We start from the raw sequence: 230,686 nt of genomic DNA, 5'->3' as shown, positions 1-230,686 counted from the left end.
GATTAGTGGCAAACCAGCCGCGACATCGATAGTTAGGCTCGGTTGGTATGAAATCGCCATGTCGACTTTACCCGCCGCGACCAACTTAGGTGGTGTACTTGGATCTGCAGGCTCTTGAATGTTGACCTTCAAACCTTGTTCTTTGAAGTAACCGCGCTCTTTGGCAATCACGATAGGACCATGGTTTGGATTGACGAACCAATCCAACATCAGTGTCATCTCTTTTTCAGCTGCAAGCACGTTGGTTGATACCACTGAAGCGAGTAGAGCAACAGCGCTCATAAGTTTGTTTTTATTCACGGGGTTCTTCCTTTTCTTTCCCAATTTTCTTTGGTTATTTTCTGTAATTACTTGCTTTCCCAAGGGATGGCTTTTTTCAACAATTTATCGGTGATGAAGTAGAGTGAGATAGACAGCACTGCGAGGATAAACAGCGCCGCAAACATCTCATCAATGATCATGCGAGCGTTAGCTTGGAGCATCAGATAACCCAAGCCTTCACTTGAACCTACCCACTCACCGACCACTGCTCCAATTGGCGCAATAACGACGGCAACACGAATACCTGAAGCTAAAGTTGGTAGGGCGGCTGGCAATTGAATATGACGAAGTAACTGCCATTTAGACGCGCCCATGGTCTTGGCAAGGTCGAGGTAACCTGTTGGCGTATTGCGCAAACCGTCGTAGCAACATGTCGTGACGGGGAAAAAGATGATGATCGCCGCCATGACGACTTTCGATGCAATGCCGTAACCCAGCCAAAGCATGAGCACTGGCGCTATGGCGAACACAGGGATCGCTTGGCTAGCAATCAGAATTGGCAGTAACCAACGCTTCAGCGGCTCGAACATCAGCATTTGCAATGCGAACAGCAAACCCATTGATAATCCAAGCGCCAAGCCAAGTAAAATCTCTTGCGCGGTAACCCAAGTATGTTTGAGCAGGACATCGTAACGAGTGACCAATCTATCCAGCACTTCAATTGGTGAAGGTAAGATGAAGCTTGGCATGTCGAATACCACAACAACCAACTGCCACAATCCCAAGATCACTGCAGTGCTGATGACCAATCGTAGAGCCGGATGGGTCACGCGTTCTTTTTTACTAATGCGTGCCGAAACGGAGTTGTACTGAGTCATATCACTCATAGTCTTTCTCCAGTTGATCCAAAATCGCTTGTTGTAGCGCTGCGCACTCTCCATCGAGAACTCGTGGCGGCTTGGAATCCGGAACGACCAAGTGCTGAGCTTGCGCAGGCGTGCCTTGCAGTACATAAAGTTGGTGAGCTAATCGCACCGCTTCTTGTGGATCGTGGGTAATCAGAACAACCGTCTTATCTTTCAATAATTCGGCAGACAAGGTTTGCAACTTATGGCGAGTAACCGCGTCCAGTGCAGAGAAAGGTTCATCCATCAGAACCAGAGGTTTGTCTTGCATCAGAGTACGAGCAAGGGCAACGCGTTGTCTCATGCCCCCAGAGAGCTGAGCTGGCTTAGCATCCGTGTAATCGGCGAGTCCTACTTGGTTTAGTAAAGTCAGTGCGCGTTGTTTATTTTGCTCTGGTGATTGGTCTTGAGAAAATCGAGAACTGAGGCAGACGTTGTCTAACACATTTAGCCATGGTAGCAACAAGTCTTGTTGTGCCATGTAGGCAATACGTTTGTGTAGGGCGATGCCATCCGTGGTGGTTAATTCACCATGCCATTCGACTTTGTCGTCTAACAACCCCGCTAGATAACGAAGGATCGTCGTTTTTCCGCAACCACTGCGGCCAAGTAACACAGTCCATTGATTAGCAGGGATAGTCATACTCAACCCTGCTAATGTTGGTGTTTGGCTGTCTTTGTATTGCAGACTTGCTTCGGTAAGCTGAATGCCGAGTGCATTAGCGCACATGCGTGTGACCTGCAAAAAAATGGTTCACAGGGCCATGACCTTTACCGACATCCAATTCGTCAGCGTGCGCGATAGCTTGGCTGATGTACTGCTTACTAAGGTGTACCGCTTTGTGCAGATTGTTGCCTTGGCCAAGGTAAGACGCGATAGCAGAAGACAGCGTGCAGCCTGTGCCATGGGTGTTTTTGGTTGGAAAGCGTTTAGCGCTGATTAACTCGGCGCTGTCTTGCATGATCAGCAGATCGTTGCTGTTTTCGTCTTCCTCTAAGTGGCCGCCTTTTAACAGCACCGCTTTTGCCCCCAATGCGCGCAAGTCAGCAATCATATCGTTCATTTCAGATTCTGATTGAGGCACTGCCTTACCCGTCAATGCTGCGCCTTCGGGTAGGTTAGGGGTAATGATGTCTGCAAGCGGAATCAATTCTTCTTTTAAAGTGCTGATTGCCGACTGTTCCAGTAATAGATCACCGCTGGTGGCCACCATTACAGGGTCAATCACGAGGTGTTTTGGCTGGTATTGTTTAATTTTGTTGGCAACAACTTTGATGATGTTGGAATCTGCCAGCATGCCTACTTTGACTGCAACGATGTTGAGGTCGGTAAATACCGCATCGAGTTGGCTCTCTACATGGTCGAGAGGAATGGGGAAAATCGCAGAAACGCCTTGGGTATTTTGCGAAGTAATCGCCGTGATTACCGAGCAAGCAAAACTGCCGGTTGCGGACATTGCTTTGATGTCGGCTTGAATGCCTGCGCCGCCGCCACTATCAGAACCTGCAATCGTCAACACAATCGGTGTGTCTGTTGAAGTTGCTGCTTGTGGATGTGTTGATGGTTTTTCTTGGCTTGACTGCTGCGCCATGGTCGCTCCTATTACAGACGTAAAGGAACTGACTTAGCCATTGAAGATCGGTGTATGGATCCGTTGAGGCTAGCTGCGTCGATACAGACTTGAAGCAGGCTAGTGGCAAAGTGATGATAGTTCCCTACGTCAGTGCTAACTGAATCAGGTTCAACGGGTCTCGAATTTCGATCTCAGCCGACGCATTCACTGCATGGGCCCCCCGACTATTTCGTCAAGATAATAGCAGTTCACTCAGTTACGGTGCACGTGTTTTTTCCGGCCAAGAGGGGGCAATCGATTAAATATGAGACTTGAGAGCAGTAACGAGAGAACAGAAATTAGTGTAAATAACGTGCTGCATTGAAACTGGCAGTTCAAGACACTATCTAATAGTGAGATGTCGACATAATACGTAACGAATCGTTCTTTGATTTAGCAAGGATTAGCATAAAACAAGGTTAAAAAAGTGTTAATATTTAATGCATTGCCAATATACTTTTGAGTCATCCAATTTAGGTTGTGACTGTTATAAACAGAGTCTAACTCAAAGGTGGGGAAGGCTAGGACGATCAACGAGCAAGGAGATTTCATGCTTAATTCTGTAACAGCGAAAGCGGTGATCGATCATGCCCTCTTTTTAGGGGCTGATTTCGCTGAGCTATTCGTTGAACACCATCAAACCAACACTGTCCAGATCGCATCTGGTGAGGTGGATAAGGTGAACTCGGGTATCGATTTTGGTATCGGTATTCGTCTCTTCTTCGGTCATAAAGTGCTTTACGGTTACACCAACAGTACAGATGAAACCGAACTTAAACGCGTAACCTCACTGCTTGCTGCAAAAGACAAGCGTGAGCAAATCGCGTCAGCAGGTTCTCTCAATCTGAACCGCTACCCAATTCAACATGGTTGTCGTATGCCACTTGGCAAAGACGCTAACCTAGATTCTAAAATTGCTTTCCTGTTGCAAGTTGACCAAGCCGCACGTGCAGAGAGTGAACATATCAGCCAGTTCATCGGCAGCGTGCTTCAGCGCGAACAACAAGTGTCTATCTTCAACTCAGAAGGTCTACACGTTGACGATACTCGTCACTACATCCGAGTTGCTGGTAATACTGTTGCGCAAAAAGGTAATGAGCAGTCTTCTGGTATGGAAGGCCCTGGCGCTCTTGCTGGCTGGGAGTTCAGTGAACAGCTTGATGCCAAAGAGCTAGGTCAAACTATCGCGCAGCAAGCGTTGGTCAAACTTGGCGCGGATGCGTGCCCATCGGGTGAAATGCCAGTAGTGATTGGTAACGGTTTTGGCGGAGTAATTTTCCATGAAGCTTGTGGCCACTTGCTAGAAACCACTTCGGTTGCGAAAAAAGCTTCAGTATTCCACGACAAGATGGGCGAAATGGTTGCTCACACCGCAGTGAATGCAGTCGATGATGGCACCATGACCAACGAATGGGGCTCGATTCATGTTGATGACGAAGGCATGAAGACTCAGCGCACCCAATTGATCAAAGACGGTAAGCTAACCAGCTTTATGGTCGATAAAATGGGTGGCATGAAGACAGGTTACGAACCTACGGGTTCTGGTCGTCGTCAAAACTACAAGTTTGCACCAACCTCGCGTATGCGTAACACCTTTATCGAAGAAGGCGAGCACTCACTTGATGACATGCTGGCAGGCATCGAACGTGGTATCTATGCGAAGAAGATGGGCGGCGGCTCGGTTCAACCGGGTACGGGGGAATTCAACTTTGCCGTTCGTGAGGCTTACCTCATTGAAAATGGCAAAATCACCAAGCCTCTTAAAACAGCAACGCTGATCAGCACGGGTCCAAAAGTGTTGAAAGAAATCAGCATGGTCGGCAAAGACATGGCGCTTGCGCCGGGCATGTGTGGTTCAGTAAGTGGTTCAGTACCAACAACAGTCGGTCAGCCAACGCTGAAAGTAGATAACATTCTGGTAGGAGGCGGTAACTAATGAGCCAAGAAAAACAACTTCTTAATGCGGTTGATTACGTCCTATCAGAAGCAAAACGCCAAGGCGCAGAAGCGGACGTCATTGTAAACCGCAACAGCAGCTTTTCTCTGAAAGCGAACCAAGGAAAGCTGGATGAGTACAAAGTAAGCTCAAGCCAAGTTCTGGGTGTTCGTGTTGTGAAAGATGCGCGCGTTGCAACAAGCTATTCTGAGTCGTTAGAGCAACCAAGCTTAGATTTGATGCTGACTAACGCGCTGCAAAGCGCTCGCTTTTCCAAGCAAGATGAACATCAGACCATTAGTTGCGTGAACAGCCACATCGCGACTGATGTTGCTGAGATTGCGCAAGAAGATACAACTTCTGTTGACGAAAAAATCGAACTGTCTCTCGCTCTTGAGCAAGGCGTAGTGGCTCTACCTCACGCTTCTAGCGCACCTTACAATGGTTACAGCGATGGCGAAACACAACTAATCATTGCCAATACTCAAGGCACATTGTGTCAACACTTCGAGCGCTCGTTCACTTGTTACGCGTATACCTTGTTTGAAAAAGACGGCAAACAGTCAATGGCGGGCAGAATGTCACTTGGTCGCCGTTTTGATGAGTTGAATCCAGCTTACTGTATCGAAGGTGGCTACAACCTTGCTCGTGATCTTCTGGAAGGCGCTCCGGTTGCGACAGGTAACTACCCTGCTATTTTCCACATCAATGCGCTAGCAAGTTTATTCGGTGCTTTCGGCAGTGCTTTCTCTGGCGTAAGCGCGATGAAAGGCATTACGCCACTGGGTGACAAGCTTGGTCAACGTGTTGCGAGTGATTTGATTACCTTTACTGATACGGCTTACATGCCAAATGGTATGGCAATCGCAAGTTTTGATAGTGAAGGCTTTGCTACTCAAGACAATGTGATGATTGCTAATGGTGAGTTGAAAACCTTGTTACACAACAGCCAGACTGCAAGTTACTTGGGCGCAGTCTCGACAGCAAGTGCCGCTCGCGGTGCAAAATCGAGCTTAGATGTATCAGCAAATCACAAAGTGATTGCGACAGGTAACAGCAGTGCATCAGAAGTAAAAGCGGGTGAGTACCTAGAGTTAGTCGAACTTCAAGGTGTCCATTCTGGTGCGGATGCAGTGAGTGGTGATTTCTCATTTGGTGCAAGTGGCTTCTTGTGCCGTGATGGTGAGCGCATTCAACCAGTGCGTGGTATCACTGTAGCGGGTAACTTCTACAAGATGCTGCAAGAAGTTGAGGCTGTGGGTGATACTCAGTTAATTAACGATAGCCGCACTTTCTTCTCGCCAGACGTTCGGTTTGCACGCTTGAGCATTGGTGGTAAGTAAACTTAGCATTCCTATAGAAACAAAAAGAGGACTCAAGGGAGTCCTCTTTCTTTTATAGAGTGATTAACTCCCGAGAATTAAAATTCGCGAATGTCCAACTCATTGTGGATCAATACCACACACTGAGAAGCGAAAAGCATCTTAGGACCTAAGCTGATCTTCTCTGTGCCAAGGCGCTTCAAGCTGTTAAAAGACTTCTTCGGCATCGGAATATGGTCAGTTAGCAAGAAACATGGGTTTCCACCGATTTCTGCATCACGAACAAATTCGCCTTTTTTATCCAACATATATAGTTGGTGATCTTCTGCCAGTTCTTGCACTAGTCGTTCAAAACTGACGGTACGAACGGTGATACCAGGTTCGACTTCACGAAGTTGCTCTTTGCCCATACCAACCGAAGCATCCAAAGCGCGAGCCACTGCTGCAATCAAGGTTGACTCATGGAAGCCACCAATGTTGGTGATGTCGTTAGAGCGAATAGTAATGGTGCGTGAGAAATCTTTTGTGCTTTCTAAAACCAAGTGAACAACCACATCTTCACGGTGTGATTGAGCAACGAACATAGTGTTCATCATGGTATGAGCAAGAATCTCTGTATGCGCTTCATTACCAACACCTTCTAACAGTGCTTTGCTGGTGGTTGGCGCCGCGCGAGCTCGTAAAACAAAAGAGCGCATGAATTTAGCCTCTATATAGGAAGAGTGAATGCGCGGAAGTATATACCCAAGCAGGGAAGGGATGCGAGTTTAATAGCAAATGTGAACTTACTTACAAAGCTTCGATTGTCGTGCGGAGTGTGCTGGTTAGAATAGAGGCAACCTGTTAGGAGCGGTATATGGAAATCAAAAAAATAAACAAACAAGTCTATAGAAAGAAGGTCAACCTAGTGATTGGTGGCTTTGTTGCCTTGCTTGCTATCTCTTCTCTTGCTTTTAGTACGCTATTGATCGTTTTGTTCGGTAATACAGATGTAGTACCTGAACAGTCGACGGGGAACTTTCACTGGAACTTGATTGGTGTTGTGCTTGCCTTAGCTACTTCACTGTCTTTGTTAAACCAATTCAAAACACGCCCTTATATGGAAGAAGTGTTGTATGTCTGGAAACTCAAGCAGCTGCACAACAAGATCTTTCGCAAACTGAAAAGCATTAAAGCCGCTTCTGCTGAGCACGATGTAAAAGCGCTGACGATACTTAAGTTCTACTATACGACTCAAAGTCAGGTGTTTGAGTTAGACAACAACACATTGACGATGAGCAGTGTAAATAAAGAATTAGAGACAATTGAGCAAATAGAAGCAGCGAAGTCACTGGATCTTGATATTACAAACTTTGAAGAGTCTTGGATTGACACATATTGATTGCCTATTTGCTACGTTAAGTTAACAACTAAGTGTTAAAAATAAGCGTTTGAGTGAGATTTCATCACTCGACGCTTTTTTTTAAAGTTTTTTCTAAAAAAGGGTTGCCAAGAAAAATCATCTCCCTATAATGCGCCTCCGTTGTCAGGGTAAAGCGGAAACGCAAAAGCAGTTGGCAATGAGGCGAAAGAAAAGCTTCTAAAAATTAATTTGAAAAAGTGTTTGACACTAAGAATTAATTCCTTAGAATACGCCTCCGCTTCGATAGCAAAGCTTACGAAGCAAGCTCTTTAACAATATAGACCTATCAATCTGTGTGGGCACTCGTTGATGATAATCCAATTAGAAGCTTCGGTTTCAAATTAGGTTTCAATGATACGAAGTGACCATTGAATCGAAAGATTCAGCACAGTCAATTCAAACATTACTTATGTAATGTTCAGTATTCATTGAGCCAAACAAAATCTTAAATTGAAGAGTTTGATCATGGCTCAGATTGAACGCTGGCGGCAGGCCTAACACATGCAAGTCGAGCGGAAACGAGTTATCTGAACCTTCGGGGGACGATAACGGCGTCGAGCGGCGGACGGGTGAGTAATGCCTAGGAAATTGCCCTGATGTGGGGGATAACCATTGGAAACGATGGCTAATACCGCATAATGCCTACGGGCCAAAGAGGGGGACCTTCGGGCCTCTCGCGTCAGGATATGCCTAGGTGGGATTAGCTAGTTGGTGAGGTAATGGCTCACCAAGGCGACGATCCCTAGCTGGTCTGAGAGGATGATCAGCCACACTGGAACTGAGACACGGTCCAGACTCCTACGGGAGGCAGCAGTGGGGAATATTGCACAATGGGCGCAAGCCTGATGCAGCCATGCCGCGTGTGTGAAGAAGGCCTTCGGGTTGTAAAGCACTTTCAGTCGTGAGGAAGGTAGTGTAGTTAATAGCTGCATTACTTGACGTTAGCGACAGAAGAAGCACCGGCTAACTCCGTGCCAGCAGCCGCGGTAATACGGAGGGTGCGAGCGTTAATCGGAATTACTGGGCGTAAAGCGCATGCAGGTGGTTTGTTAAGTCAGATGTGAAAGCCCGGGGCTCAACCTCGGAATAGCATTTGAAACTGGCAGACTAGAGTACTGTAGAGGGGGGTAGAATTTCAGGTGTAGCGGTGAAATGCGTAGAGATCTGAAGGAATACCGGTGGCGAAGGCGGCCCCCTGGACAGATACTGACACTCAGATGCGAAAGCGTGGGGAGCAAACAGGATTAGATACCCTGGTAGTCCACGCCGTAAACGATGTCTACTTGGAGGTTGTGGCCTTGAGCCGTGGCTTTCGGAGCTAACGCGTTAAGTAGACCGCCTGGGGAGTACGGTCGCAAGATTAAAACTCAAATGAATTGACGGGGGCCCGCACAAGCGGTGGAGCATGTGGTTTAATTCGATGCAACGCGAAGAACCTTACCTACTCTTGACATCCAGAGAACTTTCCAGAGATGGATTGGTGCCTTCGGGAACTCTGAGACAGGTGCTGCATGGCTGTCGTCAGCTCGTGTTGTGAAATGTTGGGTTAAGTCCCGCAACGAGCGCAACCCTTATCCTTGTTTGCCAGCGAGTAATGTCGGGAACTCCAGGGAGACTGCCGGTGATAAACCGGAGGAAGGTGGGGACGACGTCAAGTCATCATGGCCCTTACGAGTAGGGCTACACACGTGCTACAATGGCGCATACAGAGGGCAGCAAGCTAGCGATAGTGAGCGAATCCCAAAAAGTGCGTCGTAGTCCGGATTGGAGTCTGCAACTCGACTCCATGAAGTCGGAATCGCTAGTAATCGTGGATCAGAATGCCACGGTGAATACGTTCCCGGGCCTTGTACACACCGCCCGTCACACCATGGGAGTGGGCTGCAAAAGAAGTAGGTAGTTTAACCTTCGGGAGGACGCTTACCACTTTGTGGTTCATGACTGGGGTGAAGTCGTAACAAGGTAGCGCTAGGGGAACCTGGCGCTGGATCACCTCCTTAAACGATGATTACTCACGATGAGTGTCCACACAGATTGATACGGTTTATAAGTAAAAGAGACGAAGATATCCCAATATCTTCAATCCAGTGTCCCGTTCGTCTAGAGGCCTAGGACACCGCCCTTTCACGGCGGTAACAGGGGTTCGACTCCCCTACGGGATACCATTGGGTCGTTAGCTCAGTTGGTAGAGCAGTTGACTTTTAATCAATTGGTCGCAGGTTCGAATCCTGCACGACCCACCATTCTTTAAGAATGACTCTCAAGATGGGGCTATAGCTCAGCTGGGAGAGCGCCTGCCTTGCACGCAGGAGGTCTGCGGTTCGATCCCGCATAGCTCCACCATTCTTGACGTCTACCACAAGACGAAAAACTTATGTGGGCGATTAGCTCAGTTGGGAGAGCACCTGCCTTACAAGCAGGGGGTCACTGGTTCGAGCCCGGTATCGCCCACCATCTTTAAGCATTCTTACGAGTGTGTTTAAAAATGGTTACTTCATAAGAAGTGATTAGCTCTTTAACAATTTGGAAAGCTGACAAAACAATCTTTAAGATTGTTTGTAAAGTTCTCAATGTTTGTCTTTATGACAAACACCAAAAAACACATTCAAGTGTTCTTGGGAATATCACTTTTACAGTGATTATTCGAAATTGAGTCCGGCAAAATCGAAATGTCTCTCGCTCATTCAAATAATGAGAGACAACTTTGGTGATTTGAACATCAACTCGAAACTCCTTCGGGTTGTATGGTTAAGTGACTAAGCGTACACGGTGGATGCCTTGGCAGTCAGAGGCGATGAAGGACGTATTAACTTGCGATAAGCCCAGATTAGGTAGTAAAAACCATTTGAGTCTGGGATTTCCGAATGGGGAAACCCACTTACATAAGTAAGTATCGCTGCGTGAATACATAGCGCAGCGAGGCGAACCGGGGGAACTGAAACATCTAAGTACCCCGAGGAAAAGAAATCAACCGAGATTCCGAAAGTAGCGGCGAGCGAAATTGGACTAGCCCTTAAGCTTTTTATGCGTCAGGTGAAACTTCTGGAAAGTTGTGCGATACAGGGTGATAGCCCCGTAACCGGCAACGCATATAAAGTGAAATCGAGTAGGGCGGGACACGTGATATCCTGTCTGAATATGGGGGGACCATCCTCCAAGGCTAAATACTACTGACTGACCGATAGTGAACCAGTACCGTGAGGGAAAGGCGAAAAGAACCCCTGTGAGGGGAGTGAAATAGAACCTGAAACCGTGTACGTACAAGCAGTAGGAGCACCTTCGTGGTGTGACTGCGTACCTTTTGTATAATGGGTCAGCGACTTATATTCAGTGGCAAGGTTAACCATCTAGGGGAGCCGTAGCGAAAGCGAGTGTTAACTGCGCGACTCAGTCGCTGGATATAGACCCGAAACCAGGTGATCTAGCCATGGGCAGGTTGAAGATTGAGTAACATCAATTGGAGGACCGAACCGACTAATGTTGAAAAATTAGCGGATGACTTGTGGCTAGGGGTGAAAGGCCAATCAAACCTGGAGATAGCTGGTTCTCCCCGAAAGCTATTTAGGTAGCGCCTCGGACGAATACTACTGGGGGTAGAGCACTGTTAAGGCTAGGGGGTCATCCCGACTTACCAACCCTTTGCAAACTCCGAATACCAGTAAGTACTATCCGGGAGACACACGGCGGGTGCTAACGTCCGTCGTGGAGAGGGAAACAACCCAGACCGCCAGCTAAGGTCCCAAATTACTACTAAGTGGGAAACGATGTGGGAAGGCTCAGACAGCCAGGATGTTGGCTTAGAAGCAGCCATCATTTAAAGAAAGCGTAATAGCTCACTGGTCGAGTCGGCCTGCGCGGAAGATGTAACGGGGCTAAGTAGTAAACCGAAGCTGCGGCAATGCACTTTAGTGCATTGGGTAGGGGAGCGTTCTGTAAGCGGTTGAAGGTGTGTGGTAACGCATGCTGGACGTATCAGAAGTGCGAATGCTGACATGAGTAACGATAAAGGGGGTGAAAAACCTCCTCGCCGGAAGACCAAGGGTTCCTGTCCAACGTTAATCGGGGCAGGGTAAGTCGACCCCTAAGGCGAGGCCGAAAGGCGTAGTCGATGGGAAACGGGTTAATATTCCCGTACTTCTTACAATTGCGATGGGGGGACGGAGAAGGCTAGGTGAGCCTGGCGACGGTTGTCCAGGTTCAAGTGCGTAGGCTGAGAAATTAGGTAAATCCGGTTTCTCTTAAGGCTGAGACACGACGTCGAGCTACTACGGTAGTGAAGTCATTGATGCCATGCTTCCAGGAAAAGCCTCTAAGCTTCAGATTGTAAGGAATCGTACCCCAAACCGACACAGGTGGTCGGGTAGAGAATACCAAGGCGCTTGAGAGAACTCGGGTGAAGGAACTAGGCAAAATGGTACCGTAACTTCGGGAGAAGGTACGCTCTTGATGGTGAAGTCCCTCGCGGATGGAGCTGACGAGAGTCGCAGATACCAGGTGGCTGCAACTGTTTATTAAAAACACAGCACTGTGCAAAATCGTAAGATGACGTATACGGTGTGACGCCTGCCCGGTGCCGGAAGGTTAATTGATGGGGTTAGACTTCGGTCGAAGCTCTTGATCGAAGCCCCGGTAAACGGCGGCCGTAACTATAACGGTCCTAAGGTAGCGAAATTCCTTGTCGGGTAAGTTCCGACCTGCACGAATGGCGTAATGATGGCCACGCTGTCTCCACCCGAGACTCAGTGAAATTGAAATCGCTGTGAAGATGCAGTGTACCCGCGGCTAGACGGAAAGACCCCGTGAACCTTTACTACAGCTTGGCACTGAACATTGACCCTACATGTGTAGGATAGGTGGGAGGCTTTGAAGCAAGTACGCCAGTATTTGTGGAGCCGTCCTTGAAATACCACCCTTGTAGTGTTGATGTTCTAACGTCGACCCCTAATCGGGGTTGCGGACAGTGCCTGGTGGGTAGTTTGACTGGGGCGGTCTCCTCCCAAAGAGTAACGGAGGAGCACGAAGGTGGGCTAATCACGGTTGGACATCGTGAGGTTAGTGCAATGGCATAAGCCCGCTTGACTGCGAGAATGACAATTCGAGCAGGTGCGAAAGCAGGTCATAGTGATCCGGTGGTTCTGAATGGAAGGGCCATCGCTCAACGGATAAAAGGTACTCCGGGGATAACAGGCTGATACCGCCCAAGAGTTCATATCGACGGCGGTGTTTGGCACCTCGATGTCGGCTCATCACATCCTGGGGCTGAAGTCGGTCCCAAGGGTATGGCTGTTCGCCATTTAAAGTGGTACGCGAGCTGGGTTTAGAACGTCGTGAGACAGTTCGGTCCCTATCTGCCGTGGGCGTTGGAAGATTGAAGGGGGCTGCTCCTAGTACGAGAGGACCGGAGTGGACGAACCTCTGGTGTTCGGGTTGTGTCGCCAGACGCATTGCCCGGTAGCTAAGTTCGGAATCGATAACCGCTGAAAGCATCTAAGCGGGAAGCGAGCCCTGAGATGAGTCTTCCCTGATACTTTAAGTATCCTAAAGGGTTGTTCGAGACTAGAACGTTGATAGGCAGGGTGTGTAAGCGTTGTGAGGCGTTGAGCTAACCTGTACTAATTGCCCGTGAGGCTTAACCATACAACACCCAAGGGGTTTTGATGGACTCAATGTAAGAACATTGAATGTGTAAATAGAACTTAACATCAGTTTTCCGAATTAAAGAATTTGCTTGGCGACCATAGCGATTTGGACCCACCTGACTTCCATTCCGAACTCAGAAGTGAAACGAATTAGCGTCGATGGTAGTGTGGGGCTTCCCCATGTGAGAGTAGAACATCGCCAGGCTTTAATATCGCTTTTAGATAAATCTAAAGGCAAAACTGAGATTTAGCATTATTTAAGTAAGACTAAATTTTAGTAACAATTTGTGGAGAGATGGCTGAGTGGTTGAAAGCACCGGTCTTGAAAACCGGCATACGTTAATAGCGTATCTAGGGTTCAAATCCCTATCTCTCCGCCAAACACATGAAGAAAGACGTCTTAGGACGTCTTTTTTTATATCTAAAACCTTTGTAAATCGTGGTTCTCTGTCGCTTTAAGGCGGATAAGGTTGCTAGGTGTCCTAGCGGAATAGGTACACTCTTGGGTACATTGTCATTTCGTTCAATTTAACGGTGTACCATCATGGCAAAACAAGTAAAACCACTTACAGAATCTCAAATCAAAAATGCTAAGCCAAAGGCGAAAGAATATACTCTTTCCGACGGTTACGGTTTGCGCTTAAGAATCAAACCAAACGGCACTAAGACATGGCTCTTAAATTATACCCATCCTATTCTATCTAAACGTGTTAATTTCACGTTAGGTACTTATCCAAATACTTCTCTTAAAGTCGCACGCGAAAAAACACGTGAAGCTCGTGAACTCATTGAGCAAAGCATCGATCCAAAAACTCACCGTGATAAGCAAGCACAACAAGAAAAAATGCGTTTAAACATGACGTTAGAAAGCGTGATCCAAAGTTGGTTAGAAGTTAAAAAAGGCAGTGTAACTAGTGACCATGCAGAAGACATCTATCGCTCTTTAGAAATGCATGTGTTACCAGTATTAGGAACTGTACCTATCTCTGAAATCACCCCCCAATTGGTTATCCAAGCTCTTAGGCCGCTAGAGCGTAAAGGAAATTTAGAAGTTTTACGGCGAGTGTGTCAGCGATTGAATGAGATCATGAAGTTTGCTCGAAACATTGGTTATATTGAAATCAACACACTCTCAGATATCAAAGATGCATTTCGAAAGCCGCAGGCGGTGCACATGAAGACATTGCCACCAGAAGCATTGCCAGAGTTAATGCGTGCTGTTTCTCGTGCTCGTATCTTTAATACTACGCGTTGTTTGATTCAATGGCAGTTGCACACTATGGTTAGACCTTCTGAAGCAGCAGGAGCAAGATGGGAAGAAATTGATTGGAATAGAAAACTGTGGTGTATTCCAGCAAAGAGAATGAAAAAGAAAAGAGATCATTTTGTACCACTCACGAACCAAACAATCAGGTTACTCAAAGAAATGGAAGTCATCAGTGGTAATGGTATTAGTGAATATATTTTTGCATCCCACAAAGATGTAACTCGTCCTTGTTGTAATGCGAGTGTGAATATGGCTCTTAAGCGAATGGGCTTCAAAGGCCAACTTGTATCACATGGTCTTAGATCATTAGCAAGTACGACACTTAACGAACAACCACATTTTGAAGGTGATTTAGTTGAAGCAGCATTAGCACACGCAGATAAAAATAAAGTGCGCGCAGCTTACAATCGTAGTCAATACGTAGAGCAAAGACGTGAAATGATGCAGTGGTGGAGTGACCATATTGAAACTTCTGCATGTAATGCGATGTAACGTCACACTAATTCAATCTATGAAACGTATTGCGCAATTGTTTTTTTTGTTAGAGTGTCATTTTACTTCGCTTGTGTTTGTAAGGTGTACTCATGGCAAAACTTGGATACTGTTCCATTAATAATCTTAAGCTTTCCCGCAGTAGTGTCGAAGCTGTTAAGGAAATCCAATTCGTAGCAGAACAAAGTAATTATCTACTAATTGCTTTAGGTTCTGTGCCTATCTTGGATCTCTTCTTAGATCGAGCTAACCCCGCAGAGCGTTTAATTAGTATCGGTGGTTATGATTGGGTTGAGTTTTCGAGAGTGCTACAAGGTGCAGGGAAAGCGACTAGGGAGCGCATTAGACAAATTGCGACAATGCAAGCGCTTTATAGTCACGGCGAGGAGGGAGAGTTCTGGAGGTGCGTAGCTGATGCGTCTTTGTAGCTTTGCACTACTGTTTATATCTTTTAGTTCGATAAGTAGTACTACCTTTAATCAAGCTTTGATTGACGCTGGTGAGGCTATTGAACATTGCAACTTAGAGCTTAAACAGAATATTACACCGTTTCCTGTTAACGAATGGTTTGAGTCTTTATCTCAACTTGATAAACGTTTAGTCGTTGGTTATATCTCTTTAAAGAACTCAGAGAACTGTGCTCTTCCTCAAATGGAGCAGCTACGCACGCTAAGCGTTAATTTATCACCGCAACAACGTGAGCTATTGAAAAAGTCTACCATTCTTGAACCTTTAAAGTTCAAAGGAGATTTGTCGCATTTAGACATGTCAGAGATTGAACGATTACAAAAAAAATACCCACAACCATTTGATACTTTTCGTGTCTTGGAAGAGTTAAAGTTATGGGATTAATAATTGAACAATCAATATAGTTGCGGTAGCATAACTGTACTAATAAACAGTTATTTAGGTAAGTTATGATATTACAAGAAATGAAAGAATTAGAAGATGCTAAACAAGAACTAGCTAAGCTTGATTCTGAGTTCGGTCGCGAGTTTTTGTTGGATAAAGAGCGCATCTTTAATGAGTTAAGAGAAGAGTTTAAAACTTTTGCTGAAAGTGCAGGTTTTACTTTTTCAGTACAGCAAAATGGTTCGGTACTTCTAGCTCAATATGGCTCTATTGAGCTAAAACTGACATTTCCTAATATTGATATTCCTTACATGGGGGCCGTAACTGTTCTTCAGTTCAACTCAAGCTCTCAAGCAAGGGCTTCTTGGGATATTGCTATCATTAATGCTAAGTCTAGCAATACTGGGCCGTCTATTACAGTTACAACAGGAAGAACGAGTGAACTAGAGAGTGTTCGTAAGTCTATTGAGCGAACCAGAAGTAAGTTGCCATATACGCCTATGGAATATTGTGCTTGTTATGGTCCTCATAATTCGAACAGGACAGCTAAAAAAACTGTTCCATCACTAACCACTGCGTTGACCGAAATCCTAGAATCATAAACAAAAAAAGAGAGCTTTACGCTCTCTCTTTTTTTATCCAATCTTTGAGGCTAACCAAGCCACCCCACCGATCACACCAGCCACATTTGCTAGCAAGAACCCTAGTATCATATTGAACTTACCGTCAATCTTAGAATCCAGTTTGTCAAACTTGGCATCGATTTTCGTATGCAGTTCCGAATGTACTCGATCTATCTTTGCATCAAGATCAGAGGCTACTCGCTCAAGCTTACCCTCAAGTTCTTTAATCTCAGAGCTTAATTTGGTATCGAGCTTGTTAATGTCTGAACTGAGTTCAGAGGCTACTCTATCTAGTTTGTTATCTAACTCACGACGTACACCGTCAAGCTGCTCTTGCGTAGCCCCATGGCCAACAATTGCTAACACTTGGTCTGTAGTGAGCATGATTTTTTCACTTTCAGTAGACACTACTTGTTATCTCCTTAGACCAATTTTAAAACAGTTTAACATAGAAAAATTTTTCCTGTAATAGTCGAGAATTAATAAGTATTAGGTTGCACACAAACCGCCTAATGTTCCGTATTTTCATTTGCTTGCTCCCTTGTCACATTTTATGAAATTTTGACATTTCTATACTTGTCCCTCCTTTTAAAGTGGGCTATTTTGCCCAACGCCCAACGCCCAACGCCCAACGCCCAACGCCCAACGCCCAACGCCCAACGCCCAACGCCCAACGCCCAACGCCCAACGCCCAACGCCCAACGCCCAACGCCCAACGCCCAACGCCCAACGCCCAACGCCCAACGCCCAACGCCCAACGCCCAACCCTTCGGGTTGAGTAAAAAATACAATAAGGAATACATTGTGAAAAAAAATATTATTTTCCCATGGGAAAGCTCCGAAACTAGTCCCACTCAACATGAGCGCGATGACGCTGATAGCCCTGAATGGGTAGGTGAGCAAGACGACGATTGACGTAGAAATAAGAGAGCCTTCCGGACGAAGAAAGGCTCTCTTTGAGGTGCTCATAATGAGCAGGTTTTGATTGAAAGGTACTTCAAATGATAAAGCAGGTTACTCAAAAACAACTACCGAGTATGGTAGTTATATATAAAGCACTAGATGAACTGAAAATAGTTCAAACTCGCTTAGGGGTTTTAAATACATTTAAAACCCGACTAAAGAGAAAGTTGGACTATTCAGAATGTATTAATGAAATGTCGTTATTACATTTTAGAATTAACTTTCTGGTTCAAGAAGTAAATGAACTTAATTCTAAAAAGAGTTTTCTAGAAGCTCAAATTCCATTTTACAGTGGAACCTGATAACGCTAAGCCTCATTCCCAGTGAGGCTTTATTAATACCTAAATCTATAATCACTGCTAATCATACTAGTAATATATACTTGTAATATTTTAGCTATCATACACTAATGAACATTATTGATATATATAGAAGTACACCTTAGTAATATAGATGTATAATATTTTAGAATTGACTAATATTATATTTTTCAGATAGACTCCCTACGCCCACCCACCCTATCCAATGAGCAGATAGTAAGCGTGATTAATCACACGCTCAGGGTAGTATTGACGTTGAATCAAGCTCTGTAACTCACGCCCTACACGTTCGATTTCATGCAAATGTTTCAAGTAATCTTTTTCTGTATATGGAAAGAATGGCCCACTATCAGGCCACTCTACACCGTTTAAAAACAAGTCTTTAAACTCACTCGTAACCTTTACGTAAGAGCCCAAGACTTTTCCGCCCTGGTACTGACTACGACAGGTTACTACGTCCAGTAATCCCATTGCTTTTAGTTCACTAAAGCAACGAGATACATTGTCCTGCGACGTTCTAGTAAACGCCGCTATCTCTTTTTCACTGTAGAACGCACAGTCTAGCCGATAGTTTAACTGCTTCGCGACAAACGTCACGAGCTTAATCAAATTCAATCGATAGTCCAAACGCAACGGTAAGCCACTAAAGTACTCCCGCACTTTAGCATTCACTGTAGCGGTGCCCATCAAGCGCGATACGCTTGCTGTTTGCCAAATACGCAATGAACTATTCAATGGCGATTGTGGCAATACCACATCCCATTTAGACGGCGTTTCATCGATACCCTTTGAAATTCTGACCGTTTTTATCACGTCCTTTACTCGATACGGACGTGCTTCAAACGGCTTTGCTATTAATGAGTAATCAACAAGAAATGAGGCATACCTTGCCTCTGGGTTCAGTATTGCCACTGACCCAGTATTATACTGATTAATCAATACTTTCATCTAAATACATTTAGGATTAAAGCCCTAAATGCTATCAGAAATTATCGACAAAAAAATAGATATGTCACCCAATGGATACGACTATCCATTGAGTTCCATCATGAAGAGAGAGATTACTTTTTTAAGGAGAAGTGTATGCCTGGATATTTATTACCGGTGTCGGATGCGGATAAAGCGGTGGTAAGGCCGGTGGTGCTACAGGTTTGTAGAGCACTACAGACCCATTTAAATTTAGGTCGGCACACTGAAATGATTTACGCCGGCGATACCTTAGCCATTCCTCAAAATGGCTCCAATTTATCCGATAAAAATGACTTGCCTTAAAAAAGTAATCTCTCTCTTCATGATGGAGGTTATATTAATTCAGTACATAGAAAGTATTATTATATGTAGGGAAATAAAAAAGCCTACGCGCAAACGTAGGCTTTTAGTTACTGTTTTTTAAACAGCTCATTTTGTAATTTCCTTTAAATAAAACAACAGTTACTAAATTTATAGTTGTGATGTAGCTGTCTTGCAATTCACCCTACTTAAGAGTGGCGTTCTCTAACGTGTATTACAGATCCTCCGTCGGTAATCATGATGACATTGTCTTCGTCAACTTCGTGGGTAGCGTCGTGTAGCTGTTTTTCAAGACTTTTTGTTCGACGTTCGAGTGCTTCAATTTTTTTACTTTCTGACATAACAACTTTCCTGTTGTGTGGTGAAGACCATTGGTAGTGGTCTGTTCGAGTACGTTACGGCATGGGACCGTAACGTACTCACTTTATCCCACATTCTATACAATGTCAGCAATTCTTCATGGCTTTTACAGAACTTCGGTTTTAACATCAAAACTATGTAACGCGTAGTCAGTTGAACTTAGAGCTGTTTTGGGTACACATACGGGTACATTACGCGTTACCTTAATAAACTCTAGCGCCTACGAAGCTAGGTGTGACAATGCATTCAGAGTATTGGTTCAAATCCCTATCTCTCCGCCACTATTAAGAAGCCTCGCTAGAAATAGCGAGGCTTTTTTCATTTCTGACGTTTGTGAATTAGACGGGATTTGCATCAAGTCCTAAGTCAGTCGCGACCCCGGATTAGTTGCCCCTGAACTCAGACACTACATAGAAAGCCCGCTGAAAAATCAGCGGGCTTTTGTCGTTTTTAGCATTTGAAAATTGTCTAAGGTTATATCTTCTATTTGTTTGAAAACTGAGCGGGTTACACTGTCACTCACCATTTAAATGGAATTCAACCAAAACTCAACTCACTGAATTTGAGATACAAAAAAGCCCAAGCTAACTGCTTGGGCTTTTCAATATCCGTTGCTTAATAGAGTTATTAGAACTCTTTTGGAGCAAAACCTGTCATTACGTCTAGGCGTAATTCTTTACCCACTTTTGTTAATGGGTGAACGATAACTAGGCCGCGTACACGCTTCTTAAGCTTGCCGATATCTGCTTGTTCTGCTTTAGTGATTTCACGAGAGAATGGCATATCAAGCAGGCTCTTACGCTCTTTGTTTAGTTCGTATGTTTGCTTGTGCTTAAGTTGATTCAGCTTCTTCGTTAAGTCATCAACTTCATTCGTGAACTTAGTAATCATTTCGTGATCACCACGAGATCGCGCCGCATCCAATTTGCGTTGGCAATTATCTAAACGGTTGTGCAGCTTTTGAATATCAGTTTTTATGCTCATGGTAATTGGGCTCAAATTTTTAATGGTCGAGGAGTATAGCATAGCTGAAATTCTACGCTCTACTATACTGCTCGATCTACCGATTTAGTTGATAAGCTCATTACCTGAAGGATTGCCCGTAAAGAAGGCTTCTACGTTACTTAGGGTCACAGACGCGATGTTGTTGAGGGCTTCATGAGTCAAGAACGCTTGGTGTCCAGTGAATAGTACGTTGTGACATGCAGACAAGCGACGGAACACGTCATCGACAATCACATCATTGGATTTGTCTTGGAAGAAGAGGTCTTTTTCATTGTCGTACACATCCAAGCCCAAAGCTCCGATTTTGCCTTGTTTTAGCGCCTCAATCGCTGCAACAGAATCAAGCAGTTCGCCGCGGCTAGTGTTGATGATCATTACACCGTCTTTCATTTGCGAGAATGCATTCTCATTCAACAGGTGGTAGTTTTCTTCACTCATTGGACAATGTAGTGAGATGACATCTGCGTTAGCATAGATCTCTTCAAGAGAGCAGTAACGCGCGCCCATTTCCAACGCAAGAGGGTTTTCATATGGGTCGTAACAAAGAACTTCCATCCCCAGCCCTTTAAAGATGCGCATGGTGGCGATACCTATCTTACCAGTCCCTACGACACCAACCGTCTTGCCATAAAAGTTAAAGCCGACTAGACCCTCTAGGTTGAAGTTGGCGTCACGGGTGCGCTGGTAAGCTTTATGCAAGCGTCGATTCAGACACATCATCATACCGACAGTGTGCTCTGCCACGGCTTCTGGTGAATAGGCAGGAACGCGGACAACTTGTAAACCAAGTTCTTTCGCTGCTTCCAAATCGACCTTGTCGAAACCTGCACAACGCATCGCGATCAATTTTGTGCCGCCAATGGAAAGTTGTTTTAGAACCGGAGCAGACAAGTCATCGTTTACAAAGGCGCAGACAACCTCGCAACCCTGTGCCATTTTTGCAGTTTTAGACGTTAATCTAAAATCATGATAGTGAAATTCGAAGTCTCGGTTGTTTTTGATTTTGTTGAAAGAGGCTTCGTCATAGGATTTTGCACTGAAAAAAGCAATGTTGAGCATAATACCCTCTCTATTTGTGCTGAATTTGTAAAGTAATCTCCTTATAAAGTAAGCCAATTTTAGTGTAATGAGTAGTTAAATTTGCACACATTAAGTTTGCTTTAGTGTGACCATCTGACTAGCATGGTTGCTCTTTTTTGTGTTCCCCTTAAGTGGATGAGTTAGGCGTTCTGGCGATGTCAGTAAAATGGTTGTCTTTGATCTTGTGTTGTACGTTTGTGTCTGGTGCTCACGCAGCGGTCGACTTGGTGAAAGTTGATAAGTCAAAGCGTAGGATGTATCTGATGGAGAATGGCGAGGTCGTTAAAGAGTATCGCATCGCATTGGGTGCTAATCCAAAAGGGCACAAGCAAGAAGAGGGTGACAATAGAACTCCAGAAGGTGATTACACGTTAGATTACGTGATCAATGATTCTGCTTTCTATCGCTCTGTGCATATTAGTTACCCTGACGCGATTGACCGTTTGGAAGCGCATAGAAGAGGAGTGTCACCTGGCGGCGAGATCAAAATTCATGGTCTTAAAAATGGTGAGACTCAATCACCTCAATTTATTCAAAGCTTCGATTGGACTAACGGTTGCATTGCCATTACTAACGAAGAAATGGACGAATTTATCAAGCTAGTCAAAATGGGAACCCCAATTACTATTGAATGGTAATGGAGCTCCCAATATCGACATCTCAGCTATTACATAAAACGACTTGGATGGTCACTAAAGATGCCATCCAAGATAGGAAGATGTTTTAGTTTGTTGGGATTGTTCACTGTGTAACACATCACCTTATAGCCGGCTTGTTGTAGCTTATGGATTTGGCGTGAGCGAACCCAGTTAATATTGAGGTTACAGCTGTAGGCATCAACTTCTTCGAGCAACAATCGGTCTTTTCGAGTAAAGAATTCACTCAGCACGCCTAGTCGATAACCCTCACAACGCTTGTGCAGTGCTCTAATGACGTCATGACTAAAGCTTGATAAAAGTATGCTTTCTTTAGGTAAAGGACCGTCTAGTAGAGTTTGAGCCGCCATTTGAGCAACGTCATTGGCAGAGTGATGATCTACTTTAACCTCGATGTTAAGGTTTAGGTCATTTTCTGCAGCAAGCTCTAGGAGTTCAGACAGTGTCATGATGGATTCATTGGCGAATTCATCGCTGAACCAACGACCAAAATCTAACGCTTTGAGCTCAGATAGTGTCATTTGGTCAACTCGCCCTTTACCGTTGCTACAGCGGTTCACGGTATGATCATGGCAAACTACCAGTACATTGTCTTTGGTCGGTTGTACGTCGACTTCAACCCAATTTAACCCTAAATCAATCGCAGCTTGAACGCTGGCTTTCGTGTTTTCGGGGAACTTACCTGCCACACCTCGGTGGCCAATCAATAGCGTTGTCATATACGTCTATTCTCAATAAGAAACTGCACAGAATTGTACTCTTTTTTCTTTCTGAGAATAGAGCGCAAATGTACGAGGTAATCTAAAACAGCACCTATTGATGCATATATAAAGACGAATTTTTCATCATTTAAACGTCATCAAGCAGAGAAATACTGGTTTGGGGCGGTATTCTGAGTCAAATTACGCAATAGGACTTTTATGCTCTCATGCCCCCTATTTTTAAGGTGGACACAAAGTGAGAGCTTCGTTTTATTATCAGGGAGAGAAGAATGAAAATCGGTGTTATTGGTGCTGGAGCTGTCGGTGTCGGGGTATGTAATTACCTGCTGACTATGGGCAGCGTGAGTGAATTGGTTCTACTAGATCAAAACTTAGAACGTGCCGAAGGTGAGGTATTCGATTTTCGACATACCGCAGCACTAACCTTCTCAAAGAACACTCATATCATTCCTACTGACGATTACCTTGACCTTTTAGGAGCGGATATTGTCGTCATCACTGCCGGTGCGCAGATCAAGCAAGGCCAGACTCGTATCGATATTGCTGAAATCAATGCCAAAATTGGTGTTGAGATCGCTCGTAAAGTTGAGCGAGTTGCACCAAATGCTACGCTTATCGTTGTCTCTAACCCGTGCGACATTGTGGCCCACTTTATCACTACCAATACTGGCTTTGAGAACAACAAAGTGATCAGTAGTGGTTGTGTGATTGATACTGCTCGCTTGATGAGTATTGTGGCAAGTCGTGTCGATTTAGATCCTAAGAACATCTTTGGTTATGTTCTTGGAGAGCACGGCAGTAACTGTTTCACGCCTAAGAGTTTGATTTCCATCGCGGGTCAACCAGCGGATTTCTATTGTGATGCCAATAATATAGAGCGTATTGATGCCGACGAACTGCTTGAAGCGGTAAAACAGGCAGGATATGAGATTTTCCGTCGTAAGCAAAATACGGTTCATGGTATCGCAGCAAGTGTATTCCGCATCATTCAGGCTATCAAAATTAATGAGCGCTCAGTTCTCCCTGTCGGTACTATGATGTCGGGGCAATATGGCGTTGAAGGCGTCGTGATCAGTTTACCTACAATCGTTGGCAAAAAAGGCGCGGAGTCAGTGCTTACTCATCCATTTTCTGAAGAAGAACTAGAAACGCTTCAGTCCATCAGCAGCAACCTGAGAGGAATAGTCGAAGATGTTGCAAAAGTAACCGGATTAAAGTGCTGATTTAAAAGAGTAAAATATACTGAATATCGCAAGAGAGAGCCTGCTGAAAAGTGGGCTTTTTTTACGCTTGTTTTTTGGGCAAAAACCTTAAAAACTATGGTTGTTTAATCTGCAAATGAGTAATAGAATGCGAACCATTTTTATTTAAGTGGTGGTGTGCAATGTCTCGAGTTTTGATCGTAGATGACGACGTTCCTTTGTGTGAATTGTTGGAAACCGTATTGCAAGAAGAAGGGTATATCGTCTCCTCTGTTCATTGCGGAGAGAGCGCATTGCAGTATATGGAAAAAACACCCGTTGACCTTGTACTTCTCGATGTGATGCTACCGAACCTAAACGGTATGCAAGTCGCTCGTCGCATTTGCCAACGCTTTGCTACCCCCATTTTGATGCTTACAGCCTTAAATGATGAGAACTCGATGTTAGATGGTTATCAAGCTGGTGCGGATCAGTACATTGGTAAGCCATTTAACGTCTCGGAACTTCTGATGAGAATCAAAGCCATTCTTCGCCGAGTTGGCTTGGAGCGCCAAAGACAGGCTATGTGTTCTACGGTACAGAGCATTAGTGATCAGTTAGACAGCCTACCTTTAACTGGAACGGAAGCAGAGCTGTTGAGTTACCTCGTAAAAAACCAAGGTGTCGTGATCTCTAAAGCGGAATTACAAACAAAAGTCCTTAAAAAGGAACTGAGCCCGTTTGATCGAAATCTGGATATGCACATCAGTAATATTCGACGTAAATTGGTAGAAGCGGGTTTATCCAAACAGCACATCAAAACGTTTCGTGGCAAAGGTTATAGCTACTTAGAGGCTGTGACTGGCTAATGAGATTTGTGTGTCCATCCTACTTTGTGAAACGAAGAGACAGCCTCGCATTTCAGCTTTTCAGCTACATGACGGCTATCGTCATTAGCATCTTGGCCGTTCAAGCGGTTGCTGAACAAGCCCTAGTCAAAGCCATGCTAAAAGTACCTGCTAGTGTAAAGACTGAAATGTTGGACTTAGCGCATCAAGCTAACGTGTTGATCGAAGAAGGCGACATGGACGAGCTGGCCGATTGGGCGAATGCACAGCACTTTTACTTGTTTGTACTTGACGAAAATCAGCGCCCACTTACCCACCGTTTGATGCATCCGCACTTTGAATTCAAGTTGAAATTTAAGCGACGTTTGGACGAACAACTGGAAGGCCGAGTAAGTCGTCCGATATTTAATATTCCTCTTGTTGGAAACAACAGCCTAGTGATTCAGTTGCCACATCGTTTGCACCCCGCTCATGATTTCATCCTTTATTTCTCTGTATTAAAGGTTGTGATTGCGGCGGTCATCTTGGCGCTGTTCTCTTTGTTGATGGCACGGAATTTACAGCAACCATTGGATCGCTTAAGAGAAGCCAGTAAAAGGCTTTCGAACGGTGACTTTAACGTCAGTGTGGTGGATGAACTAAAGTCGAACACCCGCGAATTCAACGAGCTGGCGCAAGACTTCGACCACATGACAAAAGAGATTCATTCTCTTGCTGAAAAGCAGCGTCGCTTGATTCGTGATGTTTCCCATGAGTTACGTACACCATTAGCGCGCCAAAACTTAGTGTTACATCTATTGCGTAAGCGAGTTGGGGAAAATGAACAAACCCTAGTAACGCGTATGGAAGAAGAGGCCAATGAGCTGAACCATCTTATTGGTGAAATCTTGGAATTCAGCCGTTTAGAGAATGCTCGCTACGATACGGAATTAAAACGCAGCGATTTAGAAGTGCTACTGGCGCCTCAAGTCGAGCGCTGCAAAATCGATTTGCAGATACAGCAAAACCTCACATTTGTTTCTGAGGCGACAAGAACAAAAGCGCAATGTGACGATACGTTAGTGGTGCGTTGTTTGAACAATTTGATTGGCAATGCCATTAAGTATGCCGGTAAGTCAGCTCATATAGATGTTTCTCTAGCAAACAAAACAACGGACAAGCACAGCTATTTGGCTGTGACGATAGCCGACAATGGTCCTGGCATCCCACAAGATAAACTGACAGATATTTTTGACCCGTTCACAAGACTGGACGCTTCTCGAGACAAAAAGTTAGGTGGTTACGGCCTGGGGTTGGCCATTGTAAAAGAATCCATGCGAATGATGGGTGGGAAAGCCGTTGCAAGCAATCGTTCAGAGGGCGGGCTTGCAGTAACATTACTTTTTAGACAGTAAAATCCATGTCAAAAGTGCTGATTTAGTGTGATCTAGATCTCGATTGTCGGCGAGTATGACCCTTTACCGCTTTACAAAACTTTACGAATGCAAAGAATGTAAATTTAATGCAAATAGTAATAGTTATCACTTATATTCACTCGCGAAATAACTAAGAGGGAACCACATAGCAGTTATGTGCTACCCAATAATCGGAGTGAATGGGTATGTTTTCTAAGAGCCAATTGGCATTAGTGATCGGTGCGGTGTTAGCGGCACCTGCAGTGGCAGAAGTTCAAAATGCGGATGAGCACCTAGTCGTAGAAGGTCGCGAATTCGGTTACAAAGCGGATACGAATACAACAGCAATGCGCATGGAAATGACGCAATTGGAAACTCCAGGACAAGTTGCTGTGATTGATGAAGCAGTAATCGATGAGCAGCGTGCAAGCACGTTAGGTGAAGTTCTACAAAATGACGCGAGTGTTAGTGCGGGCGGTACAAGCCGTAACCGTGAGCGTTTCTCGCTACGTGGTTTTGAACTGAGCAGTTCAGACGGCTTCCTACGTGATGGTCGTCAGCATTGGTCACACTACCGTCAACCAATTGAGCTTTTAGAGCGTGTTGAAGTTCTTAAAGGTCCATCAGGTCTACTTTACGGTAAGTCAGAACCAGGTGGTCTGGTGAACATGGTTTCGAAGAAGCCAACAACAGAAACTCACGCGAGCCTGAGCCAAGATATCGGTTCAGATGACCATTCACGAACTGTACTTGATGTCAGTGGTTCGTTGAATGAAGAACAAACGTTGCGTGCTCGTGCCATTCTTGCAAAAGAAAGCTACGGCTCATGGCGCAAATACGGTGATGGTACGGAACCACAAACTGACCGCGTAGTAGGTGGTTTGGTGGTGGAATACGATATCACTGAAAACATCATGGTGTCAGCGCACTATGACCGTACGAAAGATGACGGTAGCGTTGATTCCGGCGCTTACATTGTCGATGGTAAAGCCGTTCGCGGTGATAAGTACATCTGGGATGCACAATGGTCAGAGATCGACAATGACGTAGAAAACTACGGTATCGACATTAATGCACAGGTGACGGACAGCGTTAACGTGAAAGCGGGCTATAACCGTCAAGACTTCAAACGTTTCGACGTAGAGTCTTACCCTAAGTTCGATATGTACGAAGAAAACGGTACGATTAAGCACAAGGGTAACGAGCGTTCTGACCACTGGGTATTTGATACTGCTTACGTAGATGTGACGACTGACTTTTCTCTGTTTGGTACAGATAATACTTTCTTAGTCGGTGCAAACTACTTGGATTACAGCTACGACCGCTTTATGGCTTTCCATGACGGCGAGTATGTTCCAGCAGGTGAGACGGTTGTGAAGCCAGAGCCAACGAGTTCTAAGAAATGGCCTACTAGCGAATATGATACTTGGGGTATCTACGCGCAAAACATGATGACAATTAACGATTACTGGCAGGTTCTTGCTGGTGTTCGTTACGATGAAAAACGCAGCGATGACCTAACGGAAAGCCAAGTATCACCAAAACTAGGTGTGATTTTCCACCCTGCAAGCAACGGTTCTATTTACGTTCAGTACTCTGAGAGCTTTATGCCTCAAGGCACGGTAAACAGTACTGATTACACCAACGATGGTGAAGAGCTAGACGCAGAACGCGGTATCTCTTATGAAGTGGGTACTAAGTGGGAACTGTTCGATGAACGTCTGCTTGTTTCTGGTGCTGTGTTTGATATCACTCTAGAAAACATCGCATTAGATGTTGAAGACGGCGTTAATGCTGGCGGCGATGTGATGTACAAGAAGACTCAAGATGGTGAGCAAGTACACCGCGGTGCGGAAATCCTAGCGCAAGGTTTTGTGACTGAGGAACTTTCGCTAACGGCTTCTGCAATGTACCTAGATGCAGAAATCACTGAGAGTGCGGATTACAAAGGTAACCGTCCAGCGGACGTTCCAGAGTTTTCAGCAAGTGTTTGGTCTCGTTACAAAGTGCAGAGCAACACTGATGTTAACCTAGGTCTGATTTATGAAGGTGAGCGCTACGGAGACGCAGCGAACACATTTAAGAAAGATGGGTATGCACGTATTGATATGGGCGTTGCGTACACACACAAGTATGATGAGAACTTAGATATTGTGGCTCGTTTCAATGTTGAAAACGTGTTTGATACTGACTACCTAGCAGGTGGTGGTAGCACCAACAGTAAACAAGAAGGAGCTAGCGGTGTAGTGATAGGCGAGGGCCGAAACTACATGGCGACAATTCAGTTCAAGTACTGATAACAAACTGATTTTTAAAGGGGAAGAGTAGTCTTCCCCTTTAGTCGTTTTTGGAAAACAGAAAATATAACTCGTATGAATCTAATGAAATCAAGTATCGCTCTGTTGATCACATCGGTTTTGATTCCCGTTCAAGCGGAAAATCTTAACGATGCTCAAGCAGTGCAGAGTAAAACTAACCAAGCGTCTGCAGTAAGCCAGAAGCGTATCGATGCAAGTGCAGAGAAGTCTTTGTCACTAGAAGCTGAAATTGAACAGTTGAATGAAGAAGTCAGCAACTTGAAGATTTATCGCGACCACCTTTCAAACCTTGTTGATAGCCAAAACGAGGAAGTGGCAAGCTTGAATGAGCAAATTGAGCAGATCGCTCAAACTCGTCAAGGTGTGGTCCCGCTTATGTATCACATGTTGGATGGTCTAAAGACTATCGTTGCGAATGATAAACCGATCCGCAAAGCGCAACGTGAGGAGCGTATTGCTAAGCTTGATGCCATGATGACTCGAGCAGATGTCGCGGATGCTGAGAAGTTCCGTCGTATTCTAGAAGCGTACCAAATCGAAATGGACTACGGCACTAAGATTGGTATCTACCAAGGCAAGATTGCATTGGAAGGTAACGACCAAGTTGAGGCTGATATTCTTTACTTAGGCCGTGTGTCGCTAGTTGCTCGTAGCCTATCTGGTGAGCAGTTCTGGAGCTGGTCACAACAACAGAACGCATGGCAGTCCGTTGGTTCAGAACAAAAATCTGAACTCGATAAAGCGTTTGCCATGGCAAATAAACAGATCGCACCAAGCATGCTAACTCTGCCAGTGTCTCTAAACGTAGCGGAGGGCAAATAAATGATGAAGAAATGGCTATCGGTTGCATTGATTTCTACTGCTGCGCTTTTACCGCATACGACGTTTGCAAGTGACACTCTGCTGCAAAAAGCACAACAAGAAAATCGCCAACAGCAATCCCATAATGTGGCTCGTGAATCTGGTTTTAACAAAACTCAGCAAGAGCTACAGGCAATGAAAAACAAGCTTGTAGCAGAACGTGCGGCGCTACAAGCAGAAGCTGACACGCTTGGTGTTACTTTTAGTGAAAACGAAGCGGAACTGGCTCAACTAGAAGAAAAGCTACGTCTAGAAACTGGCAGCTTGGGTGAGCTATTTGGTGTTGTTCGTCAAAACGCAAAAGAGCTGGAAGCAGAACTTAAGCATTCCGTTACTGGTGTAGACGCAAACTCATATCAGCAAAATATCGATGATATCGTTGCGGCGAAATCCCTGCCTACTCTGCCTCAGCTTCAAGCGATGTGGCGCAGTATGGAAGAACAAGTAAAAGCAAGTGGTGAAATGGCGAAAGTGTCATTCACTCTGCTTGATGGTGAAGGTCGTGAACAAACGATCAACGGTGTTCGCCTTGGCTCAATGGCGCTATTGGATGACGCTGGTTACGTTAAGTGGAACGGTCAACGCGGCGATGCGATGAGCTACCTCCGTCAACCAGAAAATGGACCAACAGCAAGCTCGTTGAACTCGGGTGAAATCGATTCTTTAGTGATTGACCCATCACGCGGCATCTTGCTTGAGCAATTGGCAAATTCTCCGACAATGGCGGATCGCCTGAATGCAGGTGGTGTCGTTGGTCAGATCATTCTTGGCTTGTTAGCGGTTGGTTTGATCATCGCGTTGGTTCGTGGTGTGTCATTGATGATCGCTCGTCAAAAAATCGCCAAACAGTTAAAGAACCCAACTCAACCAGAAGACAACCCGCTTGGTCGCATTCTTGCTGTGTACCAAAAAGACAAACATCGTAGCGTTGAAGCATTAGAACTTCGCTTATTAGAAGCGGTAGTTGACGAGCAGACTCACCTTGAGAAGGGGTTGTCGATGCTGAAACTGCTTGCTGCTCTAGCACCGATGCTTGGTCTATTAGGTACGGTAACAGGCATGATCGAAACGTTCCAAGTGATCACTCAGTTTGGTAATGGCGATCCAAAAGTCATGGCAGGCGGTATCTCTATGGCGCTAGTTACAACTGTTCTTGGCCTCGTTGCGGCAATGCCATTGCTTCTTGCTCATAACGTCTTGAGCTCTCAAGCAGAGAACATTCGCAATATTCTTGAAAAGCAAGGTATTGGTCTTGTAGCGGAACAAGCCGAGCGCGATATGCCAAAAGGCAAAAACAACCCTAACACGACAGCGGAGAACGCAGCGTAATGGAGCAGATCCTACTCAACACATTGGGTTTGATCAGTGAGGATTGGGCCTCAACCTTGATGAGCTTTATGCAGCAAGGTGGCCAAATCCTATGGTGGCTAGCAGCCGTTGTAGCGGTGTGTTGGTTACTGGTTATGGAGCGTGTACTTTACCTGACAATGGAGTTTCCGAAGGTGAAGAAACAGCTTTGTGAGCAGTGGCTAGCAAGACCTGACCACCACTCTTGGTACGCGCATCAAATCCGCGAAGGATGGATTGCAAAAGCACACATTGAACTGCGCCAAAACCTATCAACCATTAAAGTACTCGTGGCGATTTGCCCGATGTTAGGTTTGCTAGGTACGGTGACTGGCATGATCACAGTTTTCGATGTGATGGCCACACAAGGCAGTAGCAATCCAAAATTGATGGCTTCAGGCATTTCACTTGCAACACTGCCAACTATGGCAGGTATGGTTGCGGCACTTGCAGGCATGTTTGTCCATGCGCGTTTGAGCAAAGTGTGTGAGCGTAAAGCCCTCCAGTTAGAACAATCTTTAAGGAGTCAGAAGTGAGACTCGGACGTAGAAATAATCAACAAGATGAAGCGCAAATCGATCTAACATCGATGCTGGATATCGTGTTCATCATGCTGATCTTCTTCATTGTGACCAGTTCATTTGTACGTGAGTCAGGTGTAGAAGTTAACCGACCACAAGCATCGAATGTGGTTAGCCAAAAAGACGCAGGCATTTTTATTGCGGTGACAGCAGCGAACGATGTGTACATCGATAAACGTTTGGTGGATATCGAACGTGTAGAGGCGACCATTGAGCACTTGTTACTTGAGCAACCAGAGGCATCACTTGTCATTCAAGCGGATGAACATGCGTACAACGGAACGGTGGTGAAGGTGATGGATGCGGCGAAAGGTGCTGGTGTGAAGAACATCGCATTGGCAGCGGAGAAACCTTAATGGGCAGGCTACTACTCGCGCTACCAGCGTCAATTTTGATTGCGGTGAGCTTGTTTAGCTTTATGGCGTGGATGGTCGATAAAGGCAATCAACGCGCACCTCAACCGTCAGAGGCGGTGCGCTTTGACATGGTGATGGTCGAGAATGATGCTGATGTTCAACGTCGTCAACGTTCTGTTCCTGAACAGCCAGAACCACCAAAAGCACCAGAACCGATGGATTTGTCTCAAGCGGAAACCCAAGTAGAGCCGATGAGCCAAGTGACGCCAATCAGCGCATTGGGTTTGAACACTGCGCTAGATGGCATTGCGATCAGTGCACCTAACTTAAAAGGCACGATGGGCAACCAGCAAGCATTGCCTCTGTACCGCGTTGATCCTCGTTATCCAAGCAAAGCATTGAAACGTAAAATGGAAGGTTACGTAGTGATGCGTTTTACCATTGACGCGACAGGCCGCCCTAAAGACATTGAAGTGATTGACGCTAAGCCAAAACGTATCTTCGAAAAAGAAGCGATTCGAGCGCTTAAGAAATGGAAATATCAACCGAAAGTTGAAGATGGTGTCTCAATTGAGCAGTTCGGACAAACCGCTAAAGTGGAGTTCAAGTTAGCCAAATGATGAAGCAATTCTTAATCGGTGCGGTATTAAGCCTAAGTGCTTTTACCACCGTCGCGAATGAACTGAGTCAATACACGGCGACTCGTGTTCAACGCGCTCATAACCTAGCGCAAGAAGAAAAGCTGCAAGAAGCTATTTCAACTCTTGAAGGCCTCGATTTATCTCGTGGTTACGATCAAGCGTTTGTGGCGCGAATGCTAGGTATTTTCTACTGGCAGAATGAGCAAGTTAAGCCTGCAATTAAACAGCTAGAGATTGCGGTAAACAGTGGTCTTCTGGAAGATGAGCAAGCTTGGCAAACGCGCAAAATGTTGGCTGATATGTTGCTCAATGAACAGCAGTTCTCTAAAGCCTTGCCACATTACTACGACTTGAGTAAATCGGTTCCAGAGAGCCAAAAGGCGCATGAAATTTGGCTGCGTATTGCACAGTCTCATTACCAGTTAAGTCAGTGGAATAAAGTTCTTTCTGCAATGGCTCGTTATGAGAAATATGGCCAGCCAGACGAAATGGCACCACTGTCCATCAAGCTATCTGCAGAGCTAGAGCTGAAAAAGTGGCAGCCTGCGATTGGCACGATCAAACGCTTGATTGCGATCGAGCCAGAGCGTGTGGAATGGTGGCGTCAGCTTGTTGCTCTGTATCTACGTGTCGATGATGATAAGCGTGCTCTTGATGCTTTGGCTCTTGCGAAGCTGAAAGGCGTAGAGTTGAACCAAGATGACCTCAAACTTCTTGCTCAGCTGTATGGCAAGCGCGGTATTCCAGAGCGTGCAGCAAAAGTGTTGGGTGAGTTAAATGAAGTTAACTCAGACAGCAAGCTTAAAGCGCAGCAAGCTACGTACTGGCAAATGGCGAAAGAGTGGGATAAGTCGATAGCGAGTTGGCGCGTAGCCGCGAAGCTGGATCGCCAATACTATTGGAACTTGTCTCAGTTGCTTGTCCAAGAAGGGCACTACAAAGATGCTCTGATTGCATTGGATAAAGTCTCGGGTCGCAAAGCGGATGTGGCATTGGTTAAGACTCGTGCCTACTACAAGCTGAAACGCATTGAAGACGCTCTTGCCAACGCAAAACGCGCCAATGAGATTGAGCCCTCAACTCAAGCTGAGAGTTGGGTGAAATACCTATCTCAGTTGCGTAAAGTGAAAGCGAGCCAGAACAGCTAAGTCCATGTGACAATAGACCATATATTAATGATCGAAAGACCCGGGTTATATCTCGGGTCTTTTTGTTTGTAAATATTGAGTCTGGTTCGATCTCTTTTAAATATCATAACGTTATATTACAGCTATCCAGCGATAAGACTGGAACGTCAGCTTTTGTTAATAAGGATAATACAATGATTCTCGATTTCGACATCTGGCTATGGTGCCCGCTAATTTTGGCGATAGCAGCGGCTTTTCTCCGTCATACTGGAGTCGCACTCGTATTGCTTGGCATCACCTTGCTTGGTGGCTTTATTCTTGGCCGTCTTGAGCTTATCGCCTTGGTCAGCTCTTTGTTTGTGCTTGGCGTGTCATACCGAATTCCCTGTCTCGCTTCAAGGCTAAAAGCGCAGCCAAAAACGAAACCCATTTTCTATTTGGGGTGGGGAATCGTGATGGTTTGGTGTGTCTTGTTGTTTGTCCATCTGATCCCGGGATTCAATAATCTGCAAGTGCTCGACAAGGTATCCGCAGGGCCGTTAAGTGCTCCATTCTCTATGTACCTTAACTTAGACAAGCCGCTTGCCTTCTTTGCACTCTTACTGGCTTATCCGATTTTGCTAGGTGGTGAGTCAAAGGTAAGAGTCAAACCGGCATTGCTGGTGATGATTCCTTTGCTCTTATTGTTGCCTATTGCGTCAGCACTTGGAGCCTTAAAACCAGAATTGAGTTTGCCATCTTGGTGGTGGTTATTTGCTTTAAACAACTTAGTCCTGACTTGTGTGGCAGAAGAAGCGCTATTTCGTGGATTTATACAACAGTCGCTATCCCGCCGCTTTGACTGGCGAGTCGGCTTGGTAGTAGCGAGTCTTTTATTTGGTTTGGCTCATTTTGCTGGTGGCCCACTATTAATGGTATTTGCCGCGCTTGCAGGGGTTGGGTACGGTTTGGTCTTCCATTTTACTGGCCGTTTATGGTGCGCTGTGCTTGCTCACTTCGTGTTTAATTTCTGTCACTTGGTTTTCTTTACTTATCCCATTCTCGCTCGATAACGCCCCTCTTATTTGCTCCCGTCAGTATCGACGGGAGCAATGCTTTTTGACCAAACGTAAACAATGTAAATTAAATGCCAATACGAATGATTATCACCTAAATTACTCCCTCATTTACTGGTGATGATTGTTTTCTATGTTGCTCAAAAGCAAAGGCGTCCAGACTTGGGCACGCCGTCTGCATATTTACATTTCTATGGCTCTTTTATTGGTGACGCTGTTTTTTGCGGTAACTGGTATTACGTTGAACCGACCAGAACTGTTTGAGCGCAGTGAACCCATCATTCAGCAACACACACTCACAGTTCCTTCCGAGCAACTATTTGCGAATGAAGGAAGCTTCCAACCCGATCGTTCTGCCCTGTTGAGTTTCTTAACACAAGAAACAGACCTACGAGGCACACCATCAGCACTCGATGTGTATACCGAGGTTGAGGATGGTGAATTGATGATTGGTGAACTCTCTTTAGATTTCAAAGGCCCAGGCTACAACGCCACCGTTTTCGTCGATATGACGACGGGTGAAGCTGAAGTTGAAACCACTAACTATGGTGTGATTGCACTACTTAATGACCTGCATAAAGGACGCAATAGTGGTGATACATGGAAATGGTTTATCGACGTAACAGCCCTGCTAATGGTGTTTTTTGTGCTGACCGGTGTGTGTTTGCTGCTTCCAAAGAAAAAGACTTTTAGAACATCAATGCAGTGGATGAGTTTTGGCACTGCGTTATCACTCGTTATTTATTATTTCGCTGTGCCATAACAGCCTATTCAGAGAAAAAACCAATGTTGAACATGGGCCAAATTTTTCGCCGTCACCCGTTTAGTAAAGCCGCATTGATCGCGGCTTTATCTCCTTTGCCGCTTATGGCCGCTCCCTTTCCAGATAATGCCAAAGTCGACTTTGAGTTTGAGTTACCAAAGATTGATACCTCGATGTACGCAAGACCTTATGTCGCAGTATGGATCGAAGATGAAAAGCGTAAACCAGTCAAAACCATTCAGCTTTGGGTAGGCAAAGATGAGTGGTTGAAAGATCTTCGCAGCTGGTGGCGCAAAGTGGGTCGTTACGATCGCGAATTGGTCGATGCCGTAACCTCAGCCACTCGACCTGCAGGCCAATACCGATTCGTTTGGGATGGCACTAATGATGATGGTCAACGACTCGAACAGGGCAATTACACCCTACATGTAGAAGTCGTACGTGAACACGGTGGCCGTAATTACCTACGTCAAAAAATGCAGTTAGCGGACAGTGAAGTTCGCTACCAAATAAAACCAACGGAAGAGACGGGCGTCATTACCGTCAATTACCAAGTTAAGTGATAGAGAAGGAATAACAATGAAAACCAAAATGAAAGCGGTGGCATTAGCAAGTGTAATGGCAATGGGGTTAGCGGCCGCGACAACAGCACAAGCGCACCCTCGTTGGGTTCTCCCTTCTCACTTTACGGTATCAAAAGAAGGCGGTGATTGGTTAACGTTCGATGTGACAGCGTCTCACGGTACGTTTGTATTCGATAAGCCAGCAGGTAGCGAGCAAGCGTTCGTGATCATGCCAGATGGTCGTTCTGAGCGTCCAAACTTTGTCGTACGCGGTAAGCGTCGTTCAATGTTCGATTTCTTCTTTGTTGAAGAGGGCACGCACAAAGTGGCTATCAACAACCAACCTAGCTACTACACCCAGTACAAAGCTGGCCGTCGTGACACGGTTAAGTGGGCGAAAGCGAGCAAAGCAGATCGCGCAAGTGTGATTCCTGAAAAAGCACGTGATGTCGTTACCCAACTTAGCTACACACGTGCAGAGAGCTATGTAACGGTTGGTATGCCAACAGAAAAGGCGCTAGAGATTGAAGGTAAGCTGTTAGAAATGAAGCCGATTACGCACCCTTCAGACATTATTGAAGGTGAAGAAGTGACATTCCAATTCTTCTTTAACGGCGAGCCTCAGCAAGGTGTCACGGCGGAAATTACGCGTGAAGGTACTCTGTATCGCAACCACCAAGAGCAAATCGATGTGGTCAGTGATAAGGATGGAAAAATCACTTTTACTCCAGATGTAGCGGGCCGCTACCTAATGAAAGCAAACTACAAGGGTGAGCTGAAAAACGATCCACTTGCAGACAAAGCAAGCATGAACGTTCACCTAACGTTTGAAACTCAACTTAACTAATCAAAATTTGGCTCAGCCCTTCGCTGAGCCAATTTGGATGCATCATGAAAAACGTTTCTATTCTTAAAACCTCAGTGTTGGTTGCTGGTTTTATCTCTTCTCAAGCGTTCGCGCACTTTCCATTGATGAGTTGCCATTTAGAGCAAGACAAAGTGATTTGCGAGGCGGGTTACTCAGATGGTTCTACCGCTGTGGATTACGACGTTGAAATGTACGATTACGACGACAACTTGATCGCCAAAGTAACGACAGATAAACGCTCCATTGCTGAATTCACTCATCCTCAAACCGACTTTTATTTGGTTTTCGATGCGGGGCATGAAAACCCAGTAGAAGTGGATATCGTTGAGTTAAAAGAGAAATGATTACCCAGAAGATCAGACCGGATAACGGTAGTCGAGAAGGTAAATGGGTTGCTCTAACCATCGCAGGTATTCTTGCGGTCTCCACGATTTTGCTGCCTCACCATCAAGCTGAGACAGAACATACCGAAGTGCTAGCTCATCAAGTTCTCATCACTGACCTTGAACAAGAAGAACTTGCGATGATTGCCGAGCTAAAGTTGGCACATGAAGAGATTCGAGACCTTCATCTAGATGCTGGCGAGTGGCCTGCCGTCAGCGAATTGGAAGAGTTTTGGGTTGCCCCATTTGTGCAAGACCAAAGTTGGCAGCGCAAAGGCTCTCATCAATGGCAACGCTTAGATGCAGGGATTTATCTCGGTGTAAGGCAAGATGAAAAAGGCGCGGCTTCCATGCTTCTCGATAGTCGTAATGAACACGCTGACATTTGGTTTATTCAATCCACAACAAAGGCGTCTGATTTGTCTCTTGTAGAAATAAGCGAACGTCAGAAGCAAGGTTGGCAACAAATTGTTCTTGTCCCTGCTACTTCTTCAAATGCTCACGCCCATTAAGCTCAATTTTAACGATAACAACTATGATGAAACGATCTTTTCTACGTCGAATTATAACGGCTAGTGCATTGCTGGCAGTAGCTTCATCGAGCTTTGCAGCAGATAAGCTCAATATTGGTATTACGCTCCAACCATACTACAGCTATGTAAAAGCGGTGGTCGGTGATAAAGCAGAAATTCTACCGCTGGTGGATGCAGGTTTTAACCCTCATAACTATTTACCTCAACCTAATGATCTAAAGCGTTTGAAGCAAATGGATGTGATTGTGGTCAATGGTATCGGCCACGATGATTTTGCTCTTAAAGTGATTCAAGCTTCACAACGTGACGATCTTGTGGTGATAGAGGCGAACAAAGAAGTACCGCTGTTGCCTGCGATGGGGCAATCAGTCGGTAAAGGCGCAGTGAACCCGCATACGTTTGTTGGCTTATCTACCACGATTCAAAAGGTTTACACGATTGCGAGTGAGCTAAGCAAACTCGACCCAGACAATGCTGCGTATTACCGCAAGAATGCTCGCTCTTACGCAAAAACATTCCGCCTTTTGAAGCGTGATGCCATGTTGTCTTTAGGGCAACTTGATACAGCAGGTATGAAGGTCGCTACTACGCACAATGCTTATGGTTACATCTTGCAGGAATTCGGCGTTGACGTCGCAGCCGTTATCGAACCTGCTCATGGTGTAGAGCCAAGCGCAAGCCAGTTACAAGAAACCATCGAGAAGATTCGTCAATCTGGTATTGATGTGTTGTTTTACGAATTAAACATGCCAAATCGTTTTGTCGATACGATCGAAGAAGCGACCGGTGTTCAGCTTTACCGTTTTTCTCACATGACTCATGGCGAATACGAAGCTAATAAGGTTGAAGTCGAAATGCGTGAGAACGTCGCAACTCTGATTGAAGCGATGAAGTTCGTTGCGAGCAAGCACGAACAGGAGAAAGCTTGATGTTAGGGCCTTCTATTTCTCTCGATGGGGTAAGCCTTCAATATGGTGACAACCTGATTCTGCAAGACATTCAAACCCAATTTGAAGCTGGCCAATGTCACGTCATCATGGGGCCTAACGGTGGTGGGAAGACCTCTCTTTTACGCTCTGTTTTGGGCTTAACCCCATTTACTGGTGATATTTCTGTCCATTGGCCAGACAGCGAACATGCAGCGAAAATTGGCTATGTACCACAAAAAGCCATGTTTGAAGCCAGTCTGCCTCTCACGGTTATGGATTTCGTATTGCTTAACCAAACCAGAGTGCCGCTGTTTTGGCGACGTAAAACCAAGCAAACTCAACAAGCGCTTGCTCAACTAGATCGCGTTGGTATGGCTTCACGTAGTGACCGACGAATGGGACAGTTATCGGGTGGTGAACAGCAGCGTGTTTTGTTCGCTCAAGCGTTATTAGACGAACCTAGTCTGCTTGTTTTAGATGAGCCAACGACGGGCATGGATGAGCAAGGTGTTCGTTACCTTGAAAGCTTAATTCATGAAGTTGTTGGGGAAGGTAAAACCGTGCTTGCTGTGCATCATGATGTGACAGCTGTACGTCGTTTGGATGCTCAGATCCATGTTGTGAATCGTCAAATTGTGGCGTCAGGGCACCATTCAGAAGTATTGAGTCCAGAACGTATCGAATCGTTGTTTAAGCACTACACAGCAAAAGTGGAGGCGGCGTAATGGATTGGTTAAGAGAGCTCGCTTTGCATGGTGTGGAAGCGGGTTGGTTAAGCGACAGTTTTGCTTACGCGTTTATGGTCAACGCGATAGTGGCTGCACTCATTCTTGGTCCCTTGCTGGGTGGTTTAGGCACGCTAGTTATTGCTAAGCGTTTAGCGTTCTTTTCAGAGGCCGTCGGCCATGCAGCATTAACGGGTATTGCAATTGGTGTACTGCTTGGTGAGCCACCAGAAAACCCATTCATTGGATTATTTAGCTTCTGCATGATCTTCGCACTGCTGCTGCATTTTGTGCGAAATCGAACCAATGTTCCTTACGATACATTAGTTGGTGTATTTCTAGCGCTGGCACTGGCGGTCGGTGCAGCCTTGCTGATGTACGTGGCACGCAAGATCAACATCCACATGCTAGAGAATGTTCTATTTGGTTCAATTCTGACGGTAACAGACAGAGACATTACGATTCTGGCCGTGAGTTGCTTGATCATTTTATTGCTTTTGATCCCGACATTTAACCGCATATTACTGACTTGCATCAGCCCTGATATCGCGCGTGTTCGTGGATTCAATACCAGCTTCTACGATTACTTGTTCGTCATGATGATCACACTAGTCACCATTGCCGCGGTGAAGATAATCGGTGCCGTATTAGTAGGGGCATTATTGCTGATTCCTGGTGCAACAGCCCGCCTTCTTACTAAGAGAATGGGGAGCTTTGTGTTGCTCTCATCATTGTTGGCGACCATCGCGTGCTTGGTTGGCACCGTCTTGCCGATGGAGTTGGAACTCCCTGTGCCATCTGGCGCGTCGATCATCATTGTTTCGGCAACCTTCTTCTTAACTGCAACCATGTATCGCATTGTGCGCAAAGCTTAAATCTGGATATTCGAATATGAACACGAAAAAAATAATTATGGGATTGAGCTTGGCAATAGCGAGTACAGCAGCGCCGTTTGCTTTTGCCAAAGACATCGTTACGAGCACTCCTGTGACCTACATGTTGGCTCAGCAGTTGATGCAAGGTACGGACATCGAGACGACTTACTTGCCGCCTAAACGTTATGGGATTGAGCGTTTGGTGAATTGGTTTGCAAGTAAAGGAACTGAACAAGTTACCACAGCAGGCAAGAATGCAACGGTAGCGATCACGCTAGGTGCTGTTTGGCATCAAGACCCTACTTTTGTGTATGCGCGTCAGGGAAATGTGCGCTTGATAGAGATTGATGCCTCTCAAGCGATTTCACCGAGAGCACAAGGGGTTGCGGCATTGACGTTGGATAATGGTGAGACGTCGAAATACGCATGGATGAATCCGAGTAACTTGATTCGAATGGCAGCGATTGTTGGTGAAGATTTACAAAAGGTATACCCTCAACATCAAGCTCAGATTGAAAAGAACCAGCAAGCCTTGATGCTGGACGTACGGGAACTGATTAATCAACAACAAGAAGTAATTTTCGAAAAAGAGATCGATTCGGTGGTATTGTTGGGCGAGTCGTTAGAAGATTTTGCATCAGGAAACCAACTGTTTGTGGTCGATCGCCAATTCAAACCAGAATTGGAATGGTCAGAGGCAGAGAAACTATCTTTAAAAGCTCAATTTGAGGAAGATGAAACTCTGTGGCTGATCACTGATAAACGCCCGTCAAAAACGTTAACTTCATTAGTTTCACAGGATCGCATACTGCAAATTGATGTTATTGACCGATGGGGCAGTAAAGGTATCAAAACTGAGAAGCCACTCGCACGCTGGCAGTTGTAACACGCAAAACACCACACAAATTATGAAGGGAACTGAAAAGTTCCCTTTTTTTATGGGATCAAGATCAAAAATTAACCACAAATAACACCAGTTGCATAAGAAAGTATTTGTTTCATTTATATTTCATTACTACTTTGTTATCTGTTCGTTGCGATTGATGCATTTTATTTTGCTGTCGGGGCGAACCAGTACAAACAACTATATGGATGTTAACAATGAAAATGAAAACTCTAGCCGTTGCAGTGGCGGCACTAGCATGTGGTTCTCAAGCTTTCGCAGCTGAAGTTTACAACAGCGATGGCACATCTCTTTCTATCGGCGGCCACGTTTCTGTGGGCGTGGGTGAGTATTTTGAAGACGAAGTAAAGGTTCACCAAGTATCTCCTCGTATTAACATCGGTGGTAAAAAAGACATCGGTAACGGCGTAACTATCGATGCTAAAGGTGAATGGGCACTGAACTACCTTAATGGTGGCGATACTTCATTCAAAACACGTCTAGGTTACATTGGTGCTACTCACGAGCAGTACGGCCGTGTTGTTGCTGGTACACAGTGGGCTCCATACTATGACGTAGCAGGCGTTGCGGATTTACCAATCGCGTTTGCCAATGACTTCTTATATGACAACCAAGGTAACCTAGGTACTGCACGTGCAGATAAAATGCTTAGCTACCGCAAAGGTTTCGAGTTTGGTGAAGGTTTTGGTCTGAATGTTGGCTTGGGCTGGCAAGGTGAACAAACTTCTAATGCAACAACTTATGAGCAACGTGGTCAAATCGCGCTTAGCACAGAGCTGGCTGGCTTTGGTCTAGGTTACGTATACAGTGGTGGTGACGTTAAGAACGCGACTCTTGGTACAAAGTCTGCTGAATCACACGTGTTCTCTGCTAACTACGGTAAATACGGCTCTGGCATCTACGCAGCAGTTGTTTACGGTATGAACGATTACTTCTACGATATGTTAGAAGAAACAACTCAGCTTGAAGGTCTATTGGCTTACGGCGTTAACGATTGGACGTTCAGTATTAACTACGAAGGTGTAGAAAACGATAAAGATAGCAAAACAATCACTAGCGAAACGGCTCTACAAGCTGAGTACGCAGTGACGCCATCTTTCTACACGTTTGCTGCTTACCAGTTTGATCTAGGTAACGACTACAACAACGAAGAGAACGACTACTGGACTCTAGGTGCTCGTTACTACTTCTAATAAATAGGACAGTTTCTACTGCCTAAACACATTTATTGTGTTAACGCCTACTCGCTGTGAGTAGGCGTTTTTCTTTCTGTTTAGCTCACCTGAGTTACATCATCGAGTATCTAGATTGCAAAATGCCCGCGTAAAAGCGGGCATTGTTTTCGGTGGACTCATAATGAATGACGACTAAAGCTTATTTGGTCTCCAACAGATCTAGGAAGAAAGCGTACTCAAGCGCGTCTTCTTTTAATCGTTTGAATCGACCAGAAGCGCCACCGTGGCCTGCTTCCATATCGGTTTTGAACAACAAGACATTATCATCGGTTTTCATTTCACGAAGTTTGGCTACCCACTTCATTGGCTCAAAGTACTGAACTTGTGAGTCATGCAAACCCGTTGTCACTAACATGTTCGGATAATTCTGAGCTTTCACGTTGTCGTACGGTGAGTAACTCAGCATGTAGTCATAGTAGGTTTTGTCATTTGGATTGCCCCACTCATCGTATTCGTTGGTGGTTAGAGGAATTGATTCATCCAACATGGTCGTTACGACATCAACAAACGGAACGTGCGCGCCAATACCACGGTAGAGCTCTGGTGCTTGGTTGATAATAGCGCCCATCAGTAGGCCGCCTGCAGAGCCACCAACAGCAAACACTTTATCTTTGGCACCGTAGCCTTCTTCAACAAGTCCTTTGGTTACGTCGATGAAGTCATTGAAGGTGTTTTGCTTAGTCAGCTTTTTGCCATCTTCATACCAAGGACGCCCAAGCATTTCTGAACCACGAATATGCGCGATTGCGTACACGAATCCGCGATCAAGTAAGCTCAAACGAGTTGAACGGAATGTTGGCTCGATAGTGGAGCCGTATGAGCCGTAACCGTACTGGTAGATTGGGTTAGTGCCATCTTTCTTGAATAGGTCTTTGCGATAAACCAATGAAACTGGCACTTGTTTACCATCACGAGCAGTCACCATGATTCGCTCTGACTGGTAGTTATCGGCATCAAAATCACCCAGCACTGGTGTTTGTTTCATGATTTCAGATTCACCTGTATTTAGGTCGAAATCGTAGTAAGTCCCCGGTGTCGTCAGGCTGCTGTAGTAGATGCGAACTTTTGAATTGTCTAGCTCAAGGTTGCCCGTGAGGTAAGCAGCAAAAGCAGTGTCATTGAACTCGAGTGGAAACTCTTTGCCTGTTGATAATTGACGAACCTTCACGGTCGACAGGCCATTCGTACGCTGCTCATAAACAAGGTGATCGTCAAACAAGTCGAAATCTACTAGCTGAGAATTGTCGTTAGCAGGAATGACATCGACCCATTTAGAGCGGTCATGCATCTCTTCAGCTTTCACTTTCATCAAACGGAAGTTTACTGCTTGATAGTTGGTGTAGATGTAGTACCAATCACCTAATTTAGCGATGCTGTACTCAATACCAGTCTCTCTAGGGTAGAAAGCTTCGGCTTTGGCGTTCGGGTTGTTAGCATCAATCACAGACACGCCGCTTGTCTCTGTGCTTGAGTGCCAAATGTAAACTTGCTCACCGTCTTTACTCTTACTCAAGAAGGTGTAGTAAGCGCTGTCGGTTTCTTCGTAGATTAGCTCATCGCTTGTTTGAGGCGTGCCCAATACATGGCGGTAAACCTGATAACCTAGAAGTGTTTGCGGGTCTTTCTTGATGTAGTAGAAAGCTTGGTTGTCGTTTTGCCACGCAATCGCACTTGATGCACCTTCAATTTCATCTTTTAGATATTCACCCGTCGTGAGGTCTTTGATCTTGATGGTGTAAATACGGCGACTCAGGGTATCTTCGCCATAAGCCAACAAGTTTTCATTTGGGCTGATCGTTAAGCCGCCAATACTGAAAAACTCATGTTCTTTTGCCAGCTCGTTAACATCTAAGATGACTTGCTTATCTTTACCTGCAAAGTCTTTTGCACGCAGATGTACTTCGTATTCGTTGTCGCCTGTCACTTCATTTGAGTAGTAGTAACTGCCTTTTCGAACGGGTACTGAATTGTCATCTTTCGCAATACGCCCTTTGATCTCTTCAAAAAGCTGTTCTTGTAGTGCTTCGGTGTGTTTTAAAACAGTTTCTGCGTACTGATTCTCTTGCTTAAGGTGTTGCAAGATTTCTGGATCTTGACGCTCATCATCACGCATCCAGTAGTAATTATCGATTCGTGTATCACCATGAATATTCATTGCATGAGGGACTTTTTTTGCAACGGGTGCTTGGGTTTGTTGAGCAACGAGTTGCGATTGGGAGTAATGGTTCATGGTTGGTAATCCTTGATTGCTGCATCCGGCGACTAGCGCGACCGATACGGCCAACGTGGTTAAAGTGAAACGCATCTGTGTATCCTTATTGTGTACTCTTCTCGTGTTTTTTCGCCATTCATTTATCTTGCGAGTAAAAGTACGTTTGTGTTCTTCCAGTGAATGTATTTATATCGAATGGCAAACGAATAATTTCTGTATAAGCAACTGTTCTTTTTAGCAAAGATTGGATGGGATGTTAAATGCAATTGCTGGTGGATGAGAGCTAAAGGGTAAGATGTGTGCAACAAAAAAGGGACACACTTTTCAGCATGTCCCTTTTGGGTGATGAGCGTCAGATTTTAGATCGCCAATGGCATTTCGTTTGAGTGGTCGTGCTTGCGATTAACCCAACGCAGACCAAGCATGGCGATGATCGACATTGCCATCATCAAACAACCTAGCGGCATTTGGTCTTGTGCCGGGAAGAACGAAGCCAACAGCGTCGCGATACCCGCACCTAGGTTTTGCATACCACCCAAAATCGCACCGCCAGTGCCCGCGTGGTATGGGAACGGTGAAAGTGCCCCTGTTGTTGCCGCTGGGAACAAAATGCCCGCACCCAAGAAGTAAATAGTTGCACCGCCAATCAGAGTCAACGCCGTTGTTAGACCAAACAGACCCGGAATCAATACCACTGCTGAGCCAACTAAGATAGCGACTAGACCAACGTTTAGAGCACGGCGCTCAGAGCGGCGTTGTGCGATGTAGCTAGATAAGCCTGCGCCGACTAAGTAACCCGGAATCGGCAAGACAAACAGTAAGCTTACTGTGGTTGCTGGTAAACCAAGCACGCCGCCTAGTAGTACACCTGCTGCTGCTTCAAATACTGCAACACCTGCGAATGTAGCAACCAACACCAATAAGAAGCCTTGGAAGCGTTTGTCTGAAAGCACGAACTTGTAGCTCTTTGCCACAGATTCATGTTTGCGGCGCTCTTTCGGCAAGGTTTCCATCATGCTTGTCATCATGGTAATGACCACCGCGATACCAAATAGTGCAAGAAACAGGTAACTTGAACGCCAACCGAAAGCTTCTGTCAGGTAACCACCCAATACTGGCGCGATCAATGGTGAGAAAATCACACACATGCTGATCAAGCTGTTCGCACGGTGCAGTTCTGCACCTTCAAAGCAGTCACGAGTCAGTGTACGAGACATAGCACCGCCACAACCGATACCCAAACCTTGGATAAAGCTACCTGCTAGGAACCATTCGTACTCATGAGCAAATAGTGCCACCAAAGTACCAAGAATGTAGATGATCAAACCAGCAATGATGATCGGCTTACGACCAAGACGATCAGAAAGCGTACCGTACACGAACTGCGATAGACCATAAGGGATCAGGTAACATGCCATCACAGCTTGAAGTGAAGACGCTGATACCAAGAACTCACCCGCCATATGACCGATAGAAGGCACGTACATCGTTTGAGTCATTTGACCTACGGCAGTCAGAATTGCGATTAAAAAGGTAAGTTTCGCTAATGGAAACGAGGCGGACATTTGCGTATCTCTCCAGAAATTTAAGACGTAAAAAGCCTTAGCGCTCCATGTAGGAGAGCCAAATAAACAAAGTGATTAGGGAATCTAGGCGCGAGATATTAGAGCTTGAGTGCTGACTTAGCAATTAAAAAGTGTGAAGTTGAGCAAGATAAAAATCTATGATTTGGATTAGAAAATCTAATCTATTTTTGTTGGGTGTTGAAAACGAAAAAGGGAGCCGAAGCTCCCCTTGAAATTCTGTGTTCATTGAGAACAACTTTCGTTATTCACGACCTGAAGCGTAGGCGTAAAGCAACTCAAGTGCGATAGTCGCACCAGCCAAGGCCGTTACATCGCTGTGGTCGTATGGAGGAGAGACTTCCACTACGTCCATACCTACGATGTTCATGCCAGCGAAACCACGAATGATCTTCAGAATTTTATCTGAGTTCAGACCACCACAAACTGGTGTACCTGTACCCGGTGCAAATGCTGGGTCCAGACAGTCGATGTCAAAAGTGACATACACAGGCTTATCCGCAACCGTGCGACGAATCTCTGCCAGAATCTCTTCTACCGACATGTCGTTCGCTTGCATCGCGTTGATCACATTGAAGCCGTGATCTTGTTGGTCATATTCAGTACGAATACCAATTTGGACTGAGTTCTTCGCAGAAATCAGACCTTCTTTTGGCGCATGGTAGAACATAGTACCGTGGTCGTAAGAACTGCCGTTCGCGTATGTGTCAGTGTGCGCATCGAAGTGAATCAGTGCCATTTGACCATGGTGTTTTGCGTATGCACGTAGGATTGGTAGCGTGATGAAGTGATCACCACCTAAGCCTAGCATTGTCTTACCGCTCTTTAGAATCTCACTTGTTGCCGCTTCTAGGCGGTATGTGAAATCTTCAGCATCACCACAATCGAACACAAGGTCACCTGCGTCGATCACTTTCAATTTATCAAATACGTTGAAGTCCCAAGGGAACTTCTTGCCTTCCCAAGCAAGGTTTACTGACGCACGACGGATCGCATCTGGACCCATACGCGCACCAGGACGACCAGAAGTCGCCATGTCCAGAGGAACCCCTAGCACTACAACGTCTGCGTCTGCCGATACTGGATTTTTGATATACGGTCGACGTAGAAACGACATAGAGTTGGAGTAAAGCGAATAATCGGTTTTAGTAAACAAATCATTCATATCAGAAGTCCTCTAAATAGGTGTAGCCTGCCAAACCTTGTTCTAGTTCAGCTAGGATTTGTTCTTGTTCACTGGCTTCAACACGTGCTGAAACCAATTGTTTGTAATTGTCACGAATCGCATCTACGTCGATGTGAACGTAGCGCATCATGTCTTCTACGCTATCACCTTCGTTGATGTAGCTGATCTCAAATTGACCTTCTTCATCAACATTGACTACTGCACTGTGGGTGTCACCAAATAGGTTGTGCATGTCACCAAGGATTTCTTGGTATGCGCCTACTAGGAAGAAGCCCATTAGGTACGGTTTGTCGTTGCTCCATGCTGGTACTGGTAGTGTGCTCTCAATGCCTTGGCCATCAACGTAATGGTCAATTGCGCCATCGGAGTCACAAGTGATGTCCAACATCACCGCACGACGCTCTTCCACATCACCAAGACCAGAAAGTGGCAGAACAGGGAATACCTGATCAATACCCCATGCATCTGGCAGGGATTGGAAAAGAGAGAAGTTCACGAAGAACTTGTCTGCAAGACGTTCGCTCAACTCATCCAAAATAGGACGGTGGAAACGGTTCTTAGTACTCATTTGACGACTTAGCTCGAAGTAAATACGCAGTGACAGTTGCTCTGCCCACGCACGTTGTTCAAGGTTCAGTACGCCTGTAGCGAATTGTGAGTGCACCTCAGCCAAATCGCTTTGGGTATCGTTGTAAATTTCAATTAATGCACGCGCATCCGTACCATCTTGCAGGTTCTCCCAATTTCGCCACATGTTTTGTAGCAAGAATGGAGCTTCTGCAGCTGGCTCGAACACTTCTTCCGGTTGGTATGTTTCAGTACCAATAACGTTAGAGATAAGCACAGCGTGATGTGCAGTCAATGAGCGACCCGATTCAGAGATGATCACTGGCATCGGTTGTTCGTACTGCTGACACACATCACCGACGGTATTTACGATGTTGCGCGCATATTCTGCAAGGCCGTAGTTCATCGAGTTCGAAGATTGGCTACGTGTGCCGTCGTAGTCTACTGCTAAACCGCCGCCAACATCGAAGTAATCAATGTTTGCACCCATGGCACGTAATTCACAGTAGAAACGTGCTGATTCGTTTACACCATTACGCACGTCACGGATGTTTGCCATCTGTGAGCCAAGGTGGAAGTGAACCAACTGCATGGTGTCCAGTTTGTCTTCGCGTTTTAGACGCTCAATCACGCTCAATACTTGAGACGCAGATAGGCCGAACTTCGATTTTTCACCGCCGCTTGCTTGCCATTTACCCGCACCTTGAGATGCAAGGCGGATACGCAAGCCAAGACGTGGTGTTACGCCCAAGCTTTTTGCTTCTTCAAGTACTAGATCAAGCTCAGATAGCTTCTCTAGTACGATAAATACTTTGTGACCTAGCTTTTCACCGATCAGTGCAAGACGCACGTATTCACGGTCTTTGTAGCCATTACACACGATCACGGAGCTGCCTTGTTGAGCTAGTGCAAGTACTGCCAATAGCTCTGGCTTACTGCCTGCTTCAAGACCCAGCTGTTTATTTTCTAGCTGTGCTTGGCTTGCTAAGATCTCATCAACCACTTCACGCTGTTGGTTTACTTTAATTGGGTACACCAACAGGTATTTGTTTGGATATTGGTATTCTTCAATTGCTTGGTTGAAAGCTTGGCAAATGCCATGCACGCGTTGGTGTACGATTTGTGGGAAGCGCACTAACACAGGCAGATTTAACTGCTTAGCTTCTAGTTCATTTACAATCGCACTGAAAGGGATTTGGTGTGCACGGTCACTACGAGGAGATACGTATACCTCGCCTTGGTCATCAATTCCGTAGAAGCCTTGGCTCCAGTAGTGAACGTTGTAGTCCGCGCGGATGCGGTCTAATTTAGTTGCTTTTTCCAACTCGATTCTCACAAAAATGTATTTAAGCCCTCATTGGAAATAGAGGAGAAAATACAAAAAAGCAAATCATGAGGCGCTAACCTCATACCCTGACACGAACTCCGTGTGCGCGCATTAACGGATAAAACCCAACCAGAGTCTAATGATTAAAATTTGTGCTTTCGATTAACAACTGTTGTTGATGGTTGGTGTAAACATTTATTTAACAGACTGTCCATTCTGCTGTTATAGTTGGTCTGACCAGTAAGGGATTGGTCGACAAAAAATAAGAACAAAGACTCAACAAAACAAGGACATGTTTTGCAGCTGCACAGAATTCAGGGATACATCCAAACCATGTATCTCGCCGAGTATCCAGACAAATTGATGCTGCTTGATGGCGCAAGTCGAGCGGATATTCCTCACCTCAAAGATTTTATCGAGCACCAGCTCAATCGTCCATTCACAGACCTAACACTGGTTGTCGTTACTCACATGCACCCAGACCATGCTGGTGCGGCGCACAAACTAAGAGACTTGACGGGCTGCAAGCTATTGGCAGCCAAACGAGATACACATTGGTATGGCGGTTTTGATGGTTGGCTGATGCATCTAACGGATTTGATTTTGGCGCGTTGGATGGCGAACCGAATGCGCAAACCCAAGCGCAACTTATGGTATTCGCGAAAACTAAAGCCAGATATTGAGCTGGTGGATGGAGAGATGATTCCCGGTTTTGCTGATTGGAAGATATTGGAAACACCGGGGCATACCGACAGGGATTTATCGGTTTATCACGCCGAACAGAGTGTGTTGTACGTAGCGGATTTAATGGTGCAGGTGAAAAGCCATTTGATCGCGCCATTTCCTATCTTTCATCCCAACCAATATCGCAGTTCGTTAAAACGCGTTTTTGAGATGAAACCAAGCTGTTTATTGGCGGCACATGGGGGAGAGGTTGAGTTTGATGAAGACGCGTATCAACACATCATCAATACCGCACCGGTTAGACCCATTACGCATTGGCGAGTAACGAAGATAAAACTGAAAGGATTAATGCGTTCTGTTCTGAAAAGGAAGAACGATAGACAGGAGAAGGGCAGCTAGAAAATCAGAGAAGAGCCAGATGAGCGACCACTGAGTTCGCTCATCTGAAGCTACGGGGATTATGGAGCCAATAAGTGAGATTGGCTCGGGTCTACCAGAACTTTGTCTGCCATACCCTGACGACCTAACAACATCATGTAAGTCATCTTTTCACGGTTAGTTAGCGTGATGTCGATTGGCCACTCTTGGTCGCCCATGCGTAGCATCGTTGTGATCACGCAGCGGTGTTCGAAAGTACCGTTTGATGATTTCACTTTGCGGTTCGCCTTCAGTGGAGCTTTACAGCGAACGACTTGCTCTAAGTGGTAAACATCTGGGTGTAGATCGAACTCTACGTATGACTGACCGTCTTGTTCAGTGCACTCTAGGTTATCTACGTGCAGAGAAGAAGTCTGTGCGCCTGTATCAATGCGCGCTTCAAGGTGAGTAATCCCTAACTCAGGTAAGCAAATTGCTTCGGCGTTCCCAATGATCATTTTCTGATTCATAGTGTCATCCTAGCGATGAGTTAAAAGAGAGCCCTTTATCAGGCTCTCACTCAAACAATTATCAGCCTTTACCGCGAGTACGGTTAGCGTTTGGTTTTGCGTTCTTCTCGATGAAGTCGAAGATCATGCCTGCAACGTCTTTTTCAGTTGCTGATTCGATACCTTCAAGGCCTGGAGAAGAGTTCACTTCCATTACCACTGGGCCGTTCTTCGATTGAAGAATATCAACACCACATAGGTTTAGACCCATCACTTTCGCTGCGTTGATTGCAGTTGCGCGCTCTTCTTTGCTCAGTTTTACAAGCTGAGCAGAACCACCGCGGTGAAGGTTAGAGCGAAACTCGCCTTCTTTTGCTTGGCGTTTCATTGCTGCGATAACTTTGTTACCCACTACGAAACAACGGATGTCTGCGCCGTTTGCTTCTTCAATGAACTCTTGCACCATGATGTTTGCTTTAAGGCCCATGAATGCTTCGATAACACTTTCTGCTGCTTTCGTAGTCTCAGCAAGAACAACACCGATACCTTGAGTACCTTCAAGTAGCTTGATAACCAATGGTGCGCCGCCAACGTTTTTGATCACGTCCTGAATGTTGTCAGGGTGGTGAGCAAAACCTGTGCGAGGTAGACCAATGCCTTTACGTGATAGCAGCTGCATAGAGCGTAGCTTGTCACGAGAGCGGCTGATTGCTACTGACTCGTTCACACAGAATGTGCCCATCATTTCAAACTGACGTACAACTGCTGTACCGTAGAAAGTGATAGATGCACCGATGCGTGGAATAACCGCGTCGTACTTTGGCAATTCTTCACCCATGTAACGGATCTTAGGGTTGTTACTCGTAATATCCATATAACAGTGCAGAGTATCGATAACATCAACTTGATGTCCGCGCTCTTCACCCGCCTGCTTTAGGCGCATGGTTGAATATAGATTCTCATTACGAGAAAGAATAGCAATACGCATGGCAATTCCTTAGTAAGTCAGTACCAAATTAAAAATGTAAGTATAGAGTATAGTGAGTGGGTGTAATTGATGTGACAGAATCCACTCTCTTCAGCGACTTAGAATTGTGGTTGGACAACCACGTCGTCAGAGGTGCGAACCTTAGGGCGTTTTCTCAGTAGATGAAAACGAAAAAATATCGTCGATACGACAAAAATAATTTATCGAACTCTCACGCCTTGCTGCATGCGACTGTCAAGGGAATGAAAAAGAAAAATGAGTCAAAATTTCATCAATTTACTATGGCATAAATAACAAAAAAGCGGCCATTCAGCCGCTTTTTGTTATTGAACTAAGTAATGACTTAGGAAGAGTTCAGCCGTTTGGGTGGCTAAAACCCTAGATTCTTCCAAGGTTAGCGAAGCTCGCATCCCCATCAATTGTGGCCAGAATGCACTGCCTTTAATTAAGTTGTGCAATTGAATGCTTGCCACGTCCACATCATCAACCTTCAATGTGTTTTTTTCTGATTGCTGAGTGAGCCAACGGTACAAGGCCGTTTCTTGCTTCGACATGTGTTCCGCTTGTTCTTTGAGATCTTCCGGCTTAAACAAGAAATGTCCGAAAGCCACTTTCGCCAGTTCAATATAATCAGGTGCGGTTACCACGATAATTTCGCTGTACAACAATTCGACCAGTTGATCTTTGAGAGGGAGTGTTGGTAAACGTTCAATGTCGCTATCCATCATTGAAGAACGCCATAGTTCCGTTAGTAACTCTGTCACGATCGCTTCTTTAGAAGGGAAGTGGTTGTAGACCGTGCGCTTAGAGACTTGCGCGATAGCAGAGAGCTTATCCATGCTGGTGTTTTGCACCCCAAACTCTTGGAACGCTTGCTTTGCTGCGCACAGGATGGCTTCTCTTTTGGTCTCACTGCGACCTTTTCTTTTTACATTCATAAACTTGCCGAGTTAAGAAGATCATTTCTGGATCTATTTTACACTAAGTAGTTTACTTTTGATAATTAGAATGTAAACTGCACCGTGTAGTTTACTTTTGTTCGGGTTAACTTTTTATGAAAAAAACTTTGCTAGCCACAGTAGGAGCGTTCGCGATGGGTACATCAATGATTTCTTGTTCTAATGTTGATACTGAAAAAGCGCCAACATACCCGGACAAATTTGCAAACACAGAGTTGGAATACAAAAGCAGCTTGGGTGACATGTTCGGCATCATGAAAGCCTACTTTACGACTGAGCGCCTCAATCCAACGCCAACGATTGAAATTCCGGTTCATGCAATGACGGCGAATCAACTGTTAGAAGAGCAAGATGACGTTATCTACCGCTTAGGTCACTCAAGCGTATTAATGAAGCTTGATGGCAAACTGGTGATGACTGATCCTGTATTCAGTGATCGCGCGTCTCCTGTGCAATGGGCTGGGCCAAAACGTTTTCACCAAACACCAATCACGCTAGAAGATTTACCAAGTATCGATGTGGTGGTGATCAGCCATGACCATTACGATCACCTAGATAAAGCTTCTATTAAAGTGCTAGGCGATAAAGTGGGCACTTTCTTGGTGCCGTTAAAAGTCGGTCAGTTGCTGGTGAACTGGGGCGTGCCTAAGGAGAAAGTGATCGAGCTAGATTGGTGGGAGTCACATTCTGTCGACGGCATTGAATATACACTGACTCCGACTCAGCATTTCTCTGGTCGAGGTTTGACAGACCGCGATACGACACTGTGGGGCAGTTGGGTTATTAATGCACAGCAACACAAAGTGTTCTTCAGTGGTGACTCTGGTTACTTCAATGGCTTTAAAGAGATTGGCGAAAAGTACGGTCCGTTTGATTTCACTATGATTGAAACCGGCGCATACAATGAACTTTGGTCAGACATTCACATGTTCCCTGAGCAAAGTGTTCAAGCACACATTGATGTGCAGGGTAAAGTGATGATGCCGATTCACAACAGTACGTTTGATCTGTCTATGCACGATTGGAATGAACCGATGCAACGCGCGTTAGACATTAGTGAAGAGCGCGGTGTAACGTTAGTGGGCCCTGAGATTGGTCAACGCTTGGCGATTGCGGAGCCTCAGCCTGCTAAGGCATGGTGGCAATAATGGCTGAGCTAAACAGCCAAAAGAATAGTTAAGTCACTTATTAGTAGTTACTTGGTAGTAGTTACGTGGTCAGGGATAAGGATAAAGGTGCGATGAAAGCAAAGTGGACGTTGTTACTTACATTAAGCATTCTGCCTACCTTCGCATTAGCAGGGGTAGAGCAAGATATCTCGACGTTGATAAAACGAGTTGAGCAATCCTCTTGCACCTTTATTCGTAACGGCAAGGCGTATACTAATCAAGAAGCGGCAGAACACATGCGCAATAAATGGGATTACGCCAAAGATGACGTTGATTCTATGGATGTGTTTATAAAAGAGGTCGCGTCAAAGAGCTGGTTATCTGGCAAACCATATTGGGTGGATTGCCAAGATAAACGCATTACCAGCGAAGAGTGGCTAACATCATTGATGAGCCCCGCCAATCACATCCAATAATACTTTTTTGATGGTCTGGTATCGCAGTGGCAGTGTGCGGCTGCGTTTTCTCACCAAAAATAAATCTTCGTATACCGGTTGTTTTAACTCAGCCACATACAACTCTTCTCTTAATGGAAAGCTTTCCACCGCACTGTAGGGCAAAACGGTAAAACCAAGCCCCTTGCTGACGGGCAAAAGAATCTGACTGAGTTGGTTAACGTAGCCCGATAATGGCATGTCACTGACTTTAATCTCTTTGAGTAAAGGTTCTGCACATTGGTCGAAAAACAACGTCATATAATGTTCAGCATCAGGGTGACCAATCACGCCGCAACTGCGAAGCAGTTCAGGCGTTAACGTTTTTCCATGATAGGACTTTGGTAAGATCAGACACAGCGCTTCTCTGCCAATTTGTTCACTTTGGAAAACACTCTTGTTGGGAGAGTAAGTCACGATGCCAATATCAATACGGCCGTCAGCAACGCCATTTAGAATCGACTGGTTTGGTGCCGCTTCCAAGTGAATCGACAATCCGCGATGCTGGGTTTGTTTTTCAAGCAGTGGATCAAACAGCATCAAGGCAAGTGCTCCGGAACAAGCCAGCTTGCAATGGCCTGCAAAGGGGTCATCGAAGCTCAGATCTTCCAGTAAGTTTTTCTCTTTCTCTTCCAACTCTAACGCGTAGGCATACACCATTCGGCCTTGCTCTGTCAGTTCAAAGCTTTTGTTCTCGCGCTTAATCAATGGGTGCTGACAAGCTTGCTCTAGCTTTTTGATGTGCTGACTGACACCTGGCTGGGTCATATAGAGCTTTTCTGCTGTCTGAGTAAAGTGGCCTACTTCGACAAGAGTTTTGAATGTGTGTAACCAAACTGGATTAAGCATAGGACGTTGTTTGCTCAGCGTTTATTAAAGAAAGCGTTTCGAGAGAAAGTGTAGAAATAATAGCATGATGCGTGGAATAACGCAGAGGAGGATGCTAAAAGACAGGTAAAATAAAACCCCGCCTGGTTTCCCAGACGGGGCTTATTCTTTTTCGCAGCAATCCGGCTACTAATAGGTGCTCCCTGCATCTATCCTTGATTGTGGCTAAGTCCTTTAACCGAGTTCCTTGTTCATCGCCTTCCTAGCGGTGTCCATTCTTGCCTATCATCCTGACGGGCGAACTCTATCCTAGAGCTTAACTACATCCTTGCTGACAACTCATCCTAAGCTATCAAATCTTCATCCTGAAGATACCCAATCCTTTAGGTTTTTTTCCTGTTCCCGCCAACATCCTGTCGACACACTTAGTATTGTTGTTTTGCTGATTACTCTCAATCAGCTAGGTAAAAAAACTTTGGCAGCGAATATTGCTTAAAAAAGGATAATTATTAATTTTCAGTTAGTTAGGTTTGTTGTTCGATTTGTTCTTAGTCAAAAATGGTCGTTTTGCTTACATCGCTTGTGAGAGATCTCGCACAAGGTGCCGAGCGAATGTACGAATCGGCGTCTTTTTCGTCTTGTTTAAGAGTTTGCTCAAGATCACAACTCGACTTATAGCCATAAGATTTGGCGATGGTATCGGATGAAATTCCCATTTCCTTTATCGCAAACGCAGCCCACTCATCACGAGTTTTTTGCATGATCTGGCGTAGCTTGGTTTTAAAGTTACTCATAAAAGCTCCTTAGTTAGCTTGTCTTTACAAGAGAAGAATAAGGAGCGTGATGAGGCTTAGTTGATAGTATGCCGCTCAATATCAATACTATTAAGGCGTGATGAAGAATATGTCGGTAATACTGATATTATTTGCGCGTGAAACAATACTATCTTGTGGGGTATCAAATGGCGCACATCGAAAAAGTACCGCAAAGGCCTGGTTTTTCTTGGCGCTACCGTCGTATTGATGAACCAGCGAAAGAATACGATTTCCATTTTCACGATGACGTTTTTGAGTTGGTCATCCACCGTCACTTTACGGGGACTTTGCACATTGGGCATCACGAGCTCGAGGTGACCCACAATCAGATGCTGTTAATTGCGCCAGGTGTGCCTCACTCTATTCACTCCACGTCGGTAGAAAGCAACTGCGAGACTCATGTGATTTGGTTTAAGCGTGAGTGGATCGCGAACCTAATGTTCTATTGTACTGAGTTACGCAAACTGGACCCGTTATTGAAAGCCGCAAATAAAGGAGTGGTGTTCTCTGAGCGAACGGCACAGCAAGTCGTGGATCTTCTGCAAGAGTTGATGAAAGTGCCCGCGATGGAGCAATTGTCGAGATTCATTCATATCTTATCTTTGGTTGCCCATGACGAAGCGGCGAAAACCTTGATGACCCATTCATACCTTTCGATGAGTGAACACGAGCAACAAGAAAGAGAGCGCGTCGCAAGTGTGAATGCGTATCTTGAGCAGCATTTTGCCAACAAGGTGACATTGGCCGATTTAGCCAATTACTTGTCGTTGAGTGAAAGTGCGGTCACACGGTTGTTTCAAAAGCACTTTAAAGAGCCGTTTAGCCAACGCTTGATGAAGCTACGAATCAACCATGCCGCGGATTTGTTGCAATCGACTGAGCTACCAATAGGGATCGTGTTTGAACGAGTAGGTTATCGCAATCAAGCTTTGTTTAATCGTCATTTCAAGACCTACAAGGGACTGACTCCGAGAGATTACCGACAGCATTACCAGCAGCGAATCCAACCTTAGTTTGAACATGTGCGTACTTTTGTTGTGTACTGAACTGGAATTTATGTGCAACTGGTATATTATTTGCTAGGTTATCTAAGAATCGTTATTAAGATTCGATGACAGGTTAAATAGGGAACTTGATTGCCATATTTCTGTCATAAGTGATGAGTAAGTTGACCGTATCAACAAGATAAAAGCAGGTTTACTGGTCAAAAAATGACTGCAACGCTTCTACTTTTATCATTATGTTGTGAAATTAGTCACGGTTAATTGATTCGTTCCTCGATAGATTGAAGAGGAATACAACCTTAGACAATAAGCTCAAGATGAGCGTTACCTATATAGATGAGGGAGATTGCTATGAAAAAGATGAGAAGAGCTCAGCTACATCGTGTTCGTATCCAATACTGGAAAGACACAAAGACTGAGACTGCTAAAAAAGCATAGTAAACCATACTCAATGGCACTGAGCTGGCAATGGACGGATAACCTTCCATAAAATGCCAGCTCTAAAATTATCTAGCACATCCATACTTTCCAAGACTCTAAGCTTCCTGCTTTCCTAAACAAAGCTTCCAAAACAACCAAACGTTCCACTCTTTCTAGCTTCAACATTTCAGCACAAAACCATAGCCTTAAATGCAAAAAAGCCAGTCCGAAGACCAGCTTTCTCATTACTTGCTCAACTCTGTTTATTACAGAGTGATTCCGTAATTACAGGTAGTTTGCGTCAACCAATTCGCCAGCTTTTGCGCTGCTTACTTCTGGACGAGCTTGTAGCCAAGCTAGAACCTGTGCTTTTTGTTCTTCAGTTGCGCTTTCGTAACGCTCTGTTGAACATAGGAAGCCTTCAAACAGCTCTAGACCGCCGCCACCAAAGCATAGGTTTAGACCATCAATGTAGTCGATAAACTCATCAACGAATGCATCGTAACGGTCGAAGTCGTTGATGTCTGTTTCACAGCTGATTTCAAAGCCTAGGATCGCGAATTCACCTAGGAATAGCTTCTTACGCAGACGACGATTTTTGTTATCGATTTTATCTAGTTTCATGATTATCTCTCGTGGATGATTTGAGTACACCTTATACCCCCAAATCTGGCTTAGCCCAAGTAAAATCGGGAGTACATAGAATAGATGGGTGCTTTATAACATTTTCTAAACACAAAGTTCATAAAGATAGACTAGTTCTGTCACTTTTCTCTTCCAAACTTCCCCTCGCTCAATGATTTACAAACCTATAATTCAACCTAACACTGGGAAAGCAACACCATGAGTAAGGAAACCTTCGACGCGACGCGTTACAACCAGAGTAATAACAAGCCTTTTGAAGAAGTACTGGAAGCGAGCCTATCTCGACGCAGTATCCTGAAAGGTGGCCTAGGTATCAGTGCGATGACCGCTTTTGGCGCATTTGGTCTATCTGGGTGCAACTCTTCTAGTTCAGGCACTTCTGCTGGTGGCGGCTCTGGCGTTTCAAGTGCAGTCCTCAATTTTGATTCGATTCCAGGCTCACTAACGGATGCAGTATCGATTCCGCAAGGTTACGTCGCACAAGTATTGGTGCCATGGGGTACGCCTTTAAACGCACAAGGTAACGCTTGGAAAGACGACGGCAGCAACACGAGTACCGACCAGCTGAATGCATTGGGTATGCACCACGACGGCATGCACTTTTTCTCGCTAAACGACAGCGACACGGACGGCTTATTGTGTATCAACCACGAGTACATTGATACCACAGCTCTGCACCCAAGCGGTCCGACAGCTGTGGGCGGTGTGCGTACTATCGTCGATGAAGTTCGTAAAGAAATTAATGCACATGGTGTGTCTGTGGTTCGCGTTCAACTTGAAGACAACATGTGGAAATTGGTGGATACCGATCCACTAAACCGCCGTTACACTGGTGCGACAGTCATGGATCTTTCTGGCCCTGTCGCGAATACAGAATTGACCGTAACTCGCTTCTCACAAGATGGCAGCCAAGCGCGCGGCACACTGAACAACTGTGGTAATGGTTTTACGCCTTGGGGGACTTACCTAACGTGTGAAGAGAACTGGCCGGGTTACTTCGTTAACGCTGGCGTTCGTACTGAAGAACAAGATCGCATTGGTGTTGATGACACAAGCACTCGTTACCTATGGGAAACGTTAGCGGGTAATGCCGAAGAGCGTTTGGACGAATTCACGCGATTTAATGTAGAACCAACAGGCGCAAGCGCATTGGACGATTATCGTAACGAGGCGAACGGCCATGGTTACATTGTTGAAATCGACCCTTACACGCAAAACTCACGTGCGAAGAAGCGTACTGCACTAGGTCGTTTCCGCCATGAAGGCTGTACATTCGGCAAGCTTGAAGAAGGCAAACCAGTGGTCTTTTACTCTGGTCACGATTCTCGCTTTGAGTACCTATACAAATTTGAATCTGCGGCAGCGTGGGATCCTGCGGATGCCAACCCAGATAACCGCTTGGCGATGGGTGACAAGTACATGGATGAAGGCACACTGTATGTGGCGCGCTTCAACGAAGACAGCTCTGGTACTTGGCTACCATTGACACTAGATAGCACGACAGTTTCTGGTGGCACACTTGCAGACAGCTTCAATTCTCTAGCAGAAATCATCTTGAATACGGCGGGTGCAGCCGACCTTGTTGGTGCGACGCCAATGGATCGCCCAGAGTGGTGTACCGTTGACCCGTTCACAGGCTCGGTTTACCTGACGCTAACGAATAACACTAAGCGTACAGAGGAAACTAACCCTGCAAACCCACGTTTGAACAACAAGTTTGGTCACGTAATCCGTTGGGATGAAGGCGAAGCAGCAACAGACTTTACGTGGGATATCTTCGTGTTTGGTTCTCCAGCAAACGGCGATGCGGACACTAACCGTTCGAGCTTGACCGAGCTTAACCAGTTTGCGAGCCCAGACGGCTTAGCGTTTGACCCTCGCGGCATTCTGTGGATTCAAACGGACAACGGCGCAGATGAAGTGACGTCTTACACCAATGACCAAATGCTTGCGGTTGTACCTTCTAAGCTGACGGATGAAAACGGCACACAAGAAGTGATCGGTGCAGAAAACCAAGCTGAGTTGAAACGTTTCTTTGTTGGCCCTAACGGCTGTGAAGTGACGGGCTTTACCATTAGCCCAGATTACAAGTCTCTGTTCGTGAACATTCAGCACCCAGGCAACTGGCCTTACAGCGACAATGCAGCAGAAGAAACACCTGCGGGGATGACACTGCGTCCACGTGCAGCAACGGTGGTTATTCGCCGTGAAGACGGTGGTGAAATTGGTGTTTAACCAATAGGTCATACGACTGAATATCGGGAATAAGAAAAGCCCTGCGTTTGCAGGGCTTTGTTTTTTTCTATCTAAATACACATGCACTTTATATCTAGACAAGTAACTTAGTTTTTGAGCGAGCCGCCCGCAGTGCGAATCACATCTTGATACCAGAAGAAGCTCTTCTTACGTTTACGCTCTAACGTACCTTGGCCATCGTTGTGGCGATCAACGTAGATGTAACCGTAACGTTTGCTCATTTCAGCAGTTGAGTTTGCGACCAAATCGATTGGTCCCCAACTGGTGAAGCCCATCAGCTCAACGCCATCAAGAATCGCTTCGTGTGCTTGCACAAGGTGGTCGTTCAAGTAAGCGATGCGGTAATCATCCTGAATCTCACCGTTTTCATCGATTTCATCACGTGCACCTAAGCCGTTTTCTACGACGAACAGTGGTTTTTGGTAGCGATCGTGAAGGAAGTTCAGCAGAACGCGCAGGCCTTTTGGATCGATCAGCCAGCCCCATTGGCTCTTCTCAAGATATGGGTTTGGTACGCTATCTACGATGTTACCCACTTCTTTCTGTTTCGGATCCGCACTTGCACAGCCACTTGCGTAGTAGCTGAATGAGATGAAATCGACACTTGCCGATGCGATCTCTTCTAAGTCGCCTGCTTCCATCTGAATTTCAATGCCATTTTCACGGAAGTAACGCTTCATGTAGCCAGGGTACTGACCACGTGTTTGTACATCACCGAAGAACAACCACTTGTTGTTTTCATGCATTGCAGCAAGCACGTCATCAGGGTTACAGGTGTATGGGTAGTTAATTGCGCCAAGCAGCATGTTACCAATCTTGCCGTTTGGTACGATTTGCTGACACAGTTTTACCGCTTTTGCGTTGGCGACTAGTTGGTGGTGAATCGCTTGGTAAATCTCTTGTTCACTGGCGTCTTCTTGCAAACCAACACCAGTAAATGGTGCGTGCAGTGACATGTTGATTTCGTTGAAGGTTAGCCACAGTTTTACTTTGTCTTTGTAGCGCTCCAGCACAGTTCGAGCATAACGTTCGAAGAATTCGATGACGCGACGATCGCCCCAACCGCCGTAGTTCTCGACCAGTGCGTAAGGCATTTCGTAGTGAGATAAGGTCACGAAAGGTTGGATGTCGTGCTCGGCAAGTTCGTCAAAAATTTTATCGTAGAATGCCAAACCTTCTTCGTTAGGTTCTAGCTCGTCACCGTTCGGGAAGATGCGGCTCCATGCCAAAGATAGGCGCAGACAGTTAAAGCCCATCTCTTTGAATAGCGCAATGTCTTCTGGGTAGCGATTGTAGAAGTCGATCGCCACGTCTTTGATACCCGGCGTACGCTCTTCACGGGTTTGATGCGGACTCAAAATACCGTTTGGCAGCATGTCTGATGTCGATAACCCTTTACCCCCAAGGTTGTACGACCCTTCTACTTGGTTTGCAGCAATAGCACCGCCCCAAAGAAAATGTTCAGGAAACTTAATCATGTTTCTCACTCTTTATCATTCGGAAGTTATTCGTTTTATTTGCTTGAGAATAGTGTAGGTCAAGGAGGGATTCTTGTATCGAGATCGTGTTTTTCTCAAACAGCGGGGATGCCTAGTTCTAATGATGATTTTGTAATCAATATCAACTTAGGCTGATTTGAACAATAGAGTGAAAGTCAGCCCATTTTGTTCATTCTTATGCACAGTAATTTGTCCGTTCATATCACGCATATTGTTGGCCGTAATCGCTAAACCCAGTCCTAAGCCTTCACCAATTTTCTTTGAGGTTTGGAAGGGCTCGAACATGGATTCAAGCATCTCATTCGACACGCCGCAGCCATTATCACTGACGATCAGTTCGACCTGATTGCTGGTTGGGTTGACGATCAAGTTGAGCTGCGGGTTGGTGGTATTGTTCATTGCGTCTAGCGCATTCGAGACAAGATTACCGAGCACCTGAAGCAGTCGTTGTTCTTCACCCATGATGTTAGGTAAGTCATGAGGAACCCGAACACGCACATCCACCTTGTCTAATTGGGATTGATAGACGCGTAAGGTCTCTTCGAGTGCCGGAGGTAAGAGAAATCGCTTGTAGGCTTTCTGGTTTGTTATAGGCGAACGTCTTTAACTGGCTGGTCATGCTTGCCATGCGGTCAATCAGCTTCTGCACCAATACGTTGTTGGCTTTCATCATCTCGGTTTCGCCACGTTCTGCTAACAGTTCGTTTGTTGTGAGCAGGGTACGCAAACCAGTCAGTGGCTGATTGAGTTCATGAGTAATCGCGCTCGACATGCGACCCAAGGCGGCCATTTTGCTCGATTCAATTAACTGGCTTTGTGCTTCTTTTAGCGCTTGAGTTCGCTCTTCTACTCGCTGCGCCAGTTCTTGGTTGACCTGTTGCAGTGATTGCTCGGCTTTTTTCCGCTTACTGATGTCAATGATCGTCGCAAGGAAATACTGCTCGCCATGCCAAGGGAAACTGGTCAGTGAGAACAAGACAGGGAAGACGCTACCGTCACTGCGTCTGGCAATGGTTTCGACCGTGCTGATCTCTGCGAGCTCTTTATGTTTAGGTAAATCCTTGAGCAACTTAAGTGTGGTGGAATTAGGATTGCCTGCATCGAATAACTCCCAAGCAAAAGCATGTCGATTGACGCTTTCTGGTAAACAGAACAAACGTTTCGCCATTGGGTTGAGATCGAACAGTTGGCCTTGTTCATCAATCAATAGCAAACCAACGTGGGTCTTATTGATCATCTGTTTCAAGCGGCGTTGGGACTCTTCCAACAGAGCTTGAATTCGTTGTTGATTGATGTGCTTTTGGCGACGTTGTAGACCAATGATGACGAGTAATACAACTAACAAGAGCAGCGCCGCTACGCTCCAACCAATCACGTTGATGGTTTGTTGAATCGGCTTAGAAGGGGTGAGGTAGCTGACGTACCAATTCAAATCATCCAATTTAACGGTGTGCGCAAAATATCGTTGCTGATTGAGCGTCCACACACTGATATTGGTGTTGTCGTATAAGCGCTGCGTTTCTAACTGAACGGTGTTGCTCGGTTCGTTAAACCAGTCTGCGTTATAAAGCGAGCTGCTTGATAGGAAAAAGCGTTGCTGGCGATTTTGCAACGTAATGATGTCTTGGCTGGTAATGGTCTGTTCGGTCAACAGGCTGAGGTTGATTTGCACCACGACAATACCTGCGATATCCAAACCATCATAGATAGGGGCTGCAAGATAATACAACGGGCTCGAACCTTTGGTTTTGTTCACCAAGGAAACCCCACCGCCTTGATTGTGAATTTGTTCCACAATGGCTTTTCGGTCAGACAGGCTAAAGCGCTCTTCGATTAAACTCGAGACCAATACTTCGCCAGAGTTAGACAGGATTAGCCAACCTTCAGTATTGGCGGCTTTATCGAGTTGAGTCAGTTGGGTTTGCAACGGTTCGTAATAAGTCAGATTCCCTTTCACAAACGCGATGGTTTCTGGATTGTTGGTGACGAGGTAAGGCAGGTGATAGAAGCGTTTAAGTGCACGGCGAACTTCACCAATATAGTCGAGCAGTTTTTGTTGAGCTTCGGTTTGAGTTTGTACACTCAACCACTGACGGGCAACCTCTCTGCTGGCGCTATAGCAAGACAACATCAGCACTGCCGCAATTGCGACCACAAGCCATGTTTTGCCATTCCTTTTGCGCTGCATACTGACTCCATTCAGCTAGTGCGTTCTCACCGAGAGTCATTAAAGAGTGCGCCTAACTGGTTGGATGTTAAAGACTTGTAAGTAAGAAGTGAGATCTAGCTCCTTTTCTCCTCAGTGGTTTTTGCTACCGTTAACAAAGAGCGATTTCTTTCCCACCCTATAAAGCAGGCAGTAACTGATGGCTTTTGACGACATCCCTAAAATTGCACTTATCGAAGACGATGACATTGTTCGTCAGGCTACCAGTCAGTGGTTGCAACTCGCGGGGTTCGACGTGACCGCGTTTAGTTTGGGGGAGGAGGGCAAAGCCGCCATTCTTAGCCAAGAATTTGATGCGATTGTCAGTGATGTTCGCCTGCCGGACACCGACGGCTTGTCGATACTAGAAAGCCTGATTGCCAATCACATTCCAACGCCGATTATCTTGATCACCGGACATGGTGACGTTGATATGGCGGTAGGCGCATTACAAAACGGTGCGTTCGATTTTATCGAGAAACCTTTCCAACCTGAGCGCCTATCCCAGCGAGTGACCGATGCGGTCGAGAGTTATCGCGCACAAACTTCTACTCAAGATCGCCAAGAGTACCTATCTAGCGTTAGCGGCTTAGAAGAAGTGTTGATTGGGCGAAGCCGAGTGATGCAACAGCTTAGGGAACAAGTTGCCAAGTTAGCGCGCATTGATACTAACGTGATTATTTACGGTGAAACAGGTTGTGGTAAAGAGCTGGTAGCGACCAGTTTGCACAATGAAAGCCAACGCAGACCTCATCATTTTGTACCAATCAACTGTGGTGCAATTCCTGAGAATCTGTTTGAAAGTGAGCTGTTTGGGCATGAAGCAGGGGCATTTACCGGGGCGGGTAAAAAGCGCATTGGTAAATTGGAATATGCGGATAAAGGCACCTTATTCTTTGATGAAATCGAGAGTATGCCACTGTCTATGCAGGTGAAAGTGCTGCGTTCATTACAGGAACATACGGTTGAGCGCGTTGGGGGTAATCAGCAGATCTCGGTTGATTTGAGAGTGATCGCCGCTGCGAAAGAAGATCTCAATGATCATGACGAGTTTCGTCAGGATTTGTACTACCGCCTCAATGTGGCGCAGATCTATTTGCCACCACTACGTGAGCGAGAAGAAGACGCGTTGATCTTGTTCGAACACTTTGCTCTGAAAAGTAATCCAGGGAGTCGTCCGCTGAGTGAAGCCGATAGAAAAGCCATTCTTGCTTACGCTTGGCCCGGTAACGTGCGTGAGCTGAGGAATGTCGCGATGCGTTTTGCACTGGATGAAACCGTCTCCGTGATGGAAATTCTCTCCAATCGACCATCTTCTACAACCGAAGAGACACAAGCAGGCGTTCCATTGGCGATTCAGCTACACAACTTTGAACGTAAGGTACTACACGATTCCTTAGTTCGACACCAAGGACGAATTACGGATGTGATGGTCGAGCTAGATTTACCGCGCCGAACCCTCAACCAAAAGATGCAGAAGTTTGGTTTAAATCGCTCTGACTATACATAGAAAAAACGGCTTCTGTGGAAGCCGTTTTTTGTTGAGGTACTTATTTGTTAAGGTGCTTGCCAATCTAGCCTTGGTTCACCAACTCGGTATGTTGCTGAGTTGCCTTGCGGGTAAAGACTACACCCACGATCACCATAGCAATCGTCGGAACAATCCAGCTTGCAAAGTAGTGGTACAGCGGCATGTTGCTGTCTAACCATTGGTTTGCGGCTTCTGGCATGTAACCTAGGATGTGCAGCGCATCAACACAACCAAACGTTAGAGCAGTGAACGCCGTCGCGACGACCATGATTTGCGACATCTTGTTGCGCACTGGTGCCATGATCATCAATGCAATCGCTACTGGGTGAAGCGCCACAACCGCTGGCAATGTGATAGCCAATAGTTGCTCCAGACCTACGTTGGCGATCAAACCTGCCAATACCATGGTCGTGATCACGCAGCCTTTGTAGTTCACTTTGCTGAAAGTGTTGTCGTAAAACTCACTGCCTGCTGTGGTTACACCGATAGCAGTAGTCAAACACGCTAATACCATCACGGCACCAAGTAATAGTGAACCAAATGCGCCGAAGTGGCTGAAGGTGAATGCCGTTAAGATGTCGCCACCATTGCTGAATTCAGAACCTAAGTATGAACTTGTTGAGCCAATGTAAGCCAATGAGATGTAAACAAATGCCATGGCAACGGCGTACATCAAAGCTGCAATTAGCGTGTATTTTGCGGTGGCTTTCGGACAATCCACACCCATGCTGCGAATCGCTCGGAAGATGATCCAACCAAAACCGATAGAACCTAGCGCGTCCATGGTCATGTAGCCTTGGGTTAAGCCTTCAGCAAATGCGCCAGATACATATGGTCCCGTTGCAGTAGTAAGCTCGCCGGCTGGATAAACCAGAGCGGTTACAGACATGATCACTAAAATAGCCATCAATGCCGGGGTTAAGATCTTGCCTAGGTTGTCGACTAATTTGCCCGGGTATAGCGCAAACAAAATGGTGATAACACAGAAAGCAATTGTGAAAGGTACCAAAGCGGCATCACCAAACATTGGTGCAAAGCTAAATTGGTAAGCCACGGTAATCGCACGTGGTATTACGAATGCAGGACCAATCACGATAAATACCATTACCCAAAAACTGGTCGCCAAAGGTTTAGGTAGGGCAGCGGTTAATTTGTCTGAACCGTTTACGATAGCGACCATCACCAGTGCCATTGCAGGCAGACCTACGCCCGTTAAGAGGAAGCCAGACATCCCGCTCAGAAAGTTTTCACCTGCTTGGTAACCCAAAAATGGAGGGAAGATCAGGTTACCCGCGCCTAAGTACATGGCGAAAGTCATGAAGCCCAAAGCGGCGATATTGCGTGCGCTTAACATTGTTATTCCTCTTATGTTTCGCTTGGAAGAAACTGAAAGGAATGGGAGGAGTATGTGGTGTTCCCGTCAGCTTCTTCTCAAGCTGACAGAAAGTTTAGATATAGCCTGTCAGCTCTGAATCAGTTTCAGAGAGAGCAGGAGGATCGCAGCAGCAACGCCAGATGGGCGTTTTAAAGCGAATTGTAATTGCGCAGTTGCTGACATGGGTGATCCTTAATGACGAAAAAATACCAAGGAATACGTTTGCCTTGGCGTGTTGTTACCCTAACGAACATAGGGCTATTGGCACAACCCCGAAGTAGAAAATAAGTTGATACGGTCAATGTTTGTTTCTGAACTGGTGGATCGAACTGCTTTTTAAATTCAAAATTAGAATAAATGACTTTTCATTTCTGTAACATGGCTTGTTTTGCTGTATTTTTGTGCTATTTGTAGTCGTTTAGGCTATAAACCTCCGCTGATAAAGTGAGCAGTTTAGAATGATGCGCTTTTTCTTCTTATTGTTAAGACACTCATTAGTTGCAGTTCAATCCAAAATTGCATCGGCAAAATATTGCTTATTAGTGAATCGTGCATTTGTTTTGTCTTGATCACATTTTATTAACCTTTTGCGATCTAGGCGCACAACCTTCTTCTCTTCAATGAGCAAGATCTTGCTCATTACTTTGCTATCAAATCAGCAGAATTTTGCTCATTTTTGATGTCTTTCAGCACTTAGTTCAATAAATACAGAGGGTTAAAAGTTGGCATTTCAATTGCTCTAGGGAATTTGTTGTTAATAAAGATTTAACATGATGTAAAACCCCAATCGTGAAACGACTACACGGAGAGTAATAATGAAAATGAATAAGCTGGTAAAAGCTTTGGCTGTCGCTGTGACTTCTTTTGGTATTGCTGCTAACGCTGCGGCAGAAGATCGTAGCTACATTCTTGCAACGGCATCGACAGGTGGTACTTACTACCCTGTGGGCGTAGCGTTGGCGACGTTAAGCAAAGTGAAATTGGCACCAAAGCACCACTTCTCCCTTTCTGCAATCAGCTCTGCGGGCTCTGGTGAAAACGTCAAACTGCTGAACGAAAACGAAGCACAGTTCGCGATTCTACAAGGTCTTTACGGTGCATGGGCTTGGTCTGGTGAAGGTCCTTATGAGAAGAGCGGTCGCCAAGAGCAGCTGCGTTCAGTCTCTATGCTGTGGCAAAACGTTGAGCACTTTATTGTTCGCTCTGACTTAGCAAAAACTGGCACAGTGACTGACCTGAACAACCTAGATGGCAAGAAGTTCTCTATCGGTAAGAAGAACTCTGGTACTGAGAACTCGGGTCGCCAAATCATGAAAGGTCTGAAGGTCGACCCTGATAAATTCAATCTTGCTTACATGGGCTACGGCGGCAGCGCGAGCGCACTTCAAAACGGTACCATTGACGGCATGAACACGCCTGCAGGTGTACCTGTTGGTGCGGTTACTCAAGCTTTTGCTGCGTTGGGTAAAGACATTTCGATTCTTTCGTTTACTGACGAACAAATCAAAGAGGCGAACGGCAACTACAACCTCTGGACGAAGTACGAGATCCCAGCGAACACCTATCCAGGTCTAGATAAACCGATCACCACCATTGCACAGCCAAACTTCTTGGCTGTTCGTGAAGATATCTCGGAAGAAGACGTTTACCAGCTAACCAAAGCGATCTACGAGAACCTGCCGTTCCTACAAGGCATCCACAAAGCAACAAAAGCAATGGCGATTGAGAAAGCGATTGCTGGTTTGCCAGTGCCTCTTCACCCAGGCGCAGCGCGTTACTACAAAGAAATGGGCATCGAAATCCCATCAGATCTAATGGCGAAATAACGCCTACTTAGCCCCGAGTTTCGGCTCGGGGCATTTTATCCCTACCGATTTCTAAGATGGAAAAAGCCGCCAGAGCTTGGAGTATGAGATGAGCGACTCAATAGAAAAGGAATTGCAGAAGTTTGAGCTGCCCACGCGCACTGATTTTCCGTGGGTAACCACCACAATTACAGTGTTTGGCGTGGTGTTGTCTGCTTTGCACATTTGGTTTAATACCTTATCGACGTTACCAGAGTTATGGATTTCCGCGACCCACTTTGCTGGCTTTGCGGTGATTTGTGCGCTTTGGTATCCGGCTCATATCTCTCTCAAGCAGAGTAAGATTGCACTCGGTATCGATGTGTTAATTGCTATGGGCGCGGTCGCGTGTTTGCTCTACATTCCCTATGCCGAAGATGCGCTGTACGAACGCGGTGTGAAGTTCGTGACCAGCGATTGGGTCTTCGCCATCATGGCAATTTTGATTGTGATTGAGCTGATCCGACGCACAATGGGCTGGTTTATTCCTGTACTGATTGTGGTGTGTCTGAGTTACGTTGTGCTTTGGGGTAAGTGGGCGACAGGTATTTTCCACTTCCCGGGTTTGAGCATGGAAACCTTGCTCTACCGCAGCTTTTATTCTTCTGAGGGCATGTTTGGCTCTATTTCGCGCATCAGTTGGACTTTCGTATTCATGTTCATTCTGTTTGGTGCGTTTCTTGTTCGCTCTGGTGTTGGTGATTACATCATCAATGTGGCACGTGCTGCGGCTGGCAAAATCATCGGTGGTCCGGGTTTTATCGCAGTGATTGGCTCCGGTTTGATGGGCTCAGTATCCGGCTCTAGCGTGGCAAATACGGTTTCAACCGGTGTTATCAGTATTCCGTTGATGCAAAAAGCGGGTTTCCCTTCGCGCTTTGCAGCGGGCGTTGAAGCTGCAGCTTCGACAGGTGGTCAGTTGATGCCACCAGTGATGGGAGCGGGTGCTTTCATCATGGCGTCTTACACGCAAATTCCTTATGTTGATATCATCGCGGTTTCTTTCATTCCTGCTCTTATCTATTTCTTGTCTGTGGCGTTCTTTGTGCGTATTGAAGCCAAACGCAGCGGCGTTCAAAAAATCACGACCAGTGATGAATCTCTATTAAAAGTGCTGATCAGTGGTTGGCACAACCTTATCCCACTGGCGGTATTGGTCACTTTGTTGGTTCAAGGTTTTACACCGACTTACGCTGCAGGTTTATCGATCATTTCTGTAGTGGTGGCTTCTTGGTTTTCGAAAGATCATAAGATGGGACCAAAAGCGATCATCGAAGCACTTTCGCAAGGTGCGAAAAACATGGCGACAACCGCCGTGTTGCTGGTGGGTATAGGTTTGGTGATCAACGTGATCAGCACAACGGGCATCGGCAACACGTTCTCACTGATGATCGATGGTTGGGCGAATGGTGACTTGTTCATCATGATCGTTCTGATTGCGCTCGCTTCTCTTGTTTTGGGTATGGGTTTACCCGTGACAGCGGCGTATATTGTGTTGGGCACACTGTCTGCCCCTGCGCTTTACAAGTTGATTGCGGAAAACCAATTGCTTGAATTGATGGTGTCGGGTCAATTGCCAGAACAAGCAAAAGCCATCTTTATGTTGGCGGCGCCAGAAAAGCTGGAACTGCTTAATGCGCCAATGGCGTTGGAAACCGCGAAAGAAATGGTGGCGCTAGTACCTGCGGACTTTATGGAAACTCTACTGGAGCAAAGCCTGGGTATGGAAGTGGTAGGCTTGGCATTGCTGGCTGCTCACCTCATCATTTTCTGGTTATCGCAAGACAGTAACGTTACGCCTCCAGTGTGTTTGACCGCATTTGCAGCAGCGACCATCGCTAAAACACCGCCAATGCGTACCGGTTTGATGGCATGGAAAATCGCCAAAGGTTTGTATCTTGTCCCGTTGTTGATTGCTTACACTGGCTTGGTCAGTTGGGATGTGACGTCGGTGATTACCGTGGGCTTCTTTGCCATCATCGGAACCTATGCATTGATTGGTGCGATTGAAGGTTACTTGGAAGGTCCTCTAAACATTCTGACGCGTCTCTTGTTGGTTGTGGTGGGTACTTTGCTGGTTTGGCACGACATCCCAATGTTGGTTCGTGTGGCAAGCTGCGCGGTATTTGTCGCGGTGTTCATTTACAGTGGTCGCAAGTTCAAATTGCAACAATCTCAACTATCGGTTTTATAAGAGGTCGCATGAAATCAGTCTATGACTACATCATTGTTGGTGGCGGTATCGTTGGTGTGTCGACGGCATGGCAACTGCAGCAACGTCATCCAGACAAATCCATTTTATTGGTTGAGAAAGAGTCCGGTTTTGCCAAGCACCAAACCGGACACAATAGCGGCGTGATTCATGCTGGAGTGTACTACGCACCGGGCAGCCTAAAAGCCGATTTTTGTAAGCGTGGGGTAGAGCGAACCATTTCGTTCTGTGCTCAGCACGATATTCCGGTGGAGAACTGTGGCAAGTTACTGGTTGCGACCAATGAGCAAGAAGTCGAACGCATGAATGCCCTCTATGAGCGCTGCCATGTCAACGGCATCGACGTAAAGCTACTCGATGAAGTTCAACTCAAGCTGGCTGAGCCAAACATCACGGGATTGGGCGCGATTTATGTCAAAACCACCAGTATTGTCGATTATCGTTTGGTTACTGAGCAGATGGCGGAAGAGTTCAAAAAGCTCGGAGGTCAAATTAGCCTGAGAACCAAAGTGGTGGCTGCCGAAGAGAAGGACGAAGAAGTCCAACTGACCTGCACTTCAGACGGTCAAACCATGCAGCTCAATGCCAAGTTCTTGGTTACTTGCAGCGGCTTGATGGCGGATCGTATGACTAAGATGATGTCTATTCCGACCGATTTTCAGATCATCCCTTATCGTGGTGAATACTACCGCTTAGATAGCAAACACGACCAAGTGGTGAATCATCTTATTTATCCAATTCCCGACCCTGATTTGCCTTTTTTGGGTGTCCACCTGACTCGCATGATTGATGGCAGTGTGACTGTTGGTCCAAATGCGGTGCAAGGCTGGAAGCGAGAAGGGTACGACAAGGTTAACTTCAGCTTGCAAGATACCATGCAGATGCTCAGTTTCTCCGGCTTTTGGAAGGTGACACAAAAGCATCTAAAAACCGGATTGGATGAGTTTAAGAACTCGTGGTGGAAGCCGGGCTACCTCAAGTTGGTCAACAAATATTGCCCAAGCATCAAGGTTGACGATCTCAAACCATATCCTGCGGGTATTCGCGCACAAGCAGTGTTATCCGATGGCACTTTGGTTCATGACTTTTTGTTTGCCGAGAGCGCAAGAAGCCTACACGTTTGCAACGCCCCCTCTCCCGCAGCGACATCTGCGATGCCAATTGGGGAATACATTTGCGATAAAGTGAATGAGAAGATAGAAGCGAAAACGGTATAAAACAAAGGCGACGCAACTGTCGCCTTTGTTGTATTTGAATCTGGGAATTAGGAGTTGCCATCTTTAGGGCAAAGTTCGCCCTTCTTGGCGTGCCTCTCGATCATGTAATCGCCGCGGGCACTGTGCAGGACTATCGCGTTCCAGACTTCTCCATCTTTAAGCTCAAACTCCATCGCATAGTGTGTACCGCCGACGATTTGAGTTCTCACATCATTGATTTGTTTTAACTTATCTGTCGCATTCATTTGATGCAGAATCATGCTGAGTGAGCGCTCTGCATCCGGTGTCACTTTCGCCACTTGCCAACCTCCAGGGACACCGCCTTTCGAGCCACAGATGGCTTGCATTTTCTTCTTCAAACCAGGAGACATTTGCTTATCCACGGCCAATGCGTTACCTGCAAATGAAAAAGCGGCCAACGACATCATCGCGGTCCACATCATCCTTAACTTCATAATCCACTCCATTGTTTTGTTATTGATTGAGTATAAGCACGCCTTTCACGGTTTACATAATAGCAAGGTCTTCTGTGCCAACAGATAAATACGTAATGGGGGAGTTAAACAGGCTAAAAACGATCGCTTTTGATAGCGGCTCGTAACACTCTTTAGAGGAGGAGACGTTATGAGTCTGAAGCATTATTTTGAAAAGGTCTCACCAAAGTTTGAACCGGGAGGCCAATACCACAAGTTCTACCCACTCTTCGAAGCTGTTGAAACCCTTTTTTACACGCCGGGTAAAGTGAATCACGGCGTAACCCATGTTCGAGACAGCATCGATTTAAAGCGCATCATGATCATGGTGTGGTTAGCCGTATTCCCCGCGATGTTTTGGGGTATGTATAACATCGGTCAGCAATCCAGCGATGCTTTGCTGTACGGCCTTGACCAAGCAGCCGCTCAACAAGCCATTGATGCCTCTTGGGGGCTGAGTTGGGTTTGGGGTTCAGTAGAGGCGGCGAGCCAAGCGGGTTGGGCGAGTAAAATGCTGGTCGGTGCAACCTACTTTTTGCCTGTCTACGCGACTGTGTTTGTAGTTGGCGGTTTTTGGGAAGTGCTGTTTGCTATCGTCCGCAAGCACGAGGTGAATGAAGGCTTCTTTGTTAGCTCCATTCTGTTTGCGTTAATTCTCCCGCCCACCATTCCTTTGTGGCAAGCCGCGTTAGGTATCACTTTTGGTATCGTGGTGGCGAAAGAAATCTTCGGTGGTACGGGGCGTAACTTCTTAAACCCCGCGTTGGCAGGGCGTGCGTTCTTGTACTTCGCTTATCCAGCCAATATGTCTGGTGGTGCGGTTTGGATCGCGGCAGATGGTTATTCTGGCGCTACACCGTTGAGCCAATGGTACGAAGGTGGTCAGAGCGCTTTGACCAACAATATGACAGGCCAGCCTATCTCTTGGATGGACGCTTTCGTCGGTAATTTGCCGGGTTCTATGGGAGAAGTCTCGACCCTGCTGATCGCGCTTACAGGTCTGGTGCTGGTCTTTATGAAGATCGCTTCGTGGCGGATTGTTGCGGGTGTCTTTGTTGGCTTAGCCGTGACGTCGTTATTGCTTAATGCTATTGGCTCGAATACCAATCCTATGTTCTCTATGCCTTTCTATTGGCACTTTGTGATTGGTGGTGTCGCGTTCGGTACTTTCTTTATGGCCACCGACCCCGTATCGGCTGCATTCACCAATGGTGGTAAATGGGCTTACGGTATCCTGATTGGTGTGATGACGATATTTATCCGAGTGCTCAACCCTGCTTACCCAGAGGGCATCATGTTAGCGATTCTGTTTGCCAACTTATTCGCACCTCTGTTCGACTACATGGTGAAAGAGCAGAATATCAAACGCAGAGTCAAGCGCCGTGCCGCAGGGTGATTTGCATAAGTAGCCCTAATTATGTTGAGGTTTCTACCTGCAACTGGTTGCCAATAAGTCCTTAAAAACTTGGAATTTTATAGTTTATTGGTATGAAAAGTGAGGGCGGGTTCACTGAAAATTGTTTAAATCTTGCTCTATAGTGAAAAGGTCAGCGGCGCAGTGTCACTGGCCTTTACTTTATTTAAATCAGGAGGACGAGAATGACGAGAATTAAGGATATTCTTGATAGCCGTTTAGTGCTGTCGTTCTGGTATAACCTCGATTACGGTTTGTCCCTTCTCAGTAAAATCTCTGTTCGTTAATTTCCTCAATGCACCCGCATTGAACCTTTCTATTTTTCTAATAAAAATCAAGAAATTGAAGCAGATTGCGCTTATTCGCGCAAAGCAATGCGTATAAGGAAATTAATAATGAAACGTATCCCAGAACCGTTCCGCATTAAAATGGTTGAGCCAATTAAAATGACGACATTGGCTGACAGAGAGATTGCCCTTAAACAAGCAGGTTTTAACCCATTTCTTCTTCGCAGTGATGATGTTTACATCGACCTGCTGACCGACTCTGGCACTGGTGCTATGAGTGACAATCAGTGGGCAGGCATCATGATGGGTGATGAGTCCTACGCGGGGAGTCGCAACTACTACAATTTGTGTGATGCAGTAGAGCATTTCTTTGGCTACAAGCTTACTGTGCCAGCGCACCAAGGCCGTGGTGCCGAGCAAATCTTATTCCCAGCCTTGATTGAGCGCATGCGTCAGGTTCGTGGAGGTGAGACTCCAGTGTTCATCTCTAACTACCATTTCGATACTACAGCGGGCCACATTGAACTCAATGGCGGTAAAGCGATTAACGTAGTGACGGAAGAAGCGTTCGATACGACAACGCCATACGACTGGAAGGGTAACTTTGACCTCAATAAGCTGGTGGCAACGATTGAAGAACATGGTTCTCATAACATCTGTGCGATCATCACCACGGTTACGTGTAATAGCTCAGGCGGTCAGCCTGTGTCGATGGAAAATATGCGCAGCGTGTACGAAATCGCAACCAAGTACGACATCCCTGTGGTGATTGATTCAGCTCGCTACTGCGAGAACGCTTACTTTATCAAGCAGCGTGAAGCGGGTTACGAGAACAAGTCGATTCTGGAAATCATCCGTGAGATGTACCAATACGGCGATATGCTCACCATGTCTGCGAAGAAAGACCCAATGGTGAACATTGGTGGTATGTGCTGTATTCGCGATCACCAAGAGTTGTTCCAAGCGGTACAAACACGATGCGTTCCGATGGAAGGTTTTGTCACTTACGGTGGTATGGCTGGCCGTGATATGGAAGCTTTGGCTCGTGGTCTGTATGAAGGCGCTGATGAGGATTACCTTCACTACCGCATTAGCCAAGTTCAGTACTTGGGTGAGCGTCTGCGCGAAGGTGGCATTCCAATCCAATACCCAACCGGTGGTCATGCCGTCTTTGTTGATGCGGCTAAGATTTTGCCTCATATCCCACCAGAGCAATTCCCTGCACAAGTGTTGTGTAATGCTTTGTACTTAGAGGCGGGGATTCGAGCGGTAGAGATTGGTTCACTGTTGCTTGGCCGAGATCCGGAAACAGGTGAACAGAAAGCTTCTGAGCTAGAGTTGATGCGTTTGACCATTCCGCGTCGTGTGTACACCAACGACCATATGGACTACATCGCCGATGCAATCATAGAGTTGAAGGACCGAGCGCATGAGTTGAAGGGATTAACCTTTGATTACGAGCCGCCTGTGCTTCGTCACTTCACTGCACGTTTTCATAATATTGACTAAGATGGGTTTCTAGAAAAGCAAAAGGCTGCGGTGTTCGCAGCCTTTTTCATCTTTGCCGTATGCGATTACGCTAGCTCTAGCGTGATTCGCACAAATTGCTCGTCTTGATACAACACTTCGTAGTTGAAGGTGTTATTCGCATAAATACTACCTAGGAACAACGAACGTTGGCTCATTGGTCCACGGAAAAGCATCGAAATTGGTGCGATCAAGGCGTTATTGTCGTCGAAATGTTGGTTTAAATTCTCTGACAACACACACAGTAAGCAGCCATGTTGGTCGTGGGATAGATCCACATCTTCCGGACGAGAAAGTAGTACGGTCGTACCCAGTTTTTTCTCAACTTCATTGATCAACAGTAGGTAACTGTCGAGGTGAGGCTGTGGGTTTCCTGGTTTATCGGCACCTACACAACGTTCGAGTAAGGCTTCTAAATTGCCATTTTCCCCTTTTGCCTGTTGAGTCAGAGACTTTAATGGCTTTTTAATCAGTTTGTAGCGATTGCTTTTTAGTTTCGGTTTTAACCACTTCTGGAGCAGGTCGTTACGTTCTTTTAAGGGGATAATTCGCGATGACGCGTGGATTTTGAAGTGCAGGTGTAATAAAGCGTGCACCGCAAGTTCGCTAAGTAATTGATTAGCGTCCGCGGATTGTTTTGCCTGCTTAGAACTTTGCATTACACTCTAAATTTCTTTGTAAAGAAAGGAATGGTGCCGAGAGAGGGACTCGAACCCTCACACCAAAGGCACTAGCACCTCATGCTAGCGTGTCTACCAATTTCACCATCTCGGCATCATGATGCTCTGAATACACAGAGGCTTCGGAATGAAGCGTTCCAAATTGTATATCCAAAATCCATAGATTGGCGAGAGCAAAATTGCTCATTTTTGGTCTTTGGTGTTCAACTGAACATTTATTGTTCATTTTTAGCCATTTCATCCTATCTTTCCCTCCTAATACCCCTATTTTCCCTACAAGTATGACCATAAAAAGGCATCTTTGCTTAAATTATGAACGCTTGAACGTTTGCGTAAATAAATGTGATGAAACTCTCGTTTTGATGGCTATACTTGCGACCCGTTTAAGCGGGAATTAGGGTTCGTTGTTCAGGACCCTTACCCATACAAGCCGTCACATGGAGCGAGATGAGTTACCAACTCTCTAGCAGTGAATGACCCCACGGACCGGACCAGCTACGTTCAATTGCTTGTATAAGGTAAAAATAAGATGTCGAACTATCCGTTCTTCCTCCAATCTGGATCTGCGAGTGCATGGTCACTCGATACGTTGTCTCTTTCTTCTGCCAATGCTTTTGGCGCTCCTTTCTTTTTCAACGTTCAGTAGGTCCGATTCATGAGTGTTCTATTTAGTCTATTTGGTATTGTTGCACTACTAGGTTGTGCGTTCCTGCTGTCAGAGAGCCGTTCTTCAATCAATTGGAAAACCGTGTCTCGAGCATTGTTGCTTCAAATGGGTTTTGCAGCTTTAGTGCTTTATTTCCCTTGGGGGCAAGCGGCACTGGCGAGTTTGAGTAGTGGTGTTGCAGGGTTATTAAGTTTTGCCGATGAAGGCATCAAATTCCTCTTTGGTGACCTTGCTTCTACTGGCTTCATCTTCGCGGTTCGCGTTCTTCCTATCATCATCTTCTTCAGCGCTCTTATCTCTGCCCTTTACTACTTGGGCATCATGCAAAAAGTGATTCAATTTATCGGTGGTGCAATCCAAAAATTCTTGGGTACCAGCAAAGCAGAATCTCTTGTTGCAACAGGTAACATCTTCCTATCTCAAGGTGAATCGCCACTTCTTATCCGTCCTTTCTTACAAAACATGACTCGTTCAGAACTGTTCGCGGTAATGGCTGGTGGTATGGCATCAGTAGCGGGTAGTGTTTTAGGTGGTTACGCAGGTCTTGGTGTAGAGCTGAAATACCTAATCGCAGCAAGCTTCATGGCAGCACCAGGTAGCTTGTTGATGGCAAAAATCATTGTGCCAGAGCGTCAAACGCCAAGCGATTACAACAACATCGAGCTAGACAAATCAGAAGAAAGCAACGTGATCGACGCGCTAGCAAGCGGTGCGATGGGCGGTATGAAAGTCGCGGTTGCGGTAGGTACAATGCTGATCGCGTTTGTGAGTGTGATTGCGATGGTGAACACCGGTCTGGAAAATCTAGGCGAAATGTTCGGCTTTGCAGGTATCACGCTACAAGCAATCTTTGGCTACCTATTTGCTCCTCTTGCTTGGTTGATTGGTGTGCCTAGTCACGAAGTTCTAGCGGCAGGTTCTTACATCGGTCAGAAAATCGTAATGAACGAATTCGTGGCATTCATCGACTTCGTACAACATAAAGCAACGCTGACTGAACACACACAAGTGATCATCACGTTTGCGCTGTGTGGTTTCGCAAACATCGGTTCTATTGCCATTCAACTTGGTTCTATCGGTGTGATGGCTCCAGAGCGTCGTAAAGACGTAGCGAACATGGGTCTGAAAGCGGTAGCTGCAGGCACGCTAGCTAACCTAATGAGTGCATGTTTGGCGGGTATCTTTATCTCGCTATAAAGGAATGCCAGCACATAAAATACTTTAATGAAACCCGCCAATTTGGTGGGTTTTATTTTATTAGGCTACCGAATGAGAGGTTGGTTAAATATTTAAGAGTACATCGCTCTGTATTATTCATTTCTGAGTCATTTGCTCCTTATATCGAATAGTATTGCCGTACGGTTTGGGCTTACTTTCTAATTTGTTAATATGACAAGGAGGAAGAGCGTGACGTCAAAAGTCGTATCGGTGGTGCTTGCCGATAGAGAGCGGACAGGGCTAGGGCCTCTCACAGAAACATGTTGTAAATCGGTCACGCAGTTTGCGGGATCTCATCGTTTGATTGATTTTGCCTTGAGCAATCTGATTCAGGCAGGCGTTAAACGAAATCTGGTTTTGACCCGCTTTCATTGTGCTGCGTTGAACACTCACATTGAACAGGCGTGGCAAAACTATCAAGCACGCATTGAAGTGCTTGAGCCGACTTATCCTCAAACTACTTATCCTCAGACTCGGCTTTTGCCTGCATTGGAACAAAATTGGACCGATGTACTGTTGCAGAATCTTGATTCGATCAATCATCCGACCGATGAGCATGTATTGTTGGTTGGTGGTGAGCAAATTCATCGCAACTACATTGCCTCGTTACTTCAATACCACCAAATCCAAAAAGCAGAACTGACTTTGGTTGTCGTACAGGTGCCAATCGAGCAAGCCTCGAAATATCATGTCGTAGAACTGGATGCTCAACGTCAAGTTGTGAGTATTCAACATCAACCAGAACATCCTGCAGAAATACCAAACAAGCCGGGCTTTGCCATGGTGCTGACAGAAAACTATCTCTTTCAACGTCCAGTGTTAGTAAAGGGATTGTTTACCAACGCGAAAAAGCTCGATGGTCAGCATGATCTGACTAAGGATATTGTTGGTTTACTGGCTCGTCGTGTGAAGGTTGAGTTGTTTGATCTCGGAGTTCTTTATTCAGAGCAAACGCCAATGTACTGGCATGGACTGAATAACGTTGACGACTATTGGCGTGCACAAATGATGTTGTTGACGGAAAACCACCGTTTGAAAAAATCTCAATCAGAGCCGCTATTAAGTGAAAAAGCGCAGTCAGATAGACCTTGTCAACGCAATGAAATTGACGGCATTAAAGTGCGCATTAAAGACAGTTACATCGCGTCAGGATGTAACATTGAAGGGGCTTGTTCTATCCGCTCAGTGATTGGTGTTGACTGTGACTTGGGCAGAAACAGTATCCTGCATGAAGCGGTGCTTATGGGGCGCTGCCAAGTTGGGGCGAATAGCCGGATTACCCGTGCAATCATCGAAGAAGATGTTCATATCGCTCCGGGCACGGTGATTGGTGAAAAACCGGAAAAAGACAGTGAGCAATTCTTTATTACCGAAGGTGGACTTGTGGTGATCCCAAGGGGCAGTCGTGTCGGGTTTGAAAGTGAACTTGCGCCTCTGCACGAGAATTACCCCGAAGGCGTTACAGCCAACACTTTCTAATAAAGGTATGGTGGTTTCTAAAGAAGGTTCTACCAAAAGACAATTTGTTGTCTATTCTAATTTATAAAGATAAATAAAATTCTAAATTACAATAAGTTGGCTAGGAGAGAGCATGCAGTTTGAACGCGCTCATTTTGCAGATGCACTAAAACATTTCAGGAAAAAATCTAAATATTCGCAAGATGCCTTGGCCGAGTTACTTTCTTCCGCTCATCGTGTGTTTTCAAGTTTGAATCAAGCCACACTCAGTCAGTGGGAAAGGGGGCGAATAGAACCGACATTGTTACGCCGCCTAGGTATCGCTCACTTCTTTCAGCAGCCCTATCATTACGATGAGCAAGAGCTAAAAAGCGTCAAGAAGGCATTGCAACACCCGGTTAACTTTCAGAACTTAAGCACTGTGTACGATTATGAGATTACTCATCGTAGCCATGTCGCTTTTGAAAAGCTGGACGAAGATGACAAACAGTTGATTTGTGAGTCACATCATCGACAAAACGGCAGTGCGGTGACGGATACATTAGACGCTCTGCATCTCACGCAACCAAAGGTATTTTGCTTCTACTACAAAAAAATGCTGGTGGGGCACATTCTTTATGAACAAAAGCAGAACGCGATTTATCTGGTGAGTGTGGTGTTTCTCACGAAAACCATCCGAACGGCATTGCTTTCCCATATTGCTGAAATCAGTAAAGGTTTGACGGTTTACTTCCCGATCCGAGACCACAGTTTGAATCAGTTTATGGAAGACTGCTTTTTAGAGAAGTGTTGTTATAGCCACAGCGTCACGTTTTATGCAGGAACCAGTGAGCAGTTTTTTGAGAATCCGATGATCTTAAGCGTCATGCAAGGTTTTCAAGACTTTCGCTTAGTACGCTACGAGCAAGTAACAAAAAAGCAGAGTTAACCACTCTGCTTTTTAATGATTGCTGTTGCTGTTCGTTTATCGCGACTGTTCAGTCTTCTTTGGCATGAGACCATAAGGCAAGGATTCAAAGGCGTAAGGCTGGTTTTTCACTGTCGGTGCTTGATGCACACCTTGCCAATCGAGCAGCATAATCGCTAATACGTTGCGGTGTTCTCCGTATTTTAGATCGTAATCGCCTCCCACTGAGGGGATCATACCTTGTTCCGTATTGATGGCGCCTTGAATCGCCTGACGTGTTTTATCAACCACCGAATCGTCATCCAAACCAGCCAACAAGAAAGTAATCCCAACTTCCGCTATCACGTCTTCTTTTGAACGCAGGATGATGGTGTCAATGTTGTCGCGAAAGTAGTCATAAATCCATTGATGATCTGCTTCATTCACCTGCTTTTGGTAGTATTGCGAATCCCCAAAGATGATGTGCGTCATACCATAGATTTTGTTGCTGTATTGCTGAGGCGACAGTTTCTTGTCTTGGCTATCAGGGTACGTGCTACGAAAGGCTTTGGTAAACTGAGCAACCACATCTTGCTCTCCAAGTTGTCGCAACCAATACACCTGATTCGCTAACTGCGCAGCCCATGCTTCAATCATCTCAGGATCAGTGGCGTATCGAGCGAAATCATAGCGGCGTAAGACAGCTCTCAAGGTCTTATCTTGCTTGTGTTTTAGGCCATATTCATCCGCTCTCGCCATTGCCCCTAGCAGATCCACACCTAAGTAGAAATATTCTGGCTGGTGCTTGGTCACGGTATAGCGGCGCTGACCTCTTTCATCTTCTTGGTCGTGGTAATTCGCGAGGCGCTCTTCTGAATAGAGGAAGATCTGTTCTTGAGTGGTGACATCGCTGGCAAAATGGTTCAGACGACTGGCGACTTGTGCCATGTCAGTCCAAACGGCTGGAAGGTATTTGTCATCTAAGGTTTGGCGATACATTCGAAGGCCAAAGTGCCCTTCACGAAACGCAGGTAGTGTATAGAGCCGCGATTCATAGGTATCTTTAATTAACTGAGCGGATTGTGAATAGGTCAAAACAGGAGACTCTTGCGCGGCTTGCACTTGGAAAGCCAGTGAGCATGAAAGCAACACGGCTAAGCTGAGAGGTTTGATACGCATAAACACATTCCGTTAGAAAGCTAGAATTCAAACCTACCATCAATGCTTATTTGCTATGTAATAACTCAGTCAATAGTTGGTCACGATATGGCGGAAAGTCAGATTAATGCGTTCGCCTTTTGGTTTGGCTGTTTTTGGCACTGCATGCTTCCAGTGGTGCTGAAGCTCACCCGCCATAATTAGTAATGAACCGTGGCTAAGTTCATATTCTATTTGGGTTTTACAATGTAAATTTCGCAGTAAAAATCGACGGGTTTCACCGAGGTTAATCGATGCGATAACAGGGTTTCTTCCTAGTTCTGGTTCGTTATCTTGGTGCCATCCCATGGAGTCTTGTCCATTGCGATATAAGTTGGCTAATACTGAGTTGAACTGCACTCCAGCGATGGCCTCACTGCGCGACTTAAGTTCTGTCAGTTCAGGTGTCCAAGGATGTGGTGCCATGGTTAATCCTGAATAGGTGTAATCCACATCGCCATGCCAAGCTTGCAAGCGAGGCTGCAAGACAGAACGACCAAACATCATGATGCTTTCTTGTTGCCAAGGTAAGGTGGAGCGGAGCTGCGAAAAGTAGCGATCAGCGTCTAATTGACTCAGGAAGTTAGGATCATAGTAGATCTTTCCCTGTGCTACTTCTTGCCAAAATGAGCTTTTAAATAAATCACCTTGTACTTGCATCTCACTTTACCTGTCTCATTTATAAAAAGGTTCGATATTTATTACCTTTCCGATAAGTATTGGTTATTCTTAAATTAAATAAGTATTTTAACAATAAATATAAAGCTTCGTGGCAAATCGCTACGAGCTAGTGGGGAACAAATGCGTTATTCACCCAGAAAACAGTGTTATTTTGCATTGTTCTTCCTCACTTTTTTTGCCTTGTCTGTTGGGGTTATCGAGCTGTTGCACCGAAACCAGCAAAACCTCCATCAAGAGCGAGTTCAAGTTGAGGCCAAAGAACAACTTTCCATTCTCCGTTCCAATTTGGAAGCGGAACTCATGGCTGACATCTACAACGCGAGCACACTTGCCACTCTCATCACTTTGCTACCCAACGAAGAAGAGCGCAAGCTGAATATCGCGGTTAACCGTATCCTGAACAAGAGTAAGCGCATTTCCGTAATTGGCATCGCGGAAAACGACATCGTTCGTTATCTCTTCCCTCTTCAAGGTAATGAGAGCGTTTTAGGGCTTGATTATCGCACTGTTCCTGAACAGTGGGTCCAAGTACAAAAGGCCAAAGACATTGAAGAAATATTCATAGCGGGACCAGTTAAGTTGGTGCAAGGCGGGCTAGGGCTGATTGTGCGTGTGCCTGTTTTTCGAGATCCGCCTTTCAATGATGATTATTGGGGGGTGATCAGCGCTGTTATTGATTTTGACAGCTTGCTCCGAGAAACCGGTGTGATTGATTTCTCTTACCGCTATCACATGACTATCAGCGGGTACGATAGCGGAGGTGAATTCGGTGATGTGTTTTTTGGCCAGCCAAGCAAAAGCGGGCAAATATACGCGAAAGAGCAGGTTCACTTCCCATATGGAGGATGGAGCCTCGCCGTTTACTCGGATGACCGGTTAGAGCAGCAAGTGCCTTGGTATATTTTACAACTGGCCCGCTTAGTCGGTTATCCCATCGTGTTAGCGATGAGTATTGCGTTGATTGTGATTTATCGCTTATACATCGTCGCCGATAGCCGAGCGTTGCACGATGAGCTAACGCAGTTGCCAAACCGACGCTACTTTATGCAGTCATACAAGCAGCAGTTCGAAATCGCGAAGCGCTACAAAAAGCGTTACAGCTTCGCTTTGATCAACATCGATCTCGACCATTTCAAACACATTAATGATACCTATGGCCATGATGCGGGCGATAAAGTGCTGGTGGCGTGTGCGGAAAGGATCAAAAGTAGTCTGCGTCGCTCTGACATCGTGGCGCGGATGGGCGGTGATGAGTTCTTGGTGGTTGTACACAATCCAAAGACGGAAGAGAACATTCAAGCCTTGTTGAAGAAACTGAGATTTGCATTGTGCTCAACGCCAGTTATCTATGACGAAGAGCTGATCTATTTACGAACCAGTATGGGCTACGCCATGTTTGATCCGGAAATGACCTCACCGCAGCAGATGATGAAAATCGCAGACGAGCGTATGTATCAACAAAAACACTATGGCGGGTAGCGTTTAAAACGAATTAGGCTTGCAAAGCAACGTCTATAAGCGAAATGCAACGTTAGAATACAGACAGTTAGAGCCTCGTATACCTACGGGGCTTTTTCATTTTGACAGTCTTTCTTATTTAAACGCTGATTTGCTGATAAAGGGATTAGTAGCAATGTGTGCAGTAGCATATTTTGCATTGATTTGCATTTTGCAACTGCGATTTGCAAAATGTGTGCTCAATAAAGCACCAATATGCATCAAGATCGAAGAAAAAATGGAGTTTTAAAAGTTGGCACGCATCGTGCTTTGTAAAGAGTGACCCTTATTAAGCCGAGGGTCACCTAGCCAACTGACGTTGTTAGTGAATACACATTGTTCACAGATATATACCGCCAATCACCTTTATTGTGATTGGCGTTTTTTCTTTCTAGAGGTCAAGAATTTGCACCTCATCGCCCGCTTCCCCTGAATCTCCGCACTTGTTGTAACAGCTTGGCTGTCTTGGACACACCGCACCTCTCGAACAAATCAATCGAGCTTGAGTCTGAATCCCACGTTCAATCCAGTTGATGTTGAGTATCTTAGCTATCGTGGTGAGATCTTTCTTAATGTGCTGAGGAATCACAGTACTACCGCCTGACGATACACATAGAGACTTCAACTCTTCTGCAATCGCAATAGCATCGCCACCTTGGGCTGAAATCGCAGGGTTGAGGTCTATACCTGCACACAGAACACGATTGTTACCGGCTGGGTCGAAGACGTTGACCGATTCACAGCAGTAGATGCGTGGCTCATTGCCGACATTTAGAATCGAAATTTGTGCAGAGCTGGTATCCAGTGGTTGGGACAAGCGACGGAATACCGCCCAATGCTGACAAGGGTCGTTTACCTTGCGCATGTTACCCCAAGGAAGCGGGATACCATTACCGCGATACACGGCTTTGAGTTTGCCCGGCCCATACGCATCGAAGTAATGCCAGTGCGGATAGGGTGACACCACCGTCATGCGACGCATTGCGACCGAAGGTGAGACACCAGCTTTTTTATGAACATCGATTTCATAGCCAGAGCGGTCAAGCAACTGACGAAATGGCACTTTTGGACACAGCAAGGCACCGGCAAAGAAGCTCGACTCAAAATCGCGCCATGCTTGCAGAATATCTTGTGAGTTGAGCTCAGAGTTTGAAACCTGCGAACCACTTTGCTCCCAGTTGTTCTGATGCCCAATAGACAGCACGTTACTCATACCATCACTGCTGTGCAGCACCCGATGGCCGATGTAGACCGCTAAGTCGTACTTCAAACGTGTTGGGTAATCACGCATGCGTTTGTTGAGGTAAATCGTCCCCGGCGCTTCCATAAACGACGTGATCAACTGTTTTGCACTTACGCCAAGCTCATCAATCACATCTTGCGGTGCTCGGTCTACCCAGCGAATATCCAACCCCATGCTTTTCGCAATGTCGATCAGATCTTCCACTGACAGATTAAGTCGCTTTAAGCCCACTTCTTCTGCTGCCCGTTCTAAGTCTGGGAAGTGGTTTTGGTGGTTTTCTTGGTGTGCTCGAATCAATAGATGAGCAAATTGACGCCCAGTGATACCAGTTTGGGAGAGCATCTCTGGTATCGCGATTTGCAAGATATCGTTAGAGAACAGGAAGCTGGGTTCGAGCGCCATTCCGTTAATGCCGCCACGATTACCTTTGTTGGGCGTGATGGCTTCGAGCTCTGGCTCATCGTCCAAAAACCAAGCGGGTTCTTTTTGGAAAACTTCGGCGATCACTTCCAACATATCGATGCTCGGTACGCGTTTTCCACGTTCGATCATCGACAGATAAGAAACCGACGGCGCGTATTCAGGATTGATCCTAACGCAACGCGCAGACAAATCTTCCATCGTTAAATGGTTATTCTTCCTTAAGTTACGAATTTTCGTCCCTAAGAAATGTGATTGGCGGATAAGACTTTTTGACACAGACATTTTGTAAAATTCACATTGTAAAATTTTTGTTGTGAAATTGTAGTCAAAATTTCGCTAGTCTACATAATGAGCAGGCAAGGAAATTAACCATCCACTTCACAGATTTGCCTGAAACTTAAACGGAAGTTTTAAGTTTTTACTCTAGGAAGAGTGTTTAAGTGCGAGGAAACGACGATGAATATGCTGAATTTCGATAAAAAAGACATCCAACAACAAGAACGCCCATTTATCGCTGAAGCCGTATTTGCCGTCGAGGCGGTAAGTGCTGAGCAGCAGAGCGAGAAGCAAGTTAAGGCGAAGCAACTACTTGACCGTATGTTCCCATTGGAGAACGGTTCTCACCAAGACGTATCAAGCTACGTGATCGACTACCGCCATGTAATGGCTTACTTCAAAGACGGCACCCACAGCGGTCTTAAAAGCCCAAAGCATTTTGTAGCGTACACGGGTGAGAAAGAAGACCCTAAATCGATTCTGTTTAAAGACGAATCAGGTAGCCACGCAGAAGTGATGTTTGGTTGTCACAAAGGCACAGGTTGTGTGGAGTTGATGGACATCGACGATATCCAATTGGAAACACGCACCACCTTTAGCCCTGAACTAACCGGCAATGCACCAACTGCGATGCGCCACTGGATCAGCTTAATCAAAGGCGATAAGAAAGGTAAACCAATGGCATGCAGTGAAGACAAAGAATACACCGCGAAAAACGGCGATGATTACTTCTTAAGCTACTGCTACAGCATTGATTAATGATTCAAGAAACAAATAACAAGCCAGCCCAAGAAAGACAAAACCCCAAGCAAGCGCTTGGGGTTTTGTTTATATTTTTAGCCTGTGTGAATTGCTTTCGCTAGTTTGCTTTACTGGCGTTACAGCGGCATCACACGGTTGCGACCCAGTTGTTTTGCTTCGTAGAGCTGTTTATCCGCTTTGTTCACTAAGCTTTCTGGCGTATCACCTACTTCAAACTCGGCCACACCAAACGATGCGGTAATGCTTTGCACTTGAGTGCCAGAGCGTTTGTCACGGACGCGAAGTTTCTCAATCATTCGACGCAAAGTGTCTGCGTATTGGCGAGCAATACGTAGCGACTTATTCGGGATAATAACGGCGAACTCTTCACCACCAAAACGATAAGCGCTGATACCATCACGGCAGCTTTGTTGCAGACGGCGCGCAATGGCTTTAATCACTGTATCGCCAAACAAATGGCCGTAGTTATCGTTAAACGCTTTGAAGTGATCAATATCCAACATCACCAAGGTCATTGCTTGGTTACTGTCGATCAGCATTTGCAGGTCGTTATCGAAAGCACGGCGGTTGTATAGGTTTGACAGGCCATCAAACAGCGCGTCTTTTTGTACTTCAGCAAGCTGGTTTTTAAGACGAGAGATCTCTTCACTGGCCGTGGTGAGTTGGCTATTTAGGAATTTGGTGGAATGGCGGATCTCGCGGGATTCAACAACGAGCTGACGAACAACATTCATCACTTCTTCGATGCTTAGGCTGTTATCTTCAACTTTTTCTAGTTTGTTGAAGCTCTTGTCCACCATGTCTGAGAAGGATGAAGTATCCGTAATGGTGTCACTCATTGAACTAGAGACTTCACCCAACAGCACTTCGACGTTCGTTTTGAGCTCTTCTAAGCTGGTTTCAGCTTTGCTCGCCACGTAGTTGTTGTAGAGCTGCTTATGCATGGCGGGTGGACAGACGTCGTAATTCTCCAGAACCATATCTAACTCTTGGTTTAGTTCTGGGATCGTCTTGTCTACGTAGGTGTACCACAGCGCGTAGTTGGCAGGTGTCGCCGCTACGTGGTTCTTTATCATTAGTGGCACCGCTTTTTTTAGATTCGCGGTTGATTTCTTAAATTCGTCGGTCATTTCTGCGGTGTTACAAGCAAAATGGAATTAGGCTAAGGGTAACGGATATAAAACAATATCGCTTTAATTTTTGTCATTTTTGCTTGGTTTTCTTAAAAAAAATGAGCAAATAATCAAACAGTTTCATGAATGTAAGGTTTGATTATTAAATTTGATAAAATTATCCGTAACATTCTGTTTACTAAAGAGGTTTGTTTGATGGAGTTTTGAGCAATGTCGATGGCGCGCTGATCGTGACCAACGAAGATGCGTAAAAACTGGCATGTGCGTAATAGAAAAGAGCCAAAAGGAGCTTCTTTTGAACAAAACAATCGGACTGTACTGGTTTACCAACGATTTAAGATTGCACGACAATCCGCTCCTACTAAGAGCTTCTGCAGAAGTTGATTTGCTTATCTGCATATACTGCTATCCAAAAGTGTCCTCCTATCTAAAGCAATACGCACAAGAGCCGGAGTTCGGGTTTGCCAAACAGCAGTTTTTGGATGAGTCGCTGCATTGCCTGAATTTATCTTTGAATGCACTTAATAAGCGTTTGCAGGTTGTTGACTTACATCCATACCAAGCGATCAAGCACGCTGCTGACAAACTTGGCGTGACGCACCTTTATGTGGATGCTGTTGCTGGATCAGACGAGCAAGATGTGGTCGATAAGATTCAGGCAGAAGCGCCCCATTTAGTGGTTATTCAGAGAGAAGTACGTAGCTTGTTTTCTGTTGAAGATTTACCGTTTGAGCTTGAAGCGCTTCCTGACACCTTCACCAAATTCCGAAAAAAGGTTGAGAAACTTGCTCTAACTGAATCTGTAGAAGCAGTAACGACATTGCCTCCGCTGCCCGACGGACTCGCACTGCCGACGTTGAGTTTGACCCGTGACGTCCAGCCAAGCCTGTTTACTGGTGGTGAACGAGCAGGGCTTGAACATTGTCGTCAGTATTTTGCTTCAACATTAGCAAGTGAATACAAGCAAACGCGCAACGGTTTAGATGGTATGGATTACTCCACCAAGTTCTCTCCTTGGTTAGCTCATGGGTGTCTTTCTCCGAAAACCATTTATGCCATGTTGAAAGGTTATGAAGCCGCGAATGGTGCAAATGATTCAACCTATTGGATTTACTTCGAACTGCTTTGGCGTGAATACTTTTATTGGTATGCCCGTCGATACAAGCGGCAGCTCTTCCGATTCGGTGGCATCCAAAATCAAGCACCACTCACCAGCTTTTATGCGCACCGTTTTCAACAATGGAAGAAAGGTGAAACGCCATTTCCTATCGTGAACGCGTGTATGCATCAGCTTAATGAAACCGGTTATATGTCGAATCGTGGCAGGCAGTTAGCCGCCAGTAGTTTAGTGCATGAGCTTGGCCTCGATTGGCGTTATGGCGCGGCGTACTTTGAGTCACAACTGGTTGATTACGATGTGGCATCAAACTGGGGAAACTGGCAATACTTAGCAGGCGTTGGTGCTGATCCGCGTGGTTCACGACAATTCAACCTCGAAAAGCAAACCGAAATGTACGATCCGCACATGGAATTCATCGATAGGTGGCAAGGTCGTTGTGCTGGCGCGCATTTGGATAGTGTAGACATGGTCGATTGGCCAATTGTGATGGGCAGCAGTGACAAAGCTTCGTCATCGGAGAAACCGTAATGCAATTTGAAACCGTACGATTGATCTTGGGCGATCAACTCAACAGTGAGCACTCTTGGTTTCAGCAACCGGATGAGCAAGTGCTTTACCTGATTGCGGAGCTCAAGCAAGAGAATACTTACGTCACGCATCATATTCAGAAAGTGTGTGCGTTCTTTTCTGCAATGGAACAGTTTGCGAAAGAGCGTCAGAGTGAAGGTCACCAAGTTCTGCACCTCACGTTGGATGACACACAATCCTTCGACGATCTTGAGCAAGTCTTGCAACACTACGTGAGCGAAGTTGGTGCAAGTAAGTTTGAATATCAACGCCCCGATGAATACCGTTTGCTGGAACAGTTAGCCAAACTAAAGCTTGATGGGGTCGTGACGCGTTGTGTCGATTCGGAACACTTTTTGTTGCCGTTTGAGGAAATAGAATCGCAGTTTCCTCAAGGCAAACACATCATGATGGAGCACTTTTACCGCAGGATGCGCAAGCGCTTCGACATCTTGATGCAAGACGGAAAACCCGTCGGCGGAAAATGGAATTACGATGCCAATAACCGTAATAAGCTCAAAGCCAAAGACATTGAACAACTGCCACAACCTTTGATGTTCAGTACCGACGTACGCGGCATCGTTGAGCGGTTGGCAAAACATGACATCGAAACCATCGGAAATCTTGAAAGAGACTTGTTGTGGCCGATCAATCGCGCGCAGAGCTTGTCTTTACTCGCGCATTTCTGCCAAGTCTGCTTGCCGTTGTTCGGCCGTTTTCAAGACGCCATGACAGGTCAGCACGATGCTAAGTGGAGCTTGTATCACAGCCGAATTTCATTCTCGCTCAACAGTAAATTGCTGCACCCGAGAGAAGTCATTGATGCTTCACTTAAGGCATTCCATTCCAACGCAGATATCGACATTTCTCAAGTCGAAGGGTTTATTCGCCAAATCTTAGGGTGGCGAGAATACATCCGAGGCGTCTACTGGGCGAATATGCCTCATTACCCGAAAAAGAATGAGTTGGGTGCAGACAGAAAGCTGCCAGATTTCTTCTGGAATGGCGAAACCAAAATGGCCTGTATGCGCAATGCGATTAGTCAGTCTCTCGATTATGCCTACGCACACCACATCCAACGTTTAATGGTGACTGGTAATTTTTGTTTGCTAACCGAAATCGACCCAGATCAAGTGGATGAGTGGTATCTCGGTATCTATGTGGATGCAATTGAGTGGGTAGAAATGCCAAACACTCGTGGCATGGCGTTGTTTGCGGATGGCGGCATTGTTGGCACCAAACCTTACGCAGCGAGTGGCTCTTACATCAACAAGATGAGCGACTACTGCAAGGGCTGCCATTACGACAATAAATCGCGCAGTGGAGAAGGTTCGTGCCCGTTTAACAGTCTTTATTGGCGCTTTATGAACAAGCACGACAAACGTCTCGCAACCAATCCACGAATCGGGATGATTTTCCGCTCTTGGGACAACATGGAAGAACAGCAACGCCAAGCGATACTCGATACCGCAGAGCATTACATAGAAAACGTGGAGAACTTGTGATGGAAATACTCATCGTCGGTGGCAATGGTGGAATTGGTTTGGCGATGGTGCAAGAGGCCGCAGCTCGGTTCCCTCAAGCGTGCGTGCATGCCACTTATCGGAAGCAGCAACCAGATTGGCAACATCCAAATGTCGTTTGGCATCAAGTGGATGTATCGCAAGACGAGCAGGTAAAAGCGTTCAGTGAGCAGATTGAACATGTCGATTGGTTAGTGAACTGTGTTGGTATGTTGCACACCCAAGAGAAAGGCCCTGAGAAGAATTTTAGCTCGCTCGACGCAGACTTTTTTCAGCAAACCATCACGGTTAATACTCTGCCAAGTTTACTGTTGGCGAAATACTTCACGCCCAAGCTAAAGCGCAGTACTGCACCTAAGTTTGCGACCATTTCGGCCAAAGTTGGCAGCATTAGCGATAATCAGTTAGGTGGTTGGTACAGCTATCGTGCATCGAAAGCCGCATTAAACATGTTCCTCAAAACCATGTCGATCGAATGGCAAAGAATGGTCAAACATGGCACGGTGCTGTCACTTCACCCAGGTACTACGGACACCGCTTTGTCGGCACCTTTTCAAACCAATGTGCCAGAGGGAAAGCTGTTTACACCAGAGCGAGTCGCCAAGGATTTATTAGGCTTGATAGAAAAAGCGACCCCGCAAGATAGCGGGGCGTTTTGGGCTTATGATGGGACGTTATTGCCTTGGTAAGAGAACGCGTACAAACGTTAATACAAAGGAAATAGCGCTCTTTAGAGTGGGTCGGAGTGACCTACGTTTTCGTTGATTTATTTCTTCGGCAACGCTCAGAGCAATAAACGATTTCCTCCCAATTTCGCGCCCACTTCTTTCTCCAAGAAAATGGGCGCTGACAGACCGGACAGACTTTCATGGGAAGGTTGGATTTAAAACCTTTCATCGCGCTGAATGTTCACTCCTAATTTGGTTAAAACAGTGGTCTAGCTACTTATCAAATAGGTACAGGTAATCGCCGTAGCCTAAACTCGCCATCTTGTTCACTGGTACAAACTCCATTGCGGCTGAGTTCATGCAGTAGCGTAATCCCGTTGGCTTAGGGCCATCTTTAAATACGTGGCCAATATGTGAATCACCAAATTTACTGCGGATCTCTGTGCGTGGATAAACCAGTTTAAAGTCGGTTTTCTCTACGATGTAGCTTGGGTTAATTGGTCTCGTAAAGCTTGGCCAACCTGTGCCAGATTTGTACTTATCCGTTGATGAGAACAAAGGCTCACCAGTGACGATATCAACGTAAATGCCTGCTTCTTTGTTATCCCAATACTTGTTGTTAAAAGGACGCTCTGTACCTTCTTCTTGTGTCACGTAGTATTGAAGCTCAGTCAATTTAGCTTTGATTTCTTTGTCTGAAGGCTTTTCGTACACCTTCACTTTCGTCACCAACTCTTTTTCGTTGATAAGTTCACGCAGCGTTTTTGGGTTGTCTTTACGATCTTCACCAAACACTTCGTCGAGATACTTATCGCGACCTGATGCGTAGCGGTAGTATTTGTACTTCAGGCTACTCTTCTTGTAGTAATCCTGATGGTACGACTCCGCAGGGTAAAACTTTTCAAACTCGATCAGTTCTGTTTTCAACGGTTTTGGATAGATCATCGCCTTGTCGATTTCCATCATAAACTGCTCAGCAATCTGCTTTTGCTCCGCATTATGATAGAAGATCGCCGGGCGGTATTGGGGACCACGGTCGACGAATGAGCCTTTGTCGTCAGTCGGGTCGATATGGCGGAAGAAGTAGTCCAGCACTTGTTCGTAGTTCACGACAGCAGGATCGTACTTCACCTCAATCACTTCAATATGGCCTGATTTACCTGAAGAGACTTGTCGATAAGTTGGGTTCTCTAAATCACCGCCAGAGTAACCAGAGACAACGTCTAACACGCCAGGTAATTGCTCTAAATCTGATTCCGTACACCAGAAGCAGCCACCTGCGAGTGTTGCGATGTCAGTTTTACCAGATGCGTTCATCTTATCCATGGTATCGGCGGTACCTGTTTTACTTAGCAAGATGAACAGTACAGGGAGTGTGAATGAGAATCCCACCAATAGCTTAGATACTTTCTTCATAACTTCCTCAAACGTCATTTTTCTCAATGAATGTTACGTAAGAAGACAGAAGTAAGAGCGAAAAAATTACAGTGATTACGAAAAATTCTTTGCCCTTTCTCACAACAGGGCTACAGTAACGGCACGAAACAAGCGCTCATTGGTAGAAGGTTTCCGATGAGGCAAAAGCAATAATGAGGGAAACCATGCAAGCAGAAGTAAAATGGGTCGAAGACTTTAAATTCCTCGGCCAGTCTCAATCTGGTCACTCAGTCGTGATGGATGGCAATGGCGGTGCAACGGCACCAAGCCCAATGGAAATGGTGTTGATGGCTGCTGGTGGTTGTAGCTCTGTGGACGTTGTTGATGGTCTAAAATCAGCGGGCCAGAAAGTGGCTTCTGTCAACGCGAAACTCACCACAGAACGTCGTGAAACAGCTCCACGTATCTTTACTCAGGTGAACATTCACTTTGAAGTCTCTGGTGAAGCACTTGACCCAGAAATCGTTGCTAAAGTGGCGGCGGACTCATTAGAAAAATACTGCTCAGTATGTCTAATGCTGGGCGAAGGCGTAGAGATGACTCACAGCTGGGAAATCGTATAACCCCGACGTGGCACAACGACAAAATAGGAAAGAGAAAAGCCCGTGCTTTTCTCTTTTTTTATTCCTCTTTTACGCTAATCTATCGTGGTCAAAAGTTGTAGGAATGATCCAGTGACCGAATTAGAAAAAATGATGTCTGGCCAAGTGTTTAACGGTACAGATGAAGAGATCGAAGCGATCCGCACTCACGCAACTCATGCGTTGAAGGCATTCAATAACAATACCGATGAATCTCAACGTGATGCTTTGCAAAAGGATCTGTTTGGTAAAGTTGGCATGAGTATGGTCCGAGCGCCGTTCCATTGTGAGTTTGGTAAAACGATTGAAATCGGTGAAGAGACCTTCATCAATATGAATGTCGTCATGCTTGATGGAGCCAAAATCACCATTGGTAGCCACGTACTTATCGGCCCTAGTGTGCAACTTTACACAGCATCACATTCGTTGGATTACCGCAGCCGACTTAAGTGGGAAACGTTTTGTAAACCAATCACTATTGAAGATAGTGTTTGGATTGGTGGCAACTCGGTGATCAACCAAGGGGTAACCATTGGTGCTCGCTCAGTCATTGCTGCTAACTCAGTGGTAAACAGCGATGTTCCACCAGATTGTCTATATGGCGGTACGCCTGCCAAATTGATTCGTCGCTTAAACGAGGGCGAGTAATCACACATACTCACGGCGCTTATTCTCATAATCAATAAGCGCTTGTTTACATATCGGTTTCATTAATTTATAAATTTCATGTGCTTATGTTTGTTGCCTGCGAAATTTGTAAGAAGAATGTATGAAGCTGAAAGTTGTAAGTATTTACTTAATTTTTGTTGCGGTGTTCGCGAGTGCTCGCCTCTATTTTGATGCCCAAAAGCTCGTGCTTCCGCAATGTCCCCAAGAAGAAAAAGTCGAGACTTGGGTTCAATTCGTCTTTGACTACTCCATTCTCAGCGATTTCGACATAGAAGCATTGGAAGCACGAATCGAGGAAGACTTAGCCTTTTCAAATCTTATTCTCTCAAACTCATGTATCCCCATGGTTCGTAAGAGTGCAGGTTATGAATTCTTCGATGCTCGCAACGCGAAGCCAGCGGACATGTTGTCCTCCCATTATGAACTTAATCTGCAACACCGCAATTTGTTGGAACGCGCGTACCAAGAGCCAAACTTCTATGTTGTGCTAGTCCTAAGTGAAGACAACAGTTACTTTGATTTTGAGTACAAAATCGCCGAAACGTGGGTCGATCTGTTTCCTAACTTTGTGGTTTCTGATGTACGAGCTGCTCCATTCGCCTTGGAGCATGAGCTAGGGCATTTAGCGTGGGCACAACACGATTTAAAAACACTGTCATCTCAGCTTCAGAGTAGAACACTCAACTCCATGACAACGGAGGATAACCAATCACAGATCAAGCGTTATGCTCATGCTGCTTTGTGTGGTGATTCTGGAACCATCATGAGCTACTCAGACAACCTGCTACCTGTGTATTCCAGCCCAAATATTACCTATCAAGGGCAAGTCTGTGGCGATGTCGAAACCGCCGACAATGCTCGACGATTAACTGAGTATGCACGAGCGCTGAGGGGAAAGGTCAGTGCGAGGCTTTAACGAGACAATTTTTAGAAAACAGAATCGATTTCAAGGAGCTTATTATGTCTAAAAAGACGGAAGTTGTTATGTGTCCTTCGTGTGGTGTGGAAACGCATCATGTTGTGGTGTTGGTCAGAAAGAAAAGTGCTTTTGAGGGAGATAAAAATCGCAGTAAGAAGGAGTTCATTTCTGGCTTTCTAAAAAGCACAGTATTTGGTGCTTTCCTTGCGTCTATGGATGAGTTCTCTCGTCATCTAATCTGCGAAAACTGCGGCAACAAGATCATTCAAGATTGAACGTCATAGTCCACCCACCAATCAAACAAAAATGAGCTCCAATTTGAGCTCATTTTTTATCGATATCTGTTACTTAAGAATGGAAGATGACTTGTTCGTCTTCCGTCATTACAAGCGTCGCTTTGTTTTGCTCAATAAGCTGTGCGGCATAAGAAGGCGTCACGGCTTGCATCTCGCCTTTTGCTTTTAGCGTCAGTGATTCCCACGCTTGGTCACGATATTTACCCGCTTGGGTGTATTGAATCAGTACTTTCATAGCTTCACACTCCGGTGTGGTTGACGTGCTACTTAAGTTAGCGCTCCTATGATGGTTGCGCACCTGTTAAAAATGAAACATTAGATTAACCAAATGCTAAGAAGTGCAGATTTAGGCTATCTCGCACCATTCTTATTGGTCAGATTCCAAAGGTGTTTTGCGGTTCTACATTGCTTTGCACTAACTTGGTGATCCTTGCACTAAGTTAGTGGGCTTTTATGTGGTGGGCTATTACGAACTCCAAGTAAGGTTATGATATTTAAAGGCTTAAGTTTTTGGCATGAGATTTGGATTACTGATAACTGTGTCGCAAGAGCATAAGGTTAGAAGCACAGTTATGTGTATCTAACGGACAATTTGGCAATAGACATCTAGGGTTCCGGCTGTTGATACAGTGTCTGGGTCAAGAGTTGTCAACCTCGCAAGAGGTCACACGGAGGGATAGAAGCCCGGGAGATTAAACCAAGCCATTTGGTTGTGTCTCTTGTGTTGATATCTAAGTGTGACTCATGGAGGAGATTCCAATGAAAGCTCGATTCAAGAAAAGCGTACTCACCGCAATGCTTGGCACCACTCTGTTGGCCACTGCATTTCCCTCAACAGCATTAGCAGAAGAGAAACAGAAGTTTACGCTCGCGTGGTCTATTTATGTAGGTTGGATGCCTTGGGATTATGCAGACCATTCTGGCATTTTAGACAAGTGGGCTGAGAAGTATGGCATTGAGATTGACGTCGTACAGGTCAACGACTATATAGAATCGATTAATCAGTTCACCACTGGTCAGTTTGATGCCACTGTCATGACCAATATGGATGCCTTAACCATTCCTGCTGCAAGTGGCGTAGATTCAACCGCGCTGGTTGTCGGTGACTTTTCTAATGGTAACGACGGTATTGTTCTCAAAGGTGACAAAAGTCTCTCCGATTTAAAAGGCCAATCTATCAACCTCGTTGAACTGAGTGTTTCGCACTACCTAATGGCTCGTGCTCTAGAAAGTGTTGGGCTGAGTGAGCGAGATGTTAAGGTCGTTAATACGTCGGATGCGGATCTGGTCGCCGCGTTTAGCACTAATGATGTCTCTTCCGTTGTGACATGGAACCCCCTGCTCAGCGAAATTACTTCTCAACCAGATACCTCTTTTGTTTTCGACTCTTCTGATATTCCTGGGGAAATAATTGACCTTCTTGTGGTGAACACAGACACCCTGCAAAGCAATCCTGCTCTGGGCAAAGCACTGACTGGCGCATGGTATGAAATCATGTCGGTCATGCAATCCGACTCTAAAGGTGATGAAGCGAAGTCATACATGGCACAAGCTTCAGGCACAGACCTTGAAGGTTACAAGTCCCAGCTGCAAGCGACCAATATGTTTTACTCTGCCGATGATGCCGTGACTTTTACTCAAAGCCCGAAACTGGCCACGACAATGCAGAAAGTCAGCGAGTTCTCTTTCGAACATGGGTTACTGGGTGATGGCGCTCCGGATGCCAAGTTCATTGGCGTAGAGACGCCTGCAGGTGTGTACGGAAACCCAAATAACATCAAACTCCGATTTACTTCTGAATACATGCAAATGGCGGCAGAGAACAAGCTGTAACTGCTGTATTTGGTTATTGGAAATGGAGTTGTTATGACCAAAGTTATCAATCGTTACCCATCGAAGTTTGGGCGTGTCATGTTGGGTGTGATGCCTTTTCTAATCATGCTGGCGGTTTATGTCACGGCATCTGATGCCCGGTTAGCTGAAAATTCAGCAGACAAGTTACTGCCAGCATTTAGCAGCTTTGCTGATGCCATTGACCGCATGGCTTTTACGCCAAGTAAGAGAACGGGCAAATACCTCATGTGGGTAGACACCAGCGCCAGTTTGGTTCGTCTTGGTTGGGGTATAGGGATCAGTGCACTGCTTGGACTTTCGTTAGGGATTGCTACTGGCATCATTCCCTTGGTGCGCTCGTCTTTGTCACCGGTGATTACCGCGGTTTCATTGATTCCACCTATGGCGATTCTGCCAATTCTGTTTATCTCGTTTGGTGTCGGTGAAGTGTCAAAGGTGGTGCTGATCGTGGTCGGAGTGTGCCCGATCATTATTCGAGACATTCAGCTACGTGTGCAAAGTTTACCTGATGAGCAGCTCATCAAAGCTCAGACACTTGGGGCCAATAGTTGGCAGATCATTGTCCGAGTCATTTTGCCGCAAATCATGCCCAAGTTGATTGAAGCAGTGCGACTCACATTAGGCAGTGCATGGCTGTTCTTAATTGCGGCCGAAGCGATTGTCGCAACAGAGGGCTTGGGTTATCGAATCTTCCTTGTTCGTCGTTATTTATCAATGGATGTGATCTTGCCATACGTTTTGTGGATCACGATTTTAGCCTACTGCATGGATTGGTTATTGCGTTTGGCATCGCAAAAACTAAGCCCTTGGTATCACCAAGCTCAAGGAGAGAATCATGGCTGACCAGCAACCGATTATTGAAATCAAACAAGTGTGGAAAGAGTACGGCGACAACATTGTGCTAGAGCGTTTGAACCTCACGGTGAATCAGGGCGACTTTGTCAGCATTGTAGGTGCTTCAGGGTGTGGAAAAACCACCTTTCTGAATATGTTGTTAGGAACCGAAACACAGTCTAGAGGACGCATACTTTTGGATGGTCAACCTTTGGCTAAAGAACCGAGTGTTGAGCGCGGTATTGTATTTCAAAAGTATTCAGTGTTTCCCCATTTGACCGTACTTGAAAACGTTATGTTGGGCTATGAGTTTGAAGATAAAGGCGTGACCAGTACTTTGTTTGGGCGCTTGCTAGGTGCCAAAAGACAACAAGCAAAGCAACAAGCTCAAGCCATGCTAGAGCAGGTCGGGCTCATTGCGGCTCAAGATAAGTATCCCCATGAGTTATCAGGTGGCATGAGACAACGGCTGTCGATTGCTCAAGCTTTGATTAAGAAACCAAGAATACTCCTACTGGATGAGCCGTTTGGTGCGCTTGATCCTGGTATTCGAAAGGACATGCACACCTTAGTTAAATCGCTGTGGAAAGAGCAGCAACTCACCGTATTTATGATCACACATGATCTCAGCGAAGGTTTTCACCTTGGTAATCGCCTATGGGTGTTTGACCACACTCGACAAGATGACCAAGCCCCGGAAAGGTTTGGTGCTCAAGTGACGTTTGATATCCCGACGGAGCAAATTGATCAAACGCCTCGAGATCTTATTCTCAAGAAAATCGCATAAGGAACTGAATATGTTAATAGGACAGGACGTGTCTTTTTACGACACATTACCCGGTGCTGCACACTGGTCTATGGTGGTGCCGAAAGGGCGCACGGTAAGGTTTAAAGACTTAGAAGGCGGAGCAAACTTGAGTGTGTTGTTCTACAACCCAGCAAACCCTCTAGAGCGCTACAATGCGCCAGATACATTGAAGTGCCAACACACCTTTAAACTGTCGACGGGTAACTGTTTATACTCGGATATGGGGCGAATCTTCTGTTCTATCGTTCGTGATGATACCGGATGGATCGATACCGTTTGTGGTGTTGCGAACAAGCAGAAAGTGGCGCAAAAATGGGGGGAAAGAGACTACCAAAGTGAGCGAAATCAATGGAAGCAAAATGGCTACGATGCCTTGCTAGTTGAAGTGGCAAAATACGGCTTAGGAAAGCGAGATTTGGCCGCAAACCTTAATCTGTTTAGCAAAGTGGCGACGGATGAAGAAGGCAATCTGGCTTATCACTTAGGCCACAGTAAAGCCGATGACTGTATCGAACTTCGCTTTGAGATGGATACCTTGGTTGTGATGACCACGTGTCCACATCCTCTCAATCCATCAGAGACCTATCCATATAAACCAGTAGAAGTATCCGTGTTTGAGTCGGAGGCGATGTTAGAAAGCGATGCATGCCTAAATCATCGAGAAGAAAATGCGCGCGGTTTTGAAAACAACCGACGCTATACCAATGCTACTCAGCAAGCGTCCTCTCAATCTCATCATCGTTATTAAAGGAGTAAAACATGATCGTAGAAAGCCAATTAATACCAAGTGAAGCGCTCTATCGAGATGTCGTTCCTGCGGGTGACTACTACATGAAGGTGGTCAAGAAAGGCCACACCGTTCGTATTCTAGATATTGAAGGCAACCAAGCGGCGGATGTGCTGTTTTACAATGCGAATGACCCATCAGAACGTTACAGTGCAATTGATACGATACGAGAGCAAGGCAATGTTTACCTCACCGCAGGCACTAAAATTCTCTCAGATCTTGGTAACGTGATGCTTGAAATCGTTGCAGACACATGTGGTCGACACGATACTCTTGGCGGTGCGTGTTCAACGGAGAGCAATACGGTCCGCTATTCGATTGACAAAAAATGCATGCATGCCTGTCGCGACAGCTGGTTACTTGCGGTTTCAGAGAATGAGCACTTTGGCATGAGTAAGCGCGACCTCACTCATAACATCAACTTTTTTATGAATGTGCCTGTCACCGCGGAAGGTGGGTTGACCTTTGCGGATGGGATCAGTGGCGCTGGTAAATACGTTGAGCTCAAAGCCCACATGGACACCATCGTACTCATGTCAAACTGCCCGCAATTAAACAACCCATGCAACGCTTACAATCCAACGCCTGTTGAGGTTCTTGTTTGGCAGTAAATCCCAGTAAATGAGCTGAGAAAACGAGCTAGGGACGACCCTATTTGATGCTCTTTATTCTTCCGGGACGACCCGGATTTTAGGGACAAAATTATGTTTAGTAAGGTGTTAATTGCTAACCGTGGTGCCATTGCCTGCCGTGTCATTCGTACATTAAAACGACTCAATATCGGAAGTGTCGCCGTTTACAGTGAGGCCGATGCGCAAAGCCTACATGTTGTCGATGCAGACCAAGCTTTCTCACTTGGAAAGGGTGGAGCATCGGAAACTTATCTCGATCAAGAAAAGATCATCTCTATCGCCAAACTGGCGGGTGCGGAAGCCATTCATCCCGGCTACGGCTTTCTTAGTGAAAACCCAGAATTTGTAGAACGTTGTGAACAAGAAGGGTTGGTCTTTTTAGGACCTACCGCGGAACAAATGCGAGCGTTTGGCTTGAAGCATTCAGCTCGCCGTATTGCAACACAAGCGAAGGTTCCGTTGCTTCCCGGGACGGAGCTTCTCAGCGACAAACAGCAAGCACTTATCGCGGCAGAAAAGATTGGTTATCCAGTGATGCTAAAAAGTACCGCTGGTGGTGGTGGCATAGGCATGCAATGTTGCTTTTCTAGTGATGAACTGACGGAAGCTTTCGATAGCGTAAAGCGGCTTAGCGCAAACAACTTCAGTAATGACGGTGTGTTTGTCGAAAAGTTTATTCAGCAAGCTCGCCACATCGAGGTGCAGATTTTTGGTGATGGACGCGGACATGTGGTTGCACTCGGAGAGCGAGATTGCTCGGCTCAGCGACGAAACCAAAAAGTCATCGAAGAAACGCCTGCTCCGAACTTGAGTGAAAGCACTCGAACAGAGCTCCAGAACACGGCAATTCGTCTTGCTAGCAAGGTGAATTATCGAAACGCGGGTACGGTCGAGTTTGTGTTGGACCAACAGACCCAAGCGTTCTACTTTTTGGAAGTGAACACACGGCTGCAAGTCGAGCATGGTGTAACGGAAGAGGTCTTTGGTGTTGATCTGGTCGAATGGATGATTCGCCAAGGTGCACAGGCATTCGATCTGGAAAAAGCAGGCACAAGCCTAGAATCAAAAGGCCATGCCATTCAAGTTCGACTCTATGCTGAAGACGCCAATAAAAATTTCCAACCTTGTGCTGGGTTATTGAGCCATGTGGACTGGGCGAAGCAAGATAACTTACGCATCGAACATTGGATTGAGGCCGGGGTGGAAGTCTCTCCGTTCTTTGACCCTATGCTTGCTAAAGTCATCGTTCATGCGAAAGACCGAGAGACCGCGTTATCAGAGCTTAAACGCGGCCTAGATAACAGCACTGTCTATGGCATTGAGCACAACCAAGCTTACCTGAGCCAACTACTCGATAGTGAGTTAGTCAAAAAGGGCGAAGTGCTGACTCAATCTTTAAACAGTTTTGAATTCCAACCTCATACTTTTGATGTGCTCAGTGGTGGGACGCAAACCACGATTCAAGACTACCCTGCTCGTACCGGTTATTGGGATATTGGTGTACCACCGTCGGGCCCCATGGACTCATTAAGTTTCCGTTTAGCGAATTGCCTTGTTGGAAACCTTGAGTCAGTTGCAGGATTAGAGATCATCGTGTCTGGTCCAACGTTAAGATTCAATCAGGCCACGTTTATCGCGCTGACTGGGGCAACGATAGAAGCTTCACTGGATGGTCAGCAAATCGAAATGAAAACCCGTGTGAAAGTGGAAGCGGGACAAGTGTTAAAGCTAGGCAAGGTACTTGATGGAGCTAGAACTTATCTGGCGGTGCATGGCGGCATAGATTGTCCAGAATACCTTGGCAGTCGTTCAACATTTACCCTTGGGCAGTTTGGTGGTCACGCTGGGCGAGCACTTGTGGCTGGTGATGTTTTGCACCTCAATAGAGAAGTGTCAAAGGCAGAACCAAAGCTAGACGCGATAACACAAACCGAATTTGATGGTGAGTGGCAAATTAGGGTGATTTACGGCCCACATGGAGCACCGGACTATTTCACCCAACAGGATATCGACAGCTTCTTTGACGCAGAATGGAAAGTGCACTTTAACTCCAGTCGTACTGGCGTTCGCCTAATCGGACCGAAACCAAACTGGGCACGCTCTGATGGTGGCGAAGCAGGTCTACATCCCTCCAATATCCATGACAATGCGTATGCGGTTGGCACTATTGATTTTACTGGGGATATGCCAGTCATTCTGGGGCCTGATGGCCCAAGCTTAGGTGGCTTCGTTTGTCCTGCGACCATCATAAAAGCAGACCTATGGAAAATGGGACAACTCAAGGCGGGTGACAAAATTCGCTTTATTCCGGTGTCGGTGCAAGACGCAGAACATGCCGAGCGCGTGCAACTGACTCAGATTGAAACGGGCGTGATCAGCGAACTAGCACTGCCAAAAACCGAGCCTATCTCACCAGTCATCAAAACCATTCCAGCTGACCGCTATGGCGAAGAGGTTATTTATCGTCCAAGTGGTGAAGATTACTTATTGGTCGAATATGGCCCTCAAGTGTTGGATATTCGTCTTCGCTTTCGTGTTCATGCCCTCATGCTCAAGTTACAGCAGAAGCAAATTGTGGGCGTTGAAGAGCTCACTCCGGGGATTCGGTCCTTGCAGATTCACTACGATAACCTTGTGTTACCGAGAGAGCAGTTACTAGCAGAGTTAGAAGTGATTGAAGCGGGGCTAGATAACATTGACCAGTTATCGGTGCCTGCCCGAATCGTGCATTTACCGCTTTCTTGGGACGACGAAGCAACACGACTTGCGATTCGAAAATACGATGAAGTGGTTCGTAAAGATGCGCCTTGGTGCCCTGATAATATTGAGTTTATCCGCCGTATCAATGGCCTCGATTGTGTCGAGGATGTAAAGAAAATCGTCTTTGATGCCAGCTACTTAGTCATGGGACTTGGGGACGTTTATCTTGGAGCACCAGTGGCAACACCGATGGATCCTCGACATCGCTTAGTCACAACAAAATACAATCCAGCTCGTACTTGGACACCTGAAAATGCGGTGGGGATTGGTGGTGCATATATGTGTGTCTATGGCATGGAAGGGCCGGGAGGGTATCAATTTGTGGGGCGCACCCTGCAAATGTGGAACCGTTACCGCCTAACAGAAGCTTTCACTAAACCTTGGCTGTTGCGATTTTTTGATCAGATTAAGTTCTATGAAGTCAGTGCGGAAGAGCTCCTCGATATTCGTGAGAAACACCCACAAGGTCATTATCCAGTGAAAATTGAACAGACTGAATTTTCACTCTTGGATTATCAAGCTTTTCTCGATGAGCATGCTGATGAGATCAAAGCGAGCAAAACGCGTCAGCAGAAGGCTTTTGAAGAAGAGCGTCAACGCTGGGAAGAGTCAGGACAAGCGGACTTTGTTGCGACAGAAATCGAGCAATCATCTGTGAAAACGGAACTCGCAGAAGGGCAAGAGGCGATAGAAAGCCATGTCGCAGGCAATATTTGGCAAGTGCTTGTTGAGCCGGGACAGACCGTTAAAGAAAACGAGGTCGTGATGATACTTGAAGCCATGAAGATGGAACTAGAGGTGACAGCAAGTGTGTCTGGTGTTGTCGATTCCATTTGTCATGATGCTGGCGCTCAAGTTCATGCTGGTGAGCCACTCCTTGTTGTAAACACGTGTGCCGCATAACGGTTCTAAGGATAGAAATATGAACGATTTAACCGTATCAAACCTCTCTCAATCAGCCCCTTTAACGATTAGTGATTTGCTAGAAGCTTATCGCTCTGAAGAACTCGACGTTAAAGCGTTTCTAACTGAAAAACTTCAGCAAGTGCGAGAGGATGAGTTTAACTCTTGGATTTCAGTGATTTCAGATGAACAACTGGATGTTTTTATTAATTACCTAACGGAAAAAGGTAGCCACGACTTACCTCTGTTTGGTGTTCCTTTCGCCATTAAAGACAACATTGATCTCGCCGGATTAGAAACGACAGCGGGTTGTGATGCATACCGCTATCAACCTTCTGAATCCGCATTTGTTGTTGAACTGCTGATAAAAGCAGGTGCTGTACCACTTGGAAAAGCCAATATGGATCAGTTCGCGACAGGCCTAGTTGGTACTCGCAGTCCTTGGGGGGCAGTGAAGAACAGCTTCGACCCAAGTTATATTTCAGGCGGCTCAAGCTCGGGTAGTGCGGTCTCTGTGGCGACTAACCAAGTCTACTTTTCGTTAGGTACTGACACAGCAGGCTCCGGGCGCGTTCCTGCTGCGTTCAATAACCTGTACGGTCTAAAGCCGAGTAAGGGTTTGTTGAGTTGCAGTGGTGTGGTTCCTGCCTGTCGAACCTTGGACTGCGTGACTTTCTTTGCAAAGAGTGCAGAGGACCTCGGCGTACTGTATCAAGTCGCTGCTAAATACGATGAGAGGGATTGTTTTTCACGATGCTCAATTGGGCCAAGCTTTGACGACCCGAAAACATTTGCTGGGGTTCGGGTCGGTGTTCCAAATGAAGCGCAATTGAAGTTCTTCGGTAATGATGAGTATCGCAAGCTTTATGCTCAGGCTGTAGCTCGCTTGGAAGCATTGGGCGCCAAGGTGATTCCGTTTGATCTTGAGCCATTTATCCAAGCTGCAGACTTACTCTATCACGGTCCTTGGGTTGCGGAGCGCTACGCTGCGATACAAGAGTTCTTTGAGAGTAATGAAGAAAGCTGTTTGGATGTGATTCAAAAGATTGTCGGTGGAGCCAAAACGCTCTCTGCGGCAGAGACCTTTAAAGCCATCTACCAACTTCAAGAATACAAAGTGCAGTGTGATCAGTTGATGGATGACATTGATGTTGTTCTCACACCAACGACAGGCACCATCTACAAGATTGAGGAGGTCAATGACGACCCTATTGCGCTTAATACCAACCTCGGTTACTACACTAACTTCATGAACTTGTTGGATTACAGCGCCATTGCGATACCCGCTGGATTCACCGATGAAGGGCTACCATTTGGCGTGACTTTGTTTGCTCAGACGTATCAAGATGAAACCTTAATCAACTTGGCTTGTGAGTGGCAAACAATGATGAACTTGCCTCTTGGTGCGACTCAAATTCAGCTTGCTAATCTTGATAGCGTAGATCTGCTGGTGTGTGGGGCGCACATGAAAGACTTAACGTTAAATCATCAGTTGATTGAGCTAGGGGCGAATTTCAAGCTGCGAACAACAACGTCTGAAAACTACGCGCTTTATTGTCTTGCTGGTGGACCACCATTAAGACCGGGCTTGGTAAGAATGCCAGAGCAAGGCAAGAGGATTGAAGTCGAAATTTGGCGAATACCGAAACGTCATATTGGAGCATTGCTTGAACAAATTCCACACCCTCTAGGGTTAGGTAATGTCGAGTTAGACTCTGGCCAATGGGTGAAGGGCTTTATATGTGAGCCCATTGCTGTCGATGGCTCAACTGACATTACCCATACTGGTGGGTGGAGAAGTTTTATTGCTGAAACGCTCTAGGTGAATACAATACTAAAAATTCTGTACCTAGCAGATTTGCTCCCTCAGCTCATTGTTTTGCTTGTGCTGAGGGAGGTTACAATATCAATCAATAACGATCCCAATACGGTGTATCAGTGCCGAGCTTTTCGCTGATGAAGTCGATGAATACACGTACTTTCAATGGCATGTGTTTGCGCTCTGGAAACACCGCATAGATGGCATGCTCAGGGAGAGAGAAGTCTTCCATAAGCGGTTTTAAGTTACCGGCTGCAAAGTCTTTCGCGGCGATGAAGGTCGGTAATTGTGCGATGCCAGACCCTCTTAAGAGCAGCTGGCGAATCGCTTCACTGTTGTTGACCACAAAGTTGCCCTTCGGCAGCACCTTGTATTCGTTGCCGCTGTTAATGAACATCCATTCGACCCCGCCTCGGAAATACGAATAACGCAAACAGTTGTGCGTCACCAAATCGCTTGGTTTGGTTGGTACGCCAAACTCTTCTAGGTATTCGGGAGAGGCGCACAGTACGCTTTTACACGGAGCAAGGCGTTTAGCGACAAGGTTAGAAGTCGCAAGTTCGCCGATGCGAATCCCCAAATCAAAGCCTTGTTCAACCAAATCCACCATGGCGTCTTCTAGCTGTAAATCGACCTCAATTTTCGGGTAACGTGCAAGAAATTCGCTGATAAGTGGCGCAACGTGCAACACACCAAAAGACATCGGCGCTGTGATTTTGAGCCGACCTTGCGGTGAGCCTTGCAGCTCAGAAACGGCATCGACACCTTGTTGAGCTAAGTTGACTGCTTGTGAAGCGTACTCGAAGTATCGACGTCCAGCTTCGGTTAGGCTGAGCTTTCTTGTGGTGCGATTAATCAAGCGAATGCCGAGGTCATCTTCGAGTTGGTTAATGCGTTTGCTTATCGCCGATTTAGTCAGGTTTAACTGCTTGGCGGCTAGGGAAAAGCTGCCGCATTCGACGACAGCGACAAATACTGGCAGTGACGCAATGGAATTCACGGCGTGCTCCTAGGTTATTGGGGGTTATCTATTATTAATTTTATTGTTGAGAAAAACGATACAATCATTTTCCAATTATAGAGATTATCTTCAAGAAGAAAACAATTAGACTATGCGGCAGAAAACGACCTGGATATTGGAAAGAAGAAAATGAAATACGATTGGATCTTGTTTGACGCTGACGAAACCTTGTTTCACTTTGATGCCTTCAAAGGTTTGCAGCTGATGTTTTCTCGCAAAGGCGTAGATTTCACCGAGCAAGATTTTGCCCACTACCAAACGGTCAACAAGCCACTTTGGGTAGATTACCAAGATGGTAAAGTGACGGCAGATGAGCTCAAGCACAAACGCTTTACTGAATGGGCAGAAAAGCTCAACACCACAACGGCGGATCTCAACAGCGCATTCTTAGAAGCGATGGCAGACATCTGTACTTTGTTGCCGGGTGCGAAAGAGTTGATGGAAGCGCTGCAAGGTAAAGCCAAAATGGGCATCATCACTAATGGTTTTACCGAACTGCAAGCGATTCGCCTAGAGCGCACAGGTATGAGCGATTACTTCGAGCACGTGGTGATTTCTGAGCAAGTTGGTATTGCTAAGCCGGATCTGGGTATTTTTGAATACGCGATGACGCAAATGGGCAACCCATGTAAGACGCGCGTATTGATGGTGGGCGACAACCTGCATTCCGATATCTTGGGTGGCAACAACTTTGGCATTGAAACGTGTTGGTTGAACACCACAGGTGCGAGTGTGGATGAACGTATTGCACCAAGCTACACGGTGGAATCATTGAACGAGCTTAAGAACATCCTTGTGGCTTAAATGAACAAACAAACGAAAAAAGCGCTGATTTCTCAGCGCTTTTTTGTTTCTATCGATGCTGTTTTGTATTCATCGAACTTGCTTATTAGCTAGCGTTGTTTTCTGCCAATTCACGTTGTGCTTGTTGTTCTTTCTCGCCAAGTTTGAAGTAAATCTTACCGACGATGACTTCTGAAATCAGGATAGTAAACACCACCGCAAAGAAGGCGACGACACCATTCCAAGGGCCACTAAAGTCAACCTTGTCACCGAACAGAATGTTAATGGCTTCTAGCATCACGAACTTCGAACCGACCAAGATAACGTAAGTCGAGATACCACGGTAAATCTTAGGTGCCGTGCCCGGCTTCGATTTAAAGTACTCTGCGATTTTGTGTTCCGCTTTGATCGACAGCTTCAAGAGCAACTGAAGCAGCAATGCCGCGGCGAAAGAAATCGTAAATGAATCAATGGTTACGAAATCCCAATATTCGTCATAGAAGTTCAGTACCGTAAGGTCCACCAATACCGCCAAGGTATAACCAACAAACAGACGTTGTGGAGTGTTGAAACCGTAGACTTTATCCGATGCGCTCATAAGAACCCTCAATCAATAATGAACAAGTTTGCAAAGCCATGCCTTGCGTCGATGGGTTAACTATATGAGTTCCTCGAGCTGAAAACTTGCCATTTCGCGCCATCGTAATCATTGCGATGAATGATTGTTTTGATTGGATATATTGAATACCAATAAGCGCGTTGAATTTGAAAACCGTCTACAAACTGACACGCAAACAGCGTTAGAATGGCTTCTAATCCAATAACTAATTTCGAAGAATCAAGCAGTAAGGACTCTCATGGCAGACATCAAGCAGCTCGACAGCAAAGTGGTGTATCAAAACAAATGGATGACGGTACGTGAAGATAAGATCCAACGTCCTAGTGGAGCAGAGGGCATCTACGGTGTGGTCGACAAGCCAGACTGTGCAGCGATTCTGGCTATCGATAACGGCGTGATTCACTTAGTACAGCAGTTTCGTTACACCGTAGGGCAACGTTGTTGGGAAATCCCACAAGGGGCGTGGGAATCAAATCCAGATGCGGATCATCTTGAGCTAGCAAAAGGTGAGCTTCGAGAAGAGACGGGCATGCAAGCCAATAAGATGGAGTACGTTGGTGCGCAGTTCATCGCTTATGGATTCTTAAACCAGACTTGTCATGTGTATTTTGCGAGTGAGTTAGCCGAAGTGGGCAATCAGCTAGACAGTGAAGAAGAAGACTTGATCACACGCTCGTTCTCAGTTGAAGCGTTCGAGCAAATGATGATAGATGGTGAAATCAAAGACTGCGTGACTATCGCCGCTTATGGTTTGGCGAAATTGAAAGGCTTGGTGTAAGCAAAACGAAGCTTTTAAGTTACCCAAGGTGATAAGCTAAAAGGCTCGTGATGAGCCTTTTCGTGTTTAATATTGAGATGACTTAGCGTCGCTTTTTATTGCCACAGATGCTGGCTTAATTGCTATTCACCGCCACCATCCCCACCGCCGTCTCCTCCAAAGTCTCCACCATCAGCATCGAAATCATCCGAATCAGTAGCGGGCTGTTGTTTGTGGCTGTCTTGAATCTCTGCGTAAGTCAGTAAAGCACTGACGCTCACCAGATCTGTCGCTTGGTCAAACAAAGCAAGTGAGACTTCGGATTGGAATTCAGCATGTTCCCCTAGCTCTTGGCTTAGGCCCATCGGCACGTAAGCAGCTTGGCTAATCAACATGCCGTATGCGATCAGGGCAAAGGCATCATCTGTCTTGCCATTTTCTTTCAGCGCCCAATCGATCTCTTCCTTCGAGTAATCTGCTTTCTCACCATACTTGAGTGCTAGTTTTGGCGTGATGTCCTTTGCGACCTCGCGAATTTGGCGGTTTCGTTTCCAATTTCCAAACATAAAACTTCCTTTTCTATGGGTGGTGAACGTTATGGTTATCGCTTCTCTAACACTTCAATCAGCTCATATCGATACAAGCTCGCATCGGCTGGTGCATTCTCTGGGGTAAATCGCTGAGTGCGTTTGATTTTTAAGGTGTACTCGGAACCTGATTCAAATTCAAAACCGTCGATTTGGTCATAGAAGTAGTTACCATCGACCACCATGCATTTCATTGGCCCGACACCCACACAGTCCACCAGTTCTGGACCTAGATTAACGGTCATGATTTTTGCGGTGTCATCGGATTCGTGTTGAGCACAGCCAAATAGCGCTGCTGCCATCATAGGCAACACAACATAGCGTTTTAGATTCATTCTTTGCTCCTTAAAGGGTTACCAAATCATCATAGCAAGATTGACGAAAAGTGATGGTAAACCCGCGATAAAAAAGATAAACCCACCCTAACAATTTTTGCTTGTGTCTGTCTCTAAACGCTGTTTGTAGAACCCGACACTGTGCATTCTCGTTGTAGAGACGATTACTCATCGGGAAAAGGGATTGAGAGGATGAGCTTGAACTTTGCGATGGTGGCTTTATAGTATTCCATTCACAAACCTTTTGGCGGAGCAGTAACGTGAAATTATTGGCAGATAAAACGGGTGAGCAGTTCTTGCAGATTTTAGATGAGCAAGGTGACGCGCTAACGGTGCAATTCATCTCCAATGAAGGTGAGCCAAAAGGACAACCATTCAAAGATTCTCTCAAGGGCTTGAAGCTAGCGGGATGGTCTCATCGAACAACGTCGACTGCGATTGGTATCTCTCGATTCAAAAGGGGTTATCTAGAGGATGCACATGTGAGCTTTGCGCTGCATCGTTTGTATCCTTTGGGACGCAAAGTAAAACTGCCAAGCGGCGAGATTGTACAAATAGCCAGCTACGCCAATACCCACGTAGATGGCTATTACATGTTTGTTCGCCGTGATGATGAGCAAGAGTTGGTGCGCATGAAGATGTCACCAGATTGGCTGCTAATGCCATCAGAGAAGTTACTTGCTCTACCGTATTACCCGCGCCCTCGTACTCAACAAGAGCTTAACGTGATCGACGATTTCGACAAATGGGCTGGTGGCTTTTAACCCCCAGTCTGTCGATAATCAAACCCAAATCGCGCTAAGTAGTGCCAGACTTTTTTCAAATCTTGCTCGTCAAACGCTTTTGCTTTTACCGCTTCACCAATAATGCGTGGCGTTAGCATGCCATTTTCTGCAACCTGATTTGCGATGTCTAAAATAGCTTGTCCTCGGTAGTCTGAATAAAGATTGATGTCTTTTATTGAGACACAAAAACCACTGTGCCAACGAATTTCAACTGGTAACTCTCGAGCGTAATCTTCTACCTCTGTGCCTTTAAATGATGGATCGAGCACCAAGGCTTGAATATCTTCCTCTAAGCGCAAATCGCCGTGGATTTGAGTTTCGATATAGGCGTCCAACCTGTCTGGCGCTTGTGCGTTTAACTCATCCAACAAGGGTTGAACGCGTTCAATGGTGGCAAAGTGCTCTGGCTCGAAGAAGCTATCTGGATAACAGAATGTCGCTCGTTTGCTGATCTCTGGTTTCAATAAGAAGTAGCTCGAACCAAATCTTGGTGAAGCGCCAATTTCTGAACCTGAGAAGTTTAACGCGCCATACTTTGGGCGTTGATTTGGTTGGCTATTGTCGTACACACCATCAAACACGCGCTGCTCCCAACGCCAACGCTCCCCACCTTCGTAAGCCGTCAGTCCGCCGTTGCTTGTGCCAGTTTCAAATTGGGATTTGAGCTTGCCATCTTGGACTATTGCTTTAAGCAGCGGTTCGCCCTTAGAAGTGGTTCGATCTGGATGAAAGTTGATGGTCACTGCGAAAGGATGTGATTGCGGCGCTCCTGCGGATTTCGAGCGAATCACATCAAGAGCACGTTGAGTAAATGGATGATCGAGCACGACATTGACCTCTGGTTTTTCTTTCAACTTACCGAGTTTATCCGTGCGGTGCAATTGGCAGATTTAGCTTTTCTCACCATCCTGCGGCCAGTCGCGAACGTGCACATCCATCTGTGGAAAGGCGATTTCGATGTCGTTCTCTTTGAACAGTTTATCGATGTTTTTGTTGATGATGTGAATGGTCGATAAGCGGTGATCGATGGAGTTAATGTGTACACGCAACTCGAAATCCAAGCTGCTTGCCCCAAACGCTAAGAAAAAGACTGACGGAGACGGATCGTTCAACACTAATGGGTGCTCTTCCGCTACTTGATACAACAACTCTTCGACTTTCTCGACATCAGAGCCGTACGCCACGCCAATTGGAATCACAATACGAGTGATTGAATCGGTGAGTGACCAGTTGATGAGTTTTTCGGTAATGAAGGTTTTGTTCGGCACCACAATCTCTTTGTTGTCCCAATCGATGATGGTGGTAGCGCGAGTTTGGATTTTACTCACTGTGCCAGATAGGTCATTGATGGTGACGATATCGCCAATACGAATTGGGCGCTCAAACAACAAGATCAAACCAGAGATAAAGTTTGCGAAGATCTCTTGCAGACCAAAGCCTAAGCCGACACCAAATGCCGCCACGAGCCATTGTAGGCGCGACCACTGAAAGCCAAGAATGGCGAAAGCAGACAGCACACCCGTCATCAAAATCAGATAGCGCAGCAAAGTGGTCACCGCGTAGCCCGTGCCGGGAGATAACTCTAAACGGCGCAGAATCAGCAACTCTAAAATACCCGGTAGATTGCGCACGCCAACAAAGGTAACAAGCAAGGTGATCAGTGCATAAATCAGAGACTGTAGCGTTACGTCAACCAAGGTCGAACTGCCGCTGACCACTTCACTGACTTGCCACACCACCACTTTATCAAGCCAACTGGTCATCTCTAGCGCACTCGACCATAAAGTCAGAACCGCAATAACCAAACCAATCAAGGATAAACCGCGCAACAGTGTCATGGATTGTTCGCTGATCTGCTCGCTACCCAAGCCTTGCTCTTCCACTTCTGGGAAGTTTTCTCTGAGTTCGGCGATTTCCGGTGGTTCGTCTGCTTGTTCTTGTTGCTGAGCAATTAGCTCTTCACGGCGCGCCAGTAGGCGTTGGTAATTAAGTTGACGGTGTTCGAGTTTGAGCCAGCGCTCGCCAAGCTGATACGTAAACAAGACGCCAAGCACGACAAACAGGGTGAGCTGCTGGTAAATGAGCAACAGCCATGCGGCAATGTACAAACCCATCAAAGCCATAATGATGATGGCAATGAAGGAGCCGAGGATCATCACTTTAAGCAGCAACAATCCAAGTCCGCGATTGAGTGGAACAGGCAGTGTCGATGGGATGCGATCAGACTTAAGTAAAGCGCCATACACCATCGTCATGCCGACCATTAGCATCAGGAAGAACAGGCGAGATATTTCTGCTTCTTGATCGCCAGCAACCAACTCTGCAAAGAAGATCAGCAAGAGGAAGAGGGCAAACGGAAAACGCAGGCGGTTACTCTGCTTATGAACATAATCACAAATACGTTCTGGCCAATTTAGGTGCAGCTCCAACAAACCTTTTTTAGAGCTCATGGCATAAATCAATTCAATCACAAACAAGGCAGAAGCGCTGGCAACGATCAGCATTTTGGATTCGGTTGCGTTGGGAGCTGGCCACAGCCAGAACAGTGCCGCTGCAGTGATGGCATACCAAAGTGGCAGAATCACTGCTCGACACATCGCCATAAACAGCAGTGAAATACTGTTTTGGAATCGGTCCTTGAGCGGGTGGCCAAACACCTTTTTGTATTCATGACGAAGTCGAGTCGTACGACGAACTAAACGACGCCCCAGATAAAACAACACCAGTGTGTAGAAAACAAATGCGCCACCCACCATTTTGAGTTGGTCAGGATTGACCTCATCTTGCAGGGTTTTCAATGGGGTTTTGGTGCCAAACCAAATCTCTTTATCGAAGTCAGTCAGATGTTGCCAGAAAGGCACATTACTGCGTGTCCAAAGTTGTTGTTCACGTAAGAATGCTCGCGCATTTTCGACTTCAATGGCGTACTGGTTAATGGTCAGTTGCAGTTTTCCTAAAGCAATAATGAGCTTTTCATAATCTTGAGATAGCTGTTCTATGAGCTCATGCGATAAGGTTTCTAAACGGTCTGGAGCTTTGGCATTGGATTGCGTCGCACGAACGGCATCTTCAAGCGCAAAATCATCCAGCAACTGACTGATTTCGTATTTGCGGATGTGAGCATTGGCAATCTCATCGGGTATGGTTTTGTTTTGAATTTGGTTTGGCAAACGCTGTAGCTGAGCGCGAATCGAAGCGCCAAATGCGGTGCTGTCTCGCAGCCATGAGAGGTTTTCTTTGATTAGGCGCTGTTCTTCCGACAAGCTCCGGCGCTCTGATTCAAATTTTTGCCCAGCAATGCGAGCTTGGTCGATTTCTACCAATACTTGTTCTAGCTCTAACGTGTACTGACGAAGCTGCTCGATGAGTCGCTGTTTCTCCACGTCAGATTCATCGGCTTTCGCGCTTAGCTCTCGCGCTTCGGCAATCAAACCTCTTACCGATTCTTGTTCAACTCGGGTGAGCTTGTCTTGCAGTTCAATCAGCATGGGAGAGGCTAACTGAAGCTTCTTCGCCAACAATTGCTGTTCTAATCGCACAAGCTCTGTGCGCTCATCCAAACTTTGTAGCTCGGCGGTCATCACCTCTTTTTGTAACTTAAGGTAGGTGAGATTCGCGGTCTCTAACCATTGATCTATCTCTGCGCCGTTTTCACTTTTGACCAATGAAGCTTGTTCAATTTGTTGATTCAATTGAGCCAAAGAAACGGGGAGGGAGGTTCTTGCTGCGTTGAGTTGTTTGGTCTTTTCAGCATTTGCTTGTGAAGTGGTGCGCCATTCACTCATCGCAGCCTGAAGTGACGCTATGGATTGCGATAGGTCGCTGTAGCTATTGAGCTGCTTGGCCTTGAACATGTCGAGCTTTTCGGCTTCTTCGATTTGTTTGAGAAGACGCTCTCGCTGCAAGGGGAACTGGCTAATGATTTTTCGGTAATCGTCACGCGATGCTTTCTGCGCGTCGAACCCTGTAATTTGATTGAGTAGAGTTTCGTACTGACCAATCAGCGTATCGTTTTTTGGTGACTCCGCGTTCAAGCGTGCGATTTCGCTTTTCAGAAAATCGGTTTCGGGTAGGGTTTGCGCGACGGTGACAAAGGAAATCAGCAATAACAACACAGCGGTTAAGCAACGCAAGCTGCGGGCAAACATCGGCTTTCTCATTCCCTTCACACCAACCTCGACTCCGAATTTATTGAGTAGAAATAAGTGTATACGCTAGATGGAATGTACGCCTGTTTTGACAAAAAATCCCCGAGCGCACCAGAAGCAAAGCACTCGGGGATAAACTAAGAAAAGATCGTTGGGGGTACTAAGCGACCGCTTTTTCGCCAAGTGCGCGTAGGTCTTGCATGGTGTCTGCGTAGCTCTTTGGTTTACCAAACAGACCCGCAGTACCAAGAATAAAGTACTCCACTTTGTCACTCAGACGTTCAATCACTTCTGGGCTGATCGCGCCGTCGATGGCGATCTTAGTGTTGGTGCCTTTCGCTTCGATCATTTCGATAATACGCTCGATGCGGTTGTAAGCATTTGGAATAAAGGCTTGTCCTGCAAAACCAGGGTTTACCGACATCACCAAAATCACGTCCGTCACATCCAGTACGTCTTCAATCGCGCTCAATGGCGTACCTGGGTTGATTGCTAAGCCAGACTTAATGCCTTTCGCTTGGATGTTACCGAGTGAACGATGCAGATGTGGTGGCGCTTCTGCGTGGATGTACATCAGCTTAGGGCCTAGTGCTGCAAACAAGTCGATGAACTGGTCTGGATCCGACAACATTAGGTGCACATCGTATTCGATGTCTGTTAGGTTACGAATCGCTTTGATGTCTTCTGGGCCAAGCGCGAAGTTTGGTACAAAGTGACCGTCCATCACATCAATATGCAGCATATCGACGTTTGCTTTTTCTAGCTCTTTCAGCTCGCTTGCCAACTTAGAGAAGTCGACACACATCATTGAAGGACAAAACTTAGCCATCTTATCGCTCCTCAATTTCTGCAATTTGGTTTACACGGTTCTGATGACGACCACCTTCGAACTCTGCTTCTAACCAGCTATCGATGATCATTTTTGCTAGCTCAATGCCAATAACGCGAGAGCCGAACGCAAGGATGTTGGTGTTGTTATGCTGTTTAGATAGCTGCGCCGTGTATGGGTCGCTACAAACGACAGCGCGAATACCCGGAACTTTGTTTGCTGCTAGCGAAATGCCAACGCCTGTACCGCAAATCAAAAGACCTTGGTCTGCATCGCCACTTGTTACCGCTTTCGCGACGGCTAAACCGTATTGAGGGTAGTCAGTACGCTCTGCTGAATGCGTGCCGAAATCAATCACTTCAATACCTTTACTTTCTAAGTGTTTGATAACCAATTCTTTATGTTCGATCCCTACATGATCACAACCGATAGCAATTTTCATATTCGTAACTCTCAAGCGTTCAGATTTGCTTTAAAGTTTACAAATAAAATCACAACTGTAAACGGTGAATTTAATTAAAATTCATAGGAAGTTGCTTAGGTGGTTGTATTTAAAGTAAATAAAAGTTCACAATAAAATTCACAGAAATAAAAAATTCACAAAAAGTTTATTTTTGTGATCTCGGTAGAGGCAGAGTCTATGACTTATTGATAGCTTAATAGGCAGTTAATCCATTAATCACGAAACAGGTTTGAATATGTCTTACACGATGATTGCAGAAGAGTTGGTGGGCTCGTTAGGCGGAGAAGAAAACATTGTCTCTGTCGCTCACTGTGCCACTCGATTACGCGTAATGGTTGCCGATGAAAACAAAATTGATAAGAAACGCATCGAAGGCACCGACAAGGTAAAAGGCGCATTTTTTAACAGCGGCCAATACCAAATTATTTTCGGCACCGGAACGGTGAACCGAGTCTTTGAAGCGTTTGAGAACTTAAAGCTGAAGACAGCTTCGAAAGATGAACAACGTAAAGCGGTTGAAAAACAAGGGACGGCTTTCCAACGTGCGATCCGTACGTTTGGTGATGTTTTCGTGCCAATCATTCCAGCGCTTGTTGCGACAGGTTTGTTTATGGGTTTGCGTGGCTTGTTCATGCAGCCAGAGATCTTAGGCTTGTTTGGTCTAACGCCAGAAACCATTCCGCAAAACTTCATTCTTTATACTCAAATTCTGACGGATACTGCCTTCATTTTCCTACCAGCATTGATCGCGTGGTCGGCGGCGCGCGTGTTTGGTGGCTCTCCTTTAATTGGTCTGATTTTGGGTATGATGCTGGTGTCGCCAGCGCTGCCAAATGCATGGTCTGTGGCGTCTGGTGAGCTTGATCCAATCATGTTCTTTGGCTTTATTCCTGTGCTTGGTTACCAAGGTTCGGTTATCCCTGCCTTTATTGCCGGTATGTTGGGAGCCAAACTAGAGCGCCGTATTCGTAACTTCGTACCAGAAGCGTTGGACTTAGTCGTCACGCCATTCCTAACGCTATTGGTGATGATTACGGCTTCTCTATTTGTGATTGGTCCTATCTTCCACTGGTTAGAACTAATTATTCTGCAAGGCGCGCAGTTCATGCTGGATCTGCCACTGGGTCTGAGCGGTATCTTGATTGGTGGTCTACAACAAATTGTTGTGATGACGGGTGTTCATCACATCTTCAACCTGCTTGAGATTCAATTGCTGACCAACACTGGTGCAAACGAATTCAACGCTATCATTACCGCCGCAATCGCTGCGCAAGGTGCTGCTTGTCTTGCGGTCGGTGTGAAAACCAAAGACAAGAAACTCAAAGCTTTGGCAATGCCATCAACATTATCTGCGTTCTTGGGTATCACTGAGCCAGCGCTATACGGCGTGAACCTTCGCTTCTTCAAACCATTCATTATGGGCTTGATTGGCGGTGCTGTTGGCGGCTTCTTCGCAACGGTATTTGGTTTGAAAGCAACAGGCATGGCTATCACGGTAATTCCAGGAGCGCTGCTCTACTTGAATGGTCAAATGCTGGGTTATCTAGCGGTGAACTTAATTGCTATTGGTACGGCATTCACTCTGACTTACTTATTCGGTTACTCAGACAAGATGCTGCAAGACAAGTAATCCCTTGTGTTTTCATCCCCCTGACTTCAGGGGGATTCCTGTTTCTAGATTTTAATAAGGCTTACCATGACAGCAGAACAAACCTACATTAACGACGTGTTGGCGATTGCCTTAAATCAGATGGCAAATCCGCAAGAAGACCCTTTCCGTCCGACTTGGCACTTTGCACCGCAATTTGGCTTATTGAACGACCCAAACGGCTTGGCGCACTTTGCGGGTGAATATCACCTGTTTTATCAATGGAATCCAAAAGCGTGTGCGCATGGCGCGAAAGCATGGGGACACGCGACCAGTAAAGATCTTATTCACTGGCAGCATCAACCTTTGGCGTTAGCACCAACAGAAAACTACGAAACGCACGGTTGTTATTCTGGCTCTGGCTTGGTAGTGGATGGTGTGCTGGAACTGTTTTACACCGGCAACGTGAAGTTTGAACAAGGTGGTCGAACCGCTTACCAATGCCGAGCTACGTTAGAGGCGGGCAAACAGGTGGAGAAACAAGGCATTGTGCTCGACTTACCACAAGGTTACAGCGGCCATGTGCGCGATCCAAAAGTGTGGTTGCACGATGGTGAGTATTACATGGTGCTGGGCGCAGAAGATCTCGATTACAAAGGCAAAGTGCTGCTTTACCGTTCATCAGACAGACAACAATGGCAGTTTGTTGGTGAAGTATTTGGTGATGGCCGCAATCAACATCAAAGTGATGACTTTATGTTGGAATGCCCAGATCTTTTCCCAATTGGTGATCAATACGTGCTGATCACTTGTCCGAAAAACTGGTTAGAAGTGGACGGTCGTAAAGTGGAAACCTTTGATGTGACTTATCATCTCGGTCAGCTTGATTACCCAACTGCGAGCTTTGAACATGACAAAGGCGTCTTGATGGATCATGGTTTCGATTTTTATGCGCCACAGACATTTGAAGATGAGCAAGGCCGCCGCATTCTCTTTGGGTGGATGGGGAAACCAGATGAGTTCGAATCTTACCAACCAACGATAGAGTTTGGCTGGATTCACCAAATGACTTGCCCGCGCGAACTGATTCTTCAAGATGGACGCTTACTGCAAAAACCAAGTGCAGAACTCGAATCTTTGCGTTCGCAACCACAAAGCTTTACCAACCAATCGCTGCGTTTTTATGGATTGTCTTCTGAACTGCTGATTGAAGATGTTCCGGCAGAACTGACGATCGATGTTGCCGCCGATTTGAAGTTGCAAGTGACGCCACAAGGGCTAGCAACAACCCGCCGAAATCTGAAAACGGGTGAGTGGGAATCAAAGCAGTGGCAAGGTGAGGTTCGTCATCTACAAATTCTACGTGACCATTCAAGTGTGGAAGTGTTTATTAACCAAGGTGAGGCGGTGTCGACATCACGCTTCTTCGGCCAAAACGCACAAGGTGTGGGCTTTGTGATTGAGAGTGAAAGCGCAGTCACGGCAACACATTGGCAATTAAAGGCATAACCGTAGCTGCAAGTGCAGTTACCATGACGAGAGAGCGGTAGCTATGTATAATGATCCGACTGTTTCACAAGGAATGATATTGTCCGTGGATGTCAATCAAGTAATTCCCAATATTCGTATGCGTATGCCTTCACTCACGCGTACCGAACAATCCATTGCGGAAAACTTTCTCAAGCCTCACTTCATGCAGAAGTCGACTTCAATTAAAGAAGTGGCGGAGCGATTGGGGGTGTCAACGGCGTTGATCGTTAAGGTGTCAAAGAAGCTTGGCTTCAGTGGTTTCAAACAGCTTAAAGACGCGTTAAACGCCCATCATCACTCAGATTCCTACGCGCCAAGTGAGCAACTTCAGCCGGATGATTCTTGCGAGCAGATCGTCACTAAGGTGCTGCAAAACTCCATCAATGCCTTGACGGAAATCCTCAACTTTGTGGATGCCAATATGGTGAGCGCTGCCGCCGAGGCCATCATTAACGCGCGTAACATTGAGTTGTACGCAGCGGGTGGTTCGAACATCATCTGTGAAGATTTCCAGCACAAGCTTTTGCGTTTTGGTATTCGCGCCTCAGTGCCTCGTGACCGTCACTTAATGTTGATGTCGGCTAGCGTGTTGAGCGAAAAAGACGTGGTGCTGGTGGTATCGCATTCAGGTCAAACCGTTGATTTGATGGATGCTGTCCGTCTTGCGAAGCAATCTGGTGCGACGATCATCTCTATCACCAACAACTTCCACGCTGAGTTGTCCCAGCTTTCCGATTACCCGCTATACGCGCCAGCATCACCAGAACCGCTATTGGGTAAAAACGGCATCGCGCGCTTGGTCAAACTTGCCATGATCGACAGCTTGTATGCGACCATCGCGAGTAAGATTCCAGACCAAGCGGAAGAGAATTTAGAGAAGACCACCAAAGCAGTGGCGATTCTGCACCGATAAAGGTCGCTGAACGAGGCAAAGCTTCGAGATAAACAGGATTCAAAAACAATAAAGGCTGACATTACGTCAGCCTTTTTCTTATCTGTCTCTCGGGTTTTAGGATTAGAACGGATGGTTCGATAGCTGGTTGCTGCTTTCTAGCATCTTTTCAGCTACGTAGCGATGCGTGGCTGTAGTTGGGTGAGTCACATCCCAGAACACAAACTTGTCAGAGCCAGACGAGGCACACTCTGAGCGCAACGCATGGTGATACAAGTAATCTGCAGAAGACGAACGGTTGATGTCTTGGCAAGCTTGGCTCGCGTTAACGAAGCCGTGTTGCTCTGGGTTCGCTGTTAAGCTTTCAAACAGGGCATGGGTATCATACAGAGTGATGTTGTAGCCTTGCGCTGTGTAATACGCCGCTTGTGTTTTGATGAACTCGTTCATCTCGACGATCTTCGCACGGATCTTGTCGATTTCCTCTTGAGTTGAGTAGGTAAACTGTGGCGCACGAGTGGCGTCTGGCAGCGTCATCAACAACAAGTTCTTCGCACCCGCATCGGTCAGTTTGATCAATGCTTCCGCGTAGTCTGATTTCACTTCGGGAACGCTGCGGTTGTAGTTCATGAAGTCATTCAAACCAAACTCAAGTGTAAACAGGGTATTAGCTGGCTTGTAGTTTTTTGCCAGTTTCGCATACGCCAAGTAAGAGGAAACTTGCTCACCCACTCCCGTCAGAGCGATGTATTGGTTTTCACCTGCTGCGCCGCCAACAGCCCAGTTGTAGAGCGGTAGGTTCTTGGCTTGAGCAATGTACTCTGTCCATACAAACCCGTTAGAGAAATGCCCTAAGAACCAGCTATTTGGATTCGGGAATCGCCATTGTGATGCGTTAAAGATGTTGCCTGTATCCGACAAACTGTCACCCAGCGCGACGACCTTGTTGATTTGATCGGGCTGCATGACTGGATCGTTGCTCCAGATGGTGTGGTTATAGGAGAAACGGTTATCGACAGCAAAGAAGGTGATGTCAGCGTTGTCATTCGCTAGATCTAGGGTCTGCTCACAACGCTCTTTGATGATGCTTTGTGGTGTGTCGGTGTAAAACATGTTTTTGAAAGAAACAGCACTCCACCAATAGCCGTCAATTGTGAAGTAACTGCCGTCAGGATTCTCTGCCCATTCCCAATCTGTCGCAGGCTCGTCTTCTGAATAACTGGTGCGGTACCAACAGCGAACATAAGTGTAGGTTTGTTTCGCTTGCGCACTTCTGACTTGCGAGGCGCTTACCATTTCAGGAGTCAGTGATGGCTCGTCGGCGTGAGCCAAACTCAGTGGTAGTAATAATGCACTAAGTAACGTAATGGTCTTATTCATGATTCACTCTCTATGATGATTATCGTCATGATTTAAGTGAGAATTTATCTCACTAAACGCCCTCATTCTGAGTAAATACCCTACTTAGTCAAATATCTAATTATTCATTCTGTCAATTTTGGTACCGCAATCGTATTTCAATAGATTTGGTAAATACTAAGATTTTATAAAATCTAGAATAATTACTCACTAACATTAATTTAACATGCACTTTTTGTGTTAATAAGTAATTGCTTTATAAGGTTTTGGTGGTGTTTTTGTATGTTAACTAAATCTGTTGTTTAGATGATCTTTTGTTCATTGTTGTGTATTCATGAAACAAATTGTTTGGCATTTTTAGGCGATAACCTATAGCTGAATCGCTCATGAATAAGTCAGGGTTATGATTTTTCATGAGGATAAAGTGAATAAAAATCAGCTCAAAAAGGAATAGAGCAAATGCATCACACAACAACTAAATTAAATGGCTTGTTTTCATTATCTGCCGTTGCAGTAGCACTGACATTTTCGATGTCAGCGCATGCGGCTCCTTTAACGGGGTTCGACGAATCTAACTTGCCGACCAAATACATCGTCAAATTTAAAGAAGATACGTCCAGTCCTTCAGCATTAGGTGGGAACTCATTCTGGGGGCCACGCATCGCGCAAGAGTCGGTCTTAGATCAGCTCAAAGCGCGTAAAGTGGAAAAGCTAGGAAACCGCGCGATCTACAGCGTGGAGATGGAAGACTCGGAGTTGGGGCAATTACGTAACCGCAGTGATGTGGAATACGTTGAAATTGACCCACCGCGTTATCTGTTAAGCGAGACTATCCCCTGGGGTTATGAGGCGGTGAACGCCCAACTTCTGGATGACTCAAATGCAGGAAATCGCACCGTGTGTATCATCGACTCGGGTTACGATCTGGCGCACAACGATCTGAGTGGTAACCGAGTGTCGGGTACAAACGATAGCGGTACCGGCTCTTGGAGTGTTCCGGGGAACAACAACGCTCACGGTACACACGTAGCGGGTACGATTGCCGCGATTGCCAACACAGAGGGCATCAAAGGCGTTATGCCAAACCAAAACGTGAATTTGCACATCGTTAAGGTGTTCAATGAAGCGGGTTGGGGCTACTCATCCAGCTTGGTGAAAGCGGTACAAACTTGTGCTGACAACGGCGCGAACGTAGTCAACATGAGCCTTGGTGGTAGCCAGTCGAGTGTGACGGAGAAAAACGCGTTGCAAACCATTTACGACCAAGGCGTGCTGCTGATTGCCGCTGCGGGTAACGATGGTAATACTGCGCACAGCTACCCAGCGTCTTACGATTCAGTTATGTCCGTTGCGGCAGTGGATGATAAGCGTGATCACGCGGCGTTCTCTCAAGCGACAGACCAAGTTGAAATCGCAGGTCCGGGCGTAGCGATTCTATCTACGGTGACAGTGGGCGAGGGTAAGCTTTCAGACATTCGCTTGAACGGTGTTAGCCAGTTCGATCGTGGCATCGTTCCTCACAACCGCTTGATCCAATCGGGCGGCAGTTACGGTCCTGATCCAGTAGCAGGTTCCATCACGGCGACACTAGCAAGCTGTGACGTATCCGGTAGCAGCTTCAGCTGTGGTGATATGTCTGGCAAGATCTGTTTGACCGAGCGTGTGGGCAACCAATCATCAGGTAACTACCCAGAAATCGATGCAGTTCAAGCGTGTTACAACGCAGGCGCAAGTGCGGCGATTGTGTACAGTAACTCTGAGCTACCGGGCTTGCAGAATCCTTTCCTTGTCGATCAAAACAACGCGGCGCGTATTGTGTCAGTGACGGTTGATCGTGCTTTCGGTCAGGAGCTGTTGGGCTATGTTGGTCAAGACATCACGGTATCGACCACCAAGGGTGAAGACTACGAGTACTACAACGGCACTTCGATGGCGACACCGCACGTAACGGGTGTTGCAGGTTTAGTGTGGAGTTACCATCCAACCTGTACCGCAGCACAAGTACGTAACGCACTGATCAAGACAGCAACGGACATCGACGTAACAGGTCGTGATAACCGCACTGGTCATGGTCTTGTGAATGCTGAGGCTGCGAAACAATACCTAGACGCAGGCTGTAATGGTCCGGATGGCGGCGGCTCTGGCAACGACAACGTTCTAGAAAATGGTGTGGCGAAAACGCAGCTTTCTGGCGGCAGCAAATCAAGCACAGTATTCGTGTTTGACGTCCCAGCGGATGCAACGCAAGCGACATTCAACATGAGTGGTGGCTCTGGTGATGCTGACCTTTACGTGCGCTTTAACGGCACACCAAGCACCAGCACTTACGACTGTCGTTCATGGGCAGGCGGTAATGGCGAAAGCTGTAGCTTGAACGTATCTGGCGCAGGGCAATATGAAGTATTGGTTTACGGCTACAGCGCGTACTCTGGTGTTTCTCTTGTTGCCGCGCATAACGGTTCGGGTGATTCATCAGGCGGCGGTTCTGCACCTTCTAGCTACACCAACTCGAATGCAGTAGCGATTCCTGACAACAGCTCTGCAGGTATCGTAAGCCCATTAGATGTGGCTCGCTCTGGCGATGCAGGTTCAGTGACTATCGACTTGGATATCACTCACACCTACATTGGCGATCTTCGTGTCACGCTAACGTCACCAGATGGTGGTCAAGTAGTACTGCACGACAATGCGGGTGGTGGTGCGAACGACATTAAAACCAGTTTCCAAGCGGACTTCTCTGGTTTTGAATCGCAAGGCACATGGGAACTTAAAGCGGTGGACAATGCCAGAAGAGACACAGGCACCATCAACAGTTGGACTCTGACCTTTCAATAAGGAGTGACTATGAAGAAGTTGACCTTACTTTCTTTGTCTGCGGTAGGCGCTACCGCACTATTGGCAATCGGACTGAGCTCAAGCAGCTTGGCAAACAATCAAGGATTTCCTCTCGTGGATGAACGCCAAGATCAAGCCGAGCAGCAACCTGCACGTTACTTTGTTAAGTATCATGAAGGAAAAGAGAGCGAAGTGAGAGCGCTTCTTCGTCAGCACAACATTGAAGTGGTCGACGCTCTGGTGAAACAACACGTGTTGATTGTGGTGGGTGAACAGGCGGAAGTCGATAAACTCGCCGATCACGATGCGGTCGAATACACCGAGCAAGAGCCGACAAGAAAGCTGCTATCTAACGGAACTACGCTTCAATAAGCCAAACCTCCTTAAGATAGTGCCAAAAAGAAAAACGCCCCTCACGTGAGGGGCGTTTGTTTTCTTTCATTTGCGGAAGGTAAAGATTAAGGACGCTCACCTGCCGCTAGGCGACGTTCGATATCTGCAACCACTTCTGGGAAGTCAGCAATGGTGTCGATAAGGTAGTGCGGCGAGCTCTTGATCAATTTTGCACGCGCTTTTTCACGAGCAGCATTAAGCGTTGCTTCGTCCGCGGCTTGGTATTCTTCAAACGTTAGACCTGCTTCGTTACCAGAAAGCATCAAACCAACGGTCCACATACCGGCGTTGTGACCTTCATCAATGCCCGGTGCTGCGTCATCCACTTTGATACACGCATTAACGTCGGTAACATTCAGCTCAATCACGTTTTTCAGTGCCATAAATGGTGCCGGGCGACCACCTTGCGGTAGGTCATCCGTTGCTACTACGTAATCTGGTTTGTAGCCGTAGTCCGCTGCAACAGGAATCAGTACGTCCATCACTTCGCGAGGGTAACCAGAACAAGAACCGATCTTGATGTCTTTGTCTTTCAGACCGTTCACAACTTCAATCGCATTAAGGATTGGTTCTGCATGGTCTGCCACTTTTGCTTTTTGCAGAGGCATGAATGCTGCGTAGATAGCGTCGATGTCTTTGCTGGTCATTGAGCGACCAAACTTCTCATTCCAACGCTTATCAACAGCAGGGATGCGACCCACAGCTTGGATGTGATCCCACTTACCAAGTCCCATTGGTTCGCGCGCTTCTTCAAGGTCGATTTCAAAATCAAAGCCTTGTTTGAATGCTTCCACAAAGATGCTGGTTGGCGCAAAAGAGCCGAAATCGACGATAGTGCCAGCCCAGTCAAAGATCACTGCTTGAATTGGTGAGTTGCTCATGTTCAATCCTTTTTCTTGCTTGCCAGAGCGCTTGCCTACACGTTTGAACTGCACTCTGAATCAATTGGTTTTTGTTGAGGTCTATTGACCCTAAAAGTAGTTAAAGTCTTTACACACTTTGGCGATGGCTTCTTCGAAGATCGCCAACGCTTCTGTCAGTTGTTCGCGGGTGATGATCAGCGGTGGGCTGAGTTGAATCACGTTACCTTGCGATACCTTGAAGCTCACGCCGTTGTTGAGGCATTGGTAAAGCACAGCTTCCGCTTCGTCATACGCGCGTGCTTTGCTTTCGTGGTCAGTGACCAACTCAATACCCCACAACATGCCAATGCCACGTACATCACCAATCACTGGGTATTTGGCTTTCATCTCTAGCAGCTTTTCACGCATGAACTGGCTGTCAGCTTTGGCTTTATCTAGCAAGCCGTCTTGCTCAATAGCTTCCATGGTTGCCAGTGCCGCAGCACAACCGATAGGGCTTTTCTCATGAGTGTAATGACCCATTGAGATTTGCTCGGCGGTGTTGTATTTGTCTTTGGTTACCATGGCTGCGATAGGCACTAAGCCACCACCCAAACCTTTACCGATGCAGAGCACATCTGGCTCGATGTCGTAGGCTTGGTAGGTAAACCATTCTCCGCTGCGACCCATGCCATTCGGGATGTCGTCGATGATCAACATGACATTGTGTTTGTCACAGATTTCTCGAATGCGTTTCCAGTAGGCTTTGCTCGGCACTTGTACGTCGGTATTACGAACTGCTTCTGCGATAAACGCGCCCACGCCGCCTTCTTTCTCAATCACGTATTCAAGGTAATCGGCGTAATGCACATCGCTGTCGTCTGCGACCGGTAAAGCGCCACGATAAGACACCGCTGGTGGAATGCGCTCAACACCTGCCATTAATGGTCCCATGCCTTGGCGGAAACACGCTTCACCACCCACTGAGATAGCATCTAACGATGCGCCGTGGAAGGAATCCCACAGAGACACCACCTTGTAGTTGCCTGTGATGTGGCGCGCTAGTTTAAGTGCCATACCAACCGCAGATGTGCCTCCCGGAGCAAACAGCACGCGGTTCAATTCGCCGCCACAGATTTGTGTGAGTTTTTCGGCACATTCAATCGCGGTTTCATTGGTAAAACGACGTGGTGAAAACGGCAGTTTGGCAATTTGCTCTTGCACACGTTTAATCACATGCGGGTGACCGTAGCCCAGTTGATGGACGTTATTGCCATGGAAATCCATGTACTTTTTACCGGTAGCATCTTGGATGTAGATGCCTTCTGCTGCTTCCAAGGTATCTAAGCACGGCGTCGACATGGCTTGATGAAGAAAGACCTCCGAATCACGCTTCAACAATGCTTGTGTGCGTTCATCGTCCATCGATGTATTCCAAGCTTGGCGCGCTGGTGTTGTGTTAACATCGCCTTCGCTGCGGAAGTGGGTGGGTTTGATATTCTGAGTCATAACGCTCTCTCAATCAGAAGGCTGCTTTACGCAACTTGCCAGTACATTGCTTTTTCAATTGCACCGATTAAGCGCTCGATATCTGCTGGGTAAACTTCACCAATGTTGCCGATGCGGAAGCAATCTGCGTTCGATACCTTACCCGGATAGATCACGAAGCCCTGCTCTTTCAAACGTGTGTAGAACGCTTTGAACTGGTAATCACTGTGCGTCGGAGAGTAGAAAGAAGTGATGATTGGCGAGTGAAGGTCATCACTCAGTAGTGGCTCAAACCCCAAAGAACGCATACCTGCAACCAGTGTTTTCTGGTTAGTTTGGTAACGGTGATGACGAGCTTCAATGCCGCCTTCTTGCTCCAGCTCTAATAGTGCTTGGTAGAAAGCGCGAACCGTGTGCGTTGGAGACGTGAAACGCCATTTACCGTGGTTCACTTCCATGCAGTGCCACTGGTCGTAAAGATCAAGGCTCAAAGAACGTGCCTGACCTTGGCACTTTTCGAGCTCAGTTTGTTTTGCAATCACAAAGCCAAAGCCCGGCACGCCTTGAATACATTTGTTTGCAGAGCTGATCATAAAATCGATGCCTAGCTCTGCGATATCGATAGGAATGCCACCAAAGCTCGACATGGCATCGAGAATCACGACTTTACCGTGTGCTTTTGCCGCAGAAGCAAATGCCTCAATTGGGTTAAGCATGCCAGTGGTTGTCTCGCAATGAACAATCGCCACGTGTGTGATTGTAGGATCCGATGCCAATGCAGTTTCCACCTCGTTCAAGTGTGGCTGTGATGTTTCGCCTGGGGAAACTACATGGCATGGAATATTTAGGTATTCAGCGATCTGAGCGATACGTGCACCGTACGCACCGTTGTCGACAACCAACAATTTTCCATCTTTGCCAATGGCGCTGCCAATCGTTGCTTCTACTGATGCGGTCCCGCTACCTTGCATTAGTACGCTGGTGTAGCCGTCTTGTTGAGTCGCCAGTTTTACAAGCTTAGTGCGGATCACTTCTACGATGTCTTTGTTGTATTCATCATCCCAAGTACACCAGTCTTTAAGCATGGCTTCACGTACCGTTTCAGAAGTAGATAGAGGACCTGGAGTCAGTAGTAGGTATTCGTTTTTCATCTCGATTTCCATCAGAATAGGCTAATTGGTCTACACCAAATTTCGAGTTCACTCTAGCGAGGAAGAAAAGGGCAGTAAATAGGCGAATATCCAATTTCATAAAACTTTAATATCCAGAAAATGGCGGATCAATTGAACGATTATTCATCGCAAATTTTCGTAAAACTGCCATTTAATGGTCATGATTTCGTCACAAAGGCTCAGTAGGGTGTATATCGTCAACTGGTACAGACCAAATGAAAACTTAGCCAAATTAACTGGAGAAAATGATGAAAAACCGTTTGATGAAAGGATCGCTGGCTGCACTTGTCTCTCTGCTAGCTACGAATGCAATGGCAGCACAGGAAGTCACGGTTTACACCGCTTTCGAAACTGACATTCTTGCGAAATACAAGTCTGCGTTTGAGAAAGATAACCCAGATATCAAGATTAAGTGGGTTCGCGATTCAACCGGTATCATGACGGCGAAATTGCTGGCAGAAAAGAACAACCCTCAAGCGGAAGTGGTTTGGGGTCTTGCTGGCTCGTCAATGGCACTGCTTAAAGATGAAGGTCTTCTTAAGCCTTACACACCAAAAGGTTTGGAAGAGTTGCACGCGAACCTAAACGACCCTCAATCAAACCAAGCTTGGTTCGGTAACGATGCGTTCTTTAACGCAGTTTGTTTCAACGAAGCGGTAGCGAAACAACTTAACCTGCCTAAACCAACGTCTTGGGAAGACCTAACGAAGCCGGTTTACAAAGGTCACATTGCAATGCCGAACCCAGCGTCTTCAGGGACTGGCTACATGCAGGTTTCTGCTTGGCTACAAAACATGGGTGAAGATCAGGCATGGAATTACATGCGTGACTTAGACAAGAACATTGCACACTACACGCACTCTGGTTCTAAGCCATGTGTTCAAGCGGGTATGGGTGAAGTGGCTATCGGTATTTCGATGGCAAGCCGCGGCGCGAAGCTGAAAACACAAGGTGCACCACTAGCGGTGATCACACCAAAAGGCATCGGCTGGGAATCAGAAGCCGTTGGTCTAGTAAAAGAGTCTGATGCAGCGAAGCGCGTTGTCGACTGGTCAATCTCTAAAGCGGCAAACGAACTTTACGTGGAAATGTACCCAGTGGTTGCACATAAAGAAGTGAAAGCGACCGTGTCTAACTTCCCGAACGTTCAAGAGAACATGGCGAAGATGGACTTCGCGCAAATGGGCAGCAAGCGTGCAGAGATTCTAGCGGCATGGTCTGAGAAGTTCGACGCGAAATCAGAACCAAAGTCTTAATTGAATTTGCTTTGAGTTGAATACTGAAATCCACCTCGGTTGAGGTGGATTTTTTGTTTTCTCTGTTATTTCAGAGTTTGTTGAGAGTAGATTCCTAGTCTCACCTAGGTTCGCTGGAATGACGGACTTAAGAAAGTTGGGAGCTTCTATCCGCACTCACCACGTCATTCTCGAGAGCGACGAAGGAGTGAGTCGGGAATCTCAGAATATAGTGCTTGTAAGAGATTCCGGATGGCTCGCTTAGGCTCGTCCGGAATGACGATCTTAAGTATATGGAGTGAAGGTCAAAACTTGTCGTTCTGAGCCGCGAATGTGATTTCAGAATTTATGATCCACACTCATCACGTCATTCTCGAGAGTGACGAAGGAGCGAGTCGGGAATCTCTAATTGTCACGTAAACAAACTTCGCTTCCCTTCATCTATTTGTCATCTTCTGGCTATAAATTTGTCATTGGAACGTAACACTCCAAAACTAAAGTTGGTATATACCATTTGGAGCGTGTGTTATGTCAACTAACCAACATTACCTAAATATCGAAAATGTAGTGAAGCAATTCGGACAGTTCACTGCATTAAAGAAAATCTCGCTAGCGATTGAGAAGGGCGAGTTCGTTTGTTTTCTTGGTCCTTCTGGCTGCGGTAAAACCACTCTGCTACGTGCCATTGCAGGTCTAGACTTGCCAACGTCTGGTGCGATTTTTCAAAACGGTCAAGAGACCACATTCCTACCACCAGAGAAGCGCGATTTCGGCATCGTATTCCAATCTTATGCGCTGTTTCCGAACCTAACTGTGCAAGAGAACATTGCGGTGGGTTTGAAGAATCAAGGCATGCCTACCAAAGAAGCGTTAGAGAAGGTGGATTATTGGTTAGAAACCATTGGTCTTCCAACCTCTGGCGAGAAATTTCCTAACCAACTTTCTGGTGGTCAGCAGCAGCGTGTGGCACTTGCTCGCGCATTGGCGTTGTCTCCGGGTCTACTGCTGCTTGATGAGCCGCTGTCAGCGCTGGATGCAAAAGTACGTGTTCACTTACGTGATGAGATTTGTAAGCTGCAACGCAAGCTGGGCATCACTACCATCATGGTTACGCACGATCAGGATGAAGCGTTGTCGATGGCGGATCGTATCGTGGTAATGAACCATGGCGTGATTGAGCAAGTCGGTACGCCTCAAGAGATCTACCAACAACCAGCTACGCGCTTTGTCGCTGAGTTTGTCGGCAGCATGAACTTTATTGAAACCTCAGTCGCAACGGACTCCCAAGTACGCATTGCCGAAACCTTGATGCCAGCGCCAAGCTTGACCAATCGTAAGATCCAACGTGGTGACCGCTTTGACCTTGCGGTGCGTCCTGAAAGCATCAAGTTCGTTGAAAACTACAATAACTCTTTACCTGTGCGAGTTACCGCTACCGAGTTTCTGGGGGCGTTTTTCCGCATTGATTGCGTATTGCAAAACGACAGCTCAACGAAAACCATCGTCGTGGATGTGCCTGTGGAAACGGTTCAAAAACTCAATATCAAGGCGGGCGATGTACGTTACATCCAGTTTGCTGAAGAAGGGCTGCATGGTTACGCCGTGCCCTCGGTTGATAAAGCGCTAGCGGCGTAGGTGTAAACATGGATGCGAAGACAATGACGATGAATAGCCTGACCACACAAGACAAAGCAAAATCCCTACTCGGACGTGTTAGCCGCGACAACCTTGTGTTGTTTGGTTTGCTCGCTGGCTTGTCGACCATGATGGTGTTGTTCATCTTAATGCCGCTTTGGGCTATGTTGACCAAGAGTGTGCAAAATGCCAATGGCGAATTTGTCGGATTGGCAAACTTTGCGACGTACTTTTCCTCTTCAAGCTTGTGGGTGTCGGTGGGCAACACCTTCACTTTGGGCGTGATAGTGACCTCGTTAGTCGGTGTGCTTGCATTTGGCTATGCCTACGCGCTGACTCGTTCATGCATGCCGTTTAAAGGTTTGTTCCAAATCCTAGGTACTGCGCCAATTCTTGCGCCTTCGCTGTTACCAGCGATCAGTTTGATCTTCCTTTTCGGTAATCAAGGCATTGCCAAAGAGATGTTGTTAGGAAACTCGATTTACGGCGTGATTGGTATCTCGATGGGTTTGATTTTCTGGACCTTTCCTCATGCATTAATGATCTTAACCACTTCGCTGCGTACTTCAGATGCCCGTTTGTATGAAGCAGCCCGCGCACTTAAAACTTCACCAATCAAAACCTTCTTTATGGTGACGTTACCTGCGGCGAAATACGGTTTGATCAGTACGCTTATTGTGGTTTTTACATTGGTTATCACGGACTTTGGTGTGCCGAAAGTGATTGGAGGCAGCTACAACGTTCTGGCGACTGACATCTTCAAGCAAGTCGTGGGACAGCAAAACTTTGCCATGGGTGCGGTGACTAGCATTATGTTGTTATTCCCTGCGGTAATGGCGTTTGGCGCAGACCGCTGGGTACAGAAAAAACAAAAGAGCTTATTCGACACTCGCTCGGTGCCTTATCAGCCAGAACCTAACAAAGCGCGCGACAGCATTTGTTTGGTTTACTGCAGCATCATTTCTATCGCAGTGTTGGCTGTGCTTGGCATGGCGGTGTATGGCTCGTTAGTTACGTTCTGGCCTTGGAACAAAGCTCTAACGTTAAACAACTACAACTTTGCTGAAATGAGCACCTACGGTTGGAGCCCATTCTTCAACTCGCTAACGCTGGCAGGTTGGACGGCAGTTATTGGTACAGCCATCATCTTTGTCGGTGCTTACTGCATTGAGAAAGGACGTGCGTTTGGTCCAATTCGTCAAGTGATGCAAATGCTTAGCGTGGTGCCAATGGCGGTTCCTGGTATGGTGCTTGGCTTGGGTTACATCTTTTACTTCAACGATGCGAACAATCCTCTGAATGTGCTTTATGGCACCATGGCATTCTTGGTAATTAACACGGTAGTGCATTACTACACCGTGGGTCACATGACCGCCTTGACAGCGCTAAAGCAGTTGCCATCGGAGATTGAAGCCACGGCGGCATCGGTGAAGCTTCCTCAATACAAGTTGTTCTTTAAAGTGACATTACCTGTGTGTTTACCTGCGATTTTGGACATTGCGACTTACTTGTTTGTTAATGCATTGACCACCACTTCTGCGGTAGTATTCCTTTACTCAACCGATACGATTCCGGCTTCGGTCTCGATTCTGAACATGGACGATGCAGGTCAAACTGGCGCTGCTGCGGCAATGGCTGTGATGATCATGATTGCTGCCGCAATTGCGAAGATTGTTCAGATGACTTTGGGTAAATTGTTAGAGAATCGCACACAAGCTTGGCGCAAAAGATAAGGACACTTCGTGCAATACGTAAAAATTAAAGATTCGATTGTTGAACAGATTGAAGCGGGCATGCTATCGCCGCGTCAAAAACTGCCAGCAGAGCGTAAGTTGGCGGAGTCGTTCGACACTACACGCGTCACTCTGCGTGAAGCTTTATCACTGCTAGAAGCGGAAGGTCGAATCTATCGCGAAGATCGCCGAGGTTGGTTTATCTCACCTGAGCCATTGCGTTACGATCCAACCCAAACGCTGAACTTCCCGAACATGGCGAAAGCGCAAAATCGTGTGCCAAAAACGGAGTTGGTTGCAGCAAAAGGGACGTTGGCAAACAAACAAGCGGCGCGTTTGCTGGACTTGCAGCCTTTCTCGGATGTGTATCGAGTCGACCGTGTACGATACCTTGAAGACAGACCTGTGGTGTTCGTAACAAACTACATTCGTCCAGAGCTGTTTCCGAACCTGCTGGATTACGATTTATCAAATTCACTGACGGACATTTACCGCGAGCATTATGGCGTGACGTATCAAAAGATTCGCTACCGCATTTCAACCAGCACTTTGTTGGGTGAAATGGCTCAGGCACTGCGCGCGACAGCCGGTACGCCAGCGATGGTGGTGGAGCGCATCAACTATAACCAACACGGTGAGTTGATTGATTGCGATATCGAATATTGGCGACACGATGCCATTAGCATTGAATCTCTGGCGGAACTCCATCGTTAAGTGGATTTTCTCATTATCTAAGGCTCCATCTCGGGGCCTTTATTTTATTCAGACAGGAACATTGAAATGGATTTGTTGGCGATTGGTCTCGTCGTTTTCTCTGCTGTTCTTCATGCGGGCTGGAATATCCTTGGCAAAAGCAACTCAGGCTCTGGACTCGCGTTTACCATGGCCGCCAGCTTTTCTGCATGTTTCATTCTTACCCCTTATTTGATTTGGTATTTGGCAACCATTGGCTGGACATCATTACCGAGTGAGTTTTGGGGATTGCTGTTCATTAGCGGCATTTCACAAATGGTTTATCTGGTTGGTTTGATTGTCGCTTATAAGCATGCTGATGTGGGGGTGGTTTATCCGATTGCTCGGGCACTGCCTGTGATGATGGTCGGCGCAATCAGTGTTGCATTGGGACATGAATTATCCAGTCAGCAGTGGCTTGGATTCTTACTAATTACTCTTGGTTGTATGCTGGTACCACTGACGAATTTTCGTCAGATGACATTGGGCTCTTATTTGAACGTTGGTGTGTTCTGGGCATTGATTGCCGCAATAGGCACAACGGGTTACTCGGTAGTCGATAAAGAAGCGCTGAGTTTACTCACAGGACAAGCATCAGAGATCTTGAATGATCAGTACAGTGCAATCTTCTACTTGGGCGTGCAGTTTTGGGCGATTGGTATTCCAGCCCTTGTATGGTGCTTAGTTATGGGCAAGCCAGATGAGATTAAGACAGCGTGGCAGATCCGCAAAACAGCCAGCATGGCAGGGGTAATGATGGCATCCACCTACGGCTTGGTGCTGTTTGCGATGACCATGACCGACAACGTGAGTTTGGTGGTGGCACTAAGGCAAATCAGCATTGTGTTTGGGTTGTTTATGGGGATTTGGTTTCTGTCTGAGAAATGGTATCTCACTCGAGGGCTTGGCGTTACTTCTATCGTGGCGGGGATCATTCTTGCGTTGACGAACTGACACATATTGATGAAAGAAAAAGGCAGCGACTCAGGCCATCGCAGCCTTTTTCTTTTTTAGTTTTTGGGAAGGGTAGGAGTATAAGGGACGTCAGAAACGCAATTGAGCGCCGAACATCACGCCACCGGAATCAAAATCACTGTTCTTTGAGTACACATACTCAGCATTCAAACCAAAGTGCTTGTAGCTCCATTCTAATCCTGCCGCCGCTTCACCGCCAACGCTAGTGTGTTCAATGTTTCGGCTCTGTCCATTCACCTTGTAAGTGTACTCAAGGGTGTAGAGCGTCATACCTGCTTTACCGTAAAGTTCGAAACCAGCACCAAGAGGGTAGCTAGCATAGCCGCTTAATCGTGGGCCAGAAAAGCTCGTGTCGGTAACCTCTGAAATTGGGCTTAACAGCGTTGAGCCAATACCATCAAACGCCCCTTTAAAGCCCGCTTCAATCCCGAAGTTTTGGGTCGGCATGTATCGGTAATAAATTTCACCAAGAAACATATCACCGGATTCTTTACTTGCGGGGGCGTCATAGCTTACACCGCCATAACCTAGGTTCGTGCCTATGATGTGCTTGCTTGTACTTGCGTTCGCCGATAGGGAAAGAGTCGACAACACCAGAGCAGCAGCGAATGAATAACGCATGAACGTTTCTCCTCAGCTTTTTAGCTTTTAGCCTTTTAGCTTTTTTAGTTTCTTAGTACTTGTTCGAATGTTGCTTTGGTGTTGTCTAGCCATTCATAACGACGACGGTACATCGAACGTTTAGATCGCGACATCCCGTCGAGATCACGGCGCGGAGCATTCACTGGGAGTGAGTAGAAGTTGCGATCGTACTCAGTACCGCCAAGTTCCTTCCACAATGCATCGTAATCCGTTTTGATTCGCCCTTTGCTATAACGTTTAGCGGCATAAGTGTGTGACTGGGTTTTCACTGCAAGAATGGTTTCAACACCCCAAATCTGAGCAAGAAGATCCAGAAGGCTGACCATCAAACTTTTTGGGCGTTGACCGTACAATTTACGAGTCAGCTTTTTGATTTTTTCATTGCTAGTTTCGTTGCTGCGTGGGCCTTGTAAGCCACCAATCATGATGCTGCGAGCACCTTTCTCGTGTCCCAATGTGAACGACAGAGTATAGAAGTGGCCATCTTCTTGGCTGTGTAATACCAAGCTCATGTCGCCTTCTTTTTGGTAGCGAGCTTCATAAACCAATTTGACCGTGTAGAGAATATCCTCGATCTCAAAGGTCATCAGAGTGAGTCCCTTGGCATCGGTATAGATCTGTTTCATTAGATCAGGCGAGACGAGCTCCGACACTGTGTTGTAGTGATCAACCACAAGCGCTGAACGATCAATCGCAGGGCTGTTTTTTACGATATACGGACGAAATGGTTTTTCTAAGAATCGATGAGTGCGCGTACATAGCATCTCCAACAGTGAAGACTCAATGTTGTCTGCCAGATACTTAAATGACTTTCGATAGAACAACGCACGCGCAATGAACTTGATGCGGTATGTCCAGATTGGATGATAAATCTCAGCATACTCATCCGAGTAAATGGTTTTGCTGTGGTGAAGGATGGATTTATTCATGGTTATTTCACTCCAAACTCATTTCCAGTGGTGTCGGTTCTGTCATGTGGCTGTGAGCGTTAGGTATCGAACGCAAAAAGGGAGAAAGCAAAGTGAGTCGTTCTTCACTCCAGCTAAGACAGTAACTAGTTTTGAACAGTGTTCTTTTGCTGAGGATTCTATGAGAAAAGCGTGGCGAGGTATTGTAAGGCTTGGTATGAGAGTGTCAGGATTCGCGGTCAGAGAGCGTACAGGAGAGAAGTATCGTGTCATATCCAAAACGCACTTATTTATAGCGATTAGATATATTAAATCCGATAAGAAGAAATTTAGACGGTATGATTAAGCTATCGAGAAAAGCTAATCTACGGATTTACTTAGTTTTTTATTAAAAGCAAAAGCCGAGTCTAACAGTCAATTAAAAATAAAATGGAAATTAATTAAAGTTTTTCTGAAATTAATCTGACTCGCTATAGGTCTCTATACGTACCCTACATTAATCGAGTATTTGGAACTCGATATTTAAAAGGTAAGTAAGGAGCACATTATGAAACGTTTAATCACTCTAGCAAGTCTTATCGCATTAACCGCTACTCCAATCGCTGCTATTGCTGGTGGTTACCAATGGACTAATAACAGCAGAACCATTCACGGTAATGTTGTAGACAGTAAACAAGCCGCTTACGACATGGGCTTTGAAATGATTAAGAACTATCAAAGCAAGTCGTCAGCACAGTTAAGAGACGAATTCAAAAGCTCATTTGATATCGTAGACCGCCAGTCTTTCTCTATTACTAATGCGAAAGTAACAGTAGATGAATTCTTGCAAGATAACGGTCAAATCGCATACCAACCAATATTGAATGTGAAATACGAATACCGCATGCGTGAACCTGGTAATCGTTAATTAATTTATTCGCTAGCATTTATAACTCTATTGCCTGTTTAATCCTTGTTGTATATTCGTTCTATTATTTTTGGGGAGCATTTGCTCCTCTTTTTTATTATTAAATACATATTCTTGGTGAATGTATTCCTTAAATATAATATCTCATAAATATTTTCTAACGCTCAGCGTAAGTTTTTCTAGCTCGTTGAATATTCGGTAGGTTTGTAAAGTGGTGACAAAGCACTGTTGTGTGCGTCACTTTTACAAAGGATATCGAATGACTCACCCTTCATATTGGTTTAAGCAAGCGCTTGAAATTGAGCAGCCAGAAACCGCTAAACCACTTCAACAAAATATCCAAGCAGATGTCGCTATCGTCGGCGGTGGTTACACAGGTCTTTGGACTGCGATCATGATCAAGCAGCAATCGCCGGAAAAACAGGTGGTTGTGATTGAAAAAGGCTTGTGTGGCAGTGGTGCATCGGGCGCAAACGGCGGTTGTATGCTGACTTGGTCGACAAAGTTTCCGACCTTGAAACGCTTATTCGGTGAAGAACACGCCGCTTGGTTGGTAAAAGAGTCGGAACAAGCAGTGCTAGAGATTGACGACTTTTGTCAGCAGCACAACATCGATGCGCAATTGTCATTGAAAGGGGTTTATTACACAGCAACCAACCACGCTCAAACTGGGGGAATGCAGCCAGTTGTGGACGAGTTAAAGCGTTTAAAAGTGAACAGTTGGCGCCGTTGTCAAGCAGAGGAGCTGCGTGTCAACGCGGGATCGCCGCGCAATATAGAAGGCTTCCACTCTCCAGTTGCTGCCAGCGTTCAACCTGCTTTATTGGCGAGAGGATTAAGACGCGTCGCAATGGAGTTGGGTGTTGAGATCTATGAGAATACGCCGATGACGCGTTTAGATTATGGAAAACCTGCCACTGTCTGTACACCTAAAGGAAATATTCAAGCGCAGCAGGTGGTGTTGGCATTGAACGCATGGATGGTCGAGCAGTTTAAGCAATTCAAAAGCAGTATCGTGGTGGTCTCTTCCGACATGGTGATCACCAAACCGCTTGGTGATGCGCTATCTCAATCTGGTTGGCAGGCAGGCTCTAGCGTGTTGGATTCACGTATCTTCGTCCACTATTACAGAGATACGCCAGATGGCCGTTTGATGTTGGGGAAAGGCGGCAATCAGTTCTCTTTCAACAACCAAGTCAATGCAATGTTCAACAAGCCAACACGCTATCAAGATCTACTGCGTAAATCGTTCGATAAGTTATTCCCGCGTTTGAAAGGAGCAGAGTTCGCTTATTCATGGACGGGCGGTTCAGATCGTTCCGCTACTGGTTTTCCATTCTTCGGTGAGTTAGATAACCAAAGCAATATCTTTTATGGCTTTGGTTATTCGGGTAACGGGGTGGCGCAAACTCGAATGGGCGGAAAGATCTTATCTTCGTTGGTATTGGGAATCGAGAATGAATGGACGAAAAGCGGTTTAGCCAAAGGGCCGTTGGGGCATTTCCCGCCAGAGCCATTTCGATGGACGGGAGCGATGATGGTACGCAACGCGGTACGCCGAAAAGAGGAAGCAGAAGATAACGAGCAGACGCCGTTCATCTGGGATAAGTGGCTAGCAAAACTCGCAGGACCAGCAGGCAAAGCGGATAAGCTCGACTAAACTGAATATTTTGATCGCAAACGGATAGGGAAGAAGTGAAAGTGTTAGAGGCACCTCTTCCCTTTGTGTTAGCCTCAGTCTTTCAAGCTCAGATGCAAAAGGTGAGTAATAAAATGAAAGTATTCAGCAACTTTGACAGCGGCAGCATTCACGTAGTGAAAGCGGACGACAAAAACGACATCCAACTCAAAATTCCTAACGACAACATGTCGGAATTCTACCAGTGGTTCCACTTCCGTCTAGAGACAGAAGCCGAGCAATCACACACCATCAAACTTCTTGATCTTGCGAAATCGGCTTACCCAGAAGGTTGGCAAGGTTACGACGTGGTTGCGTCTTACGATCGTGAAGAGTGGTTCCGAGTACCGGCAGAGTTCGATGGCGACACGCTGACTTTCACTGTTATCCCTGAGCGCAGCTCAATTTACTTCGCGTACTTTGCACCTTACACGTACGACCGTCATCTAGACCTGTTACACATGGCACAAAGCGCGCACCACTGCCAACTAGAGACGCTTGGTCATACGCTAGATGGCAATGACATGAGCTTGCTTACTTTCGGTGAGCCAGAAGAAGGCAAAAAGAAAATCTGGATGATTGCACGTCAGCACCCAGGTGAGACGATGGCAGAATGGTTCATGGAAGGCATGATCCAACGTCTGCTTGATGAGAACGACACGGTTGCGCGTGCATTGCTTGAAAAAGCAGTACTTTACGTTGTGCCAAACATGAACCCAGACGGCGGTGTGCGTGGTCACCTACGTACTAACGCGGTTGGCGTAAACCTAAACCGTGAGTGGCAAACGCCATCAATGGAAAAGAGTCCTGAAGTCTTCTTGGTTCGTGAGCGCATGCTAGAAACTGGCGTGGATATGTTCCTAGATATTCATGGTGATGAAGCTATCCCGTACAACTTTGTGGCGGGCTCTGAAGGTATTCCTTCTTATGACGAAGGCATGGCTGAGTTGGAAAACGCGTTTAAACAAGCACTTCTGACGATTACACCAGAGTTCCAAGACGAGATCGGTTACGACAAAGATGAACCGGGTAAAGCGAACCTAACCGTTGGCTCTAACTGGGTGGCAGAGCAATTCAAGTGTTTGTCTTACACCATTGAGATGCCATTCAAAGACAATAACAACCATCCAGACCCTCTATATGGTTGGTCTCCTGAGCGTAGTGTCTTGTTTGGACAGGATGTTTTGGCTGCAACATTGGCGGTCTCTGACAAAATTTAACGCAATTCGTTCACAGCCCGTACTTTACGGGCTGTCTTTTCTGCCACTATTCTTTCCACGTTCTCTATTGACGAACTACTTTCTAAGCGCTTTAAACAAAAAATCTGCAATATCTGATGGTTATCTGAGTATCGATAAGGATTTTTTGTCGTGACGACAAAAATAATGATTTATTTTAGAGATGGTTATTCTGTTAAAGTCCGTTTCGAGATTCTTGTCACAAAACTCATATCATCTCATAGGGTTACCGATCCAGAGTTTGCGGTTGAAGTAGGCACAGCCGATTAAATTACTTTTTAGTTGCTATGTGATTACAAGATAGAATCCGGATAATTTTCGTCCCGGAATCTTGTACCTACAGAGGTTTGCTCATCGTTATCTCTCACTCCTGATGTGCTGGTTAAAGGCGTCAGTGATATCGTGGCAGATAGGTGCATCAAAATTCCAACCAACGCTCTTAATGGATGAATCCCGATTAAGGCGTCGCATGATGATGCGTTAATAGAGATTGTTGGCGTAGTTTTTAATCACTTGAAAACAGTGTAGGTTCTGAGTTTCCTAAAAACAGATTTTTCTGGGGAAAGTAATCGGGTCGCCTCGCATAAAGGAAAAATAATGAAAAAGATCGCTCTTGCAGTGGCTACCGTTCTAGCTGGTGGCGTAATGTCGAATGTTGCTCTTGCTGATACATACATCGGCGGCAAACTTGGTTACAACGCTCTAAACGACGCATGTCACCTAGACGCTCCATGTGATGACGACAGCTTCGCAGCTGGTATGCACATTGGTTACAACTTCAACGAATACGTTGCAGCTGAATACGGTGTTGATTACCTAGGTAACTTCACAGCTAACTTCAACAAAGCTGGCAAAAACACAGTTGACGGTGACCTATGGGCGCTAACTCTAGCTCCTAAGTTCAACCTTCCTCTAACTGATTCTTGGAACCTATTTGCTAAAGTAGGTGCTGCATACATGATGGCTGGTGACGAGAAAGATTTCGTACCAACTGGCTCTCTAGGTGCTGAATACCAAATCAACTACAACTGGAGCCTACGCGCTGAGTACCAACGTTACCAAGACATGTCTGATGACATCATCGACGACATGGATGCTGACTTCTTCGGTATCGGCTTCAACTACAAGTTCGGTTCTGAGCCAGTAGTTCAAGAAGAAGTAGTTGAAACTCGTCCAGCGACTCGCATCGTTGAGAACGAATACCCAGCTCAAACAGCAACAGTACAATTCGGCCTAGAAAGCGCTGAACTACAAGACGCTTCTGCGTTCAACGGTACTGTAGAGCTAATGAACACTTACCCACAAGCTCAAGTTGAAATCAACGGCTACAGTGACACAACTGGTTCTGAAGCTTACAACCAACAGCTAACTGAGAAGCGTGCACAAGCAGTTGCTGATCACTTCCAAGCTGAAGGTATCGCTGCAGACCGTATGACTGTTAAAGGTATGGGCGAAGCTAACCCAGTAGCTAGCAACGAAACTCGCGAAGGTCGTGAAGAGAACCGTCGTGTAGAAGTTGTTGTTCCTGCGTTCCAATACCAAACTGAAGAAGCTGCTCAATAATTCATTATTGAATCAGTAACTTTAAAAGCCAGCGTCTGACGCTGGCTTTTTTGTTTCCCTTCATTTATCTGTCACAGCTCCGTCATAGTATTTTCTTACTTGTTCGTCTGGAGCCTGATATGCAAAACCTACCGCCACTCAATTCTCTCAAAGCGTTTGAGGCAACCGCTCGATTGCAAAGCTTTACTAAGGCGGCAGAAGAGCTCAATGTCACCCGTGCGGCGGTCAGTCAGCAGGTTAAATCCCTCGAAGTTTACTTAGACGCCACCTTGTTTGAACGCAATGGTGCTCAGCTCAATCTCACTCAAGCTGCTCATGATTATTTACCTGTGGTAAGTCATGTCTTTCAGAGTTTATCTGCTGCGACTCAACATCTTTTCTCCCGACAAAAGCAAGCGCAGTTAACGTTACACGTGGCACACAGCTTTTGTTCTCAATGGCTAATGCCGCGACTGGCGGATTTCCATCGCCAACACCCTAAAGTGAGTTTTAAAGTCTCTACCACCGCCAACGCAATGCCGAGCAACAGTGATATCGCTGATGTGGAGATCATTAATGGTTATGGCGATTGGCAGTCACAGCAAGCCATTCAACTGACACAAGAAAACTGGATTGTGGTGGCAAGCCCAGGCTTTTTGCATCTTAATCCCATTTCTCACTTATCTGATCTTGCTCGCTTGCCTAAGTTAGCTACGGGAGGCTACCAAGAAACATGGCAGTGTTGGTTAGCGTATCAAGGTGTCGAATGCAAAGGAGTGAAGCTCACAGGAGAGTTTGAGCACTCTCTATTAGCGATTGAAGCTGCGGTGAATCAACTGGGCATTTTGCTTGTAAGAGACTTATTGGTCGAGGACCATCTTCAGCAAGGCTCGTTGGTGCAAATCGGAGATTGGTCGATGCCAAGCCGAGGTGCGCATCACATGATTGTTCGCGGTGAAGAAAGGCCGCACGTGAAAGCATTTATCGAGTGGTTAAGGCAAAGTCTCGAAGCGCAATTTTAGGGCTCAATCACAAGACGGAAACGAACTGCGATTTATCTAACAATCTGAAACATTATCAGCCTCCATGAGTAAAGTTCGGGTGCTAAGATGACGAAGTACGTTTCATGTCGTCATCACTCACAGAGCGCACGCTCTGAGCATCAAGGAGCTGTAATGGAAGCGTTAGAAGGTGGCAGAGAGAATGCCATTTATCGTAAGGGAGAGCTCGTTAGCCGGCCTGCCAGTCATTGGACGATGACGGTTCATCAATTACTCCAACATCTTCACAGCCACGGCTTTGCCGCGTGTCCAAAAGCCGTCTCTATTGAGGGAGGAAAAGAGCTGCTGACTTTCGTTGAAGGCGAGACTTACAATTACCCGCTAGAAGGCCCAATTAGCTCGCTAACGGCGCTGAAATCTGCCGCTAAACTACTACGTCGTTTTCACGATGCCTCTGAAAGTTTCCTCAAGCTCAATACACAAGATGTCCATCACTGGATGCTGCCTTCACGCTCTCCAAAAGAGGTGATTTGCCATGGCGATTTCATGCCTTATAACGTCGCGTTAGAGGGCGATGTTGTGGTGGGGGTATTCGATTTTGATACCGCGCACCCAGCACCTCGAATTTGGGACATCGCCTTTTCTGTGTATGGCTGGGCACCGTTCAAAACTGATGAAGACGACAAAATGGGGACGCTTGAGGAGCAAATTCGCAGAGCCAAGATCTTCTGTGACGCTTATGGTTGTACTCGATTAGAACGTGAAGAGTTGGTTGAGGTAATGACGTTGCGTTTGACGGCGTTGGTAGACCACATGCGGTCAATGGCTGCGAAGGGCGATGCTCAGTTCCAAGCCAATATGGAAGACTGTCACCACAACGCTTACTTGCAAGATATTGAGTACATTAATAAGCATCACCAAGCCATTACGCTCGGTGTACTCGGCGAAATCAAATTTTAATCTGGCTTTGAATGCTGCTTAATGATGGATTGAATCACGTCAAACAACCATTGGTTTTGTGGGTCATGCTGCTGAGAACGTCGGCAGCTCATCACAAAGCTCACGCCAAGTTCCAGCCCGTTTGGTAGCTCGATACTGCGACATGATTCAGGAACGTTACCGCTCATGGTAATACCGAAATGGTCGGTGTTCATGATAATGCTGTGAATCATCGTAGGGTGCTCAATCTCAACTTTGGGCTCAACGTGAAAACCGATGTTTCTCAATCGATCCAAAAGCGGGTATTTGTGATCGTTCCAGCCCGGTGTTTTGAACAGAACAAACGTGTAATCACTCAAAGATTGAAAATCTTGTGCTGGGTGATCTTCTTTCACAAAAAAGACAGCTTTCCCCCGACCAAGTTCTTTTTGAGCGATGGATTGAGGCAGGTCTTCATCAAAGTAGTGAATAGCAATGGCATTCTCACCTTCAATGATGCGATTGCGCGCATCCGCCCCCCATCTTAAAAAGGCATAACTGGCGTGCGGTGCTTGCTTAAGTAGTTCGAGATAAAGCTTGTCACCGAATCGATCCCAAAACAGTGTGTTGGCGTAGATGGCAACCTCGCCCGCAAATAAATCTGGTGAGAACTGCTGTGGCTTAATGGCGTCTGCACTGGCGAGGATCTGTTCGAAGTGAGGCATGTTGGCTTCAATAAACGAGGTCGGCTCAAAGCCATTTTTGGTTTGAATGAACAAAGGATCGTCCAGTTGCGCTTTCATCTTGGTTAAGTTCTTACTGATGGCACCTGAGGTTTTCCCCATCGATTCTGCCACCAAACGAACATTACGCAGTTCATACATGCGCTTTAATACCAAGACGTTTTGCATATCTAGATTCATTGTCATTCTTTTACTCCCGCCAACGTTGCCACGGCATCATAACTCCGCCTCTTATAAAAAAAGACAGGGGATGGTCAATTCTAAGTTTATGGCAGAAAAGCATTTTTTGACCGAGGATTTCCATTTGGTAAATTCGGGTTTTCCTCGTGCTACTTTGGAACTGTTGCTACAGTTTCTTCATCGAAACGATGTACCACAAATAATCGAGGTGACGTATGAAAAAACTAATCGCACTAGTAGGCTTAATGGCTTGTTCAATGAATGTAGCATTCGCTGGCGATGGCTCATACACGGGTACTATTGATATGGCTACTAGCCAAACAAACCAAGTTAATGTGGAGCGCGCGGATTCTAACCTGACTCTTAAAGGTCGTAATGACGCTACTTACGGTGGCGTGATGATTCAAACAGACGCTTCCAACCAACCGATTCAATTGCGCGGCCGTCGCGACTAAGTAATCGAAACCATCCCCCGCTTTCAATGCCGCGTCCAACGCGGCATTGTTGTTTCTGGGTAATAGCAAACCAAATTCAACAGAAATCTTTGATAGCTTTTGTTTATCGATAATTAAAAATTAATTGTTGAAATCTTAATTACCGTTTTTGTGCACCTAAATGATATTGATTCTCATTTGAGCGAGCGTATGATTCTCTCATCGACTAGAGAGGAATATCGCCATGAGTAATGTATCGATAAATAATGCATCCATACATTTAGATGCCGCCACAACATCAAAAGTTTCGGCATTCAATAAAATCAAACGTAAAATGCTGATGTTAGGCCCGGCGTTCATTGCGGCGATTGGTTACATCGACCCAGGCAACTTTGCGACAAATATTGAATCAGGATCTTCATTTGGTTACCAGCTACTTTGGGTAGTGCTATGGGCAAACCTAATGGCGATGTTGATTCAGTATTTATCCGCCAAGCTAGGTATCGTTACAGGCAAAAACCTAGCAGAGCATCTACGTGATCACCTACCAAATAAATGGGCGGTGGGCTTCTACTGGATCCAAGCTGAAATCATCGCGATAGCAACAGACCTTGCCGAGTTTATCGGTGCGGCAGTCGGCTTTCAGTTGGTGTTTGGAATTAGCTTAATGGAAGGTGCGATGATCACTGCGGTAGCAACCGTGATGATTTTGATGCTTAACCAGAAAGGTCAAAAACCGCTAGAAGTCGTGATTGGTTCGCTTTTGATGCTGGTCGCGGTTATCTACATTGCTGAACTGTTTTTTGCGCACCCTGCGGGCGGTGAAATGGTGAAAGGTTTGCTAACCCCAACCTTTACTGATTCGCACCAGATCTACCTTGCTGCGGGTATTTTAGGCGCGACTGTAATGCCTCACGTGATTTATCTTCATTCTGCACTGTTCAAAAACAGCTATGGCGAAAGCACCAAAACTCGCCTTCGTACCACTCGCTTTGATGTGTTGATTGCGATGGTAATTGCAGGTTTTGTGAATATCGCGATTGTGGCGATGGCAGCTGCCGTGTTCCATTACTCAGGCAACCAACATGTGGCGGAAATTGAAACGACATACATGACGCTAACGCCATTGGTAGGTAAAGCTGCATCTGTGTTGTTTGGTGTCTCGTTGATTGCTTCAGGCTTGTCTTCTACCGTCGTTGGTACAATGGCAGGTCAGGTGGTGATGCAAGGCTTTGTGCGCTTCTCTATTCCAATGTGGGTACGACGCTCTATTACTATGGCACCTTCGTTTGTGGTGATTGGTTTGGGCATGAACACCACCGATATCTTGGTGATGAGCCAAGTGGTGCTGAGCTTTGGTATTGCGTTGGCGATTATCCCATTGCTTATCTTTACCAACAGCGAACGCTTGATGGGTGAGTTCAAAAACAACAAATGGGTCTCTTACGCAGGTATGGTTATCGTTACTTTAGTACTGGCACTCAACGGCTATCTGATGGTTACCTTAACTGCTTAATGATTTCTCTATCCTTTTTTCTGTCGATAAAAAAAACGGAAGCCGCTTGGCTTCCGTTTTTCGTTTGATGCTGAGAGAGAATTAGTTTTGTTCAACCACTTCCAATTCAGCTTCACTTTGTTTTGCCGCTTCAAGCATCTTACGAATGATGAACGATGCACCTAATGCGATAGCCACCATTACCACCGCTAGGATAGTCAGCAGTTGGAAGTAGTCACCGTAAACGTGTTGTACGATTTCTTGCGTAATCTCTTGGCCTTTCTCTAGTGCGATAGACGTAGAGAACGCAGCACCAACGATACCACTTAGCGCGATAGCTACAGAGAACAAGCTTACTGAGAAGTTTTCAATGTGCTTAGGAGCCACAGATAGAATGAACGCAACAACCATTGAACCTACGATAACTTCCGCAATTGCTTGGAAGAAGTGAATCGCTAGGAAGATTTCAGGCATGATGATTACGTCTTCGCCAACAGTCGTTACCGCGAATGTTAGGATGCCGAATGCGATAGCGGTTAGCACGAATGCCAAGGCAATCTTAGTCGCTGTTGATAGGTGAATATCGCGTTTTTCTAGCATGCCAAAGAAGCCAGCAACGATAGGGCCACCAACCATACACCATAGTGGGTTCATTGCCATTGCTGCTTCAGGCTCTAGAGGGATGAAGCCAAATAGAGAACCTTTCAGAGTGTTGATCGCTACCATGTTCATTGAAGTCATCATTTGCCCATAGTAAACGAAGAAACACGTGGTTAGGAAGGTCACGATAAGGATAGTACCCATCTTCAATGATTCCGCTTTGCTTGCTTTCAACATCAAAGAAACAAAGTAAAGAATCGCTGCACCGCCGATGGCGTAAACGATGTTTTGACCGATATCCATATTAGAGAACATGAAGAATACCAGTGCAATCATCGCCGCTGAGATAATCGCGAAGAAAATCCAGTTCTTCATGCTTACGCTTTGACGATCCAGATCAGAAGCAACGCCAACCAAGCCTTTGCGGAACACAAGTAGCATCACCAAGGCTGCGCCAGCCATCACTGCTGAAATAGTGAAGCCGCCATTAAAGCCGATGATCAGCACAATCATAGGGAACAAGTATTGGCCTAGGAAAGCACCCACGTTGTTCACTGAGTAGTTGATTGGGTAGCCTTTCTCGAAGTCTTCTTGTGACTTAAAGGTACGTTTGTACAAGCTAGGATAAGAAGGAGACATCAAACCACGGCCGTAACTTGCTAGCGCGATACCACACATTGAAAGTGGTACGTTGGTTGCCGAAGCACCAAGAACAAGCAGTACATAACCAGATGCGAATGCTAAGAAGGCAATCGATAGAGAGCGGTAAGCACCTAAAAATTTGTCAGCGATAAAGCCGCCAGCAATCGCAAATAGAGGGCCAATCGCCGAAAATGCACCGACGATCATCATGGTATCAGCTTCGTTGTAATTCAGATCCTCTAAGAAGAAACGCGTCAGACTGACTAACACGCCGTAAAATGATAAGCCAAACATCATTTGGCAGAACATCATAGATTTATTTAGTTTATTCCACATAATTAAATACTCACTATTGCGAGAAAGGTAGTTATTATTTCTGTTAAATGTTACTTAAACGCTATGTTACATATTGAAACAATTGTCGCATAAAACGAAATTAATGCACTAAAATTTCTAATGCGAAACGTTTGCCTCGCTAATGTGTTGTTCTAGATCAACTGAAAATTATGTGAATAAATGACTAAAAAATAACAATTTATAAGACTATTATTCTTTTGTGTTTTTTAAGGTTTTGAAAAGTCGCTGAATTAATAAGCAGAATGAAGAGAAGCGAGAGGCAGGCTGATTTTTATACACGGACAAAGGCGTTGGCGGAATTTTATCCGCCAACAATGAAAAATATTAATTAGCAAAAACTGATATAAAGTATGCTATTCGCATGGTGGAGCCATATGAATCACCGCGAGTCCACCAAGTGATGTCTCACGATATTTCTTATTCATGTCTTTGCCCGTCTGATACATGGTTTCGATAACTTTATCTAATGAAATAAGGCATTTGCTGGTGCGTTTCAGTGCCATGCGTGATGCGTTAATGGCCTTCATCGCGCCCATCGCGTTTCGCTCAATACACGGCACCTGAACTAGACCGCCTATTGGGTCACAAGTCATGCCAAGTGAATGCTCCATAGCAATCTCTGCAGCAATACAGATTTGTTCGTTGCTGCCTCCACGCAGTGCCGTTAAGCCTGCGGCCGCCATCGAAGAAGATACGCCGACTTCACCCTGACAACCTACCTCTGCACCGGAAATAGAAGCGTTGGTTTTGTACAAGATGCCAATTGCCCCCGCCACGGCTAAGAAGTCTTTCAGTTGCTTGTTATCGAGCTCTTTAATGAAGCGATGGTAGTACATAAGCACGGCAGGAATAACACCGGCAGCGCCGTTGGTTGGCGACGTCACTACCTGACCACCTGCGGCGTTCTCTTCACTTACAGCAAAGGCAAACAGGTTAATCCAATCCATGATCTCCATTGGATCGTTCTCGACGGCCGCATTGGCTTCGAGTTTTTTGAGTAGGTTTGGCGCGCGGCGCGTTACGTTCAACCCGCCTTCAAGAATGCCTTCGGTATCAAAGCCTCGTTGCATGCACAGCGACATCACTTTCCAGATCTGTTCGGCTTTTTGATCGATCTCTTCCTGTTCACGGAAGGCACGCTCGTTTTGCAGAATCATTCCACCTAAGCTGAATCCGTTTTGCTCCGCTTTTTCTAGCATTTCATCGGCGGATTTGAATGGGTAAGGTACCTGTACTTCCGCTTCGGTACTGCCATTTTCCAACTCGGCTGCGGTTGCAATAAAGCCACCACCGATAGAGTAGTAAGTTTCAAACGCCACCTGATCACCAGCAGCATCATAAGCCGTGATGGTCATGCCATTTTCATGAAGAGGGAGGTTATCACTGTGGAAGACAATATCGTGCTCATAGCTAAACACGATTTCATGAACACCTGCGACCGAGAGTGTGCCATGTTCAATGGTATGTTGCAGTGCACTCTTGGCGCTGGTCATTTTAATGGTATCGGGCTTATTGCCCATCAAACCAAGGACGGTGGCACGGTCTGTATGGTGGCCTTTGCCAGTCAGCGATAAAGAACCGTAAAGGTCAACTTGCACCTTGTGCACTTTCGCCATAGAGTCGCTAAGTAATTGAGTGAAATGGTAACCTGCGAGCATTGGGCCATTGGTGTGGGAACTGGATGGACCGACACCGACCTTAAAAATATCGAAAATCGACAGCATAATTGACTTCCTTTCTCTGCGGACCTTTGTTCAGGTCTCTAGAACGACATTGTTAATTAGATGTTAATGCCTGAAAGAGTATTGGCAAAGCAAATTTTTGTATACAAATTGTTCGCTAAAGTATGAGTAATTGAGATCTGGGTAATGAAGTTAAACAAGGTAGTGATCATTCTAGGTAAGCGGTTGGTGCACGATCAGTTGAGTGCTGAAGGTCGCTCACGCGTGGAAGCGCTGTTGAATGTTTTAAACGAATTTTGCTTTGAGACGACTGCCTTGGTTTTTTGTGGCGGTGTGACTCAAGGACAAACCGTTTCAGAAGCGGATGCGATGTACCGCTATTTTTGCCAGTTAGCCAAGGCTAGGGAAATCGATTTTCCTGAGCAGCAGGTCATCATCGAGAATCGCTCACTCAATACGGTGCAGAACATGCAAAACGCTGCTGCGGAATTATTGAGGAGTGGCCTTTGCGAAACAGGGCAAACCATTGAAGTCACTTTACTCTCCAATGACTATCACCTAGAGCGCATCATCGAGATTCAAACCTTAATGGATGAACAAGGCTTATTGCGCGTATTGAAGTCGCGCTGTGCGGACATGGGGGTAAAGCTTAATATTCCACTCGACCTTTCACATCATGTGAGTGTGCCTTACCCAAATACCGGCGTTTTAGCGGAAGCGTTTTTGTTGTTTGATGAACTCACGACTTATCGCGTGTATCTAGAGGGAGTTAGGCGTGGTGCCTTTGAACGTGATCTCGCTGAGGTACGAGCAAAACCTTTAGCCATTGGTCTTGGAGCGATAGAAAAGCTTCATGCGCTCGATTTAGAGCCTGAAGTGCGAGGGCAAATTGCAGATATGAAAAAGGCCATCGAAATGACGGCCTTTGATGATTCAGTGGTTGCAACAGAGCAAGCGTTGGCAGTGTTTCATCCGATATTAACGGCGTTGAACCTGCAACTTGACCCCGAAGCGAATGGCTAGTTAAGCCACTTCAAATCACTGACGCTTAAGTTCGCGACGTGTGCGTACGGCACTTAGCGCGATTAGGCTGTAACACAGCAGCTCCATGCCTTCTTCTGAGATGTTTTTCACATCGCGTACGTAGTGCTCGCCCATTACGTGTTGCCAGAAGCTACCCATGCCGTACAGGCGAGAGAATACCAACAACAAGATCACCGAGCCGATAAGTAGCTTCATGTAAGGTGATTGTAGAATGGCTGCCATTTCGTTCACCGTGCCTTTACCGCCTTGGTACGCTTTCGCACAAGCCAGTGCAGTGAGTGCAAGAGCAGGGAAGACCCAAGAACCGTGGTGAATCATGTCAAACCAATAGTCCATTTCACGGATCATCAATACCGCAAAGAACCCAGCGATCAAGATTGCCGCGTGTGATACGTGGCTTTCTTGTTTAGAAATACGGAAGAAAGACCAAGACGCAACAGCCAACATGATCAGCTGTAAGGTTTCCGTAACAGAGGTTTCTCCCAAGCTTGAACCGAGTAAAACGTAGTCCACACGGATACTTAGGTTGACCAAAATACTAAGCGCAATGATAGTCAAGGCACTTAACATCGATTTGTAGATGATGCGCTTTGACTCTTCAGTAATCACATTGGTTTGTGCCGATTCGGCTTGTTTGACTGTATCTGTTTTCATCCTGACCACCCGCTCCCGTAAAAATGTGGAAAAAACGTGAAATTTCGTGATGTGCGCGAGAAATTTTATTGACCAAGTGGAAAGTAATGTCAGAGGAATGTCAGGAATAAAACGCCGTTCGATATCGTATCGCTATGCGGTAAGGCCGATGGATAAAGGGGTAAGTATAAGAAAGTAGGGAAATTTACGGTAAACAAAAAGGAGCTTAAAGCTCCTTTGTTGGTAAAATTGTAATCTTAGATTGCGTAAATGTTAACGTTATTTACGACTCGCCATCTTCTTTGTGGTTGTTGCGGTAGTATTCCCACTGCTCAAAGCGCTCGTTTTCAGACAGTTGGCAGTAAGTTACGCGTTCACCATTTTCCGTTACTGTATCTAGCTCGCCGCCTTGCTGTACGCAGTATACCGCTGCTGGGTTTGCTGCTGATGTGTATTCATTTGAGCGAGTTGCACCGTCATAAGTTGAGCAACCTGCCAACACCATCGCTGCTGCCACTGCCGTTACTAAAGTTGTCTTTTTCATTCTTGATCTCCGCATGGGATTAACGAGTAGTGTGTTGATTATAGGAGAGTTTCAGAAAAATATTGTCTTATGTTTGTTAAAAGCACGACGCTTGTAAGGGAATTCTGTGCAATTTTAGAATTTGCTCACTGTTCGCCTATATTTGTTTCAGACGTGCTCAAATTGAAACTTGGGAATGCGCATGAATTTCGGTAGTATGCGCGCAAAACATTCACAGCGGATTCTGCGATGAGACATTTGAAAACCACCACGCACCCAGACATCGAACATCTGGATGACAAAATCATCTTCCAACGCAATGCGGCGCGCGCCATTGTATTAGACGGTGAAGATGTCCTGCTTCTTTACACAGAGCGTTACCACGATTACACACTGCCTGGCGGTGGCATCGATGACGGTGAGGATGTGATTGCAGGTTTAGTTCGTGAGCTGGAAGAAGAAACCGGTGCGAAGAACATTCATAACATAAAGCCTTACGGTATCTTCGAAGAATTTCGTCCTTGGTACAAAGACGATGCCGATGTGATGCACATGACGTCTTACTGCTACACGTGCAAAATTGACCGCGAGCTAGGTGAAACGGCTTATGAAGATTACGAAGTGAAGAACGGCATGCGCCCAGTATGGATGAATGTTCACGACGCGATCGCGCACAATGAAAAGACGATGGCGGAAAGCCCGAAGAAAGGCATGAGCATTGAACGCGAAACTTTCTTGCTACAACTTATCGCAAAAGAGTTGCTGTAACCCTCCTCAGATCAAAATTGTAACTTCCAAGCAATAAAAAAAGTCCGAGCTCCCCCCCGGAACCCGGACTTATTCCAGACGCGCAAGCGAAGCGTCATCTCGATATTCTGTTTTTTTGTATCAATCTGTGAAAACAATAGCGGCTTTATATTTGTTGTGTAAATAATTAATAGGTCTAACTATTGGTTTTCACTTTATTTGCACACGTAATGTGATGGATATCTAGCCAATGTACAAGTGCAAGTTGGTAAATTATCAGCAAACCACTGCTCTTTCTTATCTTTGAGATACATTACCGTAACTTTTATGCACGCGTTTGCATCGAGATCACGAGTTTGCAAATTGGCAGAACAGGATCTTGTAATTTTACGTGCTTCTGACATTGGTGGAATTTAGTGAGAGTGTTCACAATTCCACGAGTGGGGGCAATCGACTAAGGTCTATAAGCGGTTCGGCGTAGATAGTGGAATGGTTTGCAAACAAAAGTAATGGCTGGAAAGAATCGGTACGCAATTGCTGTATATTCACCAAACGTTCCAACGCATAAAAGCGATTGACGTATTGCTGAGTCTCTTTCGGCAAAGTAAGTGCCGTGAAATCTCGACTGTCAGCTTTTTTGATGGCACGTGCAACTCGACCTTCTCCTGCGTTGTAAGCGGCCAGCGTGAGCGCAATATCTTGATCAAACTTGTTATACAGAAATTCCAAATATCTTATGGCGGCTTGAGTGCTGGCTTTGGTATCAAAGCGCTCGTCTTGCTTATCGTTCACTTGCAAGCCAAAGCGCGTCGCTGTAGCAGGAATCAGTTGCCATAAACCGGCGGCATTGGCGTGTGAGACTGCTTTAGGGTTGTAGGATGATTCCAGCATGGGCACTAACACCAAGTTGGCGGGCAAAGACTTTTGCTTAAGCTGTTTGAAAATATGATCGAGAAGCGGGCTAACGGAATCGAGACGTTGGCTAATTTGCGTTTGATATGGCGCGAGCACTTGATATTGCTGGTCGATACTGGCTTTATGCGGCTTGGCCATCGTCATTGGAGACAAGCACATCACGCACAAAACAAAAAAGCCCACAGCAATCGACCGGGATGGCGGTAGACTCTGCAGGCAAGGCGAGAATCGTTGTTTAGAACGAACGCTCTTCATAAGTGTGTTGCACAGGTTGTTTGAGTTGACTGACTAACTCTTGGAACGCTGCAGAGCTTTGGCCATTGCTCTGATTGTCCTGTTGGCATTGCTTCACCAAGGATTCCAATAGCGTCCATTGTTTTCTCGCTTGCGTACCAATCTTGGCGGGCAAGGCATTGAAAATACGATTCACACTGGTCTCATTACAAGGCAATCCGAGCTTGCGCATTAACTGGCTTCTTTCACTCGCAGAACGACCAAGCTGATTCAAAATCGGCATTTGTTTTTGAATGTTCTCGCTTAGCGCCTCACCATCGAACTTCAAATACAGTGCTTTTTGCTGTTGAATCAGCCCCAGCAATTGCTGGTAGAGTTTGATGTCTTCGGAAATAGAACGAACAAACTGCTGAATATGCTGTGATGCCGCCGTTGCCATGCATGACTCCTAATGCGCTGCGTTACTCGTGACCGGTGTGAAATTGCATTACTGCTTTGGATAATGCTTTGGTATCTAGATTCAGTTCACCACGTGCTAATGCATTACGAATTTGCTCAACCTTTGCCATATCTACGTCTGGCAGGGATTTCATTTCTGCTTGAGCGCGATCGATCGCCGCTGTGTTTGCTTGAAATGCTGGCTCGTTAATTTTGCTCTGTGCGATGGTGTCGACTGGCTTTTTACTCGCCTGCTGGAATTTAGTTTGTGGGACATGACCGCCCGCGACTTTGTCGATTTTCATGCTGTTGTCCTCAATCATCATGTTCTAAATCGAATAGGCGACTAGGGTGTGATGAACATTAAATATTTATTTTTTGTACTCGAAGTTCACCTGCGCTGACGAGTGCCTAAATCGAAAAATGATAACCTGAGTCCAAAATCAAAACTGGGTATGCACCTGATTGAGCCCCGTTACGACAGCGCGTATCACCTTGCCAGAACTGATGTTTTCTACCTCAATTTGCTGACCTTTCTTACCTTGCTCTAAAGCGACCCCCTTGGTGCTGGCACTAAATCCATCTTTGCTAGCGATGATGATCACTTCGTTGCCTTTCTCGATCAATGGCGGCGAACTTAAGTTGGTTGGGTCAATGATTTGACCTGCTCGAATGCGGCGGGTGGTTTCAAGCCCAATGGCTTGGTTTGTTTTCGTGTAGAAATCGTCTTGGCGTGAAATCGTGCGTGTTTCTGATTTTAAGTTTGAGGCTGAGAGAGTTTCGTTGCGGTCGATTGTGTTGGTGGCGACAAGAACAGAAAGCGTCACCGCTGATTTGATTGTGACATTGATGCGCCATGGAGAGTTCACCGCTTCACAACTGACAGCACGCTTTAAATTGCCAACAGGCAACGGGCGGTTATCGCGTCCTGTGATTGCCAAAGGGGCGTCACAAACCGGTAGATGATTGGCAGAGCCTGGAACCCATATTTGATAATCGAGTTGGTAGCTTCCCCATTGACGTGAGTGTGCTACCTGCGCCACTTCTTGCTCAAACTGCTCGCCGACAATGGCTTTTAACTCGTCTGCGGTTAGGTTTTTCTCATTCTCTAAAGCACTGACTGAGCTTGCACTCATAGCCAAACCGCAAAGCAGCATGATTGAGGAAAATCGACCTTTCCCCTTGGCTTGAATGGTTTCCGTAAACCGGAAGCGAGGCTTCCTTCCTTGTTTGTAATTCATTGATATATATAACTAAATTTTATGGCATGCATCTTGTCTTGATCTTGGCGTATTCGAGCCGACTTTAAGGAAAGATGCATGGCGATCACATTCGAAAATGCGTTAGGTGTACATCCAGAGGCACTCAATTTTCGCGTTCAGCGTACCAAAGTCCTCGCCAGTAACCTAGCAAATGTTGATACCCCTGGGTACTTGGCAAAGGACCTAAGTTTCACCACCGTGATGAACCAAATGTCAGCGGGCAGTGTGAACAAACCGGTGCCGAAGTTTCAGGTTGAGGCGCAATATTCGGTGCCTTACCAAAACAGCAAAGACGGCAACACTGTGGAACTGGGCGTTGAACAAGCCAAGTTCACGCAAAACAACATGGACTTTCAAACCAGCCTGACGTTTCTCAACATGAAATTCAGTGGCTTGGCGAAAGTGATTGAGGGACGTTAAACATGTCATTTACTGATATCTATTCGATCACTGGCTCGGCGATGACGGCGCAAACCGTTCGCCTGAACACGGTAGCCAGTAACCTTGCCAACGCCGATGCGGTGTCTGCCAATCCAGATGATGCCTACAAAGCACTCAAACCTGTGTTTGCCACTGTGTATCAGAAAACGCAGATGGCGACAGAAAACGGTGTTTATCCTAATGCGGAAGTGCGCATTGTAGATGTGGTGCAGAACGCGGGTCAGGCAGAAAAACGCTTCGAACCTAACAACCCGTTAGCGAACGACGAAGGCTACGTGTACTACCCAGACATTGATGTGGTGTCAGAGATGGCCGATATGATGTCTGCAACGCGCAGTTTTGAAACTAACGTGGAAGTGCTGACGAATGTGAAAAGCATGCAGCAAGGACTGCTTCGACTAGGGCAGGGTAATTAATGAGTCTCGCACAATACACTGCGCTCTCTTCTGACGCACCAGTCGCAACGACCGCTAGTGGTGATACGGGCGGCATTTCTGCGAACCCATCGGATATGAACAGCGCAACGTCACTGCAAAACGAGTTTATCTCGCTCATGGTGGCGCAAATTCAAAACCAAGATCCACTTAACCCGCTTGATGGCACTGAGTATGTCAGCCAGCTAGCGCAATTTTCGCAAGTTCAAAGTACAGAAAACATGTCGATGCTGATGCAAAACAGCATGGTATTGCTCGACAACATGCAGGTGCTCTCAACGGCAGGTTTGGTTGGTCAAACCGTGTACGTCTCTTCAAACGAGTTTGAACTTGGTGAAGGCGTGCAAAGTGGCAAGGTCGAGCTAGAACACGGTTCGAACCAAGTGACGTTAGTCGTCAAAGATGAGTTCGGCCAATCAACCAAAGTGCCTTTAGGTGCACACGGTGCGGGTGACGTTGAGTTCTCGATCAATCCAGAAGAGCTTGGTTTGAAACCGGGTAAATACACCGTTGCGGTGGAAGTTCAAGAAGGGCAAAAGAGCCCAAATGTTTTGCTGGCAGGCACGGTTGAGCAGGTACGTATTCCTAGCTCGGGTGGCGCAGCACTGGTCAATGTTCAAGGCGTTGGCAACGTTCCTTTCTATCAAATCACTCAGTTTGGTGCTTAACCAAATAAGGAAATCAGAGGTTATTTATGAGTTTTAACATCGCACTTAGTGGTCTGGACGCGACCAACACAGAGTTAAACACCATCAGCCACAACATTGCCAATGCATCAACGTACGGCTTTAAAGGTGGCCGCACAGAATTTGCCGCGGTTTACAATGGCATGCAGCCGGGCGGCGTAGAAGTGGCGTCGATTTCTCAGAACTTCGATAAGAATGGTTCGGTGACAGGCACTGGCCGTGCAATGGACTTGGCGATCAACGGCAGCGGCTTCTTCGTGACGAAAGATCACATGGGTCAGATGCTTTACACTCGCGCGGGTGTGTTTGGCACTGATAAGAACAACTTTGTGACCGCAAATAACGGTGCCAAGTTGCAAGGTTACAGCGTAGACAACAATGCGAACCTTCAAACTGGCTCTGTTGGTGACATCAAAGTTTCTACGTCTTCACTTAACGCAAAAGCGACTGACAATCTGGACTTTGTGGCGAACTTCGACGCAAGCGCAACGGCAGTCGATCAAGCGCTTTACCCATTCGATTCTTCCGATCCAAACTCATTCAACTCTTCTTACACCACTAAGGTGTACGACTCACTTGGCAACTCGCACACGGTAACGCAGTACTTCACCAAGACATCAGATAACGAATGGCAAGTGAACGTGGAAGTCGACGGTGCACCAACGACGCCAGCAACGGCTCAAACGGTTCAATTCAATACCGACGGCACGCTAGCTTCGCCAACGGGTTCTTTTAACGTTGCATTTCCAGCTGCGGGCGCAAATGCAATGAGCATTGATATCAGCTTGAACGGCAGCACTCAGTTTGGTGCTGCGTTTGGCGTGAGCACCAACAACCCGAACGGTTACACCTCTGGTGAGCTTGCGGGCGTTCGAGTGGAAGACAACGGCATGGTTTACGCAACTTACACCAATGGTCAGTCTCAGCTGCAAGGTCAGGTTGTGCTTGCTGATTTTGCTAACACGCAAGGTCTATCGAAAGTGAGCGGCACGGCTTGGACACAAAGCTTTAGCTCAGGCGCACCAATCATGGGTGTTCCGGGTACTGGCACATTGGGTGACTTAACACCGGGTGCGCTAGAAGGCTCTAACGTTGACTTAACCAGCGAGCTGGTTGCGCTCATGACGGCGCAGCGTAACTACCAAGCGAACGCGAAAACCATTTCGACCAATGACAAGCTGACTCAAGCTCTGTTCAACGCGGTGTAATGGGAGAGTCGCATGGATAGCTTGTTATTTACTGCCACGTCGGGTGCGAGTCGAGTTCTAAAAGCTCAGCACGTACGTTCGAACAACTTATCGAACGCTGACACCGCAGGTTTCCGTGCTGATATGGAACGCGTGCGCAGCGTTGAGCTACAAGGTGCGGGCTTTGATGGCCGTACCATGGTGGTGACCAACTCAGCCGCAACGCGTTTTGATTCTGGCGACATCATGAAAACCGGTCGTCCTCTGGACGTGGCTATCATGGGCGAAGGCTACCTCACCGTCGAAACGCCAATTGGCAATGAAGCTTACACCCGAGCGGGCAACATCAAAGTCGATACCTTTGGCGCAATGAGCATCAATGGTTTCCCTGTTGTTGGTGAAAACGGACCAATCGTTGTGCCTGATTTTCAGAAGATTGAAATCAGTGAACGTGGCCGCGTTTCTGTGATTCCTCCGGGTGGTGGTGCAGAAGTGGAAGTGGGCACCTTGAAGATGGTGAAACCACCAATCAACCAACTGCAAAAAGAGAGCGACAGCTTGCTACACAGTGTAGATGGTGTGCCTTTCCCTGCGGATGAAACCGTGCAGCTTTCTCCAGAGCACATTGAGGGCAGTAACGTGTCTGCCATTGATGAGTTGCTGAGCGTGATGTCGCTGACGCGTAACTTCGAAATGCAAGTTCGCATGATGAAAACCGCAGAAACCTTGGCGCAAGCCGGAAACAAATTGATGGCGGCGAGATAACCCTCTCAGCAAGGGGTTCTCGTCCAAAGGAGATAACCAATGCATTCAGCATTATGGGTAAGTAAAACGGGCATGGCAGCTCAAGATACCAAAATGACTGCCATCTCTAACAACCTAGCGAACGTTAACACGGTCGGCTTTAAGCGTGACCGCGTGGTGTTTGAAGACTTGTTTTACAGCATTCAGCGTCAGCCGGGCGCGCAAGTCGACCAAGTGAATGAACTGCCAAGCGGTGTTCAGCTTGGTTCCGGTGTTCGCGTTGTGGGTACGCAGAAAGTCTTCACTCAAGGCAACACACAAAATACCACTCAAGAGTTGGATTTAGCGGTGATGGGGCAAGGCTTCTTCCAAATCGAAAACTCTGACGGTCAGATCATGTACACGCGTAATGGTCAGTTCCACATCAATTCAGAGGGCTTGATGGTCAACAGCCAAGGTTTGCCACTAGAGCCGCAAATTCAAATCCCAGACAACGCGATTTCGCTCTCTGTGGGTGTGGATGGCACGGTAACAACCACATCGGCTGACGACCCAACACCGCAGCAATTGGGGCAAATCACGCTGGCGAAGTTCATCAACCCAGCTGGTTTAGAAGCCGTTGGCGGTAACTTGTTCCGTGAAACTGAAGCAAGTGGTCCTGCGGATGAATTGATTGCAGGCGAAGACGGAGCAGGCAGCATCAAACAGGGCGCTTTAGAAGGCTCAAACGTGCAGGTAGTGGAAGAGATGGTCGACATGATCACCACTCAACGCGCGTACGAGATGAACGCCAAAGTGGTTTCTGCCGCAGACGACATGCTGAAGTTTGTCGCGCAATCGATGTAAGTAAGAAATTGGTGATGATGAAGGAAAAAGCAATGAAATGGCTTTCGAAGAGTTGGGCAGTTGCCGTCGTGTTGCTGGTGGGATGTGCAGGGCGTCAGGAGTTTATTCCACCTGAGCCAAACACAGAGGAATACGCGCCGCCAGTGCTGGATTACACCTTGCCAGAAGCCAAATCCGGCAGCCTTTATCGTCACCAATACACTATGACGTTATTTCAAGACCGCCGCGCTTACCGCGTGGGCGATGTCTTGACTGTGCAGCTTTCTGAAGAGACCGAGTCCAGCAAGAAAGCGGGCACTCAGTTTGGTAAAAGCTCTACCGTTGACTTTGCTACGCCAACCATTGGCACCAAAACTATAGATGAGTTGGGCGTGAGTATTGATGGCAGTCGTAATTTCGATGGCAGCGCATCCAGCTCGCAAGGCAACAAGTTACAAGGCGCGATCACCGTGACGGTGCATGAGGTACTGCCAAATGGTGTGCTTCGCATTAGCGGTGAAAAGTGGCTTCGACTAAACCAAGGCGACGAATTTATTCGCCTAACAGGCATTGTGCGTGTTGATGACATCAACCGCAGCAACCAAGTGTCTTCTCAACGTATTGCGGATGCTCGCATTACCTACGCTGGTCGTGGTGCATTAGCCGACAGCAATGCAGCCGGGTGGCTGACTCAGTTCTTCAACAGCCCATGGGTACCATTCTAATGAAGCCAATCAACGCATTCTTTACTTCTTTCCTATTGGCTCTGACCTTGGGACTTCCTGCCACTTCACAAGCCGAAGTGGAAATTCCGATCATGGATTTGGTGGATGTGCAGGGCATCCGAGAAAACCAATTGGTCGGTTACGGTTTAGTGGTGGGCTTGGCCGGTCAAGGCGACCGTAACCAAGTGAAATTCACCGCTCAATCGATTACTAACATGCTGCGCCAATTTGGTGTTCAGATTGATGACAGCATGAATCCGAAATTACGTAACGTGGCGTCAGTGAGCGTTACCGCATCCGTTGACCCAATGGCGGGACCGGGTCAAACACTGGACGTAGTAGTTTCTTCTATCGGCGATGCGAAAAGCTTACGTGGCGGCACATTACTACTGACGCCACTGCGCGGTATCGATGGTGAAGTGTACGCCATTGCTCAAGGTAGCGTGGTGGTTGGCGGTTTGTCAGCCGAAGGCAGAAGCGGCTCTAAGGTGGAAGTGAACACGCCAACTGCGGGTCGCATTCCAAACGGAGCAACGCTAGAGCGAGAAATCGAAACCGACTTTAACCAACGCGATGAAATTACTCTGAACTTGCGTAAACCAAGCTTCACAACGGCGAAAAACATCGCCCGTGAAATCAACAATACTTTTGGTCCAAACGTAGCGAAAGCGATCAACAAAGCGCGTGTCGAAATGCGTGCACCAATGGACACCCAACAGCGTGTCACCATGATGTCGATGTTGGAAGAAATGAGCGTGGAAGAGGGGCGTAAACCAGCTCGAATCGTCTTCAACTCCCGAACGGGTACTGTGGTTATTGGTAAGAACGTTAAGGTTGGTGAAGCGGCAGTGAGCCACGGCAACTTGACTGTTCGAATCTCTGAATCTCAACAAGTCAGCCAACCGAACGCGTTTGCTGATGGTGAAACCAAAGTGGTGGATCAAACCCAAATCGATGTGAACGAGGAACAAGCGCAAATGGTGATTTGGCCTCCGGGCACGGAACTGAACACCATCGTCAACGCTGTAAACAGCTTAGGCGCAACGCCAACGGATCTGATGTCGATTCTGCAAGCATTGAATGAAGCGGGCGCGCTGAATGCTGAGCTTGTGGTGATTTAAGGAGTTAGCGATGAAGTTAGACACGAGCGGCGATCAAGCACAACTCAATACCATGCTGTATCACGACAACAGCGCCCTAGCGAGCATCAAGAAAAGCCGCGATCAAGAAGGCGCTCTTGAAGTGGTTGCGGGTCAATTCGAGGCGATGTTCCTACAAATGGTGTTACGCCAAATGCGCAGCAGCAGTGATGTATTGGCCGACAAAGACAGCCCGTTTGCTAGCCAACAACAAGGCGTGTTTCGCGATATGTACGATGGGCAATTGGCGATGGAGTTGGCGAAAAAACAGAACTCCGGCATCGCCAATATGCTGATCCAGCAACTTAGCCCTTCTATGCGCGAGGTGGCGTTCGACCAATCACGTAATGTTTCTCCGGCGAACGATGGAAAAGTGGTCAGCCTTGAACGCACGTCACAACTTGAAAACGATCAAATCGCGATGAAGACCGATGCAGTTAATCCCACGCTGCAAGCGGTCGCCTCAGTTAAACAAGTGCTCGGTGAAGCCGGAATGACGACCGCGTTTACTCAGCCGCTGATCAGGAAAATGGAGCTGTAAATGAACCTTGTTAATATCGCCCTTTCAGGCTTAAACGCGAACCGTGTGGCGTTGGATGTGACCGCGCAAAACGTGGCAAACATCAACACGCCGGGATACAGCCGACAACAAGCGCTAACCGCGTCTGTTGGTGACGGTAAGTACAACAAGCTCAGCCCTGGCATGGGTGTTGAAGTGACGAGTATTCGTCGTGTCACTGATCAGTTCTTGGTGAAGCAAACATGGTCCACCAATAGTTTAGCGGCGTATTCAGCGGGTTATACCACCGCCATGAGCCAGCTTGAGAATACGCTTGGCGCGGATGGTTTTAGCGTTTCTGCGGGGTTAGATTCCCTTAATGCTGCGCTTAATGATGCCACAGTAAAACCAGAATCAATCCCATACCGTCAGCAGATCATTAATGAATCAGAAGCGTTGGCGCGTCGATTCAATACGTTAACCGAGTCCCTTCATAATCAGCACAAGGACATGAGTGATCAGCGTAATGCCGCGTTGAGCCATGCCAATAGCTTGATGGCGAACATTGCTCAGGTAAACAAACAGATTGTCGAAATGCAAGGCACAGGTGGTAACCCAGCGCAGTTGATGGACACTCGCGATGTGTTGATTGGTGAGCTTTCTCAAATCGTTGAAATCAAAACTACCGACCAACCAGACGGCAGCATGCAGGTGACACTCGCTTCTGGTCAGCCTTTGGTAATGGGTTCGGATTATGGTCAGCTGACAGCGAAGCCAGATCCAAGCGACCCATATCTTGCGGATTTGAGTGTCGATTTCGCCTCGCAAAGCTTTGTCATTGACCACTCGGTAGGCGGTAAGTTGGGTGCGATTAACGATTATCAAACCGATGTGCTTAAGCCAAACCAAGTCGCTTTGGATGACATGGCAAAAGCATTGGCGGATGAATACAACGCTGTGCTGGCGACAGGGCAAGATCTCAACGGCAATACGGGCAAGCCATTGTTTAGCTACGATCCGGCTAACCCAGCAGCTAGCCTAACCATTACTGATATCAGTGCGGAAGAATTAGCGTTCTCCAGTGATGGCACTCCGGGTAATGCAGATGTGTTGAATGACCTGATTCAACTGAGCAATAAGCCAGTTTCAGTCACTGGCTATGGCTCGCTGAGCTTAAACGATGCGTTCACCGCAATGGTTGGTGAAACGGCGATCAAAGCACGCCAAGCAGAAGCGGATTATGAAGCTAAGGCGGCAATGAACAAACAAGCGCATGCCGCGCGCGACAACGTCAGTGCGGTGAACAGCGATGAAGAAGCGGCGAATCTGATGACATTTGCTAACGCACATAACGCCAACATGAAAGTCATTAGCACCGCTAACCAGCTTTTCGACTCTGTATTGCAGTTATTCTAAAAGGAACCCGAGATGCGAATCAGTGACAGTCAATTTAGCCAAATGATGCTGCAAAGCCTGCAAACCAACAACGCAGGTTTGGGGCATGTTCTTCAACAAATGGCCACGGGTGACCGACTAACCAAGCTGTCTGACGATCCTATGGCGTCGATAAAGCTGCTGAACCTTGAGCGTGAAAACAGCGCGATTGGCCAGTACCAAAGTAATATCGCCAATCTGAAAACCACACTTTCTGCTCAAGAAACCCACTTGGATTCGGTCAACGAGAGCTTGAAGAGTGTGCGTGATTTGGTGCTTTGGGGCGCGAACGGCACATTAACCGATGAAGACCGTAGCGGCATGGTCATTGAGCTTAAAAGCTACCGTGATTCGATTGAATCTTCATTCAACGCCCAAGACGAAGAAGGTCACTACCTGTTTTCAGGTACTCAGACGGACACGCCGGCGGTGAGCAATGCAGGTGGTGCGTACCAAGTTGATGGTAACAGCGATAAGCGTGTGGTCACCGTCGCAAAAGGCGTGACCATGGATTCCAACATGACGGCAAAAGAGATTCTGGAGCTTGGTGGCGGCGATAACGTATTGAACCAAATCGATGCTTTGATTGCGGAATTTGAGAACCCGAGTCCGAATTTTCAAGCGGAAGTAGACGCTAGCTTATCTGCCATTGATGATACCTTGGCGAACGTACTGGGGGCGATGACAGAAATCGGTGGTCGCCACAACAACCTTGACCTAATGGACAGTGCACACGGCGAAAACAAGTTGTTCGTTGATAAGGTGACCAGTGACTTATCGGCATTGGATTACGGTGAGGCATCAGTACGTTTGAGCAACTACATGGCGGCGTTACAAGCAACGCAAGCTAGCTACGTGAAGATCAACGATCTCAACCTGTTTGATCGTATTTAAGGAAGTTTTGTATGGTGATGAGCACAGTAGAGGTAAGACCCCATAGCATACGCTTAGGTGGGCAAGAACAAGCCTCTATCATGCCAACCCGCTCAGCGGATTCGAGCAGTGCGATTAAACCGCGTCCTACGCAAGTTCAGGCTGACACCGCGTCAGCCTATTCCGTTTCCGGTATTCAGCTTACTCAAGGTCAGCAACAAGCAACAGCGGTGCAAATCGCCTCTAAATCGTTGCAAGTGATTGGTAAAGAGCTGACGCAAATCAAGCGAGGTTTGACCCAAGCTGTCAACCAAGGCGTGCAGAATGTTCCCGGTTTGCAAGAAGGGCTAGTACGTTCTAAAGCGTCGATTCAACAAGTGGTTGAACAGGCGCGCTTTGACGGGCAGAAAGTGGTTGATAACGAACTGCACCTCAAACTGGATAAAGCGGATATTCGCCGTTTCTCCATTCCCGGTTTGAACGTGCATCGTTTGAGTGAGAAAGCCGAGCAAATCCGTTTAGACTTTCCGCAAGGTCAATCGGTGATGATCCAATTTGATGGTCAAGCCGATGGTGCGCGCACTGTGAAAATGCTCGACCGCAGTTTGATTGCGATGGGCATGCGAGCGTCACTGGCAGAAGACGGCACCATTTTGTTTGAAGCGCGCGATACGGCATATCAACAAATGCAGCAAAAGGTGCTAGTGACGGGCGAAGGTCATCGTTTTCCTGCAGGGCAAGCGAATGTTCTGAACCTAAAATCAGAACCGGATGGCATCGCTGAGTTGAGCTTTGATTTAGGCTCTCGTGATGGAATCAAGCAAACCATCGCCAAAGTGAATCAGCACATAAGACAAGTGCAAACTAGCTTAGAAGAAGCCAAAGCGTTTCACGGTGAGTTGAACTCCCAAATGCGCACTGTGCAGAGCCAATCCAAGCAGTTAAGTGCTGCTGATGTGAATGCGAAACTCGATGGCTTTATGGCCACTTCCGGTCAGTTTAGCTCGACATTCCAAGCACTGAATGCGCAAGCGAATGTTCGTCGTCATACTGTTGTGGCGCTGCTGAAATAACTCTTTATTTGAAATAGACCCAGTTGAAATAGCGCTGTAAGAACACTCCAAGATTCCCTTCTCAATTCACTAGTGGTTGCGTAACCCAGAAAAGAGTTGGGAATCACCTTTCATATCTTGAACTCTATTCCACTTGCTCGTCAGGCTCTGCGACCGAGCGGTGCAGTTTTTGGAATAACCAGCCTAATCCAATCAGTGATGCACCTAGGCCCAAGAAGCTGATCGCACGCCAGAAGCCATCCAAGGAGCGAACATCCCACAAGAACACCTTAAGCGCGACGCAAGCCAACACGGCTAGGCCAATGCGTTGAATCGTCATTGCTTTGCGGGTTGCGCCAACCCAAGTCAGCAAGCCGCCGACAATCAAACCAGCAATTGAGTAAGTAAACAGCTCTGCCATGCCGGTCGGTTGCGCTAGCGTCATAGAGATAGGTTGCCAGAACTGGCGAATCGACATACCTAACCAAATGGCTGCCAAGATAAGACCAAAGCTGGCGACCACAGGGCGAGGGATCTGCAACGTGTTCCAACGCTTGTAAGTGGTTACTAGCAAAACAATCGCAGGCAACAACCAGCCAAGAGACAGCATGTTGAACACAGGCATGGATTCAGCGGAAACATTATTGACCATCAACGGTGATTCGAGGCTATTGAGCAACATCATCAGCACAACAAAAGCGCCCCAAAGTAGATAGCTGTATGCTTGATAGACGCGTTCTAGTTGCTGCGCAAACTGGCTGCGATAGCTGTAAACCAACCCCATCACTAATGCTTGGTTAGCAAACACAATCGCCGAAGTGAAATCGACGTAGCCAAGGTAGCCGTATTGTCCCGTCAGCCAGTAGTTGGTTTGGGTGAACACCGCCATCAAGGAGACGTGTAAGAACGCCCCTTCAAACCAATTGGCGAGTTCTGTATCTGAGCGATGTAACACAGTGCGAGCGTAAGCAAGAATCGTCAAAGAAGGCAGGTAACTGAACAACACCCAAGCCCAGTGTCCCGCATTAACAGGCTGCCACTCTGGAATAAACGGTAACAGCGTTAGACGTACGACTAAGATGCCCATTGCGACTTTGAGTGCCCAATTCGCTGGGCGGAATAGATTGGCCTGAGTCTGTAACGCCATAACCGCCACTTGAATCGAAATAGCTGTCGTGAGCCATGTGTCATTCAGCCAAACAAAAGCCGTTCCGGCAATGATGGCATGCATGATGGCGGAACATTCCAGTGCCAGCGCTTTGAACCTTTGTCCAAGTAAGGCGTAGTAAACCGCAATCACGGCGGTGAAGAGCGTCCAACCTAGAACATGACCGCTCATGAACTCGTAGGTGTAGAGCAGGGTAATCAAAGTCATTGCAGGGGAGAGTACAAGGAAGAGGATGCCTGTTAGTTGAGAGCGGTCACCTGCCAATGTCTGGAATAATGCTCTCAGTGCAATCAACACAATACTGACGCCGAGTGCGAGCAGTACTGGCGTTTGTCCTTCAGCCATGTAGATAGATTCAAGCGCAATAGAAAGCAACATGATCGCGGTAGAAGGCACCAATATCGATGGTAAATAGACTCTTAATGACCAAGTTTTACGAATGGTGGGTAGCCAAATCATGGCAGTAAAGAAGGCATAGAAGTAAATCATCTCAGCGGTATCAATGCTAGACATGCGAGCTAATGCCGACAGCACTAATAATGTCATCGCGAGAGCAATACCTGTCGGTGGATGCGTCCATCTGCCTTGGCAATGACGGTAACGCGGTTTGAGCATCCAACCCATTCTTGGTACCGCAAACAGCAGGTACAAACTCAGAGAAAGGAAGATCGCAAGCCATGAGAAAAGTTGTTCTATCGGCATGCTCTCAATCAGCAACAGCATCCACAAAATATGCGGCACGGTAATCGATGGTGAAATCCAAGCGTGTCTGATCTTTTGCATTAGTAGCGTTGCGGCAACTGAAATTGCAGTGATGTAACCAGCGAGTAAGTAATAGTTAGGTTCTGCACCGCCAATCCAAAGTGGTGCTGAATAACCACCGATTAAGCCGAGCACGGCCATCAAAGGCCCTTGGCGTAGAGAAAGCGCTAAGCTCGAAAATGCCGCGCCCGCCAAAATCACCAGCGATGCACCTGGCGATAAGAGCTGATAGAAGACAAACGCAAAGATCACCGTGCAGTAGATACCGGTTAACCCTGTTCCGGTAATGGCGGCAGGGACGTAAGTAAAGCCTTTCGCTCGTCCTGCTCGGTCTGGGGATGTCTGCTCGCGGCGATGGAACCATTCACCTGCTATCACGGTAGCAAGAGAGATGGAGAATGCGATGGTAACGCGCATGATTGGTGAGAACTCAATGTGACTGCCAATCACTTGTACAAGATAACCACCACCAATCAACATGGCGAGCGCGCCAACCCAAACCAACCAGTTTTCTTGGATGTTGGTCAGTAGTTTATTGGCTTGTTTCTCAAATACGGATTCACTGCTTTGCGCCAGACCACCTATGTGTACTTCATCGAGTGAAGGGAGGCTCGGCTCGACAATTGGCGGTGGTACTTCTTTGGCAGCTAGAGGCGCAGAGGTAGGCTCTGAAACCAACGTTGGCTCTGGACCTGATTTAAGCGTTGGAGCACTAGGTTGTGCGGGCTGTTCTGGCGACGCCTGTTGTGGTTGAGAAGCGTGTTGCTCGGGTTCTGGAGTCGGCGGTGTCTCTCTCTCAAACCAACGCGCGCGCAGTTCTGCCAGTTCTTTATGAAGCTGAGATACTTCGTCTTCGAGCCTCGATATTCGACCGACTGCTTTCAATGTGATGAGTAAGGCACAAACCGCCAAGATAATCGCCAATGAGATAAACAACTGCTGCACTCCCTGTCCTTGTTTCAGAATCCTTAACTTTGAGCAACTTAGCTAAGCTTAGTTCACTGTGTGACAAGCTAACGGGATATACAACACAGACCGATAATTTTGAGAGAGAGTCGCATATTTGAACGAAAACTGGCGGAGCGTTCACTCTAAACTAATCTTTTTTATAGAGTTAATCGGTTTTGGGCGAAAGCTCACCAGAAAAATAACAAATTAGGTGATGATAAATGCAAGTGGGCAACGAAGCGCTGGTGCTGTCGGCGGTTGGGGTAATTGGTTTAGGTTGTCAGTGGTTAGCGTGGCGAATGCGCTTACCAGCCATTCTGTTCTTACTGTTAGCGGGGATCATTGTTGGGCCGATCCTGCAATGGCTCAATCCAGACGACATTCTTGGGGATTTACTCTTTCCCTTAGTTTCTCTCGCCGTGGCGGTGATTCTGTTTGAGGGCAGTTTAACCCTTAACTTTAAAGAGATTCGTGGCGTGAGCGGTTCGGTGTGGAGCATTGTTTCTGTTGGCGCGATCATCTCTTGGGTGGCCACCAGTGTGGCGACACACTATTTCCTTGGTTTTACTTGGGAGCTTGCGATCTTGTTCGCTAGTTTAACCGTCGTGACTGGTCCAACGGTGATCGTGCCATTGCTGAGAACCGTGCGCCCAAGTTCCAAGTTAGCCAATATTCTGCGCTGGGAAGGTATCTTAATCGACCCACTAGGCGCGTTGTTTGTGGTGATGGTGTACGAGTTTATTGTCTCGCACAATGCCGTTAACAGCGTCGAAGTGTTTGGCACCATCATTGCGGTGGGCTTGATCCTCGGTGTCGCTTCTGGTGCTGCGGTGTCTACCGTTTTGCGCAGAGCTTGGCTGCCGGAATACCTTCAGCCCTTTGCGGTATTGATGGTCGTGCTCGGTGTGTTCTCGATTTCTAACCAAATGGAATCGGAAGCAGGGCTACTGACGGTTACCGTGATGGGCATGTGGTTAGCAAATGCAAAGGGCATCAACATTCAGCAGATCCTGCACTTTAAAGAGCATTTAACCATCTTGTTGATCACCGGGTTGTTCATCTTCCTAGCGGCACGCATCAGTCTTGATGATTTCGCGGCGCTGGGTAGCGGTGCGGTATTGCTGTTTGTTTTCATGCAGTTGGTGTCGCGTCCACTTTCGATTTTCGCTTCAACCATTCGCAGTAACTTAACCTTCAAAGATAAGCTGTTCCTCTCGTGGGTTGCGCCGCGCGGTATCGTGGCGGCGTCCATCTCATCACTGTTTGCTATCAAGCTAACGGAATATGGCATTTCAGAAGCCATGCTGTTGGTGCCAATGACCTTTATGGTGATCATCGGCACGGTGGTGCTGCAAAGTGCGACGGCGCGTCCTATGGCTAAAGCGTTGGGTGTGGCTGAGCCAGCACCAAGAGGTTTCCTACTGATTGGTGCAAACCGAGTGGCGCAAGAGATAGGTAAAGCGCTGGCGAGATACGATCGCAAAGTTCTGCTCACCGATTCAAACTGGGACTACATTAGCCAAGTTCGCATGCTGGGCCTAGACCATTACTACGGTAACCCGATCTCTAGCCATGCTGATGACAACTTGAATCTAATTGGCATTGGGCAAGTGGTGGCGCTAACGCCAGACCAACACTTCAACATTATGGCTTGTATGCAATTTGTCGGCGAGTTCGGCGAAGATAAAGTACATTGTCTGCAGAAAACCAAATCTAACGGCAATGAAAAGCACTCGGTTGCCGAAGAGTATCACGGCAAATTATTGATGGGCGGCAACGTCAGTTACACCCAAATGGCGAGTTTGCTGAGCCAAGGTGCAGAAATCAAACACACTAAGTTGAGTGAGAGCTTCACCTACCAAGATTACCTTGAGCACCACAAAGACAATTTGGTGATTCCGCTTTTTCATGTTGAAGAGAAAGGTAAAATTCAATTCTGTGATGATCCGGATCAGTTCACACCACCTACATCCAGCACGGTGGTGGCGCTTATTCAATCCGTCGAGACTCAATAGTCTAAATGACATCTAGAACTGCCACTCTTGGCACATCGGAGTGGCAACATTGTTAATCGTTACCCAAGCTTAATAGAGCAGTGGGGCGCAGTGTTTTAAACGCTGCTCCTTAATATGATTCCTTAGTCATAAGGCCAGAGCCCACAAGGCTCGATTCGGCAAATAAATTGTTCAATTTCCGAATTTTCGCATTGACGGCAATGACAAGGATCGCAATACTGCGCGACTGTTTTACTTTAGGGTGGCATTATGGCTCCGCAATCTAATCGAAAAGACTTACATCTAGACGCTGTTTTACATCATGACATGAACATGAAAAGCAAAACGGCGGGCTTTGAGTCTGTCGAATTTGAGCATTGCGCATTGCCTGAATGTGACTTTAACGCCATCGATCTTTCGAGCGAGTTTCTTGGTCACTCATTGGCGCTGCCGTTTTTGATCAGCTCCATGACGGGGGGCGCAAAAGATGCAGAGATCATCAATTGTCGTTTGGCAGAAGCGGCCAGTGAAATGGGTATTGCGATGGGAGTTGGCTCGCAGCGCGTGAGCCTAGAAGACAGCCTACACTCAGGTTTGGGCAAAACCATTCGTGATCTTGCTAAAGGCGTGCCTTTGTATTCCAACTTAGGGGCCGCTCAACTGAGAGACAAACAACGCCTCGACAACGCCCAACGTGCGGTCGACTTTATCCAAGCGGACGCTTTATTTGTGCATCTCAACCCTATGCAAGAAGCCTTTCAGCAGAATGGTGACCATGATTGGATTGGCGTTCTCAAATCGATTGAGCAGTTAAAACAGCGTATTGATGTCCCTATGATCATCAAAGAGGTCGGCTTTGGCATCAGTGGCGCAGTAGCCAAGCAGCTTGTTGACGCTGGTGTGGATGCGATTGATGTTGCGGGCGCTGGTGGCACGAGTTGGTCTGCGGTTGAAGGTTACTGCCAAACAGACAACAAGATGCAGCGCGCTGCGGAGCTATTTCGTGACTGGGGCATTCCTACGGCCAAGTGTTTAGAGCAAATCCACGCTCAATACCCTAACTTACCTTTAATTGCTTCTGGTGGCGTACATAATGGCTTAGAAGCGGCAAAAGCGATTCACCTAGGTGCTAACCTTGTTGGCCAAGCTGGTGCGGTATTAAAAGCCGCGACGATCAGCACGCAATCTGTTGTCGAGCACTTTGAGCAAATGGCATTAGAGCTGCGTTTAGCGTGCTTTGGTACAGGCTCTGCGAATCTCCAAGCCTTGACCCAAGCTCGTCGTCTTTAGCTTCAATTAGGCTTGAACCCTGTCTAGGTCTCGGAGCGTTTCTAAAACTTGAACCTACAAAAAGTTTTGGGCTACTCGTCCTGATAGCGATAGTTCTGCAAGGTTTTTACTAGAGCTTGCAAAACCGGGCCCATACCTCGGGTTCGAGAAACTAAACATCCAACTGTCGTGAGCCAGCCATCAAATTCGTGCGCAACGGGTAGGGCAACTAGCTTACCGCTCTCAATCTCATTGCTGACCACTCTTTCTGGCAACAAACCCCAGCCAACGTTTTGGCACGCTAAGTCGGTTAGCGTCTGATGCGAATTAGCGAACCATAATTGGGTGCTGATGGCGTAACTGAACCACAATTCTTTCCTTTGTGCGCTGCGCAGTACCAGTTGGCGATGGGCTTTGAGCTCCGCATCATGAACCACCGATAGCTGTGCCAATGGGTGCGAAGGCGAAGCCACGGTAAGAAAACGAGTGTGCCCGAGGGTAAAGAAATCCATGTCCATTTTTAGCTCACCATCAGCCAACACGATACCGACTTGCGCTTTACCTTTTCGAATCAACTCTTCTACATCAAATGTCGGTGCGGTAATGATATCGAACTGCGTAATAGGGAATTGGTCAGCCAAGCTTGCAAATTGCGCCAGTAGCGATTGGTTGATAAGAGATTCATCCACCGCAATCACTAGCTCGTGTTCGTAGGCTTGCTCTAAGGACTCGACTTTTTGATCGAAGAATTTCTGTTGATGCAGAATGGACTGAGCGATAGGCAATAAGGCTCTTCCGCTATCCGTCAGTGTCGGTGTGTTTTTCTCTCGATTGAACAACTCTTGGTTAATTGCTATCTCAAGGTTAGCGACAGACTGGCTAACGCCTGATTGCGCGCGCTTTAGCTTTCTTGCGGCTGCGGAGAAAGAACCTGTTTCGCACACAGTGACAAAGATTTTGAGTTGTTCAAAGCTGTACATTTCAGTACCTAAAGAGAACTTGGATGAGACTCATCCGGAAAGCATAGTCGTAAGCTATCACTATTTGTGATGGTTGTTAACTTTCCCTTCGTTATCACGCTGTCATAATCGCCGCCACTTAACTTGTTCCATGTGAAGTTGTGAGGTTTTTATGGGAGCGTTAGAGCGTGTGTTTCACGCCGTATTATTTGAAGTATTGGCAATCAGTTTATCCATTATTGGTTTGGCATTGTTTACGGATCATGAAGTCAGTGCATTATCAGGAACCATGATAGTCGTTGCGACCATCGCGATGATTTGGAATTTCATCTTCAACTGGATATTTGATCGCTTTGCGACAGGGGCAAAAGAGAAACGCACAATCCGACTTCGAATCGTACACGTAATATTGTTTGAAGCGGGTCTGTTATTTGCCACCATTCCGGCGATGGCGTGGATGCTAGAAGTCAGCATGTGGGAAGCGTTTATCATGGACGTGGGCGTGACGATTTTCATTACCCTATATGCGTTTGTCTTCAATTACATCTATGATCATGTTCGAGCGTTTATGATGAAACGTCGAATGGCAACTTCGGTGCAGTTAGGCTGACTTAAGGGAATTTCGTTACTTTTACGGAGCGTAAGTCGATAAATTGTCGTTGGCTTAACACGAGCACTGATATTTTGGGTATAGTTCATTCATCAATTGAAAGTGGAACCTAAATTTATGAAAAAACTGGTAATGCTACTGCTAGCGGCAACAGCGCTAACGGCATGTTCTGACGAAGTGGGCACAGAAGCTTGGTGTAAAGACATGCGCGAAAAGCCAAAGACAGAATGGACAACAGACAACGCGGTTGATTTCGCGAAGCACTGTGTTCTGCAAGATGGCATCGGTAGCGAGCAGTGGTGTAAGAACCTAAAAGACAAGCCGAAAGGTGAGTGGACGGCAAACGAAGCGACAGACTTTGCTAAGCACTGTGTGTTCTAAATTGACCGAACAAAAATGAGAAAGCCGAGCACTATGCTCGGCTTTCTTGTATCTGAAGGTCATCAACACCGACACTAACATCGATATCTACGTCGGTGACCTTTTGTAGAGTCGGCTCAACGGCATTCTTATGGGTTCTCTTGGTGACGTTCTTTTGTAGCAAGAGGTTATTTGGGTAAGTAGAAAAGTCGCCGTCTTCATGTTTTATCAAGGTGTGAAACAAACGAATGTCTATGATCATCCCTTCAATTCCTGCGCCATCATCAATACGAATGTTATCGCCTACACGGTAAGGGAAAACGAAGAAGATAAGAAAGCTAGCGGTGATGTTGCTCAGAATTGACCACTGAGCAATAAAGCTCACACCTAGAACGGTAAACACAGAAGAAAGGAAGATCGAAAAATTCCCGTAGCCAATACCACTCACGAGCAAAAACGTAGCAAATAAGAAGACGAACAACAAAATGTTCACCGTTCTGGTAATGAATAAAATTCTTGGTGGTTTGACTTTTTTATTCCGCGCTAACGTAGTGAGTGCTTTCGTCGCGATCTTACTGAAGATTTGATAAGCCAAAATGAAAATCAGACCGAGCAGTATGTCGTAGTCACTCAGGATTTGTAGAAATTGTTCAATCGATGACAGCATCACGTTCTCCTCTTTATAGGGCAAGTGTACGGTCAACCACCGGAAAAAGCGTCAAGTCTCTCTCAGCAAAAAATCATATCTCTCTCATGTCATTTTATAAGCCAAAGAAACCGTTTCTTTTGGTACGATTTTTTCACCTTTGGTGGTTTTGAGTTTATTTAAAGCTATGAAATTAAGGTGTTTATTTGTTTTATATTTTCTTTATCTTTTTCTAAGTGCTTTGTGATGTGGTTATGAAACGGGTGAATACAATAGCCTTCCTCTGATTAACCACAACCTTGGAGAAAGTGATGACACTTATCGCGATCAAATTGCTTTACGTGTTCTACAAAGCAATGAAAAGACGCTACTCGTAAGCGCGTCATTAGGGAACAACTCACCCAAAGCACCTAAGAACGGAATACAGACTTCCCCATGTTAGAGAGGGGATTTGAGCGCAAGGTAGTGCCTGCTTAGGAGAGAGTGGATATTAAATAACTATTCTTTCGTACTTTGCACAGAGAACTTAAATAATGAATCTCGACTACTTTATCGCCTTCGGCACGTTACTCATGTTAGAACTCATTCTGGGTGTCGATAACATCGTCTTTATTACCATCATGACTGAGCGTCTTCCTGCTCACTTGCGCCAACGAGTACGCAATCTCGGTATCGGTTTAGCTGTGTTAAACCGCATTGCGCTGGTATTTTCGGTATCTTGGTTGTTGTCTTGGAAGGAACCGTTTGTCGAATACCAAGGGGTATCACTCTCTTGCAATGATCTTATCTTTATTGTTGGTGGTGCATTTCTGTTGTTTAAAGGCATCAAAGAGCTTTGGGCATGGGTCGTGCCTATTGAAACGCCTCCACATCAATTCTTTGCTGGGCAAGTTGGCACGGTCATATTGCAGATTATTGCGGTGGACGCGGTGTTTTCTCTCGATTCATTGATTATCGCGGCAAGCCTTACGCAGGACATTACCATTCTTGCTGGTGTGATCATCTCTTCAAGCGTGATTCTGATGTTGATGGCGAATAAAGTTCAGGCCGTGATTACTCGCCATCCTGGATTGAAAGTGCTTGCGCTGCTATTCCTGATTGTATTAGGTGCGCTGCTGATTGTTGAAGGGTTAGGGCTGAATATCGATAAGCACTACGTTTACAGTGCGCTTGCGTTTGGTTTGCTGCTTGAGCTATGCCATATCTTGATCAGCCGACAACCTTCTTCTCGACGTGTGGCAGGACAATATTTCTAAACTTTAATGCGAAGCTAACCACTATGGGTTAGCTTCGCTTTTTACGCTTTGCAATTCTTTAATCATGGTGTCCAAGTTGCTGTCAAAGAACAATGGACCCGCAAGTTTCAGTGCAATTGGCGACGACGTGTTTTGTGTCGCTTGCAAATACAGTTCTTTTGCCCCACTTGTATGACCGCGAGCTTCTTCCGCTTTCGCTAGTAATAGATAAGTTAAGGACGTTTGCTGATTGTACGGAATCGACAACAGTATTTGCGATGCCTTATCTGGGTTATCTTCCGACAGCGCCAAGATTGCGTTGGCTTCACACACTCTTGGGTTATTCCCTCGCTTCAACACCTCGGACAAAGAAGAAGAGTACTCTTTGTTAAGTGTGTCAATTACTTGCTTCTTATTCGCCTCATCTTTTGCAAATACTCTCATGACTTGGCTTTGTTGCGTAATTCAGACGAGAAACCAAACCTCCTAAAGTTGAGCGACTGTTATACAATATACTGAGTTTCAGGCATACCAAGCCCTGTAAGTTTGTTCAGTGCTTTGATCATGGCGTAAGTCTCGCCAACCTGAGCGTTGTAATTTCTTAGACTTAATTTCCCACCTAGCAACTGTTTTACTCGGTACATTGCGGTCTCTGACAGAGAGCGCTTATGATAGCCATACCGCTTTTTCCACTTCTTGTTGGAGCCGTAGAGCTTCTGGCAACCTACCGCTAAGTTACGAGGATGCCCTTGTTCCCAGAAGGCTGCTCCTTCTCTTGGCGGGATGAGCGGAACAGCTCGCTTGATCCGTATGGCATCATGGCAATTCCTTGTGTCATAAGCGCCATCGCCTGATATCTCAATGATTTTACGACGTGTTTGCTTGAGTAAGTTGGGGAGCACTTCGGCATCAGTTACGTTAGATAAGCTCAGCTCTGCTGCGACTATTTCGTGGGTGCTTGTATCTACCGCGATATGCAGCTTACGCCAGACTCTTCGCTTCCCATCAGTTCCATGCTTCTTGACCTTCCATTCACCTTCGCCATAAACCTTGAGGCCAGTGGCATCAATGGCCAGATGTTGTATTGCTCCTCTGGTTTTGGTTTTAAATGAAACTTCAACTTCCTTAGCTCGGCGGCTTATACAGGTGTAGTGCGGGCAAACAAGCGGGATGTTAGCCAGCTTAAATACGGAGTCTAGAAAACCTTGCAGCGCTCTCAAGGGCATAGAGAAAACGCGTTTCACCATCAGTGCGGTAGTAATGGCTAAGTCGCTGAATCGGCGAGGTCTACCACGCTTGCCTTGTTTGTTTTGCTTCCACTCAGCTATCGCTTCCTCATCAATCCAAAAGGTCAGAGAACCACGGTTGATTAAGGATTTATTGTACTGCTTCCAGTTAGTTGTTTTGTAACGAGGTTTAGGCATGAGGCTACGACGATTGATGGGCGTAGCCGCTCAGATCGTAGTTTCTTGATTTAGTTCCATCGAATTACGCAACAAAGCCGAGTGATTTTATTTACATTCTAAGGTAACGCCATGATCGATTTCGAAAACTCATCGATATTCAAACTCAAGCCAATTGAAATCTCAAAGGTGCGCGACGATTTCCACAAATTCTTAATTGACGGAGAGAGTATTTTCGCTGGCTTCAAAACGGTGCGCGACCAAGTGGTGTTCACCAACAAGCGCGTTATCGCAGCTAACGTGCAGGGGATTACAGGGTCAAAAGTGGACTACACTTCTCTGCCATACAGCAAGATTAATGCATTCTCGATTGAAACCTCAGGCACGCTTGATTTGGATTGTGAGATTGAATTATTCCTCAGTGAAGTAGGGCGAGTGCGCTTTGAAATCAGAGGCTCTTTTGATCTAGTATCGTTCAACAAGATGATCAGCGAACGCGTACTGGCTTAAACATCAGCCCAGAAACGAAAAGGAACGCCAAAGACAAGGAGTCAACATGGCCAAGGTATCGAAAGAGAAGCAAAGCAAACCGAGCTCAACATTTTTGGCCATATTAGGGTTCACGGCAGGTGTGCTCTTTTATTTGATGATTCGGTAGTCCGATACAGAACACTTCAAAGCCCAACTATCAATATCAAAGGAAGCCATTATTGCTTCCTTTTTTCATTTCTTTCATATGGTTATCAGAGGTATATATCGAAACCATACCGCATGGATTTAAGCTTCGGTGATACGATCTTGTTCTTAACAGAATAGGAATGAAGTCGAATGGATGAGTTAGAAACAGGGTGGGCGTTTGCCAAGTATTTGATGGTCAACACTACTATTACGATTCTCGTTGGAGCCATGATGGGATGGACGATGCTATGTTGGACATTTGGCGCTCTAAACTTTCAAAAGAAACATGCTGATACCCGTTTTCTTGTCTACTTGAATAAGGTCTTGTGGTACGTGCTTTTGATTGCACACCCGATCATCATTTTCTGTTCTTGGAAGACATGGCTGACATTTTCTGAGGCGCTGTTTCCCTTGCTGATTTGTCATGTGTTGTTTGGTGTCATTTTTGCCCGAGACGTCGGTACCGAATAACGCGTAACAATCACACCAAAAAGAAGAAATATAGAAAGCAGACGAACGCTAATAGTGTTGCTGAAAGTACTGGATAGATGATGTAAGAATCGTGGTTGCTGGTGCGCTGGTAGCAAAAAGAGACCAGCAAGATGTTATAGAGCACGAGCAACAAGCTAATCATGGTGCCGCTGTTGAGATTGAGGCTTGATAACTGAGTGAGAAAAAACGCCAGCAATAGGTAGTCGAAAATGATCAGCCAGAGAAAGGCTTTTTTAAGCGAGTCATTTTTTGATTTATTGGGCGCGGGTACGGGCATATCGAACTCAACTAAACAAATTTCAGCAATATTATCGTTGGGAATAAAAGGTCACGCAGAGGGTAGAAACTGGTGACCTTTTAGGGGGTTAGAGGTCTTGAATCTGAGCTTTTTGGTCGCTCGGTTCGACCGAGTAACGAATCACTTCTTGCCTAATGACGGGCTGATTAAATTCCGCTTGTTGCTTGGCTTTTTGTAACTCACTGCCTTCTTGATTGCCAAAGAAGGTTTCCAAAACTTGCGCCGCTGGCGTTGTCAGAATAAACAACTCGATTCGACGGTTTTCGCTAGAGTCAGGCTCTTCAGGGTTCAGTAGCGCCCGATCCGACATCCCCGTCACTTGCATAACGCGATCATCTGGCATGCCGCCTTCCACCAAGGTATTTCTTGCCACATCAGCACGAGAGGCAGACAACGCCCAGTTCGATTGTCGACCAAAACGCTTCTTGAATGGCGTCGAGTCAGTATGGCCACTGATGATCAATGGATTGCTGATACGTTCGAACACAGGAGCAAGCGCAAGTAATAAGTCTTCAAAGAAAGGGGTCAACTCAGCGCCGCCACGACTGAACATGTGTTGCTTGTAGTCATCTTGCAAAACAATGCGCAGACCTTGCGGTGTAATGATGACATTAACGTTACCCTGCGCGCTGATTTGTCCGACGACTTCATCAATCACTTTAGCCAGCAGAGCAAGTTGCTCTTGGGTGTCGAAATTGCCTGGGATAAGAGAGTCTATCTCTGGGCCATCGCCGTCCCCTTGAAAGAACGAGCTGACGACATGGTTGGAGTTGTGTTTACTTGGCACAGAAGAGTCCTGTGCCAAGTCGATAGGAGAGATACTTTGCGAGGTATCGAAAGGGTTGCCGTAGCTCTTATCAAAAACGCTCGAACTATGAAGGTGCGCCACAATGGCTTTGCGCTCTTCCTTGTCGACCACTTGCATGACCCAAAGGACAAGAAACAGCGCCATCAACGCGATCATGAAGTCGGCAAACGCGACCTTCCACGCGCCACCATGAAACTCGTCATGGTTATGTGCTTTCGCGCGTTTGAACACCACATGCTCTTGTTTTTGCATTATCCCTCCTGTTCAGCTAGCCACTTCTCCATTTGGTTGAAAGTTGGTTTGATGTCTAACTGAATGTGTTTACGGCCAGCGTCGATAGCGAGCAAGGTTGGCTTTTTCGCAACGTAAGCAACCAGAGTGGCGCGTACACATTCGAAAGCCGTCATGTTTCGTCTAACTCGTTGAGCCATGGCGTTACTGAGTGGATCTAAACAACAGTAACAACCGAAAATACCAATGAATGTACCAACAAGGGCGGCAGCAACGTGGTAACCAATCAACGCAATTGAGCCATCAATGGCTTGCATGGTGATGATGATGCCACCGACTGCTGCAAGAATACCGAACCCTGGAAGTGCCTCTGCCGTGCGCTGCATAGAGCGTGAAGGCAAAAGCATCTCGGTTTGAATCGCTTCGATTTCTTGTTCTAACAGTCCCTCTAATTCATGAGGCGACATTTGTCCCATTGCCATTAAACGTAAATTGTCGGTAATGAAAGAAATAAGGCGGTGATCGTTACTGACTTGTGGGTAAGCAAGGAAAATCGAGCTCTGCTCTGGTGACTCAATGTGAGAATCGAGAAACTTAAAGCCACGGCTGCGTGCGGTTTCAAGTAAGTTGTTCAGCAGCGCCATCAGTTCCATGTAGTACTCGTACTCTTCACGTGGGCCAGAGATGGTCGCACGCACTTGTTGGCGCATTTCTTTTAGCACTTGTGGCGGGTTACCGATGATCAGTGAGCCAGCGGCCGCGCCAATGATGATCAAAAACTCGGCTGGCTGCCAAATTGCACCGAGGTTACCGCCTGCCCACATGTATCCGCCGAAGACACACATCAGGACGGTAATGGCTCCAAAAAACTTTTGCATCTTGTGACTCCTAAGAGGACATTAATTGGTTGAGTTGTTTAAGCGCTTGTTTGTGCAACTGACAGATGCGAGGTGGTGTCAGGTCGAGCACGAGCGCGATTTCATGGAGGTTGAGTTCGTGTTGATAGAACAAGGTGAGCAAGAGCTGATCGCGCTTCGACATTTTGCCAAGTGCGGTGTCTAAACTGCGACGAATGTGTTCATGCTCCATACCGTCGTATTGGCCGCCGAAGTGGCTGTCTCCACCTGTTTCCATCAGTTGGTCGAGGCTTTGCATTTCGCCCGCCAACGCTGCATTTTGGCGGTTGTAGAAGTCTTGCTCATCAGTGCCAAGTGCTTTGATGATTTCAGCATCGGTCGGCATTCTGCCCAGTGCACGAGTGAGATCTCGGGTTACGTCGTTCAACTCATGCGCTTGTTGGCGGGTTTTGCGAGAGCGCCAATCTAAACGGCGAAGCTCGTCCAAAATCGCGCCACGAACACGACAAACAGCAAAAGCGGGGAAGTGTGGGTCATCCACATCCCCATAACGACGTCCGGCTTCGACAAGCGCTATCAAACCAATTTGCTGCATGTCTTCAATACTGCAATGAGAGGTCGCGTGAACGCGCAGTTGGTTGACCACGCGTTTGACCATGACTTGATGACGTTGCAGCAAGGCGTTTTCATCAATCGGGCGAGACGGAGTATTCACTTCCTCCGTCGCGGTATAGCTTTCCTGTAAGTTCATCTCCAACATAGCTGTGCTCCGTTATTGCACAACGTATTTGGTCAGCAGAACATCATCGATATCGCGCACGATGTCGGTTTTTGCAAAGGCCAGTAATAGGGTTTCTTTCACTTCGCTTTGCAGAATATCGATAGCGCCCGTTTGTTGTAGCTCATCAAAGGTTTTGTCACTGAACAGTTTTAGCAGCGAGTTTTGCACCATTGGCATGTAAGCATCGATGTTCTTCATGCGTTCTGGACGGCGTGTTTCCACGGCAAGCTCAAGCATCACAAAGTGCGTCTGCTTTTTGCCTTTGATGGTCAGAACAACTTTGTCTAAAGGATGAAAGCTTGGGCCTTTCGTCGTCGGTTGCTCAGCGGTAAGGAAAGCCAGCGGTGAATCTTCTAAGAAAGTGCTCACGCTTGATTCAGATGAAGAAGACTCCGAACTTTTGTTGAGGTACCAAATACCGCCTACCACAGTGGCAGCGGAAACGAGGGCACTGGTGATGATCATGGCGATAAACAGGGCGATCATTTGTTGTTTGGTCATAACCTTTTTCCTCGATGATTAATTAGGCTTGAGTGTTCAGCCAATGCTCTGAATAGTTTGTTGTTGTATGTGTTTGAAATGCGTTGGTTTCACGCGCAGCGAAGATGTTTGCCTCTTCTTGAGCACCATCATGTGCTTGTCTTTCTTGACCTTGGTCCGAACCTACGTTGACATCTACATGCACAAAGTTTTGCTCTTGAAGCTCGGTGCGAAGGCGCTCAGACACTTGCATCAAGGCTTCACGAGTTGCGGCAGTATTGGCGTTGATTTGCACGCTCAGGCGGTCACCTTCCACGCGTACCAGCAAATCCAACTTGCCCAGTTCTGGTGGGTCGAGACGGATTTTGGCTTCTTGTAGGTTTTGCTGAGCTTGCAAAGTCACGCGGTCTTGCAGTACTTGCATCATCTGCTCGCCCCATTTACCAGAACTGGTATCCACGCGAACGGCCGCCCATTCCGCACCTTGAGCTTGAGTCGCTGCTAGTGGTGAGGTTGGGTTCGAATGCGGCGCTGCCCCTGTTGTTGTTTGCGCTTGTGAGCTGGCCACTAGCACTTGCCCTTGAGCGGGTTGATTAAGCAGAGTTTGCAAGTCCGAAGCCGACACCTTTAGTGTGCTCGCTGTGCTGGTTTGAGGGGCGGTTTGGCTCTCTTGCACTGTGGCGTTAAGCATTGGGTTTGCTTGGTTTCCGACATTTGTATTTTGAGGCGCCTGGCCTGCCGATACTTGCGCAAGTTGGTTGGTTTCGCCTTGCTTAAGCGCGGTTTTGCTCATTCCTTGGATGAGGGCTTGCGCTTGAGTGGCGAGATCCGTGGTAGCAGGAACCGCAGTCAGTAACGCGACATCAGGGCTGACTTCAGCGTTGAGTTCCTGTGTGTCAGCTTCTGGTGGGGTAGCTTGCGTCGGTAAGGCTTGCGTATTTAAACGAAACCCCGCCACCACAAGAGGTGCGTTGGTTTGGCCCTGTTGATTTACCGAGGTTGCATCGGTTTGCGAAAAGCCTTGTTCTGAACGCGCTTGTGAGATTTTGCCCGACGATGACGACTGAGAAGGAGCATTTGCAGGCACTGAATTGGTTACCATCATTGCGTGAGCTCCATCGTCATCGCGAGCTGATAAGCCATGGCTCGCTCTTGTTGATCGTTCACCATATTCATCTCTTGTTTTAGCTCGCTGGTGGCTTTTTCCAATGCCGTGAACGCGCACGCATGCACGGCTTTTGCTCGCTGAATTTCCGGTGCGAGTTTCGGATCTTTCAAAAATGGCTTATGGCTGATCAGCAGTTCACGCAACTGTAAATCGTAGCGTTTAAGCGCTTGCCAATCGGCCGTTTTAGTCGCGATTTGGATCAGTTTTGATAAGTGGCGAAATCGCTCTGGCGACACTTTATGCTTGCTGTCCAAAATTCATCCATCCTTCTCGTACGTTACCCATCACGCGCTCTACATTGTCTAAACGTGCTGCGTCGTTCTGTGTGCTGGCGTAATACAACTCGATTTGGCAGAAGTCATAGAGTTGGCGTAAGTTTTCCGCGATTTCGCCACCGTTTTCGTCATCTAACGCACTGCTTAAGCCGATAAGGATGTTCATGCACTTGTTAATGCTGACGCCTTTTGCTTCTAGGCGACTCGCGGCAAGGTGGCCACGAATACGCTCAATTTCATCGAGTAACCCATCGATCAACATGACGACGAGTTGGTGTGGGTTGGCTGATGCTGCTTGAGCATCAAGATCGACCTGTTGGTATGAGTCGTAGCCGGAATCCATTAGCATGAGTACTTCTCCTAAAGCCTTAACCAAACATCGACATGGTTTGGTTCATTTGCGTCATTAAGGTGTTCATTTGAGTAAACTGGGTGAGGTAGCGGTTGTACGACATCTCGTACTTTCGCTGTAAAGAGGTTTGCTTGTTGTCGATTCGGTCTAAGTTGGCTTGCAGCGCATCTTTGCGAGAAGTGAACGTACCTGTAGAGAACTTCAAGAACGGTTCTGCCATGTCATCAAGTGAGTCGAGCAGGGCCCCATCACCGTTAAACATGGTTTCTAGTGCGGCACTGTTGTTCTTCTGTGCTTCGGCAAACTTATCCTGATCGACTTTCATTTTTCCGTCACGATCAAGAGTGATGCCGACTTCACTCAATCGCATGCCACCATGCTCACCACGAACGAGTGCATTTAGCTGTGTGTCAATTGAACGCAACGTTGGATCACTGGCGAGCACACCACGGGCTTGGTCTTCACTGCCGATTTTGGTGTATTCATCTAAGGTCGAAACCAACGAGTTATAGGTATCGACAAACTTGGTGATTTGTTCTTTGGTGCCCTCGCTATCTGCGCCTACTTCCATTGAGATCGGCGCTTCTCCTGAGGTTTGTGCTTTGGTGACGGTAATATCGACGCCATCAATCACGCCTTCAAAAGTATTGCTTGAGTTGGTGAGTTGAAGACCTGTGCCTTCCGCGCCAAGCCAGATAACAGCATCTTGTGGTTTGCTGATTTCTGTCGTGTTGGTGAACGCATCTTCAAACCAAGCTTGTCCTGTTCCCGTCGCACTGACATTGATGGTGTTTGCCACGCCTGTCTCGGTACTAGAGAGCATGAAGTGTGTTTGTCCGTTTGAGCGAACAAGTGTGGCGTTCACGCCTGGGTTATCAGGGTTGTTGTTGATCGCGCTGACTAGGTCCGTCACGGTCGCTTTGCCATCGCCGTCGGTATCTACCGTCGACATATCTAACGTCATGGTTTCGCCGTTGATGGTGAACTCTAGAGTGCCGGTAGTCGGAACTTCTGTTGAGGCATCTAGATTTGCTGGCATGCCGGTCGAGATTTGGTGTGACGTTGCGACTTGTTCAACAAAGATCTGGTAGTTACCGACTAACGCGTTTGCATCGGCACTCGCGGTGAAAAAGCCATCTTGAGAGGTCGTTGCCGTATTCTTGATGATGCTGTTTGTGCTGCTGTTCATCTCGTTAACCGCAGTGCGGAACTCACGCAGTGCACTTTCCACCTTACCTAAAGCAGTAAGCTGCGCTTGGTATCGATCGGCTTGCAATTGGTAGCGCTGTTGAAATGGCTGAACATCTAACGTGGCGAACTGGGTTGCCATGGTAATTGGATCTAACGAACTCATGAGGTCGCTCCCTCTCTCATCTGTATTTGGCTTTTTTGTGCCAGTAATAAATACTCAATCGCAAGATGCGTGCCTGATGTTTATATCTATATAAAACAGTGCCTTACGATATTTTTTGTTAGTTGGGAGGAAGCGCTTTTTCCACCTTGTTGGTTCCGCTTTCCCCTTGATGGTTAAAGGGGTTTCCCAAATAAAACAGGCGACCAAAAAGGCTGAAAGATTTAATCCAATGGAGGAAAGAAAGAATAGGTATGGGGTTGTATGCATAACGAGCAGAATTCGGCGTTTACTGCTAAAGGATTCAGATTTTTCTGACCCTGTCTGAATGCAAAGGTTTGCTATCTTATGCCCCTGCAATTTTTGTGGTTGCTAACGTCTGGCTATTCCCCCCAATTCGACTAAAAAGAACGACAGTAATGAATGAATTTGTTTTACGACTGATGAAGTGTGCCCGTGCGTATGAGGCTTTCATTGGCACTAAACTACGCAGTAAACAGAACATTAATGCCGAAGAACTGGCGAACATCCGCATAGAAGCGATCTCTCGATTCCCAGAACTCAAAGCGTATCAACCTCATCGAGGAGTAGAGTCTGCCGAGTTGGAGCTGTTCAACAAGGTTTTGCACAACACCATGCTGAAAGCCGGTTTCCGTATTCCTGCTAGCCACACTAACGAAGCTACTTCCATCTACATTCGTCGCTAGAATTCTTTTCCAAACGCTTTTTTGCAGACAAAGAAAAAGCCTCCCGGATGAAGGGGAGGCTTTGAGCTTTCGGACGAACTAAATTTTGCGCGTTGTTAGCGAATAGAAAGATTCTATTAACGCAGCAGCGACATTGCCATACCTGGCAGCTGGTTAGTTTGAGAAAGAACCGTTGTACCTGCTTGCATTAGCATTTGGTTCTTAGTCATGTTTGAAGATTCAACTGCAAAGTCTGCGTCAGTGATACGGCCTTTCGCTGCAGATGTGTTCTCAACCATGTTGCTTAGGTTTACTACTGTGTGGTCTAGGCGGTTGATTGTTGCACCCATACCTGCACGAGCTGCGCCCACTTCGTCGATTGCTGTTTGGATTTCACCCATAGCCGTTTTTGCGTTTGCTTGGTCTGCTGCAACGTCTGCGCCGCCGCTGAAGTTAGTGAAACCAGTAGTAAGAGTGTCAAACGCTGTACCAACTGCACCGTCAACTGTTGTTGCTAGGCTTAGTGTCTCTGCACCTGAAGCTCCGATTTGAAGAGTAAGACCGCCGCCTTTAACACCACCAGTCGCAAACAAAGCGTCGCCAGCAAATTTAGTGTTAGTCATGATGCTGTTTAGCTCTGTTTCAAGCTCTGCAAACTCTTTATCAAGTGCAGTTTGGTCTGCTTGAGAGTTAGTACCGTTCGCTGCTTGTGTTGCTAGGTCGTTCATGCGGTAAAGAATGTTAGTTGCTTCATCGAAAGCACCTTCCGCTGTTTGCAGCATAGACATACCGTCTTGTGCGTTACGCATTGCAACGTTCATACCACGTGATTGAGTTTCTAGACGGTTCGCGATTTGTAGACCTGCAGCGTCATCAGCTGCTGAGTTGATGCGGTAACCCGTGCTTAGACGCTCCATCGCAGTGTTAAGCATGTTGTTTGTATTGCTTAGCGTGTTTTGAGTAACCAGCGAAGCGTAGTTAGTGTGCATTGATAGAGCCATAATCTGTTCTCCTTGATTGTTCAATGTGGGACTATCGCCCCGCTCACTAACTAGAGGCGGTCGGTTGGTTTTAATGATTAATTGGAAATTTAAAAATTTTTTCGAAATCGCCTAATTTGATGATTTTTGGTGACATCTATTCCAGAAAATCCGCATTTTAAGGCTGTTCAGACATAAAAAAGGGCGAGTTCTTATTGCTGAACTCACCCTTTATCGTCACCCCTGTTTATTCATCGTCGAACGATTTAAACGACAATGAGGTGGGAATATCACTGAAATAGCCGAAGTAATAACTCGCACCAAGTAAGCGGTAGCGGTTGAGTTCATTTTGGCTTGCGACTCTCCCGGCTACCCAAGGAAATTGGTTGCGACGCAGGAAGCGAGCTATAGGTAGGAACGCGTGTTGATCTTGTTTGTTTTCCATGGTGACGGACAGCTTGATCATATCGGGCTCAAACTCAGCGATGCGCTCGAAGTGCGCTTGGCTGGTCGCGATTTCGAACCATAAGGCATACGCGTTGTCTTTCAGTTGTTCAACCAAAGTGGTGACTCGTTCGTGCAGGCACAGGGTTTCATCGGCCTGCAAAGAGGGCACCACATGCTGAAATGCCGCCTTGTGGAACTGAATCATCTGATTTAAAAAATAGCCACCTGCCTGCCACAACAAAGCGTCAACACGAATGGGCACGACAACATTGCTGATAAGGTCGGGATGAAAGGTCTCAAGTTGGAACTGTGTTTGGCGCAGCGCTAAATACAAGCTGTATAAATCTAAGCAATATTGCATTTGCTCTGACAGTTCAAACTGATAAACACTCTGCTCGCCGCGTAGGCCAAAGCGTAGAGTGAGGTGTTGGTATTCCACCTCGCCAGTTTTGGTTTCACGGATGGCCTGACAGGCGTGTTGAATGTCATTGTGTTTAAGTGCATCAAACACCAGTTGGTCGTCGTCCGTGACAATGTGTTGCAGTGCGAGATCGCACAAATAGTCGTACATCGCTTTTGTTGAGATGAGATTAACCAAGGTTTCCTACCACGTTGATCTGTTTGTTTTCTGGAATTTCATTGTAAGACAGTACCGCCAATCCTTGGGTAAAGGTACGTGCGTATCTTGCCAGTAATGGGCGCAGTTGAGGCATGACCAATAAGATTGGCGGCAGCCCTTGTTGCTTCAATTGCTGACGAATCAAAGGCAAGTTCTGTTGGAACTGGCTAAGAATGTTTGGCTCAATTGGGAAGCTATCTAGCATGACAGCGCCTGCGGCTTGAGCTTGTTGTAACGACGTCATCAGCATCTGTTCAAGTTCATCAGACAAGGCGTAGACGTTCAGCTCATTCTTCTGACCCGCAACCAAGTTAACCAAGGTTCGCTTAAGTGCGCAGCGTACATCCGCCGCGAGTAAAATCGGATCTTTGGTGTTTTCCGAAGATTCCAGCATGGTGTTAGCGATGGTGCGAATGTCTTTCAACGGCACTTGGTCTAGCAGAAGCTGACGGTAAACCTTAAGTTGCTGTGCTGGCGTTAGTGCAGCGGCTAAGGCTTCAGCCAATTTTGGCGCTTGCGCCGTAAGACGTTGAGTCATGGCTTCAACATCGTCATGAGTAAACAATTCAGCCAAATTGGTTTTCATGATTTTGCTGATGTGTGTGGCGATAACCGTGCCATCATCAACCACTTGGTAGCCCATGTTCAGCGCTTTCGCTTTGTCTTGATGTTCAATCCAAACCGCAGGCAATTGATAGGCAGGGTCACTGCCTAAAATGCCATCCACTTCGCCATAGGTTTCACCCACAGCAATCGCCATCAAACGTTCTGGCTCGATAAAACCTTGTTCAATCACTTCACCGTTCAGAGCAATGGTGTATTGGTTCGGCTTTAAACTTAAGTTGTCGCGGATACGCACTTCCGGCAGTAGGAAGCCCACTTGCTCGGAGAGGTTGCGGCGAACACCGCGAATACGCTGTGCCAAAGGTGCACCTTGCTCTTTGTTAACCAAGTGTACCAATCGGTAGCCCAACGCAAGAGACAGGGTATGGACATGAGGAATATCGTCCCAAGTAAGTGCGGTTTCTTCTTCCTGCATCGCATGAGAGAGTGCTTCTACTTGGTCGATTTGCGTATCTTGCACCGGTTTTTTGCTCTGTCGCCAACCCGCAAATGCCAATACTGCAGCAAAGGTGAAGAACGCGAGATGAGGCATTCCCGGAACCATACCAATAACAGCCATGATAGCCGCCACGGTAAACAAGGTAGCTGGCGTAGCAAGCAGTTGCTTGTGCATGGTTTCCGACATGCCGTTATCGCTGTCGTTAATACGTGTCACGATAATTGCGGCAGCGGTAGCAAGCAACAGTGATGGAATTTGAGCAACTAAGCCGTCACCGATAGTCAGTAGGGCATAAGTCTTGAAGGCTTCTGATGCAGGCAATCCGTGCTCGAATACACCAATGCTGATACCACCAATGATGTTGATGAACAGGATCAGCAAGCCGGCAACCGCATCACCACGCACAAACTTGGAGGCACCATCCATTGAACCGTGGAAGTCCGCTTCGTTCGCCACTTCTTTGCGGCGTTGACGCGCGGTTTCTTGGTCAATCAAGCCAGCGTTTAAATCGGCATCGATGGCCATTTGTTTGCCCGGTAGCGCATCCAAGGTAAAGCGTGCTGATACTTCAGAAATACGTTCGCCACCTTTGGTGATCACGACAAAGTTAATGATCATCAAGATGATAAACACTACCATACCGACCACGTAGTTTCCGCCGATTACCACTTCACCGAAGGCTTGAATTACCTTACCAGCAGCATCGCCTCCGTTGTGACCTTCGAGTAATACGATACGTGTTGAAGCTACGTTCAGAGTAAGACGCAGCAAGGTCGCGACCAACAGAATGGTTGGGAAAATCGAAAAGTCGAGTGGTCGCTTCGCTGTGGTGCTGACCAACAATACCAAGATCGCTAATACGATATTGAAGGTGAACAGCGCATCCAATAGCAAGGGTGGCAAAGGCAAGATGACCATCGCCAGTACCATCAACAAGACAATTGGAATACCAATGTAGCCTTTGGTGGAAGTTTGAAGTTGTTTTAACCGGTTAAACATACTCTGGTGTCCTTGGGTAAACGCGGGTTAATCAGTGTTGCAAATGCTTTGGAATTGAAAAATGAGGCAAAGGCGTTGGCTCTTTTCCATCCCCTTTACGGAAGGCTTTCAATTGCAAAACGTAAGTCAGAATGTGTGCCACGGCGATGTAGAGTTGGCTTGGTATGGCCTGCTCAATCGCGGTGGTGTGATAAATTGAACGAGTCAGTGGCGGCGAGTTGATGATCTCAACTTTGTTCTCGCGTGCGATGCGTTGAATGTGCATGGCGGTTTCATCGACGCCTTTGGCTACCACAAATGGTGCATCGGACAGGGATGGCTCGTATTTCAATGCAACGGCATAGTGGGTAGGGTTGGTGATCACCACGTCTGCGGTGGGCACCATCTTGTCGATTTTACGTCGCGCGAACTGTTGCTGAATTTGGCGAATACGCTGCTTAACTTCAGGTCGACCTTCGTTGTTCTTAAATTCTTCTTTCAGCTCTTGTTTGGTCATTCGCAGCTCTTTGAGGTGCTCCCAACGTTGATAAGGAATATCAATCACACCAAACAACAACAGGGCAAAGCCCATCAACAGCAGACCTTCAAACAGAATCGACATAATCAGCGAGAAGCCTTGGCTGAGTGGTAGGTTTTGCATGCCAAGCAGTGGCTGAAGATGGTTGTCTAGGTAGCCATATAGAATGCCGAAGATGACTAACACCTTGACGGTGGATTTAACCAGCTCCACCACTGAGCGAGTGGAGAAAATACGTTTGATACCCGAAATGGGATTGAGCTTACTCAGTTTCGGTAGCACGTTCGCCGGACGGAACATCCAGCCGCCTAACACCATGCTGCTGCCAAAGGTGACAATGATGATGACCGTGAAAAGGGGCAAGAGCATCTCAATGATCACCGCCAAGCTCTGACCAAGATGCTCCACCAATTGTTTTGGGTTTTCTAAATCTGCTTTGGTCAGGGTCATGTTGTAACGGAATACGCCCGACATGCTCTCCCAAATGCTATTGAGCTGGGAATAGAAAAACATCGCAACGGCTAAGAAGATAACCGCGGTAGTGAATTCTTTTGCACGAGGAGTTTGCCCTTCTTGGCGGGCTTTTTTCACCTTCTGGGGGGAGGCTTTCTCGGTTTTGTCTTGAGACGACTGTTCGCTCATGCGCCCCCCAACATAAAGTTATTTAAGAAACGAATGGTGTCGTGAACTAACGCGGTATAGCGACTAGGCACGCCAGAAACAGAGATCAACACGCTGAACAAACCTAACAGCATGGTCATCGGGAAGCCCAGTGCATAAACGTTTAGAGAGGGCGCGGCTCGGTTCATCACACCAAAGCTGATGTTGGCGAGCAACATGGAAACGATAGCTGGCAATGCGAGAGCCAACGCAGAAGCAAACATCCACCCAAAGATATTCACGACGCCTTGCAAAGACAGGGCGGTGATACCCGAGCCCACCGGCCAAACGACAAAGCTTTGAATGACGATGTCGATAACCAGTAAATGCCCTTCAAGCGCAAGAAACAGCAGAGTAGAAAAGATAAGGAACATGCGACCGAGAATTGCCACGGACAAGCCGTTAACCGGATCGTTCATCACGGCCATACCCAAGCCCATTTGCAATGAAATTGTCTGGCCAAGCATGGTAAAAACATTGAATAACATGTGCAGGATTAAGCCGAACATCAGACCCCATATCGCTTGCTCGAACGCTAAGAAAAGCGAGGTCATTGAGAACAGTTCGACTTCTGGCATCGGTGGCATCAGTGGTGCGGTGATCACCACAACCGAGAGGGCAAGCAAGCTGCGAACCCAGACTGGAATTAGCGCGTCACCAAAAAATGGCATGGAAATGAACACGGCACCGACGCGAAAAAATGGCCACCAAAGCTGACCTAAAATCACGGACAGTTCCGCAAACGTGATCGCCATCAGCCGATCATCCCCGGAATGTTGTGGAACAAGAAATCAAATAGCTCCATGATTTTTCGCAGCATCCAGTGACCTGCAAAAATCACCATTAGCAGCGTGACCAACAAACGTGGCAGGAAGCTTAGCGTTTGCTCGTTAATTTGCGTAGCAGCCTGAAATACAGCAATACACAGGCCGACAATCAAACCCGGTACGACCAAAACGGCCACCATCAAGATGATCAGCCAGACGGCATCAGAAAATAGGGTAACGGTGAGTTCCGGTGTCATGATGCGCTCCCACTACCCAAAGCTGGCGGATAGTGTGCCGACCGTCATTGCCCAACCGTCGACCAGAACAAACACCACCAATTTGAACGGTAGAGAAATGATCAGGGGTGACAGCATCATCATACCCATCGCCATCAATACGCTGGCGACGACAAGGTCGATGATCAGGAACGGGATAAACAACATGAAGCCGATTTGAAAGGCGGTTTTCAGCTCACTGATGACAAAAGCCGGCAACACAACAGCAAACGAAATGTCTTCCACATTTTGGTCGATAGGCTCGTTGGCAATGCGTAACATTTGCTCCAGCGAGCTTTGGTGGGTTTGTGCCAACATAAAGTTTCGCACTGGCTTTTCGGCCACCGAAAACGCCTGCATCAAGGTGATCTCGCCATTGTCATAAGGCTTAAAAGCATTGTCGTGGATATCGGTCCAAACAGGGCGCATGATCAGTAACGTCAATGCCAGTGCAATGCCGACCAAAACACGGTTTGGCGGACTTTGTTGGAGACCTAATGCCTGACGCAGAATCGCCAAAACCACGATAATGCGCGTAAAGCTGGTGGCCATGAGGATGAAAGCTGGCAAGAAGCTGAGCGCCGTCATCAGCAACAGAATCTGCAGCTTAACACTGTACTCTTGCTGCGTGTCCCCGTCGGAAACGGATAAGATGGTTAAACCGTTGTCAGCAGCCATGGTTGGAAGCGTAAACAACAGCAAACCAAGCAATGCAATCACCAACAAAGGTAATCGACGTTGACTGGCACCCAGAACATTCATCGCACAACCCACCTGAAACTATCGACCTACGCTGTTAAGCGCAGAATCATGAACGTTGATCAGGCGTAGGCCATATTTGTCGTTAATGACGACGACTTCCGCTTGTCCCATTAGAGAACCATTTACTTTTACATCAAGTGGTTCGCCATTGAGTTTGTCCAGTTCAATCACTGTTCCTTCACCGGCTTTCATCAAGTCACCCAAAGGAATTTCTTTGCTCGCCACCTCAAGTGTCACGGTAACCGGGATGCTTTTGAAGAAACTCAAATCGCGCTCAGCAACGGGCTCAGGAGCGAAAGCTTGTTCGGTTTCGAAATCTTCTAATTGAAAATCGTCAAAGTTTAATTCATCGGCGTCGAATGCTTGGTTCTCTTGCGCTTCGCTCATCGCTGCGATTCCTTATCTGGGTTAAAGATCAATACAAGCTGACCGTCTTGTTCTGCAACACGACCAGAGAAAAGAGTTTGGTTACCAATGCTCACTGGCACGGTATTGAGAAGTTCGATTGGCAAAATATCGTCTGGCTGCAATCCAACCACATCACTCAATGCCATGGTTTTCTTGCTCAAAACGACGTTAAGACGTACGGGGGTTGACTCTAGCGAGCGACAAAACGGCTGATACAAATCCGCATCGTTATGAAGGGCTAGCTGCTCAATCAAGGTTTGAATCATGGTGCTATCAAGCTTGAGATGAATGGCACCTTGGAAATCTTCAAACGCGATTGAAAGCTCAGCATGCAGACCGATACCTCGTGGCGTTTCATATTCGCAGGGTTGCCACATTTCTTGCGGCGCTAGCCAGTTGATGATGATTCGACTGATACGCTCTTGAAGGCGCAGGTCACTCGCGGTCAAGCTAGTAGAAGTACGCTCTGTTGCCGCACCGTAAAAACGGTCAGCCAGTTTGATTAATGCTTGTGCATCTCCGTGGATATACACCATGCCACCATCTTGATGCTGATAAGTGGAGGTTTGGTCTTTATCCAATAACGTTGGCGAGAATCTGTGTAGCTCTACTGCAACTAAATTCGCTTCTATTTTGTTGGTGCTGAGCCAATTTTGTAATTCATTGGTTAGGCTTGAACAAGATTCTGAAATCAAACTTTCGAGCTTTTCACGAATGATATGAATAGGTTTGCCTAGCAACTCTACATCAAGCAATTTGATGTCGGAAATAGGCTCGTTAACTCTGCTTTCCATTTATATTTTACCGTGCGTTAACAAACAAAACTGTTTTAACTTAATTGCAGACAGTCTACACAGACTTTTTTATGATCCTTTAGTTTCAACTTTAAAGATTGTGACTTTAGTTCACATGTTGATTTGAAGCTAACCATAGGTACTTTTAATAAAAATTAAAAAGAGTTAGTTTGACTTATAAAAGAGTTAATAAAAAATTATAACAATTATTAGCTAAGTTGTTGTTAATTCGGTCGGTTTATGCTGATGGAGAAAACAGCGGCTTTTTCAATTTGAGCTTTGTAACTCATTGTTTTGTTGGTCTAAAAAAGTCTTTCGACGAATGCTTCTCTAAGCAGCATGAACGATTAATGACCACTTTTAATATTTCAGAATAGGGAATTAATATGATTACCTATGCCAAATTTTTTCATCCAATGGCATATTTAATTAAACCTTCAATGTCAGGGTTGTGTGATAAATACCTGCGAAGAAGAGGTTTGATAATATTTTCTAAAGTATTCCTATTAGCTGGTTTAACTTCACCTAATTTTGCATTGTCAGGTGAAAAAATCACCATACCTATGGACCTTTCTACTTGGCTATATAAAGGAAATAAATTTGAGTGCAACTTAATGCATTCAAATATTCCGCAGGGGAAGTTTTATTTCCTAGCGGAACCAAATAACCAAGTTACATTTATTGCTGACGTTCACAATAACAACAATAAATGGAATAACGTTTTATTGTTTAGTGAGAGCGCTCTTTGGGAAAAAGAGCTTTTAAGGAAAGAAGAGGCTTCTCTTGCATTAACAACAGCAACGAATCAGTTTGCTTTCACGCATGGGACGGAGTCTCTACTTAAAGCAATTACTTCCGGAAGTTGGGTTACGTTGTCACTAAGCGGAAAGAATGATTCCGCCATCAGTGGTGTCACCTTACCAACCATTCAAATTGAAAATGCGTTGACATCATTCAATCAATGTCGAGCGCAGTTGCCGAAGTTGTCGTACTCCCAAGCTCGTGATGTGAACTTGCCATTCCAGTTTGGCCAAAAAATATTGAGTCGCAGCCAGCAAAGCACTATCGCAGCGTTATACAGCTACATTTCTGTCGATGACCGCGTCACCAAAATTCTGGTTGATGGTCATACCGACAATGTCGGCTCTCAATTGGCGAACTTAACCGTATCTCGCCAGCGAGCTGAACAAGTTGCAGAAGCTCTGGTTCAACAAGGTGTTGACCGTTCGTTGATTGAAGTTCGTGCTCATGGCTCGCGATACCCAATAGCAAGCAATAACACGCAAGCGGGGCAAGCTAAAAACCGTCGTGTGACGTTGCGCCTTGTTCGAGACAACGAGCGTGTGGTTGCCAAAATCAACGTCGCTACCAACAACGCAGAAGCAAAAAAACAAACCCAACAAGAGAAGGTAAAGGTTCAATGATGACGAAAACGGATATTTTGTTGGTTGAGCCAAATGAACACCTCGCTCAACCAGTGCTTGATGTACTTGGGAATGCTGGTTATTCCGCAAGACACAGCCGCACTGGTCGCAGCGCGCTATTGGAAGAGCGAGCTTGCATTACGTTGGTCAGCTCAAACTTACCGGACATGTGTGTTCGTGAGTTCGTCGCTTGTCATCAAAAGCAGCGTAATGCTGGCGTGGTGATTGCGATTGTTGACCAAGAGCAGGGCATTTTGGCGGCGGAGACGATGAAGTCGGGTGCGACGGACTACTTGCTTCGCCCATTTGAAACAAACCAATTGCTGAACTTGCTCAAGCGTGTAGAAGCGTTGGGCAAACCACTGGCAAACATCGTTGCCGAATCATGGCGTAGCAAACAAGTGCTTCAACTCGCGCATCGCGCTGCGTGTACCAATGCTAGCGTGCTTATTACTGGTGAATCTGGCACGGGTAAGGAAGTGCTGGCGCGTTACGTTCATGAACAATCGCCTCGTGATGATGGCCCGTTTGTTGCCGTTAACTGTGCCGCTATTCCAGAATCAATGCTGGAAGCGGTGTTGTTTGGTCACGTGAAAGGGGCATTTACCGGAGCTACGAATTCGCAAAGTGGTAAGTTTGAAGAGGCCAATGGCGGCACAATTCTGCTCGATGAAATTGGTGAAATGTCACCAGCGGTTCAAGCAAAGTTGTTACGTGTACTTCAAGAGCGCGAAGTAGAACGTGTTGGCAGCCACAAAGCGATTCATTTGGATATCCGAGTGATCGCCGCGACCAACAAGGACTTGCGTGAAGAAGTGCAAAAAGGCACGTTCCGTGAAGATCTTTACTACCGCCTAGATGTGCTGCCATTGCATTGGCCACCATTGCGTGAGCGCAAAGAAGACATCTTACCTATCAGCCAATTCTTTATTGAAAAATACCAAGATAGCAGCCGTTGTCATCTGTCACAGGATGCCATTGCTGCGCTGAGCCAGTACCACTGGCCGGGTAATATTCGCGAACTCGAAAACGTCATTCAACGAGCACTTGTCATGCGCCATGGGGATTACATCACGGCTCATGATCTAATGCTGCCGATTGAATTGCTGACGCCAGTGCTTTCCGCTGAGCCTGTTTCAAGCTTTGGCCATGTCGAAGCGAAGAAGCAAGCCGAGTTCCAATTCATCCTAGATAAATTACGTCAGTTTGGTGGAAACCGAACCAAAACCGCCAACGCTTTGGGTGTGTCTACTCGAGCGTTACGTTACAAGCTTGCAGCAATGCGCGAACACGGTATTGATTTACAGTCGGCGCTTGGCTCGGCTGCCTAAAAGGAGAAAAGTAGATGGCAAGTCAACCAACTAATGCAGTCTCAGCAGAGCAGTTAATGCTGTCTAAAATGGAGGCGATGCGAACGCAAGCTCAGCCACCTGAATTTGTTGTGAGTGCAAACCCGTTAGATCAACAGACTTTGAATGCACCGATTTCTTTCTCACAAGCGATGACTAATGTGCTCGACACGGTCAATCAGCATCAATCGGTAGCAAGCCAAAAAATGACCGCAGTTGAAACTGGCGCGAGTGACGATTTGGTCGGCGCGATGGTCGCCAGTCAAAAGGCGAGCCTTTCATTCAATGCTTTGATGCAAGTACGCAACAAAGTGGTCATGTCCTTTGAAGATATCATGAAGATGCCGGTGTAACCCATGTCAGAACTATCCACTCAAGTGGCCGGAAATTCTGCAATGCATGCCGGCTCCGCTCAGACTCTGTCCTCAAACCGTGGGATGGATGACGTAACCAATAAACTCAAGCAACTGTGGTCAAGCAGCCAACGTAACTTGGTATTGTCTGCGGTTTTAGCGGCCATTGTTGCGGCTATCATCGTGGTAGCGCTCTGGAGTTCTTCGCAAAGTTTTCGTCCGCTTTACAGTCAGCAAGAGCGTTTTGATATCGGCGAAATTGTGTCGGTATTAGAAACTGAAGGCATCAGCTACCGCATGCAAGAGCAAAATGGCCAAGTATTGGTTCCAGAAGGTGAAGTCGCTCGTATCCGCATGTTGCTTGCGTCGAAAGGTGTCAAAGCCAAACTGCCAACCGGTCTGGATTCATTGAAAGAAGACAGCTCTCTGGGTACGAGTCAGTTTATGGAAACGGCGCGTTACCGTCATGGCTTAGAGGGTGAGTTAGTGCGCACTATCATGTCTCTGAATGCGGTAGCAAACGCGCGTGTGCACTTAGCGATTCCTCGTCAAACCTTGTTCGTGCGCCAAAACACGGAAAACCCTTCGGCTTCTGTCATGTTGGAACTCAAGCCGGGTGAAGATCTTAAGCCAGAACAAGTGGAAGCGATCATCAACTTGGTGGTTGGCAGTGTCACGGCAATGAAGCCTGAATTTGTTTCAGTGATTGACCAATACGGTCGACTACTTAGTGCTGACGTCGCTTCTGCCGAGGCGGGTAAAGTCAACGCGAAGTACCTTGAATACCAAAAGAGTGTTGAGAAGCAGATTATCCAACGTGCGGCAGACATGCTAACGCCAATCGTGGGGCCAAGTAACTTCCGCGTACAAGTTGCGGCAGACATGAACTTCAGCCAAGTCGAGGAAACCCAAGAGATCCTTGATAACGCGCCAGTGGTTCGTAACGAGCATACCATTCAAAACAATTCCGTTGATCAAATTGCACTTGGTATTCCAGGCTCGCTGAGCAATCAACCGCCAGTAACTGGGGAAACACCAACCAACGATAGCCAGAACACCAATGCCCGTTCAGAAATCAACCGTCAGTATGCGGTTGGAAGTAGCGTGCGTCGTACTCAGTACCAGCAAGGCCAAATCGAAAAGTTGAGCGTTTCTGTATTGCTTAACTCGCAAGCGGCACCAGACGGCGTTGCTTGGAGTGAAGCGGACAAAACTCAGATCTCAACCATGATCATGGACGCAGTGGGTATCTCAAATACTCGTGGTGACAGCCTAAGTTTGATGAGCTTTAACTTCACTCCGATTGAGATTGATGCGCCGCCAGCACTGCCTTGGTGGCAAGATCCGACGGTACAGCAGCCACTGCGCTACGTAATTGGCGGCATGCTGGGCTTAGCGATGATCTTCTTCGTACTTCGTCCTTTGATCATGCACTTAACGGGGGCGGACAAACCAGCACCAGAGCTTGAATTTGCTGAGCCACAAGTGGAGCCGGAATACGACAACCTTCAGACACGTGAAGAGCGTGAGCGAGAAGAAGTGCTTAACCGCAAACTGTCGGAGAAAGGCATTGCCGTGTCGTCTGGCTTGGATGTGAACAGCGACATGCTGCCGCCAGCAGGCTCTCCACTCGAGATTCAATTGAAACACCTACAGCTTATTGCTAACGAAGAGCCAGAGCGTGTAGCCGAAATTCTGAAACAATGGGTAAACATCAATGAACACAGCGCAGTCGACGTCAAAGCAGACGCTTAGTTATGTAGAACAAACCGCACTTGTGCTGTTGGGCATGGGTGAAGATGCGGCAGCCAAAGTGTTGCAGCACTTCAGCCGAGATGAAACCCAACGTGTCACACGTGCAATGGCGAAGTTGAATGGCATCAAGAGTGATTCTGCACGAGGGGTGATTCAACATTTCTTCGAAGATTTTCGTGAACACAGCGGTATCCGTGGCGCGTCAAAAGAGTACCTATCGAATACGCTGCGTAAAGCCTTGGGTAATGACCTAGCGAAAGGCTTACTCAACAATCTGTATGGCGATGAAATTCGCAACAACATGCAGCGTTTGCAATGGGTAGAAGCAGAAACGTTGGCGCGCTTTATTGTCAATGAACACCCTCAGATGCAAGCTATTTTCTTGGCCTATTTGCCAGCAGACAGCTCTTCGGCAGTCTTGAAGCATCTACCTCAGGATTACCACGATGAAATCTTGTTCCGCATCGCTCAATTGCAAGACATCGACCATCAAGTGGCGAACGATCTGCATGAACTGGTGGAGCGTTGCATCGAGAAAGTGTCAGCAAGTCAAAGCACACCGCTTTCGGGCGTGAAACAGGCCGCAGACATCATTAACCGATTCGAAGGTGACCGCGCATCCTTGATGGAAATGCTCAAGTTGCACGATGAAAACGTGGTCAACGAAATCGAAGAGAACATGTTCGACTTTATGGTGCTTGGCCGTCAGCGCGAAGAAACCATGGATGCGCTTGTTCAGCAGATCCCGTTGGAACTGTGGGCGGTGGCATTAAAAGGCTCCGAGATTACCTTGCAGCAAACCATCAAACGTTCAATGCCACAACGCATGGCGAAAGCATTGGAAGACGATATGGAGCTACGTGGTGCTGTAGTGTTGAGCCGAGTACAACGCGCTCGCCAAGATATTATGCAGCTGGTTCGTGAGCTTGATGAAGCGGGCGAAATCCAATTGCTGCTTTATGAAGAGCAAACGGTGGAGTAAGGCAATGGCAGAAAGAGCAACCAACACCATGCGCTTGCCACCGAGTGGCTACCGTTTACATCGTTTTCCACCGCTGGCCCAGCCAGTGAATATTGAAGATGATTTCGCGTTAGATAATCAAGGTTGGCAAGATACCCAAGCGGATATCCAACAGCAGCTTGAAGCAGGCTTCCAACAAGGTTTGCAGCAAGGTCATGATGAAGGGTTACGTCAGGGGCTTGATCAAGGAAAGCAACAAGGATTGCTTGAGGGGCAGAAAGAAGGCTTCCAGAAGGGATTCATCTCTGGTGAGCAATCTGGTAAGCAAAGTTTTGTTGAAGCGGCGAAGCCAGTCAATGAACTGTTTCAAGCCTTGTCTCGTTGGCAAAATGACAAAGAACAACAGCAGCGTCATATGATTTGTGAGCTGGTGCAGAAGGTGGCGCAGCAAGTAATTCGTGCGGAGCTTACCTTGATGCCGCAACAGATTCTGGCTCTTGTTGATGAAACCTTGTCAGCCATGCCGGGTAAAGCGGAAAGCGTGATTGTTCATCTTAATCCTCAGGACTTAGAGCGAATTACGCAAATCAATGCTGACCTACCATCAGCTTGGAAGTTAGTGGCAAATGCGGAGCTACCTGTTGGTGGGTGCCAACTCGTAACAGAAGACGCAGAGGCAGACGCAAGTTGCGATTCACGTCTGCAAGCCTGCATGGATAACGTAAAACAACATTTGCTCGATGAAGTCTCGATACCACAAGTAGAGACTGAGCATGAGTAATACGTTGAGCCACGAACTGTTAAACGAGAGATTGAGTGAGGCGTTGGCGTCGCTCGATTCGATTCCTGTCGCGCGAGTAACAGGGCGTTTGATTAAAGTGAACGGCTTAATGCTGCAAGCCGTCGGGTGCCGATTCAAACTTGAACAGCGTTGCTTAGTGGAAACGGCAGAAGGTGACATGATCGAGGCACAAGTGGTTGGCTTTGATCATACAGTGGCCTACTTAATGCCGATTCGCCGCTTAGGTGGCTTGTTCGCTGGTGCCAAGGTGATTCCCCTTGATGGCGACAGTACGGTTCAGCTCAGTTCACAATGGCTAGGGCGTGTAGTGAATGGACTTGGCGAACCTTTTGATGACGGTGCGCCGCTTAAGGGAGGAGATCGTGTTTCACTTGAACCTAAACCGATCAACCCACTTAAGCGTCGCCCTGTTGATACGCCTTTGGATGTTGGCGTCCGAGCGATCAATGGTTTGCTCACTGTGGGCAAAGGCCAGCGTATCGGCTTAATGGCGGGCAGTGGCGTCGGTAAAAGTGTCCTTATGGGCATGATTACTCAGAACACTGAGGCCGATGTGATTGTGGTGGGCTTGATTGGCGAACGTGGTCGAGAGGTTCGTGAATTTGTTGAGCGAAACCTCACTCCAGAGGCGCGTAAGAAAGCCATTATTGTTGCTGCGCCAGCCGACGAATCTCCGCTCATGCGACTGCGTGCGACTTTACTTTGCCATCGTGTGGCGGAGTATTTTCGCGACCAAGGCAAAGACGTCTTATTGTTGATGGACTCATTGACACGTTACGCCATGGCACAACGTGAAATTGCGCTTTCCTTAGGAGAACCGCCTGCCTCACGTGGTTATCCACCTTCGGTATTCAGCGTCTTGCCTCAGCTTCTTGAGCGAGCGGGGAACAGCGAAAACCCTCACGGCAGTTTAACCGCGATTTATACCGTTCTGGCCGAGGGAGATGATCAACAAGATCCAGTGGTGGATTCAGCGCGTGCAATTCTAGATGGGCACGTGGTGTTGTCTCGTCAACTGGCTGAGCAAGGCCATTATCCAGCGATTGATATCAACGCCTCCATCAGCCGTTGTATGAACGCTTGTACTCATGAAGCGCACAGTACGATTGCGAATAACTTCCGTCAGCTTTACTCCAACTATCTGCAAGTGAAAGAGTTATTGCCTCTTGGTGGATACCAACCTGGGCAAGATCCTGAACTGGATCAGTCTGTTTCGATGTATCCGCATTTACGTGCTTATTTACAACAGTCAGCCAATGAAGCGGTGGACTACCCAACCAGTTTGACGGCGTTAGCACAGATGTTTCAAAGCGAGCAGTAATTGCTGCTCGATAAGCAGATTAAGGAATTAGATGGAATCGAAACTTAAGGCGGTGGGCAAGCTGCAATTGATGGAAGAGAAGCAGCGAGACAAAGTCGGGCAGCAACTTGATGTCATGCGTCAGCGTCACTCCCACCTTACGATGCAACTAGCGCAACTTTCTGCTTTGAAAAACCACGCCGGACAATCCGCTTTAACCACGCCTGTCCTTAATAGTGCTGCGCTGATGAATCTTAATCGAGTCGACCAAATGCTACAAAAGATGTTGCGCCACCACGAACACGAGCAAGCGGTGATGCAGGCGGAATGCGCATCGGTACAAAAACACCTTGAATACAAACACGCCCGAGTTCAAGGCTTGAAGAAGGTGCTGGAACGTTGGCGTACTAAACAAAACTACGAAAAAGCCAAGAAAGAACAAAAGTTGATTGAAGATATCATCAACTCTCGCTTAAAGCGCAAAGCCTTATAGCGTCTCCAACTCTGGCTGTTGAGCTTTGTGTGAAGCCTTAAATAGCTCGTCTAAATATCCCCTCAAAGGCATCGGTTTCGCGACCCCATAACCCTGCGCAAAGTCGATACCTAGGCTTCTTAATATCGCAATGTGTGCGGTGCTCTCGACAAACTCTGCCACTGTTTCTAAATGCATTTCTTTTGCGACCGTCGCGATAGAGCTGACGATCAAACGGTCGGTCTCATTTTGCGTAATCTCACGAACAAACGCTCCTTCAATTTTAAGAATATCCAGTGGCAATCTGCGTAAGTACGCGAAGCTAGCGTAGCCTGTTCCAAAGTCATCTATCGCGATTTTGCAGCCCTGCTTTCGCAAGTAATTCAAGGTTGCAATGGCTTGCTGTTCATTGATCAGGGCGGATGATTCGGTGATCTCAAAGCAAATCTTATTTAACGGAATAGAGAAGCTTTGGGCACTTTCAATAATGCGCGCTGCAAGGTTTTCGGCACTGAGTGTTTTGGCGGTTAAGTTGATCGCACAGTGGCCAATCTCATCCCAATTCTTAACCTTGTCACTCAGCATGCGGAAGGTATTGAGGATGACCCAATGGTCGAGTTTGAGCTCCAACCCAAACTGATTAATCAATGGGAAAAATGCCGAAGGTGGTAGAACCTGACCATCGCGCTCTTTTAGGCGGAGAAGTACTTCAAAGCTGTGTTTCGATGGCTCAGATTCAGAAAGCTTCATGTATGGTTGGCAGAACAACTCAAACTGTTCGCGCTTAAATACCTGTTGAATGTGATTGAGTTTGTCCATGCGGTCCATTTCAAAAGATTGAATGTTGACCCAATGGATGCTGCTGTCATTCTGCGGTGGCTGATCGCACAGAATCGACACCACTTTCTCAATGTCTTGGTCTTGGCTAACGAGCGTGCAGAAGATGGTCGGCGACACCAATGCGACGGATGTGCCTCGCCAGTAGAATTGGAAGCTCTCTAAGTACTCGGCGACTTCGTTAAGGTCATCCTCAGCAGTATCTGAGTAATGGGTAAAGCTCAACAGCCCTGTAGAGAAAGGCGGGCGATAGCAGCGGTTGATGCTGTTGTTTCGTGAATACAAAAACTCACTGAGTTGCATGATGAGCTGAGATTTTCCCTCATGCCCTAAATCGGTCAACATCGATAGCGTTGGCGTTAAGTCAAGGTAGATCAACAAGGAACGCGATTGATGACTGATGTCCTCTTTCAACTGAGCGATGTTCGAAAGCCCTGAATATGGGTCGATACGCTCTGAACGGATTTGTCTTTGTGTCATCTCAAACAGTTTCACTGAGTAGCCGCCAAGTAGGTAAGCTAACGTTGTGAGCACGGTAATAATGATCAGCAAGCCGTAGAACTGTTTGTCTCCAATCAATCCTTCATTGAAGTGACGAATACCGTCGTTAAGGATCAATAAAATAAACGGCGAGCCGACAAAGAGCGGGCGAATCAAACCGTGTTTTGCTAAACCAACTACGACAAGTAAGACGGCAAAGAAGCTCAGTGAATTGAGCATAAATGAAGAAGAAGAGAGTGCGGCCGCAAAGAAAATCGCGACGCAACTTACCAACCAAGTTATGTAGCTTTGACAACGGTTGTTAGAGACCCTCAAGCGTTTATCCAGTGCGAGGTAGGACTGTGTATCGGTGTTGGTTAACAAACTGACCACCACGTACAAGATTGGCGTGACCAGCAATTGAGTTAAGTAGTTACCTAACGTGGCATAAAACAGAAAATCGGCACTTAAGAACTGGCCATCAACAAAGGTATTGACCAACATCATCTTGATCGTATTAACGAACGGAAATAAACAACCAATAATGATGAAAAACAGGCTTATCCGCCGTGCAGCAGGTTGATGAAGTGAGCGACTGTTTAGGTAGTGAAACAAGCTTGAAAACGCAAAAGGCAGTATGGGAACCGTGAGGGAATAGAGCAATGCATGCTCAACGCTTCGACCCGTAAAGAAGTAATAGGCCATCAAGCTCAATACAATCGCAGGTAAAGCTCGCCATTGGTAACGTAAAAAACTCACCACCATTACTGAGCTGACTACTGATATAAGCTGGAATGCATCTTTTTCAATGACGAACATTTGCGACAGTGCAAATCCGGCAAACACGGATAGGGTGACGCCAAGAGTCAGAAACAGCATCGCTTTGATTCGGCGAGCCGATGCAGCTTTATTCATGAGTTTGATCTGAAAATGGTTGGATAGCCGATAATAACAGTATTATCGGCTTGAGATGAACTGGAAAATAACGTGCGTTAGAGTTTTTATTCTAAAAATTGTAACTAAGGATAAAGCTACGTGCTACAAAGGCTTACGTCGTCTTGTCCAAGCCAGTAGGCCTCCTAAAGCGACCCATCCAAACCCTATAGAACCACCATCACTGCCGTTATCACCGAAGTCATTACTTGTGGTGTCTTCTGGGTCAAAACCTGAATCCCCTTCACTGTGGTAATCTTCGGTTGTGGCTAATGCGGCATCGTAAGTGGTCTTAGTGCCAGCGCTGGTCTGCGCCTCAATCCAAGGGGTGTAATTCAATACTTCAGTAAATACGCTAGGAATGGCAGGAGATTCGCAAACTGATGAGCCGTAACTGACGATACCGATTTGCTGATAATTACCGCTACCATCTTGATACGTTAACGGGCCGCCTGAATCACCACTACATATCCCCGTGTAAGCTCGGTTTGGAAAGCCGTTGGCACACAAACTTTCTTGAGAGTTGAAACCAGAAACCAGTGAAGAACATTGCGAGTCTGTAAGAGGTTGGATCTCTGCCCAGCGCAGGTAATTCGGCCCTGTCGCATCGTTGGTTGAGGTTTGACCAAGCCCAAAGATTTGGAACACTGACCGGTTACTGTAGTCACCAAAGTCCTGTGGCAAAGTGATGGATTGGACGTTGTCTGTGATAGGGCGAGTCAGTTCCAATATCGCGATGTCATTGATCCACAAGTCACTCGCGTTGTAGTCGGGATGAATCGTGATAGAGCGTACGTCTTTGAACTCTTCGACAAACACATCATCCATGGTTGGGTTTTTGACTAAAACGCGAAGATCATTGATTGTCCACCCGTCGGTGAAGACATCCGATTCTACACAGTGTGCAGCCGTCATGATGTACCTGTCATTGACGATCGTACCGCCACAGATGTTGGCAAATTGACTTGAGCCAGTGCGGTGCAGTATCAGGCGTGCAAAGAAGGGGAGTTGATTCGCAGACGCTTGTTGCCCGCCAATAATAAACGTTTTTAAATCAGGGTCGTTGCCGCTACTGGCGGTTTCTGCAGATCCAGACAGTGGCACCATGAGTAAAACGCCACTCATTAAGACATGATACAACCTCATAAAGCCATCCTTGGGTTTTGAAAGTACTCTTCTTACTTTATACCAATTCCGACATTAATCTATTCACTTAAGAAACGAATAATTTTAATAAAGCCTATAGGTTACTCAAAGGGTTGTATATTGCTCTGACCAAACTCTTGTCGCAGCCAAGAGCGTAACAAGTGAAACGCCTCATGTTTGAGTTTGTGCGGCGGACAGACAAAGTAAAACTGCTGATAAGGATTGATGATTGGCTGCCCTAATTCTACGAGTTGGCCGTATTTGATGTCATCTTTTACAAATAGACGGTGCGTGACCAACAAGCCCAGTCGCCGTGTTGTGGCTTGCACGGCCTGAATCGACATATCAAAGGTGACCGGCTTTTTCCCTTTTGGACGTTCTATGCCGGTTTCTTCTTGCCAAACTTGCCAGTCGTGTTTTCGGCGATCATTGGTAACTTCGATAATAGGGTAAGTGTTCAGAAGTTCTGGAATGTCATATGGGGCAGAGTGTTCGAGTAGTTCAGGGCTGCACACCAAGACCAGTTCATCCTCACTCAGTTTTTCACAATAGTAGTCCTGCCATTCAAGAGGACTACCGTGCACCAAGGCGGCATCGATGCCTTCCTGTTCCAAACTGAATTGGCCAATCAAGTTAGATAGTCGGATATCTAGTTGCGGGGCGAACTCTTGCAAACTCGACATTCGAGGTATCCACCAATGCAGGGCCAGTGAGTTGACCATGTTAAAGGTAATGCGCTTGGAATTTTGGTCATGAATCAGCGCTTCTGTGGCATCGACGATTTGCTCAAGTGCCGGTGCGACTTTGCGATAGTATTTTTTCCCTTCGTTATTGAGGCGAACTTGGCGACCAACCCGATCAAACAGAGGCTTGTTCACTTGGCTTTCTAGGGATTTGATGGCTTGGCTAACCGCAGAGTGGCTAACAGAGAGCAGTTGAGCCGCTTCTGTCATGCTGCCAGTCTCTGCTACTGCAACAAAGGCATAGATTGACTTCAGTGGGACTAATTTGCGCATAGTGTCTTCACTCCTATTACCTTTTTAGTTAGCGGTAAGCTGATTCTTGATCTGTAAGTTTTTCTTACATTAGCGTTTAAAATAACTCGCTATTTCTGATGAACGCCTTTGCCTAAAATACTCCATGAATTAAGGAGTATCCAATGAAAATCGAAAATAAACCCGTCATCTTTATGCTGATGTCTACATTAAGCTTATCTGTTACTGGACTGCTAGCGAAGCAGCTCAGTGATGATCTTTCGGTGACCCTATTCAGTTTCTTACGCTTTTTCACTCCGGCGTTGATTTTATTGGTCATGCTGCGTTTCAAAAACCTGACTCTCCCTACTGGCAAGACTTTTAAACCCATTTTGCTTCGTGCCTTTTGTATTGGTATGTGTCAGTTGTGCTTTATCGCTTCTCTACAAACGCTCACGTTAGTCGAAGGTGTGGTGTTGTTTGCGACAGGGCCTTTGTTCATGCCTATCGTTGAAAAACTCTTTATGCGCGGACAGATTCGAATGTCGACCATAGTGGCACTGGTTATGGCATTTACTGGTGTGATTCTGTTGGCTGGCGCAGATGGTGAATTTACATGGCGAGTCGACCTGTTATTGGGCTTGGCTGGTGGCTTGTTTAACTCGGGCTCGCAACTGACACTCTATAAAGCGAGTAAAAGTGACCTGTCGCCGTTAGAAATCAACTTCTGGACGTTCGGTTGTGCAGCTTTACTGATATTGCCACTGATGCTTTTCAACGATACAAGTGTGTTATTGCACTCGCTTTCACTCCACGGGTTTGAAACACCGAATACATTGCTTGTCTTTTTGATGTCTCTTTTGATCATCAATACACAGGTCTTTCGTTCGAAAGCGTATCAATTGGCCAGCAGTGGCTCTCAACTTGCACCGCTGATTTTCACCAATCTACTGTTTACCGCAGTATGGCAATGGATGTTTTTCGATGACCAAATGAGCCACAGACAAATATTCGGAATAAGCCTTATTGTGCTAGCAACGATATTAAACACATGTTGGGTTCGGTTCTCTGCAACGTTTGAAATGCGAAAACAGAGGCACGGATTTACAAAAATTCACTAAAAAAAGAAGCGGAAGATATAAATCTTCCGCTTTTTTTATGTTTTTTCATCTCTGTCTTAGAACTTAGTACTCAGTTTGAATTAACAGTTTTTTATTTCCATAATGCATTCGTATGCAAGAATTTTATTCTTGAATTATATTCAGTTGAAGATCGAATTGACTGAAAATCGATGTAATCTCTCCTCTAAATCTGTAGCACATAAAATAACCATGACAGTTTTAAGTCATTTGTAGCTAAAGCCCTGTCGTATCTAAATTCCTTATCGATATTCTTATCAAATTAGACCAGTTGCTATGAAATTGGCTTATTAGCATTGTTATGGAAATGATTTATAAAATGCTAATTTGAGATTTTATTAGCCTGATAAATTAAATTTGAACTCAGGAAATGAGAGTTTGGTTCACAAAATAATGTTGAATCCCGAAGTTTACATTTATAAATCAAGATTAAAGGAAGATTTCATATGAAGCTCACTCAATTAGTTTCTATCTTAGGTTTCACTCTGTTCACATCATCTGTACTTGCGGCATCTGCAAATACCATCACTTTCCAGGGTGAAGTTACGGATGAAACTTGTACGGTAGCGGTGAATGGCGAAAGTGCTTCACCAGTGGTGTTACTGGAAACCGTATCTAAATCGCAACTAACCACCAATGGTGATACTGCTGGCGGTGCTGACTTTGATATTTCTATCTCTGGCTGTACTGGCGACGTTGCAGGTGTTCCAAACATCTCGACTGTCTTTGTTGGCAACCAAGTAACGGGCAACGGAAACCTCGGTAATACGGGCAGCGCAACCAATGTTGAGATTCAAATCCTAGACACATCAGGTTCTGCGATTGATCTGACAGGCGGCTTTAAAGGCAGCAATGACCTAGCACTAGCGGCAGGTGAAACCTCAAATACCGCGACATACAGTGCGCAATACTACGCCACAGGTGCAGCAACGGCAGGTACGGTGAACGCGTCACTTCAATACGCGGTTTCTTACCAGTAATCAGTGTTGGGAGAGAGGTTCACCCCTCTCTCTAACCAAGCCAAACAACGAGGTGATAATGTTTTTGCGATTCTGTGTTGTCTTTATCACGTTAATTTCTGGCTTCGCTGCCCATGCCAATATTGTCATGACGGGAAGCCGAATTATTTACCCAGAAGGTGAACCCTTCGTTAACGTTTACCTAAAGAACAAAAGTCAAAACGTCTTCATGGTTCAGTCTTGGTTTGAGAACGAAGATGGAACCAAAGCGACTCAAAATGAAGTGCCATTTATTGTGCTGCCGCCAATCGCGAAAATCGAACCGCAGCAAGGCCAAACACTAAGAATAATCAAAGGGGTAGAAGGAGAGCTGCCCCAAGACAAAGAGTCTGTATTTTACTTTAATTTCTTGCAGATCCCATCCAATGCAGCCATCTCAAAAGTGGTTTCAAGTGGCAATAAGCTTGTCGTGACAGTGAAGCACAAAGTGAAACTGTTTTATCGACCATTGTCAGTGGTTAATTACAAAAGAAATTGGGTTGATGATTTTCAAATACAGCTCATTAAATATCATGATGGAATAGCTAAAATCCGCATTAATAATAATCAGCCATTACATGTTTCTTTATCATCAAGTATTTACTTTGAACATAAAGGAAAAAGATGGGCTACAGATGCGAAGATGATTTCTCCTTATTCATATAAGGACTTTACTTTCAACAGTATGGAAGTGAAGAAGGGTGAGAAAGTGGACTTGGTAATAACTACAATTAGTGATCAAGGAGCTTTAATACCTAAGCGCTACTCCATCCAATTTTAAAAACTATTTTAAATTTGGTGAGTGTTATGTTGTTCGTCAAACGTTCGTCTTTTATCTTTTCCTTGCTTGCTATCCCGCCAACCTTCGGTGAGGAACTGGCTTTTGACCCATCCCTTTTTCAAGGTGATGTCGATATAAAAAAGCATACGATTTCCAATGGTGCTTTTAACGGTTCTACGTTTGAAAATGGTCATCTAGTGGACCTGTATGTGAATGGAGAAATGATTGCTCAAGGCAGTGTGGTTTCTTCTGCTTTCAATAAGAAAACGAAACGCAAAGAACCCTGCTTTACGACACAGCAACTTGAGCTGGTTGGACTCAAAGTTGAGCCAAAAGGGAAAGCGAAATCTGGTTGCCACTTATTGTCAGAGATCGCACCTATGGTGAAGTGGAATTACGACGAGTCCAATTTTCATTTGAACTTAGATATTCCCCAAGCCGCTATGGTCAACAAGCCACGTGGTTACATCGACTCAGAGAAGTGGGACGAGGGTATGACGGCTTTGTTCATCAAGCACAATACGAATTACTACCACAACGAGTATGACCGCTTGGAAGACAGCGATTATCTCTACAGTAATTTGAAAGTCGGGATGAACCTAGGCTTATGGCAATTTCGCCATGATGGTTACTTCCGTTATCTCGAGGATGAAACGAAATACACCACGTTAAACACCTATGTTCAACGTCCAATTGCATCGATAAATAGTTCGTTGTTATTAGGTGAGTCTTACACCAATGGGTCGATGTTTGGCAGCTTGTCATTCAGTGGTATTCAACTGTCGACAGACAAGCGCATGCTGCCGCAGAGTCAGCTTGGTTACGCCCCTGAGGTTCGAGGTGTCGCGGCGACTTATGCCCATGTGGTTATTAAGCAGCAAGGCAAAGTGATTAAAGAAGCCGATGTGCCCCCTGGTCCCTTTGTGATCAGCGATTTGAACGATACCAAGAGCGACGGTGAGCTAGAGGTATTCATTCATGAAGCAGACGGCAGCGTGAGTTCATTTAACGTTCCTTACTCGTCGGTACCACTGTCGGTTAGACCAGGGCAAGTGCTTTACAACACAGTAATAGGGGATGTTCGTGGTTATGAAGACGTTAGCAACTGGTTTGCAGAAGGCTCTATTCAGCAAGGTGTGAATAACCGTTTAACGCTCAACTACGGTCTTCGCATGGGGAAAGACTATCAAGCTTACTTAGCTGGTGGTGTGGTTGCGACGCCGATAGGTGCCTTTGGTGTGAACAGTACATTCTCTTTCGCACGAGTTTATGAGGAAGAAGAGTATCAAAGAGGTTGGCAAGTAGAGATGAACTACGGTCGCTCATTCGATACGGGAACAAACTTCTCCTTGTTGGCATACCGATACTCTTCTGAAAACTATAAGGAACTTGAAGATGTTCTCGGACTAAGAAAGCAACACCAAAACACCAGTGATGACGATTACGACTATCAATCACAGTCACTAAACCAACGAAACAGGCTGACGATGTCGGTGAGCCAGTCGCTGAACGAGTATGGCACCATCAACTTAAGTGGCTCTTTGGTGGATTACTACGACGGTGATGAGAGTGTGGATTATCAAGCGAGCTACAACAATCACTGGAACAGCATTTCGTACAACGTGAGTGTCGGTCGTCAGTATTACTACGGCACACAGGATAGCGGTGACTACGAAAGTACAGTGGCGCTGGGTGTATCCATTCCATTTGATTTTTATGACCGTTGGTCAACATTTGGATTCAACCATACGCACAGCAAGTCGAACGAATCTTCGACGGCCAATGTGTCGGGTACATTGGGTGAAGATGCGCCAGTTTCCTATTCGGTTTATGCCGGTCGAGAAGGCGACAGTAATACCTATGGTGGCAGCTTATACACAAGAACTCCTTATGGCGGCGTTTCTTTAGCGTCTGCGAGTGGTGAAGACTACCATCGCCTGTCTGCTGGTATTTCTGGCACGGTCTTGGTGCATGGTGGAGGCGTGACTCTTGGTCCTTATACCAATGATTCATTTGCTCTGGTTGAAGCCAAAGGAGCGAAAGGTGCCAAAGTCATGAACGGGCAAGGCGCAAGAATAGATGATTCTGGCTATGCCTTACTGCCTTCTTTAATGCCTTACCGTTACACCGATGTGTCATTGCAAAGTACTGGGTTAGATAACGGCGCAGAGATTAAAACGGGCAGTCGCAAAGTGGTTCCGTACTCCGGTGCCGTCGTGAAGGTCAAGTTCGAAACCTTAAAAGGAAAAGCGGTGCTGATTAACACGACTCTGGATGAAGGTGGCATTCCTCCAATGGGGGCAGATGCGTTCGACCAACAAGGCATCAAAATTGGCATGGTAGGCCAAGCGGGACAAGTCTATGCCCGATTGAAAGAAACGAATAAAGAAGTGATTTTGCGTTGGGGAATGGGCAAAGAGTGTCACATTCGTTACACGCCACCTAAGTCTGACAAGGTCCTTCTTCTTACAGAACAAACCTGCATGATGAGGTAAACATGAACAATTCAATCAGGATGATTGGCCTATCCGTTTGGTTTGTAAGTGCATCAGTTTTTGCAACTTGTACCAAGCTGAATACAACCAATCAGAACTACTTGTCTGCGGAAGCGCAAAGCGCAGGCTATTACGTGAGTAATAACTTTGTTGGTGCCGCTGACGGATACTTTGGCCAGTATGGCTTGCCAAGTGTCATCAACATCAATAGCGGCAGCAACTTTCAGCCTTATGGCAGCGTACTCGCATCAGCAACAACGTCATTCTTAGGCGCTGCAAACCGCACGCCTTATGGAGATAAGCAAGTGTTGTTTCGCTGTGACTTAACGGATAAGGACGACTTGTGGGAGTACTACTCGGTAAATGGTGACGATGGCTATGCGGGCCAGCATGACGTCCCCGATATTCCAGGAGCTTACTATTCGGATTATCGCTATGCCGCATTTCGTCTGACCAATTTAGCGACGGGTGAATACTACTCACGCTACTGGAAATCGAGAAAGCTCAACCCAGACGACATGTTTCAAGACAGTAATTACATCTATGTGCATGCCGGATTGTTCAGTGATGTCAGTGTTGAGGTTTTGAAAGTGACGGAAGAGCCGTACAAAAACTACGGTTTGAATTACGGTCGATACCGACCAACCGCACAACGTGTTCAAGGTTACATTGCGTTTAAAGGCGGCGGCCGAAGTGCAGGGCTGAGCGTTGGCTGTGACCACGGTGGAGGTTGCTACAGCGGCTGGTATGGCGATTGGCCTGGCGCATGGGGGTGGGCAAATCAAGTGACCTTCATCCGAGGCGCATTTTGCCAAGTTTCAGACTACACACCCGTGGTGACCATACCTAAAACAACGGCGGCATCCTTAAATGGCGGCATACCTTCACAAGCCAATTTTACTATCGGTCTATCGTGTGAACTTGATGCGGAATCGGGAACCACATCCAACACCAGCAGCAGTTTGACCGCGACCAGGCCAATAGCGATTGGATTGCTAGCGAATTCAGCCAACGCCGTTAGCCAAGCTGAGTTGTTGGGACTTAAAACGACAGGCGGAGGTTTGACGTACTTGCTAAGCAATGACTACGGCAATGCGGGCGTGGCGGAAGGTGTTGGCATCAAGATATATGACGACTCGGGCACTGCTATGAACTTTTTGCCAAGCCCGACTACCGGAACGGGGAATTCTGGTGGGTGGTATGGCTTTAAAGAAGTCACACAACTGGAATCGACAGGCACGTCTTTAGAAACATATCGAGGTCACTTCACGGCCTCACTAGAAAAAATAAGTGGCGAAACCGCCACCCCAGGGACAGTTTATGCACAAGCTCAAATTATCGTTACTTTTCAATAGCTTTATATGCTTGTTCTTTTTCATGGTTCTCAATCTTTGGATATCGACTGCGAACGCTGCCGTCGACATCGATAGAACCCGAATTGTAATGAATGAAGGAGACACCGAAGCCGGTTTTATGCTGGCAAACACTGGCGAAGAAAACGTGCTATTGCAGATTTGGACAGATACTGGGGATCTCACCGTTTCCCCTTCTGAAGTGGAGACGCCTTTGTTCGTTGTTCCGCCTATTTTCAAGATGGCGCCAGAGGAAGTAAGGGGAGCGCGTTTGTTACTTAATCGAGAAGATTTGCAGTTCGATGACCGTGAAAACTTGCTGTGGTTAAACATCTTTCAGGTAAACGAAGTGACAGATGAAGCCAATGCAAACAGCCAAAAGATCGTTTTGCCATTGAGGTTGAGATTAAAAGTATTTGTTCGTCCCGAAGGGATTGAAAAACCAAATAAGCAAGCCTTTGAGAAGATTCGCTTCGTACAGACAGGGGAGAGCATCAAGGTTGTCAATGAACTGCCTTGGTATGCGAATTTTCTCGCTATCAAAGTAGGAGAAGAGAAGTTTGAAAGAATCACTGTTGAACCTTTCTCCAGCATTAATCTAACGCTGGCTCAACAACTAAAAACACAACAAGTACAGTTCGACATCCTAGGAGATGACGGCAATACAACAAACTATAAAAGTACCTTGGTTAATTAGCATTTAAGTGGTGGATTTATGAATTACAAATTTGAGAGGGAGCTCGCTTCTTGGCTAGAGGAAAAATCAATCTCTAGAAAAGAACTGATCGCGATTTTACAGCAAAATTATTACGAAGAATTTAAAGGTTTGGACACGATCACTTTGAGTCGTTGGTTGAACGGGAAAGTGGTGCCGCCTTTGTATAAACAGTTCTACATAGCACGTTCGTTGGAAGTGAGCTTGATAGATATCTTCCTGAATATCGACGAAAGCCAGCATAAATTTCCAGTGCGTTATGCATCGGTCGTGGCTAACTTGGTAAAAGCATTCGACTTCTCGTTAACCGCGCTCTCGTACTACAAGGTGACAGAATGCGTTCGAAGTGAAGTGCGTTGTCAGACTTACTATGAGCATATGGATACATTCCAAGATTTTTACAGCAATGTGTCCGCTCTAGAGGGCTTCATCAGTGAACTTTATGCGATGAAGACGGACATCAAATATCAATGTATTTTGTTGAAAAATAAAAGAGATGACATCGTTGGTCACTGGGCGGGCATCCTCAATTTGGAGAAGTTGAATAACCTACCAAGCTTTATTTCTATTCCTGAAAGTGAGCTCAAGCGCAGTTGCTTAGTGAAGCTGGGTTACTCAATGAACTCGACTCACTTTTTTGAATTAGTGGTGCAGGCTATTTGCTATTACTTACTCGATCTTTATAAGACAAAAGACTACGTATACATGTTTGTTTCTGGATACCCAATTCTAGAATTGGCGAAAAAAGTGTTTAACGCAGAAGAAGTGAAATACTACCCACCGAAGGACAGAAGCCAAAAAGTCGGCTTATACCTTGTTAAGGTGGATATCGTTCGTTCCATTGCAAACCCAATTTTGATCCCTAAGGTCAAAAAGAAACTTCAGTGTCTGCAAGATACCAGCAAAGATTGCAGCTTCTGTAATTTGAGACAGTTTTGCTAGCTCTCTCCTTATAGACTGACCGATCGCGTATTATATAAGAACCCTTGTAAGCCCCAAAAAGGCACCTGATGTAGAGTGATATCGCTTCGCTCTAGGTGAGACTCGACCCGTTCAATGATCAGCTTTGTGCGGGTCCTCTTACTCAGTTCAATAACTTTGTTGTAGTAGTTGTCTTCGCCTGAGTGTTCGACTTTCACGAATTGATAGAATCCAGAAAGTAACTCTTGCTCTCTAAAATCAGCGTTGAGGTCATAATCATCCACGGCCAACAGCACTTTGTGGTCGCGGAGAAATTCAAAGCCTTTACGAACGCTGGAACAGTCTTTACAGACATTTCGTTCAGTGATTTCAATGACTAAATAGGCGTTAAGTGCTTCTAACGCGTTCTTAAGCATTACAAGATCGCACAATAGGTATTTATCGCATAGATTGCTTCTCTCTAGGTTGATAAAGAGGTGCTTGCCGGCGAAGTCACTCACATGGCGATTAATGTATCGCTCTAATCGAGTGACTAACGCACGGCTTAGATGTGGATATTTTATTTCTCTTTTATAGACGTCGTTAGCAAGTTTCTTTGATAGATTGATAGGGTCGATCAGAACTTCGTAGCCAAGGTTTGTTCCGTGTTCATCGACGATCTCTTGTAGCTTGTAATTGATATCAGAAAGGTTGATCTTGCTGTTTTTATTTAAGTAATCTTCAATCAAAAAGCACATTTGTCCGTTATTCCATTTTCTTGAACATGATGGTGATGAACTCCATCTCTTCATCGGAGATAAGTGGTTTCTCATCGAGTAGCGATTTCCTTTTAAATTCAATGACGCCTTTGATTTCGTGGAGCTGTTCTGGCCTCATTTCATTAATGCGTTGTTTTATGTAATTAAACTCGCTGTGTTCTACGCTATTCATGCTCATTCCATTGCTAGTGTATTACTGTGTCGCGGGTTGTTATCGACGATGTAAATGTAATAAAAACCACCAAGCATTGAGATGGCACTTCGATATAAAAATGTCCTAAACTGCTAAGCCTTTCTAAGTGCTCATATTTCCCTGTCAGGTTGCACCATTGATGTCGGGCTTCGCAATTCTCCTTTGGTTGCTATTGAATTGTTTGATTTTTAATCAGAATGAACTAGCGTCAAGAAAGGAGCAGGGAGAGAAAATATGCTGACTTTAAACTATCACGTCGAGATTGCCGCGACGCCTCAACGCGTATGGAGCGTGTTGACTGATGTCGAACTATACAAGCGATGGGCGCAAGCCTTTTCACCTCAGTCTCAATTTGATGGTGCATGGGAAGAGGGAAGTGACATTACTTTCTTTGATCCAGATATGGGCGGGACAAGGGCGATCATCGATACGGTGCTGCCGCTACAAAAACTCGAGTTTCATCATGTTGCCATTTTTAACCCGGATAATCGGCAGCAATTGGATGGGGATTTGGCATCTAAGTGGATCGGATCTCGTGAGATCTATCAGATCGAGACGATAGAAGATCGCTTGTTGCTGAGTATCACCATTCATACTCACAGTGATTTTGTGTCGATGTTCAATCATGGTTGGGAAAAGGCGCTGCCGTTGATCAAGCTCATCAGCGAAGAGTAAGGTTAGATTGCGGGTCAATTTGGGCTGACGACAGGTTGCTTGTGGGTATACAATAGCCGCCAATTTGCGCACCAAGAGAGTTGATGATGGAATTTAAGGTTGATACCCACACACATACGTACGCCAGCGGTCACGCATACAGTACGTTGATTGAAAACGCGAAATCGGCAAAAGAGAACGGGCTGGATATGTTCTGCACGACCGACCACGCTGAATCAATGCCGGGTGCGCCTCATTACTGGTTCTTCTCTAACCAGAAAATTCTGCCGCGCTTTCTTGAAGGCGTTGCGATTATTCGTGGCGTTGAATCTAACATCATGAACACCAAGGGTGAGATCGATATTCCAGATAGCGTTGATCGCAACTTGGATTGGGTGATTGCTAGCTTTCATGAGCCAGTGTTCCGCCCAGCGGACAGTGCTACGCACACTGAAGCGCTGTTGAACATCATCAAAAACGGTCGTGTTGACGCGCTAGGCCATTTGGGTAACCCCAACTTTGACTTCGATTTTGAGGCTGTACTGAAGTGCGCTAAAGAGCACAATGTCGCGATTGAAATCAATAACACCACATTGAAAGGCAACAGCCGTGTCGGCAGTGTAGACCGTTGCCATGAGATTGCCCAAATCGGTAAAGAGCTCGGTGTCTTCTTCACCACAGGCAGTGATGCGCACTTCTGCCATGATGTGGGTAACCTGAGCTTGGTGGGTGAGTTAATGGATAGAGTCGGTATCGACAGCAGCAAGGTTATTACTCACTCAGCACAACAATTCTTAGCATTCTTAGAGCTGCGCGGCCGTATGCCAATTGCAGAGTATGACGAGATTCGCAACGCATAAACTTGATTACATTTTTGGTTATGCAAGTGTTAAGGGATTGCTTTACACTGCTCGCATTAAAAAGCCGACTCAGAATTCGGCATTCAATGGAGAAGTGAAGATGTTACGTCCTTTAGTGTTGGGGTGTGTAATTGCGTTAGGCTCAACGTACGCAATGGCAGAAGCCGTCGACTTAAAACAAAACATGAAGCAGATGAAGATGGAATTCAAACAGGCGGCAGAAGCGTCTGATGTTGAAACCATGAAATCTGCGATTGATAGCTTGCAAGCGATCGTTGAACAATCTAAGCGTGGTAATTACCCACCAGAGAAGTTCGATATCTACCTAGAAGGTTTTAACAAGCTGACGGTAACGCTAGATAAGATTGAAGCAGATCTTGATGCAGGCAAGCTAGAAGAAGCGAAAGAGCAACTGCGTGAAATCGATAGCCTTCGTGAAGAGTATCACGACAAACGCAACCCAAGTATCTGGAGCAAACTGTTTAGCTAACCGTTTATCCAACTTGAAGAAATGACCATCAGCCTGCCACTTCGGCGGGCTTTTTTGTGCCTGTCAATCGAGGTATTCAAGAAAACCTGTGAGGTAGCAGCCACTTATTGATCCTGTTTTTGAGCTACCACTCAGAATTAGTTACGCTGTGTGAAATTTGTTAAGTCACCGTTATGCGTAGATTAATTCCTTTTTACCGCTCGATGTTATTTGCTAGTGCTCTCAGTTGGGTGCTAGTGACGCTGATGCCTGTTATCAATGCTCATGGTAACAGCATGGGCGTGTGGGCGACGCTATGTACGCTTAACGGTTTTGAGTTGGTTCAAATAGAAGAGGGCGACAATTCTGTCAGCCACAAAGGTAAGCCTTGTCCTTTTAGCCACTTCTCGACTTTTCATCACGATACACTTCCAACGACACCAATACTCTCAAGACTGAGCTTGGTGATTTCTGACAGCTACGCTTATTTGGCTCTAAGTGTGCGATTTGAAACGCCAGTTCCTCGAGCGCCGCCAGTTTCCCTTTTCTCATAACAAAAACCATTACAAGTAAAGTCACATAACACTGCCACTTCGAGCAGTGGTACTCCCAAATCTAAGTCAAATAGCGCCGCATACGAATACGTATGTGCAGGATGCGTTTGGCTGAATTTGGGGGTTCAACAATGAAAAAGGAAAATACACATGTTGAGAAACTCGGCAAAGCCTCAACTCAAGGAAGCCTCACGCGCAAAATCCATCTACTTTATGACTTGGCGATGGCACTTCTACGCAGGTTTGTTCGTCATTCCATTTATGCTGATGCTTTCCCTCACGGGGTTGGTGATGTTGTTTGATGATGAAATCGAACTGGCTCGATACGAAGCGACATTGCAAGTTTCACCACAAGAGCAAATGGTTCCTGTCTCTGCACAATTAGAAACCGTAAAGCAGGCGTATCCCGATTTTAATGTCACTCAATTTGTACCTGCTAAAACGGCCGATATTGCCAACCGATTCTCGATTCAAAACCAAGAAGGCAGCTCGCTGATTGTTGCAGTAAACCCTTACACAGGAGACGTACAAGGCACCATTAATCGTGGTGATAGTATTTATGAACTGATGAACAGCATTCACGGCACATTGCTCATCGGCGACCTAGGCGACCGTTTAATTGAAATCGCCGCAAGTCTGGGGATTTTGCTGTTGGTGTCTGGTTTGTACCTTTGGTTACCGAGAGACAACGCCAGCCGTGCCGGCTTTTTGAAAATTCGCCTTAACAATGGCCCTCGAATTTTAATGCGTGACCTGCATGCGAATTTAGGTGGCGTGCTGTCGATTGTTCTGTTGTTCTTTTTGATTTCAGGTTTGTCGTGGGCAGGGATCTGGGGTGCGAAAATGGTGCAAGCTTGGAATACCTTCCCAACCTATTACACATGGGGTGAGAAACCGGAATCCACACTGACACACAAAGATCTCAACCACGGTGCTTCAGAAGAGATGCCATGGAACTTAGAGCTCGCTGCTGTGCCTGAATCGAAAGATAAGCCCGCGCATGATCATGCCAATATGAAGGAAGAGATGGCATACGCAGGTAGTCATGATGCGCTCTCTATTGATGATATCATCCTCAAGGCTGAAATGATGGGCTTTACGGGCTATAAGCTGTTTTTGCCACGCTCTGAGACAGGCGTTTACACCGTTGCAGCTAACTCTATGGGCGGCGATATTTCCGACCCAAGACAAGATCGCACCAGCCACTTTGACCAATATTCCGGTCGCTTGTTGGTGGACGTCACGTGGCAAGATTACAGTTTGTTTGCCAAGTTCATGGCGGCAGGTGTGTCATTACACCAAGGTGATGTCAGTGTGCTTAACAAAGTGCTCAACGTGGTGTTCTGTTTAGCGTTCATCTTAATCTCAGTCACAGGCGTGGTGATGTGGTGGATTCGTAGACCAAGTCGCAGTGCCGCCTTGGGCGCGCCACCTAAGTTTCAGCAAGACGGTATTTGGAAGCTTGGCTTAGTAACGTTGATGATATTGTGTCTGGCGTTTCCGATGGGCGGTTTGGCAATTGTTACGGTTCTCGCATTGGATTGGTTGCTGTTCAACCGAGTCGAGAAGCTGAAAACAGCGTTGAGTTAGCAACACAGAAAAGAGTGGAATAGTAGAAGAGCCAGCGAAGTGCTGGCTCTTTTTATTTCTGGTAAACCTCCAGCGGCAAGCCATCTGGATCTTGGAAGAAGGTAAATGCTTTGCTTGTGAATTCGTCAATACGAATTGGCTCAACTTCAACGTCATTCGATTCTAGGTAGGCTTTCACCTGTTCAACATCATCAACCAAAAACGCGAGATGTCGCAGCCCTTGTGCTTCAGGAAAGCTCGGTCTCTCTGGTGCGCTCGGAAAGCTAAACAGTTCCACTTGGCTACCGTCAGGTAAAGCGAGGTCAAGCTTGTAGGAGTCTCTGGCTTCACGATAGTTTTCAGCAATGACTTTCAATCCCAACACTTCAGTGTAAAAGCGTTTTGACCTTGGGTAGTCGCTGCAAATGATCGCGACGTGATGAATGGCATTAAACATGGTTAGCCTCTTCAAACATGGCTCGTATCCTCAAGCATGGTTAGTATCGTCGGAGACTAAATGCTCCTTAACGAAGTTGATAAACACGCGCAGACGAGCAGGCATGTATTTGGTTTGTGCATACTGCATCGCGATAGCGCCATGGTAGTTACTCTTGATCATCCAATCCGGCAATACTTCCACCACTTCCCCTTGCTCTAATGCGTCTTTGATCACGAAGTCATGGAAGATCCCAATTCCCAAGCCAGACTTAACTCCGTTCAAGCGCATTTGAGAATGGTTGACGGCGTAGCGTCCACTCACGGCAATGGAATGGAACGCTTCTTCTTTAAAGAATGACCAGATGTTGTCTTTGTCGTTCTCGGCAAGGTAAATGCAGTCGTGCTGCTCAAGCCCGGTTGGGTGCTCAGGCATACCATGTTTGGCTAGGTAATCTGGAGAAGCACACAAAACAAGATTGGTCTTGCTGATCTCTTTGAGGACCAGATTCTCATCGGGTTTGTCGGTGAGCTTAAAGGCGACATCAATGCCTTGGCGGAACAGATCAATCTCACCATCTGCTGCACGCAGCTTAAGCTGTATATTTGGATAACGCTCTAGGAATGGCAACACAAACGGTTGAAGCACCGAATTAAGAAATGCTTCAGGGGCAGCCACTGTGAGTGCACCTGTTGGCTCAGCATGATCTTCCGCAGATAGCTCAACGGCTTGCTGCGCGGCATTCACCATTGCAATGCTTTGGTCGTAAACCTTTTGCCCAGCTTGAGTGATGATCAACTTACGAGTCGTGCGCTCAAACAGTTTCACCGAGAGGGCTTGTTCCAACCGTGTGATCAACTTACTTAAAGCCGATGGCGTTACGCCGAGTTGTTTGGCAGCAGCGGTAAAACTGCCTTCGTTTACCACTAGGATAAACGAAGCAAGATCAGGAAGTAGGGCAATGAGTTTTGGATTAACCATAATTGTTCAGTTCTGCGCAGCGGAATAACGACATTGTCTGGTACGGTTTCACGAGGTTCAAGTGTCACCGTCTCGCTTTAACGATATTTTGCCAAAAATGCATTGAGTGCAGGCAAGCCAGATTCACCTGTATGGTATTGCTGCCAACAGTGATAAATGGCCGTTTCGTGGTCTGCAATCAATTCGATAGCTTCTCGCTCAGCGATTGAATACTGCTGTGAAGCTTTCACTTCTTCATGCCACTCTCGATACTTAACCTCATAAGGTTCTACCCACTTCAGAAGAGTCGCCACCAACTCTTGCCATGGTAAACCAATCCACTTGGTTGCATCTGCCAAGCCTTTATCTAGCATCTCTTGGTATCGACTTTCGATATCCATGCCATTTGTCAGCAGTACAGGTTTGAGCTTTTCTGCGGTGAGTTCTTCCACTTCAATCAAGGTTTGCCACAGCGTCTGTTGTTCACTTTGGGCGTAATGGCTCAAGTAGTGGTTGAAAAAAGCGATGCCGTAGATTTCGCCATAGTAGGCAGACAGAACGTTATCAATCATGGTGAGAATCGTGATTTAAACAGAGAATACCGCATTGTAGGAGGGGAAAGCGCGAAGTGTAAACACCTGATTAAGAGTAAAAAAGTGCTGCTGACAGAATTCGAACAGAACTTGTGAGAATTTTATGAGAATTCGATGAAGTTGCTGATAGATTTGCTCGTCATTCTTAGAGGCAAGAACGCAAAACGTTCGAAACGTAATGCTTAACCTACTCAAGTCACGAACAAAGAAGTAAAGCCGTACACATGGGCTTGGGTAGTTCAACCCTCATTAAAGGATGGAATCACAATGAAAAAACGTACCCAACTAGGACTCGTCATGGCTTCAGTCGCTATGGCACTAGGCTCTGCATCAGTGAATGCGGCGGAATTGGAAATCACCGTGACAAACGCAACCAAAGGCATCTACTTTACGCCACTTATTGTTGCGGCGCATGGCTCTGATCTTCAAATGTTTAGAACGGGTCAAGCAGCGACGCCAGAACTAGAAGCAATGGCAGAAGGTGGTGATATCTCTGGGCTTGCTAGTGTGATTGGTAACGCTGGTGGTGCGGTGGTTGAGAACCCTGCTGGTGGTATTTTGAATCCGGGTGTTGCAACCACCTTCACCTTGGACAGTGGCGACCACGGATATCTTTCTCTGAGCGCGATGTTGTTGCCAACCAATGACGGTTTTGTCGGCCTAGATAGCTGGAAGATTCCAACGGAAGCGGGTACATACCGAGCAACGCTAAGAAGTTACGATGCTGGTACAGAAGCGAACGATGAACTTGCGTCTAGCATGCCAAACCCACCTTTCATTAACTTTGGTACTGGCGGCACAGGCGTTGAAGCAACGGTAACTAACGACAAAGTTCACGTGCATCCGGGTAACCTTGGTGATAGCGACCCAACCGGCGGCATCAGTGACCTAGACAGCAGCAGCCATCGTTGGTTAAACCCAGTTGCAACCATCACAATCGTTGTGAAGTAAGGGGGATGTATGAAATACAGAATCTTACTAGTAGCAGCTTCAGTCGGCTTGCTCGCCGGTTGTCCAAGCGATGATGATAACGACGTAGTGAAATCGTACCGCTACACCGTCAACGTGGCGAACTTGACTGCGAATCAACCTATGTCTCCGCTTGCTGTACTCACTCACAATGGTGACTACCAACTGTTTGAAATTGGACAAGCCGCATCTGTTGAACTTGAGCACCTTGCCGAGGGCGGTAGTAACGCTGAGCTGATTGAGTTGATGAACAGCAATGACAGTGTTTACCAAGGTATTTCGGGTAATGGATTGGTGTTGCCGGGTGCATCGGACGAAGTCACCATCACGGTTGACCCTAGTCGTTACGGTTATTTGTCTGTGGCGTCTATGTTTGTAAATACCAATGATGCTTTTGTTGGCGAAACGGGGTTATCGCTCAAATCGCTCGCAGTAGGTGAAAGCTACGAAATGAGCATGAACGTTTGGGATTCCGGCACAGAACTGAACGATGAACTTGCTGCAACCATTCCGGGCCCAGCGGGTGGCGGTGAGGGTTTCAATGCCGCTCGTAATGATAGCAATGACGTTGTTGCTTTCCATGCGGGTGTTGTTAGTCAAGATGACGGATTAGCAAACTCAGCACTCTCTGCGAACCATCGTTTCTTGAACCCAGGTGCGAAAGTCACCATCACTCGAGTCGAGTAACACAGGCTCCGATGACGTCTCCTTTCCAAAGCGCTTGTAGCCGAGCGCTTTATCCCTCATGGCGTCATCGGAACCTTTTTTGAAAGAATTTCTAATTTGTTCCGGTCATGTGCAAAGTGAGGATACTCGAAGGCAAGGAAAGGACCATGGAACAACAGGCAATCAATTTAGTCGCAAACATCTTGTTGGTGGAAGATGACGATGATTTGGCAGAACTGGTTCAGATGCATCTCAAGTTTCAAGGACACCAAGTGTCGCGAGCCACAAATGTCGCCGATGCTAAAGCGCAATATCAGCAACAACCCTTTGATTTATTGATCCTTGACCGAGGTTTACCAGACGGCGATGGCCTAGACATCTGCCATTATTTGCGTCAGCAGCAAGATTGGAGCCCAGTGCTCATGCTGACAGCCAGAGACGGTGAAATGGACAAGGTTGACGGTTTAGAAGCGGGTGTTGATGACTACATCACTAAGCCATTTAGCGTATTAGAATTCCAAGCACGAGTGCGAAACGTGCTACGCCGAGTCAGCCAAACCGCAGAAGCCAAAGTGGCAAATGAGGTCCTCGAAGATGCGATGGATTTTGGTCCGCTGAGAATCATTCCGGAGTTGCACCAAGTATCCTTAAACGACAAGGATGTCACGCTCACCGCGACAGAGTTTACTTTGCTGCAGTTTCTCGCGACTCGTCCGGGCAGAGTCTACAGTAAAGATGAATTGCTCGATCACGTTTGGAACACCAGTCATTCTGGTTATCACCACACTGTGTGTAGCACCATAAACCGTTTACGCAGCAAGTTGTCGTTGTCTGACTCTGATCATCACTTCATACAAACCGTGTGGGGTGTTGGGTATAAGTTTCAGCCAAGACACTAATGCAAGAAAGTAAGTCAAAACATCAAGCCAAGACAGTAAGTCGGCAGTTGTTTTCACCGTCATTTTTCAATCATCACGGGTGTTGTAAAAACACCGCTGTTTAAGGAGGCGATAGGATGAGCTTCAAATCTCGCTTGGTAGTATTTACTAGCTTGTGGTTCTGCCTCGCGGCGGTGGTGATTGCACTGACTTACAATTGGCAAAAAGAAACCATTGAGTTACGCACTAAGCAAAGCCTGCATAAAGAGCTAGCTAGCCATATGCGTGACGATAATCCGCTAATGATCGGCACGGATTACAACCCTAAAGCACTCAAGTCGATCTTTCACACGCTTATGCTGATCGGCCCTGATTTTGAAATCTACTTCCTCGATAGCCAAGGCAATATCACCACCCATGCAGCACCAGAAGGGGCGGAGATCATGGGTAAGGTGGATCTCAATCCCATTAAGCAATTCTTAAATGACCAGCCTTTTCCTATTTTGGGTGAAGACCCACGTAATCGTGGTGAACACAAAGTCTTTTCTGTCGCAGCGATAGAGGAATTAGGCTCTACGGTCGGTTATCTCTACGTGGTGATTGGCAGTACCCGACATGACGCCATTGCCAATGCTCAAGTCGATACCCCTTACATCGCGCTGGCAGGATTGGTCTTAGTCTCTATTTTAGGTTTTGCTCTTGGGGCTTATGTGCTGGTCAAACGTAGCCTATTGAATCCGATTGAACGTGTGACCAAGCAACTTCAACAGCAAGCTGAACATGATTTTCGCCTGCAACCTGATTTTACTCACCAAGTGCCGGAGCTCGTGCCGATTGCGCACTCTTATCAGATGATGGCGAAGCATATTCAGCAGCAATTTTTACAGTTGGAGTATCAATCGTCTCATCGTCGTCAAAGCTTGCTGCAGCTTAGTCATGATTTAAAAACGCCGTTATCGAGCGTGCTGGGCTATTTGGAAACGTGGCGTTTGCAACATCCGGAATCTGATCCTTTGATTGACGTCGCTTTCCGAAATTGTGAGAAGCTTTCAACTCAATTGCATTCTCTATTAGACGCTGCGCGTAAAGAAGCTCCAATGCCAAACTACGAGTACCGCCCCGTAGATCTTGGCACGTTGATGGCAGAATGTGCCGAAACGATGCAGAGCCAGTTTTCTCGTAAAGAAGTGGTGTTGAAAGTGGATATCGATAGCGAAATCCAAACCGTGGGTGATAAGGGGCTATTGGAGCGGTTGGTGCTTAACTTACTTGAAAATGCTTTACGCCACAGCCCGATTGGTTCGGAAGTGCATTGCCAAGCGCATTTGAGTGAGGATAAGTCGCGTATCCACTTTACCTTCGTCAATCACATCGAGAAAGAAGCGGAGGGCGGTTCTTTGGGGATCGGGACGAAGATTGTCCAATCGATCTTAATGCTTCACCACAGCTACCTTGAGACCAATGCAACATCCTCTCAGTATCAACAGAAGTTCACTTTAAGAGCGGTGTGAGCACTTTCTCTCCGCCTCTAGGTTCTTACTCTGCTCCCCTAGTTCCAGCTCTTATCACACATAAAGCAAGCGCCTATCTATCGGGCGCTTTTTGTTTGTCTCATACAACCGGTATTTCTCTTAAGCTACACACTCAATGTAATTGCTGAAAAACAGAATCGGCTAGTCATACTCATTAAACATTAATTTCATCTCGAGTAATTCATCCAATCCGTTATTTAATCTGTGAACAAATAACATGTGCGAATAAAACGTATTCTGTTACATATTTAACGTGCTAGATTGCAATATTAACCTTGTTGTCTAATTTGTGATGAAAATATTACAAACATAGTTTTTCTCTTTTGGTGGAGATTATAAATTGATTTGTGATTTATATTAGCAATAAGTGTTTTAGTGAACATTTTAATATGTGTTTGGTTGTCTATTTGTGGGTGTGGAAATTGTTGCTTATATCATCAGATGGAATGAAAAAGTGGAACTAAAGTCACTTAATTGCAGCGGAAAAATCTAAACTATAGACCTATTAGGTAATAATGGTTTAGTAACAGATAGTTACGGATTCATAATTAATAATATGGCTAAACTTCCGACAAGGATCGAAAAGATGAGCGACAAGGAATCTATTCAGACTAATCGCAGCCGCCGCAATTTTTTAAAAGGTGCAACTGGTGCAGTTGTGGCTGGCGTCAGTGCTTCAGCGTTTTCTGGTGCTGTTCAAGCAAAGGAACCGAATATCGACTGGAGCCGTCTAGGTAAAAAGAACGATAAACGCTTTTGGCGTAAAGTTCAAAAGCAGTTCGTATTGGATAAACGAACGACTTACATGAACATCGGTACGACAGGTTCAATGCCAAAACATGTTCTTGAAGGATACGAAGACAACAACAAAATCGTTGCTAAGTACCCGTGGGATATGAAAGATAAGTTTGGTGCTTGGCCTCATGTTTCCGAAATGGTTACTCAAGTAGCGCCGGGCTTTGGTGCTAACCCAGATGAAATCATTCTGAGCCGCAACACTACTGATGGCCTATGTTCTATTATCAATGGCCTTCATTTCGAACCGGGTGATGTCATCCTAACGACTCACCACGAACACGTTGCTGCTACTTCGCCAATGAATGTAGCAAAACACCGCTTCGGTGTGGATGTGGTCGAAATTCAACTTCCTGTTTTCACTGGTACTGAAGACGTTTCTGAACAAGATTACATTCAAGCGTTCCGCGAAGCGATTGAAGCCCACCACAACGTTCGTCTTATCGTCTTCTCGCACATTACCTACAAAACAGGTACCACACTTCCAGCCAAAGAAATCTGTTCTCTAGCAAAACAACACGGCATCCCAACCTTAGTTGATGGTGCGCACACTGTTGGTATGTTCGATTTAGACTTCCACGATATGGATTGTGATTTCTATGCAGGATCTGGTCATAAGTGGCAGTGTGGTCCTGGCGCGACAGGTATCTTGTATGTACGTGATAACGGCAACCGTTTGAATGAGTACTGGAGCGATCGCGAGAATCCACTGTGGTTGATCAACTCTTCTCTTTCTCACGCAGACTACCTAGGCAAGCAATTGCAAATGCAATACATTGGTAATGACAACTACCCAGCAAAACAAGCACTTGCTGATAGCTGTAAGATGTGGGATGAGATTGGTCGTGACCGTATTCAAGAGCGTGTTCTTGAACTCAGTGATCTATGCAAAACGCTGCTTAATGAAGCGTTACCACATGCTCAAATGTACTCGCCAAATGTGGAAGGCTTAACCAGCGGTCTAACGACGTTCAACCCATTTAGCGATGTGACGGATGAAGAGCGACTCACCTTGTTCCGCGACCGTCTGCGTGAAGACTATGGCTACATCATCCGTACGACAAGCTTCAAACTGTACAAAGATGATGCTTATGAAACACAAGCACTGCGCATCTCAACGCATCTATTCCACGATGAGAAAGACGTAGAAGGGCTTGTAGAAGCCATCACGGATCTTTACTACTCGTTCTAACGTTGTTGAACTTTCAAAGCGCCCTTTATTGGGCGCTTTGTGGAAGAGAGGGATATTCACCATGTCAGTGAAAACAATCAAACGAACCATGACGGCACTTACCGTTGCTCTTGCTTCAATCATGTCGACTTCTGTCTCGGCGGGCGATCTGCAAGACATCAAAGACAGTGGCGTGCTGCGTCATATCGGTGTGCCTTACGCCAACTTCGTTTCTTACATTGATCAAGGGGAAATGCAGACACTGACAGGTCTTGATGTCGATATCATCAAAGGGTTTGCTCAATCTCTCGGCGTGCGTTACCAGTACGTACCAGCGCAGTGGAATAATGTGGTTGGTAAACTGACAGGTCAGCAAGTCGAATACAAAGATGCGCAGCTCGTCGTGGGTGAGAAGATGCCGGTTGAAGGTGATCTGATTGCTAACGGTGTCACTATTTTGGATTGGCGTGCTCAAATCGTCGATTTTTCAGATGACTACTTCCCATCTGCAGTGTGGCTGGTGGCTCGTACCGATTCTACTCTTACGCCAATCACGCCGACTGGCTCGGTGGAGCGCGACATCACCAAAGTCAAAGCTTTGATTAACGGACGTGAAGTTCTGGCGATGGAGCACTCATGCTTAGACCCAAACCTTTACAACTTGTATGATACGGGGGCTAAGGTGATTTTGCCTGATGGCCAGCGCCGTTTGAACGAAATGGTTCCTGCCATCATGAAGAACGATGCAGAGAGTACGCTGCTAGATGTGGCAGACACACTGATTGCATTAGAAAAATGGCCAGGTGAAATCAAAGTCATTGGCCCAGTCTCTGAAAATCAAAAAATGGCGGTTGCCTTCCGTAAGGATTCTCCTGAATTAAAAGCCGCGTTTAACCAATATTTGAATTCAATTAAGCAAGATGGGACGTACCAAGCCTTGGTCGAGAAATATTACCCATCTATTTACTATTTCTATAATGACTACTTCTTAGAAGATAGTAAGAAAGATATATGAGAAAGTCTGTAAAAAAAATATCAAGCCAGAAGATCATTACCATCAGTGCGATTTTGGTATCGCTCTACTTGGCGATGCTTATTACTGTGACGAGTTTAGGTCAAAATAAATTAAAAGATTCACAACACCGAGAACTCGGCCTAAAGGTGAAAAGTTACGCAGGTACGCTTGATAATTTATTTACGCTTGCCAGCGAAGATATAGACCATCTATCCACCGATAAAACGGTGCAGACCTTTTTTGCTAACCTCGCTTCTGGCATGTCGATGGAATACGGCTTGGGTGCGAGTTTGATTAATTTGAAACGCAAGCTGCAAGAAAAGTCCGAAACGAAAATCGTCAACAACCAAATCATCTACAAGAAGCTGACTCTGATTGGCCTTGATGGCTCAACAATCGTCACAACCGGTGCGAAAACAGACCATCGTATCGACACCTCGCGATTACTGCAAAACCACAAAAATACAGAAGAGATACGAGCCGTTCGTGATGACGGTAGAGTATTAATCCAAGTGGTCAAGCAAGTGATGTTCTCTGGCAAACCGGTTGGTTACTTGATTGCAGACATCAACAAGCAAGTGGTGATTTCTCAACTCACCAACCAGGAACATGAAGACAGTTACAGTCGCATGGTGCTGAAGATCAATGACGTTGAAATGGAAGTTTGGGATTCGATCAGCCGCAAACTGGAACAAGAAAATGTTACGGGCCCAGAGGCGCTATCTCAAGAGCTTAAACAGAAGATTTACTTCGAAGTGCCAATTGAACGTCATCATTTCGAGTTGATGGCGTGGTTTGAATCTCTTAGTGAACGCGATATCTACACCTCGCGCGTATTCATTACCGGATTGAGCATCCTTGCTATCTTGATTGTGTTTGGTCTCTTGTATGCGTTTAGCCTAAATAACACGCGTGTTGAGCTTAAGATCAAACTGGAAGAAGAGAAAAAACGTAAAGACTTCTTGTCTCAGCAAAACCAGCGATTAACCAGTGAAATCGAGCGCCGTAAATCATCAGAGATGGAGTTGGCTTACCAAGCAAAACACGACTCTCTAACCGGGCTGCCAAACCGAGTATATGGCTCAGAACGTTTGGATCTGGAACTGTCACGCGCTGAGCGAATGGGTTCAAACGTGTTGGTTATGTTCATTGATCTCGACCACTTCAAACAAATCAATGATTCCATGGGCCACTTTGTCGGCGATGAAGTATTGAAACTGGCAGCAGAACGCTTGCACAACGCAGTACGCAAGACAGACTTACTCGCGCGTATTGGCGGCGATGAATTCCTCTTGGTTATCCCTGATTTGCAAGATGCCGACAGCGCAAAACGTTTTGCAACAACCGTCCTGTCTGTGTTCAATGAACCGTTCGTTTGGCAAAACCACGAATTCTTCCTATCGGCGAGTGTCGGTATGTCGGTGTTTCCAGAGGATGGCGACAACGCAGAGCAACTACTGGCGTGTGCAGACATGGCGATGTACCGCGTGAAGCAAGATGGTCGTGATGCCTTCTGCTTCTATGACCACAACATGAACCAAGATTTGCAGCGCTTCTTAGATTTAGAAAGCCGTCTGCGTCATGCCATTGCGCACGATTTATTAGAGCTCTACTACCAACCTATTATTGACTTGAACAGCGGTACGATTGTTGGTGCTGAAGCCTTGATGCGTTGGAACGATGAGAAGTTTGGTTTCGTCAATCCAGAAGAGTTTATCTCGATTGCCGAGAAGAACGGTTTGATTCATCAGCTAGGGGAGTTTGCA

Annotated in this window: 217 protein-coding genes, 6 tRNA genes, 3 rRNA genes, 3 pseudogenes and 2 riboswitches (2 of these 231 only partly in view); of the genes and pseudogenes, 141 read left to right on the top strand and 88 right to left on the bottom strand. The window is 46.4% G+C overall.

Features of this window, described 5'->3' with window-relative positions; all coding sequences use genetic code 11:
- The 4 genes in view from ACLIIY_RS18805 to thiD are tightly spaced (at most 47 nt apart) and all read right to left on the bottom strand, a layout consistent with a single transcriptional unit that may run on beyond the window.
- A protein-coding gene (locus tag ACLIIY_RS18805; RefSeq protein WP_434529099.1) for an ABC transporter substrate-binding protein crosses the window boundary here: on the bottom strand, positions 1–300 show its beginning. 651 nt of this gene lie to the left of the window's left edge; only the first 300 of its 951 coding nucleotides appear in the window; it begins with the start codon at positions 298–300; its stop codon lies beyond the left edge, outside the window.
- 47 nt (positions 301–347) lie between these two features.
- Entirely contained in the window at positions 348–1,148 is an 801-nt protein-coding gene (locus ACLIIY_RS18800; RefSeq protein WP_009706843.1) for an ABC transporter permease, read from the bottom strand.
- Positions 1,141–1,896, bottom strand: coding sequence for an ABC transporter ATP-binding protein (locus tag ACLIIY_RS18795; protein WP_434529098.1), 756 nt, complete (start codon positions 1,894–1,896; stop codon positions 1,141–1,143). The genes ACLIIY_RS18800 and ACLIIY_RS18795 overlap by 8 nt, the downstream gene beginning before the upstream one ends.
- Entirely contained in the window at positions 1,886–2,758 is an 873-nt protein-coding gene (gene thiD, locus ACLIIY_RS18790) for a bifunctional hydroxymethylpyrimidine kinase/phosphomethylpyrimidine kinase (protein WP_434529097.1), read from the bottom strand. Before thiD ends, ACLIIY_RS18795 begins: the two co-directional genes overlap by 11 nt.
- 104 nt (positions 2,759–2,862) lie before the next feature.
- Positions 2,863–2,973, bottom strand: a riboswitch (TPP riboswitch).
- Positions 2,974–3,329: 356 nt separating this feature from the next.
- Here thiD and ACLIIY_RS18785 point away from each other — a divergent pair.
- Together ACLIIY_RS18785 and ACLIIY_RS18780 are read left to right on the top strand one after the other, a co-directional pair.
- Positions 3,330–4,715: a TldD/PmbA family protein gene (locus ACLIIY_RS18785; RefSeq protein ID WP_045485735.1), complete on the top strand. Its 1,386-nt coding sequence runs from the start codon at positions 3,330–3,332 to the stop codon at positions 4,713–4,715.
- A complete protein-coding gene (locus tag ACLIIY_RS18780; protein ID WP_434529096.1) occupies positions 4,715–6,058 on the top strand; it encodes a TldD/PmbA family protein in 1,344 nt (447 codons plus the stop codon). The genes ACLIIY_RS18785 and ACLIIY_RS18780 overlap by 1 nt, the downstream gene beginning before the upstream one ends.
- 77 nt (positions 6,059–6,135) lie before the next feature.
- Here the strand turns inward: ACLIIY_RS18780 and trmY are convergent, their stop codons facing one another.
- Positions 6,136–6,735, bottom strand: coding sequence for a tRNA (pseudouridine(54)-N(1))-methyltransferase TrmY (gene trmY / locus ACLIIY_RS18775; RefSeq protein ID WP_005374282.1), 600 nt, complete (start codon positions 6,733–6,735; stop codon positions 6,136–6,138).
- Positions 6,736–6,893: 158 nt separating this feature from the next.
- Here trmY and ACLIIY_RS18770 point away from each other — a divergent pair, with 158 nt between their 5' ends.
- From ACLIIY_RS18770 to ACLIIY_RS18710, 13 genes are all read left to right on the top strand, one after another.
- On the top strand, positions 6,894–7,418 hold the full coding sequence (locus tag ACLIIY_RS18770; protein WP_009706848.1) for a DUF3087 domain-containing protein: 525 nt from the start codon (positions 6,894–6,896) through the stop codon (positions 7,416–7,418).
- Positions 7,419–7,886: 468 nt separating this feature from the next.
- Positions 7,887–9,439: ribosomal RNA gene (locus tag ACLIIY_RS18765) — 16S ribosomal RNA — on the top strand.
- Positions 9,440–9,528: 89 nt separating this feature from the next.
- Positions 9,529–9,604, top strand: a tRNA-Glu gene (locus tag ACLIIY_RS18760).
- Positions 9,605–9,606: 2 nt separating this feature from the next.
- A tRNA-Lys gene (locus tag ACLIIY_RS18755) sits at positions 9,607–9,682 on the top strand.
- Positions 9,683–9,706: 24 nt separating this feature from the next.
- Positions 9,707–9,782 (top strand) — tRNA-Ala (locus ACLIIY_RS18750).
- A 35-nt stretch (positions 9,783–9,817) separates the two neighbouring features.
- Positions 9,818–9,893, top strand: a tRNA-Val gene (locus ACLIIY_RS18745).
- A gap of 292 nt (positions 9,894–10,185) precedes the next feature.
- Positions 10,186–13,076: ribosomal RNA gene (locus ACLIIY_RS18740) — 23S ribosomal RNA — on the top strand.
- Positions 13,077–13,166: 90 nt separating this feature from the next.
- A 5S ribosomal RNA gene (rrf, locus tag ACLIIY_RS18735) occupies positions 13,167–13,283 on the top strand.
- The 16S, 23S and 5S rRNA genes sit together here with 5 tRNA genes alongside, the layout of an rRNA operon.
- An 84-nt stretch (positions 13,284–13,367) precedes the next feature.
- Positions 13,368–13,458, top strand: a tRNA-Ser gene (locus ACLIIY_RS18730).
- A 164-nt stretch (positions 13,459–13,622) separates the two neighbouring features.
- Positions 13,623–14,837, top strand: coding sequence for an integrase domain-containing protein (locus ACLIIY_RS18725; protein ID WP_434529095.1), 1,215 nt, complete (start codon positions 13,623–13,625; stop codon positions 14,835–14,837).
- Between the two features lie 92 nt (positions 14,838–14,929).
- Entirely contained in the window at positions 14,930–15,265 is a 336-nt protein-coding gene (locus ACLIIY_RS18720) for a hypothetical protein (protein ID WP_257976708.1), read from the top strand.
- Complete coding sequence (locus ACLIIY_RS18715) at positions 15,252–15,689, top strand: hypothetical protein (RefSeq protein WP_434529094.1); 438 nt, start codon at positions 15,252–15,254, stop codon at positions 15,687–15,689. The genes ACLIIY_RS18720 and ACLIIY_RS18715 overlap by 14 nt, the downstream gene beginning before the upstream one ends.
- Positions 15,690–15,754: 65 nt before the next feature.
- On the top strand, positions 15,755–16,291 hold the full coding sequence (locus ACLIIY_RS18710; RefSeq protein WP_140352735.1) for a hypothetical protein: 537 nt from the start codon (positions 15,755–15,757) through the stop codon (positions 16,289–16,291).
- A 33-nt stretch (positions 16,292–16,324) separates the two neighbouring features.
- On the opposite strand, the gene ACLIIY_RS18705 is transcribed toward ACLIIY_RS18710, so the two are convergent.
- Positions 16,325–16,720, bottom strand: coding sequence for a hypothetical protein (locus ACLIIY_RS18705; RefSeq protein ID WP_140352736.1), 396 nt, complete (start codon positions 16,718–16,720; stop codon positions 16,325–16,327).
- Between the two features lie 185 nt (positions 16,721–16,905).
- Between ACLIIY_RS18705 and ACLIIY_RS18700 the strand changes: the two are divergent.
- The 3 genes and pseudogenes from ACLIIY_RS18700 to ACLIIY_RS18690 form a co-directional block, all read left to right on the top strand.
- A pseudogene (locus ACLIIY_RS18700) lies at positions 16,906–17,022 on the top strand (hypothetical protein); the annotation flags it as partial.
- A pseudogene (locus tag ACLIIY_RS18695) lies at positions 16,971–17,090 on the top strand (hypothetical protein); the annotation flags it as partial. The pseudogenes ACLIIY_RS18700 and ACLIIY_RS18695, both read left to right, overlap by 52 nt.
- 223 nt (positions 17,091–17,313) lie before the next feature.
- Positions 17,314–17,577, top strand: a complete 264-nt coding sequence (locus ACLIIY_RS18690) for a hypothetical protein (RefSeq protein ID WP_434529093.1) — start codon at positions 17,314–17,316, stop codon at positions 17,575–17,577.
- A gap of 216 nt (positions 17,578–17,793) precedes the next feature.
- Here the strand turns inward: ACLIIY_RS18690 and ACLIIY_RS18685 are convergent, their stop codons facing one another.
- Positions 17,794–18,543, bottom strand: a complete 750-nt coding sequence (locus tag ACLIIY_RS18685) for a hypothetical protein (protein WP_434529092.1) — start codon at positions 18,541–18,543, stop codon at positions 17,794–17,796.
- A 135-nt stretch (positions 18,544–18,678) separates the two neighbouring features.
- Between ACLIIY_RS18685 and ACLIIY_RS18680 the strand changes: the two genes are divergently transcribed.
- Positions 18,679–18,867 (top strand): hypothetical protein, encoded by a 189-nt coding sequence (locus tag ACLIIY_RS18680; RefSeq protein WP_434529091.1) that lies wholly within the window; start codon positions 18,679–18,681, stop codon positions 18,865–18,867.
- A gap of 206 nt (positions 18,868–19,073) precedes the next feature.
- Here the strand turns inward: ACLIIY_RS18680 and ACLIIY_RS18675 are convergent, their stop codons facing one another.
- From ACLIIY_RS18675 to ACLIIY_RS18665, 3 genes are all read right to left on the bottom strand, one after another.
- Positions 19,074–19,226, bottom strand: a complete 153-nt coding sequence (locus ACLIIY_RS18675) for a hypothetical protein (RefSeq protein WP_434529090.1) — start codon at positions 19,224–19,226, stop codon at positions 19,074–19,076.
- 646 nt (positions 19,227–19,872) lie between these two features.
- Positions 19,873–20,229 carry a YibL family ribosome-associated protein gene (locus tag ACLIIY_RS18670; RefSeq protein ID WP_005438317.1) on the bottom strand — a complete coding sequence of 119 codons (357 nt, stop codon included), beginning with the start codon at positions 20,227–20,229 and terminating at the stop codon, positions 19,873–19,875.
- 84 nt (positions 20,230–20,313) lie between these two features.
- A complete protein-coding gene (locus ACLIIY_RS18665) occupies positions 20,314–21,309 on the bottom strand; it encodes a 2-hydroxyacid dehydrogenase (protein WP_122069289.1) in 996 nt (331 codons plus the stop codon).
- A 176-nt stretch (positions 21,310–21,485) separates the two neighbouring features.
- On the opposite strand from ACLIIY_RS18665, the gene ACLIIY_RS18660 reads away from it, so the two are divergent.
- Positions 21,486–21,968 carry a L,D-transpeptidase family protein gene (locus ACLIIY_RS18660; protein ID WP_020196825.1) on the top strand — a complete coding sequence of 161 codons (483 nt, stop codon included), beginning with the start codon at positions 21,486–21,488 and terminating at the stop codon, positions 21,966–21,968.
- A 29-nt stretch (positions 21,969–21,997) separates the two neighbouring features.
- Here ACLIIY_RS18660 and ACLIIY_RS18655 read toward each other — a convergent pair whose 3' ends face one another.
- Complete coding sequence (locus ACLIIY_RS18655; protein WP_434529089.1) at positions 21,998–22,705, bottom strand: glycerophosphodiester phosphodiesterase family protein; 708 nt, start codon at positions 22,703–22,705, stop codon at positions 21,998–22,000.
- Between the two features lie 272 nt (positions 22,706–22,977).
- Here ACLIIY_RS18655 and ACLIIY_RS18650 point away from each other — a divergent pair, with 272 nt between their 5' ends.
- From ACLIIY_RS18650 to ACLIIY_RS18550, 21 genes are all read left to right on the top strand, one after another.
- Positions 22,978–23,931 (top strand): lactate/malate family dehydrogenase, encoded by a 954-nt coding sequence (locus ACLIIY_RS18650; protein WP_434529088.1) that lies wholly within the window; start codon positions 22,978–22,980, stop codon positions 23,929–23,931.
- Positions 23,932–24,092: 161 nt separating this feature from the next.
- On the top strand, positions 24,093–24,758 hold the full coding sequence (locus tag ACLIIY_RS18645; protein WP_005438307.1) for a response regulator transcription factor: 666 nt from the start codon (positions 24,093–24,095) through the stop codon (positions 24,756–24,758).
- Positions 24,758–26,131 (top strand): histidine kinase sensor domain-containing protein, encoded by a 1,374-nt coding sequence (locus ACLIIY_RS18640; protein ID WP_434529087.1) that lies wholly within the window; start codon positions 24,758–24,760, stop codon positions 26,129–26,131. Before ACLIIY_RS18645 ends, ACLIIY_RS18640 begins: the two co-directional genes overlap by 1 nt.
- Positions 26,132–26,337: 206 nt before the next feature.
- Positions 26,338–28,428: a TonB-dependent siderophore receptor gene (locus tag ACLIIY_RS18635; RefSeq protein WP_434529086.1), complete on the top strand. Its 2,091-nt coding sequence runs from the start codon at positions 26,338–26,340 to the stop codon at positions 28,426–28,428.
- 75 nt (positions 28,429–28,503) lie between these two features.
- Positions 28,504–29,271, top strand: a complete 768-nt coding sequence (locus ACLIIY_RS18630) for a DUF3450 domain-containing protein (RefSeq protein WP_038896585.1) — start codon at positions 28,504–28,506, stop codon at positions 29,269–29,271.
- Positions 29,272–30,639, top strand: a complete 1,368-nt coding sequence (locus ACLIIY_RS18625; protein WP_434529085.1) for a MotA/TolQ/ExbB proton channel family protein — start codon at positions 29,272–29,274, stop codon at positions 30,637–30,639.
- The gene (locus ACLIIY_RS18620; protein ID WP_038896582.1) at positions 30,639–31,193 is read left to right on the top strand and encodes a MotA/TolQ/ExbB proton channel family protein; all 555 of its coding nucleotides are present in this window, start codon (positions 30,639–30,641) and stop codon (positions 31,191–31,193) included. The genes ACLIIY_RS18625 and ACLIIY_RS18620 overlap by 1 nt, the downstream gene beginning before the upstream one ends.
- Entirely contained in the window at positions 31,190–31,594 is a 405-nt protein-coding gene (locus ACLIIY_RS18615) for an ExbD/TolR family protein (protein ID WP_005438299.1), read from the top strand. Before ACLIIY_RS18620 ends, ACLIIY_RS18615 begins: the two co-directional genes overlap by 4 nt.
- Entirely contained in the window at positions 31,594–32,214 is a 621-nt protein-coding gene (locus ACLIIY_RS18610; RefSeq protein ID WP_005438297.1) for an energy transducer TonB, read from the top strand. The genes ACLIIY_RS18615 and ACLIIY_RS18610 overlap by 1 nt, the downstream gene beginning before the upstream one ends.
- Positions 32,211–33,383 (top strand): tetratricopeptide repeat protein, encoded by a 1,173-nt coding sequence (locus tag ACLIIY_RS18605; protein ID WP_045413515.1) that lies wholly within the window; start codon positions 32,211–32,213, stop codon positions 33,381–33,383. Before ACLIIY_RS18610 ends, ACLIIY_RS18605 begins: the two co-directional genes overlap by 4 nt.
- A gap of 173 nt (positions 33,384–33,556) precedes the next feature.
- A complete protein-coding gene (locus ACLIIY_RS18600) occupies positions 33,557–34,414 on the top strand; it encodes a lysostaphin resistance A-like protein (protein WP_434529084.1) in 858 nt (285 codons plus the stop codon).
- A gap of 136 nt (positions 34,415–34,550) precedes the next feature.
- Positions 34,551–35,180, top strand: a complete 630-nt coding sequence (locus tag ACLIIY_RS18595) for a PepSY-associated TM helix domain-containing protein (RefSeq protein ID WP_434529083.1) — start codon at positions 34,551–34,553, stop codon at positions 35,178–35,180.
- Between the two features lie 23 nt (positions 35,181–35,203).
- The gene (locus ACLIIY_RS18590) at positions 35,204–35,743 is read left to right on the top strand and encodes a DUF2271 domain-containing protein (protein WP_434529082.1); all 540 of its coding nucleotides are present in this window, start codon (positions 35,204–35,206) and stop codon (positions 35,741–35,743) included.
- A gap of 16 nt (positions 35,744–35,759) precedes the next feature.
- Positions 35,760–36,590, top strand: coding sequence for a DUF4198 domain-containing protein (locus tag ACLIIY_RS18585; RefSeq protein WP_045413509.1), 831 nt, complete (start codon positions 35,760–35,762; stop codon positions 36,588–36,590).
- 44 nt (positions 36,591–36,634) lie between these two features.
- Complete coding sequence (locus tag ACLIIY_RS18580) at positions 36,635–36,955, top strand: hypothetical protein (protein ID WP_005438283.1); 321 nt, start codon at positions 36,635–36,637, stop codon at positions 36,953–36,955.
- Positions 36,952–37,506 (top strand): DUF6162 family protein, encoded by a 555-nt coding sequence (locus tag ACLIIY_RS18575; protein ID WP_054824328.1) that lies wholly within the window; start codon positions 36,952–36,954, stop codon positions 37,504–37,506. Before ACLIIY_RS18580 ends, ACLIIY_RS18575 begins: the two co-directional genes overlap by 4 nt.
- 23 nt (positions 37,507–37,529) lie before the next feature.
- Positions 37,530–38,456, top strand: coding sequence for a metal ABC transporter solute-binding protein, Zn/Mn family (locus ACLIIY_RS18570; RefSeq protein WP_045479996.1), 927 nt, complete (start codon positions 37,530–37,532; stop codon positions 38,454–38,456).
- Positions 38,456–39,181: a metal ABC transporter ATP-binding protein gene (locus ACLIIY_RS18565; RefSeq protein WP_434529081.1), complete on the top strand. Its 726-nt coding sequence runs from the start codon at positions 38,456–38,458 to the stop codon at positions 39,179–39,181. The genes ACLIIY_RS18570 and ACLIIY_RS18565 overlap by 1 nt, the downstream gene beginning before the upstream one ends.
- Positions 39,181–40,056 (top strand): metal ABC transporter permease, encoded by an 876-nt coding sequence (locus tag ACLIIY_RS18560; protein WP_045413497.1) that lies wholly within the window; start codon positions 39,181–39,183, stop codon positions 40,054–40,056. The genes ACLIIY_RS18565 and ACLIIY_RS18560 overlap by 1 nt, the downstream gene beginning before the upstream one ends.
- 16 nt (positions 40,057–40,072) lie before the next feature.
- Positions 40,073–40,942, top strand: coding sequence for a metal ABC transporter solute-binding protein, Zn/Mn family (locus tag ACLIIY_RS18555; protein ID WP_434529080.1), 870 nt, complete (start codon positions 40,073–40,075; stop codon positions 40,940–40,942).
- A 215-nt stretch (positions 40,943–41,157) separates the two neighbouring features.
- Positions 41,158–42,153, top strand: a complete 996-nt coding sequence (locus tag ACLIIY_RS18550) for a porin (RefSeq protein ID WP_009705124.1) — start codon at positions 41,158–41,160, stop codon at positions 42,151–42,153.
- A gap of 181 nt (positions 42,154–42,334) precedes the next feature.
- On the opposite strand, the gene ACLIIY_RS18545 is transcribed toward ACLIIY_RS18550, so the two are convergent.
- The 4 genes from ACLIIY_RS18545 to speA all read right to left on the bottom strand — a co-directional run bounded on the left by ACLIIY_RS18545 (position 42,335) and on the right by speA (position 49,067).
- Positions 42,335–44,500 (bottom strand): S9 family peptidase, encoded by a 2,166-nt coding sequence (locus tag ACLIIY_RS18545; protein WP_434529079.1) that lies wholly within the window; start codon positions 44,498–44,500, stop codon positions 42,335–42,337.
- Positions 44,501–44,766: 266 nt separating this feature from the next.
- Positions 44,767–45,972, bottom strand: coding sequence for a multidrug efflux MFS transporter EmrD (emrD, locus tag ACLIIY_RS18540; protein ID WP_009705122.1), 1,206 nt, complete (start codon positions 45,970–45,972; stop codon positions 44,767–44,769).
- A 262-nt stretch (positions 45,973–46,234) separates the two neighbouring features.
- The gene (gene speB / locus ACLIIY_RS18535) at positions 46,235–47,155 is read right to left on the bottom strand and encodes an agmatinase (RefSeq protein WP_005432598.1); all 921 of its coding nucleotides are present in this window, start codon (positions 47,153–47,155) and stop codon (positions 46,235–46,237) included.
- Position 47,156: 1 nt separating this feature from the next.
- A complete protein-coding gene (speA, locus tag ACLIIY_RS18530; protein ID WP_434529078.1) occupies positions 47,157–49,067 on the bottom strand; it encodes an arginine decarboxylase in 1,911 nt (636 codons plus the stop codon).
- 336 nt (positions 49,068–49,403) lie between these two features.
- On the opposite strand from speA, the gene ACLIIY_RS18525 reads away from it, so the two are divergent.
- On the top strand, positions 49,404–50,153 hold the full coding sequence (locus ACLIIY_RS18525) for an MBL fold metallo-hydrolase (RefSeq protein WP_434529506.1): 750 nt from the start codon (positions 49,404–49,406) through the stop codon (positions 50,151–50,153).
- A gap of 59 nt (positions 50,154–50,212) precedes the next feature.
- On the opposite strand, the gene ACLIIY_RS18520 is transcribed toward ACLIIY_RS18525, so the two are convergent.
- The 3 genes from ACLIIY_RS18520 to ACLIIY_RS18510 form a co-directional block, all read right to left on the bottom strand.
- Positions 50,213–50,641, bottom strand: coding sequence for an ATP-dependent zinc protease family protein (locus tag ACLIIY_RS18520; RefSeq protein ID WP_005432588.1), 429 nt, complete (start codon positions 50,639–50,641; stop codon positions 50,213–50,215).
- 61 nt (positions 50,642–50,702) lie between these two features.
- Positions 50,703–51,608 (bottom strand): 30S ribosomal protein S6--L-glutamate ligase, encoded by a 906-nt coding sequence (gene rimK, locus ACLIIY_RS18515; protein WP_005438260.1) that lies wholly within the window; start codon positions 51,606–51,608, stop codon positions 50,703–50,705.
- A gap of 323 nt (positions 51,609–51,931) precedes the next feature.
- A complete protein-coding gene (locus ACLIIY_RS18510) occupies positions 51,932–52,546 on the bottom strand; it encodes a TetR/AcrR family transcriptional regulator (RefSeq protein ID WP_005438259.1) in 615 nt (204 codons plus the stop codon).
- A 155-nt stretch (positions 52,547–52,701) separates the two neighbouring features.
- On the opposite strand from ACLIIY_RS18510, the gene ACLIIY_RS18505 reads away from it, so the two are divergent.
- Positions 52,702–53,715, top strand: a complete 1,014-nt coding sequence (locus ACLIIY_RS18505) for an MBL fold metallo-hydrolase (protein WP_434529505.1) — start codon at positions 52,702–52,704, stop codon at positions 53,713–53,715.
- A gap of 92 nt (positions 53,716–53,807) precedes the next feature.
- Positions 53,808–54,152 carry a DUF5329 family protein gene (locus ACLIIY_RS18500; protein WP_434529077.1) on the top strand — a complete coding sequence of 115 codons (345 nt, stop codon included), beginning with the start codon at positions 53,808–53,810 and terminating at the stop codon, positions 54,150–54,152.
- Here the strand turns inward: ACLIIY_RS18500 and ACLIIY_RS18495 are convergent.
- Together ACLIIY_RS18495 and ACLIIY_RS18490 are read right to left on the bottom strand one after the other, a co-directional pair.
- Complete coding sequence (locus ACLIIY_RS18495) at positions 54,120–55,019, bottom strand: LysR family transcriptional regulator (RefSeq protein WP_434529076.1); 900 nt, start codon at positions 55,017–55,019, stop codon at positions 54,120–54,122. The genes ACLIIY_RS18500 and ACLIIY_RS18495 overlap by 33 nt on opposite strands.
- 527 nt (positions 55,020–55,546) lie before the next feature.
- Complete coding sequence (locus tag ACLIIY_RS18490) at positions 55,547–55,792, bottom strand: hypothetical protein (protein WP_122069321.1); 246 nt, start codon at positions 55,790–55,792, stop codon at positions 55,547–55,549.
- A 167-nt stretch (positions 55,793–55,959) separates the two neighbouring features.
- Here ACLIIY_RS18490 and ACLIIY_RS18485 point away from each other — a divergent pair, with 167 nt between their 5' ends.
- A complete protein-coding gene (locus tag ACLIIY_RS18485) occupies positions 55,960–56,826 on the top strand; it encodes a helix-turn-helix domain-containing protein (protein WP_038896564.1) in 867 nt (288 codons plus the stop codon).
- Positions 56,827–57,522: 696 nt separating this feature from the next.
- Here ACLIIY_RS18485 and ACLIIY_RS18480 read toward each other — a convergent pair.
- Positions 57,523–57,861: a YggL family protein gene (locus ACLIIY_RS18480; protein WP_005438242.1), complete on the bottom strand. Its 339-nt coding sequence runs from the start codon at positions 57,859–57,861 to the stop codon at positions 57,523–57,525.
- 219 nt (positions 57,862–58,080) lie between these two features.
- Between ACLIIY_RS18480 and ACLIIY_RS18475 the strand changes: the two genes are divergently transcribed.
- Positions 58,081–60,117, top strand: coding sequence for a PhoX family protein (locus ACLIIY_RS18475; protein WP_434529075.1), 2,037 nt, complete (start codon positions 58,081–58,083; stop codon positions 60,115–60,117).
- 107 nt (positions 60,118–60,224) lie between these two features.
- Here the strand turns inward: ACLIIY_RS18475 and ACLIIY_RS18470 are convergent, their stop codons facing one another.
- Positions 60,225–61,616, bottom strand: coding sequence for a glycoside hydrolase family 1 protein (locus ACLIIY_RS18470; protein ID WP_020195182.1), 1,392 nt, complete (start codon positions 61,614–61,616; stop codon positions 60,225–60,227).
- Positions 61,617–61,763: 147 nt separating this feature from the next.
- Positions 61,764–63,825, bottom strand: a pseudogene (locus ACLIIY_RS18465) (sensor histidine kinase).
- 178 nt (positions 63,826–64,003) lie between these two features.
- Here ACLIIY_RS18465 and ACLIIY_RS18460 point away from each other — a divergent pair.
- Positions 64,004–65,353 carry a sigma-54-dependent transcriptional regulator gene (locus tag ACLIIY_RS18460; RefSeq protein ID WP_434529074.1) on the top strand — a complete coding sequence of 450 codons (1,350 nt, stop codon included), beginning with the start codon at positions 64,004–64,006 and terminating at the stop codon, positions 65,351–65,353.
- Between the two features lie 64 nt (positions 65,354–65,417).
- Here the strand turns inward: ACLIIY_RS18460 and brnQ are convergent, their stop codons facing one another.
- Entirely contained in the window at positions 65,418–66,728 is a 1,311-nt protein-coding gene (gene brnQ / locus ACLIIY_RS18455; RefSeq protein WP_049538142.1) for a branched-chain amino acid transport system II carrier protein, read from the bottom strand.
- A gap of 836 nt (positions 66,729–67,564) precedes the next feature.
- Between brnQ and ACLIIY_RS18450 the strand changes: the two genes are divergently transcribed.
- The 3 genes from ACLIIY_RS18450 to lhgO all read left to right on the top strand — a co-directional run bounded on the left by ACLIIY_RS18450 (position 67,565) and on the right by lhgO (position 72,022).
- Positions 67,565–68,575: a TAXI family TRAP transporter solute-binding subunit gene (locus ACLIIY_RS18450; RefSeq protein ID WP_005374185.1), complete on the top strand. Its 1,011-nt coding sequence runs from the start codon at positions 67,565–67,567 to the stop codon at positions 68,573–68,575.
- A gap of 88 nt (positions 68,576–68,663) precedes the next feature.
- Complete coding sequence (locus ACLIIY_RS18445) at positions 68,664–70,787, top strand: TRAP transporter permease (RefSeq protein ID WP_434529073.1); 2,124 nt, start codon at positions 68,664–68,666, stop codon at positions 70,785–70,787.
- A gap of 8 nt (positions 70,788–70,795) precedes the next feature.
- The gene (gene lhgO, locus ACLIIY_RS18440; RefSeq protein WP_331405243.1) at positions 70,796–72,022 is read left to right on the top strand and encodes an L-2-hydroxyglutarate oxidase; all 1,227 of its coding nucleotides are present in this window, start codon (positions 70,796–70,798) and stop codon (positions 72,020–72,022) included.
- Positions 72,023–72,069: 47 nt separating this feature from the next.
- On the opposite strand, the gene ACLIIY_RS18435 is transcribed toward lhgO, so the two are convergent.
- The gene (locus ACLIIY_RS18435; protein ID WP_032802191.1) at positions 72,070–72,477 is read right to left on the bottom strand and encodes a cystatin; all 408 of its coding nucleotides are present in this window, start codon (positions 72,475–72,477) and stop codon (positions 72,070–72,072) included.
- 169 nt (positions 72,478–72,646) lie between these two features.
- On the opposite strand from ACLIIY_RS18435, the gene ACLIIY_RS18430 reads away from it, so the two are divergent.
- Together ACLIIY_RS18430 and ACLIIY_RS18425 are read left to right on the top strand one after the other, a co-directional pair.
- Positions 72,647–73,891, top strand: a complete 1,245-nt coding sequence (locus ACLIIY_RS18430) for an NADH:ubiquinone reductase (Na(+)-transporting) subunit B (RefSeq protein ID WP_434529072.1) — start codon at positions 72,647–72,649, stop codon at positions 73,889–73,891.
- Positions 73,892–74,304: 413 nt separating this feature from the next.
- Positions 74,305–75,705, top strand: coding sequence for a tryptophanase (locus tag ACLIIY_RS18425; RefSeq protein WP_264407331.1), 1,401 nt, complete (start codon positions 74,305–74,307; stop codon positions 75,703–75,705).
- A 65-nt stretch (positions 75,706–75,770) separates the two neighbouring features.
- On the opposite strand, the gene ACLIIY_RS18420 is transcribed toward ACLIIY_RS18425, so the two are convergent.
- Complete coding sequence (locus tag ACLIIY_RS18420; RefSeq protein ID WP_005438213.1) at positions 75,771–76,382, bottom strand: DUF2913 family protein; 612 nt, start codon at positions 76,380–76,382, stop codon at positions 75,771–75,773.
- Between the two features lie 31 nt (positions 76,383–76,413).
- Positions 76,414–76,497: transfer RNA gene (locus ACLIIY_RS18415), tRNA-Leu, on the bottom strand.
- Between the two features lie 561 nt (positions 76,498–77,058).
- Here ACLIIY_RS18415 and ACLIIY_RS18410 point away from each other — a divergent pair.
- From ACLIIY_RS18410 to ACLIIY_RS18400, 3 genes are all read left to right on the top strand, one after another.
- Entirely contained in the window at positions 77,059–78,267 is a 1,209-nt protein-coding gene (locus ACLIIY_RS18410; protein WP_005438212.1) for a NupC/NupG family nucleoside CNT transporter, read from the top strand.
- A gap of 210 nt (positions 78,268–78,477) precedes the next feature.
- On the top strand, positions 78,478–79,767 hold the full coding sequence (locus tag ACLIIY_RS18405) for a sugar phosphate nucleotidyltransferase (RefSeq protein ID WP_045479953.1): 1,290 nt from the start codon (positions 78,478–78,480) through the stop codon (positions 79,765–79,767).
- 112 nt (positions 79,768–79,879) lie between these two features.
- Positions 79,880–80,674: a helix-turn-helix domain-containing protein gene (locus ACLIIY_RS18400; protein ID WP_009705097.1), complete on the top strand. Its 795-nt coding sequence runs from the start codon at positions 79,880–79,882 to the stop codon at positions 80,672–80,674.
- 36 nt (positions 80,675–80,710) lie between these two features.
- Here ACLIIY_RS18400 and ACLIIY_RS18395 read toward each other — a convergent pair whose 3' ends face one another.
- Positions 80,711–81,811 carry a DUF3541 domain-containing protein gene (locus ACLIIY_RS18395; protein WP_434529071.1) on the bottom strand — a complete coding sequence of 367 codons (1,101 nt, stop codon included), beginning with the start codon at positions 81,809–81,811 and terminating at the stop codon, positions 80,711–80,713.
- 69 nt (positions 81,812–81,880) lie between these two features.
- Positions 81,881–82,489, bottom strand: a complete 609-nt coding sequence (locus tag ACLIIY_RS18390; protein WP_434529070.1) for an alpha-ketoglutarate-dependent dioxygenase AlkB family protein — start codon at positions 82,487–82,489, stop codon at positions 81,881–81,883.
- 141 nt (positions 82,490–82,630) lie between these two features.
- Between ACLIIY_RS18390 and ACLIIY_RS18385 the strand changes: the two genes are divergently transcribed.
- Entirely contained in the window at positions 82,631–83,989 is a 1,359-nt protein-coding gene (locus ACLIIY_RS18385) for a diguanylate cyclase (protein WP_208444022.1), read from the top strand.
- Positions 83,990–84,398: 409 nt separating this feature from the next.
- On the opposite strand, the gene ACLIIY_RS18380 is transcribed toward ACLIIY_RS18385, so the two are convergent.
- On the bottom strand, positions 84,399–85,955 hold the full coding sequence (locus ACLIIY_RS18380) for a DUF3612 domain-containing protein (protein WP_005438205.1): 1,557 nt from the start codon (positions 85,953–85,955) through the stop codon (positions 84,399–84,401).
- A 174-nt stretch (positions 85,956–86,129) separates the two neighbouring features.
- On the opposite strand from ACLIIY_RS18380, the gene ACLIIY_RS18375 reads away from it, so the two are divergent.
- A complete protein-coding gene (locus ACLIIY_RS18375) occupies positions 86,130–86,708 on the top strand; it encodes a malate synthase (RefSeq protein WP_005438204.1) in 579 nt (192 codons plus the stop codon).
- Between the two features lie 119 nt (positions 86,709–86,827).
- On the opposite strand, the gene ACLIIY_RS18370 is transcribed toward ACLIIY_RS18375, so the two are convergent.
- A complete protein-coding gene (locus tag ACLIIY_RS18370; protein WP_005438203.1) occupies positions 86,828–87,841 on the bottom strand; it encodes a GGDEF domain-containing protein in 1,014 nt (337 codons plus the stop codon).
- 298 nt (positions 87,842–88,139) lie between these two features.
- Here ACLIIY_RS18370 and ACLIIY_RS18365 point away from each other — a divergent pair, with 298 nt between their 5' ends.
- The 3 genes from ACLIIY_RS18365 to ACLIIY_RS18355 are packed head-to-tail and all read left to right on the top strand — an operon-like array spanning position 88,140 to position 91,743.
- Positions 88,140–89,492 carry a DASH family cryptochrome gene (locus ACLIIY_RS18365; RefSeq protein WP_434529069.1) on the top strand — a complete coding sequence of 451 codons (1,353 nt, stop codon included), beginning with the start codon at positions 88,140–88,142 and terminating at the stop codon, positions 89,490–89,492.
- Positions 89,492–91,036, top strand: a complete 1,545-nt coding sequence (locus tag ACLIIY_RS18360; RefSeq protein WP_434529068.1) for a cryptochrome/photolyase family protein — start codon at positions 89,492–89,494, stop codon at positions 91,034–91,036. Before ACLIIY_RS18365 ends, ACLIIY_RS18360 begins: the two co-directional genes overlap by 1 nt.
- On the top strand, positions 91,036–91,743 hold the full coding sequence (locus ACLIIY_RS18355) for an SDR family oxidoreductase (RefSeq protein WP_434529067.1): 708 nt from the start codon (positions 91,036–91,038) through the stop codon (positions 91,741–91,743). Before ACLIIY_RS18360 ends, ACLIIY_RS18355 begins: the two co-directional genes overlap by 1 nt.
- 61 nt (positions 91,744–91,804) lie before the next feature.
- On the opposite strand, the gene ACLIIY_RS18350 is transcribed toward ACLIIY_RS18355, so the two are convergent.
- On the bottom strand, positions 91,805–91,951 hold the full coding sequence (locus tag ACLIIY_RS18350) for a DUF2256 domain-containing protein (RefSeq protein ID WP_005374142.1): 147 nt from the start codon (positions 91,949–91,951) through the stop codon (positions 91,805–91,807).
- Positions 91,952–91,995: 44 nt separating this feature from the next.
- Positions 91,996–93,138 (bottom strand): peptide-methionine (R)-S-oxide reductase MsrB, encoded by a 1,143-nt coding sequence (gene msrB / locus ACLIIY_RS18345; protein ID WP_434529066.1) that lies wholly within the window; start codon positions 93,136–93,138, stop codon positions 91,996–91,998.
- A gap of 185 nt (positions 93,139–93,323) precedes the next feature.
- Between msrB and ACLIIY_RS18340 the strand changes: the two genes are divergently transcribed.
- The 4 genes from ACLIIY_RS18340 to ACLIIY_RS18325 all read left to right on the top strand — a co-directional run bounded on the left by ACLIIY_RS18340 (position 93,324) and on the right by ACLIIY_RS18325 (position 95,603).
- The gene (locus tag ACLIIY_RS18340) at positions 93,324–93,722 is read left to right on the top strand and encodes an OsmC family protein (protein WP_005438193.1); all 399 of its coding nucleotides are present in this window, start codon (positions 93,324–93,326) and stop codon (positions 93,720–93,722) included.
- Positions 93,723–93,833: 111 nt separating this feature from the next.
- Positions 93,834–94,388 carry a sugar O-acetyltransferase gene (locus tag ACLIIY_RS18335; protein WP_434529065.1) on the top strand — a complete coding sequence of 185 codons (555 nt, stop codon included), beginning with the start codon at positions 93,834–93,836 and terminating at the stop codon, positions 94,386–94,388.
- A 121-nt stretch (positions 94,389–94,509) separates the two neighbouring features.
- On the top strand, positions 94,510–95,325 hold the full coding sequence (locus tag ACLIIY_RS18330) for a hypothetical protein (protein WP_434529064.1): 816 nt from the start codon (positions 94,510–94,512) through the stop codon (positions 95,323–95,325).
- 44 nt (positions 95,326–95,369) lie between these two features.
- On the top strand, positions 95,370–95,603 hold the full coding sequence (locus ACLIIY_RS18325; protein ID WP_009705085.1) for a hypothetical protein: 234 nt from the start codon (positions 95,370–95,372) through the stop codon (positions 95,601–95,603).
- A gap of 73 nt (positions 95,604–95,676) precedes the next feature.
- Here ACLIIY_RS18325 and ACLIIY_RS18320 read toward each other — a convergent pair whose 3' ends face one another.
- Positions 95,677–95,859 carry a hypothetical protein gene (locus tag ACLIIY_RS18320; RefSeq protein ID WP_009705084.1) on the bottom strand — a complete coding sequence of 61 codons (183 nt, stop codon included), beginning with the start codon at positions 95,857–95,859 and terminating at the stop codon, positions 95,677–95,679.
- Positions 95,860–96,219: 360 nt separating this feature from the next.
- Positions 96,220–96,317: riboswitch (guanidine-I (ykkC/yxkD leader) on the top strand.
- Between the two features lie 66 nt (positions 96,318–96,383).
- On the opposite strand from ACLIIY_RS18320, the gene ACLIIY_RS18315 reads away from it, so the two are divergent.
- The 7 genes from ACLIIY_RS18315 (at position 96,384) to atzF (ending at position 106,024) form a co-directional block, all read left to right on the top strand.
- Positions 96,384–97,457 (top strand): putative urea ABC transporter substrate-binding protein, encoded by a 1,074-nt coding sequence (locus ACLIIY_RS18315; protein WP_230677212.1) that lies wholly within the window; start codon positions 96,384–96,386, stop codon positions 97,455–97,457.
- Positions 97,458–97,490: 33 nt separating this feature from the next.
- A complete protein-coding gene (locus ACLIIY_RS18310; RefSeq protein WP_270052170.1) occupies positions 97,491–98,321 on the top strand; it encodes an ABC transporter permease in 831 nt (276 codons plus the stop codon).
- Positions 98,314–99,099 carry an ATP-binding cassette domain-containing protein gene (locus tag ACLIIY_RS18305; protein ID WP_434529063.1) on the top strand — a complete coding sequence of 262 codons (786 nt, stop codon included), beginning with the start codon at positions 98,314–98,316 and terminating at the stop codon, positions 99,097–99,099. Before ACLIIY_RS18310 ends, ACLIIY_RS18305 begins: the two co-directional genes overlap by 8 nt.
- A gap of 10 nt (positions 99,100–99,109) precedes the next feature.
- Positions 99,110–99,868, top strand: coding sequence for an urea amidolyase associated protein UAAP1 (locus ACLIIY_RS18300; RefSeq protein WP_434529062.1), 759 nt, complete (start codon positions 99,110–99,112; stop codon positions 99,866–99,868).
- Between the two features lie 11 nt (positions 99,869–99,879).
- Positions 99,880–100,518 (top strand): urea amidolyase associated protein UAAP2, encoded by a 639-nt coding sequence (locus ACLIIY_RS18295; RefSeq protein WP_434529061.1) that lies wholly within the window; start codon positions 99,880–99,882, stop codon positions 100,516–100,518.
- Between the two features lie 93 nt (positions 100,519–100,611).
- Positions 100,612–104,202 (top strand): urea carboxylase, encoded by a 3,591-nt coding sequence (gene uca, locus ACLIIY_RS18290; RefSeq protein ID WP_434529060.1) that lies wholly within the window; start codon positions 100,612–100,614, stop codon positions 104,200–104,202.
- 19 nt (positions 104,203–104,221) lie between these two features.
- Complete coding sequence (gene atzF / locus ACLIIY_RS18285) at positions 104,222–106,024, top strand: allophanate hydrolase (RefSeq protein WP_434529059.1); 1,803 nt, start codon at positions 104,222–104,224, stop codon at positions 106,022–106,024.
- Between the two features lie 88 nt (positions 106,025–106,112).
- Here atzF and ACLIIY_RS18280 read toward each other — a convergent pair whose 3' ends face one another.
- Positions 106,113–107,021: a LysR family transcriptional regulator gene (locus ACLIIY_RS18280; protein WP_434529058.1), complete on the bottom strand. Its 909-nt coding sequence runs from the start codon at positions 107,019–107,021 to the stop codon at positions 106,113–106,115.
- Between the two features lie 150 nt (positions 107,022–107,171).
- Here ACLIIY_RS18280 and yjjG point away from each other — a divergent pair, with 150 nt between their 5' ends.
- On the top strand, positions 107,172–107,846 hold the full coding sequence (gene yjjG / locus ACLIIY_RS18275; protein ID WP_041054186.1) for a pyrimidine 5'-nucleotidase: 675 nt from the start codon (positions 107,172–107,174) through the stop codon (positions 107,844–107,846).
- Positions 107,847–107,931: 85 nt separating this feature from the next.
- On the opposite strand, the gene ACLIIY_RS18270 is transcribed toward yjjG, so the two are convergent.
- Positions 107,932–108,423: a hypothetical protein gene (locus ACLIIY_RS18270; protein ID WP_005442324.1), complete on the bottom strand. Its 492-nt coding sequence runs from the start codon at positions 108,421–108,423 to the stop codon at positions 107,932–107,934.
- 259 nt (positions 108,424–108,682) lie between these two features.
- On the opposite strand from ACLIIY_RS18270, the gene ACLIIY_RS18265 reads away from it, so the two are divergent.
- Positions 108,683–109,222, top strand: a complete 540-nt coding sequence (locus ACLIIY_RS18265) for an NUDIX domain-containing protein (RefSeq protein ID WP_041054182.1) — start codon at positions 108,683–108,685, stop codon at positions 109,220–109,222.
- Positions 109,223–109,344: 122 nt separating this feature from the next.
- Here the strand turns inward: ACLIIY_RS18265 and ACLIIY_RS18260 are convergent, their stop codons facing one another.
- Together ACLIIY_RS18260 and ACLIIY_RS18255 are read right to left on the bottom strand one after the other, a co-directional pair.
- Positions 109,345–109,767: a hypothetical protein gene (locus ACLIIY_RS18260; RefSeq protein ID WP_042599943.1), complete on the bottom strand. Its 423-nt coding sequence runs from the start codon at positions 109,765–109,767 to the stop codon at positions 109,345–109,347.
- A 35-nt stretch (positions 109,768–109,802) separates the two neighbouring features.
- On the bottom strand, positions 109,803–110,123 hold the full coding sequence (locus ACLIIY_RS18255) for a DUF4377 domain-containing protein (protein WP_434529057.1): 321 nt from the start codon (positions 110,121–110,123) through the stop codon (positions 109,803–109,805).
- A gap of 260 nt (positions 110,124–110,383) precedes the next feature.
- On the opposite strand from ACLIIY_RS18255, the gene ACLIIY_RS18250 reads away from it, so the two are divergent.
- Positions 110,384–110,887: a hypothetical protein gene (locus ACLIIY_RS18250; RefSeq protein ID WP_434529056.1), complete on the top strand. Its 504-nt coding sequence runs from the start codon at positions 110,384–110,386 to the stop codon at positions 110,885–110,887.
- On the opposite strand, the gene ACLIIY_RS18245 is transcribed toward ACLIIY_RS18250, so the two are convergent.
- The 4 genes from ACLIIY_RS18245 to rpiB all read right to left on the bottom strand — a co-directional run bounded on the left by ACLIIY_RS18245 (position 110,884) and on the right by rpiB (position 116,327).
- Positions 110,884–111,735, bottom strand: coding sequence for a DUF3626 domain-containing protein (locus tag ACLIIY_RS18245; protein WP_434529538.1), 852 nt, complete (start codon positions 111,733–111,735; stop codon positions 110,884–110,886). The genes ACLIIY_RS18250 and ACLIIY_RS18245 overlap by 4 nt on opposite strands.
- Before the next feature lie 63 nt (positions 111,736–111,798).
- Complete coding sequence (locus ACLIIY_RS18240) at positions 111,799–115,068, bottom strand: mechanosensitive ion channel domain-containing protein (RefSeq protein ID WP_434529055.1); 3,270 nt, start codon at positions 115,066–115,068, stop codon at positions 111,799–111,801.
- Positions 115,069–115,216: 148 nt separating this feature from the next.
- Positions 115,217–115,885 carry a ribulose-phosphate 3-epimerase gene (gene rpe, locus ACLIIY_RS18235; RefSeq protein WP_009705067.1) on the bottom strand — a complete coding sequence of 223 codons (669 nt, stop codon included), beginning with the start codon at positions 115,883–115,885 and terminating at the stop codon, positions 115,217–115,219.
- 1 nt (position 115,886) lies between these two features.
- On the bottom strand, positions 115,887–116,327 hold the full coding sequence (gene rpiB / locus ACLIIY_RS18230; RefSeq protein ID WP_009705066.1) for a ribose 5-phosphate isomerase B: 441 nt from the start codon (positions 116,325–116,327) through the stop codon (positions 115,887–115,889).
- Between the two features lie 256 nt (positions 116,328–116,583).
- Between rpiB and ACLIIY_RS18225 the strand changes: the two genes are divergently transcribed.
- The 3 genes from ACLIIY_RS18225 (at position 116,584) to ACLIIY_RS18215 (ending at position 120,379) form a co-directional block, all read left to right on the top strand.
- A complete protein-coding gene (locus ACLIIY_RS18225; RefSeq protein ID WP_005442341.1) occupies positions 116,584–117,978 on the top strand; it encodes a sucrose-specific PTS transporter subunit IIBC in 1,395 nt (464 codons plus the stop codon).
- A 66-nt stretch (positions 117,979–118,044) separates the two neighbouring features.
- Positions 118,045–119,445 (top strand): glycoside hydrolase family 32 protein, encoded by a 1,401-nt coding sequence (locus tag ACLIIY_RS18220; RefSeq protein WP_434529054.1) that lies wholly within the window; start codon positions 118,045–118,047, stop codon positions 119,443–119,445.
- An 85-nt stretch (positions 119,446–119,530) separates the two neighbouring features.
- On the top strand, positions 119,531–120,379 hold the full coding sequence (locus ACLIIY_RS18215; RefSeq protein ID WP_009705064.1) for an SIS domain-containing protein: 849 nt from the start codon (positions 119,531–119,533) through the stop codon (positions 120,377–120,379).
- Between the two features lie 102 nt (positions 120,380–120,481).
- On the opposite strand, the gene ACLIIY_RS18210 is transcribed toward ACLIIY_RS18215, so the two are convergent.
- The gene (locus ACLIIY_RS18210; RefSeq protein WP_434529537.1) at positions 120,482–121,741 is read right to left on the bottom strand and encodes an SGNH/GDSL hydrolase family protein; all 1,260 of its coding nucleotides are present in this window, start codon (positions 121,739–121,741) and stop codon (positions 120,482–120,484) included.
- A 435-nt stretch (positions 121,742–122,176) separates the two neighbouring features.
- On the opposite strand from ACLIIY_RS18210, the gene ACLIIY_RS18205 reads away from it, so the two are divergent.
- Both ACLIIY_RS18205 and ACLIIY_RS18200 read left to right on the top strand, forming a co-directional pair.
- Positions 122,177–124,552 carry a S8 family serine peptidase gene (locus ACLIIY_RS18205; RefSeq protein ID WP_050907009.1) on the top strand — a complete coding sequence of 792 codons (2,376 nt, stop codon included), beginning with the start codon at positions 122,177–122,179 and terminating at the stop codon, positions 124,550–124,552.
- A 9-nt stretch (positions 124,553–124,561) separates the two neighbouring features.
- Complete coding sequence (locus ACLIIY_RS18200; RefSeq protein WP_050938334.1) at positions 124,562–124,924, top strand: hypothetical protein; 363 nt, start codon at positions 124,562–124,564, stop codon at positions 124,922–124,924.
- A gap of 86 nt (positions 124,925–125,010) precedes the next feature.
- On the opposite strand, the gene phnX is transcribed toward ACLIIY_RS18200, so the two are convergent.
- The 3 genes from phnX to phnW form a co-directional block, all read right to left on the bottom strand.
- On the bottom strand, positions 125,011–125,826 hold the full coding sequence (gene phnX / locus ACLIIY_RS18195; RefSeq protein WP_434529053.1) for a phosphonoacetaldehyde hydrolase: 816 nt from the start codon (positions 125,824–125,826) through the stop codon (positions 125,011–125,013).
- Between the two features lie 90 nt (positions 125,827–125,916).
- Positions 125,917–127,296 (bottom strand): aspartate aminotransferase family protein, encoded by a 1,380-nt coding sequence (locus ACLIIY_RS18190; protein WP_434529052.1) that lies wholly within the window; start codon positions 127,294–127,296, stop codon positions 125,917–125,919.
- 26 nt (positions 127,297–127,322) lie between these two features.
- Positions 127,323–128,426 carry a 2-aminoethylphosphonate--pyruvate transaminase gene (phnW, locus tag ACLIIY_RS18185; protein WP_078608815.1) on the bottom strand — a complete coding sequence of 368 codons (1,104 nt, stop codon included), beginning with the start codon at positions 128,424–128,426 and terminating at the stop codon, positions 127,323–127,325.
- Positions 128,427–128,692: 266 nt separating this feature from the next.
- On the opposite strand from phnW, the gene ACLIIY_RS18180 reads away from it, so the two are divergent.
- From ACLIIY_RS18180 to ACLIIY_RS18160, 5 genes are all read left to right on the top strand, one after another.
- A complete protein-coding gene (locus ACLIIY_RS18180) occupies positions 128,693–129,703 on the top strand; it encodes a putative 2-aminoethylphosphonate ABC transporter substrate-binding protein (RefSeq protein WP_005384363.1) in 1,011 nt (336 codons plus the stop codon).
- A gap of 507 nt (positions 129,704–130,210) precedes the next feature.
- A complete protein-coding gene (locus ACLIIY_RS18175; RefSeq protein WP_434529051.1) occupies positions 130,211–131,317 on the top strand; it encodes a putative 2-aminoethylphosphonate ABC transporter ATP-binding protein in 1,107 nt (368 codons plus the stop codon).
- Positions 131,318–131,325: 8 nt separating this feature from the next.
- Entirely contained in the window at positions 131,326–133,050 is a 1,725-nt protein-coding gene (locus ACLIIY_RS18170; RefSeq protein WP_205461106.1) for a putative 2-aminoethylphosphonate ABC transporter permease subunit, read from the top strand.
- A gap of 9 nt (positions 133,051–133,059) precedes the next feature.
- The gene (gene phnR / locus ACLIIY_RS18165) at positions 133,060–133,764 is read left to right on the top strand and encodes a phosphonate utilization transcriptional regulator PhnR (protein ID WP_017635094.1); all 705 of its coding nucleotides are present in this window, start codon (positions 133,060–133,062) and stop codon (positions 133,762–133,764) included.
- A gap of 66 nt (positions 133,765–133,830) precedes the next feature.
- Positions 133,831–134,736: an EamA family transporter gene (locus tag ACLIIY_RS18160; RefSeq protein ID WP_005442368.1), complete on the top strand. Its 906-nt coding sequence runs from the start codon at positions 133,831–133,833 to the stop codon at positions 134,734–134,736.
- Positions 134,737–134,826: 90 nt separating this feature from the next.
- Here the strand turns inward: ACLIIY_RS18160 and ACLIIY_RS18155 are convergent, their stop codons facing one another.
- Both ACLIIY_RS18155 and ACLIIY_RS18150 read right to left on the bottom strand, forming a co-directional pair.
- Positions 134,827–135,378 carry an outer membrane beta-barrel protein gene (locus ACLIIY_RS18155; RefSeq protein ID WP_434529050.1) on the bottom strand — a complete coding sequence of 184 codons (552 nt, stop codon included), beginning with the start codon at positions 135,376–135,378 and terminating at the stop codon, positions 134,827–134,829.
- A gap of 44 nt (positions 135,379–135,422) precedes the next feature.
- Positions 135,423–136,328, bottom strand: coding sequence for a VirK/YbjX family protein (locus tag ACLIIY_RS18150; protein ID WP_408739374.1), 906 nt, complete (start codon positions 136,326–136,328; stop codon positions 135,423–135,425).
- A 526-nt stretch (positions 136,329–136,854) separates the two neighbouring features.
- On the opposite strand from ACLIIY_RS18150, the gene ACLIIY_RS18145 reads away from it, so the two are divergent.
- From ACLIIY_RS18145 to ACLIIY_RS18120, 6 genes are all read left to right on the top strand, one after another.
- Entirely contained in the window at positions 136,855–137,214 is a 360-nt protein-coding gene (locus ACLIIY_RS18145) for a DUF3316 domain-containing protein (RefSeq protein ID WP_005442378.1), read from the top strand.
- A 259-nt stretch (positions 137,215–137,473) separates the two neighbouring features.
- Positions 137,474–138,874, top strand: coding sequence for an FAD-dependent oxidoreductase (locus tag ACLIIY_RS18140; protein WP_434529049.1), 1,401 nt, complete (start codon positions 137,474–137,476; stop codon positions 138,872–138,874).
- A gap of 113 nt (positions 138,875–138,987) precedes the next feature.
- The gene (locus tag ACLIIY_RS18135; protein ID WP_009705048.1) at positions 138,988–140,112 is read left to right on the top strand and encodes a M14 family metallopeptidase; all 1,125 of its coding nucleotides are present in this window, start codon (positions 138,988–138,990) and stop codon (positions 140,110–140,112) included.
- 615 nt (positions 140,113–140,727) lie between these two features.
- Positions 140,728–141,693 (top strand): OmpA family protein, encoded by a 966-nt coding sequence (locus ACLIIY_RS18130; RefSeq protein WP_038895869.1) that lies wholly within the window; start codon positions 140,728–140,730, stop codon positions 141,691–141,693.
- Between the two features lie 119 nt (positions 141,694–141,812).
- The gene (locus tag ACLIIY_RS18125; protein ID WP_434146095.1) at positions 141,813–142,694 is read left to right on the top strand and encodes a LysR substrate-binding domain-containing protein; all 882 of its coding nucleotides are present in this window, start codon (positions 141,813–141,815) and stop codon (positions 142,692–142,694) included.
- 153 nt (positions 142,695–142,847) lie between these two features.
- Positions 142,848–143,633, top strand: coding sequence for a phosphotransferase enzyme family protein (locus ACLIIY_RS18120; protein ID WP_408696595.1), 786 nt, complete (start codon positions 142,848–142,850; stop codon positions 143,631–143,633).
- Here ACLIIY_RS18120 and ACLIIY_RS18115 read toward each other — a convergent pair.
- Positions 143,630–144,520 carry a LysR substrate-binding domain-containing protein gene (locus tag ACLIIY_RS18115; protein ID WP_434529048.1) on the bottom strand — a complete coding sequence of 297 codons (891 nt, stop codon included), beginning with the start codon at positions 144,518–144,520 and terminating at the stop codon, positions 143,630–143,632. The two genes, ACLIIY_RS18120 and ACLIIY_RS18115, sit on opposite strands and share 4 nt — an antisense overlap.
- A 209-nt stretch (positions 144,521–144,729) precedes the next feature.
- Between ACLIIY_RS18115 and ACLIIY_RS18110 the strand changes: the two genes are divergently transcribed.
- Complete coding sequence (locus ACLIIY_RS18110; RefSeq protein WP_009705043.1) at positions 144,730–144,969, top strand: hypothetical protein; 240 nt, start codon at positions 144,730–144,732, stop codon at positions 144,967–144,969.
- 223 nt (positions 144,970–145,192) lie between these two features.
- Positions 145,193–146,464, top strand: coding sequence for an Nramp family divalent metal transporter (locus tag ACLIIY_RS18105; protein WP_434529047.1), 1,272 nt, complete (start codon positions 145,193–145,195; stop codon positions 146,462–146,464).
- An 81-nt stretch (positions 146,465–146,545) separates the two neighbouring features.
- On the opposite strand, the gene ACLIIY_RS18100 is transcribed toward ACLIIY_RS18105, so the two are convergent.
- The gene (locus ACLIIY_RS18100) at positions 146,546–148,021 is read right to left on the bottom strand and encodes a peptide MFS transporter (RefSeq protein ID WP_005443672.1); all 1,476 of its coding nucleotides are present in this window, start codon (positions 148,019–148,021) and stop codon (positions 146,546–146,548) included.
- 374 nt (positions 148,022–148,395) lie between these two features.
- Complete coding sequence (locus tag ACLIIY_RS18095; protein WP_039842744.1) at positions 148,396–149,766, bottom strand: L-serine ammonia-lyase; 1,371 nt, start codon at positions 149,764–149,766, stop codon at positions 148,396–148,398.
- A gap of 144 nt (positions 149,767–149,910) precedes the next feature.
- On the opposite strand from ACLIIY_RS18095, the gene ACLIIY_RS18090 reads away from it, so the two are divergent.
- The gene (locus ACLIIY_RS18090; protein WP_434529046.1) at positions 149,911–150,747 is read left to right on the top strand and encodes a YdcF family protein; all 837 of its coding nucleotides are present in this window, start codon (positions 149,911–149,913) and stop codon (positions 150,745–150,747) included.
- 15 nt (positions 150,748–150,762) lie between these two features.
- On the opposite strand, the gene ACLIIY_RS18085 is transcribed toward ACLIIY_RS18090, so the two are convergent.
- Both ACLIIY_RS18085 and ACLIIY_RS18080 read right to left on the bottom strand, forming a co-directional pair.
- Positions 150,763–151,422, bottom strand: a complete 660-nt coding sequence (locus ACLIIY_RS18085) for a hypothetical protein (protein WP_054824280.1) — start codon at positions 151,420–151,422, stop codon at positions 150,763–150,765.
- A 262-nt stretch (positions 151,423–151,684) separates the two neighbouring features.
- Positions 151,685–151,945, bottom strand: coding sequence for a putative hemolysin (locus tag ACLIIY_RS18080; protein ID WP_005443680.1), 261 nt, complete (start codon positions 151,943–151,945; stop codon positions 151,685–151,687).
- Between the two features lie 228 nt (positions 151,946–152,173).
- Here ACLIIY_RS18080 and ACLIIY_RS18075 point away from each other — a divergent pair, with 228 nt between their 5' ends.
- Complete coding sequence (locus ACLIIY_RS18075) at positions 152,174–152,692, top strand: NUDIX hydrolase (protein WP_005443683.1); 519 nt, start codon at positions 152,174–152,176, stop codon at positions 152,690–152,692.
- A gap of 405 nt (positions 152,693–153,097) precedes the next feature.
- On the opposite strand, the gene ACLIIY_RS18070 is transcribed toward ACLIIY_RS18075, so the two are convergent.
- From ACLIIY_RS18070 to flgA, 4 genes are all read right to left on the bottom strand, one after another.
- Positions 153,098–153,775: a lytic transglycosylase domain-containing protein gene (locus ACLIIY_RS18070; RefSeq protein ID WP_038895964.1), complete on the bottom strand. Its 678-nt coding sequence runs from the start codon at positions 153,773–153,775 to the stop codon at positions 153,098–153,100.
- A gap of 46 nt (positions 153,776–153,821) precedes the next feature.
- Positions 153,822–154,259: a flagellar export chaperone FlgN gene (gene flgN, locus ACLIIY_RS18065; protein ID WP_009705036.1), complete on the bottom strand. Its 438-nt coding sequence runs from the start codon at positions 154,257–154,259 to the stop codon at positions 153,822–153,824.
- 22 nt (positions 154,260–154,281) lie between these two features.
- Complete coding sequence (flgM, locus tag ACLIIY_RS18060; protein ID WP_027726655.1) at positions 154,282–154,563, bottom strand: flagellar biosynthesis anti-sigma factor FlgM; 282 nt, start codon at positions 154,561–154,563, stop codon at positions 154,282–154,284.
- Positions 154,564–154,701: 138 nt separating this feature from the next.
- On the bottom strand, positions 154,702–155,499 hold the full coding sequence (gene flgA, locus ACLIIY_RS18055) for a flagellar basal body P-ring formation chaperone FlgA (protein WP_434529045.1): 798 nt from the start codon (positions 155,497–155,499) through the stop codon (positions 154,702–154,704).
- 78 nt (positions 155,500–155,577) lie between these two features.
- Here flgA and flgB point away from each other — a divergent pair, with 78 nt between their 5' ends.
- The 12 genes from flgB to ACLIIY_RS17995 are packed head-to-tail and all read left to right on the top strand — an operon-like array spanning position 155,578 to position 165,580.
- A complete protein-coding gene (flgB, locus tag ACLIIY_RS18050) occupies positions 155,578–155,940 on the top strand; it encodes a flagellar basal body rod protein FlgB (RefSeq protein WP_005432433.1) in 363 nt (120 codons plus the stop codon).
- 2 nt (positions 155,941–155,942) lie between these two features.
- Complete coding sequence (gene flgC / locus ACLIIY_RS18045; RefSeq protein WP_005432431.1) at positions 155,943–156,377, top strand: flagellar basal body rod protein FlgC; 435 nt, start codon at positions 155,943–155,945, stop codon at positions 156,375–156,377.
- Entirely contained in the window at positions 156,377–157,063 is a 687-nt protein-coding gene (gene flgD, locus ACLIIY_RS18040; protein WP_005535962.1) for a flagellar hook assembly protein FlgD, read from the top strand. Before flgC ends, flgD begins: the two co-directional genes overlap by 1 nt.
- Before the next feature lie 26 nt (positions 157,064–157,089).
- Positions 157,090–158,289 (top strand): flagellar hook protein FlgE, encoded by a 1,200-nt coding sequence (gene flgE / locus ACLIIY_RS18035; protein WP_434529044.1) that lies wholly within the window; start codon positions 157,090–157,092, stop codon positions 158,287–158,289.
- Between the two features lie 12 nt (positions 158,290–158,301).
- Complete coding sequence (gene flgF, locus ACLIIY_RS18030; RefSeq protein ID WP_005435899.1) at positions 158,302–159,033, top strand: flagellar basal-body rod protein FlgF; 732 nt, start codon at positions 158,302–158,304, stop codon at positions 159,031–159,033.
- 39 nt (positions 159,034–159,072) lie between these two features.
- Entirely contained in the window at positions 159,073–159,858 is a 786-nt protein-coding gene (gene flgG, locus ACLIIY_RS18025) for a flagellar basal-body rod protein FlgG (protein WP_434529043.1), read from the top strand.
- Positions 159,859–159,890: 32 nt separating this feature from the next.
- Complete coding sequence (flgH, locus tag ACLIIY_RS18020) at positions 159,891–160,562, top strand: flagellar basal body L-ring protein FlgH (RefSeq protein WP_005435900.1); 672 nt, start codon at positions 159,891–159,893, stop codon at positions 160,560–160,562.
- A complete protein-coding gene (locus ACLIIY_RS18015; protein ID WP_434529042.1) occupies positions 160,562–161,683 on the top strand; it encodes a flagellar basal body P-ring protein FlgI in 1,122 nt (373 codons plus the stop codon). The genes flgH and ACLIIY_RS18015 overlap by 1 nt, the downstream gene beginning before the upstream one ends.
- Before the next feature lie 10 nt (positions 161,684–161,693).
- Positions 161,694–162,242 (top strand): rod-binding protein, encoded by a 549-nt coding sequence (locus tag ACLIIY_RS18010; RefSeq protein WP_334423004.1) that lies wholly within the window; start codon positions 161,694–161,696, stop codon positions 162,240–162,242.
- Positions 162,243–163,616, top strand: coding sequence for a flagellar hook-associated protein FlgK (gene flgK, locus ACLIIY_RS18005; protein WP_434529041.1), 1,374 nt, complete (start codon positions 162,243–162,245; stop codon positions 163,614–163,616).
- A gap of 12 nt (positions 163,617–163,628) precedes the next feature.
- On the top strand, positions 163,629–164,528 hold the full coding sequence (gene flgL / locus ACLIIY_RS18000; protein ID WP_005435920.1) for a flagellar hook-associated protein FlgL: 900 nt from the start codon (positions 163,629–163,631) through the stop codon (positions 164,526–164,528).
- A gap of 11 nt (positions 164,529–164,539) precedes the next feature.
- Entirely contained in the window at positions 164,540–165,580 is a 1,041-nt protein-coding gene (locus ACLIIY_RS17995; protein WP_434529040.1) for a flagellin, read from the top strand.
- A 124-nt stretch (positions 165,581–165,704) separates the two neighbouring features.
- On the opposite strand, the gene ACLIIY_RS17990 is transcribed toward ACLIIY_RS17995, so the two are convergent.
- The gene (locus ACLIIY_RS17990) at positions 165,705–168,434 is read right to left on the bottom strand and encodes a DUF2339 domain-containing protein (RefSeq protein ID WP_434529039.1); all 2,730 of its coding nucleotides are present in this window, start codon (positions 168,432–168,434) and stop codon (positions 165,705–165,707) included.
- Between the two features lie 224 nt (positions 168,435–168,658).
- On the opposite strand from ACLIIY_RS17990, the gene ACLIIY_RS17985 reads away from it, so the two are divergent.
- The gene (locus ACLIIY_RS17985; protein ID WP_434529038.1) at positions 168,659–170,452 is read left to right on the top strand and encodes a cation:proton antiporter; all 1,794 of its coding nucleotides are present in this window, start codon (positions 168,659–168,661) and stop codon (positions 170,450–170,452) included.
- Between the two features lie 249 nt (positions 170,453–170,701).
- Positions 170,702–171,721, top strand: a complete 1,020-nt coding sequence (gene fni / locus ACLIIY_RS17980; protein ID WP_434529037.1) for a type 2 isopentenyl-diphosphate Delta-isomerase — start codon at positions 170,702–170,704, stop codon at positions 171,719–171,721.
- 71 nt (positions 171,722–171,792) lie between these two features.
- Here fni and ACLIIY_RS17975 read toward each other — a convergent pair whose 3' ends face one another.
- A complete protein-coding gene (locus ACLIIY_RS17975) occupies positions 171,793–172,680 on the bottom strand; it encodes a LysR family transcriptional regulator (protein ID WP_434529036.1) in 888 nt (295 codons plus the stop codon).
- 151 nt (positions 172,681–172,831) lie between these two features.
- Between ACLIIY_RS17975 and ACLIIY_RS17970 the strand changes: the two genes are divergently transcribed.
- Both ACLIIY_RS17970 and ACLIIY_RS17965 read left to right on the top strand, forming a co-directional pair.
- Complete coding sequence (locus tag ACLIIY_RS17970) at positions 172,832–173,269, top strand: PACE efflux transporter (RefSeq protein WP_054824269.1); 438 nt, start codon at positions 172,832–172,834, stop codon at positions 173,267–173,269.
- 117 nt (positions 173,270–173,386) lie between these two features.
- Positions 173,387–173,650 (top strand): DUF3012 domain-containing protein, encoded by a 264-nt coding sequence (locus ACLIIY_RS17965; protein ID WP_005435930.1) that lies wholly within the window; start codon positions 173,387–173,389, stop codon positions 173,648–173,650.
- Between the two features lie 31 nt (positions 173,651–173,681).
- On the opposite strand, the gene ACLIIY_RS17960 is transcribed toward ACLIIY_RS17965, so the two are convergent.
- Positions 173,682–174,296 carry a mechanosensitive ion channel domain-containing protein gene (locus ACLIIY_RS17960; RefSeq protein ID WP_020195743.1) on the bottom strand — a complete coding sequence of 205 codons (615 nt, stop codon included), beginning with the start codon at positions 174,294–174,296 and terminating at the stop codon, positions 173,682–173,684.
- Positions 174,297–174,808: 512 nt separating this feature from the next.
- On the opposite strand from ACLIIY_RS17960, the gene ACLIIY_RS17955 reads away from it, so the two are divergent.
- Positions 174,809–175,531 (top strand): TerC family protein, encoded by a 723-nt coding sequence (locus tag ACLIIY_RS17955; RefSeq protein WP_009705022.1) that lies wholly within the window; start codon positions 174,809–174,811, stop codon positions 175,529–175,531.
- Between the two features lie 21 nt (positions 175,532–175,552).
- Here the strand turns inward: ACLIIY_RS17955 and ACLIIY_RS17950 are convergent, their stop codons facing one another.
- Positions 175,553–175,954, bottom strand: coding sequence for a hypothetical protein (locus ACLIIY_RS17950; RefSeq protein WP_434529035.1), 402 nt, complete (start codon positions 175,952–175,954; stop codon positions 175,553–175,555).
- A gap of 59 nt (positions 175,955–176,013) precedes the next feature.
- The gene (locus ACLIIY_RS17945) at positions 176,014–176,934 is read right to left on the bottom strand and encodes an IS5-like element ISVa2 family transposase (protein WP_010446562.1); all 921 of its coding nucleotides are present in this window, start codon (positions 176,932–176,934) and stop codon (positions 176,014–176,016) included.
- Between the two features lie 111 nt (positions 176,935–177,045).
- On the opposite strand from ACLIIY_RS17945, the gene ACLIIY_RS17940 reads away from it, so the two are divergent.
- Positions 177,046–177,423: a PH domain-containing protein gene (locus tag ACLIIY_RS17940; RefSeq protein WP_005435945.1), complete on the top strand. Its 378-nt coding sequence runs from the start codon at positions 177,046–177,048 to the stop codon at positions 177,421–177,423.
- Positions 177,424–177,741: 318 nt separating this feature from the next.
- On the top strand, positions 177,742–178,062 hold the full coding sequence (locus ACLIIY_RS17935; RefSeq protein WP_434529034.1) for a hypothetical protein: 321 nt from the start codon (positions 177,742–177,744) through the stop codon (positions 178,060–178,062).
- A 10-nt stretch (positions 178,063–178,072) separates the two neighbouring features.
- Here ACLIIY_RS17935 and ACLIIY_RS17930 read toward each other — a convergent pair whose 3' ends face one another.
- The 9 genes from ACLIIY_RS17930 to fliD all read right to left on the bottom strand — a co-directional run bounded on the left by ACLIIY_RS17930 (position 178,073) and on the right by fliD (position 184,687).
- Positions 178,073–178,360 (bottom strand): hypothetical protein, encoded by a 288-nt coding sequence (locus tag ACLIIY_RS17930; RefSeq protein WP_005435947.1) that lies wholly within the window; start codon positions 178,358–178,360, stop codon positions 178,073–178,075.
- A gap of 88 nt (positions 178,361–178,448) precedes the next feature.
- Complete coding sequence (locus ACLIIY_RS17925; RefSeq protein ID WP_434529033.1) at positions 178,449–179,441, bottom strand: flagellar motor protein MotB; 993 nt, start codon at positions 179,439–179,441, stop codon at positions 178,449–178,451.
- Positions 179,441–180,298 (bottom strand): flagellar motor stator protein MotA, encoded by an 858-nt coding sequence (motA, locus tag ACLIIY_RS17920; protein ID WP_005435952.1) that lies wholly within the window; start codon positions 180,296–180,298, stop codon positions 179,441–179,443. Before motA ends, ACLIIY_RS17925 begins: the two co-directional genes overlap by 1 nt.
- Positions 180,299–180,308: 10 nt before the next feature.
- Positions 180,309–181,037, bottom strand: coding sequence for a FliA/WhiG family RNA polymerase sigma factor (locus tag ACLIIY_RS17915; RefSeq protein ID WP_020195753.1), 729 nt, complete (start codon positions 181,035–181,037; stop codon positions 180,309–180,311).
- 12 nt (positions 181,038–181,049) lie between these two features.
- Entirely contained in the window at positions 181,050–181,559 is a 510-nt protein-coding gene (locus ACLIIY_RS17910) for a flagellar basal body-associated FliL family protein (RefSeq protein WP_039840025.1), read from the bottom strand.
- A 22-nt stretch (positions 181,560–181,581) separates the two neighbouring features.
- Positions 181,582–182,643: a flagellar hook-length control protein FliK gene (locus ACLIIY_RS17905; protein WP_434529032.1), complete on the bottom strand. Its 1,062-nt coding sequence runs from the start codon at positions 182,641–182,643 to the stop codon at positions 181,582–181,584.
- Positions 182,640–182,960 carry a hypothetical protein gene (locus tag ACLIIY_RS17900; protein ID WP_009705006.1) on the bottom strand — a complete coding sequence of 107 codons (321 nt, stop codon included), beginning with the start codon at positions 182,958–182,960 and terminating at the stop codon, positions 182,640–182,642. Before ACLIIY_RS17900 ends, ACLIIY_RS17905 begins: the two co-directional genes overlap by 4 nt.
- Complete coding sequence (gene fliS / locus ACLIIY_RS17895) at positions 182,944–183,330, bottom strand: flagellar export chaperone FliS (RefSeq protein ID WP_009705005.1); 387 nt, start codon at positions 183,328–183,330, stop codon at positions 182,944–182,946. The genes ACLIIY_RS17900 and fliS overlap by 17 nt, the downstream gene beginning before the upstream one ends.
- Positions 183,331–183,349: 19 nt before the next feature.
- Complete coding sequence (fliD, locus tag ACLIIY_RS17890; protein ID WP_434529031.1) at positions 183,350–184,687, bottom strand: flagellar filament capping protein FliD; 1,338 nt, start codon at positions 184,685–184,687, stop codon at positions 183,350–183,352.
- 416 nt (positions 184,688–185,103) lie between these two features.
- On the opposite strand from fliD, the gene ACLIIY_RS17885 reads away from it, so the two are divergent.
- Entirely contained in the window at positions 185,104–185,391 is a 288-nt protein-coding gene (locus ACLIIY_RS17885; protein ID WP_005435960.1) for a hypothetical protein, read from the top strand.
- Positions 185,392–185,507: 116 nt separating this feature from the next.
- Here the strand turns inward: ACLIIY_RS17885 and lafA are convergent, their stop codons facing one another.
- From lafA to ACLIIY_RS17840, 9 genes are all read right to left on the bottom strand, one after another.
- On the bottom strand, positions 185,508–186,371 hold the full coding sequence (gene lafA / locus ACLIIY_RS17880) for a lateral flagellin LafA (RefSeq protein WP_054824261.1): 864 nt from the start codon (positions 186,369–186,371) through the stop codon (positions 185,508–185,510).
- A gap of 226 nt (positions 186,372–186,597) precedes the next feature.
- On the bottom strand, positions 186,598–187,395 hold the full coding sequence (locus tag ACLIIY_RS17875) for an EAL domain-containing protein (protein WP_086027696.1): 798 nt from the start codon (positions 187,393–187,395) through the stop codon (positions 186,598–186,600).
- Entirely contained in the window at positions 187,388–189,478 is a 2,091-nt protein-coding gene (flhA, locus tag ACLIIY_RS17870) for a flagellar biosynthesis protein FlhA (protein WP_041054026.1), read from the bottom strand. Before flhA ends, ACLIIY_RS17875 begins: the two co-directional genes overlap by 8 nt.
- Positions 189,479–189,509: 31 nt before the next feature.
- Positions 189,510–190,637 (bottom strand): flagellar biosynthesis protein FlhB, encoded by a 1,128-nt coding sequence (gene flhB, locus ACLIIY_RS17865; protein ID WP_354395549.1) that lies wholly within the window; start codon positions 190,635–190,637, stop codon positions 189,510–189,512.
- Positions 190,634–191,410, bottom strand: coding sequence for a flagellar biosynthetic protein FliR (gene fliR, locus ACLIIY_RS17860; RefSeq protein WP_434529030.1), 777 nt, complete (start codon positions 191,408–191,410; stop codon positions 190,634–190,636). The genes flhB and fliR overlap by 4 nt, the downstream gene beginning before the upstream one ends.
- Positions 191,410–191,679 carry a flagellar biosynthesis protein FliQ gene (gene fliQ / locus ACLIIY_RS17855; protein ID WP_005375036.1) on the bottom strand — a complete coding sequence of 90 codons (270 nt, stop codon included), beginning with the start codon at positions 191,677–191,679 and terminating at the stop codon, positions 191,410–191,412. The genes fliR and fliQ overlap by 1 nt, the downstream gene beginning before the upstream one ends.
- A 12-nt stretch (positions 191,680–191,691) precedes the next feature.
- Entirely contained in the window at positions 191,692–192,459 is a 768-nt protein-coding gene (fliP, locus tag ACLIIY_RS17850) for a flagellar type III secretion system pore protein FliP (RefSeq protein WP_032802164.1), read from the bottom strand.
- 18 nt (positions 192,460–192,477) lie between these two features.
- Positions 192,478–192,846 carry a flagellar motor switch protein FliN gene (fliN, locus tag ACLIIY_RS17845; protein ID WP_005435977.1) on the bottom strand — a complete coding sequence of 123 codons (369 nt, stop codon included), beginning with the start codon at positions 192,844–192,846 and terminating at the stop codon, positions 192,478–192,480.
- On the bottom strand, positions 192,843–193,661 hold the full coding sequence (locus ACLIIY_RS17840; RefSeq protein ID WP_045479799.1) for a FliM/FliN family flagellar motor switch protein: 819 nt from the start codon (positions 193,659–193,661) through the stop codon (positions 192,843–192,845). The genes fliN and ACLIIY_RS17840 overlap by 4 nt, the downstream gene beginning before the upstream one ends.
- 386 nt (positions 193,662–194,047) lie before the next feature.
- Between ACLIIY_RS17840 and ACLIIY_RS17835 the strand changes: the two genes are divergently transcribed.
- Genes ACLIIY_RS17835 through fliJ form a run of 8 tightly spaced genes read left to right on the top strand, consistent with a single transcriptional unit; the run spans position 194,048 to position 202,098 of the window.
- Positions 194,048–195,085 carry an OmpA family protein gene (locus ACLIIY_RS17835; RefSeq protein WP_434529029.1) on the top strand — a complete coding sequence of 346 codons (1,038 nt, stop codon included), beginning with the start codon at positions 194,048–194,050 and terminating at the stop codon, positions 195,083–195,085.
- Positions 195,085–196,416, top strand: coding sequence for a sigma 54-interacting transcriptional regulator (locus tag ACLIIY_RS17830; RefSeq protein WP_434529536.1), 1,332 nt, complete (start codon positions 195,085–195,087; stop codon positions 196,414–196,416). Before ACLIIY_RS17835 ends, ACLIIY_RS17830 begins: the two co-directional genes overlap by 1 nt.
- 14 nt (positions 196,417–196,430) lie before the next feature.
- On the top strand, positions 196,431–196,787 hold the full coding sequence (gene fliE / locus ACLIIY_RS17825; RefSeq protein ID WP_005435984.1) for a flagellar hook-basal body complex protein FliE: 357 nt from the start codon (positions 196,431–196,433) through the stop codon (positions 196,785–196,787).
- A 3-nt stretch (positions 196,788–196,790) separates the two neighbouring features.
- Positions 196,791–198,542: a flagellar basal-body MS-ring/collar protein FliF gene (gene fliF, locus ACLIIY_RS17820; protein WP_199454000.1), complete on the top strand. Its 1,752-nt coding sequence runs from the start codon at positions 196,791–196,793 to the stop codon at positions 198,540–198,542.
- The gene (locus ACLIIY_RS17815; RefSeq protein ID WP_009704996.1) at positions 198,505–199,524 is read left to right on the top strand and encodes a flagellar motor switch protein FliG; all 1,020 of its coding nucleotides are present in this window, start codon (positions 198,505–198,507) and stop codon (positions 199,522–199,524) included. Before fliF ends, ACLIIY_RS17815 begins: the two co-directional genes overlap by 38 nt.
- A gap of 4 nt (positions 199,525–199,528) precedes the next feature.
- Positions 199,529–200,284, top strand: coding sequence for a flagellar assembly protein FliH (fliH, locus tag ACLIIY_RS17810; RefSeq protein ID WP_334544070.1), 756 nt, complete (start codon positions 199,529–199,531; stop codon positions 200,282–200,284).
- Entirely contained in the window at positions 200,277–201,626 is a 1,350-nt protein-coding gene (gene fliI, locus ACLIIY_RS17805) for a flagellar protein export ATPase FliI (protein ID WP_434529028.1), read from the top strand. The genes fliH and fliI overlap by 8 nt, the downstream gene beginning before the upstream one ends.
- Before the next feature lie 31 nt (positions 201,627–201,657).
- Positions 201,658–202,098: a flagellar export protein FliJ gene (fliJ, locus tag ACLIIY_RS17800; protein ID WP_434529027.1), complete on the top strand. Its 441-nt coding sequence runs from the start codon at positions 201,658–201,660 to the stop codon at positions 202,096–202,098.
- Here fliJ and ACLIIY_RS17795 read toward each other — a convergent pair.
- The 3 genes from ACLIIY_RS17795 to ACLIIY_RS17785 all read right to left on the bottom strand — a co-directional run bounded on the left by ACLIIY_RS17795 (position 202,093) and on the right by ACLIIY_RS17785 (position 206,489).
- Positions 202,093–204,309: an EAL domain-containing protein gene (locus ACLIIY_RS17795; RefSeq protein ID WP_434529026.1), complete on the bottom strand. Its 2,217-nt coding sequence runs from the start codon at positions 204,307–204,309 to the stop codon at positions 202,093–202,095. The genes fliJ and ACLIIY_RS17795 overlap by 6 nt on opposite strands.
- 123 nt (positions 204,310–204,432) lie before the next feature.
- On the bottom strand, positions 204,433–205,473 hold the full coding sequence (locus ACLIIY_RS17790; protein WP_206387595.1) for a S1 family peptidase: 1,041 nt from the start codon (positions 205,471–205,473) through the stop codon (positions 204,433–204,435).
- Between the two features lie 101 nt (positions 205,474–205,574).
- The gene (locus ACLIIY_RS17785; RefSeq protein ID WP_005436002.1) at positions 205,575–206,489 is read right to left on the bottom strand and encodes a LysR substrate-binding domain-containing protein; all 915 of its coding nucleotides are present in this window, start codon (positions 206,487–206,489) and stop codon (positions 205,575–205,577) included.
- A 143-nt stretch (positions 206,490–206,632) separates the two neighbouring features.
- Between ACLIIY_RS17785 and ACLIIY_RS17780 the strand changes: the two genes are divergently transcribed.
- From ACLIIY_RS17780 to ACLIIY_RS17750, 7 genes are all read left to right on the top strand, one after another.
- Positions 206,633–207,568, top strand: coding sequence for a DMT family transporter (locus ACLIIY_RS17780; protein WP_434529025.1), 936 nt, complete (start codon positions 206,633–206,635; stop codon positions 207,566–207,568).
- 464 nt (positions 207,569–208,032) lie between these two features.
- On the top strand, positions 208,033–208,566 hold the full coding sequence (locus tag ACLIIY_RS17775; RefSeq protein ID WP_005436006.1) for a fimbrial protein: 534 nt from the start codon (positions 208,033–208,035) through the stop codon (positions 208,564–208,566).
- A 58-nt stretch (positions 208,567–208,624) separates the two neighbouring features.
- The gene (locus ACLIIY_RS17770) at positions 208,625–209,365 is read left to right on the top strand and encodes a fimbrial biogenesis chaperone (RefSeq protein ID WP_005436008.1); all 741 of its coding nucleotides are present in this window, start codon (positions 208,625–208,627) and stop codon (positions 209,363–209,365) included.
- Between the two features lie 26 nt (positions 209,366–209,391).
- Entirely contained in the window at positions 209,392–211,860 is a 2,469-nt protein-coding gene (locus ACLIIY_RS17765; protein WP_434529024.1) for a fimbria/pilus outer membrane usher protein, read from the top strand.
- Between the two features lie 2 nt (positions 211,861–211,862).
- Positions 211,863–213,215 carry a fimbrial usher protein StbD gene (stbD, locus tag ACLIIY_RS17760; RefSeq protein WP_041053977.1) on the top strand — a complete coding sequence of 451 codons (1,353 nt, stop codon included), beginning with the start codon at positions 211,863–211,865 and terminating at the stop codon, positions 213,213–213,215.
- A complete protein-coding gene (locus tag ACLIIY_RS17755; RefSeq protein WP_434529023.1) occupies positions 213,181–213,909 on the top strand; it encodes a fimbria/pilus periplasmic chaperone in 729 nt (242 codons plus the stop codon). The genes stbD and ACLIIY_RS17755 overlap by 35 nt, the downstream gene beginning before the upstream one ends.
- Positions 213,910–213,927: 18 nt before the next feature.
- Complete coding sequence (locus tag ACLIIY_RS17750) at positions 213,928–214,869, top strand: XRE family transcriptional regulator (protein WP_434529022.1); 942 nt, start codon at positions 213,928–213,930, stop codon at positions 214,867–214,869.
- Between the two features lie 8 nt (positions 214,870–214,877).
- Here ACLIIY_RS17750 and ACLIIY_RS17745 read toward each other — a convergent pair whose 3' ends face one another.
- Both ACLIIY_RS17745 and ACLIIY_RS17740 read right to left on the bottom strand, forming a co-directional pair.
- Positions 214,878–215,585 (bottom strand): diguanylate phosphodiesterase, encoded by a 708-nt coding sequence (locus ACLIIY_RS17745; RefSeq protein WP_434529021.1) that lies wholly within the window; start codon positions 215,583–215,585, stop codon positions 214,878–214,880.
- A 7-nt stretch (positions 215,586–215,592) separates the two neighbouring features.
- The gene (locus ACLIIY_RS17740) at positions 215,593–215,778 is read right to left on the bottom strand and encodes a hypothetical protein (RefSeq protein WP_033005232.1); all 186 of its coding nucleotides are present in this window, start codon (positions 215,776–215,778) and stop codon (positions 215,593–215,595) included.
- Positions 215,779–216,033: 255 nt separating this feature from the next.
- On the opposite strand from ACLIIY_RS17740, the gene ACLIIY_RS17735 reads away from it, so the two are divergent.
- From ACLIIY_RS17735 to ACLIIY_RS17715, 5 genes are all read left to right on the top strand, one after another.
- The gene (locus ACLIIY_RS17735; protein WP_005436019.1) at positions 216,034–216,474 is read left to right on the top strand and encodes an SRPBCC family protein; all 441 of its coding nucleotides are present in this window, start codon (positions 216,034–216,036) and stop codon (positions 216,472–216,474) included.
- A gap of 86 nt (positions 216,475–216,560) precedes the next feature.
- The gene (locus ACLIIY_RS17730; RefSeq protein WP_039987536.1) at positions 216,561–217,313 is read left to right on the top strand and encodes a phosphatase; all 753 of its coding nucleotides are present in this window, start codon (positions 216,561–216,563) and stop codon (positions 217,311–217,313) included.
- A 100-nt stretch (positions 217,314–217,413) separates the two neighbouring features.
- On the top strand, positions 217,414–217,803 hold the full coding sequence (locus ACLIIY_RS17725; RefSeq protein ID WP_039840069.1) for a cytochrome b562: 390 nt from the start codon (positions 217,414–217,416) through the stop codon (positions 217,801–217,803).
- Positions 217,804–217,976: 173 nt separating this feature from the next.
- Positions 217,977–218,336 (top strand): hypothetical protein, encoded by a 360-nt coding sequence (locus ACLIIY_RS17720; protein WP_063344780.1) that lies wholly within the window; start codon positions 217,977–217,979, stop codon positions 218,334–218,336.
- Positions 218,337–218,486: 150 nt separating this feature from the next.
- Positions 218,487–219,926 carry a PepSY-associated TM helix domain-containing protein gene (locus tag ACLIIY_RS17715; RefSeq protein WP_434529020.1) on the top strand — a complete coding sequence of 480 codons (1,440 nt, stop codon included), beginning with the start codon at positions 218,487–218,489 and terminating at the stop codon, positions 219,924–219,926.
- Positions 219,927–219,978: 52 nt separating this feature from the next.
- Here ACLIIY_RS17715 and gloA2 read toward each other — a convergent pair whose 3' ends face one another.
- From gloA2 to ACLIIY_RS17700, 3 genes are all read right to left on the bottom strand, one after another.
- Complete coding sequence (gene gloA2 / locus ACLIIY_RS17710) at positions 219,979–220,362, bottom strand: SMU1112c/YaeR family gloxylase I-like metalloprotein (protein ID WP_434529019.1); 384 nt, start codon at positions 220,360–220,362, stop codon at positions 219,979–219,981.
- 30 nt (positions 220,363–220,392) lie between these two features.
- Positions 220,393–221,322: a LysR family transcriptional regulator gene (locus ACLIIY_RS17705; RefSeq protein WP_434529018.1), complete on the bottom strand. Its 930-nt coding sequence runs from the start codon at positions 221,320–221,322 to the stop codon at positions 220,393–220,395.
- A 77-nt stretch (positions 221,323–221,399) separates the two neighbouring features.
- Positions 221,400–221,873 (bottom strand): hypothetical protein, encoded by a 474-nt coding sequence (locus ACLIIY_RS17700; protein ID WP_434529017.1) that lies wholly within the window; start codon positions 221,871–221,873, stop codon positions 221,400–221,402.
- 288 nt (positions 221,874–222,161) lie between these two features.
- On the opposite strand from ACLIIY_RS17700, the gene ACLIIY_RS17695 reads away from it, so the two are divergent.
- From ACLIIY_RS17695 to ACLIIY_RS17665, 7 genes are all read left to right on the top strand, one after another.
- Positions 222,162–222,845 (top strand): spondin domain-containing protein, encoded by a 684-nt coding sequence (locus ACLIIY_RS17695; RefSeq protein WP_434529016.1) that lies wholly within the window; start codon positions 222,162–222,164, stop codon positions 222,843–222,845.
- 9 nt (positions 222,846–222,854) lie between these two features.
- Positions 222,855–223,550: a spondin domain-containing protein gene (locus ACLIIY_RS17690; protein WP_005383999.1), complete on the top strand. Its 696-nt coding sequence runs from the start codon at positions 222,855–222,857 to the stop codon at positions 223,548–223,550.
- Positions 223,551–223,696: 146 nt separating this feature from the next.
- Positions 223,697–224,428 (top strand): response regulator transcription factor, encoded by a 732-nt coding sequence (locus tag ACLIIY_RS17685; RefSeq protein WP_434529015.1) that lies wholly within the window; start codon positions 223,697–223,699, stop codon positions 224,426–224,428.
- A 116-nt stretch (positions 224,429–224,544) separates the two neighbouring features.
- Positions 224,545–225,918, top strand: a complete 1,374-nt coding sequence (locus ACLIIY_RS17680; protein ID WP_434529014.1) for a sensor histidine kinase — start codon at positions 224,545–224,547, stop codon at positions 225,916–225,918.
- Between the two features lie 607 nt (positions 225,919–226,525).
- The gene (locus ACLIIY_RS17675; protein WP_020195783.1) at positions 226,526–227,926 is read left to right on the top strand and encodes an aminotransferase class V-fold PLP-dependent enzyme; all 1,401 of its coding nucleotides are present in this window, start codon (positions 226,526–226,528) and stop codon (positions 227,924–227,926) included.
- A gap of 61 nt (positions 227,927–227,987) precedes the next feature.
- On the top strand, positions 227,988–228,920 hold the full coding sequence (locus ACLIIY_RS17670; RefSeq protein WP_038895929.1) for a transporter substrate-binding domain-containing protein: 933 nt from the start codon (positions 227,988–227,990) through the stop codon (positions 228,918–228,920).
- Positions 228,917–230,686, top strand: the 5' portion of a protein-coding gene (locus ACLIIY_RS17665) for a putative bifunctional diguanylate cyclase/phosphodiesterase (RefSeq protein ID WP_434529013.1). Its footprint extends 558 nt past the window's final position; the window shows 1,770 of its 2,328 coding nt (coding positions 1–1,770); the start codon lies at positions 228,917–228,919; its stop codon lies beyond the right edge, outside the window. Before ACLIIY_RS17670 ends, ACLIIY_RS17665 begins: the two co-directional genes overlap by 4 nt.

The organism is Vibrio sp. K4, from assembly GCF_051122595.1.
Lineage (GTDB): Bacteria > Pseudomonadota > Gammaproteobacteria > Enterobacterales > Vibrionaceae > Vibrio > Vibrio owensii.
Note: the sequence above shows the minus strand (reverse complement) of the source record. Positions and strands in the feature narration are given on the sequence as shown.

Bases quoted from the DNA above. Each gene is read 5' to 3' on its own strand.
- ACLIIY_RS18550 (WP_009705124.1), top strand. From the start codon at position 41,158: ATGAAAATGAAAACTCTAGCCGTTGCAGTGGCGGCACTAGCATGTGGT.
- ACLIIY_RS18570 (WP_045479996.1), top strand. From the start codon at position 37,530: ATGATGAAACGATCTTTTCTACGTCGAATTATAACGGCTAGTGCATTG.
- ACLIIY_RS18565 (WP_434529081.1), top strand. From the start codon at position 38,456: ATGTTAGGGCCTTCTATTTCTCTCGATGGGGTAAGCCTTCAATATGGT.
- ACLIIY_RS18645 (WP_005438307.1), top strand. From the start codon at position 24,093: ATGTCTCGAGTTTTGATCGTAGATGACGACGTTCCTTTGTGTGAATTG.
- ACLIIY_RS18075 (WP_005443683.1), top strand. From the start codon at position 152,174: ATGAGACATTTGAAAACCACCACGCACCCAGACATCGAACATCTGGAT.
- ACLIIY_RS18800 (WP_009706843.1), bottom strand. From the start codon at position 1,148: ATGAGTGATATGACTCAGTACAACTCCGTTTCGGCACGCATTAGTAAA.
- flgK (WP_434529041.1), top strand. From the start codon at position 162,243: ATGAACCTTGTTAATATCGCCCTTTCAGGCTTAAACGCGAACCGTGTG.
- ACLIIY_RS18090 (WP_434529046.1), top strand. From the start codon at position 149,911: ATGAAGTTAAACAAGGTAGTGATCATTCTAGGTAAGCGGTTGGTGCAC.
- ACLIIY_RS17790 (WP_206387595.1), bottom strand. From the start codon at position 205,473: ATGAGGTTGTATCATGTCTTAATGAGTGGCGTTTTACTCATGGTGCCA.
- emrD (WP_009705122.1), bottom strand. From the start codon at position 45,972: ATGTCCGCCTCGTTTCCATTAGCGAAACTTACCTTTTTAATCGCAATT.
- flgG (WP_434529043.1), top strand. From the start codon at position 159,073: ATGCATTCAGCATTATGGGTAAGTAAAACGGGCATGGCAGCTCAAGAT.
- ACLIIY_RS17970 (WP_054824269.1), top strand. From the start codon at position 172,832: ATGGGAGCGTTAGAGCGTGTGTTTCACGCCGTATTATTTGAAGTATTG.
- ACLIIY_RS17835 (WP_434529029.1), top strand. From the start codon at position 194,048: ATGATTACCTATGCCAAATTTTTTCATCCAATGGCATATTTAATTAAA.
- ACLIIY_RS18715 (WP_434529094.1), top strand. From the start codon at position 15,252: ATGCGTCTTTGTAGCTTTGCACTACTGTTTATATCTTTTAGTTCGATA.
- ACLIIY_RS18425 (WP_264407331.1), top strand. From the start codon at position 74,305: ATGAAACGTATCCCAGAACCGTTCCGCATTAAAATGGTTGAGCCAATT.
- trmY (WP_005374282.1), bottom strand. From the start codon at position 6,735: ATGCGCTCTTTTGTTTTACGAGCTCGCGCGGCGCCAACCACCAGCAAA.
- ACLIIY_RS18575 (WP_054824328.1), top strand. From the start codon at position 36,952: ATGATTACCCAGAAGATCAGACCGGATAACGGTAGTCGAGAAGGTAAA.
- ACLIIY_RS17795 (WP_434529026.1), bottom strand. From the start codon at position 204,309: ATGAATAAAGCTGCATCGGCTCGCCGAATCAAAGCGATGCTGTTTCTG.
- ACLIIY_RS18510 (WP_005438259.1), bottom strand. From the start codon at position 52,546: ATGAATGTAAAAAGAAAAGGTCGCAGTGAGACCAAAAGAGAAGCCATC.
- ACLIIY_RS18350 (WP_005374142.1), bottom strand. From the start codon at position 91,951: ATGAAAGGTTTTAAATCCAACCTTCCCATGAAAGTCTGTCCGGTCTGT.
- ACLIIY_RS17685 (WP_434529015.1), top strand. From the start codon at position 223,697: ATGGAACAACAGGCAATCAATTTAGTCGCAAACATCTTGTTGGTGGAA.
- ACLIIY_RS18380 (WP_005438205.1), bottom strand. From the start codon at position 85,955: ATGTCTGTGTCAAAAAGTCTTATCCGCCAATCACATTTCTTAGGGACG.
- uca (WP_434529060.1), top strand. From the start codon at position 100,612: ATGTTTAGTAAGGTGTTAATTGCTAACCGTGGTGCCATTGCCTGCCGT.
- ACLIIY_RS18010 (WP_334423004.1), top strand. From the start codon at position 161,694: ATGAAGTTAGACACGAGCGGCGATCAAGCACAACTCAATACCATGCTG.
- fliF (WP_199454000.1), top strand. From the start codon at position 196,791: ATGTCAGAACTATCCACTCAAGTGGCCGGAAATTCTGCAATGCATGCC.
- ACLIIY_RS17935 (WP_434529034.1), top strand. From the start codon at position 177,742: ATGGATGAGTTAGAAACAGGGTGGGCGTTTGCCAAGTATTTGATGGTC.
- flgN (WP_009705036.1), bottom strand. From the start codon at position 154,259: ATGGCAACGGCGGCATCACAGCATATTCAGCAGTTTGTTCGTTCTATT.
- fliJ (WP_434529027.1), top strand. From the start codon at position 201,658: ATGGAATCGAAACTTAAGGCGGTGGGCAAGCTGCAATTGATGGAAGAG.
- ACLIIY_RS18130 (WP_038895869.1), top strand. From the start codon at position 140,728: ATGAAAAAGATCGCTCTTGCAGTGGCTACCGTTCTAGCTGGTGGCGTA.
- flgC (WP_005432431.1), top strand. From the start codon at position 155,943: ATGTCATTTACTGATATCTATTCGATCACTGGCTCGGCGATGACGGCG.
- ACLIIY_RS18720 (WP_257976708.1), top strand. From the start codon at position 14,930: ATGGCAAAACTTGGATACTGTTCCATTAATAATCTTAAGCTTTCCCGC.
- ACLIIY_RS18410 (WP_005438212.1), top strand. From the start codon at position 77,059: ATGAGTGTTCTATTTAGTCTATTTGGTATTGTTGCACTACTAGGTTGT.
- ACLIIY_RS18590 (WP_434529082.1), top strand. From the start codon at position 35,204: ATGTTGAACATGGGCCAAATTTTTCGCCGTCACCCGTTTAGTAAAGCC.
- ACLIIY_RS18220 (WP_434529054.1), top strand. From the start codon at position 118,045: ATGACAGCAGAACAAACCTACATTAACGACGTGTTGGCGATTGCCTTA.
- ACLIIY_RS17755 (WP_434529023.1), top strand. From the start codon at position 213,181: ATGCACAAGCTCAAATTATCGTTACTTTTCAATAGCTTTATATGCTTG.
- ACLIIY_RS18305 (WP_434529063.1), top strand. From the start codon at position 98,314: ATGGCTGACCAGCAACCGATTATTGAAATCAAACAAGTGTGGAAAGAG.
- ACLIIY_RS18560 (WP_045413497.1), top strand. From the start codon at position 39,181: ATGGATTGGTTAAGAGAGCTCGCTTTGCATGGTGTGGAAGCGGGTTGG.
- ACLIIY_RS17940 (WP_005435945.1), top strand. From the start codon at position 177,046: ATGATCGATTTCGAAAACTCATCGATATTCAAACTCAAGCCAATTGAA.
- ACLIIY_RS18555 (WP_434529080.1), top strand. From the start codon at position 40,073: ATGAACACGAAAAAAATAATTATGGGATTGAGCTTGGCAATAGCGAGT.
- fliE (WP_005435984.1), top strand. From the start codon at position 196,431: ATGGCAAGTCAACCAACTAATGCAGTCTCAGCAGAGCAGTTAATGCTG.
- ACLIIY_RS18610 (WP_005438297.1), top strand. From the start codon at position 31,594: ATGGGCAGGCTACTACTCGCGCTACCAGCGTCAATTTTGATTGCGGTG.
- ACLIIY_RS18490 (WP_122069321.1), bottom strand. From the start codon at position 55,792: ATGAGTAACTTTAAAACCAAGCTACGCCAGATCATGCAAAAAACTCGT.
- ACLIIY_RS17675 (WP_020195783.1), top strand. From the start codon at position 226,526: ATGAGCGACAAGGAATCTATTCAGACTAATCGCAGCCGCCGCAATTTT.
- ACLIIY_RS17670 (WP_038895929.1), top strand. From the start codon at position 227,988: ATGTCAGTGAAAACAATCAAACGAACCATGACGGCACTTACCGTTGCT.
- ACLIIY_RS18155 (WP_434529050.1), bottom strand. From the start codon at position 135,378: ATGCGTTATTCATTCGCTGCTGCTCTGGTGTTGTCGACTCTTTCCCTA.
- ACLIIY_RS18260 (WP_042599943.1), bottom strand. From the start codon at position 109,767: ATGTTTGGAAATTGGAAACGAAACCGCCAAATTCGCGAGGTCGCAAAG.
- ACLIIY_RS18770 (WP_009706848.1), top strand. From the start codon at position 6,894: ATGGAAATCAAAAAAATAAACAAACAAGTCTATAGAAAGAAGGTCAAC.
- ACLIIY_RS18370 (WP_005438203.1), bottom strand. From the start codon at position 87,841: ATGACCGACGAATTTAAGAAATCAACCGCGAATCTAAAAAAAGCGGTG.
- ACLIIY_RS17780 (WP_434529025.1), top strand. From the start codon at position 206,633: ATGAAAATCGAAAATAAACCCGTCATCTTTATGCTGATGTCTACATTA.
- ACLIIY_RS17960 (WP_020195743.1), bottom strand. From the start codon at position 174,296: ATGCTGTCATCGATTGAACAATTTCTACAAATCCTGAGTGACTACGAC.
- rpe (WP_009705067.1), bottom strand. From the start codon at position 115,885: ATGGCTAAGTTTTGTCCTTCAATGATGTGTGTCGACTTCTCTAAGTTG.
- ACLIIY_RS18150 (WP_408739374.1), bottom strand. From the start codon at position 136,328: ATGAATAAATCCATCCTTCACCACAGCAAAACCATTTACTCGGATGAG.
- rpiB (WP_009705066.1), bottom strand. From the start codon at position 116,327: ATGAAAATTGCTATCGGTTGTGATCATGTAGGGATCGAACATAAAGAA.
- ACLIIY_RS18300 (WP_434529062.1), top strand. From the start codon at position 99,110: ATGTTAATAGGACAGGACGTGTCTTTTTACGACACATTACCCGGTGCT.
- ACLIIY_RS18685 (WP_434529092.1), bottom strand. From the start codon at position 18,543: ATGAAAGTATTGATTAATCAGTATAATACTGGGTCAGTGGCAATACTG.
- ACLIIY_RS17720 (WP_063344780.1), top strand. From the start codon at position 217,977: ATGCGTAGATTAATTCCTTTTTACCGCTCGATGTTATTTGCTAGTGCT.
- ACLIIY_RS18310 (WP_270052170.1), top strand. From the start codon at position 97,491: ATGACCAAAGTTATCAATCGTTACCCATCGAAGTTTGGGCGTGTCATG.
- ACLIIY_RS18420 (WP_005438213.1), bottom strand. From the start codon at position 76,382: ATGCAAAGTTCTAAGCAGGCAAAACAATCCGCGGACGCTAATCAATTA.
- ACLIIY_RS18170 (WP_205461106.1), top strand. From the start codon at position 131,326: ATGGATGCGAAGACAATGACGATGAATAGCCTGACCACACAAGACAAA.
- ACLIIY_RS18525 (WP_434529506.1), top strand. From the start codon at position 49,404: ATGTATCTCGCCGAGTATCCAGACAAATTGATGCTGCTTGATGGCGCA.
- flgB (WP_005432433.1), top strand. From the start codon at position 155,578: ATGGCGATCACATTCGAAAATGCGTTAGGTGTACATCCAGAGGCACTC.
- stbD (WP_041053977.1), top strand. From the start codon at position 211,863: ATGAACAATTCAATCAGGATGATTGGCCTATCCGTTTGGTTTGTAAGT.
- ACLIIY_RS18675 (WP_434529090.1), bottom strand. From the start codon at position 19,226: ATGTCAGAAAGTAAAAAAATTGAAGCACTCGAACGTCGAACAAAAAGT.
- ACLIIY_RS18015 (WP_434529042.1), top strand. From the start codon at position 160,562: ATGAAGCCAATCAACGCATTCTTTACTTCTTTCCTATTGGCTCTGACC.
- ACLIIY_RS18120 (WP_408696595.1), top strand. From the start codon at position 142,848: ATGGAAGCGTTAGAAGGTGGCAGAGAGAATGCCATTTATCGTAAGGGA.
- ACLIIY_RS18670 (WP_005438317.1), bottom strand. From the start codon at position 20,229: ATGAGCATAAAAACTGATATTCAAAAGCTGCACAACCGTTTAGATAAT.
- ACLIIY_RS18605 (WP_045413515.1), top strand. From the start codon at position 32,211: ATGATGAAGCAATTCTTAATCGGTGCGGTATTAAGCCTAAGTGCTTTT.
- fliI (WP_434529028.1), top strand. From the start codon at position 200,277: ATGAGTAATACGTTGAGCCACGAACTGTTAAACGAGAGATTGAGTGAG.
- ACLIIY_RS17830 (WP_434529536.1), top strand. From the start codon at position 195,085: ATGACGAAAACGGATATTTTGTTGGTTGAGCCAAATGAACACCTCGCT.
- ACLIIY_RS17765 (WP_434529024.1), top strand. From the start codon at position 209,392: ATGTTGTTCGTCAAACGTTCGTCTTTTATCTTTTCCTTGCTTGCTATC.
- ACLIIY_RS17815 (WP_009704996.1), top strand. From the start codon at position 198,505: ATGAACACAGCGCAGTCGACGTCAAAGCAGACGCTTAGTTATGTAGAA.
- ACLIIY_RS17925 (WP_434529033.1), bottom strand. From the start codon at position 179,441: ATGCAAAAACAAGAGCATGTGGTGTTCAAACGCGCGAAAGCACATAAC.
- ACLIIY_RS18480 (WP_005438242.1), bottom strand. From the start codon at position 57,861: ATGAAACTAGATAAAATCGATAACAAAAATCGTCGTCTGCGTAAGAAG.
- ACLIIY_RS18205 (WP_050907009.1), top strand. From the start codon at position 122,177: ATGCATCACACAACAACTAAATTAAATGGCTTGTTTTCATTATCTGCC.
- ACLIIY_RS18095 (WP_039842744.1), bottom strand. From the start codon at position 149,766: ATGCTGTCGATTTTCGATATTTTTAAGGTCGGTGTCGGTCCATCCAGT.
- ACLIIY_RS18595 (WP_434529083.1), top strand. From the start codon at position 34,551: ATGTTGCTCAAAAGCAAAGGCGTCCAGACTTGGGCACGCCGTCTGCAT.
- ACLIIY_RS18500 (WP_434529077.1), top strand. From the start codon at position 53,808: ATGAAAGCAAAGTGGACGTTGTTACTTACATTAAGCATTCTGCCTACC.
- ACLIIY_RS18505 (WP_434529505.1), top strand. From the start codon at position 52,702: ATGGGTACATCAATGATTTCTTGTTCTAATGTTGATACTGAAAAAGCG.
- flgM (WP_027726655.1), bottom strand. From the start codon at position 154,563: ATGAAAATCGACAAAGTCGCGGGCGGTCATGTCCCACAAACTAAATTC.
- ACLIIY_RS17725 (WP_039840069.1), top strand. From the start codon at position 217,414: ATGTTACGTCCTTTAGTGTTGGGGTGTGTAATTGCGTTAGGCTCAACG.
- ACLIIY_RS18710 (WP_140352735.1), top strand. From the start codon at position 15,755: ATGATATTACAAGAAATGAAAGAATTAGAAGATGCTAAACAAGAACTA.
- ACLIIY_RS17680 (WP_434529014.1), top strand. From the start codon at position 224,545: ATGAGCTTCAAATCTCGCTTGGTAGTATTTACTAGCTTGTGGTTCTGC.
- ACLIIY_RS18785 (WP_045485735.1), top strand. From the start codon at position 3,330: ATGCTTAATTCTGTAACAGCGAAAGCGGTGATCGATCATGCCCTCTTT.
- ACLIIY_RS18585 (WP_045413509.1), top strand. From the start codon at position 35,760: ATGAAAACCAAAATGAAAGCGGTGGCATTAGCAAGTGTAATGGCAATG.
- ACLIIY_RS18385 (WP_208444022.1), top strand. From the start codon at position 82,631: ATGCGTTATTCACCCAGAAAACAGTGTTATTTTGCATTGTTCTTCCTC.
- ACLIIY_RS17945 (WP_010446562.1), bottom strand. From the start codon at position 176,934: ATGCCTAAACCTCGTTACAAAACAACTAACTGGAAGCAGTACAATAAA.
- ACLIIY_RS18725 (WP_434529095.1), top strand. From the start codon at position 13,623: ATGGCAAAACAAGTAAAACCACTTACAGAATCTCAAATCAAAAATGCT.
- ACLIIY_RS18445 (WP_434529073.1), top strand. From the start codon at position 68,664: ATGAGCGACTCAATAGAAAAGGAATTGCAGAAGTTTGAGCTGCCCACG.
- flgD (WP_005535962.1), top strand. From the start codon at position 156,377: ATGAGTCTCGCACAATACACTGCGCTCTCTTCTGACGCACCAGTCGCA.
- motA (WP_005435952.1), bottom strand. From the start codon at position 180,298: ATGCAAAAGTTTTTTGGAGCCATTACCGTCCTGATGTGTGTCTTCGGC.
- ACLIIY_RS17745 (WP_434529021.1), bottom strand. From the start codon at position 215,585: ATGTGCTTTTTGATTGAAGATTACTTAAATAAAAACAGCAAGATCAAC.
- ACLIIY_RS18600 (WP_434529084.1), top strand. From the start codon at position 33,557: ATGATTCTCGATTTCGACATCTGGCTATGGTGCCCGCTAATTTTGGCG.
- ACLIIY_RS18495 (WP_434529076.1), bottom strand. From the start codon at position 55,019: ATGCTTAATCCAGTTTGGTTACACACATTCAAAACTCTTGTCGAAGTA.
- ACLIIY_RS17975 (WP_434529036.1), bottom strand. From the start codon at position 172,680: ATGTACAGCTTTGAACAACTCAAAATCTTTGTCACTGTGTGCGAAACA.
- ACLIIY_RS18625 (WP_434529085.1), top strand. From the start codon at position 29,272: ATGATGAAGAAATGGCTATCGGTTGCATTGATTTCTACTGCTGCGCTT.
- ACLIIY_RS17730 (WP_039987536.1), top strand. From the start codon at position 216,561: ATGGAATTTAAGGTTGATACCCACACACATACGTACGCCAGCGGTCAC.
- ACLIIY_RS17910 (WP_039840025.1), bottom strand. From the start codon at position 181,559: ATGACCAAACAACAAATGATCGCCCTGTTTATCGCCATGATCATCACC.
- ACLIIY_RS17770 (WP_005436008.1), top strand. From the start codon at position 208,625: ATGTTTTTGCGATTCTGTGTTGTCTTTATCACGTTAATTTCTGGCTTC.
- speB (WP_005432598.1), bottom strand. From the start codon at position 47,155: ATGAATGATTTGTTTACTAAAACCGATTATTCGCTTTACTCCAACTCT.
- ACLIIY_RS18655 (WP_434529089.1), bottom strand. From the start codon at position 22,705: ATGACAACGCTATTGATTGGCCACCGAGGTGTGGCAGGTAAGTTCCCC.
- fliQ (WP_005375036.1), bottom strand. From the start codon at position 191,679: ATGACACCGGAACTCACCGTTACCCTATTTTCTGATGCCGTCTGGCTG.
- ACLIIY_RS18135 (WP_009705048.1), top strand. From the start codon at position 138,988: ATGAAAGTATTCAGCAACTTTGACAGCGGCAGCATTCACGTAGTGAAA.
- ACLIIY_RS17930 (WP_005435947.1), bottom strand. From the start codon at position 178,360: ATGCCCGTACCCGCGCCCAATAAATCAAAAAATGACTCGCTTAAAAAA.
- ACLIIY_RS18190 (WP_434529052.1), bottom strand. From the start codon at position 127,296: ATGACTCAGAATATCAAACCCACCCACTTCCGCAGCGAAGGCGATGTT.
- ACLIIY_RS18665 (WP_122069289.1), bottom strand. From the start codon at position 21,309: ATGCTCAACATTGCTTTTTTCAGTGCAAAATCCTATGACGAAGCCTCT.
- ACLIIY_RS17750 (WP_434529022.1), top strand. From the start codon at position 213,928: ATGAATTACAAATTTGAGAGGGAGCTCGCTTCTTGGCTAGAGGAAAAA.
- flgH (WP_005435900.1), top strand. From the start codon at position 159,891: ATGAAATGGCTTTCGAAGAGTTGGGCAGTTGCCGTCGTGTTGCTGGTG.
- ACLIIY_RS17985 (WP_434529038.1), top strand. From the start codon at position 168,659: ATGCAAGTGGGCAACGAAGCGCTGGTGCTGTCGGCGGTTGGGGTAATT.
- ACLIIY_RS17705 (WP_434529018.1), bottom strand. From the start codon at position 221,322: ATGGTTAATCCAAAACTCATTGCCCTACTTCCTGATCTTGCTTCGTTT.
- msrB (WP_434529066.1), bottom strand. From the start codon at position 93,138: ATGAAGAAAGTATCTAAGCTATTGGTGGGATTCTCATTCACACTCCCT.
- ACLIIY_RS18240 (WP_434529055.1), bottom strand. From the start codon at position 115,068: ATGAGAAAGCCGATGTTTGCCCGCAGCTTGCGTTGCTTAACCGCTGTG.
- flgF (WP_005435899.1), top strand. From the start codon at position 158,302: ATGGATAGCTTGTTATTTACTGCCACGTCGGGTGCGAGTCGAGTTCTA.
- ACLIIY_RS17955 (WP_009705022.1), top strand. From the start codon at position 174,809: ATGAATCTCGACTACTTTATCGCCTTCGGCACGTTACTCATGTTAGAA.
- ACLIIY_RS18580 (WP_005438283.1), top strand. From the start codon at position 36,635: ATGAAAAACGTTTCTATTCTTAAAACCTCAGTGTTGGTTGCTGGTTTT.
- ACLIIY_RS17715 (WP_434529020.1), top strand. From the start codon at position 218,487: ATGTTGAGAAACTCGGCAAAGCCTCAACTCAAGGAAGCCTCACGCGCA.
- flgA (WP_434529045.1), bottom strand. From the start codon at position 155,499: ATGAATTACAAACAAGGAAGGAAGCCTCGCTTCCGGTTTACGGAAACC.
- ACLIIY_RS18400 (WP_009705097.1), top strand. From the start codon at position 79,880: ATGCAGTTTGAACGCGCTCATTTTGCAGATGCACTAAAACATTTCAGG.
- ACLIIY_RS17740 (WP_033005232.1), bottom strand. From the start codon at position 215,778: ATGAATAGCGTAGAACACAGCGAGTTTAATTACATAAAACAACGCATT.
- ACLIIY_RS18330 (WP_434529064.1), top strand. From the start codon at position 94,510: ATGAAGCTGAAAGTTGTAAGTATTTACTTAATTTTTGTTGCGGTGTTC.
- ACLIIY_RS18080 (WP_005443680.1), bottom strand. From the start codon at position 151,945: ATGAAAAAGACAACTTTAGTAACGGCAGTGGCAGCAGCGATGGTGTTG.
- gloA2 (WP_434529019.1), bottom strand. From the start codon at position 220,362: ATGTTTAATGCCATTCATCACGTCGCGATCATTTGCAGCGACTACCCA.
- ACLIIY_RS17775 (WP_005436006.1), top strand. From the start codon at position 208,033: ATGAAGCTCACTCAATTAGTTTCTATCTTAGGTTTCACTCTGTTCACA.
- yjjG (WP_041054186.1), top strand. From the start codon at position 107,172: ATGAAATACGATTGGATCTTGTTTGACGCTGACGAAACCTTGTTTCAC.
- ACLIIY_RS18690 (WP_434529093.1), top strand. From the start codon at position 17,314: ATGATAAAGCAGGTTACTCAAAAACAACTACCGAGTATGGTAGTTATA.
- ACLIIY_RS18200 (WP_050938334.1), top strand. From the start codon at position 124,562: ATGAAGAAGTTGACCTTACTTTCTTTGTCTGCGGTAGGCGCTACCGCA.
- ACLIIY_RS18295 (WP_434529061.1), top strand. From the start codon at position 99,880: ATGATCGTAGAAAGCCAATTAATACCAAGTGAAGCGCTCTATCGAGAT.
- ACLIIY_RS17840 (WP_045479799.1), bottom strand. From the start codon at position 193,661: ATGGAAAGCAGAGTTAACGAGCCTATTTCCGACATCAAATTGCTTGAT.
- ACLIIY_RS18105 (WP_434529047.1), top strand. From the start codon at position 145,193: ATGAGTAATGTATCGATAAATAATGCATCCATACATTTAGATGCCGCC.
- ACLIIY_RS17735 (WP_005436019.1), top strand. From the start codon at position 216,034: ATGCTGACTTTAAACTATCACGTCGAGATTGCCGCGACGCCTCAACGC.
- fliD (WP_434529031.1), bottom strand. From the start codon at position 184,687: ATGAGTTCGTTAGATCCAATTACCATGGCAACCCAGTTCGCCACGTTA.
- ACLIIY_RS18545 (WP_434529079.1), bottom strand. From the start codon at position 44,500: ATGCGTTTCACTTTAACCACGTTGGCCGTATCGGTCGCGCTAGTCGCC.
- ACLIIY_RS18160 (WP_005442368.1), top strand. From the start codon at position 133,831: ATGGATTTGTTGGCGATTGGTCTCGTCGTTTTCTCTGCTGTTCTTCAT.
- lafA (WP_054824261.1), bottom strand. From the start codon at position 186,371: ATGGCTCTATCAATGCACACTAACTACGCTTCGCTGGTTACTCAAAAC.
- ACLIIY_RS18450 (WP_005374185.1), top strand. From the start codon at position 67,565: ATGAAAATGAATAAGCTGGTAAAAGCTTTGGCTGTCGCTGTGACTTCT.
- fliH (WP_334544070.1), top strand. From the start codon at position 199,529: ATGGCAGAAAGAGCAACCAACACCATGCGCTTGCCACCGAGTGGCTAC.
- ACLIIY_RS18435 (WP_032802191.1), bottom strand. From the start codon at position 72,477: ATGAAGTTAAGGATGATGTGGACCGCGATGATGTCGTTGGCCGCTTTT.
- ACLIIY_RS18340 (WP_005438193.1), top strand. From the start codon at position 93,324: ATGCAAGCAGAAGTAAAATGGGTCGAAGACTTTAAATTCCTCGGCCAG.
- lhgO (WP_331405243.1), top strand. From the start codon at position 70,796: ATGAAATCAGTCTATGACTACATCATTGTTGGTGGCGGTATCGTTGGT.
- ACLIIY_RS18460 (WP_434529074.1), top strand. From the start codon at position 64,004: ATGGCTTTTGACGACATCCCTAAAATTGCACTTATCGAAGACGATGAC.
- ACLIIY_RS18125 (WP_434146095.1), top strand. From the start codon at position 141,813: ATGCAAAACCTACCGCCACTCAATTCTCTCAAAGCGTTTGAGGCAACC.
- ACLIIY_RS18085 (WP_054824280.1), bottom strand. From the start codon at position 151,422: ATGAAAACAGATACAGTCAAACAAGCCGAATCGGCACAAACCAATGTG.
- phnW (WP_078608815.1), bottom strand. From the start codon at position 128,426: ATGAAAAACGAATACCTACTACTGACTCCAGGTCCTCTATCTACTTCT.
- ACLIIY_RS18375 (WP_005438204.1), top strand. From the start codon at position 86,130: ATGAATATGCTGAATTTCGATAAAAAAGACATCCAACAACAAGAACGC.
- ACLIIY_RS18110 (WP_009705043.1), top strand. From the start codon at position 144,730: ATGAAAAAACTAATCGCACTAGTAGGCTTAATGGCTTGTTCAATGAAT.
- ACLIIY_RS18180 (WP_005384363.1), top strand. From the start codon at position 128,693: ATGATGAAAAACCGTTTGATGAAAGGATCGCTGGCTGCACTTGTCTCT.
- flhB (WP_354395549.1), bottom strand. From the start codon at position 190,637: ATGAGCGAACAGTCGTCTCAAGACAAAACCGAGAAAGCCTCCCCCCAG.
- ACLIIY_RS18470 (WP_020195182.1), bottom strand. From the start codon at position 61,616: ATGATTAAGTTTCCTGAACATTTTCTTTGGGGCGGTGCTATTGCTGCA.
- brnQ (WP_049538142.1), bottom strand. From the start codon at position 66,728: ATGTTAAGCGCACGCAATATCGCCGCTTTGGGCTTCATGACTTTCGCC.
- ACLIIY_RS18265 (WP_041054182.1), top strand. From the start codon at position 108,683: ATGGCAGACATCAAGCAGCTCGACAGCAAAGTGGTGTATCAAAACAAA.
- ACLIIY_RS18650 (WP_434529088.1), top strand. From the start codon at position 22,978: ATGAAAATCGGTGTTATTGGTGCTGGAGCTGTCGGTGTCGGGGTATGT.
- ACLIIY_RS18325 (WP_009705085.1), top strand. From the start codon at position 95,370: ATGTCTAAAAAGACGGAAGTTGTTATGTGTCCTTCGTGTGGTGTGGAA.
- ACLIIY_RS17915 (WP_020195753.1), bottom strand. From the start codon at position 181,037: ATGTTGGAGATGAACTTACAGGAAAGCTATACCGCGACGGAGGAAGTG.
- ACLIIY_RS18660 (WP_020196825.1), top strand. From the start codon at position 21,486: ATGTCAGTAAAATGGTTGTCTTTGATCTTGTGTTGTACGTTTGTGTCT.
- ACLIIY_RS18315 (WP_230677212.1), top strand. From the start codon at position 96,384: ATGAAAGCTCGATTCAAGAAAAGCGTACTCACCGCAATGCTTGGCACC.
- ACLIIY_RS18390 (WP_434529070.1), bottom strand. From the start codon at position 82,489: ATGCAAGTACAAGGTGATTTATTTAAAAGCTCATTTTGGCAAGAAGTA.
- ACLIIY_RS18100 (WP_005443672.1), bottom strand. From the start codon at position 148,021: ATGTGGAATAAACTAAATAAATCTATGATGTTCTGCCAAATGATGTTT.
- ACLIIY_RS18320 (WP_009705084.1), bottom strand. From the start codon at position 95,859: ATGAAAGTACTGATTCAATACACCCAAGCGGGTAAATATCGTGACCAA.
- ACLIIY_RS18780 (WP_434529096.1), top strand. From the start codon at position 4,715: ATGAGCCAAGAAAAACAACTTCTTAATGCGGTTGATTACGTCCTATCA.
- ACLIIY_RS18485 (WP_038896564.1), top strand. From the start codon at position 55,960: ATGGCGCACATCGAAAAAGTACCGCAAAGGCCTGGTTTTTCTTGGCGC.
- ACLIIY_RS18225 (WP_005442341.1), top strand. From the start codon at position 116,584: ATGTCTTACACGATGATTGCAGAAGAGTTGGTGGGCTCGTTAGGCGGA.
- ACLIIY_RS18630 (WP_038896585.1), top strand. From the start codon at position 28,504: ATGAATCTAATGAAATCAAGTATCGCTCTGTTGATCACATCGGTTTTG.
- ACLIIY_RS17885 (WP_005435960.1), top strand. From the start codon at position 185,104: ATGAATGAATTTGTTTTACGACTGATGAAGTGTGCCCGTGCGTATGAG.
- ACLIIY_RS18640 (WP_434529087.1), top strand. From the start codon at position 24,758: ATGAGATTTGTGTGTCCATCCTACTTTGTGAAACGAAGAGACAGCCTC.
- ACLIIY_RS18680 (WP_434529091.1), top strand. From the start codon at position 18,679: ATGCCTGGATATTTATTACCGGTGTCGGATGCGGATAAAGCGGTGGTA.
- ACLIIY_RS17965 (WP_005435930.1), top strand. From the start codon at position 173,387: ATGAAAAAACTGGTAATGCTACTGCTAGCGGCAACAGCGCTAACGGCA.
- flgL (WP_005435920.1), top strand. From the start codon at position 163,629: ATGCGAATCAGTGACAGTCAATTTAGCCAAATGATGCTGCAAAGCCTG.
- fliS (WP_009705005.1), bottom strand. From the start codon at position 183,330: ATGCTAATGGATTCCGGCTACGACTCATACCAACAGGTCGATCTTGAT.
- ACLIIY_RS18145 (WP_005442378.1), top strand. From the start codon at position 136,855: ATGAAACGTTTAATCACTCTAGCAAGTCTTATCGCATTAACCGCTACT.
- ACLIIY_RS18255 (WP_434529057.1), bottom strand. From the start codon at position 110,123: ATGAATCTAAAACGCTATGTTGTGTTGCCTATGATGGCAGCAGCGCTA.
- ACLIIY_RS18520 (WP_005432588.1), bottom strand. From the start codon at position 50,641: ATGAATCAGAAAATGATCATTGGGAACGCCGAAGCAATTTGCTTACCT.
- ACLIIY_RS17690 (WP_005383999.1), top strand. From the start codon at position 222,855: ATGAAATACAGAATCTTACTAGTAGCAGCTTCAGTCGGCTTGCTCGCC.
- atzF (WP_434529059.1), top strand. From the start codon at position 104,222: ATGAACGATTTAACCGTATCAAACCTCTCTCAATCAGCCCCTTTAACG.
- ACLIIY_RS18115 (WP_434529048.1), bottom strand. From the start codon at position 144,520: ATGACAATGAATCTAGATATGCAAAACGTCTTGGTATTAAAGCGCATG.
- ACLIIY_RS18395 (WP_434529071.1), bottom strand. From the start codon at position 81,811: ATGCGTATCAAACCTCTCAGCTTAGCCGTGTTGCTTTCATGCTCACTG.
- ACLIIY_RS17995 (WP_434529040.1), top strand. From the start codon at position 164,540: ATGGTGATGAGCACAGTAGAGGTAAGACCCCATAGCATACGCTTAGGT.
- fni (WP_434529037.1), top strand. From the start codon at position 170,702: ATGGCTCCGCAATCTAATCGAAAAGACTTACATCTAGACGCTGTTTTA.
- ACLIIY_RS17785 (WP_005436002.1), bottom strand. From the start codon at position 206,489: ATGCGCAAATTAGTCCCACTGAAGTCAATCTATGCCTTTGTTGCAGTA.
- thiD (WP_434529097.1), bottom strand. From the start codon at position 2,758: ATGGCGCAGCAGTCAAGCCAAGAAAAACCATCAACACATCCACAAGCA.
- ACLIIY_RS17950 (WP_434529035.1), bottom strand. From the start codon at position 175,954: ATGAGAGTATTTGCAAAAGATGAGGCGAATAAGAAGCAAGTAATTGAC.
- rimK (WP_005438260.1), bottom strand. From the start codon at position 51,608: ATGCGTATTGCTATTCTTTCTCGTAATGAGAATCTATATTCAACCATG.
- fliN (WP_005435977.1), bottom strand. From the start codon at position 192,846: ATGAGCGAAGCGCAAGAGAACCAAGCATTCGACGCCGATGAATTAAAC.
- ACLIIY_RS18475 (WP_434529075.1), top strand. From the start codon at position 58,081: ATGAGTAAGGAAACCTTCGACGCGACGCGTTACAACCAGAGTAATAAC.
- phnX (WP_434529053.1), bottom strand. From the start codon at position 125,826: ATGAGCAACTCACCAATTCAAGCAGTGATCTTTGACTGGGCTGGCACT.
- ACLIIY_RS18360 (WP_434529068.1), top strand. From the start codon at position 89,492: ATGCAATTTGAAACCGTACGATTGATCTTGGGCGATCAACTCAACAGT.
- ACLIIY_RS18140 (WP_434529049.1), top strand. From the start codon at position 137,474: ATGACTCACCCTTCATATTGGTTTAAGCAAGCGCTTGAAATTGAGCAG.
- ACLIIY_RS18620 (WP_038896582.1), top strand. From the start codon at position 30,639: ATGGAGCAGATCCTACTCAACACATTGGGTTTGATCAGTGAGGATTGG.
- ACLIIY_RS18430 (WP_434529072.1), top strand. From the start codon at position 72,647: ATGAGTCTGAAGCATTATTTTGAAAAGGTCTCACCAAAGTTTGAACCG.
- ACLIIY_RS18795 (WP_434529098.1), bottom strand. From the start codon at position 1,896: ATGTGCGCTAATGCACTCGGCATTCAGCTTACCGAAGCAAGTCTGCAA.
- ACLIIY_RS18355 (WP_434529067.1), top strand. From the start codon at position 91,036: ATGGAAATACTCATCGTCGGTGGCAATGGTGGAATTGGTTTGGCGATG.
- ACLIIY_RS18635 (WP_434529086.1), top strand. From the start codon at position 26,338: ATGTTTTCTAAGAGCCAATTGGCATTAGTGATCGGTGCGGTGTTAGCG.
- ACLIIY_RS17695 (WP_434529016.1), top strand. From the start codon at position 222,162: ATGAAAAAACGTACCCAACTAGGACTCGTCATGGCTTCAGTCGCTATG.
- ACLIIY_RS18270 (WP_005442324.1), bottom strand. From the start codon at position 108,423: ATGAGCGCATCGGATAAAGTCTACGGTTTCAACACTCCACAACGTCTG.
- ACLIIY_RS18175 (WP_434529051.1), top strand. From the start codon at position 130,211: ATGTCAACTAACCAACATTACCTAAATATCGAAAATGTAGTGAAGCAA.
- flgE (WP_434529044.1), top strand. From the start codon at position 157,090: ATGAGTTTTAACATCGCACTTAGTGGTCTGGACGCGACCAACACAGAG.
- flhA (WP_041054026.1), bottom strand. From the start codon at position 189,478: ATGTTTAACCGGTTAAAACAACTTCAAACTTCCACCAAAGGCTACATT.
- ACLIIY_RS17905 (WP_434529032.1), bottom strand. From the start codon at position 182,643: ATGATGGTAACCAATTCAGTGCCTGCAAATGCTCCTTCTCAGTCGTCA.
- fliR (WP_434529030.1), bottom strand. From the start codon at position 191,410: ATGGCGATCACGTTTGCGGAACTGTCCGTGATTTTAGGTCAGCTTTGG.
- ACLIIY_RS17700 (WP_434529017.1), bottom strand. From the start codon at position 221,873: ATGATTGATAACGTTCTGTCTGCCTACTATGGCGAAATCTACGGCATC.
- fliP (WP_032802164.1), bottom strand. From the start codon at position 192,459: ATGAATGTTCTGGGTGCCAGTCAACGTCGATTACCTTTGTTGGTGATT.